Origin of the sequence: Bradyrhizobium sp. HKCCYLS2038, from assembly GCF_051167655.1 — a bacterium.
Taxonomy (GTDB): domain Bacteria; phylum Pseudomonadota; class Alphaproteobacteria; order Rhizobiales; family Xanthobacteraceae; genus Bradyrhizobium.
The window spans coordinates 568,600-793,958 of record NZ_JBNPTM010000001.1; the positions used below are offsets into that span (position 1 = coordinate 568,600).

Annotated in this window: 216 protein-coding genes and 1 other RNA gene (2 of these 217 only partly in view); 131 read left to right on the plus strand and 86 right to left on the minus strand. The window is 65.6% G+C overall.

Features of this window, described 5'->3' with window-relative positions; translation table 11 throughout:
• A protein-coding gene (locus ACQR1I_RS02510) for an O-antigen ligase domain-containing protein (RefSeq protein ID WP_434865597.1) crosses the window boundary here: on the plus strand, positions 1-655 show its 3' end. The gene continues 674 nt to the left of window position 1, outside the view; the window shows 655 of its 1,329 coding nt (coding positions 675-1,329); the start codon falls outside the window, past its left edge; the stop codon is at positions 653-655.
• 858 nt (positions 656-1,513) lie between these two features.
• Here ACQR1I_RS02510 and ACQR1I_RS02515 read toward each other — a convergent pair.
• Complete coding sequence (locus tag ACQR1I_RS02515) at positions 1,514-2,359, minus strand: NlpC/P60 family protein (protein ID WP_434865598.1); 846 nt, start codon at positions 2,357-2,359, stop codon at positions 1,514-1,516.
• Positions 2,352-3,734: a leucyl aminopeptidase family protein gene (locus tag ACQR1I_RS02520; RefSeq protein ID WP_434865599.1), complete on the minus strand. Its 1,383-nt coding sequence runs from the start codon at positions 3,732-3,734 to the stop codon at positions 2,352-2,354. Before ACQR1I_RS02520 ends, ACQR1I_RS02515 begins: the two co-directional genes overlap by 8 nt.
• Before the next feature lie 164 nt (positions 3,735-3,898).
• On the opposite strand from ACQR1I_RS02520, the gene ACQR1I_RS02525 reads away from it, so the two are divergent.
• Positions 3,899-4,711 carry a tetratricopeptide repeat protein gene (locus ACQR1I_RS02525; RefSeq protein WP_434865600.1) on the plus strand — a complete coding sequence of 271 codons (813 nt, stop codon included), beginning with the start codon at positions 3,899-3,901 and terminating at the stop codon, positions 4,709-4,711.
• Between the two features lie 9 nt (positions 4,712-4,720).
• On the opposite strand, the gene ACQR1I_RS02530 is transcribed toward ACQR1I_RS02525, so the two are convergent.
• The 10 genes from ACQR1I_RS02530 to ACQR1I_RS02575 all read right to left on the minus strand — a co-directional run bounded on the left by ACQR1I_RS02530 (position 4,721) and on the right by ACQR1I_RS02575 (position 14,945).
• Positions 4,721-5,962, minus strand: coding sequence for a Zn-dependent hydrolase (locus ACQR1I_RS02530; RefSeq protein ID WP_434865601.1), 1,242 nt, complete (start codon positions 5,960-5,962; stop codon positions 4,721-4,723).
• Between the two features lie 73 nt (positions 5,963-6,035).
• Entirely contained in the window at positions 6,036-7,010 is a 975-nt protein-coding gene (locus ACQR1I_RS02535) for a type II secretion system F family protein (protein WP_434865602.1), read from the minus strand.
• Positions 7,011-7,018: 8 nt separating this feature from the next.
• Positions 7,019-7,993, minus strand: coding sequence for a type II secretion system F family protein (locus ACQR1I_RS02540; protein ID WP_434865603.1), 975 nt, complete (start codon positions 7,991-7,993; stop codon positions 7,019-7,021).
• 11 nt (positions 7,994-8,004) lie between these two features.
• Positions 8,005-9,468 (minus strand): CpaF family protein, encoded by a 1,464-nt coding sequence (locus tag ACQR1I_RS02545; protein WP_434865604.1) that lies wholly within the window; start codon positions 9,466-9,468, stop codon positions 8,005-8,007.
• Between the two features lie 21 nt (positions 9,469-9,489).
• A complete protein-coding gene (locus ACQR1I_RS02550) occupies positions 9,490-10,758 on the minus strand; it encodes an AAA family ATPase (RefSeq protein ID WP_434865605.1) in 1,269 nt (422 codons plus the stop codon).
• Entirely contained in the window at positions 10,755-11,492 is a 738-nt protein-coding gene (locus ACQR1I_RS02555; protein ID WP_434865606.1) for a CpaD family pilus assembly protein, read from the minus strand. The genes ACQR1I_RS02550 and ACQR1I_RS02555 overlap by 4 nt, the downstream gene beginning before the upstream one ends.
• A 22-nt stretch (positions 11,493-11,514) precedes the next feature.
• Positions 11,515-12,993 carry a type II and III secretion system protein family protein gene (locus ACQR1I_RS02560; RefSeq protein ID WP_434865607.1) on the minus strand — a complete coding sequence of 493 codons (1,479 nt, stop codon included), beginning with the start codon at positions 12,991-12,993 and terminating at the stop codon, positions 11,515-11,517.
• Between the two features lie 17 nt (positions 12,994-13,010).
• Positions 13,011-13,811 (minus strand): Flp pilus assembly protein CpaB, encoded by an 801-nt coding sequence (cpaB, locus tag ACQR1I_RS02565; RefSeq protein ID WP_434865608.1) that lies wholly within the window; start codon positions 13,809-13,811, stop codon positions 13,011-13,013.
• A gap of 125 nt (positions 13,812-13,936) precedes the next feature.
• Positions 13,937-14,461 carry an A24 family peptidase gene (locus ACQR1I_RS02570; protein WP_434865609.1) on the minus strand — a complete coding sequence of 175 codons (525 nt, stop codon included), beginning with the start codon at positions 14,459-14,461 and terminating at the stop codon, positions 13,937-13,939.
• Positions 14,462-14,780: 319 nt separating this feature from the next.
• Complete coding sequence (locus tag ACQR1I_RS02575) at positions 14,781-14,945, minus strand: Flp family type IVb pilin (protein WP_434865610.1); 165 nt, start codon at positions 14,943-14,945, stop codon at positions 14,781-14,783.
• Between the two features lie 416 nt (positions 14,946-15,361).
• Between ACQR1I_RS02575 and ACQR1I_RS02580 the strand changes: the two genes are divergently transcribed.
• The 4 genes from ACQR1I_RS02580 (at position 15,362) to ACQR1I_RS02595 (ending at position 18,216) form a co-directional block, all read left to right on the plus strand.
• Positions 15,362-16,189: a sterol desaturase family protein gene (locus ACQR1I_RS02580; protein WP_434865611.1), complete on the plus strand. Its 828-nt coding sequence runs from the start codon at positions 15,362-15,364 to the stop codon at positions 16,187-16,189.
• A gap of 195 nt (positions 16,190-16,384) precedes the next feature.
• Complete coding sequence (locus ACQR1I_RS02585; protein WP_434865612.1) at positions 16,385-16,825, plus strand: pilus assembly protein N-terminal domain-containing protein; 441 nt, start codon at positions 16,385-16,387, stop codon at positions 16,823-16,825.
• A gap of 258 nt (positions 16,826-17,083) precedes the next feature.
• Positions 17,084-17,629 carry a TadE/TadG family type IV pilus assembly protein gene (locus tag ACQR1I_RS02590; protein WP_434865613.1) on the plus strand — a complete coding sequence of 182 codons (546 nt, stop codon included), beginning with the start codon at positions 17,084-17,086 and terminating at the stop codon, positions 17,627-17,629.
• 17 nt (positions 17,630-17,646) lie between these two features.
• Positions 17,647-18,216: a TadE/TadG family type IV pilus assembly protein gene (locus tag ACQR1I_RS02595; RefSeq protein ID WP_434865614.1), complete on the plus strand. Its 570-nt coding sequence runs from the start codon at positions 17,647-17,649 to the stop codon at positions 18,214-18,216.
• A gap of 155 nt (positions 18,217-18,371) precedes the next feature.
• On the opposite strand, the gene ACQR1I_RS02600 is transcribed toward ACQR1I_RS02595, so the two are convergent.
• The 3 genes from ACQR1I_RS02600 to ACQR1I_RS02610 form a co-directional block, all read right to left on the minus strand.
• Positions 18,372-18,584: a cold-shock protein gene (locus ACQR1I_RS02600; protein ID WP_011440687.1), complete on the minus strand. Its 213-nt coding sequence runs from the start codon at positions 18,582-18,584 to the stop codon at positions 18,372-18,374.
• 294 nt (positions 18,585-18,878) lie between these two features.
• Positions 18,879-19,169: a translation initiation factor IF-1 gene (gene infA, locus ACQR1I_RS02605; protein WP_434865615.1), complete on the minus strand. Its 291-nt coding sequence runs from the start codon at positions 19,167-19,169 to the stop codon at positions 18,879-18,881.
• A 24-nt stretch (positions 19,170-19,193) separates the two neighbouring features.
• Positions 19,194-20,606, minus strand: coding sequence for a DEAD/DEAH box helicase (locus ACQR1I_RS02610; protein ID WP_434865616.1), 1,413 nt, complete (start codon positions 20,604-20,606; stop codon positions 19,194-19,196).
• Positions 20,607-21,114: 508 nt separating this feature from the next.
• Between ACQR1I_RS02610 and urtA the strand changes: the two genes are divergently transcribed.
• The 16 genes from urtA to ACQR1I_RS02690 all read left to right on the plus strand — a co-directional run bounded on the left by urtA (position 21,115) and on the right by ACQR1I_RS02690 (position 35,718).
• On the plus strand, positions 21,115-22,437 hold the full coding sequence (gene urtA / locus ACQR1I_RS02615; RefSeq protein ID WP_434865617.1) for an urea ABC transporter substrate-binding protein: 1,323 nt from the start codon (positions 21,115-21,117) through the stop codon (positions 22,435-22,437).
• Between the two features lie 139 nt (positions 22,438-22,576).
• Positions 22,577-24,139 carry an urea ABC transporter permease subunit UrtB gene (gene urtB / locus ACQR1I_RS02620; RefSeq protein ID WP_434865618.1) on the plus strand — a complete coding sequence of 521 codons (1,563 nt, stop codon included), beginning with the start codon at positions 22,577-22,579 and terminating at the stop codon, positions 24,137-24,139.
• On the plus strand, positions 24,136-25,299 hold the full coding sequence (urtC, locus tag ACQR1I_RS02625; protein WP_434865619.1) for an urea ABC transporter permease subunit UrtC: 1,164 nt from the start codon (positions 24,136-24,138) through the stop codon (positions 25,297-25,299). The genes urtB and urtC overlap by 4 nt, the downstream gene beginning before the upstream one ends.
• 4 nt (positions 25,300-25,303) lie before the next feature.
• The gene (gene urtD / locus ACQR1I_RS02630; protein WP_434865620.1) at positions 25,304-26,065 is read left to right on the plus strand and encodes an urea ABC transporter ATP-binding protein UrtD; all 762 of its coding nucleotides are present in this window, start codon (positions 25,304-25,306) and stop codon (positions 26,063-26,065) included.
• A gap of 4 nt (positions 26,066-26,069) precedes the next feature.
• On the plus strand, positions 26,070-26,765 hold the full coding sequence (gene urtE, locus ACQR1I_RS02635) for an urea ABC transporter ATP-binding subunit UrtE (protein ID WP_434865621.1): 696 nt from the start codon (positions 26,070-26,072) through the stop codon (positions 26,763-26,765).
• A 60-nt stretch (positions 26,766-26,825) separates the two neighbouring features.
• Positions 26,826-27,662 (plus strand): urease accessory protein UreD, encoded by an 837-nt coding sequence (locus ACQR1I_RS02640; RefSeq protein ID WP_434865622.1) that lies wholly within the window; start codon positions 26,826-26,828, stop codon positions 27,660-27,662.
• Between the two features lie 49 nt (positions 27,663-27,711).
• Positions 27,712-28,014: an urease subunit gamma gene (locus tag ACQR1I_RS02645; protein ID WP_006612146.1), complete on the plus strand. Its 303-nt coding sequence runs from the start codon at positions 27,712-27,714 to the stop codon at positions 28,012-28,014.
• A 131-nt stretch (positions 28,015-28,145) separates the two neighbouring features.
• Complete coding sequence (locus tag ACQR1I_RS02650; RefSeq protein WP_434865623.1) at positions 28,146-28,451, plus strand: urease subunit beta; 306 nt, start codon at positions 28,146-28,148, stop codon at positions 28,449-28,451.
• 4 nt (positions 28,452-28,455) lie between these two features.
• The gene (locus ACQR1I_RS02655; RefSeq protein ID WP_434865624.1) at positions 28,456-28,995 is read left to right on the plus strand and encodes an HD domain-containing protein; all 540 of its coding nucleotides are present in this window, start codon (positions 28,456-28,458) and stop codon (positions 28,993-28,995) included.
• A 56-nt stretch (positions 28,996-29,051) separates the two neighbouring features.
• Positions 29,052-29,513, plus strand: coding sequence for a hypothetical protein (locus tag ACQR1I_RS02660; protein WP_434865625.1), 462 nt, complete (start codon positions 29,052-29,054; stop codon positions 29,511-29,513).
• A 43-nt stretch (positions 29,514-29,556) separates the two neighbouring features.
• A complete protein-coding gene (ureC, locus tag ACQR1I_RS02665) occupies positions 29,557-31,272 on the plus strand; it encodes an urease subunit alpha (RefSeq protein WP_434865626.1) in 1,716 nt (571 codons plus the stop codon).
• Between the two features lie 48 nt (positions 31,273-31,320).
• On the plus strand, positions 31,321-31,620 hold the full coding sequence (locus ACQR1I_RS02670) for a putative quinol monooxygenase (RefSeq protein ID WP_434865627.1): 300 nt from the start codon (positions 31,321-31,323) through the stop codon (positions 31,618-31,620).
• Positions 31,621-31,647: 27 nt separating this feature from the next.
• Positions 31,648-32,292 carry an urease accessory protein UreE gene (locus tag ACQR1I_RS02675; RefSeq protein ID WP_434865628.1) on the plus strand — a complete coding sequence of 215 codons (645 nt, stop codon included), beginning with the start codon at positions 31,648-31,650 and terminating at the stop codon, positions 32,290-32,292.
• Positions 32,279-33,001, plus strand: coding sequence for an urease accessory protein UreF (locus ACQR1I_RS02680; RefSeq protein WP_434865901.1), 723 nt, complete (start codon positions 32,279-32,281; stop codon positions 32,999-33,001). Before ACQR1I_RS02675 ends, ACQR1I_RS02680 begins: the two co-directional genes overlap by 14 nt.
• Before the next feature lie 138 nt (positions 33,002-33,139).
• Positions 33,140-33,763 carry an urease accessory protein UreG gene (gene ureG / locus ACQR1I_RS02685; protein ID WP_434865629.1) on the plus strand — a complete coding sequence of 208 codons (624 nt, stop codon included), beginning with the start codon at positions 33,140-33,142 and terminating at the stop codon, positions 33,761-33,763.
• Between the two features lie 296 nt (positions 33,764-34,059).
• Positions 34,060-35,718, plus strand: coding sequence for a CHASE domain-containing protein (locus ACQR1I_RS02690; protein ID WP_434865630.1), 1,659 nt, complete (start codon positions 34,060-34,062; stop codon positions 35,716-35,718).
• A gap of 80 nt (positions 35,719-35,798) precedes the next feature.
• On the opposite strand, the gene ACQR1I_RS02695 is transcribed toward ACQR1I_RS02690, so the two are convergent.
• A complete protein-coding gene (locus ACQR1I_RS02695; protein WP_006612137.1) occupies positions 35,799-36,347 on the minus strand; it encodes a sigma-70 family RNA polymerase sigma factor in 549 nt (182 codons plus the stop codon).
• Positions 36,348-36,584, minus strand: coding sequence for a NepR family anti-sigma factor (locus ACQR1I_RS02700; protein ID WP_434865631.1), 237 nt, complete (start codon positions 36,582-36,584; stop codon positions 36,348-36,350).
• A gap of 196 nt (positions 36,585-36,780) precedes the next feature.
• On the opposite strand from ACQR1I_RS02700, the gene ACQR1I_RS02705 reads away from it, so the two are divergent.
• Entirely contained in the window at positions 36,781-37,584 is an 804-nt protein-coding gene (locus tag ACQR1I_RS02705) for a response regulator (protein ID WP_434865632.1), read from the plus strand.
• A gap of 86 nt (positions 37,585-37,670) precedes the next feature.
• On the opposite strand, the gene ACQR1I_RS02710 is transcribed toward ACQR1I_RS02705, so the two are convergent.
• A complete protein-coding gene (locus tag ACQR1I_RS02710) occupies positions 37,671-38,078 on the minus strand; it encodes an energy transducer TonB family protein (RefSeq protein WP_434865902.1) in 408 nt (135 codons plus the stop codon).
• Between the two features lie 217 nt (positions 38,079-38,295).
• Here ACQR1I_RS02710 and ACQR1I_RS02715 point away from each other — a divergent pair, with 217 nt between their 5' ends.
• Complete coding sequence (locus tag ACQR1I_RS02715) at positions 38,296-38,736, plus strand: hypothetical protein (protein ID WP_434865633.1); 441 nt, start codon at positions 38,296-38,298, stop codon at positions 38,734-38,736.
• An 83-nt stretch (positions 38,737-38,819) separates the two neighbouring features.
• On the opposite strand, the gene ACQR1I_RS02720 is transcribed toward ACQR1I_RS02715, so the two are convergent.
• From ACQR1I_RS02720 to ACQR1I_RS02730, 3 genes are all read right to left on the minus strand, one after another.
• Entirely contained in the window at positions 38,820-39,272 is a 453-nt protein-coding gene (locus tag ACQR1I_RS02720; RefSeq protein WP_434865634.1) for a hypothetical protein, read from the minus strand.
• A 104-nt stretch (positions 39,273-39,376) separates the two neighbouring features.
• Positions 39,377-39,748 carry a DUF883 family protein gene (locus ACQR1I_RS02725; RefSeq protein ID WP_434865635.1) on the minus strand — a complete coding sequence of 124 codons (372 nt, stop codon included), beginning with the start codon at positions 39,746-39,748 and terminating at the stop codon, positions 39,377-39,379.
• 80 nt (positions 39,749-39,828) lie between these two features.
• Positions 39,829-40,947 (minus strand): AI-2E family transporter, encoded by a 1,119-nt coding sequence (locus ACQR1I_RS02730; RefSeq protein WP_434865903.1) that lies wholly within the window; start codon positions 40,945-40,947, stop codon positions 39,829-39,831.
• Between the two features lie 222 nt (positions 40,948-41,169).
• On the opposite strand from ACQR1I_RS02730, the gene ACQR1I_RS02735 reads away from it, so the two are divergent.
• Both ACQR1I_RS02735 and ACQR1I_RS02740 read left to right on the plus strand, forming a co-directional pair.
• Complete coding sequence (locus tag ACQR1I_RS02735; protein WP_434865636.1) at positions 41,170-41,910, plus strand: L,D-transpeptidase; 741 nt, start codon at positions 41,170-41,172, stop codon at positions 41,908-41,910.
• A 15-nt stretch (positions 41,911-41,925) separates the two neighbouring features.
• Complete coding sequence (locus ACQR1I_RS02740; protein WP_434865637.1) at positions 41,926-42,585, plus strand: DUF2865 domain-containing protein; 660 nt, start codon at positions 41,926-41,928, stop codon at positions 42,583-42,585.
• Between the two features lie 13 nt (positions 42,586-42,598).
• Here ACQR1I_RS02740 and ACQR1I_RS02745 read toward each other — a convergent pair whose 3' ends face one another.
• Positions 42,599-44,692 carry a methyl-accepting chemotaxis protein gene (locus tag ACQR1I_RS02745; protein ID WP_434865638.1) on the minus strand — a complete coding sequence of 698 codons (2,094 nt, stop codon included), beginning with the start codon at positions 44,690-44,692 and terminating at the stop codon, positions 42,599-42,601.
• Positions 44,693-44,870: 178 nt separating this feature from the next.
• On the opposite strand from ACQR1I_RS02745, the gene ACQR1I_RS02750 reads away from it, so the two are divergent.
• Positions 44,871-45,026: a Thivi_2564 family membrane protein gene (locus ACQR1I_RS02750; RefSeq protein ID WP_172110058.1), complete on the plus strand. Its 156-nt coding sequence runs from the start codon at positions 44,871-44,873 to the stop codon at positions 45,024-45,026.
• Between the two features lie 65 nt (positions 45,027-45,091).
• Here ACQR1I_RS02750 and ACQR1I_RS02755 read toward each other — a convergent pair whose 3' ends face one another.
• Complete coding sequence (locus tag ACQR1I_RS02755) at positions 45,092-47,254, minus strand: malate synthase G (RefSeq protein WP_434865639.1); 2,163 nt, start codon at positions 47,252-47,254, stop codon at positions 45,092-45,094.
• A 999-nt stretch (positions 47,255-48,253) separates the two neighbouring features.
• Here ACQR1I_RS02755 and ACQR1I_RS02760 point away from each other — a divergent pair.
• From ACQR1I_RS02760 to ACQR1I_RS02775, 4 genes are all read left to right on the plus strand, one after another.
• Positions 48,254-48,613, plus strand: a complete 360-nt coding sequence (locus tag ACQR1I_RS02760; protein ID WP_434865640.1) for a type II toxin-antitoxin system RelE/ParE family toxin — start codon at positions 48,254-48,256, stop codon at positions 48,611-48,613.
• Positions 48,597-48,920: a helix-turn-helix domain-containing protein gene (locus ACQR1I_RS02765; RefSeq protein WP_434865641.1), complete on the plus strand. Its 324-nt coding sequence runs from the start codon at positions 48,597-48,599 to the stop codon at positions 48,918-48,920. The genes ACQR1I_RS02760 and ACQR1I_RS02765 overlap by 17 nt, the downstream gene beginning before the upstream one ends.
• An 82-nt stretch (positions 48,921-49,002) precedes the next feature.
• Complete coding sequence (locus ACQR1I_RS02770; RefSeq protein ID WP_434865642.1) at positions 49,003-49,305, plus strand: hypothetical protein; 303 nt, start codon at positions 49,003-49,005, stop codon at positions 49,303-49,305.
• Between the two features lie 142 nt (positions 49,306-49,447).
• Positions 49,448-49,792 (plus strand): hypothetical protein, encoded by a 345-nt coding sequence (locus ACQR1I_RS02775; RefSeq protein ID WP_434865643.1) that lies wholly within the window; start codon positions 49,448-49,450, stop codon positions 49,790-49,792.
• 109 nt (positions 49,793-49,901) lie between these two features.
• Here the strand turns inward: ACQR1I_RS02775 and ACQR1I_RS02780 are convergent, their stop codons facing one another.
• The 3 genes from ACQR1I_RS02780 to ACQR1I_RS02790 form a co-directional block, all read right to left on the minus strand.
• Positions 49,902-50,240, minus strand: coding sequence for a DUF1493 family protein (locus ACQR1I_RS02780; protein WP_434865644.1), 339 nt, complete (start codon positions 50,238-50,240; stop codon positions 49,902-49,904).
• A gap of 70 nt (positions 50,241-50,310) precedes the next feature.
• Positions 50,311-50,772 (minus strand): hypothetical protein, encoded by a 462-nt coding sequence (locus ACQR1I_RS02785; RefSeq protein ID WP_434865645.1) that lies wholly within the window; start codon positions 50,770-50,772, stop codon positions 50,311-50,313.
• Between the two features lie 103 nt (positions 50,773-50,875).
• A complete protein-coding gene (locus ACQR1I_RS02790) occupies positions 50,876-51,613 on the minus strand; it encodes a hypothetical protein (protein WP_434865904.1) in 738 nt (245 codons plus the stop codon).
• 276 nt (positions 51,614-51,889) lie between these two features.
• Between ACQR1I_RS02790 and ACQR1I_RS02795 the strand changes: the two genes are divergently transcribed.
• Positions 51,890-52,984, plus strand: a complete 1,095-nt coding sequence (locus ACQR1I_RS02795) for a cytochrome c peroxidase (protein ID WP_434888699.1) — start codon at positions 51,890-51,892, stop codon at positions 52,982-52,984.
• 586 nt (positions 52,985-53,570) lie between these two features.
• Here ACQR1I_RS02795 and cysC read toward each other — a convergent pair.
• Both cysC and cysD read right to left on the minus strand, forming a co-directional pair.
• A complete protein-coding gene (gene cysC, locus ACQR1I_RS02800; RefSeq protein WP_434865647.1) occupies positions 53,571-55,487 on the minus strand; it encodes an adenylyl-sulfate kinase in 1,917 nt (638 codons plus the stop codon).
• 11 nt (positions 55,488-55,498) lie between these two features.
• The gene (gene cysD, locus ACQR1I_RS02805) at positions 55,499-56,293 is read right to left on the minus strand and encodes a sulfate adenylyltransferase subunit CysD (protein WP_434865905.1); all 795 of its coding nucleotides are present in this window, start codon (positions 56,291-56,293) and stop codon (positions 55,499-55,501) included.
• A 234-nt stretch (positions 56,294-56,527) separates the two neighbouring features.
• Between cysD and cysG the strand changes: the two genes are divergently transcribed.
• From cysG to ACQR1I_RS02875, 14 genes are all read left to right on the plus strand, one after another.
• Entirely contained in the window at positions 56,528-57,958 is a 1,431-nt protein-coding gene (gene cysG, locus ACQR1I_RS02810) for a siroheme synthase CysG (protein WP_434865648.1), read from the plus strand.
• On the plus strand, positions 57,959-58,273 hold the full coding sequence (locus ACQR1I_RS02815; RefSeq protein ID WP_434865649.1) for a DUF2849 domain-containing protein: 315 nt from the start codon (positions 57,959-57,961) through the stop codon (positions 58,271-58,273).
• Between the two features lie 10 nt (positions 58,274-58,283).
• On the plus strand, positions 58,284-59,939 hold the full coding sequence (locus tag ACQR1I_RS02820) for a nitrite/sulfite reductase (RefSeq protein WP_434865650.1): 1,656 nt from the start codon (positions 58,284-58,286) through the stop codon (positions 59,937-59,939).
• The gene (locus ACQR1I_RS02825) at positions 59,926-60,444 is read left to right on the plus strand and encodes a DUF934 domain-containing protein (protein WP_434865651.1); all 519 of its coding nucleotides are present in this window, start codon (positions 59,926-59,928) and stop codon (positions 60,442-60,444) included. Before ACQR1I_RS02820 ends, ACQR1I_RS02825 begins: the two co-directional genes overlap by 14 nt.
• Positions 60,441-61,166 carry a phosphoadenylyl-sulfate reductase gene (locus tag ACQR1I_RS02830; protein WP_434865652.1) on the plus strand — a complete coding sequence of 242 codons (726 nt, stop codon included), beginning with the start codon at positions 60,441-60,443 and terminating at the stop codon, positions 61,164-61,166. The genes ACQR1I_RS02825 and ACQR1I_RS02830 overlap by 4 nt, the downstream gene beginning before the upstream one ends.
• A 210-nt stretch (positions 61,167-61,376) precedes the next feature.
• On the plus strand, positions 61,377-62,366 hold the full coding sequence (locus ACQR1I_RS02835) for a sulfate ABC transporter substrate-binding protein (RefSeq protein WP_434865653.1): 990 nt from the start codon (positions 61,377-61,379) through the stop codon (positions 62,364-62,366).
• Positions 62,367-62,410: 44 nt separating this feature from the next.
• Positions 62,411-63,244: a sulfate ABC transporter permease subunit CysT gene (cysT, locus tag ACQR1I_RS02840; RefSeq protein WP_434865654.1), complete on the plus strand. Its 834-nt coding sequence runs from the start codon at positions 62,411-62,413 to the stop codon at positions 63,242-63,244.
• 9 nt (positions 63,245-63,253) lie between these two features.
• The gene (cysW, locus tag ACQR1I_RS02845; RefSeq protein ID WP_434865655.1) at positions 63,254-64,156 is read left to right on the plus strand and encodes a sulfate ABC transporter permease subunit CysW; all 903 of its coding nucleotides are present in this window, start codon (positions 63,254-63,256) and stop codon (positions 64,154-64,156) included.
• Complete coding sequence (locus ACQR1I_RS02850; protein ID WP_434865656.1) at positions 64,146-65,180, plus strand: sulfate/molybdate ABC transporter ATP-binding protein; 1,035 nt, start codon at positions 64,146-64,148, stop codon at positions 65,178-65,180. Before cysW ends, ACQR1I_RS02850 begins: the two co-directional genes overlap by 11 nt.
• 392 nt (positions 65,181-65,572) lie before the next feature.
• The gene (locus ACQR1I_RS02855) at positions 65,573-66,088 is read left to right on the plus strand and encodes a CAP domain-containing protein (protein WP_434865657.1); all 516 of its coding nucleotides are present in this window, start codon (positions 65,573-65,575) and stop codon (positions 66,086-66,088) included.
• Between the two features lie 324 nt (positions 66,089-66,412).
• Positions 66,413-67,588 carry a patatin-like phospholipase family protein gene (locus ACQR1I_RS02860; protein ID WP_434865658.1) on the plus strand — a complete coding sequence of 392 codons (1,176 nt, stop codon included), beginning with the start codon at positions 66,413-66,415 and terminating at the stop codon, positions 67,586-67,588.
• Between the two features lie 4 nt (positions 67,589-67,592).
• Entirely contained in the window at positions 67,593-68,384 is a 792-nt protein-coding gene (locus tag ACQR1I_RS02865; protein ID WP_434865659.1) for a 3-hydroxybutyrate dehydrogenase, read from the plus strand.
• 236 nt (positions 68,385-68,620) lie between these two features.
• Positions 68,621-68,872 carry a SemiSWEET transporter gene (locus tag ACQR1I_RS02870; protein ID WP_434865660.1) on the plus strand — a complete coding sequence of 84 codons (252 nt, stop codon included), beginning with the start codon at positions 68,621-68,623 and terminating at the stop codon, positions 68,870-68,872.
• Positions 68,873-68,881: 9 nt separating this feature from the next.
• Positions 68,882-69,433: an RNA 2'-phosphotransferase gene (locus ACQR1I_RS02875; RefSeq protein WP_434865661.1), complete on the plus strand. Its 552-nt coding sequence runs from the start codon at positions 68,882-68,884 to the stop codon at positions 69,431-69,433.
• A 28-nt stretch (positions 69,434-69,461) separates the two neighbouring features.
• Here the strand turns inward: ACQR1I_RS02875 and ACQR1I_RS02880 are convergent, their stop codons facing one another.
• The 3 genes from ACQR1I_RS02880 to ACQR1I_RS02890 all read right to left on the minus strand — a co-directional run bounded on the left by ACQR1I_RS02880 (position 69,462) and on the right by ACQR1I_RS02890 (position 72,621).
• On the minus strand, positions 69,462-70,121 hold the full coding sequence (locus tag ACQR1I_RS02880; RefSeq protein ID WP_434865662.1) for a L,D-transpeptidase: 660 nt from the start codon (positions 70,119-70,121) through the stop codon (positions 69,462-69,464).
• 166 nt (positions 70,122-70,287) lie between these two features.
• Positions 70,288-71,664 carry a lipopolysaccharide biosynthesis protein gene (locus ACQR1I_RS02885; RefSeq protein WP_434865663.1) on the minus strand — a complete coding sequence of 459 codons (1,377 nt, stop codon included), beginning with the start codon at positions 71,662-71,664 and terminating at the stop codon, positions 70,288-70,290.
• 120 nt (positions 71,665-71,784) lie between these two features.
• Positions 71,785-72,621: a protein-disulfide reductase DsbD domain-containing protein gene (locus tag ACQR1I_RS02890; RefSeq protein WP_434865664.1), complete on the minus strand. Its 837-nt coding sequence runs from the start codon at positions 72,619-72,621 to the stop codon at positions 71,785-71,787.
• A 136-nt stretch (positions 72,622-72,757) separates the two neighbouring features.
• On the opposite strand from ACQR1I_RS02890, the gene ACQR1I_RS02895 reads away from it, so the two are divergent.
• Positions 72,758-73,408, plus strand: a complete 651-nt coding sequence (locus ACQR1I_RS02895) for a YqgE/AlgH family protein (RefSeq protein ID WP_434865665.1) — start codon at positions 72,758-72,760, stop codon at positions 73,406-73,408.
• A 204-nt stretch (positions 73,409-73,612) separates the two neighbouring features.
• Here ACQR1I_RS02895 and ACQR1I_RS02900 read toward each other — a convergent pair whose 3' ends face one another.
• Both ACQR1I_RS02900 and ACQR1I_RS02905 read right to left on the minus strand, forming a co-directional pair.
• On the minus strand, positions 73,613-74,500 hold the full coding sequence (locus tag ACQR1I_RS02900) for a TauD/TfdA dioxygenase family protein (protein WP_434865666.1): 888 nt from the start codon (positions 74,498-74,500) through the stop codon (positions 73,613-73,615).
• 121 nt (positions 74,501-74,621) lie between these two features.
• A complete protein-coding gene (locus ACQR1I_RS02905; protein ID WP_434865667.1) occupies positions 74,622-75,401 on the minus strand; it encodes an SDR family NAD(P)-dependent oxidoreductase in 780 nt (259 codons plus the stop codon).
• Positions 75,402-75,533: 132 nt separating this feature from the next.
• On the opposite strand from ACQR1I_RS02905, the gene ACQR1I_RS02910 reads away from it, so the two are divergent.
• The 3 genes from ACQR1I_RS02910 to ACQR1I_RS02920 all read left to right on the plus strand — a co-directional run bounded on the left by ACQR1I_RS02910 (position 75,534) and on the right by ACQR1I_RS02920 (position 77,964).
• On the plus strand, positions 75,534-76,679 hold the full coding sequence (locus tag ACQR1I_RS02910) for a PQQ-dependent sugar dehydrogenase (protein ID WP_434865668.1): 1,146 nt from the start codon (positions 75,534-75,536) through the stop codon (positions 76,677-76,679).
• Positions 76,680-76,786: 107 nt separating this feature from the next.
• Positions 76,787-77,521 (plus strand): SDR family NAD(P)-dependent oxidoreductase, encoded by a 735-nt coding sequence (locus ACQR1I_RS02915; RefSeq protein ID WP_434865669.1) that lies wholly within the window; start codon positions 76,787-76,789, stop codon positions 77,519-77,521.
• 74 nt (positions 77,522-77,595) lie between these two features.
• Complete coding sequence (locus tag ACQR1I_RS02920) at positions 77,596-77,964, plus strand: CsbD family protein (protein WP_434865670.1); 369 nt, start codon at positions 77,596-77,598, stop codon at positions 77,962-77,964.
• Between the two features lie 112 nt (positions 77,965-78,076).
• Here the strand turns inward: ACQR1I_RS02920 and ACQR1I_RS02925 are convergent, their stop codons facing one another.
• The 3 genes from ACQR1I_RS02925 to ACQR1I_RS02935 form a co-directional block, all read right to left on the minus strand.
• Positions 78,077-79,873 (minus strand): SGNH/GDSL hydrolase family protein, encoded by a 1,797-nt coding sequence (locus ACQR1I_RS02925; protein WP_434865671.1) that lies wholly within the window; start codon positions 79,871-79,873, stop codon positions 78,077-78,079.
• A 210-nt stretch (positions 79,874-80,083) separates the two neighbouring features.
• Positions 80,084-81,763: a copper-containing nitrite reductase gene (nirK, locus tag ACQR1I_RS02930; RefSeq protein ID WP_434865672.1), complete on the minus strand. Its 1,680-nt coding sequence runs from the start codon at positions 81,761-81,763 to the stop codon at positions 80,084-80,086.
• A 468-nt stretch (positions 81,764-82,231) separates the two neighbouring features.
• A complete protein-coding gene (locus ACQR1I_RS02935) occupies positions 82,232-83,632 on the minus strand; it encodes a lytic murein transglycosylase (RefSeq protein ID WP_434865673.1) in 1,401 nt (466 codons plus the stop codon).
• Positions 83,633-83,847: 215 nt separating this feature from the next.
• On the opposite strand from ACQR1I_RS02935, the gene galU reads away from it, so the two are divergent.
• The gene (gene galU / locus ACQR1I_RS02940) at positions 83,848-84,729 is read left to right on the plus strand and encodes a UTP--glucose-1-phosphate uridylyltransferase GalU (RefSeq protein WP_434865674.1); all 882 of its coding nucleotides are present in this window, start codon (positions 83,848-83,850) and stop codon (positions 84,727-84,729) included.
• Between the two features lie 32 nt (positions 84,730-84,761).
• Here the strand turns inward: galU and ACQR1I_RS02945 are convergent, their stop codons facing one another.
• Positions 84,762-86,270, minus strand: a complete 1,509-nt coding sequence (locus ACQR1I_RS02945) for a diguanylate cyclase (protein WP_434865675.1) — start codon at positions 86,268-86,270, stop codon at positions 84,762-84,764.
• A gap of 143 nt (positions 86,271-86,413) precedes the next feature.
• Between ACQR1I_RS02945 and ACQR1I_RS02950 the strand changes: the two genes are divergently transcribed.
• The 7 genes from ACQR1I_RS02950 (at position 86,414) to ACQR1I_RS02980 (ending at position 94,538) form a co-directional block, all read left to right on the plus strand.
• On the plus strand, positions 86,414-86,671 hold the full coding sequence (locus ACQR1I_RS02950) for a DUF7662 domain-containing protein (protein WP_434865676.1): 258 nt from the start codon (positions 86,414-86,416) through the stop codon (positions 86,669-86,671).
• A 118-nt stretch (positions 86,672-86,789) separates the two neighbouring features.
• Positions 86,790-88,586, plus strand: a complete 1,797-nt coding sequence (locus ACQR1I_RS02955) for a peptide ABC transporter substrate-binding protein (RefSeq protein WP_434865677.1) — start codon at positions 86,790-86,792, stop codon at positions 88,584-88,586.
• 253 nt (positions 88,587-88,839) lie between these two features.
• On the plus strand, positions 88,840-90,633 hold the full coding sequence (locus ACQR1I_RS02960) for a peptide ABC transporter substrate-binding protein (protein ID WP_434865678.1): 1,794 nt from the start codon (positions 88,840-88,842) through the stop codon (positions 90,631-90,633).
• Positions 90,634-90,675: 42 nt separating this feature from the next.
• Positions 90,676-91,635, plus strand: a complete 960-nt coding sequence (locus ACQR1I_RS02965; RefSeq protein WP_434865679.1) for an ABC transporter permease — start codon at positions 90,676-90,678, stop codon at positions 91,633-91,635.
• Positions 91,601-92,542 (plus strand): ABC transporter permease, encoded by a 942-nt coding sequence (locus ACQR1I_RS02970; RefSeq protein WP_434865680.1) that lies wholly within the window; start codon positions 91,601-91,603, stop codon positions 92,540-92,542. The genes ACQR1I_RS02965 and ACQR1I_RS02970 overlap by 35 nt, the downstream gene beginning before the upstream one ends.
• A complete protein-coding gene (locus ACQR1I_RS02975) occupies positions 92,542-93,540 on the plus strand; it encodes an ABC transporter ATP-binding protein (protein WP_434865681.1) in 999 nt (332 codons plus the stop codon). Before ACQR1I_RS02970 ends, ACQR1I_RS02975 begins: the two co-directional genes overlap by 1 nt.
• Complete coding sequence (locus ACQR1I_RS02980; RefSeq protein WP_434865682.1) at positions 93,540-94,538, plus strand: ABC transporter ATP-binding protein; 999 nt, start codon at positions 93,540-93,542, stop codon at positions 94,536-94,538. Before ACQR1I_RS02975 ends, ACQR1I_RS02980 begins: the two co-directional genes overlap by 1 nt.
• 16 nt (positions 94,539-94,554) lie before the next feature.
• On the opposite strand, the gene ACQR1I_RS02985 is transcribed toward ACQR1I_RS02980, so the two are convergent.
• From ACQR1I_RS02985 to ACQR1I_RS02995, 3 genes are all read right to left on the minus strand, one after another.
• On the minus strand, positions 94,555-96,540 hold the full coding sequence (locus ACQR1I_RS02985; protein WP_434865683.1) for a cache domain-containing protein: 1,986 nt from the start codon (positions 96,538-96,540) through the stop codon (positions 94,555-94,557).
• Positions 96,541-96,692: 152 nt separating this feature from the next.
• Complete coding sequence (locus tag ACQR1I_RS02990) at positions 96,693-96,923, minus strand: hypothetical protein (RefSeq protein ID WP_434865684.1); 231 nt, start codon at positions 96,921-96,923, stop codon at positions 96,693-96,695.
• 46 nt (positions 96,924-96,969) lie between these two features.
• Positions 96,970-98,832 (minus strand): feruloyl-CoA synthase, encoded by a 1,863-nt coding sequence (locus tag ACQR1I_RS02995; RefSeq protein WP_434865685.1) that lies wholly within the window; start codon positions 98,830-98,832, stop codon positions 96,970-96,972.
• A 299-nt stretch (positions 98,833-99,131) separates the two neighbouring features.
• Here ACQR1I_RS02995 and ACQR1I_RS03000 point away from each other — a divergent pair, with 299 nt between their 5' ends.
• A complete protein-coding gene (locus ACQR1I_RS03000) occupies positions 99,132-99,605 on the plus strand; it encodes a MarR family winged helix-turn-helix transcriptional regulator (protein ID WP_434865686.1) in 474 nt (157 codons plus the stop codon).
• 197 nt (positions 99,606-99,802) lie between these two features.
• Here the strand turns inward: ACQR1I_RS03000 and ACQR1I_RS03005 are convergent, their stop codons facing one another.
• Together ACQR1I_RS03005 and ACQR1I_RS03010 are read right to left on the minus strand one after the other, a co-directional pair.
• On the minus strand, positions 99,803-102,682 hold the full coding sequence (locus ACQR1I_RS03005) for an EAL domain-containing protein (protein ID WP_434865687.1): 2,880 nt from the start codon (positions 102,680-102,682) through the stop codon (positions 99,803-99,805).
• A 168-nt stretch (positions 102,683-102,850) separates the two neighbouring features.
• Positions 102,851-103,849, minus strand: coding sequence for an NAD(P)H-quinone oxidoreductase (locus tag ACQR1I_RS03010; protein ID WP_434865688.1), 999 nt, complete (start codon positions 103,847-103,849; stop codon positions 102,851-102,853).
• An 85-nt stretch (positions 103,850-103,934) separates the two neighbouring features.
• Between ACQR1I_RS03010 and ACQR1I_RS03015 the strand changes: the two genes are divergently transcribed.
• Positions 103,935-104,126, plus strand: a complete 192-nt coding sequence (locus tag ACQR1I_RS03015) for a DUF1192 domain-containing protein (protein ID WP_434865689.1) — start codon at positions 103,935-103,937, stop codon at positions 104,124-104,126.
• A gap of 376 nt (positions 104,127-104,502) precedes the next feature.
• Entirely contained in the window at positions 104,503-105,015 is a 513-nt protein-coding gene (locus tag ACQR1I_RS03020) for a DUF1465 family protein (RefSeq protein ID WP_434865690.1), read from the plus strand.
• 149 nt (positions 105,016-105,164) lie between these two features.
• Here ACQR1I_RS03020 and rpmE read toward each other — a convergent pair whose 3' ends face one another.
• Positions 105,165-105,392 carry a 50S ribosomal protein L31 gene (gene rpmE / locus ACQR1I_RS03025; protein ID WP_015664357.1) on the minus strand — a complete coding sequence of 76 codons (228 nt, stop codon included), beginning with the start codon at positions 105,390-105,392 and terminating at the stop codon, positions 105,165-105,167.
• A gap of 245 nt (positions 105,393-105,637) precedes the next feature.
• Between rpmE and ACQR1I_RS03030 the strand changes: the two genes are divergently transcribed.
• Positions 105,638-107,497, plus strand: a complete 1,860-nt coding sequence (locus ACQR1I_RS03030; RefSeq protein WP_434865691.1) for an ABC transporter ATP-binding protein/permease — start codon at positions 105,638-105,640, stop codon at positions 107,495-107,497.
• A 144-nt stretch (positions 107,498-107,641) separates the two neighbouring features.
• On the plus strand, positions 107,642-107,842 hold the full coding sequence (locus ACQR1I_RS03035) for a hypothetical protein (RefSeq protein WP_008960499.1): 201 nt from the start codon (positions 107,642-107,644) through the stop codon (positions 107,840-107,842).
• Between the two features lie 200 nt (positions 107,843-108,042).
• Here ACQR1I_RS03035 and ACQR1I_RS03040 read toward each other — a convergent pair whose 3' ends face one another.
• From ACQR1I_RS03040 to ACQR1I_RS03050, 3 genes are read right to left on the minus strand one after another with little or no spacing between them, the layout of a single operon-like run.
• Positions 108,043-108,492 (minus strand): GNAT family N-acetyltransferase, encoded by a 450-nt coding sequence (locus tag ACQR1I_RS03040; protein ID WP_434865692.1) that lies wholly within the window; start codon positions 108,490-108,492, stop codon positions 108,043-108,045.
• Positions 108,489-109,517 carry a peptidoglycan -binding protein gene (locus tag ACQR1I_RS03045; RefSeq protein WP_434865693.1) on the minus strand — a complete coding sequence of 343 codons (1,029 nt, stop codon included), beginning with the start codon at positions 109,515-109,517 and terminating at the stop codon, positions 108,489-108,491. Before ACQR1I_RS03045 ends, ACQR1I_RS03040 begins: the two co-directional genes overlap by 4 nt.
• 37 nt (positions 109,518-109,554) lie before the next feature.
• Entirely contained in the window at positions 109,555-110,547 is a 993-nt protein-coding gene (locus ACQR1I_RS03050; RefSeq protein WP_434865694.1) for a flagellar motor protein MotA, read from the minus strand.
• A gap of 181 nt (positions 110,548-110,728) precedes the next feature.
• On the opposite strand from ACQR1I_RS03050, the gene ACQR1I_RS03055 reads away from it, so the two are divergent.
• From ACQR1I_RS03055 to ACQR1I_RS03070, 4 genes are all read left to right on the plus strand, one after another.
• Positions 110,729-111,556, plus strand: coding sequence for a DUF1295 domain-containing protein (locus tag ACQR1I_RS03055; RefSeq protein ID WP_434865695.1), 828 nt, complete (start codon positions 110,729-110,731; stop codon positions 111,554-111,556).
• Positions 111,557-112,127: 571 nt separating this feature from the next.
• Positions 112,128-113,324: an efflux RND transporter periplasmic adaptor subunit gene (locus ACQR1I_RS03060; RefSeq protein WP_434865696.1), complete on the plus strand. Its 1,197-nt coding sequence runs from the start codon at positions 112,128-112,130 to the stop codon at positions 113,322-113,324.
• A gap of 6 nt (positions 113,325-113,330) precedes the next feature.
• Positions 113,331-116,480, plus strand: a complete 3,150-nt coding sequence (locus tag ACQR1I_RS03065) for a multidrug efflux RND transporter permease subunit (RefSeq protein WP_434865697.1) — start codon at positions 113,331-113,333, stop codon at positions 116,478-116,480.
• Positions 116,481-116,867: 387 nt separating this feature from the next.
• The gene (locus ACQR1I_RS03070; protein WP_434865698.1) at positions 116,868-117,476 is read left to right on the plus strand and encodes an outer membrane protein; all 609 of its coding nucleotides are present in this window, start codon (positions 116,868-116,870) and stop codon (positions 117,474-117,476) included.
• A gap of 237 nt (positions 117,477-117,713) precedes the next feature.
• Here the strand turns inward: ACQR1I_RS03070 and ACQR1I_RS03075 are convergent, their stop codons facing one another.
• From ACQR1I_RS03075 to tkt, 11 genes are all read right to left on the minus strand, one after another.
• Positions 117,714-118,505, minus strand: coding sequence for an inositol monophosphatase family protein (locus ACQR1I_RS03075; RefSeq protein WP_434865699.1), 792 nt, complete (start codon positions 118,503-118,505; stop codon positions 117,714-117,716).
• 141 nt (positions 118,506-118,646) lie between these two features.
• Positions 118,647-119,732: a tetratricopeptide repeat protein gene (locus ACQR1I_RS03080; protein WP_434865700.1), complete on the minus strand. Its 1,086-nt coding sequence runs from the start codon at positions 119,730-119,732 to the stop codon at positions 118,647-118,649.
• A 7-nt stretch (positions 119,733-119,739) separates the two neighbouring features.
• Entirely contained in the window at positions 119,740-120,417 is a 678-nt protein-coding gene (locus ACQR1I_RS03085; RefSeq protein ID WP_434865701.1) for a thiamine phosphate synthase, read from the minus strand.
• Positions 120,418-120,642, minus strand: a complete 225-nt coding sequence (locus ACQR1I_RS03090) for a hypothetical protein (protein WP_434888700.1) — start codon at positions 120,640-120,642, stop codon at positions 120,418-120,420.
• 365 nt (positions 120,643-121,007) lie between these two features.
• Positions 121,008-122,075 (minus strand): class II fructose-bisphosphate aldolase, encoded by a 1,068-nt coding sequence (fba, locus tag ACQR1I_RS03095; RefSeq protein ID WP_434865703.1) that lies wholly within the window; start codon positions 122,073-122,075, stop codon positions 121,008-121,010.
• A gap of 187 nt (positions 122,076-122,262) precedes the next feature.
• Positions 122,263-122,520 (minus strand): hypothetical protein, encoded by a 258-nt coding sequence (locus ACQR1I_RS03100; RefSeq protein ID WP_434865704.1) that lies wholly within the window; start codon positions 122,518-122,520, stop codon positions 122,263-122,265.
• 46 nt (positions 122,521-122,566) lie between these two features.
• On the minus strand, positions 122,567-123,757 hold the full coding sequence (locus ACQR1I_RS03105; protein WP_434865705.1) for a phosphoglycerate kinase: 1,191 nt from the start codon (positions 123,755-123,757) through the stop codon (positions 122,567-122,569).
• A 24-nt stretch (positions 123,758-123,781) separates the two neighbouring features.
• A complete protein-coding gene (locus tag ACQR1I_RS03110; protein ID WP_434865706.1) occupies positions 123,782-123,922 on the minus strand; it encodes a hypothetical protein in 141 nt (46 codons plus the stop codon).
• Positions 123,923-123,988: 66 nt separating this feature from the next.
• A complete protein-coding gene (gap, locus tag ACQR1I_RS03115) occupies positions 123,989-124,996 on the minus strand; it encodes a type I glyceraldehyde-3-phosphate dehydrogenase (RefSeq protein ID WP_434865707.1) in 1,008 nt (335 codons plus the stop codon).
• Positions 124,997-125,170: 174 nt separating this feature from the next.
• On the minus strand, positions 125,171-127,021 hold the full coding sequence (recQ, locus tag ACQR1I_RS03120; RefSeq protein WP_434865708.1) for a DNA helicase RecQ: 1,851 nt from the start codon (positions 127,019-127,021) through the stop codon (positions 125,171-125,173).
• Positions 127,022-127,252: 231 nt separating this feature from the next.
• Complete coding sequence (gene tkt, locus ACQR1I_RS03125) at positions 127,253-129,238, minus strand: transketolase (protein ID WP_434865709.1); 1,986 nt, start codon at positions 129,236-129,238, stop codon at positions 127,253-127,255.
• A gap of 274 nt (positions 129,239-129,512) precedes the next feature.
• Here tkt and ACQR1I_RS03130 point away from each other — a divergent pair, with 274 nt between their 5' ends.
• The 3 genes from ACQR1I_RS03130 to ACQR1I_RS03140 all read left to right on the plus strand — a co-directional run bounded on the left by ACQR1I_RS03130 (position 129,513) and on the right by ACQR1I_RS03140 (position 131,327).
• A complete protein-coding gene (locus ACQR1I_RS03130; RefSeq protein ID WP_434865710.1) occupies positions 129,513-129,887 on the plus strand; it encodes a DUF4164 domain-containing protein in 375 nt (124 codons plus the stop codon).
• Positions 129,884-130,267: a cell division protein ZapA gene (locus ACQR1I_RS03135; protein ID WP_434865711.1), complete on the plus strand. Its 384-nt coding sequence runs from the start codon at positions 129,884-129,886 to the stop codon at positions 130,265-130,267. Before ACQR1I_RS03130 ends, ACQR1I_RS03135 begins: the two co-directional genes overlap by 4 nt.
• 349 nt (positions 130,268-130,616) lie before the next feature.
• Positions 130,617-131,327, plus strand: a complete 711-nt coding sequence (locus ACQR1I_RS03140) for a hypothetical protein (protein ID WP_434865712.1) — start codon at positions 130,617-130,619, stop codon at positions 131,325-131,327.
• A gap of 58 nt (positions 131,328-131,385) precedes the next feature.
• On the opposite strand, the gene ACQR1I_RS03145 is transcribed toward ACQR1I_RS03140, so the two are convergent.
• Both ACQR1I_RS03145 and ACQR1I_RS03150 read right to left on the minus strand, forming a co-directional pair.
• A complete protein-coding gene (locus ACQR1I_RS03145; RefSeq protein WP_434865713.1) occupies positions 131,386-131,772 on the minus strand; it encodes an ester cyclase in 387 nt (128 codons plus the stop codon).
• A 66-nt stretch (positions 131,773-131,838) separates the two neighbouring features.
• On the minus strand, positions 131,839-132,042 hold the full coding sequence (locus ACQR1I_RS03150; RefSeq protein WP_434888701.1) for a hypothetical protein: 204 nt from the start codon (positions 132,040-132,042) through the stop codon (positions 131,839-131,841).
• Positions 132,043-132,253: 211 nt separating this feature from the next.
• Here ACQR1I_RS03150 and ACQR1I_RS03155 point away from each other — a divergent pair, with 211 nt between their 5' ends.
• On the plus strand, positions 132,254-133,522 hold the full coding sequence (locus ACQR1I_RS03155; RefSeq protein ID WP_434865715.1) for a serine hydrolase domain-containing protein: 1,269 nt from the start codon (positions 132,254-132,256) through the stop codon (positions 133,520-133,522).
• Positions 133,523-133,588: 66 nt separating this feature from the next.
• Here ACQR1I_RS03155 and ACQR1I_RS03160 read toward each other — a convergent pair whose 3' ends face one another.
• Complete coding sequence (locus tag ACQR1I_RS03160) at positions 133,589-135,766, minus strand: multicopper oxidase family protein (RefSeq protein WP_434865716.1); 2,178 nt, start codon at positions 135,764-135,766, stop codon at positions 133,589-133,591.
• A 304-nt stretch (positions 135,767-136,070) separates the two neighbouring features.
• Here ACQR1I_RS03160 and ACQR1I_RS03165 point away from each other — a divergent pair, with 304 nt between their 5' ends.
• Positions 136,071-136,712, plus strand: a complete 642-nt coding sequence (locus tag ACQR1I_RS03165; RefSeq protein ID WP_434865717.1) for a glutathione S-transferase family protein — start codon at positions 136,071-136,073, stop codon at positions 136,710-136,712.
• A 444-nt stretch (positions 136,713-137,156) separates the two neighbouring features.
• On the opposite strand, the gene ACQR1I_RS03170 is transcribed toward ACQR1I_RS03165, so the two are convergent.
• The 4 genes from ACQR1I_RS03170 to ACQR1I_RS03185 form a co-directional block, all read right to left on the minus strand.
• A complete protein-coding gene (locus ACQR1I_RS03170) occupies positions 137,157-138,449 on the minus strand; it encodes a TAXI family TRAP transporter solute-binding subunit (RefSeq protein WP_434865718.1) in 1,293 nt (430 codons plus the stop codon).
• A gap of 115 nt (positions 138,450-138,564) precedes the next feature.
• Positions 138,565-139,020 (minus strand): DsrE family protein, encoded by a 456-nt coding sequence (locus ACQR1I_RS03175; RefSeq protein WP_434865719.1) that lies wholly within the window; start codon positions 139,018-139,020, stop codon positions 138,565-138,567.
• 179 nt (positions 139,021-139,199) lie between these two features.
• The gene (locus ACQR1I_RS03180) at positions 139,200-141,737 is read right to left on the minus strand and encodes a CPBP family intramembrane glutamic endopeptidase (RefSeq protein WP_434865720.1); all 2,538 of its coding nucleotides are present in this window, start codon (positions 141,735-141,737) and stop codon (positions 139,200-139,202) included.
• A complete protein-coding gene (locus ACQR1I_RS03185; RefSeq protein WP_434865721.1) occupies positions 141,734-142,507 on the minus strand; it encodes an ABC transporter ATP-binding protein in 774 nt (257 codons plus the stop codon). Before ACQR1I_RS03185 ends, ACQR1I_RS03180 begins: the two co-directional genes overlap by 4 nt.
• 1,147 nt (positions 142,508-143,654) lie before the next feature.
• Between ACQR1I_RS03185 and ssrS the strand changes: the two genes are divergently transcribed.
• From ssrS to ACQR1I_RS03200, 3 genes are all read left to right on the plus strand, one after another.
• Positions 143,655-143,816: non-coding RNA, 6S RNA (gene ssrS / locus ACQR1I_RS03190), on the plus strand.
• A gap of 123 nt (positions 143,817-143,939) precedes the next feature.
• Positions 143,940-144,521, plus strand: a complete 582-nt coding sequence (locus ACQR1I_RS03195; protein ID WP_434865906.1) for a 5-formyltetrahydrofolate cyclo-ligase — start codon at positions 143,940-143,942, stop codon at positions 144,519-144,521.
• Between the two features lies 1 nt (position 144,522).
• Positions 144,523-145,347, plus strand: a complete 825-nt coding sequence (locus ACQR1I_RS03200) for a TIGR00282 family metallophosphoesterase (RefSeq protein WP_434865722.1) — start codon at positions 144,523-144,525, stop codon at positions 145,345-145,347.
• A gap of 10 nt (positions 145,348-145,357) precedes the next feature.
• Here ACQR1I_RS03200 and ACQR1I_RS03205 read toward each other — a convergent pair whose 3' ends face one another.
• Positions 145,358-146,788 carry a methyl-accepting chemotaxis protein gene (locus tag ACQR1I_RS03205; RefSeq protein WP_434865723.1) on the minus strand — a complete coding sequence of 477 codons (1,431 nt, stop codon included), beginning with the start codon at positions 146,786-146,788 and terminating at the stop codon, positions 145,358-145,360.
• Between the two features lie 45 nt (positions 146,789-146,833).
• Complete coding sequence (locus ACQR1I_RS03210) at positions 146,834-148,582, minus strand: methyl-accepting chemotaxis protein (RefSeq protein ID WP_434865724.1); 1,749 nt, start codon at positions 148,580-148,582, stop codon at positions 146,834-146,836.
• A gap of 219 nt (positions 148,583-148,801) precedes the next feature.
• Here ACQR1I_RS03210 and ACQR1I_RS03215 point away from each other — a divergent pair, with 219 nt between their 5' ends.
• From ACQR1I_RS03215 to ybgC, 7 genes are all read left to right on the plus strand, one after another.
• Positions 148,802-149,548 (plus strand): YebC/PmpR family DNA-binding transcriptional regulator, encoded by a 747-nt coding sequence (locus ACQR1I_RS03215; RefSeq protein ID WP_434865725.1) that lies wholly within the window; start codon positions 148,802-148,804, stop codon positions 149,546-149,548.
• A 74-nt stretch (positions 149,549-149,622) separates the two neighbouring features.
• Positions 149,623-150,150 carry a crossover junction endodeoxyribonuclease RuvC gene (gene ruvC / locus ACQR1I_RS03220; RefSeq protein ID WP_012046730.1) on the plus strand — a complete coding sequence of 176 codons (528 nt, stop codon included), beginning with the start codon at positions 149,623-149,625 and terminating at the stop codon, positions 150,148-150,150.
• On the plus strand, positions 150,147-150,764 hold the full coding sequence (ruvA, locus tag ACQR1I_RS03225) for a Holliday junction branch migration protein RuvA (protein WP_434865726.1): 618 nt from the start codon (positions 150,147-150,149) through the stop codon (positions 150,762-150,764). The genes ruvC and ruvA overlap by 4 nt, the downstream gene beginning before the upstream one ends.
• A 40-nt stretch (positions 150,765-150,804) precedes the next feature.
• Positions 150,805-151,224, plus strand: a complete 420-nt coding sequence (locus tag ACQR1I_RS03230; protein ID WP_434865727.1) for a cytidine deaminase — start codon at positions 150,805-150,807, stop codon at positions 151,222-151,224.
• On the plus strand, positions 151,221-152,267 hold the full coding sequence (gene ruvB, locus ACQR1I_RS03235; protein WP_434865728.1) for a Holliday junction branch migration DNA helicase RuvB: 1,047 nt from the start codon (positions 151,221-151,223) through the stop codon (positions 152,265-152,267). Before ACQR1I_RS03230 ends, ruvB begins: the two co-directional genes overlap by 4 nt.
• An 84-nt stretch (positions 152,268-152,351) precedes the next feature.
• Entirely contained in the window at positions 152,352-153,272 is a 921-nt protein-coding gene (locus ACQR1I_RS03240; protein ID WP_434865729.1) for a metallophosphoesterase, read from the plus strand.
• Between the two features lie 64 nt (positions 153,273-153,336).
• A complete protein-coding gene (ybgC, locus tag ACQR1I_RS03245; RefSeq protein WP_434865730.1) occupies positions 153,337-153,786 on the plus strand; it encodes a tol-pal system-associated acyl-CoA thioesterase in 450 nt (149 codons plus the stop codon).
• A gap of 5 nt (positions 153,787-153,791) precedes the next feature.
• On the opposite strand, the gene ACQR1I_RS03250 is transcribed toward ybgC, so the two are convergent.
• Together ACQR1I_RS03250 and ACQR1I_RS03255 are read right to left on the minus strand one after the other, a co-directional pair.
• Positions 153,792-158,558: a DUF3320 domain-containing protein gene (locus ACQR1I_RS03250; protein ID WP_434865731.1), complete on the minus strand. Its 4,767-nt coding sequence runs from the start codon at positions 158,556-158,558 to the stop codon at positions 153,792-153,794.
• A 60-nt stretch (positions 158,559-158,618) separates the two neighbouring features.
• Positions 158,619-159,263, minus strand: a complete 645-nt coding sequence (locus ACQR1I_RS03255) for a glutathione binding-like protein (RefSeq protein ID WP_434865732.1) — start codon at positions 159,261-159,263, stop codon at positions 158,619-158,621.
• Between the two features lie 89 nt (positions 159,264-159,352).
• Between ACQR1I_RS03255 and ACQR1I_RS03260 the strand changes: the two genes are divergently transcribed.
• Complete coding sequence (locus ACQR1I_RS03260) at positions 159,353-160,024, plus strand: TetR/AcrR family transcriptional regulator (RefSeq protein ID WP_434865733.1); 672 nt, start codon at positions 159,353-159,355, stop codon at positions 160,022-160,024.
• Positions 160,025-160,028: 4 nt separating this feature from the next.
• Here the strand turns inward: ACQR1I_RS03260 and ACQR1I_RS03265 are convergent, their stop codons facing one another.
• Entirely contained in the window at positions 160,029-160,994 is a 966-nt protein-coding gene (locus ACQR1I_RS03265; RefSeq protein WP_434865734.1) for a 2-hydroxyacid dehydrogenase, read from the minus strand.
• 89 nt (positions 160,995-161,083) lie between these two features.
• On the opposite strand from ACQR1I_RS03265, the gene ACQR1I_RS03270 reads away from it, so the two are divergent.
• From ACQR1I_RS03270 to ACQR1I_RS03290, 5 genes are all read left to right on the plus strand, one after another.
• On the plus strand, positions 161,084-161,425 hold the full coding sequence (locus ACQR1I_RS03270) for a hypothetical protein (RefSeq protein WP_434865735.1): 342 nt from the start codon (positions 161,084-161,086) through the stop codon (positions 161,423-161,425).
• Between the two features lie 99 nt (positions 161,426-161,524).
• Positions 161,525-161,893: a YciI family protein gene (locus ACQR1I_RS03275; protein ID WP_434865736.1), complete on the plus strand. Its 369-nt coding sequence runs from the start codon at positions 161,525-161,527 to the stop codon at positions 161,891-161,893.
• Positions 161,890-163,155: an RNA polymerase sigma factor gene (locus ACQR1I_RS03280; protein WP_434865737.1), complete on the plus strand. Its 1,266-nt coding sequence runs from the start codon at positions 161,890-161,892 to the stop codon at positions 163,153-163,155. Before ACQR1I_RS03275 ends, ACQR1I_RS03280 begins: the two co-directional genes overlap by 4 nt.
• Positions 163,156-163,251: 96 nt before the next feature.
• Positions 163,252-163,662: a DoxX family protein gene (locus ACQR1I_RS03285; RefSeq protein WP_434865738.1), complete on the plus strand. Its 411-nt coding sequence runs from the start codon at positions 163,252-163,254 to the stop codon at positions 163,660-163,662.
• Between the two features lie 30 nt (positions 163,663-163,692).
• Positions 163,693-164,112 (plus strand): VOC family protein, encoded by a 420-nt coding sequence (locus ACQR1I_RS03290; protein WP_434865739.1) that lies wholly within the window; start codon positions 163,693-163,695, stop codon positions 164,110-164,112.
• Positions 164,113-164,117: 5 nt separating this feature from the next.
• Here the strand turns inward: ACQR1I_RS03290 and ACQR1I_RS03295 are convergent, their stop codons facing one another.
• Positions 164,118-164,564, minus strand: a complete 447-nt coding sequence (locus tag ACQR1I_RS03295; RefSeq protein ID WP_434865740.1) for a hypothetical protein — start codon at positions 164,562-164,564, stop codon at positions 164,118-164,120.
• Between the two features lie 7 nt (positions 164,565-164,571).
• The gene (locus tag ACQR1I_RS03300; protein ID WP_434865741.1) at positions 164,572-165,372 is read right to left on the minus strand and encodes an SDR family NAD(P)-dependent oxidoreductase; all 801 of its coding nucleotides are present in this window, start codon (positions 165,370-165,372) and stop codon (positions 164,572-164,574) included.
• Positions 165,373-166,298: 926 nt separating this feature from the next.
• Between ACQR1I_RS03300 and ACQR1I_RS03305 the strand changes: the two genes are divergently transcribed.
• Positions 166,299-167,588, plus strand: coding sequence for a hypothetical protein (locus tag ACQR1I_RS03305; protein ID WP_434865742.1), 1,290 nt, complete (start codon positions 166,299-166,301; stop codon positions 167,586-167,588).
• Between the two features lie 21 nt (positions 167,589-167,609).
• Here the strand turns inward: ACQR1I_RS03305 and ACQR1I_RS03310 are convergent, their stop codons facing one another.
• Positions 167,610-168,128, minus strand: a complete 519-nt coding sequence (locus ACQR1I_RS03310; RefSeq protein ID WP_434865743.1) for a winged helix-turn-helix transcriptional regulator — start codon at positions 168,126-168,128, stop codon at positions 167,610-167,612.
• A 105-nt stretch (positions 168,129-168,233) separates the two neighbouring features.
• Between ACQR1I_RS03310 and ACQR1I_RS03315 the strand changes: the two genes are divergently transcribed.
• The 21 genes from ACQR1I_RS03315 to ACQR1I_RS03415 all read left to right on the plus strand — a co-directional run bounded on the left by ACQR1I_RS03315 (position 168,234) and on the right by ACQR1I_RS03415 (position 192,264).
• Positions 168,234-168,785 carry a dihydrofolate reductase family protein gene (locus ACQR1I_RS03315; RefSeq protein WP_434865744.1) on the plus strand — a complete coding sequence of 184 codons (552 nt, stop codon included), beginning with the start codon at positions 168,234-168,236 and terminating at the stop codon, positions 168,783-168,785.
• Positions 168,786-169,131: 346 nt separating this feature from the next.
• Positions 169,132-169,788, plus strand: a complete 657-nt coding sequence (locus tag ACQR1I_RS03320) for a glutathione S-transferase family protein (RefSeq protein WP_434865745.1) — start codon at positions 169,132-169,134, stop codon at positions 169,786-169,788.
• Positions 169,789-169,896: 108 nt separating this feature from the next.
• A complete protein-coding gene (locus tag ACQR1I_RS03325) occupies positions 169,897-170,310 on the plus strand; it encodes a YciI family protein (protein WP_434865746.1) in 414 nt (137 codons plus the stop codon).
• A gap of 31 nt (positions 170,311-170,341) precedes the next feature.
• Positions 170,342-170,758 (plus strand): YciI family protein, encoded by a 417-nt coding sequence (locus ACQR1I_RS03330; RefSeq protein WP_434865747.1) that lies wholly within the window; start codon positions 170,342-170,344, stop codon positions 170,756-170,758.
• A gap of 32 nt (positions 170,759-170,790) precedes the next feature.
• Positions 170,791-171,159 (plus strand): hypothetical protein, encoded by a 369-nt coding sequence (locus ACQR1I_RS03335; RefSeq protein WP_434865748.1) that lies wholly within the window; start codon positions 170,791-170,793, stop codon positions 171,157-171,159.
• 315 nt (positions 171,160-171,474) lie between these two features.
• Positions 171,475-172,200: a TetR/AcrR family transcriptional regulator gene (locus tag ACQR1I_RS03340; RefSeq protein WP_434865749.1), complete on the plus strand. Its 726-nt coding sequence runs from the start codon at positions 171,475-171,477 to the stop codon at positions 172,198-172,200.
• A 129-nt stretch (positions 172,201-172,329) separates the two neighbouring features.
• The gene (locus tag ACQR1I_RS03345; RefSeq protein WP_434865750.1) at positions 172,330-172,815 is read left to right on the plus strand and encodes a DUF2852 domain-containing protein; all 486 of its coding nucleotides are present in this window, start codon (positions 172,330-172,332) and stop codon (positions 172,813-172,815) included.
• Between the two features lie 478 nt (positions 172,816-173,293).
• The gene (gene tolQ / locus ACQR1I_RS03350; RefSeq protein WP_434865751.1) at positions 173,294-173,968 is read left to right on the plus strand and encodes a protein TolQ; all 675 of its coding nucleotides are present in this window, start codon (positions 173,294-173,296) and stop codon (positions 173,966-173,968) included.
• A 39-nt stretch (positions 173,969-174,007) separates the two neighbouring features.
• The gene (locus tag ACQR1I_RS03355; RefSeq protein WP_434865752.1) at positions 174,008-174,487 is read left to right on the plus strand and encodes a biopolymer transporter ExbD; all 480 of its coding nucleotides are present in this window, start codon (positions 174,008-174,010) and stop codon (positions 174,485-174,487) included.
• Positions 174,484-175,494 (plus strand): protein TolA, encoded by a 1,011-nt coding sequence (locus tag ACQR1I_RS03360; RefSeq protein WP_434865753.1) that lies wholly within the window; start codon positions 174,484-174,486, stop codon positions 175,492-175,494. Before ACQR1I_RS03355 ends, ACQR1I_RS03360 begins: the two co-directional genes overlap by 4 nt.
• Positions 175,495-175,532: 38 nt before the next feature.
• The gene (tolB, locus tag ACQR1I_RS03365) at positions 175,533-176,891 is read left to right on the plus strand and encodes a Tol-Pal system beta propeller repeat protein TolB (protein WP_434865754.1); all 1,359 of its coding nucleotides are present in this window, start codon (positions 175,533-175,535) and stop codon (positions 176,889-176,891) included.
• A 252-nt stretch (positions 176,892-177,143) separates the two neighbouring features.
• On the plus strand, positions 177,144-179,477 hold the full coding sequence (locus ACQR1I_RS03370) for a putative bifunctional diguanylate cyclase/phosphodiesterase (protein WP_434865755.1): 2,334 nt from the start codon (positions 177,144-177,146) through the stop codon (positions 179,475-179,477).
• 290 nt (positions 179,478-179,767) lie between these two features.
• Positions 179,768-180,472, plus strand: a complete 705-nt coding sequence (locus ACQR1I_RS03375; protein ID WP_434865756.1) for an N-acyl amino acid synthase FeeM domain-containing protein — start codon at positions 179,768-179,770, stop codon at positions 180,470-180,472.
• A gap of 290 nt (positions 180,473-180,762) precedes the next feature.
• The gene (gene pal / locus ACQR1I_RS03380) at positions 180,763-181,257 is read left to right on the plus strand and encodes a peptidoglycan-associated lipoprotein Pal (protein WP_434865757.1); all 495 of its coding nucleotides are present in this window, start codon (positions 180,763-180,765) and stop codon (positions 181,255-181,257) included.
• A gap of 162 nt (positions 181,258-181,419) precedes the next feature.
• A complete protein-coding gene (gene ybgF, locus ACQR1I_RS03385) occupies positions 181,420-182,433 on the plus strand; it encodes a tol-pal system protein YbgF (protein WP_434865758.1) in 1,014 nt (337 codons plus the stop codon).
• Between the two features lie 58 nt (positions 182,434-182,491).
• The gene (gene tilS / locus ACQR1I_RS03390; RefSeq protein ID WP_434865759.1) at positions 182,492-183,565 is read left to right on the plus strand and encodes a tRNA lysidine(34) synthetase TilS; all 1,074 of its coding nucleotides are present in this window, start codon (positions 182,492-182,494) and stop codon (positions 183,563-183,565) included.
• A 235-nt stretch (positions 183,566-183,800) separates the two neighbouring features.
• Positions 183,801-185,723, plus strand: coding sequence for an ATP-dependent zinc metalloprotease FtsH (gene ftsH, locus ACQR1I_RS03395; protein ID WP_434865760.1), 1,923 nt, complete (start codon positions 183,801-183,803; stop codon positions 185,721-185,723).
• Positions 185,724-185,941: 218 nt separating this feature from the next.
• The gene (locus ACQR1I_RS03400) at positions 185,942-188,395 is read left to right on the plus strand and encodes an autotransporter outer membrane beta-barrel domain-containing protein (RefSeq protein WP_434865761.1); all 2,454 of its coding nucleotides are present in this window, start codon (positions 185,942-185,944) and stop codon (positions 188,393-188,395) included.
• A 92-nt stretch (positions 188,396-188,487) separates the two neighbouring features.
• Positions 188,488-189,714 (plus strand): glycosyltransferase family 87 protein, encoded by a 1,227-nt coding sequence (locus tag ACQR1I_RS03405; protein ID WP_434888702.1) that lies wholly within the window; start codon positions 188,488-188,490, stop codon positions 189,712-189,714.
• 158 nt (positions 189,715-189,872) lie between these two features.
• The gene (locus ACQR1I_RS03410) at positions 189,873-190,547 is read left to right on the plus strand and encodes a TetR/AcrR family transcriptional regulator (RefSeq protein ID WP_434865763.1); all 675 of its coding nucleotides are present in this window, start codon (positions 189,873-189,875) and stop codon (positions 190,545-190,547) included.
• 106 nt (positions 190,548-190,653) lie between these two features.
• Positions 190,654-192,264: a glycosyltransferase family 87 protein gene (locus ACQR1I_RS03415; RefSeq protein WP_434865764.1), complete on the plus strand. Its 1,611-nt coding sequence runs from the start codon at positions 190,654-190,656 to the stop codon at positions 192,262-192,264.
• A 27-nt stretch (positions 192,265-192,291) separates the two neighbouring features.
• On the opposite strand, the gene pyk is transcribed toward ACQR1I_RS03415, so the two are convergent.
• Together pyk and ACQR1I_RS03425 are read right to left on the minus strand one after the other, a co-directional pair.
• Complete coding sequence (gene pyk / locus ACQR1I_RS03420) at positions 192,292-193,728, minus strand: pyruvate kinase (RefSeq protein WP_434865765.1); 1,437 nt, start codon at positions 193,726-193,728, stop codon at positions 192,292-192,294.
• Positions 193,725-194,309: a DUF1036 domain-containing protein gene (locus tag ACQR1I_RS03425; RefSeq protein ID WP_434865766.1), complete on the minus strand. Its 585-nt coding sequence runs from the start codon at positions 194,307-194,309 to the stop codon at positions 193,725-193,727. The genes pyk and ACQR1I_RS03425 overlap by 4 nt, the downstream gene beginning before the upstream one ends.
• Positions 194,310-194,500: 191 nt before the next feature.
• On the opposite strand from ACQR1I_RS03425, the gene ACQR1I_RS03430 reads away from it, so the two are divergent.
• Positions 194,501-194,797, plus strand: a complete 297-nt coding sequence (locus ACQR1I_RS03430; protein WP_434865767.1) for a DUF1244 domain-containing protein — start codon at positions 194,501-194,503, stop codon at positions 194,795-194,797.
• A 240-nt stretch (positions 194,798-195,037) separates the two neighbouring features.
• Complete coding sequence (locus ACQR1I_RS03435; RefSeq protein ID WP_008961835.1) at positions 195,038-195,313, plus strand: DUF2312 domain-containing protein; 276 nt, start codon at positions 195,038-195,040, stop codon at positions 195,311-195,313.
• Positions 195,314-195,413: 100 nt separating this feature from the next.
• Here ACQR1I_RS03435 and ACQR1I_RS03440 read toward each other — a convergent pair whose 3' ends face one another.
• The 4 genes from ACQR1I_RS03440 to ACQR1I_RS03455 all read right to left on the minus strand — a co-directional run bounded on the left by ACQR1I_RS03440 (position 195,414) and on the right by ACQR1I_RS03455 (position 201,270).
• Positions 195,414-197,012: a DUF882 domain-containing protein gene (locus tag ACQR1I_RS03440; protein ID WP_434865768.1), complete on the minus strand. Its 1,599-nt coding sequence runs from the start codon at positions 197,010-197,012 to the stop codon at positions 195,414-195,416.
• Positions 197,013-197,292: 280 nt separating this feature from the next.
• The gene (locus ACQR1I_RS03445) at positions 197,293-199,380 is read right to left on the minus strand and encodes a L,D-transpeptidase family protein (RefSeq protein ID WP_434865907.1); all 2,088 of its coding nucleotides are present in this window, start codon (positions 199,378-199,380) and stop codon (positions 197,293-197,295) included.
• Between the two features lie 146 nt (positions 199,381-199,526).
• The gene (locus tag ACQR1I_RS03450) at positions 199,527-199,784 is read right to left on the minus strand and encodes a hypothetical protein (protein ID WP_434865769.1); all 258 of its coding nucleotides are present in this window, start codon (positions 199,782-199,784) and stop codon (positions 199,527-199,529) included.
• Complete coding sequence (locus tag ACQR1I_RS03455) at positions 199,777-201,270, minus strand: sigma-54-dependent transcriptional regulator (RefSeq protein ID WP_434865770.1); 1,494 nt, start codon at positions 201,268-201,270, stop codon at positions 199,777-199,779. Before ACQR1I_RS03455 ends, ACQR1I_RS03450 begins: the two co-directional genes overlap by 8 nt.
• Before the next feature lie 120 nt (positions 201,271-201,390).
• On the opposite strand from ACQR1I_RS03455, the gene ACQR1I_RS03460 reads away from it, so the two are divergent.
• The 12 genes from ACQR1I_RS03460 to ACQR1I_RS03515 all read left to right on the plus strand — a co-directional run bounded on the left by ACQR1I_RS03460 (position 201,391) and on the right by ACQR1I_RS03515 (position 212,305).
• Positions 201,391-203,373: a M3 family oligoendopeptidase gene (locus tag ACQR1I_RS03460; protein WP_434865771.1), complete on the plus strand. Its 1,983-nt coding sequence runs from the start codon at positions 201,391-201,393 to the stop codon at positions 203,371-203,373.
• 82 nt (positions 203,374-203,455) lie between these two features.
• Positions 203,456-203,680: an AbrB/MazE/SpoVT family DNA-binding domain-containing protein gene (locus tag ACQR1I_RS03465; protein WP_434865772.1), complete on the plus strand. Its 225-nt coding sequence runs from the start codon at positions 203,456-203,458 to the stop codon at positions 203,678-203,680.
• Positions 203,677-204,072 carry a type II toxin-antitoxin system death-on-curing family toxin gene (locus tag ACQR1I_RS03470; RefSeq protein WP_434865773.1) on the plus strand — a complete coding sequence of 132 codons (396 nt, stop codon included), beginning with the start codon at positions 203,677-203,679 and terminating at the stop codon, positions 204,070-204,072. Before ACQR1I_RS03465 ends, ACQR1I_RS03470 begins: the two co-directional genes overlap by 4 nt.
• Positions 204,073-204,178: 106 nt before the next feature.
• Entirely contained in the window at positions 204,179-204,331 is a 153-nt protein-coding gene (locus tag ACQR1I_RS03475) for an aa3-type cytochrome c oxidase subunit IV (protein ID WP_434865774.1), read from the plus strand.
• A gap of 125 nt (positions 204,332-204,456) precedes the next feature.
• Positions 204,457-205,584 carry a Re/Si-specific NAD(P)(+) transhydrogenase subunit alpha gene (locus ACQR1I_RS03480; protein ID WP_434865775.1) on the plus strand — a complete coding sequence of 376 codons (1,128 nt, stop codon included), beginning with the start codon at positions 204,457-204,459 and terminating at the stop codon, positions 205,582-205,584.
• An 11-nt stretch (positions 205,585-205,595) separates the two neighbouring features.
• The gene (locus ACQR1I_RS03485) at positions 205,596-205,913 is read left to right on the plus strand and encodes a proton-translocating transhydrogenase family protein (RefSeq protein ID WP_172109941.1); all 318 of its coding nucleotides are present in this window, start codon (positions 205,596-205,598) and stop codon (positions 205,911-205,913) included.
• Positions 205,914-205,971: 58 nt separating this feature from the next.
• Positions 205,972-207,369 (plus strand): NAD(P)(+) transhydrogenase (Re/Si-specific) subunit beta, encoded by a 1,398-nt coding sequence (locus tag ACQR1I_RS03490; protein ID WP_434865776.1) that lies wholly within the window; start codon positions 205,972-205,974, stop codon positions 207,367-207,369.
• Between the two features lie 18 nt (positions 207,370-207,387).
• Positions 207,388-208,188 (plus strand): alpha/beta hydrolase, encoded by an 801-nt coding sequence (locus ACQR1I_RS03495; protein ID WP_434865777.1) that lies wholly within the window; start codon positions 207,388-207,390, stop codon positions 208,186-208,188.
• A gap of 97 nt (positions 208,189-208,285) precedes the next feature.
• Entirely contained in the window at positions 208,286-209,620 is a 1,335-nt protein-coding gene (locus tag ACQR1I_RS03500; RefSeq protein ID WP_434865778.1) for a sodium:proton antiporter, read from the plus strand.
• A gap of 111 nt (positions 209,621-209,731) precedes the next feature.
• Complete coding sequence (locus tag ACQR1I_RS03505) at positions 209,732-210,829, plus strand: calcium:proton antiporter (RefSeq protein ID WP_434865779.1); 1,098 nt, start codon at positions 209,732-209,734, stop codon at positions 210,827-210,829.
• 17 nt (positions 210,830-210,846) lie between these two features.
• Positions 210,847-211,131, plus strand: a complete 285-nt coding sequence (locus ACQR1I_RS03510; RefSeq protein ID WP_434865780.1) for a cupin domain-containing protein — start codon at positions 210,847-210,849, stop codon at positions 211,129-211,131.
• A gap of 238 nt (positions 211,132-211,369) precedes the next feature.
• Complete coding sequence (locus ACQR1I_RS03515) at positions 211,370-212,305, plus strand: hypothetical protein (protein WP_434865781.1); 936 nt, start codon at positions 211,370-211,372, stop codon at positions 212,303-212,305.
• Between the two features lie 217 nt (positions 212,306-212,522).
• On the opposite strand, the gene rpsU is transcribed toward ACQR1I_RS03515, so the two are convergent.
• The 3 genes from rpsU to purE all read right to left on the minus strand — a co-directional run bounded on the left by rpsU (position 212,523) and on the right by purE (position 214,584).
• Entirely contained in the window at positions 212,523-212,831 is a 309-nt protein-coding gene (gene rpsU, locus ACQR1I_RS03520; RefSeq protein ID WP_434865782.1) for a 30S ribosomal protein S21, read from the minus strand.
• 149 nt (positions 212,832-212,980) lie between these two features.
• Positions 212,981-214,099, minus strand: a complete 1,119-nt coding sequence (locus ACQR1I_RS03525) for a 5-(carboxyamino)imidazole ribonucleotide synthase (protein ID WP_434865783.1) — start codon at positions 214,097-214,099, stop codon at positions 212,981-212,983.
• A complete protein-coding gene (gene purE / locus ACQR1I_RS03530) occupies positions 214,096-214,584 on the minus strand; it encodes a 5-(carboxyamino)imidazole ribonucleotide mutase (protein ID WP_434865784.1) in 489 nt (162 codons plus the stop codon). Before purE ends, ACQR1I_RS03525 begins: the two co-directional genes overlap by 4 nt.
• A 163-nt stretch (positions 214,585-214,747) precedes the next feature.
• On the opposite strand from purE, the gene ACQR1I_RS03535 reads away from it, so the two are divergent.
• Positions 214,748-215,419 carry a GGDEF domain-containing protein gene (locus ACQR1I_RS03535; protein WP_434865785.1) on the plus strand — a complete coding sequence of 224 codons (672 nt, stop codon included), beginning with the start codon at positions 214,748-214,750 and terminating at the stop codon, positions 215,417-215,419.
• Positions 215,420-215,562: 143 nt separating this feature from the next.
• On the opposite strand, the gene ACQR1I_RS03540 is transcribed toward ACQR1I_RS03535, so the two are convergent.
• The 3 genes from ACQR1I_RS03540 to ACQR1I_RS03550 form a co-directional block, all read right to left on the minus strand.
• Positions 215,563-215,814, minus strand: a complete 252-nt coding sequence (locus ACQR1I_RS03540) for a hypothetical protein (protein ID WP_434865786.1) — start codon at positions 215,812-215,814, stop codon at positions 215,563-215,565.
• Between the two features lie 57 nt (positions 215,815-215,871).
• On the minus strand, positions 215,872-216,072 hold the full coding sequence (locus ACQR1I_RS03545; protein WP_434865787.1) for a hypothetical protein: 201 nt from the start codon (positions 216,070-216,072) through the stop codon (positions 215,872-215,874).
• 133 nt (positions 216,073-216,205) lie between these two features.
• Entirely contained in the window at positions 216,206-216,412 is a 207-nt protein-coding gene (locus tag ACQR1I_RS03550; RefSeq protein ID WP_041751032.1) for a YdcH family protein, read from the minus strand.
• A 290-nt stretch (positions 216,413-216,702) separates the two neighbouring features.
• Here ACQR1I_RS03550 and ACQR1I_RS03555 point away from each other — a divergent pair, with 290 nt between their 5' ends.
• Positions 216,703-216,888, plus strand: a complete 186-nt coding sequence (locus tag ACQR1I_RS03555) for a YdcH family protein (RefSeq protein WP_434865788.1) — start codon at positions 216,703-216,705, stop codon at positions 216,886-216,888.
• A 149-nt stretch (positions 216,889-217,037) separates the two neighbouring features.
• Here ACQR1I_RS03555 and ACQR1I_RS03560 read toward each other — a convergent pair whose 3' ends face one another.
• Both ACQR1I_RS03560 and ACQR1I_RS03565 read right to left on the minus strand, forming a co-directional pair.
• A complete protein-coding gene (locus ACQR1I_RS03560; protein ID WP_434865789.1) occupies positions 217,038-218,141 on the minus strand; it encodes an NAD(P)/FAD-dependent oxidoreductase in 1,104 nt (367 codons plus the stop codon).
• A gap of 37 nt (positions 218,142-218,178) precedes the next feature.
• Positions 218,179-218,484, minus strand: coding sequence for a hypothetical protein (locus ACQR1I_RS03565; RefSeq protein WP_434865790.1), 306 nt, complete (start codon positions 218,482-218,484; stop codon positions 218,179-218,181).
• Here ACQR1I_RS03565 and ACQR1I_RS03570 point away from each other — a divergent pair.
• The 5 genes from ACQR1I_RS03570 to ACQR1I_RS03590 form a co-directional block, all read left to right on the plus strand.
• On the plus strand, positions 218,483-221,071 hold the full coding sequence (locus ACQR1I_RS03570) for a sensor domain-containing protein (RefSeq protein WP_434865791.1): 2,589 nt from the start codon (positions 218,483-218,485) through the stop codon (positions 221,069-221,071). The two genes, ACQR1I_RS03565 and ACQR1I_RS03570, sit on opposite strands and share 2 nt — an antisense overlap.
• 131 nt (positions 221,072-221,202) lie before the next feature.
• Complete coding sequence (locus ACQR1I_RS03575) at positions 221,203-222,753, plus strand: glycerol-3-phosphate dehydrogenase (protein ID WP_434865792.1); 1,551 nt, start codon at positions 221,203-221,205, stop codon at positions 222,751-222,753.
• A 50-nt stretch (positions 222,754-222,803) separates the two neighbouring features.
• On the plus strand, positions 222,804-223,976 hold the full coding sequence (locus ACQR1I_RS03580; protein ID WP_434865793.1) for an ABC transporter ATP-binding protein: 1,173 nt from the start codon (positions 222,804-222,806) through the stop codon (positions 223,974-223,976).
• Positions 223,973-224,887, plus strand: a complete 915-nt coding sequence (locus ACQR1I_RS03585) for an ABC transporter permease (RefSeq protein ID WP_434865794.1) — start codon at positions 223,973-223,975, stop codon at positions 224,885-224,887. The genes ACQR1I_RS03580 and ACQR1I_RS03585 overlap by 4 nt, the downstream gene beginning before the upstream one ends.
• A protein-coding gene (locus ACQR1I_RS03590; protein ID WP_434865795.1) for an ABC transporter permease crosses the window boundary here: on the plus strand, positions 224,887-225,359 show its 5' portion. The gene runs 343 nt beyond the window's last position; only the first 473 of its 816 coding nucleotides appear in the window; it begins with the start codon at positions 224,887-224,889; its stop codon lies off the right edge, out of view. Before ACQR1I_RS03585 ends, ACQR1I_RS03590 begins: the two co-directional genes overlap by 1 nt.

Genomic DNA, 225,359 nt, shown 5'->3' on the forward strand with positions numbered 1-225,359 from the left:
GTGCATGAGTCTGTCCGTGCTGTTGCTTGGGTTGATCCTGCGTCGCTTCAGGCGGCGGATCGCGGTGGTCCTGCTGGCGGCGGTCGCCGCCACTGGAGGCGTCGCCTGGGCGGCTGCGCCGCTGTTGAGCAGGCCGATCGGCGCCATCGTGGCCTACCATCACCCGTCGGCATCGCCGGGCTTCGGCCCGGCGGAGCGGCTGGCGGATCTGCAGCGCTCCGTCGTGTCGCTCGGTGAAGCTCCGCTGTTCGGCCACGGCACCGGAGTCATGCGTCCGGCCGCGAGCGCTGCTGCGGCGCCGGCAGCGCCACTCGGGGCCGTGCGCGATCCGCAGAACCAGAGTCTGAGCGTCGCTTGGCAATGGGGGCTGGCCGGCCTCATCGTTCTCTACGCGATGTGGAGCAGCCATATCGGCCTGTTCAGCACCGCCTGCTGGACGGACGGGATCGGATTGGTCGTCGTGCTGCAGACCTTCCTCTGCTCGCTGGTGAGCTCTCAGGGCTACGACGTCAACGAGGGATGGGTCTACGTGATCGGCGTCGGCGTCGCCGGCGGCGTCGCGCTCCGGCGCGGCGGTGCTCCACCCGAAGGCCTGCGACCGAGCCACGGCCGCAAGATCGATGACGGTCGCGACGGAGTCGTCGGCTTCATCTGATTGCGAAACGCGGCGGCCCAGCATGGAGCGGAGTGCTGCGATGATTTGCCCGTCGGGCGCGTGTTCTGATTTTCAGTCAAGACGTTCCAAAAAAAGAAACAGCTTGCGCCGTCGGGCAAATCAGCGCCATTCATCGCCCTGTCCCGTCCCACGAGAGGGGCGTACGCGTCGTCACGGACGTCGGGTGCGGGATGCGATGGCCGCGATGATGCTGCGTGCGCAGGTGCGCACGGACGAACGGCATCATGCGGACGACGAAGTCGTGTGGTCCTGGCGCCCCGATGCTGGCGTCAAGGTCGCGGGCGCTGATGAGCCCTGCGGCCGACAGGGGCAAGACAGCCGGTCCCTGGGGAGAGCACGTATAAGCCGTAAGCCCATCGCGCAGGGGAGGCCGGATGTTCGGCCCGTACCTGTGGTGACTACCGCGTGCATTTTGCACGCAACCACGGGTGCGACCGGCACCCGGCCTTCCCTGCGCCCTCTCATTGTCGAGGGCGATGACGTCGCAAAACTCGGGCCGTCGTGGCCGCGAGACTGCGGACGCTCGTCCTCATGCTGTTTGATAGGTGTATCGGGCTGCGCGCCGCTCTCAACGCGTCATCGCAAGCGCAGCGATGTCAGATGCAGCGCCCTCTCCCCTTGCGGGAGAGGGCATGTACGGCCCATCCAAGCATGCGGTTGGGTGAGGGGTATCTCTCAGCAAGCGTCGCTCGTGGAAGCATACCCCTCACCCAACCGCGCTTGCTGCGCTGTCCTACATGCCCTCTCCCGCAAGGGGAGAGGGCGCAATCATGGGCGCCACGTGAATTCAAGATGCGAGAGAATATGTCGGCGGTACTAAATATCGCTGCTACGAACTCAGCCGAGCCGCTTGATTGCGAGCACGTCGCTGCCGCCGACCTTGATGCGCGCGATCGCTTCGCTCACTGTCTCGATCGACGTCGCCATGTGAAACGCGTTGGCGTGCACGATCGTGTCGGCATCGCGCACGATGGCGACGTGGCCCTTCCAGAAGATCAGGTCGCCGCGGTGGAGCTGCGCGCGTTCGGTGGGATCGAGCGTGCGTCCCAGCGCCGCGAGCTGCATGTCGCTGTCGCGCGGGCAACTCACGCCCGTGGCATTCAGCGACACCTGCACGAGACCGGAGCAGTCGACGCCGAGGCTGCTCTTGCCGCCCCACAGATAGGGCGTGCCGACGAAGCGTTCGGCGACCGCGACGAAATCGGGTTCGACATGGTCGAGAGCAGCGACGTGCTGCTTCGGCACGAACCAGCCCTCGTGCGTCAGCACGAAGCTCGCCTCCTCGCGGACCACCGCAACGGCCGATCCCGTCAGCAGCGTCTCGACCGGCGGCAGCTTGATCGACGGTCCCGGAAGCGCGAAGGTGCGGAGCGCGCTGATCCTGTGCGTCGGCGCAGCCGTGGGCGCAGCCAGCGCGGCCTCGGGCAGCCAGCCGACATAGCCGTCGGCGGCGAGCTGGCCCCAGGCCCAGCCCTCGCCATTGCGATCGTAGATCGTGACGCGCTCACCCTTGAGCGCCTGTGTCGCGAGCTCCGCGCCGGATTGCGGCTGCTGACGCAACGGCGCGATCGCATCGGTCACGACGAGCGTCTCGCCGTCGACGAAGCGATCGGCGGTCACCTGCCCCTGCAGATGCCTGGCGGCGATGTCGCCGCGGGCCGGCGTGACGCGTGGATTAGCCATAGCGCTCGCTCAGGAGCTTGTAGAGCGCGCGCGCGGCCTGGCACTCGCCGCCTTCGGGACGACCGGGCTTGGCCGACGGCGTCCAGGCGAAGATGTCGAGATGCAGCCAGCGTGTCGTCGGCTCGACGAAGCGCTGCAGGAAGAGAGCACAGGTAATCGAGCCGGCGAAGCCGCCAGACGGCGCGTTGTTGAGGGTCGCGACCTTGGAGTCGAGCCACGCATCATAGGGCGCCCATAGCGGCATTCGCCACAGCGGATCGTTCTCTGCGGCCGCGCAGCGCGCGACGTCGGCGGCGAGCGCTTCGTCGTTGGTGTAGAACGGCGGCAGCTCGGGACCGAGCGCGACGCGCGCCGCCCCCGTCAGCGTGCCCATGTCGATGAGGAAATCGGGCTTGTCCTCGTCGGCGAGCGCCAGCGCATCGGCGAGGATCAGTCGGCCCTCGGCATCGGTGTTGCCGATCTCGACCGTGAGACCCTTGCGCGAGGGAAACACGTCCATCGGACGGAAGGCGTTGCCGGCGACGGAATTCTCGACCGCCGGGATCAGCACGCGCAGCTGCAGCTTCAGCTTCGCGTCCATCACCATCTGCGCCAGCGCCAGCACGTTGGCGGCGCCGCCCATGTCCTTCTTCATCAGCAGCATGCTGCTGGACGGCTTGAGATCGAGCCCGCCGGTGTCGAAGCACACGCCCTTGCCGACCAGCGTGACCTTCGGATGCGAGGCATCGCCCCAGTTGAGCTCGATCAGCCGCGGCGCCCGCGTCGAGGCGCGGCCGACGGCGTGGATCAGCGGATGGTTCTGCGCCAGCAGATCGTCGCCGACGATGCTGCTGAAGCGGGCGCCGAAGCGGTCGGCGACCTGCTTCGCGGCGGCCTCGAGCTCCTCCGGCCCCATGTCGTTGGACGGCGTGTTGACGAGATCGCGCGCCAGCGTCGCCGCCTCGGCGAGGCGGTTGAGCTCGGCGGCGTCGACGCCGTCCGGCGGCACGAGACGGACCTCCGGCGCCTCGGACTTGCGATAGCGGCCGAAGCGATAGCTGCCGAGCGCGAAGGCCAGCGCGGCGAGCCTGCTATCATGCGGCGCGTTGGCGAAGCGGTAGGTGCCGGCCGGCAGCAGGCCGGGCAGGGTGCCCGGACGGAACAGGTCGCGATGCCTGGCGTCGTCATCCTCGATGCCGAACAGCACCTGCACGATGCGCCCCTCGGCATCGGGGAGCATCAGGCAGCTGCCGGGCTTGGCGGCGTAGACATTGGCCTCGGCGAAATTGCGCGCCGGCGCCGACAAGCCCTGCTTGATCCCCGGCCAACTCGCCTTCGTCACGAAGGTGATCGGGATGGCGGTTGTCGTGGGGGCGGTCTCGAACATCGACGGCATGCCTAATGCTTCCTTGAGGGGGCGCGCTGGGGGCAGACTTCGCAGAGTTTGATCGTCCCTGCAATCGCACCGGCCGGCGCCTGCATGGCGCCATTAACCGGCTGTTAGCGTTAACAGTTTATTGCTGTCGCGTTCAATCCGCTCGTTCCTCGAGTCCCGTGACCATGCGTCAGCAGCCTCCCATTGCCCGGCTTCTCGTCTCCGTGGCGCTCGCCGCTCTTTTCGCTGCCGGCCTCGGCGGCTGCCAGACCGTATCCGACGTGACGGGATCGCTGGGCAGCCGCGCCGAGCCGCCGCCGGCGACGCCGCAGCGTGCGGCCGAGGTCTATGGCGAGCGTTATCGCGCCAATCCGAAGGATGCGGCCACCGCCGTCGCCTACGGCCAGGCGCTGCGCAACAACGGCCAGCGCGAGCAGGCGGTCGCGGTGCTCGAGCAGGCGACGCTCGCCAATCCCGGCAACAAGACCGTGATGGCCGCCTACGGACGGGCGCTCGCAGACAACGGCAATTTCAAGCTGGCCTTCGACGTGCTGTCGCGCGCGCACTCGCCCGAAAACCCCGACTGGAAGCTGCTGTCGGTGCAGGGCACCGCGCTCGACCAGATGGGCCGTCACGACGAGGCGCGGCGCTACTACGAGAGCGCGCTGAAGATCGTTCCGGGCGAGCCGTCGGTGCTGTCGAATCTCGGCCTGTCCTACATGCTGACGCGGGAGCTGCCGAAGGCCGAAGAGGCACTGCGCCAGGCCTACGGCTCGCAGCGCGCGGATGCGCGGGTGCGCCAGAACCTGGCGCTGGTGATCGGGCTGCAGGGCCGCTTCGCCGAAGCCGAGCAGATCGCGCGGGCCGACCTGCCGCCCGACGAGGCCGCCGCCAACGTCGCCTATCTCAAGCAGATGATCCAGGGGCAGAGCCAGGGTCAAGGCAAGGGCAAGGCGCGGCCGGCGACGCCGATGGCGGCACTCAACCAGCCCGACTGACGGCGCTCCTCATCGGGGCGCCCCTGCCAGCAGCCTCCGGCAGGTGTCGACGAAAACGTCGGCGCCGGTGGCGATATCGGCGTCGGAGGTGTTCTCCGTCCAGTGATGGCTGATGCCGCCGATCGACGGCACGAACAGCATCCCGGCCGGCATGATGGTCGCCAGCACCTGCGCGTCGTGCCCTGCGCCGCTCGGCATCCGTAGCGATTGGCCGCCGGCGAGATCACGGCTCGCGGCCTCGATGGCGTCCTGGAACGTGGCGTCCATCATCGCCGGCGCGCCGGTGCGGATGCATTCGACCACGACCGGACACGGGCCTGCCGACGTGGCTTGCGAGGCCATCTCGCGCAACAGCGCTTCGAGCCGGTCGACCACGGCGGGATTGTCATCGCGGATCTGGAACAGCATCTCGGCGCCACCGGGGATGATGCTCGGCGCGCCCGGATCGAGCGTGATGCGGCCGGTGGTCCATACCGTGCGCGGGCCGCAGGCGGCGGGAAAGCGGGCGTCGATGGCCACGCAGAACTTGGCCAGCGCGAGCCCGGCATCCTTGCGCACCGCCATCCGCGTCGTGCCGGCGTGGTTCTGCTCGCCGGTGAAGGTGATGCGGTACTGCCAGATGCCGACGATCGAGGTGACGACGCCGATCCTGAGGCTGCCCGTCTCGAGCGTGTCGCCCTGCTCGATATGGGCTTCGAGATAGCCGATGTGACGGCCGCGCGCGGCGTGGACGCGCGGACGTCCGGCGAACCCCATCTCGGTCAGCGCCTCGCGCATCGTGCGCGGGCTGCTGCGGTCGCGCGCGGCGTCGATCTCGGCCTCGCTGACATCGCCGACATAGGACCGGCTGCCGAGCATGCTGCCGAAATGGCCCTCCTCGTCGCACCACGAAGCGACCTCGACGGCGCCGCCGATCGAGGGGTCCGGATTGAGCACGCGCGCCGCCTCCAGCGCGTAGACGACGCCGAGCGGACCGTCGAGCCAACCGGCCTCGTTCTGGCTCTCCAGATGCGAGCCGGCCAGCAGCTTGGGGCCGGACTTGGCGCTGGTGCCGAGCACGTTGCCGATGCCGTCGATCTCGGGCGTCAGCTGCGCGTCGGGCAGGCGCTCGGCGAGCCATGTCAGCGATTGGCGATGGGCCTCGGAAAAGGTCGGCCGGTGCACGCCGGTCTTGAAGGTGCCAAACGCGCGCAGCGCGTTCAGGTCGGCGAGGACGCGGGCGCCGTCGGCGCGGCGGAGCTGGTCGGACATCAGGCGGAGACCTCGGTCATGCTCCGCCTAGCTTCCAGCTGCCGGCGCCGTCTGCAAGCGAAATCTCGGCCTGCTACTGCATGGCAGCGACCTTGATGCCGGTCGGTCCCAGAATGACCACGAACAGCACCGGCAGGAAGAACAGGATCATCGGCACCGTCAGCTTCGGCGGCAGCGCCGCGGCCTTCTTCTCGGCCTCGTTCATGCGCATGTCGCGATTCTCCTGCGCCATCACGCGCAGCGACTGGCCGAGCGGAGTGCCGTAGCGCTCGGATTGCTGGAGCGCGAGGCAGACCGACTTGACGCCTTCCAGCCCGGTGCGGCGGGCGAGATTCTCGTAGGCGACCTTGCGGTCCTGCAGATACGAGAGTTCCGCCGTGGTGAGCGTGAACTCCTCGGACAGCGCGATCGACTGGCTGGTGATTTCCACCGCCACCTTGCGGAACGCGGCCTCGATCGACATGCCGGATTCGATGCAGATCAGCAGCAGGTCGAGCGCGTCAGGGAACGCACGCTTGATCGACAGCTGGCGCTTCGAGATCGCGTTGCTGAGGAACAGCATCGGCGCCTGCAGGCCGAGATAGGCCATGCCGACGCAGATGCCGATCTTGACCGGCATCGACTTCTCGAGGTGAGCGATCACGAAGACATAGAGCACCGAGCCCACGAACAGCACCACCGGCGCCACCAGCCGGGCGAACAAAAAGGTGATGTAGGGCGCCTGGCCGCGATAGCCGGCCATGATGAGCTTTTCGCGGGCGGCTTCCTGGGCAAGCCATTTAGTGAGGTTGAAATCATCCACCACCTTGGCGACCAGCTGTTTCGGCGTCTGCCGCAGCGAGACCTTCTCGCCGGCGTTCAGCCGCTCGCGTTCACGCTGCTTGATCCGCTCGCGCTCGCTGGCGACCGCCTTCATGCGCTTGTTCAGGTTCTCGCCCGCGAACAGCGGCATGATCAGCGTGTAGACGGTGGCGCTCGCCGCGATCGCGGCGAAGAACATCGTCATGAAGTGCGGGTCGTGCAGCTTGGTGACCAGAAAGTCGACCATGGTTCACCTCAGAAATCGAAGTTGATCATCTTCTTCATGACCATGATGCCGATCGACATCCACACCAGACAGCCGACGAGCATCAGCTGCCCGGTCGGATGGGTCCAGAGCAGCGAGATGTAGTCGGGGGTGCTCAGATAGACGAGCAGCATCACGATCGGGGGCAGCGAGCCGATGATGCCGGCGGAAGCCTTGGCTTCCATCGACATCGCCTGGATCTTCTCGGACATCTTCTTGCGGTCGCGCAGCACCTTGGAGAGGTTGCCGAGCGCCTCGGAGAGGTTGCCGCCCGACTTCTGCTGGATCGCGATGACGATGCCGAAGAAGTTGGCCTCGGGCAGCGGCATCCGCTCATACAGCCGGGTGCAGGCCTCGCCGAGCGGCATGCCGATCGCCTGGGTCTCGATGATCGCGAGGAATTCGCTGCGCAGCGGCTCGGGCGCGTCGGCTGCGACCACCTTGATGGATTCGAACAAAGGCAGGCCGGCCTTGATGCCGCGGACGATGACGTCCACCGCATCCGGCAGCGCCGCCAGAAATTTCTTCTCGCGCCGGCCTTTCAGGAACCCCAGCACCCAGCGCGGCAGGCCGAAGCCCGCCGCAAAGCCGAGGCCGAGCGCGCCGAGCGGACCGCCACCGCCGAAGAAGGCGAGGGCGCAGGCTGCGAGGCCGAGAATACCGGAGACGATCCAGAATTTCTGCACGGTCCAGTCGAGGCCGGCCTGCGAGATCCGCAGGTTCAACGGCACCTTGCTCTGCTTCTGCGCCTTGGCTTCGAGATCCTTCAGTGAGGATTCGACCTGCTCGCGGCGCGAGCGCTGGGTGCGCTCGGCCTGGCGGACGACGGGCTCCGACTTGGCGACGGTGCTGCGCCGCTGCTCGGCCTTCCGCTCGCCGGACAGCAACGGATAGATGAACACCCAGGCGAGACCGCCGATCGCGGTCGCGGCCAGAAAGGCAAGGGCGAGAGCCTGAAGCTTCATCGGTCTGCTCCTCAGTCCTTGCTCGCGACCTCGGCGGCGTCGAGCGCCGCCGCCAGCCGCTTCTCTTCGCCGTAGTAGCGCGCGCGCTCCCAGAACCGCGGACGGCCGATGCCGGTCGAGCGATGCCGGCCGATGATCTTGCCGTTCGCATCCTCGCCGACCATGTCGTAGAGGAAGACGTCCTGGGTGATGATGGTGTCGCCTTCCATGCCCATCACCTCGGTGATGTGCGTGATGCGGCGAGAGCCGTCGCGCAGGCGGGCGGCCTGCACGATCACGTCGATCGACGCGCAGATCATTTCGCGGATGGTCCGCGACGGCAGCGAGAAGCCGCCCATGGTGATCATGGATTCGCAGCGCGACAACGCTTCGCGCGGATTGTTGGCGTGGAGCGTGCCCATCGAGCCGTCGTGACCGGTGTTCATGGCCTGGAGGAGGTCGAAGGCCTCCGGGCCGCGGACTTCGCCGACGATGATGCGTTCGGGACGCATACGCAGACAGTTTCTCACCAGTTCGCGCATCGTCACCTGGCCTTCGCCCTCGATGTTGGGCGGCCGGGTTTCGAGGCGTACCACGTGCGGCTGCTGCAGCTGGAGCTCGGCGGCATCCTCGCAGGTGATGATGCGTTCGTCGTGGTCGATGTAGTTGGTCAGGCAATTCAGCAATGTGGTCTTGCCGGAGCCGGTACCGCCGGAGATCAGCACGTTGCAGCGGACACGCCCGATGATCTGCAGGATCTCCGCGCCTTCCGTCGAGATCGCGCCGAACTTGACGAGCTGATCGAGGGTCAGCTTGTCCTTCTTGAACTTACGAATGGTGAGCGCAGGGCCGTCGATCGCCAGCGGCGGCACGATGGCGTTGACGCGGGAGCCGTCGGCGAGGCGGGCGTCGCAGATCGGCGAGGATTCGTCGACGCGCCGGCCGACCTGGCTGACGATGCGCTGGCAGATGTTCAAGAGCTGCTGGTTGTCGCGGAAGCGGATCCCGGTGCGCTGGATCTTGCCGGCGACTTCGATGTAGACCGTGCCGGCACCGTTGACCATGATATCGGCGATGTCGTCGCGCGACAGCAACGGCTCGAGCGGACCGTAGCCGAGCACGTCGTTGCAGATGTCGTCGAGCAGTTCCTCCTGCTCGGCGATCGACATCACGATGTTCTTGATCGCGATGATCTCGTTGACGATGTCGCGGATTTCCTCGCGCGCGGACTCGCCGTCCAGCTTGGCGAGCTGGGCGAGGTCGATCGCCTCAATCAGCGCGCCGAAGATCGTCGCCTTGACCTGGTAATAGTTGTCGGAACGGCGCGTCTCGACGGCCGGCGGCGGCGGTGGCGGGGCCGATCGGGTCGGAGCCAGAGGCGGCGACGACACGGCCGGAGAAGCCGCGCGCGGCGCAGCCGGCGCCGGCTCGGGCGCAGGCGCGGCCGGCCTGAGAGCCCTGGTATCGTTGTCCAATCCGCTACGCTTACCAAACACGACCTAGAACTCCACGCGTGCTTACTTCGCCCTCAGCTTGTCCAGCAGAGGCGACAGGAAGGAGCCTTTCGGCTTCTTGGTCTCGCTGCGGCCGGTGAGCCGCTGCGCCATCTGCAGAAACATCTCCGTCGTCCGGTGATTGGGGGACATCTCCGCGATCATCTGCCCGTTGTTGGCGGCCGCGCCGAACACCTGCGGCTCGAACGGGATCGAGGCGATCGGCTGCGATTCGATCGCCTTGGCGAATTCGCTGGCGTTGATCTCCGGCCGCTTCGGCACCCCGACCTGGTTCAGGCAATAGAGCGGCATGCGGTCGTTCGGCCGCGCCGCCTTGAGCAGATCGAACATGTTCTTGGTGTTGCGCAGCGACGCCAGGTCCGGCGCGGCCACGATCAGGATGTCATCGGCGCTGATCAGCGCCCGCTTGGTCCATCCCGACCATTGATGGGGAACATCGAGCACGATGCAGGGCATCGACGTCCGCAGCGTGTCGAAGATCGCATCGAAGGCTTCGGCTCCGAAATCATAGACGCGGTCGAGCGTCGCCGGCGCGGCCAGCAGGCTGAGATGGTCGGTACACTTGGACAGCAGCCGGTCCATGAAGGCGATATCGACCCGGTCCGGCGAGAACACGGCGTCGGCGATGCCCTGGGCCGGGTCCTGATTGTAGTCCAGTCCGGCAGTGCCGAAGGCGAGATCGAGGTCGGCCACGACCGAATCCATCGCCAGATCGCGGGCGATCGCCCAGGCGATGTTGTGGGCGATGGTCGATGCGCCGACTCCACCCTTGGCGCCGACGACCGCGACGATGCGGCCGACGGCCTTGGCCTCGGGTGCGGAGAACAGGTTGCAAATCGAGCGAACCACGTCGATCGGCGTCACCGGAGACAGCACATAGTCGCTGACGCCACGGCGCACGAGCTCGCGATACAGCGTCACGTCGTTGACGCGCCCGATCACGACGACGCGCGTGCCGGGATCGCACACGGTTGCGAGATGGTCGAGGCCGGCGAGAATGTCGGTGCGCGCGTCGGTCTCCAGAATGATGACGTTGGGCGTCGGCGCCGAGCGATAGGCCTCGATCGCAGCCGCCATGCCGCCCATCTGGATCTTCAGATGCGCCTTGCCGAGACGCCGGTCCTCACCGGCAGCCTGGACCGCGGCCGCGGTTTCCACCGTCTCGCAGAACGCCTGCACCGACACGCGCGGGGCCGGCGCGATATGATCGTCGGCCGGCGGCGGCACGACGTCAGGCTGCTCCTCTTGGGTCTGTCGGGCGTAGCTGATCATTTGCCTGTGTCGCTGAGTTTGGCTTTGTCGGCCTCGGGATAGACGATCGCGGTTGACGTTCCCTTGCGGTATTTGTCGAACAGCGCAGTCCGGCGCGTGGTGTAGGACGGCGTTTCTGCGCGCGGCTGAACGAAATCGGCAGGATTGTCGACCATCGCGGCCATGTTGCGCTGATAGGCGCAGCCGTAGTTCCAATCGGGCTTGTTGTCGAACCAGTTGTTGTTCTTGATCGAAGGCCCGAGATCATCCGGCCAGATCCCGCACGGGCCGGCGGTGGCCGACAGCTTCGGGTAGCTCAGCCGGATCGCCGCCATCTGGCGCGGGTCCTTCGGTTGATAATTCCGGACGGTGACGGCGTGCGGCGGAACACCCGCGGCGGCGAATAGCGACTGGATCTCGCGCATCGAGTCGGATGCCGCGCGCGCGTTGGGCGTCCCGGTCGGGACGTCGGCGCTGATGCCGCCGGTGCCCTGGCGGCCCCAGCTCTGCGCCAGCCCCATCACGTCCGCGCGCTGCTCGGCGGTCAGACCGCCGCGGCCCTGGCCGACGAAAACGACCAGCGAGTCCGGCGCCTCCTGGACCGCGATCGGATGTCTCAGCCGGTAGTCATCGGGAATGCTGGCGATCGTGGCCGCGTCGCGGCCGTGGTTGCAGGCGCCGAGCAGGGCGGCGGTTGCGGCCAAGGCAGCCGCGAGTGGCAGGCGGCGGCGAGCGGAGCTGGATTTCGTTGTCATCGGTGCAAGTCCTTGTCCCAGCTCAGTCCGTGATGAAGCCGTAAGTGCCGCGGTAATTGCGCCCGGACTCGGTCCGGCCGGGCACGCCGTAGATGCGGTTGATGCTGCCCAACAGCTCGGCCTGCGGATCGGATGCCGCGGCAAAGCCGTCGTCGGGACGGGAGAGATCCTTCTGGGCGACGGCGCGGACCACGAAGGGCGTGACCAGCACCATCAGTTCCGTCTGGTTGTTGACGTAGTCGCGACTGCGGAAAAGCGCGCCGAGGACGGGGAGCTGCATCAGGCCCGGCATGCCGCTGATCGCCTGCTTGGTCTGCTGCTGGATCAGGCCGGCCATCGCCATGGCGCCGCCCGACGGAATCTCCAGCGTGGTCTCGGCGCGGCGGGTCTTGATGGACGGGACAGTCAGCGAGTTGACGGTCGTCGAGCTGACCGCCTGCGACAGCGTGATCGAGTTCTCGTTGGAGAGCTCGGACACCTCGGTCATCACCCGCATCGAGATGCGGCCTTCGCTCAGCACGACCGGGGTGAAGTTCAGCGAGATGCCGAACTTCTTGAAGCTGATCTGCGTCGTACAGACATGGGTTGTCGGGTCGCAGGAATAGCCGGCGGGGACCGGGAACTCGCCGCCGGCAATGAACGTCGCCGACTCGCCGGAGATCGCCGTCAGGTTGGGCTCGGCCAGGGTGCGGATCACGCCGGCGTTTTCCATCGCCCGCAACGTGGCCTGCACGGTCGGCGTCGCTCCCAGCGCCGCGCTGATGGCGTTGTTGGAGACGAGATTGCTGCCATAGGCGGTGAACGGATTCGAGTTGGCGAACTTGACCACGGCGGTGCCGTAGTTGAGCTGGCCGGACAGATCGATGCCGAGCTGCTTGACGATCGAGCGCTGCACCTCGGCGACCGTCACCTTGAGCATGACCTGGTCGCGGCCGCGCACGGTGATGGAGTTGACGACCTTGTCCGCGCCGCCGGCCAGCCGTGCGGCGAGCTCGCCGGCCTGCTGAGCCTCGATCTGGTTGGCGGCCGAGCCGGTCAGCACGACGCCGTCGCCGAGGCCTTCGATCTGGATGTCGGCATTGGGCAGCAACTGCCGCAGTGCGGCGCGTGCGCCGTTGAGGTCGCGCTTGACCGCGATGTCATAGGCGGCGATCTGCTGACCCTGCGCGTCGAAGAACACGATGTTGGTCTGGCCGACAGTCGCGCCGATGATGTAGGCGCGCTGCGATGAGCGGACCACCGCATTGGCGATCTTCGGATCGGCGACCAGGACATCCTTGATCTCGCGGGGCAGGTCGATGACCACCGACTTGCCGATTCCGAGCGCCAGGAAACGCGCATTCATCTGTCCGTCGGCTGCGGCGGCCGTGATCGCCGGGCGGTAGTCCGCCGCGATCACCGGCGCCAGCGCCGGATTCAGGGTCAGCGCAGCGGCCGCCGAAAACGACAGCGCGCGGACCACCGAGGTCCGCAGTTTCCGCTGATTTTCGCTGCATGTCATTGTAGAGGTCCTCTCGGTCACTTCTGCGTCGTCATCGTGCTGGGAATGCCGAAGCGGATGACGGCAACACTGTCGCCGCGCCTGCGGGTGGTCTCGTCTGGGCGGTTCTCGGCGACGTTGACGTCGGCGATGCTGCGGAGCGCGAGCGACAAGGTTCCGGTCTGCCGCGAGCGCGCCAGCGTCTCCGCCTGCGCCGGCTTCAGCTCCAGGGTGACCGTCTTGCCGACGACGGTGGTCTGGCCATCCTTTTCCTTGGGAGCCTGGTCGATCGCCAGCACACGGATGTTCGACAGAATGATCTCGGAGCTGATGATGTCGCCGGCGTTCGGCTGATCGGGATTGCGCTCGCGCTTGGACAGGATGACGTCGACGCGGTCGTTCGGCAGGATGAAGCCGCCGGCGCCGGTCTCCGGCGAGATCTCGGTGGACACGGCGCGCATGCCGGAGGGCAGGATCGCCGCCATGAAGCCGGAGCCGTCGGATTTGACGAGCTTCTGCTCGCGGATCGGCTCGCCGGCAATGAAGGGCGCGCGAGCGATCGTGCCGGTGACCTGTGCCTGGCCTTCGGGACGATCGGTGCGGCGAATGAAGCTCGCGCTTGCCGTCGAGGCCGGCCAGCTCTGCCACTGCAGATCCTCGGGCTTGAGCGAGTGGCCGAGGCCGATGTCGGATTTCGCGACGAGAACGTCGACCGTCTGCACCGGCGGAGCGGCCGCGGCGACCGGCGCCGGGCGCTCATCGGATCCACTTGCGAGATATGCGGCCACGCCGCCCGCGCCCACAGCGATGGTCAGAACCACAATGCGTGCGGTATTCATACGCTTCACTTTCCACATTACGCCGCGACGCTTCCGCCGCCGTAATGGGAGTTGAGCAGTTATTCGTCAAAGCATGGTTAATGAGGCGTATCTAAATCGCCTTAACACCGCGTTCACACGGTGTATCAGGGCATCGCGAAGCGCGCGGCGTCGATCGCCTTCACCCAGTCGGTGTTCGGATAGACCATCAATGCGCCCAACGCGAGCGCAATGCCGTAGGGCACGCCGCTGTCCTTGGCGTGCAGCCGCGCAAGCCACGACTGTCCGGCCAGCATATAGGGCAGCGGCCACTGCCGGAACTGCATCAGCACGAGCGTGAGAATGCCGCCGAAGATCGATGCGTAGAGCAGGTAGTTCATCAAATGTGCAAAGCCGAACCATAGGGCAGCCGCGGCCGCAACCTTGGCGTCGCCGCCGCCGATCCAGCCGAATGCGAAGCATGCGAAGGCGATGGCGAGCAGGGCTGCTCCCGCCCCGAGATGAGACAGGATGTCCTGGAAGCCCATGCCGCTCAGCGGTGCCAGCACCACAAACCCGACGATCAGAGCCAGCGAGACCCGGTTCGAAATGGTCATCGTCAACAGGTCGCTCGCCGCGGCGAACGCCATCAAGGCCGGAAACAGCAGAAGGCGCGCAAGATCGAGGGTCATGAGTTCCGACGGCGTTGGCCGGCGCGGGATGCGCTGATACCCGAACCTAGCGGGAAGACCTAAATGATCGGAAAACGGCCGGGCGGGCAGGCCGGCGGGAATTACAGCAGGCTGAGGATCCGGGCGGCGAGCGCGATGATCGACAGACCCAGGGCCAGGCACACCCAGCGTGTCGTCGCATCGGCCGGGCTGAGGGGCCGCCTGGATGTAGCGGCGGGCAAAACGTGGTTACGCATGACTGAACGCCACCGGTCAGGAAACTCAAAACAATAAAGGCCCCGGATCGCCGGGGCCTTTTTTGCTCGATCGTGACGACCGCTTACTTGAGCGACGTGTTGATCTGGCCGAACTTGGAGCTCAGGCTGGTGCCGAGGCCGTTCACGGCCGCGATGATCGCGAGCGAGATGCCGGCAGCGATCAGGCCGTATTCGATGGCGGTCGCGCCGGATTCATCCTTCACGAAGCGAGCAAGAAGATTCTTCATAGGTAACTCCATGTACACGTGGCTGGTCGAACAAATTTTGGTCGTAGCGGCGTTCTCAGCACCGTGACCATGCGGGTTACCCTAGGCGTGAGGCATTTCGGCGTAGTTAATTCGGTCCGCGAAACTCAGGGACAAATGGCAGTTGTTGTGCAGAGTAAATTTTGGCTGAAGTGCGCGACAAAAATTTGAAACTTTTCCACGCGGCGGTTTCAGCCGGTTCTTGGCTAACCGCAGCGCTACGGAAGGGCGGCAGACGCTCTCGATCCGTTCGCGTGTAAGACGACCAGTGACATTTGAGTCGTGCCCGCACTTGCGGTTGGGTGTCGTCCGCTCCGTCAACACCGTCGCCGCGCGGTTCACGGCTCCTTAAGCGCGACGGAGTACGCCTCGGGAAAGTTCATGAGATGAGGCACGTTATGTCCGGTCTGCCATGGGAGGTCGCGCTGATGCTCGGCCAGACCATCGAGAAGGTCCTGCCGATCACGCTGTGTCTGGCCGTCGTCTTTTCGGTGCTAAGCCATTTCTGGGCATGCAATCCGGGCAAGCCGTGGTGGCAGAAGCGCGAGCTCGTCACCGACATGGTCTACTGGTTCTTCGTCCCGGTGTTCGCGCGCGTGCTCCGGATCGGATTGCTGGTGCTCGGCGCGGGGGTGGTCTTCAAGATCCACGACGCCGATGAATTGATCGCGTTCTACGAGAACGGTCATGGCCCGCTGGCGCAATTGCCGGAATGGTTGCAGGGACTGCTGTTCCTCGTGCTCTCCGATTTCATGCTGTACTGGACGCACCGGCTGTTCCACGGTGGCGAGTTCTGGAAATATCACGCCGTCCACCACTCATCGGAGGACCTGGAGTGGATCTCGGCGGCGCGGTTTCATCCGATCAACCTGATCCTCGGCACGATCGTCGTCGATGTGATGCTGCTGATGGCGGGGATCTCGCCGAACGTGATGATCTGGGTCGGTCCGTTCACGACCTTCCACTCCGCCTTCGTGCACGCCAATCTCAGCTGGACGCTCGGACCGTTCAAATATGTCCTGGCCACGCCGGTCTTCCATCGCTGGCATCACACCTCGCTCGAGGAAGGCGGCAACACCAATTTCGCCGGCACATTCCCGCTCTGGGACATCCTGTTCGGTACGTTCCGGATGCCGGAGGGCCGGCTGCCCGAGAGCTACGGCAAGGACGAAGCCGCGATGCCCGGCGAATTCGCGGGTCAGCTCGCTTTCCCGTTCCGCCGCTGAGCGGTGAAGCGGACGCTTAAAGGGAGCGACTGGTGTTTGCAGATCGTTCACCAATTGAGCGCAGATTTGCCGCGTCGGGCGCCGTCACCGCTGCGTATCGCTTGAGACGGCTCGTCAATGTCCCGGGGTTCTAGAATGTCGTTCAGTGTGCGTCGTCCTCGTCTTTCCCTCGCATGGTGCGCCGTGGCGGCCGTCATGCTGCTGTGGCCGGCCGCTGCCTCGGCCGATCCCGATCCTGCCATCGCCGTGAACGTCGACCAGGCAAAGCTGGTCAAGCTGCCCGACAAGGTCGCCACCCTGGTGGTCGGCAATCCGATGATTGCCGACGTGACGCTGCAGAGCGGAGGCATCATCGTCGTCACCGGCAAGAGCTACGGCGCCACCAACTTCATCGCCATGGACCGCGCCGGCCAGGTGCTGGTCGATCGCCAGATCCAGGTCGCCGGCCCGACCGATCGGCTGGTGACGATCTATCGTGGCGTGGATCGCGAGACCTATAGCTGCATGCCGGTCTGTCAGCGCCGGGTTACCCTCGGAGACGGCGATACCTTCTTCAAGTCGGCGCTCGATCAGGCCGGAACGATGTCGAGCACCGCGAGCGGCAGCGCGGCGTCCGGCGCAGCAAAGACCAATTGAGCCCTGCGGCAGAGCTGGCATGGCGCTTCCTTCACTGCAGTGATGCGTCATGGAGCGCAATCAGGCGGCCCCTTTCGGGGCCGCATCGCGTTCACGCCGGGCGCGGCGGCAGGCGGAAGCGGCGGCAGCGTCGTACGTGGTTAGCGGATGGTTGACGAACGGCCCCAGCCTGTTCGGATTGTAGGAAACTCTTTGCCAACAAGTTTCCGCTATTTCTTTCACCCAGGTTGATGTGCCTTCTCATATTCGGATGATCTCATGCAAGCGTCCTCGACCGGCTCCTTTTGCAGGCTGGTGCGTCGATTCCGGCGCAACCGGCGAGCCTCGGCCGCCCTCGAATTCGCGCTGGTCGCGCCGATCTTCTTTGCGCTGCTGTTCGCCATCATCGAAACGGCCCTGATGTTCTTCGCCAATCAGGTCCTGGAGACTGCGACGCAGGATTCGGCGCGCATGATCCTGACCGGACAGGCCCAGAGCGGCGGCTACAGCCAGCAGGATTTCTCGGATTACGTCTGCAACAAGACCTCGGTCTCGGTGCTGTTCAGCTGCGCGAAGATCTATATCGACGTGAAGAGCTATTCGAAATTCGCCGACGTCTCGATCAGCAGCCAGATCGACAATTCCGGCAACTTCATCAACAACATGACCTACAGCCCCGGGGCCGCGGGCGATATCGTCGTCGTCCGGCTGTTCTATCAATGGCCGATCTTCGTGACCCAGCTCGGCTACAACATCGCGAACCTGTCCGGCAGCAAGCGGCTACTGGTCGGTACGGCCGCCTTCAAGAACGAGCCCTACTCATGAACCCGGCAGGAACTGTCATGCACGGTCGGAATCTGAAGAGCCGCCTGCTGCGTCGCTTCGGCGCGTTCCGCGCCGACAAGAGCGGCGTGGCCGCCACCGAATTCGCGTTCATCGTGCCGCTGATGCTGGTGATGTTCTTCGGCACCGTGGAGTTCTGCTCGGCGATCGCCGTCGACCGCAAGGTCACCCTGATGGCGCGAACGCTCTCCGACCTGACGTCGCAATCGACCACGGTTGGCGACAGCGACATGTCGAACTTTTTCGCGGCCTCGACCGGCATCATGTATCCGTACGCGACATCGCCGGTGAACGCGACGATCACCGAGCTCTACGTCGATCCGACATCGAAGCAGGCGACCGTGGTGTGGAGCAAAGGGTCGGCGGTGCGAGCGGTTGGAACGACGGTGGGCGTGCCGGCGGATCTGCTGGTCAGTGGCACCTATCTGATCTTCAGCGAGGTGACCTATCAGTACGTGCCGACGATCGGCTACGTCATGGCCAAGACCGGCATCAATCTCGGCGACGTCGCCTACACGCGTCCGCGGCAGTCGACCTGCGTGTACTACTCTCCCAAGACGAGCTGCTGAGCCTCATATCGCCGCGCGTGATCCCGCCTCGTCGATCGGGGACGGCAGCTGAACAGCAGGCACGGCTCGGCAGACACAACAGCAGACATGAAAAAGGCCGCCCGAGGCGGCCTTTCGTTTTGGTCGGGGACGATCTGGCGATCGTCTCACGCAGCTCAGCTGGCCGCGCGGAGATTGTCGGCCGAGGACTTGCCCGAACGGCGGTCAGCCACGATCTCGTAGGAGATCTTCTGGCCTTCGCGCAGCGTGCCGAGACCAGCGCGCTCGACGGCGCTGATGTGCACGAACACGTCGTTGCCGCCGTCGTCCGGCTGGATGAAGCCATAGCCCTTGGTCGCGTTAAACCACTTCACGGTTCCCATGCTCACGGGGGTAGTTCCCTTCTCAGATATCAAATGTCGTAACCCAGGATCCTGGGCTGGTTAGATCGAATTTTTGGAAGGGTCGTCAGCGTCTGAACCGGCTGTACCGGTAATAGCTAATCTCGTCCGGCCGAAAATCGATTGCCGCATATATTATTGGAAATGGGCGCGCAAAACAATCCTGAGGTGCGTGGGCGCGCATGATTTTTTACCGCGCCGGCCAGGGGGCCGACGCGCTGATTGCGCAAGATATGATCATGCCCAAATGGGCGGAACAATGTTCCGCCCAGCGACGGCAACTCAGCGGCGGCGAAACTGCCCGCCCCGTTGCGCCCCACCCCGTGGGGGGCCACCCGGGCTGCTGGGCCGCTCGTCCTTGTGGCGGAAGATCAGGCGGCCTTTTTCCAGATCGTAGGGCGACATTTCGACGGTCACGCGGTCTCCCGCGAGCGTCTTGATGCGATTCTTTTTCATCTTGCCGGCGGTATAGGCGACGATTTCGTGCCCAGCGTCGAGCTGCACGCGGTAGCGCGCGTCGGGAAGGATTTCGGTGACCAGCCCTTCGAACTGGATCAGCTCTTCCTTAGCCATGTCTTTCTCCAGATCGATAGACGTCTAGTTTGGCCGGTGGTTGCGGTTTTGAGCGTGGTTTTTGGGTCTGCCCTCGCGATGCAGGAAAGCAACGCCCTGAATCGACCCGGCCTTGCCGCCGCCTTGCGACGGACGTTGGGGCTCCTGACGATTGCCTGGCAGAGACGCCACCTTAGCATTGGAACGGCGACGTCCGCGAGGGCCTTTTGCGGCGTTGCCCCCGTCGTTGGGCCGCGCATTCTGCATGCCAGGACGGCCGCCACGATGCTGCTGCGGCTTGGCCGCCGGGGCTGCTTCGCGGTGACCCGGCGTGCGGCGGTCGTCGCGCGGCAGCGAGATCTTGATCAGCCGCTCGATGTCACGCAGGTAGGACATCTCGTCCGCCCCGGCCACCAGCGAGATCGCGACGCCTTCGGCGCCGGCGCGTGCGGTGCGGCCGATGCGGTGGACGTAGGTCTCGGGCACGTTCGGCAGGTCGAAATTGACGACATGGCTGACGCCGTCGACGTCGATGCCGCGCGCCGCGATGTCGGTTGCCACCAGCGTGCGGATCTCGCCGGAGCGGAACGCCGCCAGGGTGCGCTCGCGGTGGTTCTGCGACTTGTTGCCGTGGATCGCCTGGGCCGGGATGCCGGCCTTTTCCAGGCTCTTCACGACCTTGTCGGCGCCGTGCTTGGTGCGCGTGAACACCAGCGCGCGGTTGACCGGCTCGCCCTTGAGCAGCTGAGCCAGCAGGCTCGGCTTGGCAGAATGATCGACCTGGATGACCCGCTGGGCGATGCGCTCGACGGTCGACGAGACCGGGGTCACCGCCACCCGCGCCGGATCGCGCAGCATCGCGTCCGCGAGCTCGGCGATGTCCTTCGGCATGGTCGCCGAGAAGAACAGCGTCTGCCGCTTGATCGGCAGCTTGGCGACGATCTTCCGGATGTCGTTGATGAAGCCCATGTCGAGCATGCGATCGGCTTCGTCGAGCACGAGAAATTCGACATGGCTCAGCTTCAGGGCGTTGCCCTGGACCAGGTCGAGCAGGCGCCCCGGCGTCGCCACCAGCACCTCGAGACCCGGCATGACGGCGCGGACTTGGCGCCCCATCGGGACGCCGCCGATCGCGAGCGCCGAGCTCAGCCGGATGTGGCGGCCATAGGTGTTGAAGCTGTCGAGGATCTGGCCCGACAGCTCACGCGTCGGGCTCAGCACGAGCACGCGCGCCGTCTTCGGCTGCGGCTTGATCCGGTTCTGCATCAGGCGATGCAGGATCGGGAGCGCGAACGAGGCGGTCTTGCCGGTTCCCGTCTGCGCGATCCCGACCACGTCGCGGCCTTCGAGCGCGAGCGGAATGGTCTGGGCCTGAATCGGGGTGGGAGTGGTGTAGTTCTCTTCCTTCAGCGCGCGCGTCAGCGCGTCGGCGAGGTTAAAATCCTGGAAGGATGTCAAAGACTGGGCTTTCCATAAGAGGATAAGGCCCGGGTCGGCAGGCAGCCGAACGCGGGTGGGTGATCAAAGAGACACCCGCGTGTTTGGAGCGCCTAGATTGGATTGGTGAGGATGCAAAGCCAGAAGCTCGAGTCGAGCCAAAGAACACGCGGCTTGCAGAGATCCGGCCGATTCGCCTCGATCTATCAGGTATATGGAACAGGTGGACGGCACTTTCAAGGCCGTTGCGCAACGGATTGGCGAATGGGCTGGTACTCTGCTGCTCTAAATTTAGCCAGTCGAAACAAAGTGCATATTTTGTGCGCTTCCTGCCGGCTGATTAATCAGCGGGCTTGCACGAGCCTTAGGCAGGTGGTTGCGACCTTCCGTCGCGATTGTGACGAGTTCGATATTTGAAACAAAGACTTAACAGAAGCGCCCGGCATGGCACGCTTCTTGCGATTCTTCCGCCGCAGACCGACGGCCGCCTTGGCTGCAAAGCTTGTCTGCGTCAGGGAGACATTATCGCATGCTTACTCGACTCACTCAGGAATTAACGGCGCCGTTCAGCCGCCGTCGCTGGCTGGCTGCTGCTGCCGGCCTGGCACTCGGCGCAGCCGGCTTTGGCCCGGCGATGGCCGCCGACGACACCATCAAGATCGGCGTTCTGCATTCTCTGTCCGGCACCATGGCCATCAGCGAAACCACGCTGAAGGATACGATCCTGTTCCTCATCGACGAGCAGAACAAGAAGGGCGGCGTGCTCGGCAAGAAGCTCGAGGCCGTCGTCGTCGACCCCGCCTCGAACTGGCCGCTGTTCGCCGAGAAGGCGCGCGAGCTGATCACCAAGAACAAGGTTTCGGTCGTTTTCGGCTGCTGGACCTCGGTGTCGCGCAAGTCGGTGCTGCCGGTGTTCAAGGAGCTCAACAGCATCCTGTTCTACCCGGTCCAGTACGAGGGCGAGGAGAGCGAGCGCAACGTGTTCTACACCGGTGCGGCGCCGAACCAGCAGGCGATCCCGGCGGTCGACTATCTGATGAAGGAAGAGAAGGTGAAGCGCTGGGTGCTGGCGGGCACCGACTACGTCTATCCGCGCACCACCAACAAGATCCTGGAAGCCTACCTGAAGTCGAAGGGCGTGGCTCAGGACGACATCATGATCAACTACACGCCGTTCGGTCACTCCGACTGGCAGACGATCGTCGCCGACATCAAGAAGTTCGGCTCGGCCGGCAAGAAGACCGCCGTGGTCTCGACCATCAACGGCGACGCCAACGTTCCGTTCTACAAGGAGCTCGGCAACCAGGGCATCAAGGCGAAGGACATCCCGGTCGTCGCGTTCTCGGTGGGTGAGGAAGAGCTCGCCGGCATCGACACCAAGCCGCTGATCGGCCATCTCGCCGCCTGGAACTACTTCGAGTCGATCAAGACCCCGGCGAACGAGAAGTTCATCAAGGAGTGGCAGGCCTACACCAAGAATCCGAAGCGCACCACCAACGACCCGATGGAAGCCCACGTGATCGGCTTCAACATGTGGGTGAAGGCGGTCGAGAAGGTGAAGTCGACCGATCCGGACAAGGTCATCGACGCTCTCCCGGGCATCGAAGCGCCCAACCTGACCGGTGGCGTGTCGAAGATGCTGCCGAACCACCACATCACCAAGCCGGTGTTCATCGGCGAGATCAAGGGCGATGGCCAGTTCAGCGTCGTCTACAAGACCAAGGATCTCGTCCCGGGCGACGCCTGGTCGAAGGAGCTCGAGGGCTCCAAGGACCTGATCGGCGACTGGGTCGGCAAGAAGTGCGGCAACTTCAACACCAAGACCAACAAGTGCCTGGGCTCGGGCACCTGATCTGAGCCTTACGACGTCGTTACGACTTGAGAAGGCGGCAGTCTTGCCGCCTTCTCTTGACCTCCTGAACTCCTGCCGGGGTTATCCAGTGCCTGCGATTTTTCTCGCGCTTTTGCGCGGCCTTGTTCTATCGATTGCCTTGACAGTCGCGACCGCTCCGGCTTTCGCCGCCAGCTTCGAAGAGTCCGTCGCCAAGTTCGCCAACGATGATTTCTCCGACACTGACGATGCGGTGGGCGAGATCGCCGTGTCCGGCAACCCGCTGGCCTACGCGATCATCAGCGCGCTGCAGGATGAGCGGCTGATGTTCGATGCCGAGACCAAGAAGGTCTATGTCAAGCAGGGCGACGGCAAGATCATCGACGCCGCCACAGGCGCTGACGTCGACAAGCTGCCGGACAACGCAGCCGCTGTCAGCCTCAACAACCGGCTGCGCCGCACCGTCGATGCCGCGCTCGGCGGCTTGACGCTGCTGTCGCCGGACACCAACACCCGGCTGACCGCGGCGAAATCCGTTTTCAAGTCGCATGACGAGGCGACGCTGCCGACCGTGGAATCGGCGCTTGCCAAGGAGACCAATCGTGCGGTCAAGCAGGCGCTCAGCGAGGCGCGTGCCGCCATCCTGCTGTTCAAGTCCGACGCCAGTGAGGTCGACAAGCTCGAAGCCGTCGCGACGGTGAAATCGCGCGGCGACCAGGAGGCGCTGGCCCTGCTCACCGAGGTCAGCGGCGGCGATCAACCCGCCAACGTCGCCAAGGCGGCGGCGAGCGCGATCTCGTCGATCCAGGGCTCGCTCGCGATCTGGTCCGGTGTGCAGAACGCCTGGTATGGACTGTCGCTCGGCTCGGTGCTCCTGCTGGCTGCCATCGGGCTGGCCATCACCTTCGGCGTCATGGGCGTCATCAACATGGCTCATGGCGAGATGGTGATGCTCGGCGCGTACACCACCTTCGTGGTCCAGGAGGTCATCCGCACCCGCTATCCGGCGCTGTTCGACTATTCCTTGCTGATCGCCGTTCCGCTCGCTTTCCTGGTGGCCGGCGCGATCGGCGTGCTGATCGAGCGCAGCATCATCCGCTTCCTCTACGGCCGGCCGCTCGAGACGCTGCTCGCCACGTGGGGTCTGTCCCTGATCCTGCAGCAGGTCGTTCGTACCGCGTTCGGTCCGACCAACCGTGAGGTCGGCAATCCCTCCTGGATGAGCGGCGCGTTCGAACTCGGACAGATCACCATCACCTACAACCGGCTCTGGATCCTCTGCTTCACGATGGCGGTGTTCGCCATCCTGCTGGCCATGCTGCGCTACACCGCGCTCGGCCTCGAAATGCGCGCGGTGACGCAGAACCGGCGCATGGCGGCCTCGATGGGCATCGCCACCTCGCGCGTCGATGCGCTCACCTTCGGACTCGGCTCCGGCATTGCCGGCATCGCCGGTGTGGCGCTGTCGCAGATCGACAATGTCAGCCCGAACCTCGGCCAGAGCTACATCATCGATTCATTCATGGTCGTGGTGTTTGGCGGGGTCGGCAATCTCTGGGGCACCCTGGTCGGCGCCTTCTCGCTCGGCATCGCCAACAAGTTCCTGGAGCCTGTTGCCGGTGCCGTGCTCGGCAAGATCGCGATCCTGGTGCTGATCATCCTGTTCATTCAGAAGCGCCCGCGCGGCCTGTTCGCGCTCAAGGGCCGGGCGGTGGAAGCATGATGCCGCATCTGCTGACGAGGTCGCTGGACCGCGCCGCGACCATCTTCGTGCTCGTGGTCGCTGCCTGCGGCATCTTGATCCCGCTGTCCAACCTGCTGCTGCCGGCCGGTTCTGCGCTGCAGGTCCCGACCTATCTGGTCGCGCTGTGGGGCAAATATGTCTGCTACGCGATCCTGGCGTTGTCGATCGACCTGATCTGGGGCTATTGCGGCATCCTCTCGCTCGGCCACGGCGCGTTCTTCGCGCTCGGCGGCTACGCGATGGGCATGTATCTGATGCGTCAGATCGGCACCCGCGGCGTCTACGGCAATCCGATCCTGCCGGACTTCATGGTGTTCCTGAACTACTCCAAGCTGCCGTGGTACTGGCACGGCTTCGACATGTTCTGGTTCGCGGTCCTGATGGTGCTGCTGGTGCCCGGCCTGCTCGCCTTCTGCTTCGGCTGGCTCGCCTTCCGCTCGCGCGTCACTGGCGTGTATCTGTCGATCATCACCCAGGCGATGACCTACGCGCTGCTGCTCGCATTCTTCCGCAACGATTTCGGCTTCGGCGGCAACAACGGCCTGACCGACTTCAAGGACATCCTCGGCTTCAACGTCCAGGCCGAGGGCACCCGCGCCGCGCTGTTCGCCCTGAGCTGCCTGGCGCTGATCCTGGCATTCCTGATCTGCCGTGCCGTCGTGTCGTCGAAGCTCGGCAAGGTGCTGATCGCGATCCGCGATGCGGAATCGCGCACGCGCTTCCTCGGCTATCGGGTGGAGTCCTACAAGCTGTTCGTGTTTACGCTGTCGGCCTGCATGGCCGGCGTGGCCGGCGCGCTCTACGTCCCGCAGGTCGGCATCATCAATCCTAGCGAGTTCGCGCCTGGCAACTCGATCGAGGCGGTGATCTGGGTCGCGGTTGGCGGTCGCGGCACGCTGGTGGGCGCGGCGCTCGGCGCCGTCGTGGTGAACTACGCCAAGACGTTTTTCACCTCCGGCGTGCTGGCTCCGTACTGGCTGTTCATGCTCGGCGCGCTGTTCGTCCTCGTCACCCTGCTGCTGCCCAAGGGCATCATCGGCACGTTCAATACGTGGTGGGACCAACTCGGCACTAAGACGCCGAACGCCGACAGTGCCGCCCGCGAGGACGGCGTCACCGAACCCAAGATGGCGGAGTGAGCCCGTGAACGTGATGGACACCCGCGCGACCTCGTCGCTGCTTTATCTCGACGGCGTGCACGTCTCGTTCGACGGCTTCCACGCCATCAACAATCTCTCGCTGACGCTGGAGCCCGGCGAGATGCGCGCCATCATCGGCCCGAACGGCGCCGGCAAGACCACGATGATGGACATCATCACCGGCAAGACCAAGCCGGACGAGGGCACCGTGCTGTTCGACGGCAAGACCGACCTCACGCGCCTGGACGAGACCCGCATCGCCGAGCTCGGCATCGGTCGCAAGTTCCAGAAGCCGACAGTGTTCGAGAGCCAGTCGGTCGAGGACAATCTGCTGCTCGCGCTCAACGTCGACCACAGTGTCAAGGGTACGCTGTTCTGGCGCGGCTCCAGGGGCGAGGCCGAGCAGATCGACCGCGTGCTCGAGACCGTGCGCCTCAAGGACGTCCGCCGCAAGCTTGCGGGCAGCCTGTCGCACGGCCAGAAGCAGTGGCTGGAGATCGGCATGCTGCTGGCGCAGGATCCGAAGCTGCTGCTGGTCGACGAGCCAGTCGCAGGCATGACCGATGTGGAAACGCATCAGACCGCCGAGCTCTTGAAGCAAATCAACAAGGATCACACCGTCATGGTCGTCGAGCACGACATGACCTTCGTGCGCGAGCTCGGCGTCAAGGTCACCTGCTTGCACGAAGGCACGGTGCTGGCCGAGGGCACCATCGATCAGGTGTCGTCGAACGACCGCGTGATCGAAGTGTATCTGGGGCGCTAAGGCGATGTTGGACGTCAAGGACATCAACCTCTATTACGGCGCCGCCCAGGCGCTGCGCGGCGTCTCGATCGCGGCGGAGCCCGGCAAGGTCACCTGCGTGCTCGGCCGCAACGGTGTCGGCAAGACCTCGCTGCTGCGGGCGCTGGTCGGGCAGTATCCGCTGGCCTCGGGCTCCATCACCTTCGACGGTAGCGACATCACTCACCTCAAGCCCTATGAGCGGGCCCGCAAGGGCATCGGCTTCGTGCCGCAGGGCCGCGAGATCTTTCCCCTGCTGACGGTCGAGGAGAACCTCAAGACCGGCTTTGGCCCGCTCAAGCGCGCCGACCGCAGCATTCCGGACGACGTGTTCTCGCTGTTTCCGGTGCTGGAATCGATGCTCGGCCGACGCGGCGGTGACCTCTCAGGCGGCCAGCAGCAGCAGCTCGCGATCGGCCGGGCCATGGTGATGCGGCCCAAACTGCTGTTGCTGGACGAGCCGACCGAGGGCATCCAGCCCTCGATCATCAAGGACATCGGCCGCGCCATCTCCTATCTGCGCAATCTCGGCAACATCGCCATCGTGCTGGTCGAGCAGTATCTCGACTTTGCCTGCGAACTCGGCGACAACTTCGCGGTCATGGATCGTGGCGCGGTGAAGTTCACCTGCACCCGCGCCAATCTCGATCAGGCCGAGATCAGCCGCCAGATGGCGCTGTGATCGTCATCCAGTCACGTCGACGCGGCCTCAGCCGCGTCTGATCCCAGGGGGAGGGGATCGATGCCGGCCGATCCCGTCAGTGCAACCGCTGACATCTTCGAGGCCAACCGCGCCCGCGGCGCGGTGCGCTTCGACGTGCGGCTGCAGGACGGTGTGACGCGGCGCCATCATCTCCATGAGTCAGGCTCGCTGCGCGTCCGCTTTCCCTCGCCCGAGGACGACGGTCTCTCGGCGATGTTCGTCAACACGGCCGGCGGCATCGCTGGCGGCGATCGCTTCGCCGTCGATGTTGCAGCCGGCGAGGGCACGCGGATCACGCTGTCGAGCGCAGCGGCCGAGAAGGTCTATCGTGCTCCCGGCAGGCCCGCCGAACTCGACATTGCACTGACAGCTGCGGCCGGCGCGCGCATCTCCTGGCTGCCGCAGGAGACCATCCTGTTCGACCGCGCCCGTATCCATCGCCGCATCGACATCGAGCTCGCCGACACGGCCTCGCTGCTGCTGTGCGAGATCGTCGTGTTCGGCCGCACCGCCATGGGCGAGCGCATGCGTGAGGGCGAGTTCGTCGATCGCTGGCGGCTGCGCCGTGGCGGCAAGCTCGTGTTTGCCGAGACGGTCCGTCTCGACGGCGACATCGGCGACAAGCTCGCTCGACCGGCCATCGCCAACGGCGGGGCGGCCATTGGGACGGCGCTGATCGTACCGGCAGAGGCTGCGCTGGTCGAGCGCATCAGGGAGAGCCTGCCGGCCTTCCAGGGAGAGGCCGGACTATCCGCTTGGAATGGATTTGCAATGGCGCGCTTCTGTGCCCAAGATGCCGCGAGCCTGCGCGCCGACATGATGGCGGTGCTCGGCTCTGCCTCGCCCGTGCCGCTGCCGCGGCTGTGGCTGAATTAGACGTTTACGAACCAACGATTATCCAGAAGACGATCACCAGAGAGTCCGCATGAACCTGTCTCCCCGCGAAAAGGACAAGCTCCTGATCTCGATGGCCGCCATCGTGGCCCGCCGCAGGCTCGAGCGCGGCGTCAAGCTCAACCATCCCGAGGCGGTCGCGATCATCTCCGACTTCATCCTGGAAGGCGCTCGCGACGGCCGCACCGTGGCCGAGCTGATGCAGTCCGGCGCCCAGGTCCTGACCCGCGACCAGGTGATGCCGGGCATCCCCGAGATGATCCACGACATCCAGGTCGAAGCGACGTTTCCGGACGGCACCAAGCTCGTCACGGTGCACGAGCCGATCCGGTGAGGTGAGCACAAACATTTTGGCCGTCATGCCCGGGCTTGACCCGGGCATCCACGCCCTCTGATCCGAAAGGTGGGACGTGGATGGCCGGGACAAGCCCGGCCATGACGCAGTGGAAACATGCGAGGTAACACATGATCCCCGGCGAACTCTTCATCCAGGACGGCGAGATCGAGCTCAATGCCGGCCGCAAGACGGTGACCATTTCGGTTGCCAACACCGGCGACCGGCCGATCCAGGTCGGCTCGCACTACCATTTCTTCGAGACCAATCCGGCGCTGAAGTTCGATCGCAAGAAAGCCAGGGGCATGCGGCTCGACATCGCCGCCGGCACGGCGGTGCGGTTCGAGCCCGGCCAGACCCGCGAGGTGCAGCTCGTTGCGCTCGCCGGCAAGCGCACCGTGTACGGCTTCCGTGGCGACGTCATGGGCAAGCTGTAGAACGATGCTGACCGGATTGCGCCTCGTCTCAGAAGCGGCCGAGCTGGCGGCGCGCCGCCATGCCGGCCAGCAGCGCAAAGGGCGCGACGAGGAGCCGTATATCAACCATCTCGCCGAGGTCGCGAACATCCTGTCGGTCGGCTGCAACGGCGAGGATGCCGAGCTGGTCGCGGCCGGCTGGCTGCACGACGTCATCGAGGATACCGATACGGCGGCCGACGAATTGTCGGCGCGCTTTGGGGGACGCGTCGCCGGCATGGTCGAGGAGGTCACCGACGACATGACGCTGCCGAAGAGCGAGCGGCGTGCCGTCCAGATCATCGCGGCTCCAGGCAAGTCCGACGACGCCAAGCAGATCAAGATCGCCGACAAGATCAGCAACATCCGCGCCCGCATCGTCTTCGAGCCGGATCTCGAGCAGCAGCTCGAGCTGATGGAGTATGTCGGTTGGGCCGAGCAGGTCGTCGCCGGCTGCCGCGGCGTGAACGCACGGCTGGATGCGCTGTTCGATGAGACCGTTGCCAATGCGCGGGGGACGCTGTGACCCTGTACCGTCGTGTCCAGGCTGCGACAATCAGCTGCGCCCTTTCGATATGCATCGTGCTCGCCGCCGGCTTGGCAGATGCAAGGGCCGGCGAGAAGCGCTGGCGCATGTTTGATCAAGAAACAAAGCTGTTCCTCGCTATCGCCGATACTAACGAACTCAGTCTCGTTCTGCCGGAGTTTTCTTGCACGAGAGCAATGGGATTTATCGACGTTTATGGCGAAGCCACGGACGACCTGCGCATCGCAATGGCCGAGTTCGTTCGAACTGGGCAGCCGCCGTTAATTCACGTGCAGCCGGACCTCCACCACATTGACCCTGTTGTCGATCTCGTTTTTTCTTACGACGGGTGGCACTACAAGTACAGCCTTCTCGGAAACGACGAGTCGTTCGACCGCTTCAGGCGCGAGGGCGTGCTTGAATTCAAACTCGGCAATGTTCTGGTCCACGAGGAGTTCAAGGTCGGACTCGACGAGGTCGGCAAGTTCATCGACCTGTGCAAAGGCGGGATGCCGTGACTCCTGCAGCGCTACGCGAACACAAACTCCATAGGGGCCAATGATGTCCGTCAAGATCAAGCGTTCCGTCTATGCCGACATGTTCGGCCCGACCACCGGCGACAAGGTCCGGCTGGCCGATACCGACCTGATCATCGAGGTCGAGAAGGACTTCACCACCTATGGCGAGGAGGTGAAGTTCGGCGGCGGTAAGGTCATTCGTGACGGCATGGGCCAGTCGCAGGCGACCAACAAGCAGGGCGCCGCTGACACCGTCATCACCAATGCCTTGATCGTGGATCATTGGGGGGTCGTGAAGGCCGACGTTGCGATCAAGGAGGGCATGATCTCGGCGATCGGCAAGGCCGGCAATCCCGACATCCAGCCGGGCGTGACGATCGTGATCGGCCCGGGCACCGACGTGATCGCGGGCGAGGGCAAGATCCTCACGGCAGGCGGCTTCGACAGCCACATCCATTTCATCTGCCCGCAGCAGATCGAACACGCGCTGATGTCGGGCGTCACTTCGCTGCTCGGCGGCGGCACCGGCCCGTCGCACGGCACCTTCGCCACCACCTGCACACCAGGCCCGTGGCACATCGGCCGGATGATGCAGTCGTTCGACGCCTTCCCGGTCAATCTCGGCATTTCAGGCAAGGGCAACGCCTCGCGTCCGGCCGCGCTGGTCGAGATGATCAAGGCCGGCGCCTGCGCGCTGAAGCTGCACGAGGACTGGGGCACGACGCCGGCCGCGATCGACAACTGCCTCTCGGTCGCCGATGACTACGACGTCCAGGTGATGCTGCACTCGGACACGCTGAACGAGTCCGGCTTCGTCGAGGACACCATCAAGGCCTTCAAGGGCCGCACCATCCACGCCTTCCATACCGAAGGCGCCGGCGGCGGCCACGCGCCTGACATCATCAAGGTCGCGGGATTGAAGAACGTGCTGCCGTCCTCGACCAATCCGACGCGGCCGTTCACGCGCAACACCATCGATGAGCATCTCGACATGCTGATGGTCTGCCATCATCTCGATCCGTCGATCGCCGAAGATCTCGCCTTTGCCGAGAGCCGCATCCGCAAGGAGACCATCGCGGCCGAGGACATCCTGCACGATCTCGGCGCGCTCTCGATGATGTCGTCGGACTCGCAGGCGATGGGCCGGCTCGGCGAGGTCATCATCCGGACGTGGCAGACCGCCGACAAGATGAAGAAGCAACGCGGCGCCTTGCCGCAGGACAAGGGCAAGGACAACGACAATTTCCGCGTCAAGCGCTACATCGCCAAGTACACGATCAACCCGGCGATCGCCCATGGCGTGTCGAAGCTGATTGGCTCGGTCGAGAAGGGCAAGCTTGCCGATCTCGTGCTGTGGTCGCCGGCGTTCTTCGGCGTCAAGCCGGACTGCGTCATCAAGGGCGGCACAATCGTCGCGGCGCCGATGGGCGATCCCAATGCCTCGATCCCGACGCCGCAGCCGGTGCACTACCAGCCGATGTTCGGCGCCTTCGGCAAGTCGCTGACGGCGTCGTCGGTGATCTTCACCTCGAAGGCTGCCGTGACCGGCGGGCTCGGTCGCAAGCTCGGCCTCTCGAAGAAGCTCTATGCGGTGCAGAACACCCGCGGCAGGATCTCGAAGAAGAGCATGATCCACAACGACGCGACGCCGAACATCGAGGTCGACCCGGAGACCTACGAGGTGCGTGCCGACGGCGAGCTTCTGACCTGCGAGCCAGCCGAGGTGCTGCCCATGGCGCAGCGCTATTTCATGTTCTAAACTTCCCCCCGGTACCCAGAACCAGAAACGTACCGGGAGGACTGCTTCGTGATCTATGTCGTTGCCACCTTGACCATCAAGCCCGAAACGCGTGCCGAATTCATCGCCGCCGCGACGGCCTGCATTGCGGGCACGCGCCAGGAACCCGGCAATATCGCCTATGATTTGCATGAGAGCGTCACCGATTCGAGCAAGATGGTCTTTGTCGAGCAGTGGGAGAACGCCGAGGCGCTGGTACCGCATCGCGCCACCGAGCACATGAAGACGTTCGGTCGCGTCGCGGTGAAATGCATGGCCGCGCCGCCCAAGATCGAGATCATCACGCCCGAGAAGGTCGATGTCCGCTGAGCGGAATAACAGAATGAGGATTTCAGCATGATCCGCGCCACGCGCGTGCTCGGCCAGCATCGTTGGAAAGAGGCCGCAGCCGATTCCGTCCTGCTCGATTTCGATGATCGGCACCGGCGCCGTCTGGCGATGACGGGCACGCGCGGGCTCGAGTTCCTGCTCGACCTCGAGCACGCCACCGCGCTGCGCGGTGGCGATGCGCTGGTGCTGGAAGATGGCCGGCTGATCGAGGTTGTCGGGGCAGCAGAGCCGCTGCTCGAGATCCGCGCCAGCGACCCGCACCATCTGGTGCGGCTCGCCTGGCATCTCGGCAACCGGCATCTGCCGACCCAGATCATGGCCAAGAGCCTGCGCATCCGCCGTGATCACGTGATCGAGGCGATGGTCAAGGGTCTCGGCGCCCGCGTGCTCGAGATCGAGGCGCCGTTCGATCCCGAGGGTGGCGCTTACGCCGAGCCCAGTCATGCCCACGGCCATGATGACCACGACCATCACGGCCATGATCATCATGAGCATGATCACCATGGCCATGATCACGATCATGCCGGCCACGCGCATGCGCATCATGGCCATGATCACGGCCACGCGCATGATGACCATCATGAGCATGATGAGCATTGCGGCCACGACCATCATCACCATGGTCATTCCCATGCTCATGACCACAAGTGAGCGGCCGAGCTCCCCGGTCGCTATGATCGACACGGACAGCGCGGCGCTCTACCGGTTGATGACGTGGCTGTCCCCGGCCTTCCCGGTCGGCGGTTTCTCCTATTCCAGCGGAATCGAATGGGCGGTCGAGGCCGGCGACATCGTCGATGCCGCCTCGCTGCGCGGCTGGCTCGCGACGATGCTCACGGACGGCTCGGGCTTTTGTGACGCGGTGTTTCTCGCGCACGCGCATCGGGCGGTCGAGCTCAACGATGCCGAGGGTCTCCGCGACGTCGCTGAGCTTGCGGCCGCCTTCGTGCCGTCGCGTGAGCGCCAACTGGAAACCAGCGCGCAAGGACGCGCCTTCATCGAGATTGCACGCTCCGCCTGGAACTGCGCAGGCCTCGATGAGGCGGTCGCGCGATGCGAGACCATCGTCTATCCCGTCGCCGTTGGACTGGTCGGTGCCGTGCACGCAGTCCCGTTGCGACTGCTGTTGCAGGCCTTCCTTCATGCCGTGACCTCCAATTGGATTTCGGCGGGCAGCCGTTTGATCCCGCTGGGGCAGACCGACAGTCAGCGTGTGCTGGCGGCGCTCGAGCCGGTGGTCGGGACAACGGCCGCCCGGGCCTCGTCAGCCGCGCTCGACGACATCGGCAGCGCGACGTTCAGGGCCGACCTCGCCAGCCTCCGCCACGAAACCCAGTACACGAGGTTGTTCCGTTCGTGAGATGCGCGCTCGTCATCTCGTCGAGGCGATGAGCGGACGCTTCGTTCGAGTCGATAGCGCGGGCGACGACCCAGCGCGGTAATTTGAAATGTGAGTTACTGGTCCCGGCTGATGCGGGACGACAGAAGGACAAATGCTATGGCTTCGTCTCATGGTCCGCTTCGCGTGGGCGTCGGTGGTCCGGTCGGCTCGGGCAAGACCGCGCTGATGGACCTGCTCTGCAAGTCGATGCGCGGGCGCTACGACATCGCCGCGATCACCAACGACATCTATACAAAATGGGATGCGGAATATCTGGTCCGCTCCGGCTCGTTGACGCCAGACCGCATCGCCGGCGTCGAGACCGGTGGTTGTCCGCATACGGCGATCCGTGAGGACGCGTCGATGAATCTCGCGGCCGTGGCGGACATGCGGGCGAAATTTCCCGGCCTCGACCTCGTGCTGATCGAATCCGGCGGCGACAACCTCGCCGCGACCTTTTCGCCGGAACTGGCCGACATCACCATCTACGTCATCGACGTCGCGGCCGGCGACAAGATTCCCTCGAAGGGCGGTCCGGGCATCACCCGTTCCGACCTGCTGGTGATCAACAAGATCGATCTCGCACCGCATGTCGGCGCCTCCCTCGAGAAGATGGAGACCGATGCCAAGCGCATGCGCGGCGAACGCCCTTTCGTTATGACCAACATGAAGAAGAGCCAAGGGCTGGACCGGATCATCGGCTTCATCGAAGCCAAGGGCGGGCTCAAGCCGCCCGCGTGAACCGTGGTGAGGCGCCCGATACCTTTCACTGATCCGGACCCTGGGCTACAGCGTTGACAGCTTCGCTGCTCTGAGCCGAACTCAAAAAAGCCGTACCGCATCGGAACAACTTGACGGCCCGGCGGTTAGCTCGGGCCGGGGTCTGCCTGCCGAAAACATACGCGACGGTCGGATCGCCGGAGACGTCTCGTCCGATTGATTTTGCTCGCATCGAGGTGCTCATTGATTGAGTAACAGGCCCGGTTATTGGATGTCTCGTGCTGCCTTTCGCCAACCCTTGATCTCAGAGTAAACGAGTGCTCCGGCTGGGTGTCATCATCGGTGTGATTGCGCTGATTGGAACGGCGCTATCCGGCTTGGCCGCCTATCGCGTTCACGAACAGGAATTGGCTATCGATCGGATTGCGCTGGCGCGCGCCATCGACGTTCACGCCAGCCTGGTCCAGGACCGGCTGACGGAGCGCGAGCTTCTGGCCCGGGTGGCTTCCGGATTGTTCAGGGCGCCGTCCGTCATCAAAGCCAACATGCTGGAACCGCTGCGCTCGTCGATCTATGCCTTCAAGGCCGATTTCGTAATCGCATCCTGGATCGCACGGCTGAGGCCGGAAGAACTCCCGACCGCGCAAGCCGAGCTGCGCCAGGCGGGCTTTCCCAACCCCGTCATCCGAAACTACAACGACACTCCGCTGGATCCTGGTACCGTCGCGCGCCCGATCGACGTCCTGATGGATCTCGAGCCGCGCAACGCGGAGACCTCCCGGCTGCCCGGCGTGGCGCTGGATAGCCAGCCGATCATCGGCCCCATGCTGGCGCGGGCCATGGCGGAGGGGAAGCCGGTGGCTTCGGATCCGACGCCTCTGTTGCGTGCCGACGGACCGATCGGAATCGTCCTCGCTGCTCCCGTGGTGCCGCAGGGAGCGACGGCACCGGCCGGCTTCGTCACGTTTTCCTACGAGATCGGACCGCTGCTGCTCACCAACGACGATCTCTCCCTGTTCTCCGTCGCGCTGAAGGATCCACGCAACGCGTCCGACGAACTGGTCGCCAACGATCAGGGCGCCGTGTCGGAGCGCACGCGTGGGCCGGACGATCCTGCACCGTCTTCGACCCGCACCGTCGCCTTTGGCAATCACGATTGGTCGCTGGTGTATTATGCCAAGAGCAACACGGTGCGGCGGGCGCAGCAGACCGCAGCGATCGTCGGCGTGATCGGACTTGCATTGACCGGGATCATCTGCGGGCTGTTCGGCTACGTCGTCTACAACAATCTACGGCTGAGCCGCGAAATCCAGGTGCGGATCGGCTTCGAGCGTCGCCTGACGGCCGTGATCGACGAGTTGAATCACCGGGTCAAGAACATCCTGGCCGTGATCCAGTCGATCGTCACCCGGACGCTGCGGCATGGCAGCGACATCGACGTGGCGCGTGAGCTTCTGATCGGTCGGATTCACGCGATGTCGAACGTGGTCACGTTGCTGAGCGAGAGCCAATGGCAGGGCGTTCAATTACGCGGCTTGTTCGAAGCCCGTGCCATTCCTCACGCCGAACGGATCGCCGTCAGCGGCCCGGACATCACGGTCAGCGCGCGGGCGGCGCAAAGCCTGTCGTTGCTGTTCTTCGAGCTCGCCTCGCACTCCGACGAGGGCCTGTCGCTGGTGGGAAAGCATCCGCACATCACGGCAAAATGGGACGTCACCGGCGAGGAGCCGAACGCCGTGTTTCAGTTCCGCTGGGAGGAGTTCAACACCAGCGAAGCCACCCGGAGGCCCGACAGCGATTTCGGCCTGATCCTGCTGGATCGCGTCGCGCCGGAGGCGCTCGGGGGCACGTCCAAGCGCTTCTTCACCGAAGCGAGCTATGTCTACGAGCTGACCGCTCCTATGGACACGGTCGTCGACATCACCGAGCGTGATCGCACGGAGCAGTTCTCGGCTCCTGTGCATCCGTCTCGCTGAAGCGCCGCGGCCGACAACAAGCAAACGGCGGCCCTCGTTCGAGAGCCGCCGCTTGTATTCGCCAGCCGCTACGCTGCAGGTCAGCCGCCGCTGCCACCGATCACGGCGCGGACGGTTTCATCCGGGCCGAAATCCTCGGCGCCTTCGACGTAGAGCAGCGCCGCCAGCTTCGAGCGCGCGCGGTTGACGCGGCTCTTGATGGTGCCCACCGCGCAGCCGCAGATCGCCGCAGCGTCCTCATAGGAGAACCCCGAAGCTCCCACCAGAATGAGCGCTTCGCGCTGATCCTGCGGCAGCTTTTCGAGCGCGGCCCGGAATTCCTCGAATTCCAGATGAGCGCCCTGCGACGGATGCGTCTTCAGCGTCTTGGCGTAGTTGCCTTCGGCATCTTCCACCTCGCGCCGGCGTTTGCGATAGTCGGAGCGGAACAGATTGCGCAAAATCGTAAACAACCACGCGGGCAGGTTGGAGCCCGGTTGAAATGAATCGATATTGGCCAACGCCCGAAGCAACGTCTCCTGCACCAGATCATCGGCGCGATCGCTGTTGCCACTTAACGAAATCGCAAATGCGCGGAGGCTTGGGACGGCCGCAAGGATATCGTCCCGCAAGGAATCAGTGAGAGGCATTCACTCCCTCCCGTCGTTCTGGTCGTTGGATCCCCCGCCGTTCTCCACGTGGGACTGTGCTGCCGGAACATCAAGCTTACGGATCAAATCCGTGAACCGATCAGGCACCCCCTGACGAACGACATCGTCGTACATCGCGCGAAGTTGATGACCAATTCGGGATTGGATTTCCGCGTTCAATCCGCCGGGCTTGCGCGGTGCCGCATTCTTGCTGGCTTGAGACTTTACATCTTTCATGACCTTTTCCACGTTTCCCCGAGAGTTAAGTCCCTGAAGCTTCAAGAATTATCCTCGCCACCGAGGGGGTCTGTCGGGAACTAATGCAATCGACCGATAAAAGTTCCACGCGCTTTGGGAACTTTTCTTTGTTTCGTGCGTAGACAGCCCATCATGGAACCCGGGCGGGAAGCCCAGATGAGCGAATGGAGTGGGGATGAGCCGATCACAGCTAGTTGCTGAACATTTGCCGCTATTGCGCCGGTATGCCCGTGCCCTCACCGGTAGCCAGGGCTCCGGAGACGCTTATGTCGGCGCGATGCTGGAGGCTCTGATCCAGGATCCGGCGCTGTTGGACGAACGTTACGGAGCGCGTGCCGCGCTGTTTCGGCTGTTCACACAGATCTGGAACTCGGTCGCCCTGAACGACGATGCGGAGGTCGCTACGCTGCCAATGCCGCCGGAGCGGCGCCTCTCCAACATCACTCCATTACCTCGGCAGGCGTTCTTGCTGCTGTCCCTGGAAGGTTTCCCGGAGGAGGAGGTGGCCTTCGTTCTCGACATCGACGTGGCCGAGACGCGCCGGCTGGCGGATGCGGCCGGCCGCGAACTGGCAGCTGAGATCGCGACCGACGTGCTCATCATCGAGGATGAGACCTTCATCGCCATGGATCTCGAGAGCCTGGTCAAGAATCTCGGTCACAACGTCATCGGCGTGGCGCGGACCCACGCGGACGCGGTCGCATTGGCCAAGAACAAGAAGCCCGGCCTGATCCTGGCGGACATCCAGCTCGCGGATGGCTCCTCGGGTCTCGACGCGGTCAATGAGCTGCTAAGGACGTTCGAAGTCCCCGTCGTCTTCATCACCGCCTATCCAGAGCGCTTCCTCACCGGCGAGCGGCCCGAGCCGGCCTTCCTGATCTCCAAGCCGTTCCAGCCTGCGATGGTCTCGGCGGTGGCCAGCCAGGCGCTGTTCTTCCAGCGCAACTCGCGAAACCGGATGCCCAAGCCGGCCGCCTGATACTTCGCTCGACCTTTAATTTGTTTGCGGCGCGCTCTTCGGAGCGCGTCGTTTTTCATTGCCGGGCTGTGTGTGACAAACGGCCATCAGCAGCCACGGCAAATGCTGTTCAGCTTTGCCCGCAGTTCACGGCCCTCAGGTCCGACGTCTTGCATTGTCCCCGAGACCGGCTTTGGCGCGAAGACGATCTGGACTCGCATGGTGAGGTTGTCATCGCTCACCTCCCCGGGAGGCGGCGCGAAGGGCTGAGCGCGTTCGACCATCACCAGCGCCTCCTTGTCGAGCGCCGGGTCACCGGTGCTTTTCAGAAGGGCCGCAGAGATAAGCCAGCGCCACGGCCCACTGCCTGTAACCGGTTCACGGACCCACCCCGCCGTCGCACCCATCCTGCGAGCGTCGATTTCGACGCGTCGATCACCATACAGTGTGAAGGGAACCGGCTGGAACCACTGCATTCGGTGCGAGGCAAAAAAGATGCGGGGCACCGCCGGCATCACCACGGCGGTGCCCCGCGTCGCCGGTCAATGGGGCAGGGGGAATAACCGGCTGTCATGACGACGCGCGGCGACCCAAGTCGTTCCCTGCTGGTCAAAGTTTTTTCCGCAGGCCTGCTCACGTTCACACACGGTTAAGTGATTTGCCCGTCCGCGAACCCTGTTCCCGCGACTTACGTTGACATGCCGGTCGTCCGCGTGGCGAGGGAGCAGAGACATGTCGCAAACCGGAAAACTCGTCATTTTGGGCACGCTCGCAGCGTCGGCCATGCTGGCCGGTGCGATGCAGCTCGCCTCGGGCCACGATCTCGTTTCGGACCTTTCTGTCCAGAGCTCGAGCCAAGTCGCTCTGAACTCGGCCGCGAGCAGCGTTAATCGCGCGACGAAGACAGATCGGGTCGCTCCGGTGGGCGACGCGGCACCCACCCGCACGGTGTCGATCAAGCTCGCAGCGTTTGCGGATACCTCGTTCCTGCTGCGCTTGCCGATCGCCAGCACAGGTGTTCGCGACGGGCAGGGCGCGCCGCCGCAGGGATCGCAGCTCATCACGACTGAAACCGAACGCCGGGAGGCCAAGCGGCCCATCGCTTGCGAGCCATCCGTGTCGGTTTTGACCGAGATCGCAAAACGATTGCAGCCCGGCCGTTGCGTGACTTGATGGTCGTGCCAGCGGCGCGATATCGACTGCGGCGCACGTTGTTTCAAGATTGAGATGATCAGCCGGAGTCCGCGTGAGGATGCTCACTCGGCGGGTTCAGCTTCTTCCGTCATCTGGCTGCGTGCAAGCAGCCCCAACGCCAAGCCTCCAACGGCCAGGATGGGTATCAGGCGTTTCATCCCGATCATGCGGACCACTTGCAGGCCGCTGGCCAGCAGCATGGGATCGCCGAGGAGGGATTGTGCAGCTGAACGTGCAGCCTCGGCCGGACGGGCCTCCGGAGCTCTCGGCTTCCCCAGCGAACGCTTGCGGACCATGTAACTGATCGCAGCAATCAGCGTCACGCTGAAGAAGATCGCCGCGCCGGTCAGGCAAGCCGCGATCAGGCCATAACGCTGCAGCACGGCCACGAAGGCTGCTGCGCAGAGAAAGCAGATGGTGACGAACAATCCGACGGCGGCGGCAAGTGCCAGGGAGGTAAGTCGAACGGTGTGTCCAACCGAGTCCCTGATGTCCGCTGTCATGCGCTGAAACATCGTCTTCTCCCCAGATGTCATCAATGGCGATCCGATAAGGCATCGGCGCCGAGAGCGGCGCCGATGGTCATTTACCCAAACGCTTCGCGATCGGTTGCGTCAGCTCAGCGCCGCCACGCCGCGCCGATCAGGAAACCGAGACCGAGCGCGAGGCCGACCGTTGCCAGCGGACGCTGCGAGATTACATCCTCCAGCCGCTCCTCGAGCGAGTTCGCCGCGTCCTGTGCCGCACCGAACATGGCGCTGCCGCGCTCCGACATATCGTCGAAGGTCTGGTCCATGTTCTCGCGCGCCTGACGATAGCCGCTGCGGGCCTGCTTGCCGGCTTGACCGGCGAAGGAGTTGAGCACGTCGGTGATCTGGTCGGTGAGAGCTGAAATATCGTTTTTCACGGCGTGGACATCCTTCTGCAGGCGTTCGTAGTTGGCTTTGTCAGCAAGATCCTTGAGGGCGGTCTCACCATCATTGGGTGGCATCGGCGACTCCCGGAACGAGACGATGTGCGTCTGCTCGACAAACGCGGCGTCGGAGCCGAAGTTCCTTCGATGAAACCGAATTAGTCCGCGGGCAGTTGCGGCGAAGTGTCCGGCAGCAGGTGCTCCTTCACGATCAGGCCCACGATCAGAAGGGGCGATGCGAGGAAGGCGCCCATCGGTCCCCACAGCCAAGTCCAGAACGCCAAGGCGATGAAGACCGCCAGTGCATTGAGCGCGAGCCGACGGCCGATGATCGTCGGCGTGACGAAGTGGCCTTCCATGAAGGTGATGACGGCGAAGATCAAAGGCGCGACCATGCCGCCGCTGAGCGTCGGAAACGCGATGGCGCCGACCACGACAAGGACGACGAACATGGCGATCGGCCCGATGATCGGGACGAAGTTCAGCGTCGCGGCAAGCGCGCCGAGCCCCGCCGGATTGGGCATCCCGGTGAGCGCACAGGCAAGGCCTGTCGCGATGCCCACGCCCGTATTGATGAGCGTGACGGTGAGCAGGTAGTTGCCCAGATGCAGCTCGAGCTCATTGAGGATCCGTAGCGTCCGCAAGCGGGCTTCGTGATCGCCAAAGTTCATGATCAGCGCGCGCCGCAGATCGCGCCAGCTCGCGATGAACAGGACTAGCGTCGCGAAGAACAGCAGGAACTCAGTGAATGTTGGCGTCAGGAATTCGAGCGTGGGCTGCACCCAGTCGAACTTCGGCAGCTCCAGGCTTGACGAAGCCTGCGCGCTCCCGCCGCCGATCGCCGTCTGCATCTCGTGCCACAAGGCCAGTGGCCGGTCGAACACGTGCAGCTTGGCCTTGAGCTGCGTCGCCAGCTCGGGCAAGCGGTTGGTCCAGTCGAGCACCGGCGCCGAGATCAGGCCGATGATGAAGGCGAGGCCTGCCGCCACCGCGATCACGATCAGCACGGCTCCGACACCGCGCGGCACCCGATAGCGCTCCAGGAAGTTGGCGGCCGGCGACAGCATCGTGCCGACGACGAAGGCCATCACGATGGGAAGAAAGAAACCCCTCGCAACGTAGAGCACGCCCGTGATGCAGATCGCCGCGAGGATGACGAGCGCGATCGCCACGACCTCCGCCCGCCTGATGACCGGAGGCAGCTCGTGAGGGCTGTCTTGCACGACGGAGCCGTCTTTTCCGCTCGCCAGGAGCCGCTCGGTGGGAAGGACACGCACCATGATTTTCCCCCGAGGGAGTTTCTTCGCGCCACTCGCGCTCATGGCGCTCACGCACACAACAACGCAGGCCTGCTTCGGGTTCCGTCGCGAGAACGTGAGAGCCGTCGCGCTTGACTGACGCAGCGCGATCACATCCGGGCCGGAACTGCGGCGAGCCGTTTGGCGTTTGAGGAGGCAATCACGCATCGCACCGCGATGCCTTCCGACAGGGGGCAAGTCATGACACGTCTCGGTTCCGGCCATCGCTCGTCTTCGTGGCGAGGTGCAACATTGATCGCGGGCGCGGCTGCGCTCCTCCTTGCCGGCGTGTCCGTGTCGCAGGCGCAGAGCCTCGGCTATGCACCGATCGAGCAGCAGGCGTTTCCGCCGGGCGACACGATGGCCCCAGCCTCGGAGCCGGACGAAGACAGTCTGCTGCCCGATCGGCTGCGCCGCACGATCGTGACGCTCGACACGCGCGAGGCGCCGGGGACGATCATCATCGATACCGGCAACACCTATCTTTACTACGTGCTCGGCGGCGGCCGCGCGCTGCGTTACGGCGTCGGCGTCGGCCGCGAGGGCTTCACCTGGGCGGGCGTGCAGACGGTCACCCGCAAGGCGGAGTGGCCGGACTGGCATCCTCCAGCGCAGATGATCGCGCGCCAGCCCTATCTGCCGCGCTTCATGGCGGGCGGCCCGGGCAATCCGCTCGGCGCGCGGGCGATGTATCTCGGCTCCAGCGAATATCGCATTCACGGCACCAACGATCCGACGACGATTGGAAAGTTCGTGTCCTCGGGCTGCATCCGCCTCACCAATGAGGACGTCTCCGATCTGTTCAGCCGCGTCCAGGTCGGCACGAAAGTCGTCGTGCTGCCGAAGGCCGCATCCGTGCAGGCGCGTGCCTCCGCCCCCCGCGTGACCTCGTTGCGCTCGGGGCGGCAGGCGATGTCGCTGCCGGTTGCGGCCGTCTACTGATCGGGGAGTGAGATCATGACCAGCCGACGGGCCCTCGCAGCCATCGCCGTGGCGACCATCACCGCCGCAGGCGCTCTGGCCGGGCCGAGCGCCGCCAGCGCGCAGGACTTTTTCTCGCAGCTGTTCGGCGGCTTCAACGCCCGGCCGGCCCCGCAGCCTTACGTCCGCATGCCCTTCGCCGACGAGGCGCCGCCGCCACCTCGCCCGGCGCCGCGCGGCGACGTCAGCTACCGCGGCGGCAGCAGCAACGTCGCCTGGTGCGTCCGAACCTGCGACGGCCGCTACTTCCCGCTCGGCGCCACTGGCGACCAGAGCAAGGAGGGGGCTTGCAACAGCTTCTGCCCGGCGTCCAAGACCGAGGTCGTCTATGGCAGCTCGATCGACAGCGCCGAGACCGACAACGGCAAGCCCTATTCGGCGCTGCCCAATGCGTTCAAGTACAGGACCGAAATCGTCGACAACTGCACCTGCAACGGCAAGGACCATTTTGGTCTTGCCAAGGTGTCGATCGACAACGATCCGACCTTGCGGAAGGGCGACATCGTCGCCAGCGACGAGGGCCTGAAGGTCGCCAACCGCACCGGCAGCGGCAAGCGCGCCGAGCTCAACTTCTCGCCGGCACCCGCAGCGCTGCGCGCAAAGTACGAGCGCGCGCCCGTGATGGCGTCGGAGTGATCCGGCGCGCTCGTCAGGCCGCGCGGATTTTGCCGAGGAAGTCCGTGACCTGATGGCCGAGGCTCCTGCTCTGGTTCTCCAGCGTCTCCGAGGCATTGCGCACGTTCTCGGCCGCCGCTGCTGCCGCATCGGCATCGGACTTCACGCCGGTGATGTTGTCCGACACGTTCCTGGTGCCGTCGGCGGCGAACTGCGTGCTGCGTGAAATCTCCTGCGTCGCCGCGCCCTGCTGCTGCACGGCGGCGGCGATTGCGGTCGCAACCTCGTTGACCTCGCCGATGATGCCGCCGATGCGCTGGATCGCGTCGATCGCATCATTGGCGACACGCTGAATGTCGGAAATCTGCTCGGAAATCTCGTCGGTCGCCTTCGCAGTCTGCGTCGCGAGCGATTTGACCTCCGAGGCCACCACGGCAAACCCCTTGCCGGCCTCGCCCGCGCGTGCGGCCTCGATCGTGGCGTTGAGCGCGAGCAGATTGGTCTGCGAGGCGATGCTGTTGATCAGCCCCACCACTTCGCCGATGCGGTTGGCGGATTGCGACAGGCCCTGCACTGTGCCGTCGGTCATGCGAGCCTGCTCGACGGCGCGGCTGGCAATGCCCGCCGCGTGCGACGCCTGCTTGGAGATGTCGGCGATCGAGGCGTTCAACTCTTCGGCGGCGGACGCAACGGTCTGCACGCTCATCGAGGCGTCGCTCGATGCCTTCTCGGCGATCTCAGCGCGGGCATTGGTCTGGCGCGATACGTTGGTCAGGCCGGTCGATGTCGCCTGCATGTCGGTCGAGGCCTGGCCGAGCTGATCCAGCGACTGACGCACCAGGCCTTCGAATTCGGCGACATAGCTCTCGATCGCGCGCTGCCGCGCCGCTGTCGCGGCATTGCGCTCGCGCTCCTGCGCTTCGATGGCGAGCTTGTCCTTGGCCTGCTGCTTGAACGTCTCGAGCGCATTGGCCAGCGCGCCGATCTCGTCCTGACGCTCCGCATAGCCGCTGTCGACGCTGAGATCGCCGCCGGCGACGGCCAGCATGGCATCACGCATCCGGTGCAGCGGACGGATGACACGTCCGCTGACCGCGGCCATCGCCGCGCCGCTCAGGACGACCGCGGCGAGCAGCAGCGTCAGCTGCAGGATCAGCGCTTCCGTCGCAGCGGTCTGCTGCGCGGCCGAATGCTCCTTCGCCGCGTCGAGCGCCGCTTCGGCCAGCGCGACCGCGCTGGTCATCTTGCTCACCGAGAACGGGCTCCACTGATATGGCGTCAGCTCGGGCTTCTCGCTCTTCTGTAGCGCGGCCAGGAGTCGTTCGCGCAAGCCGGCGTATTCCGGCGTGAAATAGGCCTTCTCCGTGCCGCCCATGGCCGTGGTCAATGCGGGCGGCAGGTCCATGCCGGAGGTTGCCAGCTGGACGGCCTTCCAGGCCGTCTCGACACCGCCGACCAGCCTGTTGTAGGCCAGCACCGCTTCCGGCGACACCTTGCCGGACGTCAACCCGTTGCTGATGATGAGCGAGGCCTCGCCGGCGGTGTTGCGCATCAGCCAGGCCATCTGCTTGATGACGAGCAACTGATCAATGGTGGCGCTCTGGTGATTGACGCTCGCCGCCACGCCGGACGCAATCTTGTCGAGCAGCGCCAGCAGCGCGTCGAACGTCTCGCCATATTCCTTGGCCAGGCCGGCCCGGCGCGCCGCCTTCGGCTTCACGATCTCGGTCCAGAATTCGGCATGCTCGGCGGTGATCAGCTTGTTGAGCCGATCGAGCTCGGCGACCAGGGTCGGCTTCTGGGCAAAGTCGATGCCTTGCAGCAGCTCCAGGCTGCGGTTCAGCGCGGGGACGTAGATGTCGCGCGCGGAGCGCAGGAACTTCTCGGTATCTCCATCCATCGCCTGATCGGCATTCAGCACGCGGATCGTGGTCGAGCGATCGCTGCGCATGCTGTTCATGCCCTTGAACATCACGCCGGAAACGTCGGCGACCTGGGCCAGACGCTTGGCCGACTGCAGGCTGTTCCAGGAGCTCAGCGCATTGAGCGAAAACAGTGCGACAACCGCCAATGCGGCCGTGACGATCACCGTCATCAGCAGTGAAGAAATGGTCAGGCGATTCAGCATGGTGATCTCCGATTCTAAACATCCGACGGCAAATCGGTAAAACTTGGATTAGGACCGCCTCCGTGAAACCACGTAGAAGACGGCCTAAACAGCTCAGTTCCGAGCAGGGAACCAGCAGCGGCTTAGTGGGTTAGCTGCCCAACGCCAGCGCGTCCTCATCCTTGGTCAGGGGCTCACCATGCTCATCAGTGCTCTCGTCACCTTCCTCGTCGTCATCCTCATTCTGTATTTGATCAACCTGCTGCCGCTCGATGGCCGGGCCAAGCAGATCTGCAGGGTCATCGTCATCGTGCTCGGCGTGATCTCGCTGTTGCGCTACATCGCGGTGATCTAGTTGCGGATCATTGTACCTCTCGCAGATCAAAAAAAGCCCCGGCGGATGGCCGGGGCTTTGCTTCGTCAGGCCTGGGCTTTCGCCTCGCGCCGCCGCGCGGTCAGGATGTACTCGGTGTAGCCATTCGGCTGGGTGCGACCTTCGAACACGAGGTCGCAGGCTGCCTTGAAGGCGACGCCGTCGAACGACGGCGCCATCGGCTGATACAGCGCATCGCCGGCATTCTGCTTGTCGACGACCACCGCCATGCGCTTCAGCGAGTCCATCACCTGCTCCTTGCTGACGACGCCGTGGTGCAGCCAGTTGGCGAGATGCTGGCTGGAGATGCGCAAGGTCGCGCGATCTTCCATCAGGCCGACATCGTGGATGTCAGGCACCTTGGAGCAGCCGACGCCCTGGTCGATCCAGCGCACGACGTAGCCGAGAATGCCCTGGCAGTTGTTGTCGATCTCCTGGCGGACGTCGTCCGGCGCCCAGTTCGAGTTCGACACCGGGATGGTGAGGATGTCGCCGAGCTTGGCGCGCGGGCCGCCCTTGGTGAGCTCGTCCTGGCGGGCGTGCACGTTGACCTGGTGATAGTGCAGGGCGTGCAAGGTGGCCGCGGTCGGCGACGGCACCCAGGCCGTGGTGGCGCCGGCGGAGGGATGGCCGATCTTCTGCGCCAGCATGTCCGCCATCTTGTCCGGCGCCGCCCACATGCCCTTGCCGATCTGGGCGTGGCCGGGCAGGCCGCAGGTCAGGCCGTTGTCGACGTTCCAGTCCTCATAGGCCTTGATCCAGGCCTGCGCCTTCATCTCGTTCTTGCGGATCATCGGACCCGCTTCCATCGAGGTGTGGATCTCGTCGCCGGTGCGGTCGAGGAAGCCGGTGTTGATGAAGACGATGCGCTTGGAGGCGGCCTGGATGCAGGCCTTGAGGTTGACCGTGGTGCGGCGCTCCTCGTCCATGATGCCGACCTTCATGCTGTTCTCCGGCAGGCCGAGCAGCTTCTCGACGCGCGCGAACAGTTCGACCGTCAGCGCGACCTCGTCCGGGCCGTGCATCTTCGGCTTGACGATGTAGATCGAGCCGGTGCGGCTGTTCTTGGTCTTGGAGCCGCCCTTGAGGTCGTGGATCGCGAGCAGGCCGGTCACGACAGCGTCGAGAATGCCTTCCGGCACCTCCTCGCCATCGGCGCCGAGCACGGCGTCGGTGAACATGTGATGCCCGCAATTGCGGATCAGCAGCAGGCTGCGGCCGTGCAGGGTCAGGGTGCCGCCGGACGGCGTGGTGTAGCTGCGGTCAGTGTTGAGGGCGCGGGTCAGCGTCTTGCCGCCCTTCTCGAAATCCGCCGACAGCGTGCCGTTCATCAGGCCGAGCGTGTTGCGGTAGACCAGCACCTTGTCCTCGGCGTCGACGGCGGCGACCGAGTCCTCCATGTCGAGAATGGTCGACACCGCGGCTTCGAGGATCATGTCGGACACGCCGGCCGGATCGTCCTTGCCGATGACGTGGCTGCGGTCGACCACGACCTCGATGTGCAGGCCGTTGTTGGCGAGCAGGATGACGGAGGGGGCGTCGGCCGAGCCCTGATAGCCTGCGAACTGGTCGGCGTTCTTCAGCGCGGTGGCGTTGCCGCTCTTCAGCTTGGCGGAGAGCTGGCCCGCGATGACGCTGTAGGCGGTGACGTCGGTGTGGCTGCCGGTGGCGAGCGGCGCGGCGGCATCGAGGAAGGCCTTGGCCTTGGCAATCACCTTGTCGCCCCGGGCCTTGTTGTAGCCACGGCCGCCCTCGCTCGGATCATGCGGGATGGCGTCGGTGCCGTAAAAAGCGTCGTACAGCGAGCCCCAGCGCGCATTGGCGGCGTTCAGCGCGTAGCGGGCATTGGTCAGCGGCACCACCAGCTGCGGGCCGCAGATCTTGCCGATCTCCTCGTCGACATTGGCGGTCTCGACCTTGTGGGTCGCCGGCTCGGGCAGCAGGTAGCCGATCTCCTTCAGGAACGCCGTATAGGCGCCGAGGTCGAAGGCCTTGCCCTTGTTGGCGAGGTGCCAGGCGTCGATCTTGTCCTGCAGCGTGTCGCGGACCGCAAGCAGCGCGCGGTTCTTCGGCGCAAGGTCATGCAGGATCGCGGCGACGCCGGCCCAGAACGCGTCCGGATCGATCCCGGTCTTCGGCGCGGCCTCCTTGGCGATGAAGTCGAACAGGACGGGGGCGATCTTCAGTCCATGGGCGTCGATACGGGTCATGATGAGACGTTTCTCTCGAAAAAAGGGCGACGTTGCGCGGGATCCGGGCAGGCTGAAATAGCCGCCTCCGGGGCAGCTTGTGCAGTGCATTTAGCGCCAAAGCGAGGGCCACGGAAGGGGGGAGGGGTATCGCAGTTGGTCGGGGGAGGGCGCAGGGCGGGTTGACCGGGGCGGTCTGGGAACAATCCCGGGCCGCCGCATTCGATCCTGCCGCCATCCTCTCCGCCGTCCTCACCAGGCACCGCCGTCATTGCGAGGAGCCAACGGGTCCGCGCAAAGCGCGGCCCGATGACAGGCTCCGCGACGAAGCAATCCAGGCTGCCGCCGCGGAGACAGTCTGGATTGCTTCGCTTCGCTCGCAATGACGCCTGAGGAGACATCTCGCTGCCCATTTGGAATGTGCACTTGCGGACAGCTGCCCGCGTTCTCGCGACGCCCATTCGCGTCCGAGCTTTGCTCTTTTGTCGCCCCTCGATCACGAGAGGCGCAGGGAAGGCCGGGTGCTGGCTGCACCCATGGCCCGCCTGCAGAAAAAAATGCAGGCGGCAGTCACCACAGGTACGAGCCGGACATCCGGCCTCCCCTGCGCGATGTCTTTACGGTTGCTCCGTGGTCTCCCCGGTGCGCCGGGCTTTCTGGTCACCGTTGCCCACGCAGCGCGCGTTGGCGCTTCGCAGACGTGGCATCAGCGTCGGGATGCCAGGACCCCACGGCTTGGCCGTGCGCCTCGGGACTGTCCGTCGACATGACTGAACACGCCGCAGCCCGAAACGCCCACCGCATCCCGCACCCGACGTCCGTGACGGTCGCGAACTGTCCCTCGTGTGGGAGGGGATGCGGGAGAGATAAGCATGATTTCGGAAAAAATGAAAGAGGAATATTTTTGCGATGGGACTGGACAGGGCAGATTGGGTTGATACGGTTCGATAATTCGGTTTTTTCGTATTGGCATTGTGTTGAAGTATGTAGCACTAGGTGCTACATTGGTGTTGGCGGACGATGGGTGTTTTCAAAACGGCATGGTTCTCGAAAGCAGCCCGCAAGGCCCGCATTGGGGATGCCGAGCTTTGTGAGGCCATCCAGGAGGTCAAGATCGGGCAGGCTGACGACCTCGGCGGAGGCGTCTTCAAAAAGCGCCTGAACAAGAACATGTACCGAAGCATCATCCTGGCAAAGAGTGGTCGCAACTGGATCTACGCGTACCTTTTTGCCAAGAAGGACAGAGCGAACATAGCGGACGATGAGTTGGATGACTTCCGAACGCTCGCCAAGAGCTATGCCGCTTTGGATGACGCGCAGCTCGCTGAGCTTCTAATGGACGGGGACTTGGTGGAGATCTGCCGTGAAAAAGAAAAATAGGTTCAGGTCCGATCTCTCGGAGGCACTACATTCGTCCGCCACGATGTTGGACAAGGTTGGCGCGCTCGACAAGGCGACCATGAGAGATTTCGATGCCCGGCACCTGGTCGTCGCCGACGAGATGAAGCCCGCTCAGATCAAGAAGATCCGCGAGGCCAACAAGGTCAGCCAGCCCGTGTTCGCCCGATACCTCAATACGAGTGAAAGCACTGTCGAGAAATGGGAGAGCGGTGCCAAGCGGCCGAGCGGCATGGCGCTGAAGTTGTTGACCGTGGTGCAAAAGCACGGATTGAAGATCCTGGGGTGACGCTTGCACGGTGTGAATTGGCTGCGCTTGCCGCTTCTGGCGTCGCTTTGCCCACCCGGCACCTAACAGGGAGTTCCCGCGCGTGATGCAGGCATCCGTCAAGGAGATTTTGACGCTTGGTCCTTTGCCGCATTCGGCTGCTGCGGAAGTCGAACGGATAGCGAGTTACGAGACCTTGATGAAGAACGTCGAGCAGCCGGTCAGCGATGATGATGCGAGGGCTCTGGCCGGCCTCTTGGGGCCAGATGATTGCTTTGGCCTGGCATGGGCGCTCGTTCATCTGATTGAAACAGCCCCGGGATGGCCTCTCAGCGATGTCCTTGAAGGGCGATCCGGAGCGTGGATCGCCATACTGAACGACAGGTCGCTCACGTCACGCTCATGAGTGGCGCGTGATGCTGGTCCTGTCCCGCTTGCGCAGCCGAAGCCGCTATTGCGATAGATGTCTTGTCGCCCAGTTCGTACGGCGAAGCCGTTGTTGGATTTTGCAGCTTACGCGCTTGGCATCGCATCTGGAGTGGGTATCGATGGCCCGTCTGACCGACCGATACCACGTTCGCAGGCTGCTGCCCGAAGATGCGTATCGTGCGGAGCTATTGGGCCAGCTCGACCGCATCTGCCCAGGCGGATCGATCTATCACGTGCTGAGACAGATCCCCGAGCAGTGCGAAGAGGTCTATACGATCCTCGTAGACGACCATACCGTCGTGGGCTTCGACGTACCACGCGGGTCTGGACCGACAGTTCTGACGGCGGTGACGATTCAGAGCTTCGCTAACTATCAAAGCCAGATCGGCCAGGGCAAGGAGCGCATCAGGCTGCAACGCGCAGCAGAGCGCGCCAGAGAGATGATCGACAATGGGAGAGCGTAGGGTGGGCAAAGCCGCTCCCGCGCATCGCGCGGGAGCGGCGTGCCCACCGCATGCTTGCTCGGTGCGAAACGGTGGGCACGCGCCGCCTTTCGGCGTCGCTTTGCCCACCCTACGTGATGTCCCCAGACGGCCAGCGCTTTTGCCTCGCAGCGTCGACGAGCGTTCCGACCGTCAAGGGCTGCGGCGAAGGCCGCAAACGAAGAACGGTCAGGATGAGCCCGGTCAACGAAAAGCCCTCCGGGCCGAAATGTCGGTCGAATGCGAAGCCGGACATGTCGACCTCGAAGGCACGCTGAAACGCGATCATGAATTCATATGCCTCGATGCCGTCGACGCCGAGGTCGCGGGCGATGTCGGTCTGTTCGGAGAGTTCGATGCGCGCTCCGGTCTGCGCTGCGACGAAATGTAGAACGCGTTGATGGAGCGGATCTGAGACGGGCGGTGTCATCTGGTGCCCGTTTCGACCCGCTGCCACGCGCGAGCGGCAATGCAGCTTTGCTTCGTCTTCGGCAACGGAGCTACGCCCAAGCCAAGCCGGTCACGATGGCCGGTCCGTCGCTGTCCTTGTTCGATGCCTTGGTTGCCCGTTTCCGGATGCTCGCGCCGCGTGCGCGCCGATGGCGAGCATCCAAGCGTCTCGCCGTGGTCATGAGGTCGTTCTTCGCGCGCCCAAGTCGTGCGATGGCCTGCTTGACGACGAACAAGATCGTCGAGACGCGGCTGAGGAGTCCGACCAGCAACAAGACCGAGAAGATATCGATATAGGCCAGGATGTCGCCGACGAGCATCAATTCGGGCGGGATCGGGATGCTGTGATAGTAGGCCAGACCGAGAATGATGACCGGCAGGAAGGCGATGACCCGCCGCCACGTCAGCCGGTCCAGCAAGGCGGCGAACTGGACGACAAAAACATCCCACAACCAGTCACCCAGGAGGGCAGGCTTGTCGATCGTCCATGTCCGCCAAAGCGCTTTCCACATCGAGCCGCTCCGCATCTGAGGGAGGCACACCTCGGCACTATAACACGACGGACTTCGGATGCACCGGACCACGCGGCTGCTGTGGCGACAGATCATTCGACTGTCATAGCGCCCCCGAGTTCACCAGCCCGAACTTCAGCCACGCCGAAGGCGGCACCTCGGTGGGGCGTTTGCGGTCGGCCCAGTTGCGGTCGACGATGTCGAGGATGGCGGGGTCGATGCCCATTTCGCGCAGATAGAGCCGGGCCTGGCCGCCGTAGTACGTGGTCAGGCCGGCGCGATGTTCGTCGGAGACGTTCGGCGCGAGCCGGTTGTGGATCTCCATGCCGACCAATTCGACCGACGCATCCGGCGGCAGGCTGCGGTGCACGCCGCCGGCCAGCATCAGCACGCAGGCATTGTCGCACGGCATCCGCGTGGCATCGAGCCTGGCGTCGAGCGGGCCGCCGCTGCGCTTCAGGGCCGCGCAGTCGGCCACCGGCTTGCCGCGGCAGGCATCGACCAGCGTGCGTCCGGCGCTGGCATCCAGGCCGCGGTCGCGCAGGATGCGGCCCATGCTCACGGCAACACTGAGGCTGGCTTCACCGCTGGTATGGATCACGACCGGCAGCTTGCGGCCGGACTGGCGGTCGAGAATGGCGATCAGGCGCTTGAACGTATCGAACTTGATCGCACCTTCGGCGGCGATCCAGTCGGCGCAGCCGGGACCGCAGGACTCCGGCGGACCATGCGCGACGTAGAAGATCATGGCGTCGGGCAGCGCGCCGAACTCGGCGATCGGCGCTGGCGGCGTCTTTGATGATTGGGCGCCGGATGATGGCGTCCCGATGATCAGTATCATCGCGGCCATCAACAAGGCTCGACAAGGTCTCGCAGCCATGGGCATCACCCCCCAGCAATCCCGTCATGATTGTCACAGTCGGGGCAAGGTTGTGCAAGGGGATCTATGCACGCGCGAATCAAGCGGGCCGCTGCTGAAAGTCACTTTTGCAGGGCCGTGGCAGAATCGGCGGCATCTGACGCATCTGCGCCGACTCATCGCCCCTGCACAGTCCCACTTCGGACGTAAAGGCTATCGATAACTACTTGCAGCTATAGGATGTCGAAGAGGCGGGCGATGTCGTTCACGGGGCTGAAGTCGGTCGTCCTATGCCTGAGCCTGCTCGCGCTGCCCGCACTTGCGGCGGATCACGCGGCAACGCGCTATGTCCAAGCGGCCGAGAAACAGCCGTCACTGCTGCAGCGGCTCGCGGCGGCATTGAAGCCAAAGCCGGTGCATGTCGCCGCCGTAACGCACAAACGCTCCGTGCACAGGCCCTCCGCACACGGGATCAGGACCTCCGCGCACAGGGTGAGGATCAGGCATGCGGCCGTAGCGCCGCGCAAGCGGAAGACCACGCCCGCCGTGGTTGCGGCTGAGCCGCCGATGGCGCAGCCTTTGACAGTAACGCAGCCTTTGACGGTGGCGCAGCCGGTGGCAGTGGCGCAGCCCGTAACGGTCGGCGCGGCTGTTACACCGCCCGCGCAGCTCTCCGAGGCGGAGCTCGCCGCCAAGGGGCTCGACCTGTTCAACGACGTCAATCTGTCGGCGGGCGGCAAGGCGTCCTGCGCCACCTGCCACTTCTCGACTGGGCATACCAACAACAAGACCTATGTCGGCCTCGACGTCGTTGCCGACGGCGATCCCAACGGCCGCAACACGCCGACCTTGTGGGGCGTCGCGGAGCGCTCGGTGTTCGGCTGGGCCGGCCAGGCGGCGACACTGGAAGACAGCATTCGCGGCATCATCGTCAACCGCATGAAGGGGCCGGAGCCGTCGAAGGAGACGCTCGCAGCGTTGGTCGCCTATGTGCGCACGCTGAACTATCCGGCGAACTGGCAGGTCAAGGAAGACGGCACGCCGAGGGCCGATGCGAGCGCGGCCGTCAAGCGCGGCTATGACCTCTATGTCGGCGATGGCGGCTGCGGCACCTGCCACCAGCTGCCGACCTTCGACAAGAAGAGCAAGGACGACATCGGCACCGGCGGCAAGTTCAAGGTGCCGAGCCTGCATGCGGTCTCGTCCACCGCGCCGTATTTCCATGACGGCCGCACCGGCTCGCTGCGCGAGGCGGTCAAGATCATGTGGGAAGTCTACGCCAAGAAGCTGGAATCGCGGCTGCCGACCGAGGACGAGCTCGACGATCTCACGTCGTATGTCGGCGCGCTGTAGCAGCGGGCAGGACAGCTAACAACCGTCATCACGGCGACTGCCCGCGCTGATGGTGCTTCATAGTTCGAGATGCGCCGAAGGTGGCGCTCCTCACCATGATCCTTCAGCGGCGGAGCAGCCGCTGCACACTGACCATGATCACGTTGGCAGCGTGCTCATGGAAAGCAGCCTTATCGAGAAGCGGGAAACTAATCGACCTCGCCGCGGGCGGGCCGGCCGTGACTGCGCCCTCGCCCCCGAAGCGAAGCGAAGCTTCGCCAGGGTGAGAGAGGGCATGCATGGCAGCGCAACGATCTCGGTCGGGTGAGGGGTCTGTCTCAACGAGTTGCGCTCGCTGAGAGAACCCCTCACCCAACCGAGCCTGCGGATCGGCCGGCGATGCCCTCTCCCACAAGGGGCGAGGGCACTGCATCGCGCAGCGGTGCGGAGGTAGCAGCTTGGCTCGAACGAGATCATCAAAGGACCAGAGATCGAGAAGCGGAAGAGAGTCCAGCTCCGACACCGGAACTGCACATCCTCCATGAGCAGCGTGTTCATGGAGAGGAGTGAGCTCCGAAGCCGGAGCTGCACATTGAAGCGGCAGACGTCAGATATTCGCGCCGAGATCGGCGATGTCGTCGAACAGCACCGAGGTCCGCGACAGCAGCGCCTCGAGCTCGTCGGTGGCGTCGGCGATGCCGCGGGTGGCAGTGTCGATGATCAGCTCCGCATCGAGCGGCGGCTCGTAGTCGGTGCCGATGCCGGTGAAGTTCTGCAGGTTTCCCGCGCGGGCCTTGGCGTAGTGGCCCTTGGGGTCGCGGCTCTCGCAGATCTCGGCGGCGGTGGCGACGTAGATCTCCCGGAACAGATCACCGGCAACACGCCGCGCGGCGGCGCGGTCCTCGCGCGCGGGTGACACCGCCGCCACGATCGCGATATGGCCGTTGCGGGCGAGATGCGTCGCGACCTCGGCGAGGCGGCGGATGTTCTCGGCGCGGTCCTCCGGCGTGAAGCCGAGATCCTTGTTGAGGCCGGCGCGCACGGTGTCGCCGTCGAGCAGCACGGGGGCGCCGCCGCGGCTGAACAGCCGCCGCTCCAGGGCCCGCGCCAGGGTCGACTTGCCGGCGCCGGGCAGGCCGGTCATCCAGACCACCGCGCCCTTGTGGCGATAGCGGTCGGCGCGCTCCTGCGGCTGCAGCGCGGATTCCACCGGCATGATGTCGACAGGCTGAGCGCGCTTGCCGGCTGCGATCGACAGCACGAGACCACCGCCGGCGATGCGGCCCTGGACCTCGATGACGAGGCGGCCGGTGCGGGCATTCTCGGTGTAGGGATCGACGGCGACCGGCTGGGTTAGCGCGATCTCGATCTCGCCGACATGGTTGCGCGCGATCGATGCGTTCTCTTCGTTGGACAGCGAGCCCGGATCGACGGCCTTCTCGATCGCGACCACGCTGCCGCGCGCCTCGCGGGTGCCGAGCCGCACCAGGATGCTGTCACCCTTGGCGAGCGGCTGGTCGTGCAGCCAGAAGATGCGGGCGTGCAGCCGGCGCGCCGCCTGCGGCTCGCGGCCGACATGGGCGATGACGTCGCCGCGCTCGATGAACAGCTCGCGGTCGAGCGTGATGCCGACCGAGCGGCCGGCGCCTTGTGCTGATGTGACCGGCGTCTGCGGCCAGCCCTCGACGGTCTTGATCTTGGCGATCTTGCCCGAGGGCATGATCACGATCTCGTCGCCTGAGCGCAGCTCGCCGGCCTCGACACGGCCGGCGACGATGCGGCGGTCGTCGAACTTGTAGATCGCCTGCACCGGCAGCCGCAGCGGCAGGCTCGACAGCGGCTTGGCGGGCTCCAGGCCGTCGAGCGCCTCGACCACGGTCGGGCCGTCGTACCAGCCGATGCGCGACGTCAGCTGCGCCACGCCGTCGCCGTCGCGTGCCGAGATCGGAATGACGGCGACCGGCTTGACTCCGAGGCCCTGGAGATGCGCTGAGATCTCCGACTTGATCGCGTCGAAGCGATCCTCGCTGAAATCGACGCGGTCCATCTTGTTGACGACGACCGCGACCTGCTTCACGCCGAGCAGATGCAGGAGATAGCCGTGGCGGCGGGTCTGGTCGCGCACGCCTTCGAGCGCGTCGATGATCAAGACCGCGCCGTCGGCCTGCGAGGCGCCGGTGATCATGTTGCGCAGGAACTCGGCGTGTCCCGGCGCGTCGATCAGCACGACCTCGCGCGCATTGGTGCGGAAGCGGATCTGCGTGGTGTCGATGGTGATGCCCTGGTCGCGCTCGGTCTGCAGCGCGTCGAGCAGGAACGACCATTCGAACGGCATGCCGCGGCGCGCCGAGACGGCCTGCAGCATCTCGAGCTTGCCCTCGGGCAGGCTGCCGGTCTCATGCAGCAGGCGGCCGACCAGCGTCGACTTCCCGTGGTCGACATGGCCGACGATGACGATGCGGACCTGCGGGCGGGTGGTGCCGTTCGGCGTGGCGGGGGCGGCGGCGGGGACTCTCATGTTCATCGCTCGCCCTCTCACAGATAGCCGGCGACGCGCAGACGCTCGAACGCGTCCTCGGTCTCATGGTCGAGCGCGCGTCCCGCGCGCTCCGGCACCTTGGTGCTTTCGAGCTCGGCGAGAATCTCGGGAATGTTGGACGCGTTGGACGCGACCGGGAAGGTGATGTCCTGATCGCCGAGCGAGCGATAGCGCTTGCCGTTCCTGGACAGATACAGCGGGATGATCGGAATGTTCTCGCGCGCGGTGTAGGCCCAGATGTCGGCCTCGGTCCAATGCAGGATCGGGTGGATGCGCAAATGCGCGCCCTGCGGCGGCGAGGCGTTGAAGTGATCCCAGAATTCCGGCGGCTGGTCGCGGACGTCCCAATTGCCCTCGGCGCCGCGCGGCGAGAACACGCGCTCCTTGGCACGCGTCGCCTCCTCGTCGCGGCGGATGCCGGCGATCAGGCCGTCGAAGCCGTGCTTGGCGAGCGCCATCTTCAGGCCCTCGGTCTTGCGCGCAGCCGAGCGGGCGGCGGGCGGCAGGGTCGGATCGACGGCGTCGATCGGCGGGCACGGCTCGATCTTCAGGTCGAGACCCCATTCCTTCGCGTAGGTGTCGCGGAAGGCGTACATCTCGGGAAACTTCTTGGCGGTATCGACATGCATCGCCGGGAACGGCACGCGGCCGAAGAAGGCCTTGCGCGCCAGCCAGATCATCACATTCGAGTCTTTTCCCAGCGACCACAGCAGCGCCAGCTTCTTCAGCCGTGCAAAGGCCTCGCGGAGAATGTAAATGCTCTGCGCCTCCAGCTGATCGAGATGGTCCATCGTCGGCGCTGTATTCAGGACGCGCGGCATGGATGATGCTTGCTCGATCTCGGATGAGGGCAACCGGTCTCTGGAAACGTCGTTTGTGAGAATGTGCATGCTATCAGCCATCGCCTGCTTGGGAGAAAATTCTATGGCGAAGCCAAGGAATATTTTTCTCTTTACGTCCGCGACGTGACACTTATATAGAAAATAATTCCAGTCAACCCCGAAGAATCGAAGTCGACGGACGCAATGCAATATCTGCCGGTGTTTCTCGATCTGAAGACCGGTCCCGTGCTGCTGATCGGCGCGGGTGAGCTCGTTCGCGCCAAGCTTCGGGTGTTGTTGTCGGCCGGCGCTGATATCCGCTGGTTCGCGACTGATGGCGATTTCGATCTCGGTGGCCTGAAGGATGAGCACGGCCAGATCGAGCGCGCCGAGGGCGATCCGCTCAGCGCCGATCTAGTTGGCGTCATCGCCGTGCTGTGCGCGGGCGCGGGCGACATCGGCGTTGCGATGTCGGCGCGGGCGCGCAGCGTCGGTCTGCCCGTCAATGTGATGGACGACCTCGCGCATTCCAGCTTCATCTTTCCGGCGATCGTCGACCGCGGCGACGTGGTGGTAGCGATCGGCACCGGCGGCTCGTCGCCGGTGGTGGCGCGGCGCGTGCGCGAGCGCATCGAGGCGCTGCTGCCGGCGCGGATCGGCGAACTCGCGAGCTTCATCGGCGACTTCCGCAAGACCATCAATCCACGTATTGCGGAGATGCCGCTGCGCCGGCGCTTCTGGGAGCGCATCGTCGACGGCCCGATCGGCGCGCTGGTTCTGGCGGGTCGCAAGCAGGAGGCCGAGGCGGCGCTGCACGCCATCGCCGATCCCACCGCCTATGCGGGCGCCGATCATGCCGGCCGCAGCGAAGGTCATGTGACCTTGGTCGGTGCGGGCCCTGGCGATCCCGATCTTCTCACCATCAAGGCCCTGCGCGCGCTGCAGGACGCCGACGTCGTGTACTACGACGAGCTGGTGACCCCGGAAATTCTCGACCGCATCCGCCGCGATGCCTCGCGCGTGCCGGTCGGCCGCCGGGTCGGCAAGCCCGGCATCGGCCAGGATGCCGTGAACAAGCTGCTGATCGATGCCGCGCGCGAAGGCAAGCGCGCTGTCCGGCTGAAGGGCGGCGATGCCTTCGTGTTCGGCCGTGGCGGCGAGGAGGTCGATGCGCTGCGCAAGGCCGGCGTGGCCTACACCATCGTGCCCGGCATCACCGCGGGCATCGGCGCCGCCGCGCAGTTCGAGGTGCCGCTGACCTTCCGCAGCAAGGCGCTGCGCATCACCTTCCTCACCGCGCACAAGGAGCGCGATGCCGAGGCGGTCGACTGGTCCGTCCTGACCGACACCAAGATGTCCGTCGTCGTCTACATGGGCATGACCGCGGCACCGGCGGTGCGCGCAGGTCTGCTCGCCGCCGGCCGTTCGCCGCAGACGCCGGTCGGCGTATTTGCACGCGTGACACGGCCGGATGCGCAGGCCGCGGTCGGCACGCTCGATCAGTTGCCTGACCTCGTTGCGAAAATCGATGGCGGCCCGGCCATCCTCATCATCGGTGACGTCGTGGCGCACTCCGCGCCGTGGCGTCAGCAGAATCTCAGTGGCGTGATTGCTCAACTCCTGGAACCCGTCTGAATGACCTCCCCGCTGCAACAGAAGATCAAGATCACCGGTCCCTCGATCGTCACCGCGAACCGGACCTGGGATGGCGCCGTCATCTACCGCACCGGCAGCAACAGCTGGTCGGACGAGCTCACGGATGCCGCGATCGTCCGCACCGCGGATGAGGCACGGGCGCTGCTAACCGAGGCCGTCGCCGATGATCTCGGCGCCATCGGTCCCTACATCGCACCGGTCGAGGTCGCCGCCGACGGCGCGGTCAAGCCGGGCAACATGCGCGAACACATCCGGCTGACGGGCGCCACCATCGCGCTCCCGGCTCAAGCCTGAAGGCCCTCTCATGTACGCTTATGACGACATCGACCGCACCTTGGTCAACGAGCGCGTCGCCGAGTTCCGCGACCAGGTGAAGCGGCGCCTCTCGGGTGAGCTCACCGAGGACGAGTTCAAGATGCTGCGGCTGCAGAACGGCGTCTATCTGCAGCTGCACGCCTACATGTACCGCATCGCCATTCCCTACGGCACGCTGTCCTCGGAGCAGCTGCGCCGGCTGGCGCATGTCGCGCGCCGCTACGACCGCGGCTACGGCCACTTCACGACCCGGCAGAACATCCAGTTCAACTGGATCAAGCTCGCCGAGCTGCCGGATGCGATGGCGGACCTCGCCGAGGTCGGCATCCAGTCGATGCAGACCTCCGGCAACAACATGCGCAACGTCACCTCCGACCAATGGGCCGGCGTTGCGCCGGGCGAGGTCGAGGATCCCCGCATCTGGGCCGAGCTGCTGCGCCAGTTCACCACCCTGCATCCCGAATTCTCGTTCCTGCCGCGCAAGTTCAAGATCGCGATCACGGCCTCCGAGCACGACCGCGCCGCGATCAAGATCCACGACATCGGCCTGCGTCTCCTCAAGAACGAGCAGGGCGAGACCGGCTTCGAGGTGCTGGTCGGCGGCGGCCTGGGCCGCTCGCCCTTCATCGCCAAGACCATCAAGCCGTTCGTCCACGGTCACGACATCCTGAGCTATGTCGAGGCCATCCTACGTGTCTACAATCAGTACGGCCGCCGCGACAACATCTACAAGGCGCGCATCAAGATCCTGGTCCACGAGCTCGGCATCGAGAAGTTCGCCGCCGAAGTCGAGGAAGAATGGCAGCAGATCCGCGACGGCGTGCTCAAGCTCGACCAGGGGATTATCGAGGACATCCGCTCGCGCTTCTTCTATCCGGCGTACGAGACGCTGCCGCACATGCCGGACGAGCTGAGGCAGGCCGCGGCCGATCAGAAGTTCGAGGCCTGGCGCAAGAACTCGGTCTTCGCCCACAAGACGCAGGGCTATGCGATCGTCGTGGTGTCGCTGAAGCCGATCGGCAAGCCGCCGGGCGATGCGACCGCTGACCAGATGGATGCGCTCGCTGCTATCGCCGACAAATACTCGTTCGGCGAAATCCGCGTCGGGCATGAGCAGAATCTGGCGCTGCCGCATGTGCGCAAGCGCGATCTGCCGGCGGTGTGGAAGGCGCTCGAGGACGTCGGTCTCGCCGTCCCTAACGTCAATCTCGTCTCCGACATCATCGCGTGCCCGGGCCTCGACTACTGCTCGCTGGCGAATGCGCGCTCGATTCCGATCGCGCAGGAGATCACGCGCCGCTTCGCCAATCACGACACGGCGAACCTGATCGGCCGGCTGCACATCAACATCTCCGGCTGCATCAATGCCTGCGGCCATCACCATGTCGGCCATATCGGCATCCTCGGCGTCGAGAAGAACAACGAGGAATTCTACCAGATCACCATCGGCGGCCGCGCCGACGAGGGCGCCGCGCTCGGCACCCTGATCGGCCCCGCGGTGCCCTATGCCGAAGTTGCCGATGTCGTCGAGGACATCGTCGAAGCCTATCTTGCGCTGCGCGCGAGCCCCACGGAGCTGTTCGTCGATACGGTGAAGCGGCTCGGGGTCGAACCATTCAGGGAGCGGGTTTATGCCACTCGTTAAGGGCGGACACATCATCGCGGACGAGTTCGTCCGCGTCACCGACGATGCCGAGCTGCCGGCGCAGGGCGCGGTGCTCGTGTCGGAAACGCGCTTTCTCGCCGATCCGCAGGCCCTGCTCGGCCGCGCCAGTGGCAAGCTCGGCGTGATCTGGCCGAACAACCGTGACGTCGACGATCTCGTGCCTCATCTCGACCGCCTCGCGCTTGTTGCGCTGGTGTTCCCGAGCTTCCGCGACGGCCGCGCCTATACGCAGGCCCGCCTGCTGCGCGAGCGCTACGGCTACCGCGGCGAGCTGCGCGCCACCGGGCAGGTGCTGCGCGATCAGTTCGTGTTCATGCTGCGCGCCGGGTTCGATACGTTCGACGTCAAGAAGCAGGCCGACGCCGAGGCCTTCGGCGAGACGGTGAAGCGCTATTCGGTGTTCTACCAGCCGGCCGGCGACGGCCGCATCTCGGCGCTGCATCAGCGGCTGCAGCTGCGCCATTCGGAGAGTGCCGGGCTGTGAGCACGTTGGCTGCATCGACTGAGGTTGCGGAGGCGCCGGTTGCGGCGCTCGACGCCGCGCTGCGCAACGCGACGCCCCACGAGGTCATCGCCGCGGCGCTGCAAGCGATTGGCCGCGAGCGGCTCGCGGTGGTGTCGTCGTTCGGCTCGGAGTCGGCAGCCCTCCTGAAAGTGACCGCCGATGTCGACCCGGCGATCCCGGTGATCTTCCTCGACACCGGGCACATGTTCGCAGAGACGCTGGCCTATCGCGACCAGCTGATCGAGATCCTCGGCCTGCAGGACGTGCGCTCGATCAAGCCGGATCCGGCCGCGCTGGCGCGCGAGGATGCTGACAACGAGCTCTGGTTCTCCGATCCCGACGCCTGCTGCCGTATCCGCAAAGTCGAGCCGCTGGCGCGCGCGCTGGCGCCGTTCGCGGCCTGGATCAACGGCCGCAAGCGTTTCCAGGGTGGCTTGCGCGCGGCGATCCCCGTCGTCGAGCAGGACGGTGCGCGGGTGAAATTCAACCCGTTCGCCAACGTCACCCGCGAGGACATCGCGGCGATTTATCGCTCGGCCAATTTGCCGCAGCATCCGCTGGTCGCCTCCGGCTTCCGCTCGATCGGCTGCATGCCCTGCACCAGCCGCTCGGATACGGGCGAAGGCGAGCGCGCCGGACGCTGGCGCGGCCGTGGCAAGACCGAATGCGGCATCCATACGGTGGCGACCTCGGCGGTGTAGTTGGGACCGCCACCGTCGGCTGCTTCGAGCCGCGATGACGACATTGTGTCGCGGCAAAGAACAGCTCTCTCGATGCCGAATGCCTTGTAGCAAAATGCCTATGCCGGGCCGCAAACAAGAAAATCCGGTTTCGTTGACTCCGACGTGCACATCCGGCGATCTGCAGGACGCGCCTGCAACATCGCAGGCCCTAGGAAATGGAGAGCTTGGATGATGCGGCGTGTTCTGGCTGTTGTCGCTGGTCTGGCCTGGGCGGGAGCAGCCTATGCTGCCGACGTGAACCTGCTCAACGTGTCCTACGATCCGACGCGCGAGCTCTATGTCGAGTTCAACAAGGCGTTTGCCGCGAACTATCAGAAGGAGACCGGCAAGTCGGTCGAGATCAAGCAGTCGCACGGCGGCTCGGGCGCGCAGGCGCGCAGCGTGATGGATGGCCTGCAGGCCGACGTCGTGACCCTGGCGCTGGCCTATGACATCGACGCCATCGCGGGCAGGGGCCTGCTCGACAAGGAATGGCAGAAGCGTTTGCCGCAGAACGCCTCGCCCTACACCTCGACGATCGTGTTCCTGGTGCGCAAGGGCAACCCCAAGGGCATCAAGGACTGGGACGATCTGCTCAAGTCGGGCGTCGACATCATCACCCCGAATCCGAAGACGTCCGGCGGCGCCCGCTGGAACTATCTGGCCGCCTGGGGCTATGCGCTGAAGAAGACCGGCTCGGCCGACAAGGCCAAGCAGTTCGTCGCAGACCTCTATAAGCACGTTCCCGTGCTCGATACCGGGGCCCGCGGCGCCACTGTCACCTTCGTCGAGCGCGGTGTCGGCGACGTGCTGCTGGCCTGGGAGAACGAGGCCTACCTGGCGTTGAAAGAATTCGGTAAGGAAAAGTTCGAGATCATCTCGCCGTCGCTGTCGATCCTGGCCGAACCGCCAGTTGCCGTCGTCGACCGGGTCGTGGCCAAGAAGGGCACGCAGGCGGCTGCCGAAGCCTATCTGAAGTACTGGTATACGAAGGAAGGCCAGGAAATCGCCGCACGCAACTTCTATCGTCCGCGCGATCCCGACGTGGCAAAGACCTACGCCGACGCGTTTGCCAAGGTCGACCTGTTCACGATCGACGACGTGTTCGGCGGCTGGACCAAGGCCCAGAAGGAGCACTTCGGCGAGGGCGGCATCTTCGATCAGATCTACAAGAACTGATGATCCGGCACGGATAGGGACATCGGAATGAGCCAGGTGGCTTCTTGAGCGTACTTGCACCCCGACGCAGCACCTTGCCGGGCTTCGGTCTCACCATGGGACTGACGCTGACCTGGCTGTCCCTGATCGTGCTGATTCCCCTGGCTGGACTGTTCGTCCGCTCGACCGACCTGAGCCTGGCGCAGTTCTGGGACATCGTCACGAGCCGGCGTACCCTGAGCGCGCTGAAGATCTCGTTCGGGCTGTCGTTTGCGGCGGCGCTCGTCAACCTGGTGATGGGCACCATCGTGGTCTGGGCGCTGGTGCGCTACCGCTTTCCGGGCCGCCGGCTGTTCGATGCCATCGTCGACGTGCCGTTCGCGCTGCCGACTGCGGTCGCCGGCGTGGCGCTGACCGCGCTGTTCGCGCAGAAGGGCTGGCTCGGCGCGCCGCTGGCGGCGATGGGGATCAAGGTGGCGTTCACGCCGCTCGGCATTTTCATCGCGATGATCTTCATCGGCATCCCGTTCGTCGTCCGGACCGTGCAGCCGGTGCTGATCGACCTCGATCCGGAGATCGAGGAGGCGGCGGCCAGCCTCGGTGCCAGCCGCTGGCACATCGTCACCAAAGTCATCCTCCCGAGCCTGACCCCGGCGCTGCTGACCGGCTTCGCGCTGGCCTTCGCCCGGGCCGTCGGCGAGTACGGCTCCGTCATTTTCATCGCTGGCAACCTCCCCAACGTGTCCGAGATTGCCCCCCTCCTGATCGTGATCCGCCTGTCCGAGTTCCGCTATGCCGACGCCACGGCCATTGCAGTGGTGATGCTTGTGGTGGCATTCGTGATCATCTTCGCGGTGAATCGCCTGCAGCGCTGGGCTCAGTCCCAGGCGTCCACCTGAGGCCGCGACATGAGCATCGAGATGACCCTGCAACGGACGCCTGACGCCTCGGCGCGCAGCCTGGCCGAAAGTGCCGCCCGGCGTGATCCGCGCGCCGAGCCGACGGTCGTCCGCATCGCCATTATCACGCTGGCGGTCGCCTTCCTGTCGATCTTCGTCGTGTTGCCGCTGGTGGTCGTGTTCGTCGAGGCCTTCAGCAAGGGCGTGGTGGCTTATCTGTCTGCCCTGGCCGACCCCGAGGCGTGGTCCGCCATCCGTCTCACGTTCGGCGTCGCGGCGGTCTCGGTCGGCAGTAATTTGGTGTTCGGCCTCGTCGCCGCCTGGGCGATCACGAAGTTTGACTTCCCCGGCAAGACCGTCCTGATCACGCTGATCGATCTGCCGTTCTCGGTGAGCCCCGTCATCTCCGGCCTCGTCTTCGTGCTGCTGTTCGGCGCCCAGGGCTTCTTCGGGCCCTGGCTGCAGGAGCACGATCTGCAGATCCTGTTCGCCTTCCCGGGCATCGCGCTCGCTACCATCTTCGTGACCTTCCCGTTCGTCGCGCGCGCGCTGATCCCGCTGATGCAGGAGCAGGGCACGCAGGAGGAGGAGGCCGCGATCTCGCTCGGCGCCTCGGGCCTGCAGACTTTCTTCCGCGTCACGCTTCCCAATATCAAATGGGGCGTGCTGTACGGCGTCCTGCTCTGCAACGCGCGTGCGATGGGCGAGTTCGGCGCGGTCTCGGTGGTCTCGGGCCACATCCGCGGCGAGACCAACACGATGCCGCTGCTGGTCGAAATTCTTTACAACGAGTACCAGATGGTGGCCTCGTTCGCGATCGCCTCGCTGCTCGCGATGCTGGCGTTGATCACGCTGATCGCCAAGACCATTCTCGAACGCAACATCGACGGGGACCTGCCTCATGACCATTGAAGCAAGAGGCGTCGTCAAGACCTTCGGCTCCTTCAAGGCGCTCGACGGCGTCGACCTCAAGGTCGCCAATGGCGAGCTGCTGGCGCTGCTCGGACCCTCCGGCTCCGGCAAGACGACGCTGCTGCGGATCATCGCGGGGCTGGAATGGCCCGACGCCGGCGAGATCCTGTTCGACGGCGAGAACGCGCTCGACCGCGGCGCGCGCGAGCGTCATGTCGGCTTCGTATTCCAGCACTACGCGCTGTTCCGGCACATGAGCGTGTTCGAGAACGTCGCCTTCGGCCTGCGCGTGCAGCCGCGCAGCATCCGCAAGAGCGAGGCGCAGATCCGGGCGCGCGTGAAGGAGCTGCTCGACCTCGTGCAGCTCGACTGGCTCGCCGACCGCTATCCGAGCCAGCTCTCCGGCGGCCAGCGCCAGCGGATCGCGCTGGCGCGCGCGCTGGCCATCGAGCCGCGCATCCTGCTGCTCGACGAGCCGTTCGGCGCGCTCGACGCCAAGGTGCGCAAGGAGCTGCGGCAATGGCTGCGCACCTTGCATCATTCGATCAACGTCACCTCGATCTTCGTCACGCATGATCAGGAGGAGGCGCTCGAGGTCGCGCACCGCGTCGTCGTCATGGACAAGGGCCGCATCGAGCAGGTCGGCTCGCCGAACGACGTCTATGACAGTCCGGCGACCGCCTTCGTGCACGGCTTCATCGGCGAGTCGATCATGCTGCCGGTGGAGATCACCGGCGGTGCGGTTCACCTTAATGGACGGCCGCTGGACTTGGCCGCCGAGGGGGCCGCCGCGGGCGCCTCGACCTTGTTCGTGCGCCGCCATGACATGCTGATCGGCCCGGCCGACAGCGGCACGCTGCACGGCGCGGTCACCCACGTCCGCAGCTTCGGCCCGGTGCAGCGCGCCGAGATCGCGCTGACCGAAGGCTCGACGATCGAGATCGACGCCCCGCGCGACCGCGACCTCCGCATCGGCGACCGCATCGGCCTGAAGCCGCGGCACTATCGGATCTTTGCGGGCTGAGCGGGCGGGCTCACGCTTTGATCACGGATAATTAGTCCCTGACAGCGAGCCAAAAAGGTGGTGTCGTCCCGGACAAGCCCGGCAACGCGAAGCGTTGGCGGGCGCAGATCCGGGATCCATACTCCGTGCAGCCTGTTGGAGGCACGCCGGAGCGGCATCGCATTCAACACGACAGCCGCGGCGTATGGGTCCCGGCGCGGAGGCCGGGACGACACCGAAGGTGGCGCCGTCCTTGGCACCAACAGACTTGACCGCGCGGCTGCCATGGTTGACGAACCGTTACAGGGCCGAAACGGCTCAAATTGCGCCGATGGAACTTACCGTCGATTCACCTTTCAGCCACGGTTGATGTGCAACAACCCGCCTCTCGCATCGGCATAGGGACTGGTTCATTGAAGCATCGGGCACTCGCTTTCTCCATGGCACTCCTGCTTGCCGGCTGCGCGGCCGAGACGCCGGTGGTGCAGGCGCCGACCATGTATGCCGACATGGCGGTTGCGGGCGCCAGGCTCGATGCTGCCGCTGCGGCGACGATGATTTCGCAGTACCGCCAGAACAACGGGCTCGGCATGGTCGAGGTCGATCCCGAACTGATGCGGCTGGCGGAATCGCAGTCGCAGGCGATGGCCGACAAGAACAAGCTCGATCACGATGTGCGCGCGCCGCTGGCCAAGCGCCTGAACGGCGCCGGCTACGACGCGACTGTCGCAGTCGAGAACGTGTCCGCTGGCTACCACACGCTGGCGGAAGCCTTTTCAGGCTGGCGCGACTCGCCGCCGCATCGCGCCAACATGCTCAAGAACGGTGTCACAAAAATAGGCATCGCGGCGAGCTATGCTCCGAATACCAAGTACAAGGTGTTCTGGACCATGATCCTGGCGACGCCGGACAGCAAGAAGCCGTCCTGACCGGCAGCCCTGCCGCGGGCTTGCGCAGGCCGCGCGTAGGCGCGCGCCGCAGCCCGGACCCCAGGGGTATGATCGCAATTTTGCGCGGGTCTCTCTCCGCGCCGTCATGGCCGGGCTTGTCCCGGCCATCCACGTCGTCCGGCACGCTGAGAACGACATGGATGCCCGGGACAAGCCCGGGCATGACGGAGTAACAAATGGGCAGGATCGTTCGTCGCGACAGCTCCGTATCTCCATATGCGATACCCCTGCATGCTCCAGGGTGGATTGACGTCACCGCGAAGTGACGCCACGTTGGCGCTTGTTTTGCTAATGACCGGCGCAATGACACACCATTCATTTCCCCCGCAGCCTGCAACCCCCACCTGTTCGCAACGAGTCCTGGTCCTGCAGGGCGGCGGTGCGCTCGGCTCCTACCAAGCCGGTGCCTATCAGGCGCTGTGCCACTTCGATTTCGAGCCCGAATGGATTGCCGGTATTTCGATCGGCGCCATCAATGCCGCGATCATCGCCGGCAATGACCGGGAGAAGCGCATCGATCGGCTCAAGGAATTCTGGGAGATGGTGTCGTCCCCGGTGCCGTGGAAGCCGCTGCTCAACGGCGACCATCATCGCTCGGCGTTCAACGAAGTCAGCGCCGGACTGATCGCCGCCTTCGGCGTGCCCGGCTTCTTCACCCCGCGCTTTCCGCCGGCGCCGCTGTGGCCGGCCGGCACGGTGCAGTCGGTGAGCTATTACGACACCGCGCCGCTCAAGCGCACCCTGGAGCGGCTGGTCGATTTCGACCGCATCAACGATCTCAAGACCCGGTTGTCGGTCGGCGCCGTCGGCGTGACCACCGGCAACTTCACCTATTTCGACAATGTCGAATTCAAGAAACAGGGCAAGCGCCTCACGCCCGAGCATATCATGGCCTCGGGCGCGCTGCCGCCGGGCTTTCCACCGGTCGAGATCGACGGCGAGCATTACTGGGATGGCGGCATCGCCTCGAACACGCCGCTCGACTACGTGCTCGACACCGAGACCGATCGTGATCTCCTGATCTTCCAGGTCGATCTGTTCTCCGCCCGCGGCGAGCTGCCGCGCACCTTGCTGGAGGCGGCCGAGCGCGAGAAGGACATCCGCTATTCCAGCCGGACGCGGATGAACACCGACAAGAACCGGATGATCCACAACACCCGCAAGGCGCTGCGCGAGCTCTATGCCAGGCTGCCGGACGAGCTGCGCAACGATCCCTCGCTCGAGATTCTGTGCAAGGCGGCGCAGGAGAACACCGTCACGGTGGTGCATCTGATCTATCGCAGCAAGAGCTACGAGAGCTCGTCGAAGGACTACGACTTCTCCCATGTCGCGATGGTCGAGCATTGGGAGGCGGGCGTGCGCGACGTGCATCAGTCGATGCGCCACAAGGACTGGCTCGAGCGGCCGCAGTCCGGCGAGACCATGGTGACCTACGATCTCACGCAGGACGGCACTCTCGCTGCCGCCAAGAAGGAGTGAAGCAATGACGACGAATTTAAAGGGCAAGACCGCCGTGGTGACCGGCTCGACCAGCGGCATCGGGCTTGCGATTGCGCGCGGCTTCGCCAGCGCGGGCGCCAACATCGTGCTCAACGGCTTCGGCGCGCCCGCCGACATCGAGAAGGAGCGCGCCGGCATCGAGAGCGAGTTCAAGGTCAAGGCCGTGCATTCGCCGGCCGACATGAGCAAGCCGGCCGAGATCGCCGGCATGATCGCGCTCGGCGAGAGCACGTTCGGCAGCGTCGACATCCTCGTCAACAATGCCGGCATCCAGTTCGTCTCGCCGGTCGAGGAATTTCCGCCGGAGAAGTGGGAGCAGATCATCGCGATCAACCTCTCCTCGGCGTTCTACGGCATCCATGCCGCGGTGCCCGGCATGAAGAAGCGCGGCTGGGGCCGCATCATCAACACGGCGTCGGCTCACTCGCTGGTCGCCTCGCCGTTCAAGTCGGCCTATGTGTCGGCCAAGCACGGCATTGCCGGCCTCACCAAGACCGTCGCGCTCGAGCTCGCCACCTTCAAAATCACCTGCAACTGCATTTCTCCGGGCTACGTGTGGACGCCGCTGGTCGAGAAGCAGATCCCGGACACGATGAAAGCGCGCAACCTCACCAAGGAGCAGGTCATCAACGACGTGCTGCTGGCGGCCCAGCCGACCAAGGAGTTCGTCACCGTCGACCAGGTCGCGGCGCTGGCGCTGTTCCTGTGCAGCGACGAGGCGGCGCAGATCACCGGCACCAACCTGTCGATCGACGGCGGCTGGACGGCTGCTTGATCCTTCCGTGGTGATCGCCCGGCTCAAGCCGGGCGATCAAGTATCCACCGGCACCTGTGATCGACCGCGACGCCGCGGCGTACTGGATTCCCCGCCTGGGCGGGGAATGACCGTGGGTGGGGCGCTATCGTGCGCCCGAAGGCCGGACAATCAATTCCGCACGGGAGCGGGTTTCGCTTCGGCGCGCATCGTTCTACAAGCGGGCTTCTTTCGGACGCACTCCTACGGACCTCATCTTGCTCGTCACCCTCATCGGCCTCGGCGCCGCCATCTGCACCACGTGCTCGTTCCTGCCGCAGGTCATCAAGGCCTGGCGGTCGCGCTCGACCGGCGACATCTCGACCGGCATGTTCGTGCTGCTGACCACCGGCAATGCGATGTGGCTGCTGTACGGCGCACTGATCGGCGACCTGCCGCTGGTTCTCGCCAACGTCATCACGCTGGCGCTGGTGGCCGCGATCCTCGGCCTGAAGCTGCGCTATGGCTAGGAGCGGACGATGGCCCGAGATCCAGTCCGGTTGAGCAAATTCCTCAGCCTCGTGCTGCGGCATCAGCCCGAGACGATCGGCCTCACGCTCGACGCCCAGGGCTGGACCGCCATCGATGACCTCATCGCCCGCGCGGCCGCGGCGGGAACGACGCTCAGCCGGGCCGATCTGGAGCATGTCGTCGCGACCAGCGACAAGAAGCGCTTCACCCTCTCGGAGGATGGAACGCGCATCCGGGCGGCGCAGGGACATTCCGTAAGTGTGGAGCTTGGCCTGACTCCGCGTGAACCGCCTGCCGTGCTGTTTCACGGCACGGCGACCCGGTTCGTCGCGGCCATCATGGCCGAGGGCTTGAAGCCGCAGTCACGCCAGCAGGTGCATCTGTCTTCGGACGAGACGACAGCCGTGAGTGTCGGTCAGCGCCACGGCAAGCCCATCGTCCTGCGTGTCGATGCCGCCGCGATGCATCGCGCGGGCCTGCGATTCTACCTTGCTGACAACGGCGTCTGGCTGACCGATCTGGTGCCGCCTGAATTTCTGAGCGTCGCCGCCGCGCCCTGAGCGGGGGCACGTTCAGCCGTCGCGGCGATCAGCTCCGGCGGGCGAAGATGCTGGTGTTGGTCGCTGCGACGCTCTGGCCGGGCGGCAGCACGACCACGGTCGACCCGAGCTGAACGCGGCCATAGAGGTCGGCGACATCCTGGTTGGTCATGCGGATGCAGCCGGACGATATCGCTTGGCCGATGTATTCCGGCTGGTTGGTGCCGTGAATGCGGTACAGCGAGTCGCGGTTGCCGTCGTACAGATAGATCGCGCGGGCGCCGAGCGGATTGGCCGGGCCGCCGGCAACGCGCTTCGGATACGGTCCGAGGCGGGCCTGGATCTCCGCGGTCGGAACCCAGTCCGGCCACTCCGCCATCTTGCCGACCGTCGCGATGCCGTGAAAGGCCTGCGCCTCCTCGCCGACGGCGACGCCGTAGCGGACGGCCTTGCGATCCGGGAGCACGTAGTAGAGGAAGCGCGCGTCGGTATCGACGACGATCGTGCCCGGCTGTTCCTGCCGCGTGTACTCGACTATGTGGCGCTGGAACTGCTCGGGGATCTGCGCCTCAGCATAGGGCGCACGCGACAGCAACTGACGGTCGCGCGGGGTCAGCGCGGCATCCGTGGTCGGCGACAACGTCGCCTCCATGCAGCCGGCCAACAACAACGGTGCAGCGAGCACCACTGCGAGCCCCAGTCTCGGCATCTCGATCTCCCCCAACGCGCGGTCGGAAACCATGTGCTGGGAGGATCGCGCCAATATCAAGGCGTTGCACCCAACACTTGCGTGATCGCTGCGCGCTGAGAGCTGCGCTCTCAGTTCCGTCAAGCGGCTGACAAGATGACGCAACAGATGCGTCGAGACCGGTTCCTCAGGATGCCTTGCCGAAGGCAAGAACGTGCAGTCCCAGCCGCTGCTTGACGATGCGGAACAACAATACCGTCTCGAAGGCGAGCGAGAGCGAGGTCGCGGCTGCGGCGCCATGACCGCCGAAATGCGGCACCAGCAGGATGCACAATACGAGGTTCATGACGAACGCCGCCGCGTAGGCCATGGCGCAGGCGCGCTGCTGGCCCAGCATGTTCAGGAGCCGCTCGACCGGCCCGATCGCCGCGCGCACCACGAGGCCGATCGCGGCGAGGAACATGATGTCGTAGCCGGCCGTGAACTGCGCGCCGAACAGCCACAGCAGCGGCTTGCCGAGCGCGAGCAGCACCAGGGTCGCTGCGAGCGACGGCCAGAACGTCCATTTGATCGCGTGCGCGACATAGGCCGACAGCCGCGCCTTGTCGCCGAGCGCGTGATATTCGGCAAAGCGATGCGCTGTGGTCGCCGACATCGCGTAGTGGATGAACGATACCAGCGCGAGCGTCTTCACCACCGCGAAGTAGATGCCGACCTCCTCGGACGAACGGAACTGCTGCAGCACCAGCACGTCGGTGTAGGACAACAGCAGATAGAAGCTCTCGACCAAGAGGATCGGCAGCGACACCGCGAGCCAGCCACTGACATCGTACTGCTTCGGTCCGGCCGGGACGTGGCGGTCGAGCCGGCGGTTGAGCACCAGCATCTGGCCGAGCATCGCGACCCAGACGGCGGCGGCGCTGGCGGCCATCGCCGCGGTGGCGCCGAGCTGCAGGCCGAGCACGAAGGCGCCGGCGGTGAAGCCGATGATCAGGCCCTGGCGGATGATGAATTGCGGCATCAGCCCCAGCGCCATCCAGTCGTGCGATCGCGCGATGCCGTCCTGGGTGTTGGCGACCACGAAGGCCGGCAGCGTGAGACAGCCGATGTAGAGCGGCATGCGCTCGCTCGGATCGATCCACGGCGACAGCAGCGCGATCAGTCCGGCGAGCAGCAGCGCGGCGATGGTGGAGGTCGCCAGCGTCAGCCAGCGGCCGCCGGACAGGAAGCCGCGGAGCAGCGCGTGCTGGCCCGCCGTGCGATAATCCGGGATGATCTTCTGCGCCGACGAGGCGATGCCGAAATCGAGCATGCTGCCGAGCAGCAGCACCCAGGTCCAGACGTAGACATAGACGCCGTAATCCGAACCGCCCATCCAGCGCGCGAGCACGATCTGGGAGAAATAGGCGAGGCCGGCGCTGAGCACGCGGATGACGAAGATCAGGGCCGCCAGCCGCTGCGTCAGCGACGCCTCGCCGCTGCCGGCGAGCGCGCGCAGGCGCGCCATCAGCCGCGCTGCGAGGCCTGTGGGTGCGGGGGCGTTGCGGGCGTCGATGAGAGCCACGGCTCGGGTCAAGCTCCACGGCCGCGCGGTGGGCGGCGATGCCTCTGTCCTATCAACCCACCGTTAAGAATGGGTTGGATCAGACCGGCTGGCAGACCGGATGGCGGGGCGCGACGCGCGTCAGGGCAGGTTCACGTTGAATTCGTAGGCCTTGTCGGGCGCAACGAGCGTGAATTTGAGCGCCGCCCCGTCGGGCTTCACGCCCGGCGGAACGCCGTCGAGCTCGAAGGCGAAGCGCATGATGCCCGGGATACCGCTGTCGCGCAGGGTCGGAATCGGCAGCGCCCAGTCCGGCGTCGGCCCCTCGACATAGAGGTTGATCCCGCGGGTGCCCGGCGCTGCGACGTCGACGATGACGTCCTTCTTGCCGTCGCGCTTGACGTCACGGATCGTCAAGGCATTCGGATCGCCGACATTGGCCGGCTTCGGCACGGTGTCGAGCGCGGCCGACAGCGCCGAATCCTCGGTGCTCGCGACGCTGGTGAAGGCGAGCTCGGCCTTGGCGTCGACCGGAATGCAGATCTTCTCGCACACCGCGTAGCTGATCTCGGCGCGCAACGTCATCGGCTTGTCGGCGCTCTTGGCGACGATGCGCAGCGGCAGCACGACGGCATCGTGATAGCCGAGCGAGTGGCCGCCCGCGCCGTCGTCAAACTTTGTCGGCGCCGGCCACAGGACCGTCACGGCTTCGACGTTGTCGGACTTGGAAAAGTCGAACCGTGGCGGCACACCGGAGTCGCCCGGCGAGCGCCAATAGGTCTTCCAGCCCGGCTGCAGCTGAAAGGCGATGCCGCCCAGCATCACCGGACCGCTGCGCGACCCCGCAAGCAGACGGACGGCGGAGTGGCCGTCGCGCTGCCACGGCGAACTATCCTGAGCCCGCGCGCCGGGCGGGCAGGAGATCAGAAAGGACGCGGCGAGCAGCGTGGCGGAGAGACGAGGAACCAAGGCGGACATGAGACGTCTTTAAGGTTTGGTTCGGGTGCAAACCATTGAATTGCTTGTGAGCGGATTCCGGCGCGGAGGCCTGAACCTTGATTGACAGATGCGCATCCCAATATCAGGATATCAACCATCATGAGAGTCCTCGCGGATGAATCCTGAAGCAAAACGGCTCGGCGACATTCGCCGCAAAGTGACCGGGATCGGGGACCAGGCCTCTCACGGCGGTTATCTCGACGGCCAATTGCTGGTCGCAATGCCCGTCATGGGCGACTCTCGATTCGAGCGCTCGGTGATCTATCTCTGCGCGCACTCCGCCGAGGGCGCCATGGGTATCATGGTGAACCGGCCGGCCGGCAGCATCGATTTCCCGCAACTGCTGATGCAGCTGAACATCATCGAGAAGGGCGACCAGATCCATCTTCCGGACAGCGCCGAGACGATGAAGGTGCTGAGTGGCGGTCCGGTCGACACCGGCCGTGGCTTCGTGCTGCATTCGAGCGACTACTTCATCGCCAACGCGACCTTGAAGATCAACGACGGCGTGTGTCTTACGACGACCATCGACATCCTCAAGGCGATCGCCAAGGGCAACGGCCCGAAGCATGCCATCCTCGCGCTCGGCTATGCCGGTTGGCGCGCCGGTCAGCTCGAGGAAGAGATCCAGGACAATGGCTGGCTGCACTGCGACGCCGATGCGGACCTGATTTTCGGCGACAATGTCAGCGACAAATACGATCTCGCTTTGCGCAAGATCGGCATCGACCCGGGCATGCTGTCGAACGCGGCGGGACACGCGTAGTTCGCGTGGATGCCTCTCCTCGTTGTTGGAGAGGCAATCGCATTTGCCGCTCGGAGTTTTGCGGATATTTCTCTCCACGTCGTCATGGCCGGGCTTGTCCCGGCCATCCACGTCGTTCGGCACGCTGAGAGTGGCGTGGATGCCCGGGACAAGCCCGGGCATGACCGAGTAACTAACTGCCAGGATCGCTTATCGTCTCAGCTGCTACTCCGCGGCCTGCTGGGCCACCGTCGGCTCGGTGCCGGCGACCGTGGCGCGGCGCATGTCGCGGGGCTGCGACTGATCGTAGCGGCGCACGCGGTGCAGGGTCTGGCGGTTGTCCCACATGATCAGATCGTGCAGCGCCCACCGGTGGACGTAGACGAACTCCCGCTGCGTGGCGTGTTCGGTGAGATCGCGCAGCAGCAGCCGTCCCTCCGGCACGCTCATGCCGACGACGGCGCCGGCATGCGACGACAGATACAACGACTTCCGCCCATGCGCGGGATGCGTCCGGACCAGTCGTTGCCGCACCGGCTTGAATATCTCCTTCTCGTCATCGGTGTAGTCGAGGAAGCCGAGCGAGCCGCGCGAATACATCAGCGAATGTTCGCAGACCATATCCTCGATCTCGGCTTTTGTTTCCGGGTCGAGCGCATCATAGGCGGCGCGCATGTCGGCGAACTCGGTGTTGCCGCCCTTCGGGTTCACGATTCGCGCCGACAGGATCGAGTACTTCGCCGGGATCGGGCGGAACGAACTGTCGGAGTGCCACAGGCAGTTGCCAAGATTGAACAGATGCGTGCGATGGTCTGATGGCAGCGGCTTGCCGTCCTTGCCGAGATTGGAAACGTCGTTGAGTCCAGTGGTGAGGCGGTAATCCTCCTTCTTCGTGACGGTGCCGCCACGCGCCTTCTCGCGGTCGCCGAAGTTGAGCGCGAAGGCGAGCTGCTGCTCGTCGGTGATGTCCTGATCGTGCAACACCAGCACCGCATAATGATCGATCGCGGCCTGCAGTTGCGCGAGCTCGTCCGGCGTCAGCGGCTTGCGCAGATCGACGCCCGAGACTTCGCCGACGAATTGGGGATGCAACTGCCGGATGGCGATGGCCATGGCGTCCTCCTTGCTGGTCCTCTCACGGCGGATCTGTGAGTCCGCGCTGACCAGAGGCTACGCCGGACGGGCATGAAGTCAACGCGAGCGCGCATCGCCCGCGCGCACGTCTGTCATGCCGTCACGCGTTGCGGGCCATCAGTCCGCCGTCGACCGGGATCACGGCGCCGGTGATGAACGAAGCGGCCGGCAGGCACAGGCTCAGGGTCATATGCGCGACCTCCGCCGGATCGCCGTAGCGTCCGAGCGCGGTGCGCCGTCTGGCATAGATCGCCTTCTGCTCGTCGGGAATGCGCGCGGTCATCGCTGTCGTGATCGGCCCTGGGCAGATGCAGTTGACGGTGATGCCGTGGCGCCCGAGTTCGACCGCGAGCGAACGCGTCAGGCCGGTGACGCCGGCCTTCGCGGCGGAATAGGCGCTGTGCAGCGCGGTCGCACCGAGCGCCTCGGTCGAGGCGATGTTGACGATGCGCGGGCTGCTCGACCTCAGCAGATGCGGCAGCGCAGCGCGAATGACGCGCTGCTGCGCCGTCAGCATGACCGTGAGCCCCTTGGCCCAGGCGTCGTCATAGGCGTCATCGTCGATCGCCACCCGCACCGAGATGCCGGCATTGTTGACGACGATGTCGAGCCCGCCGAAATGCGCGGCGGCCGCGTTGACCACGCTGCTGATCGCCTCGCGATCGGCGAGGTCCAGCCGCCACGCGCGCGCGACACCGCCGGCTCCAGTGATCTCGTTCGCCACGGCCTGCGCGCCGCTTTCATCGAGGTCGGTGACGGCGACTTGCGCCCCCTCATCGGCGAACACGCGCGCGGTCGCGCGGCCCATGCCCGATGCGGCGCCGGTGACCAGGACGGTCAATCCTCTCACGGATCGGCTGAGTTGCTTGTGGTCCTGCATTTTGCGGCTCACGGAAATATGCGCACCTTGTGGTCCCGACCGGGGTATCACCAATCCGACCCATTCGATAGGCACCGATCGCGGGCGTCCGCATTCACGCACTGCGATGAGGATCAACAAACGGGAGTCACCATGGTGCTGCACCGGACATTCATGACCTTGGCGGCGTTGGCTGCAAGCCTCGTTGCCGCAGCGGCCGCGCAGGCCGACAGCATCAATGCCGGCGGCCGCAAGGCCAGCGCAGTCCAGCCCTTCACCGCGCAGAACGTCGCCGAATTCGATACGCCGTGGGCCATCGCCTTCCTGCCCGACGGGCGGATGCTGATCACGGAGAAGCCGGGTCGGATCTACGTCGTGACTCAGAACGGTCAGAAGACCGAGGTCGGCAACGTGCCCGCCGTTGCCGCGCGAGGACAGAACGGCCTGCTCGACGTCGCGGTCTCGCCGAGCTTCGCGACCACGTCCCAGGTCTACATCACCTCCACCGAGCCGAGCGCCGAAGGCAGCCGCCTGGTGCTCACGCGTGCCGTCTTGTCTCTGGCGAACGATCGCGCGACGCTGAACGAGCCGAGCGTGATCTGGCGCCAGACGCCGGCGGGCGGCGGCGGTCAGCCCGGCGGCATCATCGCGTTCGATCCGCAGGGAACGCATTTGTTCCTGACCGTCGGCGACCGCATGCAGCCGAACAGCGCACAGGATCCAAACCAGGCGCGCGGCAAGGTGCTCCGGCTCGATCTCGACGGCAACACACCCGCGGACAATCCGATGGCCGAGGACAAGGGCGTAGCGGCGCAGACCTGGACGACGGGCCATCGCAATCCCTACGGGCTGGCGTTTGCAGCCGATGGCCGGCTCTGGCTGCACGAGATGGGGCCGCGCGGCGGCGACGAGCTCAATTTGATCGAGCCGGGAAAGAACTATGGCTGGCCGCTGGTGTCGAACGGCGATAATTACAACGGCACGCCGATCCCGCGGCATGCGACGCGTCCGGATCTCGCGGCGCCGCCGCTCTATTGGGATCCGGTGATCGCGCCAGCCGGCCTCGCCTTCTACGACGGCGGGATGTTTCCGCAATGGAAGGGCTCCGCGCTGATCGGCGGCCTGCGGGTGCATGCGCTGGTGCGCGTACGCTTCACCGCCGACGGCCAGCCCGACGAAGCCGAGCGCTGGGACATGGGCGAACGCATCCGCGATGTCGCCGTCGCGCCCGACGGCGCGGTCTGGATCATCGAGGACAACTCGCCGGGCCGCCTCAGGCGGCTGACGCCTGCGAAGTAGCGTCGCATCTCCGGCACGGGCGCGGACAGCGCCACGCGGCGCGCCGTTGACAGCAGCGGCGCCGCTCTCCACACAGGTCGACAAACAACAAGGAGAGGGCAGGGGAGATGAACGCGCTCGACTTCTCGGGGCGGCAGGTGCTGGTGATCGGCGGCTCCAGCGGCATCGGCAACGGCATTGCACAAGCATTTCGCGCGCAGGGAGCCAATGTCGCGGTCTGCGGCACGCGCGCCAGCGCGGCCGACTACACCGTTGATGAAGGTTCCGATCTCGACGGCCTGCACTATCAGCAACTCGACGTCAGCAATGCCGCCGCCATCGAGGCGTTCACGCCCGGCTTCGACCGGCTCGACGTGCTGGTGCTCGCGCAGGGCGCCGTGCTCTACCGCCGCGGCGAGTTCGCCATGGATGGCTTTCGCAAGGTCATGGAGGTCAACCTGATCAGCCTGATGGCCTGTGCGACGAAGTTTCACAGCCTGCTGCGCGATGCCAAGGGCGCGCTGATCATCGTCTCGTCCACCGCGGCCTATCATTCGACGATGGGCAATCCGGCCTACAACGCCTCGAAGACCGGCGCGGTCGGACTGACACGGACGTTGGCAGAGGCGTGGGCGGCAGACGGCATTCGCGTCAACGGCATCGCCCCGGGCCTCGTCGACACCAAGATGACCAAGGTCACGACTGCCAATCCGCAGCGTCTCGAGGGCGCCTTGCAGCGCATTCCGCTGAAGCGTCTGGGCACGCCGCAGGACATGGCGGGCGCGGCGCTGTTCCTGGCCTCGCCGCTGTCGTCCTACATTATCGGCCAGACCATCGTCGTCGACGGCGGGCTGATTTTGTAGTCGCTCGGAACCGTCGCCGCCCCAGCCGGTTAGCAGGAGGGAAGCCCGCAAACGCGAGACAAGGAGAGGCGGCAATGGATACGGATCGGTTGACCGGAACGGCGAAGGATGTCGCAGGCAAGGTCGAAGGCGGCATCGGCGAGATGACTGGAGACAAGAGCACCCAGGCCTCGGGTCGCGCGCGCGAAGCCTCGGGCGTCGTGCAGAATCTGTACGGCCAGGCCAAGGACGCCGCGCGCGAGGCCGGCGATGCGGCGATGGACTACGCCAAGGACACGTTCGGCAGCAGCACCGACTCGCTGCGTGACGGCACCCAGGCGCTGACCAAGCGGGTTCAGGACAATCCGATGGGCGCGCTGCTGGTCGCCGGCGGAATCGGCTTCATGCTGGCGATGCTGATGCGTCCGTCGAGCCGCCCGCAACCGCAGCGCTGGCGCTACTAAGCCACCCACGACTCAACAAAGCTCATGAAGCAATCAGCCCGCATTCGAGATCGAATGCGGGCTGATTTGCTATGTCTCAAACGCGGAGCCGCATAGGCGGCCGCTCGTGCGATCAGCGCGGGGGCGCGTCGAGCACGGCGGCGGAGCGGCCGACCGCGGCAGGCGGGCGCGGCGGCGCATTGGGATTGCGGGCCGCAGGCGGCCTGGGCGGCTGCACCTGCGGCTGCTGCGGCGCCCCAAAGCCGAAGAAGTCGCGGACGCCCTGGCCGGCCTGAGCCGGCTGCTGGGCCTGCGGGGGCGGCGTCTGAGCCGGCGCGCCCGGCGTGGTCAGCCGCCTTGGCCTCTGCTGAGCCGGGAGCTGGCTCGGGACAGCCGGTGCAGCCTCGGTCGGTGACGTTGCGGCAACGGGTGTGTCGGGCTTCGCGAGCTCCTTCGGCGGCTCCTTGGCCTGCTCGCGGCCGATCTCCCGGCGCGGCCAGATGTAGTCGTCGGCGCGGCCGGCGGGCGGGCTCAAGGCCTCGCCTTTGACCAAGGTCCGCGCGGCCAGCGCATCGACGGCGGCAGGGCGCGAGCCCGGTCCGCCGAGCAGCTGATCGGTGCCGACGGAGGACGCGACGAGCGGCAGGATCGGTCCGGCCACCGGGCGCGGCGCTGGCTGGCCCGGCACGGCGTTGGCGTCGGGCGTCGCCGGCTCGACCGGCAGCTCGAGCGGCGACGAGCGCGCCGCAAGCAGGCGGTTGATCTCGCGCTCGGCATAGTGGGCGAGCTTGCGCGCGCCGGGTTTGGTGAAATACACGCCGTCATAGGAGCGCAGCTGGCGGATCTGACCTTCGAAGTCCGGGCCCTTCTGCAGGAAGCGGCCGGCTTCATCGACGAAGCCATCCCAGACATCGACATAGGTGATGCCGGCCTTGCCGGCGGCGTCGCGATAGAGCGAATCCAGGAACAGCGCGTCGGCGGTGCCCTTTGGGCCACGGATCGCGGGCAGGCCGACCCAGAGCACGGGGACGCCCTTGCTCTTGGCCGCCGCGATCATCTCCTCGATCTTCTTGGTGTAGAGCTCGACCCAGCGCTCGTCGCGGAACTCATACAGTCCATTGGGCGACCGGGCGGTCTTTTCCGGCGCGGCGACCGCGGGCGTGTCGTTGTCGGCCTCGTCCTGCGGCAGTTCGCTGTCGGCCGGCTTGGCGGCGGTGTCGGCTTTCGCATCCGTCTTGCCGTCGGGCTTGCCATCCGGTTTGGCATCGCCGGCCTTGGTCTCGCCCGGCTTGCCGTCGGCGGACTTGCCATCAGCGGGCTTGGCATCGCCGGGCTTGGCCTTGGCGTCCGTCTTGGTCTTGTCGCCCTTCTTGTCGTCAGGCTTGACGGCCTTATCCACCGCTGGCTCGCGGATCGAGAGGCGGTCGTTGAGGCCGAGCATGATTACGACGGCGTCGGCGCGCTCGCCGGCCAGGATGCCCTTGGCGGCGGCAGCCCAGTCGGCCGGCTCACCCTTAGGCTGGTACTTGATGAGGCCCGAATTGGTCTTGATCCTGCGGGTCACGCCCATGTCGGGCTGCTCGGCATAGGCGTCCTCGAGGCCGTAGGCGAGCCAGTCGGCCATGCCGTCGCCGAGCACCAGCACGTAGCGCTCCGGAGCATTGTCGCGCTTCTCGGGCGGCGGCGCCTTGGAATAATCCTGGGTCACCTTCTTCGGCTGCTGCGGCTGGAATGGCGTGAAGAAGTCGTTGCCGAACCAGCCGCCACCACCGCCGCGCGGCACCGGCCGCGGCGAGGAAAACGGGTTGAAATTGAAGAACTGCGCCGAGGCAGGGCCGGCGATGCCGACGAGCATGGCGATCACGACCGCCAGCACGACCATCGGGCCGGGCTCGTTCAACAGCTTGAGGAAGGATTTCAGCTTTGACATGCGCACCCGTCCGCACCGCCGCGCGGCGAAATCGTCTGTACCCATATAGTCGCAGCCAAATCCGGCCGCAAACGGGCAATCTGCGGGGAGAGCCCCAAACTCTCCGCGATCGTTAAGGCGCGCCGGTTCCGGTCGATGCCCGGGGGGCAAGACGGGTCATGGCAGTTGCCCTACCTTATTACCCTTTGGTGGCTCCTTGGGGCGGCTGCCTCAATGCCCCGCCTCCGGCATCAGCTTGCCGTTGTAGATCGCGGGATTGTCCTGTCCTTCGACATGCAGGATGCCGAGCAGCCCGCGCTCGGCGCGGGCGAGCGCATGGTCGACCAGGCTGTAGGTCCCGGGCACCTCGACCTTAAACTCGGCAATGGCGGCCCCGCCCGGCGGAACCGCCACGGTCTGAATGCCCCTGAGCGGCGGCGTGGTCAGGCCGCCGAGCAGATCAACCTTGTCGAAGATCGCGCCGATGACATGGAACGAGGAGCCATGGTTGGGTCCGCCGACGCCGAAGAAGATTCGAATGGTGTCTCCGACCTTCGCGTTCAGCGGGTGGAACTTGCTCAAGGCGCCGACAGCGCCGTTGAAGACGAAATATTCCGGCCGTTCGGCAAGCAGCTTCTCCACGCTGAACTCGGCGCTGCCATGCTGGCCGTAGGGGATGTCGGAATAGATTTCGCCCTGCATGACATAGAACTCGTGATCGACCGGCGGCAGCCCGCCTTCCGGCTCGACCAGGATCATGCCGTACATCCCGTTCGCGATGTGCTCCGCCACCATCGGCGTGGCGCAGTGATAGACGAACAGGCCGGGCACCAGCGCCTTCCAGGTCATCGATTTCTCACCGCCCGGATCGACCTGCAACGCTGCGGCGCCGCCGCCGGGTCCGGTGGCGGCGTGGAAATCCACCGAATGGATCATGGCACTGTCGGCCGAATTCTTGAGGTGAATCTCGACCGTGTCGCCGACGCGGACGCGGAGCAGCGGTCCGGGTACCTTGCCGTTGAACGTCCAGAAGCCGAAGGTCGTGCCCTCTGCCAGCCGTCCTTCCACCTCGACGCTGAGAAGATCGACGCGCACGGTCTGCGGATCGCGCCGTCCGATCGGAGGCGGTAGGTCGTCAGGCTCGCGTGAGATGTCGGCCTCCACCACGGTCTGCGGCGCGGGCCGCGGCGTCACCACGAACTGGCCCTCCATTCCCGCGAGCCTGTGCCCCGGCACGCTGCAGAAATAGCCGAAGTCGCCGGACTTCGCCGCGCGGAATGCGATCGTCGTGCTGGCGCCCTTGCCCGTGACCCTGGGTGATTTCGCGTCCTGATCCGGGAATACGATGTCGTGCTCGGCGCCTTCGCCGTTGATGAGCGTGAGCTGAACCACTTGTCCTTCGATGGCCGTCAGCACGGGATTGACCTTGCCGTCGATGGCGCCGCCCACGCCGATATAGACCATCCGTCCTTCGGCGATGCCGGATCTCAACGTGTACTTCGCATCGGCGACGTAGCCGATATCGGCGCCCGTCGGCGCTCGCGGCGTGTTTGCCGCCGGGGCAGGGGGCGGCGCTTGCGATCGCGCGGTCGCGGCGGCGGTGCTGGACGAAGCAGCCAGGTAGGCAATCACGTCGGCGCGGTCATGATCGGTCTTGAGCCCCGGAAACGGCATCTTGTTGCCGAGCACGACGGCGGCCGGATCCTTGAGATAGCGATCGAGCGTCTGCGCCGTCCAAACGAGATCTGCGCCTTTCATCGCCTGCGAATAGTCGTAGTTGGGTATGGCGCCCGCCTTTCTGCCGATGATGCCGGCGAGCGAAGGACCGAGTAGATTCTTGCCCGCCTCGGTGGAATGACAGGCTTGGCACTTGCGGAATACAAGCCGGCCGGCGGCCGGATCGCCGGACAATGTCGGAGTGGCACTGGAGCTTGCCGGTGTTTGGTGACCCTGGCCGGTCGTCGCCTGCGCTGCAGCCTGGACGATGGGCTGTTCAGCCGTTGCCGAATCTCGTTGAGCCGCGGGCTGACCTGTTTGTGGAGATACCGGTTGTCGCTCTGTTCTCGCCTTCGGCGCGATGCGGTCCGGGGCAGGTTCAGGCTTTGATGCTGGCAGGGACTCGGATCGGCTGGACGTCGATGGCGGCTCGCCAGGCGGCTCCCACAGCGTTCCCAACGACAAGCTGCCGACGATCAGGACCAGTCCCGCCAGCAGGATGGACCATCGGCGAACCGCCCCGACGAACCTGTGCAACATGCGAACCATGAGCTTCCGCGAAGGTTTTGCGAAAGTTCGGTGCGTTGCCTCGGTTCGTCACCAACATGGGTTGCCGGGGCGGCGGCCTCCCGCAAACGTGTTCAGCGGTGAACTGCTAACCGATCAGCGCGCGCGCAGGCGTTCGAGCACTTCGGAGGTGGCAAAACCGTCCGCAGGTGCCCCGATCGAGGCCTGGAAGTTCCGCAACGCCTCCCGCGTCTGCCCGCCGAACTGGCCGTCCGGGGTGCCGCGGTAGAATCCGCGCTCCGCCAGCAGCTGCTGCAGCTCGAGCCGCTCGGCCCGGGACAATGTCCGTTCCTCGCGCGGCCAAGCCTGCACGAACGGCGGCGCGCCGCGAAGCCGGTCGGCGAAATGCCCGATCGCCAGCGCATAGGCCTCGGCGGGGTTGTATTTCATGATCACGCGGAAATTCTGCAGCATCAGGAAGCCGGGCCCCTGGGCGCCGGCCGGCGCCAGCAGATAGGCCTTCTCGGCCGTGGCCGGGAACGGCTGGCCGTCGGCGCGTCGCAGCCCGAGTTGCCCCCACTGCGCGAAGCTCATGGTCTTGGCGCGGTCGGCAAGCATGAAGTTGAAGCCCTGGGGCAGCACGACCTCATAGCCCCAGCTCTGGCCGGTCTGCCAGCCGTCCTTCTTCAGGTTGTTGGCTGTCGAGGCGATCAAATCGGCGGGATTGTCGACCACATCGCGGCGGCCGTCGCCGTCGGCGTCGACGGCGAATCGCTTGAAGGCGGTCGGCATGAACTGGGTGGGGCCGAATGCGCCGGCCCAGGAGCCGCGCAACTGCTCGGGACGGAGATCGCCGCGGTTGAGGATCTCCAGCGCCGACAGGAACTCGTCCTTGAAGTAGGCTTGGCGGCGGCCGATGCAGGCGAGCGTCGCGGTCGATTGCAGCACGCTGCGGTCCCCGATCTGGGTCGAGTAGTTGGACTCGATGCCCCAGATCGCCGCGATGATGTAGCGGTCGACGCCATAGGCGCGCTCGGTGGCGTCGAACTGCGGCTTGTACTTCGCCAGCACCTCGCGGCCCTTCGCGAGGCGATTGTCGTTCACCAGGATGTCGAGATAGTCCCAGATCGACTTGGTGAATTCGGGCTGCGCATCGAGCAGGTCCATGATGCGCAGGTCCGGCGACAGGCCCGCAGTGAAGCGCTGGAAATTGTCCTGCGTGATGTTGCGCCTTGCGGCATCTGGCCACATGCCGGCGACGCAGGCGTCGAAATTGCCGGCGGCGTCGCGGATCGCAGCCGCGGTCATCAGCGGATGGCCGGAAGCGCCGTCCTCGCCGCTCCATGGCTGCGGTCCACCAGAGGGGGCCTGCACCGGCGCCGCCTGACCCGGGTTTCCCTTGGTCTGGGAGCCGTTGAACAGGCTGTCGAGGAGGTTCAGCGGATTGCCGCCGGATTGGGCTGATGCGGAACCGGACACCGCTGCCACCATTGTGACCACCACCGCGGTCCGCGTTCCGGCCTTCAGCGCCGCCAGGACTTCGTTCCGTCGCACCATGTCTCAATCCAGATCGTAGGAAGACCGACCTTCACGAGGCCCAATCCTGCTTAACGGGAGATTAACGAGGTTCATCATTTCCGCAGCGAAATTTAGCCGTCCCGCTGCCTCCTGCGGAACACTCGACCAACATCCGCCTTTGTTCTCGGCTGCAAACCAGCTACCAACATGCGATCGGTTTCGCATTCATTCGTCACAAGGTTTAATCAGCGCCCATGAAGATCCGCAAAGCCGTATTTCCGGTCGCCGGTCTCGGCACCCGCGTCCTTCCCGCCACCAAGGCGATGCCGAAGGAGATGCTGACGATCGTCGACAAGCCGCTCATCCAATACGTTTTCGACGAAGCCAAGGAAGCCGGCATCGAGCATTTCGTGTTCGTCACCGGTCGTAACAAGACTGCGATCGAGGATCATTTCGACCGCGTGTATGAGCTCGACGCGACGCTCGCGGCGCGCGGCAAGAAGACCGAGATGGAGATCCTGGCGCGTGACCAGCCGGAGGCCGGTGCCGTCAGCTTCACCCGCCAGCAGGCGCCGCTCGGTCTCGGCCATGCCGTGTGGTGCGCGCGCGACATCGTCGGCGACGAGCCGTTCGCCGTGGTGCTGCCGGATGAGCTGGTGCTGAATTCGCCGGGCTGCCTGGCGCAGATGATCGCCGCCGCCAACAAGCTGCCGGAGAAGAGCAACGTGCTCGCCGTGCAGGAAGTGCCCGCCGACCAGACCCATCAATACGGTATCTGCGGCGTAGGCCCGCGCGACGGCAAGATCTTCGAGGTCGACGGCATGGTCGAGAAGCCGGCCAAGGGCACCGCGCCGTCGAACTTCTCGATCACTGGGCGCTACATCCTGCAGCCGGAGATCTTCAAGATCCTGGAGACGCAGGAGCGCGGCGCCGGCGGCGAGATCCAGCTCACTGACGCGATGATCGGCCTGTCGAAGACGCAGAAGTTTTATGGCGTCGATTTCGACGGCGAGCGGCACGATTGCGGCTCGAAGTCCGGCTTCCTGAAGGCCAACATCGCCTTCGGCATGGCGCGTGCCGATCTGCGTGACGGCCTGCGCGATGACATGAAGCGCTATCTCGAGACCAAGGGCTGAGCAGCCCGCTCAAGACGAGACGGCTGGCGGCGTCAGGCCGCCAGCGCCGCCGCCTCAGCCGGCTTCGGCACGGCCACGGCGATGCAGCGGTTACGGCCCGCCGCCTTGGCCATGTACAGCGCCTTGTCAGCGGCGTTCAGCAGGCCGGTCCAATCCGAATCCCGCGACGGCGTCACACTGGCGATGCCGATGCTGATCGAGGCGTTGCCGGCGTCGCCGGCCCAGATCGCGACCTTGGTGCGGATCGTCTCGGCAACCGCGAGCGCTGCGGTTTCCGAGCTTCCGGGCAGCAGCACCGCAAACTCCTCGCCGCCATAGCGCGCCGCGCAGTCGCCGGCCCGCCGCACCGAGTCGGAAATGCACACGGCGATGCCGACCAGCACCTGGTCGCCGGCCTGGTGCCCATGGGTGTCGTTGTAGCGCTTGAAATGATCGGCATCGATCATCAGCAGTCCGATCGGAGCCGCTGTCCGCTGCGCCCGCCGCCACTCGATCTCGATCGTCTGATCGAACTTGCGCCGGTTCTTCAGTCCGGTCAGCGGGTCGGTCGTTGCAAGCCGCTCCAGCCGCGCCTCGACCTTCGCGCGCAACTGGATCTCGCGCGCGGCGACCTGGGTCGCGGCCAGCACGAACACGCTGAGCGCCAGCATCATTGCGCCGATCTGCGCGGCCTCGTTGCGCCAGACCGCGTAGACGCTCTCCCACGATTTGCTGGCGACCACCACCAGCGGCTCAGTGCCGTTGCGCCAGACCAAGAGGCGCGGCAGATCGTCGAGCGCGCCGTAACTGCTCGACCAGCCGGACGGCTCGGTGAGCGCGCGCGTCACGGCCGGCGCTCGCGCCAGGTTGCGGCCGATCGCATCGGGATCGAACGGTGCGCTGACGATCAGGGTGCCGTCCCGGCGGAAGACGGTGAGGCTGTCGCCGGCGCCGAGCGAGAGCCTTGCGAACAGGTCGCGGAAATAGCTCAGCCGGATCGAGCCGGCGACGACGCCGGCGAAGCGGCCGTCGGCGGTCGAGATGCGACGGCTGAGCGCAATTGCATATTGGCCCTGGTGCTTGGCGGGCCTGCCGACATAGAGGCCGGCATCGGGCCGGTCGCGATGCACCTGGAAGAACTCGGCATCGCTGCGATCCTCCGGGACCGGATCGAGCGTCGCGGAATCGATCGACAGCCGGCCGCGCGCGTCGAACACCTGGATGTTGCCGAAATTCCTGGCGGTCGAGGCGCGGTCGAACAGGATGAGCTGGCGGACCGGCTTGCTGACGTCGCTGATTTCGGGCAGCAACATGTTGCCGGCGACCGCGCGCAATGAGAGATCGTAGAGCTCGATGTTGCGGCTGATGTCGGCGCCGATGCCGGCGGCCATGTTGTCCAGGGCCTGGCGGGCGCGCACCTCCTCGCCGCGGCGCAGGTCGATCATGACGCTGGCGCAGATGGCGGAGAAGCCGATGATGGTCGAGATCGAGCAGGTAATCAGCGTGCGCGCCGACAGCCGCCAAGGCTGCGTCGCCCGGCCCGTTCGGCGTTTCCAGCGCATCGGCTTGCCCCGTCCCCGTGAAGTCCCGTCCGTAAAGCAACGGATACGCCGAAGTAACCTGTGTTAGGTTAACGAGTGGTTGCGGAAGCGGGCTTCGACTCGCTGAGGCTGCCACGTCGGATCGTGTCAGATGGAGTTGAGATTTGCCCGACTATGATGCCCTGAGCGCCTATCTCAAGCGGCAGACCCGCCCCGAGCTGGTGCTCAGCCTCGAGGAGATCGAGGAGATGATCGGCGACAGCCTGCCGCGCGCCGCGCAGCGGGCGTCGTGGTGGGACAGCCTGCGCAGTCCGCAGGAGAAGATGCCGCAGCGCGAGGCCTGCCTGGCGGCCGGCTATGTCGCCACCCGCCTTCCCGACGGCAAGGGTGTTCGCTTCCGCAAGCTGAAGCCGCCGCGCTGAGCCGCTGCCGCGCACTTGGCCCGGATCGTGCGTTCGGCGTGAAGACACCGGTGGCGCCGAGCCTTGAAGACGCGCCCGACACCCGCTTCAATTGCTGCCGATCTGGAGGGGCACTGACATGAACGAGCACGAACTGCGTCGCGCGGTTGCCGCGGTCAAGAACGGGCGGCTTTCGCGCCGCGACTTCGTGCAGCAGATGCTTGCGATCGGGCTCACGGCACCGCTGGCCGGCATGATGCTGGCGCATTCCGGCGTCGCCATGGCTGCGACGCAGGCGTTTCCCTACAAGCCAACCAAGGCCGGCGGCGGCGGGCCATTGAAGATCCTGTTCTGGCAGGCGCCGACCCTGCTCAATCCGCATTTTGCGATCGGCATCAAGGACCAGGAAGCCGCGCGCGCCTTCTACGAGCCGCTGGCCGGGTGGGACGCCGAAGGCAATCTCGTGCCCATCCTCGCCACCGAAATCCCGAGCGTCGCCAACGGCACGCTCGCGGCCGATGGCACCTCCGTGATCTGGAAGCTCAAGCCGGGCGTGAAATGGCACGACGGCGAGCCTTTCACGGCTGATGACGTCATCTTCAACTGGCAGTATGCCACGCATCCCGAGACCTCGGCTGTCACCATCGGCGACTACAAGGACATCAAGGCGATCGAGCGGATCGACGACCATGCCGTCCGTCTCGTCTTCGCCCGGCCGACGCCGCTGTGGTTCACGCCGTTCGTCGGCGGCCGCGGCACGATCATCCCGAAGCACCTGTTCGGCGACTACATCGGCGCGAAGTCGCGAGAGGCGCCGAACAATCTCAAGCCGGTCGGCACCGGCGCCTATCTGTTCGTGGACTTCAAGCCGGGCGACACGGTCACGGCCCGGCTCAATCCCGACTATCACGTGCCGAACCGGCCGCATTTCGACACGCTGGAGATCAAGGGCGGCGGCGATGCGGTGTCGGCGGCGCGCGCGGTGCTGCAGACCGGCGAATTCGACTATGCGTGGAATCTGCAGGTCGAGGACGAGATCCTGGCCAAGCTCGAGAGCGGCGGCCAGGGCGTGGTCGAGATCGTGCCGACCGGCAGTCTCGAATTCATCCTGCTCAACGCCACCGATCCCAGCGTCGAGGTGGATGGCGAGCGCGCGAGCCTGAAGACCCGGCATCCGCTGTTCTCCGATCCCGCGGTGCGCGAGGCGATCAACCTGCTGATCGACCGCGCCTCGATCCAGAAGTTCATCTATGGCCGCGGCGGCATCGCAACGGCCAACTGCATCAACAATCCCGCGCGCTATCGTTCGCCGAACATGCGCTTCGAGTTCAATATCGAGAAGGCCAATCAGATTCTGGAGAACGCCGGCTGGAAGAAGGGCGCGAGCGGCCTGCGCGAGAAGGACGGCAAGCCGCTGAAGCTCCTGTTCCAGACCTCGACCAACGGACCGCGGCAGAAGAACCAGGCGATCATCAAACAGGCGTTCCAGAAGGCCGGCATCGAGGTCGAGCTGAAATCCGTCGTCGCTTCGGTGTTCTTCTCCAGCGACACCGCCAATCCCGACACTGCCGCGCATTTCTACTGCGACATGGAAATGTACCTGATGACGATGTCGTCGCCGGAGCCGCAATCCTTCATGAGCCAGTACGTGTCGTGGGAGGTGGCCAGCAAGGCCAACAAATGGCAGGGTCGCAACATCGCGCGCTGGCAGAACAAGGACTATGACGATCTTTACAACGCGCTGACCCGCGAGCTCGACCCGGTCAAGCGCGCAGCGCTCTACATCCGGCTCAACGATCTCGTCTGCGCCGAGCGCCACGTCCTTCCCGAACTCAACCGTCCCCGCGTCTCCGGCATCCGCAAGGGCCTGCAGACCCACTCCTCGGGCTGGGACAACGACCTCTGGCAGCTGCCGAGCTGGTATCGCGAGAGCTGATATTTACGGCCGATCGTCGCCCCGCCGCTGAAGCTGCGCACCCTCATACCATGGTGTGTTCCACTTTCCGGGACATCGTGCTGCAATCCCTTTTGCACTGCGAAGTGCGACAATCGTTCCCTTCCTTATTACGGAACTGGCCCGGATTCTGCTTTGACAGTCGCTTCGAAGGCTGATCCAATTTTGTGCAGCCCCGCGACGAAACTTGGCGGGGCGCTTTTTTTGGCATTCAGCACCACCCTGGAGTCGATGAATGAACGAGCGTGACCTCCGTAGCCAGATCGCTGATGTCAAAGCAGGGCGCCTGTCACGGCGCGATTTTGTGCAGCGGATGATTGCCGTCGGGCTGAGCGCGCCGATGGCCGGTGCGATGCTCGCCCATTCGGGCGTCGTCCATGCGGCTCAGCCGATTGAGTACAAGCCGACCAAGGCCGGCGGCGGTGGTCCGCTCAAGCTGTTGTTCTGGCAGGCACCGACCCTGCTCAATCCGCACTTCGCCAACGGCACCAAGGATCAGGAGGCCAGCCGCCTGTTCTACGAGCCGCTCGCCGGCTGGGACGCCGACGGCAATCTGGTGCCGATCCTGGCCGCGGAGATTCCGAGCAAGGAAAACGGCATGCTCGCTGCCGACGGCCTGTCGGTCACCTGGAAGCTGAAGCAGGGCGTGAAGTGGCACGACGGCAAGCCGTTCACCGCCGATGACGTGATCTTCAACTGGGAATATTCGGTCAACCCGGATACCGCTGCGGTCTCGGTCGGCAGCTATCGCGGCATCAAGTCGATCGACAAGATCGACGACCACACGGTCAAGCTCAATTTCAAGCTGCCGACGCCGTTCTGGGCCGATCCCTTCGTTGCGGCCTACGGCCTGATCATTCCGAAGCATCTGTTCGCGGATTACATCGGCGGCAAGTCGCGCGAGGCGCCGGCCAATCTGAAGCCGGTCGGCACCGGCCCCTATGTCTACGTCGATTTCAAGCCGGGCGACTCCATCTCCGCCAAGCGTAATCCTGACTATCATCAGGCGAACCGGCCCTATTTCGACACGGTCGAGGTCAAGGGCGGCGGTGACGCCGTGTCGGCGGCGCGTGCGGTGCTGCAGACCGGCGAATACGACTACGCCTACAATCTGCAGGTCGAGGACGAGATCCTGACCAAGCTGGAAGCGGGCGGGCAGGGCAGGGCGCAGCTCACGGTCACCGGCCACATCGAGTACATCGCGCTCAACGTCACCGATCCCTGGACCGAGGTCGACGGCGAGCGCGCGAGCGTCAAGACCAAGCATCCGTTCTTCACCGATCCGGCCGTGCGCAAGGCCATCAACCTCCTGATCGACCGCGCCTCGGTGCAGAAGTTCATCTATGGCCGCGCCGGTGTCGCTACCGCGAACTTCCTCAACAACCCCGAGCGCTTCCGCTCGCCGAACAACAAGTTCGAGTTCTCGATCGAGAAGGCCAACCAGATCCTCGAGGAGGCCGGCTGGAAGAAGAATTCGTCCGGCGTCCGCGAGAAGGACGGCAAGCCGATCAAGCTGGTGTTCCAGACCTCGATCAATGCGCCGCGCCAGAAGAACCAGGCGATCATCAAGCAGGCGTTCCAGAAGGCCGGCATCGAGGTCGAGCTGAAGTCGGTGGTGGCGTCGGTGTTCTTCTCGTCCGATCCGGCCAACCCCGACACCTATCCGCACTTCTATTGCGACATGGAAATGTACCAGACCACCATGCCGCAGGCCGATCCGCAGTTCTTCATGAACCAGTTCACCTCGTGGGAGATCGCGAGCAAGGAGAACAAGTGGCAGGGCCGCAACATCTCGCGCTGGCAGAACAAGGACTACGACGAGACCTACAAGCAGGCCTCGAGCGAGCTCGACCCGGTCAAGCGCGCGGCATTGTTCGTCAAGCTCAACGACCTCGTCGTGCAGGACAACTACATCCTGCCCGAGATCAACCGCCGCAACTGCATCGGCCTGAAGAACGGCATGGTCGCGAACAAGAGCGGCTGGGACAATGACCTCTGGCAGATCGCCAACTGGTATCGCGAGACCTGATCGCAGCCAGCATGACCAGCCAGACATCGTAGGGGTGGAGCGATGGGAAACTACCTTCTCAGGCGCCTCATCGTGGCCGTGCCGAGCCTGCTCGGCATCAGCCTCATTCTGTTCGTGCTGCTTGCGCTCGCGCCGGGCGATCCGTTCGGCGAGCTCGCGAGCAACCCGAACATTCCGCCGGAGGTCCGCGAGGCGCTGCGCATCAAGTTCGGCATGGATGATCCGATCATGGTGCGCTACTTCCGCTGGCTGGTCGCCATGCTGCATGGCGACTGGGGCTTCTCCTTTGCCAGCCGCGTCAACGTCGACACGCTGATCCTGCAGCGCATTCCGGCCACGCTCTACGTGGTCGGCACCGCGCAGCTGCTGGCGCTGATCGTCGCGATCCCGGTCGGCGTGCTGGCGGCGCGCCGGCCTTATTCGATCTTCGACCAGGTCGCCAACACCTTCGCCTTCATCGGCTTCTCACTGCCGACCTTCTTCACCGGCCTGCTGCTGATCCTGATCTTCAGCGTCAATCTCGGCTGGCTGCCGTTCGTCTACCGCGCCGACATTCCCGCGACCGGTTGGATGTGGTGGTGGGAGAACTTCAAGCAGGCAGTGATGCCGGTCACCGTGCTCGGCCTCTACCAGGCCGCGTCCTATACGCGCTACGTGCGTTCGGCCGTGCTCGACGTCATCAAGCTTGACTACGTCACGACGGCGCGATCCAAGGGGCTCGACGAGAGCAAGGTGATCGTCAAGCACGTGGTGCGCAACGCGCTGATCCCGGTGGTGACCTTGGTGGCGCTGCAGATGCCCACCGTGTTCGGCGGCGCCATCGTCACCGAGCAGATCTTCCGCATTCCCGGCATCGGCTCGCTCCTCATCAGCGCGATCCTCGCCAACGATACGCCCGTCATCATGGCGGTGACCTTCGTGTTCGCCTGCCTCGTCGTCCTGTTCAACCTGATCGCAGACATTTTGTATGGCTGGCTTGACCCACGCATCTCCTTCCGTTGAGACGGCCGCCGCACCGGCTGCGAAGAAGCGCCGCTTCTCGCCCGGACGCGACGCCGTCAGGCGCTTCCTGCGCCACCGCCTCGCCGCCGTCAGCATCGTCGTGCTGGCGCTGCTCGCGTTCGCCATCATCGTCGGTCCCTGGATCTGGCGGGTGCCGATCAACGAGATCGACTTCACGGCGCGGCTCGCGGCCCCGTCGTGGGAGCATCCGTTCGGCACCGACGATCTCGGCCAGGATCTGCTGTCGCGCATGATCTATGGCGGGCGCATCTCGCTCGCGGTCGGCTTCGCGGCGATGGCCGTCGGCCTGTTCGTCGGCGTCGTGATCGGATCCGTAGCCGGCAACTCCAAGGGGCCGGTCGATGCCGCGCTGATGTGGCTGACCGATCTGTTCCTGTCGCTGCCGCAACTGCCGCTGCTGCTGCTGGTGATCTATCTGTTCCGCGATCTCCTGAAGGGCATCGTCGGCCCGGAGGGCGGCACCTTCGTGCTGATCGTGCTGGTCATCGGCGGCTTCCGCTGGATGCCGGTGGCGCGGCTGGTGCGAGCGCAGTTCCTGTCGCTGCGCGAAAAGGAGTTCGTCGAGGCCGCGCGTGCGCTCGGCGCCTCCAACCTCCGTCTCGTCGTCCGCCATATCCTCCCCAACGCGCTGGGCCCGGTGATCGTTGCCGGCACCATCGACGTTGCGGCTGCAATCATCGCGGAGTCGACGTTGTCGTTCCTCGGCCTCGGCTTTCCGCCTGATATCCCGACCTGGGGGCGCTTGTTGTTCGACGCCAAGGACTATCTCGACATCGCGCCGCATTGGGCGCTGTTCGCCGGGGGCGCGATCTTCCTCACCGTCATCGCGATCAACTTCATCGGCGATGGCCTGCGCGATGCGCTCGATCCGCGGAAGGTGATGTGATGGACGCGCGTGTATCGCCGCTCCTCGAGATCAAGGGGCTGAAGACCTATTTCAACAGCGACGACGGCCAGGTCCAGGCCGTCGACGGCGTCGACATCACGATCAATCGTGGTGAAACGCTGTGCGTGGTCGGCGAGTCCGGCTCGGGCAAGACCGTCACCGCAATGTCGGTGCTGAAGCTGATCGCGATGCCGCCCGGCCGCATCGCTGGCGGCCAGATCCTGTGGCAGGGGCGCGACCTGGTGCCGCTCGGCTCGTCCGAGATGAACAAGATCCGCGCCAGCGAGATCGCGATCGTGTTCCAGGAGCCGATGACCTCGCTCAACCCGGTGTACACCGTCGGCGACCAGATCGCCGAGGTGATCCGGCTGCATCAGGGTCTCTCCAAAAAGGCTGCGATGGATCGCGCCGCTGACATGCTGGCGCTGGTGCAGATTCCCAATCCGCAGCGCCGCGTGCACGATTATCCGCATCACTTCTCCGGCGGTATGCGCCAGCGCGTGATGATCGCGATGGCGCTGTCGTGCAATCCGAAGCTCCTGATCGCCGACGAGCCGACCACCGCGCTCGACGTCACGATCCAGGCACAGATCCTCGACCTGCTGCTCGACATGAAGGAGCGGCTCGGCATGTCGATCATGCTGATCACCCACGCCATGGGCGTCGTGGCCGAGGTCGCCCAGCGCGTCGTCGTGATGTATGCCGGCCGCGTCGCTGAGGAAGCGCCGGTCGACCGCCTGTTCGCCAATCCGCGTCATCCCTACACCCAAGGGCTGATCCGCTCGATCCCGCGCATCGATCTCGCCGCGGTCAAGAAGAGCCGGCTGGAGAGCATTCCGGGCAGCGTGCCGAAGCTGATCAACCCGCCCGAAGGCTGCCGCTTCGCCTCGCGCTGCCGCTTCGCCATTCCCGCCTGCAAGGCCGCGCAGCCTGAGCTGCGCGAGATCGAACCCGGCCACAAGGTGGCGTGCATCCGCGCCGAAGAGACGTTGCTGTGATGACCGAAGCTGCCACCGCTCCCGCCACCGCGCCGGCGCCGCTGCTCAGCGTCCGCAACCTGACCAAGGCGTTTCCGATCCGGGGCGGCTTGTTGAAGCGCCAGGTCGGCAGCGTGCGCGCGGTCGACGGCGTCAATTTCCACATCGATCCGAGCGAGACCTTCGGCCTCGTCGGCGAGTCCGGCTGCGGAAAGTCGACCACCGGCCGCTGCGTGCTCCGCCTGATCGAGCCGAGTTCGGGCGAGCTCACGTTCGAGGGCAAGGACGTGATCTCGCTGTCTGGCGAGCACCTGCGCGCGCTCCGCCGCGACATCCAGATCATTTTCCAGGATCCTTACGCGTCGCTCAATCCGCGCATGACCATCGGCGCCATCATCGGCGAGGCGCTGACGATCCACGGGCTCGCGACGTCGCGCCAGCAATACGAGGCGCGCATCGTCCATCTCTTGGAGACCGTCGGCCTTCAGGCCGACCACATGACGCGCTATCCGCACGAATTCTCTGGCGGCCAGCGCCAGCGCATCGGCATTGCGCGGGCGATCGCGGTCGAGCCCAAGCTGATCATCTGCGACGAGCCGGTGTCGGCGCTCGACGTCTCGATCCAGGCCCAGGTCATCAACCTGCTCGAGGACCTGCAGCAGAAATTCGGCATCGCCTATCTGTTCGTCGCGCACGACCTCTCGGTGGTCGAGCACATCAGCCGCCGCGTCGCCGTGATGTATCTCGGCCGGATCGTCGAGACCGCGCCATCACGCCAGCTCTATGCGACGCCAAAGCATCCCTACACCGAGGCGCTGCTGTCGGCGGTGCCGATTCCGGACCCGAGCGTGAAGCGGAAGCGCGTTCGCTTGAAGGGCGAGGTGCCGAGCCCGATCAATCCGCCGTCGGGCTGTCATTTCCACACCCGATGCCCGATCGCGAAGGAGGTCTGCAGCAAGGAAGTGCCGCCGCTGAAGGCGAGCGACGAAGGACACCTCGTCGCCTGCCATTTCCGCTGAGACGGATTGCGGGCCGCTACGCCGCCTGACGATCCGAGACCAGGGCCGTCAGGCGCGCGCTCTGCTCGGGATTGAGCGTGAACTGCACCAGCGCCGTCCGGTCGCCGACGCGCGTAACCGTGCCCGGCAGGTCGGACACCATGCCGGCGATCGCCAACGTGACCGGCGTGTTGACTGACAGCCGGACCGGGACCTGCTCGAGCAGCGCGCCGCCGAGCGACAGATTGCGCACCGTCATGCTGATCTGTTCGCCATTGGCCTGGAGCGTGCCCGGGCGATTGATGTTCAGCCGCGTCGAGAGACGGCGATCGACATCGGTGGTCGAGGTCCGGATCACCCGCACCAGTTCCGTCCGTAACTTCTGCACCTTGTCGGCGACAACAGTTGAGCCGTCGCGAATGTCGGTGGAGCGGCGGCCGGCCTCGCTGGCCTCGCGCGATACCTCGGCAATCTGGCTCGCCACCTCGCGCGCGGCGGCCGAGGTTTCCTCGACCGTGCGCGAGATCTCGATGGTGACGCTGTTCTGCGCCTGGATCGCGTCGGCGATCCCGGACGACACCGCCTCGACGTTGCGGATGACCTCGCCGATCGCGCCGATCGAGGTCACCGACGCGCGCGTCGAATCCTGGATCTCGGCGATCTGCTGCGCGATCTCGCTGGTCGCCTTGGCGGTCTGCTCGGCGAGCGACTTGACCTCAGAGGCGACGACCGCGAAGCCGCGGCCGGCTTCGCCGGCGCGAGCCGCCTCGATGGTCGCGTTCAGCGCCAGCAGGTTGGTTTGGCCCGCGATCTCGCTGATCAGGCTGGTCACCGCACCGACCTTGTCGGCCGCCTCCGACAGCTTCGCGATTGTCGCCTGCGCCTCGGAAGAGGCCGCCACGGCCTTGCGCGTCAGCTCGCGCGACGAGTTCACCTGGCTGGAGATCTGCGAGATCGAGGCGGCGAGTTGCGAGGACGCCCTGGCGACGGTCTGCGTGGTGGCGAGCGCCTGCTCGGCCGCGGCCGCGACGCTGCTCGAATTGCGCTCCAGGGTCAGCGCGCTATCGGTCATCGACTTGGCACTGCTGGCCATGTGGCCGGTGCCTTCGGCGACCTCGCCGACGGCCGTGCTCGCCGCCTGCTCGACGGCCTCGGCCATTTCCTTCAGCGCCTTGCTCTTGATGCGCTCGGCGACCTGGCGCTGCTCGTCCTCGAGCATCGCAGTCTGCCGTGCCTTCTCCTCGGTCTTGATTCTGAACTGCTCGATCGAACGCGACATTTCGCCGAGCTCGTCGCTGCGAGTCTGTCCCGGCAGCTTGATGTCGAAATTGCCGTGACCGAGCTCGGTCAGCGCGCCGCTCATCGCCGCCAATGCCGACGACATCCGCCGCGCAATCACGAGCGTGATCGAGCCGATGATGAGCATCACGAGGACGGCGGCGATGAACACGCTGCGCTTGCTCTCCCACATCTGGGCTTCGAGATCGTCGACATAGACGCCGGTTCCGATGATCCAGCCCCAGGGCTCGAAGCCGGCGACGTAGGACATCTTCGGCTGCGGCGCATCCTTGCCGGGCTTCGGCCACATGTAGTCGACGACGCCGGCCTTCTGGCGCTTGACGACGTCGACCATTTCCATAAACAGCCGCTTGCCGTTCGGATCCTTGTTGTCGGCAAGGCCCTGGCCGTTCAGCTCCGGCTTGATCGGATGCATGACCATCTTCGGAGCCATGTCGTTGATCCAGAAGTAGTCGCCGTTGCCGTAGCGCAGCTTGCCGATCCGCTCGGCCGCCTTCTTCTGCGCGGCCTCCGGCGCGACCTTGTCGCGCGCGATGGAGTCGTATTCCTCGCGGGCAATGCTGAGCGCGGTCTCCGTCAGATGCGTCAGCTCGCTCTGTCGCTGATCCTTCAGCGCGGTGTCGAGGTTTTGGCTCTGCGTTGCAGCAAGGCCGGCGAGCCCGCAGAAGGACAGGCCGATGATCGCATAGATGCGAAGAGCGAGGGAGAAACGCGGCTGAGCCATTGATGGATCCGGAAGCCAGAGGCAGGTGGAACTACTGACATTTTAACGAAACGCCGTTTATGGCGGGTTAAATGTCAGTGGTCCTCTGTTACCGAGATGGGCCGTTCCATCCGTAGTTCTACGACGGCGGAACTAACACGTGTTAATCCGATTCAGTTGGCTTGAGCCGTGTAGTTGATCGGCCTGCCGAGCAGGGAAGCCCGGACCGTCGTCTTTGTCCGCGAAGCGCGCGGGTGCGGCCTTGTGCCGGCCTCGCCAATCTCGAGCACGTTGTCGGCAACGATGAGGCCGCCTAGGTCGGCGTCAACGACGGCTGCGCGCGTCGCCCGCAGTTCGTCGATCTTGTCGATGGGAGCGAGAAGCATCTCATTCGAGATGCTCACCGCTTTCTTCGAATCATCCAGCGCGAACGTTGGCTCTATGTCGCGCTCAGCTGCTCGTGCTCGGCCTGATCAGGTCGGACGCCGCGTCATCCTGCAGCCGCGCGACCAGATTGGCGCGTCGGGAGAGCACCGCCCGCTGGTTGATGTAGGCCTTGTCGGTGATCTCGCCGGCGTCGAGCGAGGGCGGCTCGGCCATCAGCAGCGCCCGCGTCGCATAGCGTGACGATCCCACAGCCTCGGTGCGCAGCTTGGCCAGCCCGTGCGCAATGCCATCGCGTACGGACGGATGGGCGAGCACTTCGCCGACCGAGGCCGCATCCGGTAGCCTGGCCTTGCTGCGGCAGGCGGCGATGTTGGGCACAATCAGGAAATGCACCTCGTCAGTGCCGTGGCCGGCGATCACGATGTCCTGCGCCAGCGGCGCCAGCGCGGCGATGCCGGCGACGCGCAATGCGCCGACGTTCACCCACGTGCCCGAGCTGAGCTTGAAATCCTCGGTGATGCGGCCGTCGAAGAACAGGCCGCGCTCGGGATGCTCGGGATCTGCAAGCTTCACGGCGTCGCCGATCTTGTAGAAGCCTTCCTCGTCGAAGGCGGCGGCGGTGATCTCCGGCGCCTTCCAGTAGCCCGGCATCACATTCGGTCCGCGCACGCGAACCTCGAGCTTTTCGCCTGTCGGCACCAGCTTCAGCTCGGTGCCGGGAATCGGCACGCCGATGTTGCCGGCGCGCTCGGCGAAGAAGTGGCAGTCGGTCGCGAGCGGCGACGTTTCGGTTGCGCCCCAGGCAGAGACCAGCGGCGCCGGCCGGCCGATCGTGGCCAGGCTCATCTCGTTGAGCGCGTCCCACAGGTTCTGCGGCAGGGCGGCGGCCGCATAGAGGATGCACTTCACGCCGGTGAAGAACTTGCGGCGCAGATCGTCGTCCGCCTTCAAGGCCGCGACCAGCATGTCGAAGCCGCGCGGCACGTTGAAATAGATCGTCGGCACCATGCTCCTGAGATTGGCGAGCGAGGTCTCGAACAGTCCGGGCGCCGGCTTGCCTCCATCGATGTAGATCGAGCCGCCGTGGGCGAGCACCAGGTTGAAATTGTGGTTGGCGCCGAAGGTGTGGCTCCAGGGCAGCCAGTCGACGATGACCGGGCCGCCCTCGACCTCGCGCAGGAACGTCCATAGCTGCCCCTTGGCCTGCTGGCTCATCGTCAGCATCCGGTGCGTGTTGATCACCGCCTTGGGTTGCCCGGTGGAGCCCGACGTGAACAGCAGTTTTGCAATCGTATCCGGTGTGACAGCGGCAAATGCGCGGTCCACCTCCGGGCCTGGCGTTGTCGTCAGCAAGGTTTGCAGCGGCACGGCGCTGGCCCCATCGCCATCGCCGGCCACGATCCTCGCGCGATGCAGGCCCTCGATTGCTGCAAGCGCACGGGCAAATGGACCGTGCGAAGCGACGAAGATCGCGCCGGGATCGAGCAGCCGGATCATCGCCCGCAGCTTTTCGTGATCAGTCGACATCAGCGAATAGGCCCGCGAGATCGCACAGGCGGGAATGCCAACATGCTGTGCCGCCAGCGCCAGCACCGCATGCGCGATGCTGTTGTCCGAGAGGATGGCGAGCGGACGATCCGGACCGAGTCCTTGCGCCAGCATCCAGGCGGCGGCGGCACGGACCTCTGTCATCGTCTCGCCATAGGTCAGCCATGTCCAGCCGCCGTCACGGCGCTCGGCCAGGAAGGTGCGGTCCGGCACGGTGCGCGCCCAATGCTCCAGCCATTCGCCGGTACAGCGCGCGAAGGGCAGGAGCGGCATGCGCGAGCGCAGGATGATCGCGCCGTCGTCGCGCTTGTGCGCCTCGATGGAAGGTGCGGCGAACATCGCAGGTTCGGGCAGAGGATGGCGTTCTGCGTTAGTCATGGAACGCCCCCGTCACGTGCCAGACTTCGTCAGAGGGAATATTGCCGGTTGATACGTGATCCTCCCGCTGGGTCGAGACAGCGCCGCGATCAGCTCGTGCGCACCGCCGCATTGCTGCCGCAGTGCAGACAGTCGTCGTCATCTGTAACGGCATGGCTCTCCCTCCCACTCGTATTCATTGCCCGGCAGCCTAACAGAATAGTTGCAGTTTGCAATTATTGTGGATGTGACCAATTGTGGCTGCTTGTTCTCGCGATGGCTCCGGTCTAGGCAGGAGCGTCTCATGTCAGCGAGCCAGCATGTCCAAGAGCGCACGAACGCAACGAGAGGCCGTCGGGCCGGAGGCCGGGATCGGCCTCGGCGAGCTCGAGAACCATCTCGGCTATTTCGTCCGCCGCCTGCAGCATTGGATTTTCCGCGACGTCAACGCGGCGCTCGCGGCCGTCGATCTCGACGTGATCCTGTACTCGATCCTGGAAACGATCGCGGCGAATCCCGGCACCACGCAGATCGCGATCGCCGGCGCGCTCGGCATCGAGCGCGCGCGCATGGTCGGGCTGCTCGATCATCTGCAGAAGGCCGGACTGATCGTGCGCGAGCGCTCCGAACAGGACCGCAGGGCGCATGCGCTCGGGCTGACGCCGCGCGGCCGCGTGATCCTCAGGAAGGCGAATGTCGCCGTCGCGGCGCACGAGAAACGCGTGGCCCGCCGGCTCGGCGCCGACAACTATCGCCGTGCGCTGGCCGCGCTGTCGCAATTCGAGACCGACTAGACTTGTCGCTGACGGCACTGTCGCGAGCCTCCTGCTGCATCAGTGCGCGCATTGGCAATACGTCGCCGGCACGCCAACGCGGTACTGAGGTAAGTCTACCTCAAGATTTCAAAAAGAAAAGATGCATCCGGAAGCTGTGGGGCCACGCTCACGCGGCGTCTGTGCCGGCCCGGATCAGATCAAATGTCCGGATCGTGTCAGCTCGCCGCTTCCAGCCGCTCTTCCGTCAGCAGCCGCATCGCGGCGTCGGCATCCATCGGCTCGCCGAAGGCGTAGCCCTGGGCGTATTCGCAGCCGAGCTGATAGAGCTCGACCGCATCCGAATCCGACTCTGCGCCTTCCGCGACCACGTCCATGCCGAGGTCGTGGGCCAGAGCAATGATCGATTTGAGGATCACCGGCCGGGTGCCGCGCGTGGTCGTGCGGACGAAGGACTGGTCGATCTTCAGCGTGTCGAACGGGAAGCGCTGCAGATAGGCCAGCGAGGAGTGTCCGGTGCCGAAATCGTCGATCGACAGGCCGACACCGAGCTCGCGGATGCGCGCGAGCATCTGCGCGGCGTGCTCCGGGTTCTCCATGACCAGCGATTCCGTCAGCTCGATTTTGAGCGTGCCGCGCGCCACCGACGAGCGCGCCAGCACCGAGCGGATGTCGTGGATCAGGTCGTGGCGCAACAGCTGGCGCGAGGAGACGTTGACGCTGGCGAAGATCGGCTCGCGCAGCCTGGTCGCGCGCTGCCACACCGAGAGCTGGCGGGCGGTCTGGTCGAGCACGAAGGTGCCGAGATCGACGATCAGGCCGATCTCCTCGGCGATGGTGATGAACTCGCTCGGCGACATCCGGCCGAGCTTCGGATGATCCCAGCGCGCCAGGGCCTCGAAGCCGGCGATCGAGCGATCCTCCAGCCGCACGATCGGCTGGTACAGGATCGTGATCTCCTGGCGCTCGATCGAGCGCCGCAACTCGCTCTCGAGCGTCAGGCGGTCGTTCTTGCGCGCGCGCATCGCCGGCTTGTAGACGTCGATGCGGTCGCCGCCGATGCGCTTGGAGTGATACATCGCCAGCTCGGCATCCTTGATGATGTCCTCCGACAACTGCGTCTGCGGGTCGGACAATGCCAGCCCGATCGACGCGGTCAGGAAGATCTCGCGCTCGTTGAAGGCGATCGGCGCGCGGATGGTCTTGCGGATGGTCTCGGCGAAGGCGGTGATGCGGGCCGGATCCTGCTCGGACAGCAGGATCAGGCCGAACTGATCGCCGGCCAGCCGCGCCAGCGTGTCCTGCGGTTTGAGGATGCGCGACAGTCGCCGCGCCAGGGTCAGCAGGATGGAATCGCCGACCGCGATGCCGACGGAATCGTTGACCTGCTTGAAGCGGTCGAGATCGATCACCATCAGGGTCGGCCGCAGGGTCGGCATCGTCTTGGCGAAATTGGCGACGGCTGCGAGGCGGTCGATGAACAGCTTGCGGTTCGGCAGGCCGGTCAGATTGTCGTGCACGCTGTCGTGAAGCAGGCGCTCCTCGGCATTCTTGAACTCGGTCACGTCGGTGAGGGTGCCGACCACGCGCGAGACCTCGCCATCGGAGCCGACCACCGGCCGCGCCTTGAGCGCGAACCACATGAAATGGCCGTCGGGCGTGCGCAGCCGGAAGTCCTGGACGAGGCGGCCGCGGCGCTGGTCGAGCACGCTGTCGAGCGCGGCGCGGAAGCGGTCCTGGTCGAGCGGATGCAGCACCTCGAGCCATTTCGCGGCCGGGCCTTCCAGCGTGCCGCGCTTCAGCCCGAGCAGGCTCTCGGTCTCGGGGCTGGTGAACACCTTGTCGGCGGAGACGTCCCAGTCCCAGATCAGGTCGCCGGAGCCGGCGAGCGCCAGCGCGCGGCGCTCGACGTCGGAGACGATGCCGGTGGTGGCGCCGCCGCCGGCGAAGGCGTGCTGCATCACCGTGAAGCCGATCAGCATCACGATCAGCACGAGGCCGCCGAGCAGCGCGGGGCCGACGATGTCGTTGGTCACCTGGCCGGCCACCGTGAGGCCTGCGGCGGCGACCCACACCGTGAGCAGGAACCAGGTCGGGATCAGCAGCACCGCCCGGTCGAAGCCGTGGCTGGAGAGATAGACGATCAGCGCGAAGCCGAGCGCCGCGATCAAGAGCAGCGACATCCGCGCGATGCCCGAGGCGACCGCCGGATCGAACAGCGCCACCGCGACCAGCGATCCTAGGAAGAACAGCCAGCCCAGGGTGATGTGGGAATAGCGCACGTGCCAGCGCGACAGGTTGAGATAGGCGAACAGGAACACCAGCAGGGTCGCCGCCAGGATCGCCTCGCCGGAGGCGCGCCAGACACGCTCGGCGTTGTTCGACATGTCCAGGACCTTGCCCCAGAAGCCGAAATCGACGCCGATATAGACCAGCACCGCCCAGGCCAGCGCCGCGGCGGCCGGGAACATGATGCTGCCCTTGACCACGAACAGAATGGTCAGCACCAGCGCAAGCAGCCCTGAGATGCCGATCACGATGCCCTGGTACAGCGTGAACGAGTTGACCTTGTCCTTGTAGGCCTCCGGCTCCCACAGATAGAGCTGCGGCAGCTTGTCGGTGCGCAGCTCGGCGACGAAAGTCACGACCGAGCCGGGATCGAGCGTGACGCGGAAGACGTCGGCGGTCGGGCTCTCCTGCCGCTCCGGCAGGTCGCCGATCGAGGGGGTAATGGTGGCGATGCGAGACAGGCCGAGATCGGGCCACATCACGCCGGAGCCGACGACGCGGTAGTGCGGCGCCACGATCAGGCGGTCGAGCTGATCGTCGGTGTTGTTGGCCAGCGCGAACACGATCCAGTTCTGGCCGCCTTCGCGGGCCCGCACCTCGATGCGACGGACGATGCCGTCGGTGCCGGGGGCGGTGGAGACCTGGATGCGGTCGTTCTCGCTGCGCTGATGATCGAGGATGCCGGTCAGGTCGATGGCAGGCGCGTCGCTGCGAACGCTGACGGCGTCAACGGCCTGAGCGGGGGCAACGGCACCACACATCACGAGGCCCAGCGCCACCAACGACGCCAGGCACCTGCTCAGACGCAATGTCAAAACTCCGCGTTCGACACCAGACCACAGCGAAACAGCTCAAACTTAAAGTCACGTTCGCAACGGATGAGGAGCCGTTCCAGGCACGCTTCAGGTGTGCGCGATCATTGGCACGAAAGCGAGGAAAATCAAAGAGATTCCACACACACTCTGTTTAGACGTCGCCTAGATTTCCAACACAATTTTGCCAATATGCTGGCTCGTCTCCATGCGCGCATGAGCTTTCGCTGCATCCACCAGTGGAAACGTCGAGTCCATCAACGGCTTGATGCGGCCCTCGCGCAGCAACGGCATCACCTTGGCCTCGATCGCCGCCACCATCGCCGCCTTGTCGGCATTGCTGCGGGGCCGCAGGGTCGAACCGGTATGGGTGAGGCGCTTCACCATCAGCTTGACGAAATTGACGGTCGCCTTGGGGCTGGACAGGAAGGCGATCTGGACGATGCGGCCATCGGTGGCCGCGGCGTCGTAATTGCGCTCGATGTAGTCGCCGCCGACCATGTCGAGGATGACGTTGGCGCCCTTGCCGCCGGTCGCCTCCCTGACCACGGCGACGAAGTCCTCGGTCTTGTAGTTGATGGCGCGGTCGGCCCCGAGCTTGACGCAGGCGTCCGCCTTGTCCTGCGAGCCGACCGTGACCAGCACCGTGGCGCCGAACGCCTTGGCGAGCTGGATCGCCATGGTACCGATGCCCGAGGAGCCGCCATGGATCAGCAGGGTCTCGCCGGCCTTCAGGCCGCCGCGCTCGAACACGTTGTGCCAGACGGTCATCAGCGTCTCGGGCAGGGCACCGGCCTGCAGGATCGAGAGCGCCGGAGGCACGGCCATCGCTTGCGCGTCCTGTGCGATGCAATATTGCGCATAGCCACCACCGGCCACCAGCGACATCACCGTGTCGCCGATCTTGTGCCGCACGGCGCCTTCACCGAGCGCCACGACCTCGCCGGCGACTTCCAGGCCGGGCAGATCGCTGGCGCCGGGGGGCGGCGGGTAGCTGCCGGAGCGCTGCGCGACGTCGGGACGGTTCACGCCGGCCGCCTTCACCTTGATCAGGATCTCGCCGGGGCCGGGTTTCGGCAGCGGCCGCATCTCGGGCTTCAGCACCTCGGGTCCGCCCGGCTGGCTGATGGCGACCACGGTCATTTGCGCGGGCAGCTGTTCCATGAGAAATCCTTGAACGAGTGATCGAGCGGGTGCTGCGGCGTGCTTAAGCCAGCCCGGGCCCCGCTGGCAACCGGGAGACGGCGAGATGGCAAACGAGGACGACGACCGGCCGCGCCAGGCCAAGGCGCATGAGATCGGGCAGGATCTTTCGATGCTGTCGGTCGAGGAACTGACCAGCCGAATCGCACTGCTGCGCTCCGAGATAGAGCGGATCGAGCAGGCCGTGGCCAAGAAGCGGGCGTCCCGCGATGCAGCGGCCAGCATCTTCAAGTCGTGAGCCCATCCAGGCGCGTAGCATTCACGTAGGAATACGGTCGGCCAGTGGCCGACATGGCTAACGAAGTTTGAAAAATGACTGCCATTTACGGTTGATTAAGCTTTCGCAATTACAACCGAACCGTCCTCGTTTGGACACCGAGTGGCTCCTGTCCACTCTGTTTGACGCCTCCCTGTTATCAACTTTAAAGCCGCCGGAAACGGCGGCTCTTTTTTTGCGTTGCCCTGTGAGCGGGGCGCGCCGCGTCCGCCCCACGCCGTGGAAACCATAAACGGCGTTGCTGCTGGACTCTGAAAAGCCGTCGCGCAATGATTTGTTCATCATACCGGCGCGGTTGCCGGGTTGCGTAAACAGTCGCGTTAAAGAGGCGTTCACCATGTCGGACCGTTTGCTGGGCGATGGCGCTCTTGTTCAGTTCAATGAGCGGCTCACCAACTCTGCCGCTTTCGGCGCACTGTTCCGGGAAGGCATGGATTTGGTCGAGGAGACCGCGGCCTATCTCGACGGCGAGGGCCGCAACGAGGCCAAGGCGCTCGACCGCACCGTCAGCCTGACCTACGCGACAGAGAGCATGCGCCTCACCACCCGGCTGATGCAGCTGGCGTCATGGCTGCTGCTGCACCGGGCGGTGAAGGAGGGCGAGATGACCCTCAGCCAGGCCAACCGCGAGAAGACCAAGGTCAAGCTCACGGCCGCCGATCCAGGCCCGGTCGACCAGCTCGAGAAGCTGCCGCAGCAGCTGCAGGACCTGATCACGCGCTCGATGAGCCTGCAGACGCGGGTCCGCCGCCTCGATCAGACCATCCATTCGCCGCCGCCGGACCAGAGCGCGATCGGCAATCCGCTGGTGCCGCATCTCAACCGGCTGAAGGCCGCTTTCGAGCAGTAAGCGGCCCATGCTCCGCGGCTCGGTTCGCCGAGCCGCCCGCGGAGAGCCACCCCGGCACAAACAAAAACGCCCCCGTTTCCGGGGGCGTTTTGCTGTGAGCGACCCATCCAGGCGGGCCTGAAGGCCTGCGCCCAACGGGCAAGAGGGCATCAATCCTTCTTGAGGAAGCCCTGGAACTTCTTCTGGAAGCGCGAGACGCGGCCGCCGCGATCCATGAGCTGCTGGGTGCCGCCGGTCCAGGCCGGGTGCGACTTGGGGTCGATGTCGAGGTTGAGCTTGTCGCCCTCTTTGCCCCAGGTCGAGCGGGTCTGGTACTCGGTGCCATCGGTCATCACGACCGTAATCGTATGATAATTCGGGTGAATGTCGGCTTTCATGGCAGATCCTACGGCGCGATGCGACGACATGACGGGGCGCGGCCGCGCCTGATCCTGTCGTCACTGAAGGGGGACAATTGGCGCGCTCTATAGCCCAAGGTCCCGCCCAAAACAAGCCAAGGTCGCGAAACAAGCCAGGGCGCGCGTCGGCACCTTGGTATGTTACCGGATTTGCCAAGGCCGGTGCCGCAGGCCTATCAGAACGGCAGATTGGATGAATTCTCAGGTGGCCCCAAGGTGATCCCATGAGTGCAGTGGAACGGCTTGACGAGCGGCAGAGCGCTGCGCCTTCGGCGCAGGAGGCGGTCGAGGACGCCGTCGCGGCGGTCGAGGCGCTGACGGAGCCGCCCGTCCCGGTCCGCCGCTCCAAGCTGCGTCCCCTGCTGGCGCTCGCGCCCTATATCGCGCGCTATCGCGGCCGCGCCGTTCTCGCGCTGATCTCGCTGACGGTCGCAGCGCTGACCACCCTGCTGGTGCCGGTCGCGGTCCGCCGCATGATCGATTTCGGCTTCACGCCGAAGGGCATCGAGCTGATTAACAGCTATTTCAGCGTCATGATCGCGGTCGTCGCGGTGCTCGCGCTGGCCAGCGCCGCCCGTTACTACCTGGTGATGACGATCGGCGAGCGCATCGTCGCCGATATCCGCCGCGACGTGTTCGCACACCTGATGTCGCTGTCGCCGTCGTTCTTCGATTCCGCGCGCTCCGGCGAGCTGGTGTCGCGGCTGACCGCCGACACCACCCAGATCAAGTCGGCGGCCGGCGCCTCGGTGTCGATCGCACTGCGCAATCTGCTGCTGTTTCTCGGCGCCACGGCGATGATGGTGTTCACCAGCCCGAAGCTGTCCTTGTTCGTGCTGCTGGCGATCCCGCTGATCGTGTTGCCGCTGGTCGCCTTCGGCCGTTGGGTCCGCCGTCTGTCGCGCAATGCGCAGGATACGCTGGCCGATGCCTCGGCCTATGCGTCCGAACTGGTCGGCGCGATCAGGACGGTGCAGGCCTATACCAGCGAGAAGCTCGCGGCGGGGCGCTTCGGCGGCGAGGTCGAGCAGGCCTATGAGGCGGCCCGGGTCTCGACCAAGGCGCGCGGCGTGCTCACCGCGATCATCATCTTCATCGTGTTCTCCAGCGTCGTCGCGATCCTCTGGGTCGGCTCGCACGACGTGCTGACCGGCAACATCAGCGCCGGCCGGCTCGGCCAGTTCGTGCTCTACGCGGCGTTCGCCGCCGCCGGGCTCGGCCAGCTCTCGGAGGTCTGGGGCGAAGTCTCGGCCGCCTCCGGCGCCGCCGAGCGGCTGTTCGAGCTGCTGCACGTGCAGCCGGAGATCACCGCACCGGCGCGGCCCGCGGTGCTGCCCGAGCCGGCGCGCGGCGACATCGGCTTCGACCGCGTCAGCTTCGCCTACCCGAGCCGCCCGGATGTGCGCGTGCTCGAGGACGTGTCGTTTGCGATCCGTGCCGGCGAGAAGGTTGCGATCGTCGGTCCGTCCGGGGCCGGCAAGAGCACGCTGTTTCATCTGCTGCTGCGGTTCTACGATCCGGCCTCCGGCGTGATCTCGGTCGATGGCGTGCCGGTGCGCTCCGCCGATCCGCGCAAGGTGCGCGAGCGCATGGCGCTGGTGCCGCAGGAGTCCGTCGTGTTCGCGGCGAGCGCGCGCGAGAACATCCGCTTCGGCCAGCCCGAGGCGACCGATGCCGAGGTCGAGCGCGCCGCCGATCTCGCCCATGCCACCGAGTTCATCCGCCGGCTGCCGGAAGGTTTCGAGACGCAGCTCGGCGAGCGTGGCGTCACGCTCTCGGGCGGCCAGCGCCAGCGCATCGCGATCGCACGCGCCATCCTGCGCGATGCGCCGCTGCTGCTGCTCGACGAGGCGACCTCGGCGCTCGATGCCGAAAGCGAGACCCTGGTGCAGACCGCGCTCGAGGGCCTGATGAAGGACCGCACCACTTTGGTGATCGCGCATCGCCTCGCGACGGTGCTGTCCTGCGACCGCATCCTGGTCATGGATCGCGGCCGGATCGTCGAGCAGGGTACGCACAGCTCGCTGGTCGCCGCCAACGGCCTCTATGCACGGCTCGCGCGGCTGCAATTCGAGACCGTGTAGTTTGGGCAACAATGTGGGCTGCCGGCAACACTGCTAATTCTCAAGCCGGAGCCTGCAACCTTTCTCCAGCCTTGTACGTTCCCTGCCGGAACCGAGGGCACGCGACGATCTTGCGTGTGCCCTCCACCAACAGGAGCAACGGACATGCCCTATCGTCGTGGCAGTTTTGCCCTCACGCCCCCTTCGTTCGTGATCTTCGCCATTGCGCTCGTTCTCGCCTTGGTCGCGATGCTCGCCCACTACATGCACGCCTCGATCCCGCTATTGTCGACCGCGCACGCCTTCGACGCGCTGGCGATCGCCTTCGTGGTGCTTACTATCGGCGTGCTGTTTCGCGGCGTGTAGTTGCTGACAGCCACGCACTAGGTGTCGCCCCTGCGAACGCAGGGGCCCATAACCCCGGTAGAATGTTTTGTGGGCAAATGCCCGCCACGTCTTTCTTCGCAACAGTTCTGCTGCGGCGTATGGATCCCGGATCTGCCCTCGCTGCGCTCGGTTGTCCGGGACGACAGCGGTGGGTGTAGCTGCGGTGTGGGCTGTCAGCGTTAAGGCACCCACGCCATCCGCAGTACAGGACGACCTGAGGTCGGATTGACGTCCTCGCCGGCTTCGACGAAGCCGCTGCGCTTGTAGAAGCGGATGGCGCGGGCGTTGTCCTTGTTGACCAGCAGCGTGATGCCGCGAGGCGATCTCTGCTTTGCGGCATCGACCAATTGCGTCGCGAGTGGCGAACCCCAGTGCTGCGGCGAGACCACCAGCTGGTCCAGATAACCCGACGTATCGATCGTGACGAACCCGGCGAGCCCGCCGTCCATCTCGGCCACGATCACCTCGGCCTTCGGCACCAGCTCGCTCCGCCAGCGCTCACGCCACCACGGCACCCGCGCGGCGAAGTCGATTGCGGGATAGGCGAGCTGCCACGTCTGCTGCCACAGCGCGATCGCCGCGCCCTCGTCATCGGCGCGATAGGGACGCAGAGGGATGGTCGACGTCACCGTTCCGTCAGCTTCAATTCGATGCGGCGGTTGCGGCGGAAGGCTTCGTCTGTGTTCGCAGCATCGAGCGGCTGGAATTCGGCGAAGCCGGCAGCGACCAGGCGCTGCGCGGGAACGCCGAGCGAGATCAGGTACTGCACCACCGAGATCGCGCGCGCCGATGACAACTCCCAGTTCGATTTGAACACCGGGCTGTTGATCGGCCTGACGTCGGTATGACCGTCGACGCGAAGGACCCAGGAGATCTCGGTGGGGATCTGCTTGTCGAGATCGACCAGCGCCGTCGCCACCGAGTTCAGCTCCTGTTGGCCCTCGGGGAGCAGGGTGGCCTGTCCGGTGTCGAAGAACACCTCCGATTGGAACACGAAGCGGTCGCCGACGACGCGGATGTCGGGCCGGTTGCCGAGGATGGCGCGCAGCCGGCCGAAGAATTCCGAGCGGTAGCGTGTCAGCTCCTGCACCCGCTGCGCCAGCGCGACGTTGAGGCGGGAGCCGAGATCGGCGATGCGGCTCTGCGATTCCTTGTCGCGCTTCTCCGAGGCGTCGAGCGCATCTTCCAGCGCGGCGAGCTGACGGCGCAGCGCGCTGATCTGCTGGTTGAGCACCTCGATCTGGGCCAGGGCGCGGGCCGTGACCTGCTTCTCGGACTCGAGCGCCCGGTTGAGTTCGTTGGCGCGGCCCGTCGCATTGCTGCCGACATTGGCCAGGCCGTCGTAGAGGCCCTTGATCCGGTCACGCTCCGCCTCGGCATTGGAGAGGCCGGCGCGTAATTGCGCGACTTGGTCGTCCAGCGACAGCTTGCCGAGCTTCTCCAGCGACAGCATCTCGTTGAGCTGCGCGATCTTGGCGTTCAGCTGCTCCAGCGCCTTGTCCTTGCCGGTGACCTCCTGCGACAGGAAGAACTGCACCACCAGGAACACGGTCAGCAGGAATACGATCGAGAGCACCAGGGTCGACAGCGCGTCGACGAAGCCCGGCCAGTAGTTCAGGCCGGAGTCCCCCCGGCGGGATCGCGCAAGCGCCATCAGTGTCTCCTACTCGTCTCGGGGCTGTCGACGGCGGTCAACTCTTCTCGGTCTGCCGCGCCAGCCGTTCCAGCAGCCGCTTGATCTCGCGGTTCTGCTCGCCCTGGCCGTCGGCCCATTCGCGGATCATCTGCTGCTCGGTGCGCATGTGTCCGACCAGACCCTGGATGGCTTCGGCCAAATTGGCCATGGCCGCGGTCGCGCCGCGGGCCGAGCCTTCCTCCATGGCCGTCCGCAACCGCTCGACCGCGACCGCGAGGTCGCCGCCGGCACCCTCGCCGCCGGCGCCATATTCGCGCACGGTCCCGGCCAGCCAGTCCTCGAGGTCGGTGTAGAAGCGGTTCTGCGCCTGGCTCGACTGCAGGTCGAGGAAGCCCAGGATCAGCGAACCGGCGAGGCCGAACAGAGAGGACGAGAACGAGATGCCCATGCCGCTGAGCGGCGCCGCGAGGCCGCCCTTGAGCGTGTCGAACAGCGCCCCGGCGTCGCCGCCGACCTTGAGCCCGTCGATCACCTTGCCGACCGAGCCGACCGTCTCGATCAGGCCCCAGAAGGTGCCCAGCAGGCCGAGGAAGACCAGCAGGCCGGTCATGTAGCGCGAGATGTCGCGGGCCTCGTCCAGGCGGGTGGCAATCGAATCCAGCAGGTGGCGCATCGTCTGCTGCGAGATCGACATCCGCCCGGTGCGTTCGCGGCCGAGAATGGCGGCCATCGGCGCCAGCAGGACGGGGTGGCGGGGCACCGCCAGGCCGGGATCGGCGATGCGGAAATTGTTCACCCAGGACACTTCCGGATACAGCCGGACGACCTGCCGGAAGGCGAGGATGACGCCGATCAGGAGCACCGCCCCGATCAGGGCGTTGAGGCCTGGATTGGCGAAGAACGCCATGATGATCTGCTTGTACAGCACGACGCCGACCAGGGCGCACAGCACCAGGAAGACCAGCATTCGCACCAGGAAGATCCGGGGCGTGGACAGTTTGGTCGGTTCGACTGACATCGCGGAGCGGGAAGGGGAGCCTTGAGGCATTGTCGATGACATCCGTTGCGGGGGAACCGGTCCCGAAAATCCACTATGGCATAGCAGCGCCGGGAGAACAGCCGGGATCGGCGCACTCCCTTCCCTGCACGGAACTATGGCTGAAACCGGCGGAGATCCGCGGCGTAGTTAGTCCCACCTTCATATTTAGCTGGAATGCCCGGGCTTTGTCATGACGATCATTGATTATCTCGAGGCCCTGGCGGCGCTCGGGGTGGCGCTCTCCCTGCTGATGGCCAAGGCCTGGGTGCTGCAGCAGCGCACCGGGAATTCAGGCTGGGTCGACACGTTCTGGACATTTTCCGTCGGCCTGGTCGGGGCCTTCGGCGCGATCTGGCCCGTGGCCGGCATCCTCCCCGGCCCACGGCAATGGCTGGTCGCCGTGCTGGTCGCGGTCTGGGCGCTGCGTCTGGGCGGACATATCGCGCTGCGCAGCCGCGGCAGCGCCGACGACCCCCGCTATGCCGAGCTGACCCGGCAATGGGGCGATGCGGCGCCGTGGCGGATGTTCGTGTTCCTGCAGCAGCAGGCCTGTGGGGCGATCCCGCTGGTGTTTGCGGTGTTCGTCGCCGCCCATGCGCCGGCGGCCGAGCTCCGCCTGCAGGACTATCTGGGCATCCTCGTGCTCGTCCTGGGCATCGCCGGGGAGGGGGTCGCCGATGCGCAGCTCAAGGCCTTCCGCCGTGATCCAGCGAACAAGGGCAAAGTCTGCGACGTCGGCCTGTGGCGCTGGTCGCGGCACCCCAACTACTTCTTCGAGTGGGTGTGCTGGCTGTCCTATCCCGTCATCGCGCTGTCAGCGGATCATCCCTGGGGCCTGGCCAGCCTGCTTGCGCCGCTGATGATGTACTGGTTCCTGGTTCACGTCACCGGCATTCCGCCGCTCGAGGAGCACATGCTGCGCTCGCGCGGCGAGCGCTACCGGGCCTACCAGGCGCGTACGAGCATGTTCTTTCCGCTGCCGAGCCGGTTCCTGCTCTCCTCGAAGCGGGTCACATAATCAGGAAAGCCCCGGCCAAGACGGCAAGATTTAGCCCGCGATCCGGTACGCATAACGAGGGATCTGATCGTCGATCCCGAACGAAGTAGATCACCGCACCACGTCGAGCTGTGTCGCCCTTTGTCTCTGCCTATGCGGCGGGTTCGTGAGTTGGCTCCGATCGCCAGCAGGTGGATGATTCGAATTTTCGTTGGCTGTTAGGACCGAGCTGGACTGAGCGAGTTTGTAGATCTTCAGAGCCGCAACTTTGTAGTTGCTCGCGGGATCAGATGCCGCCGACGATAACGTCCAATGGTGTGGCAGGACGTCACAGGTCCTGGCGAGATCCGAATTCGAACTCCGTGGTCACGCCCCTGAACTCATCGCCACAATGCGCTCACAATCCGGTGAATCAGAAAAATGCCTGTTCTTTCAGTCCTATAGGTTCGTGTGACATCTGGCCGCCCGGTTCCGCGTTGCGTCGCACCACTTGCCTTCTATGTTGGCCAGCAACACGGGTGCCAGAAAGGCGCCATGACCGAGCCATCCGGTCGACCGCTTTTCATCATCATCGAGGGGGCTTTCCTACCCAATGTCTCGTTTCCGTGCGCCGCTGGTCGGCAGTGCCTTGATGCTCGCGGCGGCCGTGCCGCTTCTGGCCGGCTGTAACGAAGCAACCCAGGCTCAGGCCTCCGCCAACGACCAGATCGTCGTTCCCGACGTCGGCATCATCACGGTCGAGCAGAAGGCGCGGGCGATCGTGCGCGAGCTGCCCGGCCGCATCGCGCCGACCCGCGTCTCCGACGTGCGGCCGCGCGTGTCCGGCATCATCGTCGAGCGGCTGTTCCGCCAGGGCAGCGAGGTCAAGGCGGGCGACCCGCTCTACCGCATCGACCCGAAGCCGTTCGAGGTCGAGATCATGTCGAGCCGCGCCGCGCTGGCCAAGGCGGAAGCGGTGCACGAGCGCGCCGTGCAGCAGGCGAACCGCATTGCGCAGCTGTTCAAGGAGCGCGCGGCGCCGGCCGTCGAGAACGAGAAGGCGATCTCTGGGGAGCGCGAGGCCGCGGCGGACATCGAGGCTCGCAAGGCGGATCTCGCACGCGCCCAGCTCAATCTCGACTACGCGACCGTGCGCGCGCCGATCGACGGCATCGTCGGCGCGGCCCAGCTCAGCGAAGGCGCCATTGTGGTCCAGAACGAGACCTCGCTGGTGACGATCCAGCAGCTCGATCCGATCTATGCCGACTTCACGCAGTCCGTCAGCGAGCTCAATCGCCTCCGCCGCGCCTTCGAGTCCGGCGACCTCGACCAGATCGCGCCAGACGCGATCAAGGTCCGGCTCGTGCTCGACGACGGCACGCCCTATTCGATTCCTGGCCGGCTGCTGTTCTCCGACGCCAAGGTCGATGCCGCGACCGGCCAGGTCACCTTGCGCGGCGAGTTCGCAAATCCGAAGCGCGAGCTGCTGCCGGGCATGTATGTGCGCGTCCGCATAGAGCAGGGCATCGACAGCGATTCGGTGGCGGTGCCGCAGCAGGCGGTGCAGCGCAACGCCGCCGGCGGCTCCGAGGTCTATGTCATTCGCGACGATCATCGCGCGATCGCGCGTCCGATTCGCACCGGCCCGGTGCAGGACGGCCTCGTGCTGATCACCGACGGTCTGCGCACCGGCGACAAGGTCGTGGTCGACGGCTTCCAGAAGTTTGCCGCCGGCGACAAGGTCGCGCCGCAGGCCTGGACCGAAGTCAGCGTCGCGACCCAGCTCGAAACCAAGTCAGCGTCGCGGTAAGTCCTGATGCCGAGCTTCTTCATCGACAGGCCGATCTTCGCCTGGGTCGTCGCGCTGTTCATCTGCCTGATCGGTGCGATCGCGATCCCGCTCTTGGCGGTGGCGCAATATCCGATCATCGCGCCGCCCTCGATCTCGATCTCCACCAGCTATCCCGGCGCTTCGCCCGAGAATCTCTACAACAGCGTCACGCGGCTGATCGAGGAGGAGCTCAACGGCGCCTCCGGCATTCTGAACTTCGAATCGACCAGCGACTCGCTCGGCCAGGTCGAGATCACGGCGAACTTCGTGCCGGGCACGTCGACCAACGACGCCTCGGTCGAGGTGCAGAATCGCTTGAAGCGCGTCGAGGCGCGGCTGCCGCGTGCGGTCATCCAGCAGGGCATCCTGGTCGAGGAAGCCTCGGCCGCGGTGCTGCAGATCATCACCCTCAAATCGACCGACGGCAGCCTCGACGAGGTCGGCCTCGGCGACTTCATGATCCGCAACGTGCTCGGCGAAATCAGGCGCATTCCCGGCGTCGGCCGTGCCACGCTGTATTCGACAGAGCGCTCGCTGCGCGTCTGGCTCGATCCGGCCAAGCTGACTGGCTATGGCCTCACCGCCGACGACGTCACCAAGGCGATCGGCGCGCAGAACGCCCAGGTCGCCTCCGGCAGCATCGGAGCGGAGCCGGCGACGACCGTGCAGCGCACTTCGGCGCTGGTGCTGGTCAAGGGCCAGCTCGATTCGCCCGACGAGTTCGGATCGATCATCCTGCGCGCCAATGCCGACGGTTCGACGGTGCGGCTGCGCGACGTCGCCCGCATCGAGATCGGCGGCCTGAGCTATCAGTTCAACACCCGCCTCAATGGCAAGCCGACCGCGGGCCTGTCGGTGCTGCTATCGCCGACCGGCAATGCGCTGGCCACCGCGAGCGCGGTCGAGGCCAAGATGAAGGAGCTGTCGCGCTTCTTCCCGTCCACCATCGCCTATGAGATTCCTTACGACATCACCCCGGTGGTGAAGGCCTCGATCAAGCGCGTGCTGATGACGCTGGTCGAAGCCGTGGTGCTGGTGTTCGTGGTGATGTTCCTGTTCCTGCAGAACATCCGCTACACCATCATCCCGACCATCGTCGTGCCCGTCGCGCTACTCGGCACCTGCGCGACGCTGATGCTGGTGGGCTACTCCATCAACATGCTGACGATGTTCGGCATGGTGCTCGCAGTCGGCATCCTCGTCGACGACGCCATCGTTGTGGTCGAGAACGTCGAGCGCATCATGAGCGAGGAGGGGCTGTCGCCGAAAGAGGCGACGCGCAAGGCGATGAGCCAGATCACCGGCGCTATCATCGGCATCACGCTGGTGCTGATGGCAGTGTTCGTGCCGATGGCGTTCTTCCCCGGATCGGTCGGCATTATCTACCGGCAGTTCTCGGTCACCATGGTCGCGGCGATCGGTTTCTCGGCGTTGCTCGCGCTGTCGCTCACGCCCGCGCTGTGCGCGACCCTGCTGAAGCCGGTGCAGGCCGGTCATGGCCACGCCAAGACGGGCGTGTTCGGCTGGTTCAACCGCTTCATGGACGGAAGCCGCAACCGCTACACCGGCGTGGTCGGCGCTTCGCTGAAGCGCACCGGACGGCTGATGCTGATCTACGCGATCTTCATCGTCGGCCTGTCCTGGGCGTTCATCCAGCTGCCCGGTGGCTTCCTGCCGGTCGACGACCAGGGCTTCATCACGACCGACGTGCAGACGCCGGCGGATTCGTCCTATGCGCGGACTCAAGCTGCCGTCGAAGCGGTGGAGAAATATCTGGCCAAGCGCGACGGCATCGAGGACGTCACCTTCCTCACCGGCTTCAGCTATGCCGGCCAGGGCGTCAACACCGCGCAGGCCTTCATCTCGCTGAAGGACTGGTCGGAGCGCGGCAAGCGCGACAGCGCAGCCGCGCTGGTCGCAGACATCAACCGCGATCTCGCCGGCCTGCGCGACGCCAAGATCACCGCGCTGCAGCCGCCGCCGATCGACAATCTCGGCAACTCCTCCGGCTTCAGCTTCCGCCTGCAGGACCGCGGGCAGAAGGGCTATGTCGCGCTCGTCGCGGCCGCCGACCAGCTGATCGCGGAGGCCAATGCCAGCCCGGTGCTGCAGAAGGTCTATATCGAGGGCCTGCCGCAGGGGCCCCAGGTCAATTTGATGATCGATCGCGAGAAGGCCAGCGCCTTTGGCGTCACCTTCGAGGACATCAACAACACGATCTCGACCAATCTCGGCTCGACCTATGTCAACGACTTCCCGAACCGCGGCCGCATGCAGCGCGTCGTGGTGCAGGCGGACCGCATCAGCCGCATGAATGCGGACGACATCCTCAACTACAGCGTCAAGAACGCCAAGGGACAGCTGGTGCCGTTCTCGTCGTTCGCGACCATCCAGTGGGCCAAGGGACCGAGCCAGATTGCCGGCTTCAACTACTATCCGGCGATCCGCATCTCCGGCGAGGCGAGGCCTGGCTTCACCTCGGGCGACGCGCTCAACGAGATGGAGCGGCTCGCCGGCAAGCTGCCGCGCGGCTTCGGCTATGAATGGACCGGCCAGTCGCTGCAGGAGAAGCTGTCGGGCTCGCAGGCGCCGCTGCTGCTGGGATTGTCGGCGCTGGTCGTGTTCCTGTGCCTCGCTGCGCTTTATGAGAGCTGGACGATTCCGCTTGCGGTCCTGCTGACGGTGCCGCTCGGCATCCTCGGCGCCGTGGTCGCGGCCAATCTGCGCGGCCTGTCCAACGACGTGTACTTCACGGTGGCGCTGATCACGATCATCGGCCTCGCGGCGAAGGACGCCATCCTGATCATCGAGTTCGCCAAGGATCTGCGTGCCCACGGAAAGCCGCTGGTCGCGGCGACCATCGAGGCATGCTCGCTGCGCTTCCGCCCGATCATCATGACCGGCCTCGCCTTCGTCTGCGGCGTGCTGCCGATGTCGATCGCGACAGGCGCCGGCGGCGCCAGCCAGCAGGCGCTCGGCACCAACGTGATGGGCGGCATGATCGCGGTCGTGATCCTGGCGCTGCTGATGGTGCCGGTGTTCTTCGTCTCCGTGCAGCGCGTGCTCGCCGGCGATCGCGAGAAGGCGTCGGCGCAGGCGGAGGCTTATGGGCCGCCGGCGCCAGTGAAGTCGTAGACGGTCACGATTGCGATCACGATGACTCGCTCGACCTTTTGAGCCGCAATCCCACCACGCTGTCGGTGCGCTCCCCTCCCCCACTTGCGGGGAGGGGGGAGGGGGCGGGGGTGGGGGCCCCGATTCCGCTCGACTTAATGGAATCCGTTCCAAGCTCACAACGCGCGGTTCATTTGCGCTTAGCTCGAACACAAGATTCGACGTTCATTCATGTCCGCTAGGAGGGCGTGCAATCCACGAACGTCAGCGCCCGTGGACCCCCACCCCCGACCCCTCCCCGCGAGGGGGAGGGGGCGTACCGGCCGAGTGGCGTGGACGGAGCCTCACCTCGTGACTGGAGTTCGACGCTCGGTGCGTGTATGATTTGCCGACACGTGACGGGTACGCATGTCGATGGTCTTTCGCAAATCTGCTCTCGTATTCGCGCTTGCTGGTCTTTGCCTCGGTGCTCCAGCTGCTCGCGCCCAGTCAGGGCCGGTGCAGTATTGGCTGCCGGGCTGGCCGATCGGGTTCAGCACCGATCCGGGCGTCGTCCAGAGCCTGGATTCCTACGGCAACGTCCCGAGCTTCACGACGAGCGGCAGCAACACCGGCTTCTTCTCGCGCAGCTACAGCGTCACCAACAACTGGTCGAGCCTTTCGGGTGTCGGTCTGAGCTCGAACATCGTCAACCGCTATGGCTCGCTCGGCAGCTACACCACCCAGGGCGCGCAATACGGCTACACGTTCAAGAACGGCGTCAGCTTCTATGGCGGCTTCGATACGCTGAAATTCAATCCCGGCGTCGGCGGGCCGTTCGCGACGTTCGATTCGCGCTCCACCTCGACGCCCGCCTACGCCATCAATGGCGGCGTCGAGTTCAAGCCGAGCTCCAACGTCAGCCTGTCGCTCGGCTTCAGCTACGCCGGCCAGTCATCCAGCCGCGTCGACAGCGACATCAACTCGCCGGCGCTGCCCGGCGAGACGCCGCAGGCGTTCACCAGCGGCCGCAGATAGCCTTCACCCAATAAAGCTCAGCCGCCGACCACACCTTCGGTGTCGTCCCGGACAAGCGCGCGGCACGCGCGTGCCGATCCGGGATCCATACTCCCAGGGAGATGTTCGAGCCACGCTGGTCGACGAGTGCTGCCTGGCCACGGCCGTCGGTGGCTACGGGTCCCGGCTCGAGGCCGGGACGACACCGTGTGGAGGGGAGCGGTGTGTCAAGCCTGAGAGCCGATGCAGCCGCGCGAACTACGCCGCCGCCTTCAGCACCTTCACCAGCTCGCGGTGGATGATCTCGTTGCCGCAGATGACGTGTCCGGTGGCCAGCGCGTCTTCCTTGCCGTCGATGCCGGAGACGGTGCCGCCGGCCTCGCGCACCATGATCATGCCCGCCGCGATGTCCCAGGGCTGCAAATCGCGCTCCCAGAAGGCATCGAAGCGGCCGGCGGCGACGAAGGCGAGGTCGAGCGAGGCGGCGCCGAAGCGGCGGAGGCCCGCGACCTTGACCTGCAGCGCGGTCATCTCGCGCAGGAAGAGCTGATGGTCGCCGCGGCCGATATGCGGCAGGCCGCAGGCGATGACGCATTCATGCAGCTGCTTGCGAGCGGCGACGCGCAGCCGTTGGTCGTTGAGGAACGCGCCCTTGCCGCGCTCGGCGATGTACAGCTCGTCGTTGGCCGGGTTGTAGATCACGCCGGCGATCACGGTGTCCTCGCGCTGGAGCGCGATCGAGATCGCGAATTGCGGGATGCCGTGCAGGAAGTTGGTGGTGCCGTCGAGCGGATCGACGATCCAGGTGTGCGACTTGTCGCTGCCTTCCCGCTTGCCGCCTTCCTCGCCGAGGAAGCCGTAGCCCGGACGGGCCTTGGAGAGGTCCTCGTAGAGCATCTCCTCGGCCTTCTTGTCGGCGCGGGAGACGAAGTTCGCCGGTCCTTTCAGCGACACCTGCAGGTGCTCGATCTCGCCGAGGTCGCGCTTGAGGTTGCGGCCGGCCCGGCGCGCGGCCTTGACCATGACATTGATGAGGGCGGAATGAATCATATGCTCGATGCGCTGGGCTGACCGCACCTTGCGGTGCGCGCCTCGCCCGGAAGCGGGGGAGGCGGGTGAAAATGGCTGGTTGTGGGTGCCCTGAAGGGGCCGCCGCGTCAAGGCCGGATCAGGCGCCGGCCGATGTCGCGGTTACCTGATGGTGCCGAGCCAGCGCTTGGCCGCCTGCTCGCCCTTGGCGCGGTCCTCGGGCGGCATGTCGGCGAACTTCTCGTCGAGCTTGGGGTCGCCCTTGCCGGCGGTCTTGGCCACCAGGTGCCACTTGTACGCCTCGACTTTGTCCATTGGCGTGGCAATGCCGTACAGCAGCACCCAGGCCAGCCGGTTCTGGGCCAACGGGCTGTTCTGCCGGGCGGCCCTGCGCAGCAGCGATATTGCCGCCGGCTGGTCCTTCGGGACGCCGGTGCCGTTGAACAGCGCAATGGCGTATTCGACCTCGGCGTCGATATTGTCGGCGATCGCGGCCGCCTGCAGCAGCCGGGCGGCCTTCTCCAGATCCTTCGGCACGCCGGTTCCCTCCTTGTAGAAGGTTGCCAGCGCGTATTGCGCCTCGGCATTGCCGGCCTCCGCCGCCAGGCGCAACAGCTCGGCCGAGCGCCGCAGATCCTGCGGGAACGTCTGGCCATCGAGATAGAGCAAAGCGAGATTATAGGCGGCCTTGGGCTCGCCGAGCTTGGCGGCGGACGCCAGCAGCTTCACCGCCTCCAGCTTGTCGACCGGGCCGCCGCGTCCTGCCAGCCGCATCATCGCCAGCGCGAACATCGCCTCGCGGTCGCCGGCCTCGGCAGCACGCTTGTACCAGATTGCCGCCTTCTCATAGTCACGCCGAATGCCCTGGGCGTTTTCATAGAGCTGCCCGAGCATCGCCATCGCCTTGGGATCGCCGGCCTGCGCGCGGGGCGTCGCCAGGTCGAACGCAGTCTTGTACTGGCCGCGCTGATAGGCGCCGTAGACCAGGTCCACATTGGCGGCCGGTTGCGGCGCCGGTGCCGGTGCCGGTGCCGGGGGAGCCGGCTTGGCGGCTGGGGCAGGAGCCGGCTTCTTGGCGGCCAACGGTGGGGCCGGGGGCTTCGGCCTCTCAGCCGGTCGTTCGGCGGGTTTCGGCTTGTCGGCCGGCGGCTGCTGCTGGGCGGGAGGCGTCAACGAGATCTGCGCGCGTGCGCTCGGCGTCGCCATTGCGAGCGCAGCCACGAGACATGTCAGGCGCCGGATCGTCATGCGTCGTTCAGCTCTGTGCCGCCGTGACGGCAGAGGCCGCCGCATGGACCTGGCGCAGCGCCGCGCCGATCTCGGCGAGGGCGGCGGCCGGGCCGCGTTCGTCGTTCCAGACGAGGTCGTCGACGAGCACGAAATCGGCGCCTGCAGCGACGAAGTCGGCAGCTTCCTTCAGAGAGATCGCATAGCCGACGCAAGGCGGCTCGAACAGTTCGGCCCACCAGGCCAGGCGCTCGTTGACGGCGTCGGGCGACGGGCGGCGTCCCTGCGCATCGCGTTCGCCGAACAGCACATAGTCAGCACCGAGCTCGCCCGCGCGCATCGAATCGTGCCGCGTCGACAGGCCGCCGCTGCCGGCGATGCGGTCCGGCTTCAAGCCGGGCATGGCCTCCTCCAGCGCGGCGATGCCGGTCAGATGTGCGCCGTCCGCACCGGCGCGGGCCACGATATCGGCGTGGCCGTCGATCAGCAGCGCCGCGCCGGTGTTCTGGATGGCTGGCGCGAGCGTCTTGACGGTCGTGATCATGCTGCGCGGATCGCTCTCCTTGAGCCGCACCAGCACCGCGGCGACGTCGGCGCTGGCGAGGATCGCGGGCAGGCTGGCGGCGAGCGCCGCCGCGTCGGTCACGATCGGCGTCGCCAGATAGAGGCGCGGCTGCGGCCGCGCTGAAGTCGTCTTGCCGGACACTTATGCCGCCTTCTTGTCGCGCCGCGTCACCACGTAGCGGCAAATCATGTCATTGTCGATGCAGTGAGGCACGGCCCGCCATCGGGCGCGGCGTGCGCCCTGCGGGTAGTACGTGATGCGATGATCCGCAAGCCCAGCGAGCCGCGTGGTTCGGTCAGCGGCGTAGCCCAGGCCGGGGACCACCGCGGCAACGGCAACGGCGTTGCGTGCGAAGATGTCCATCATCTGCTCCAGACGGCACCTGCCCTGCAGGTCAAACTAGACGGTTCTCAGGCGGTTGCCGAGCAAACATTGGTCGCAGCTGAGGCAGGCTCTCGCAGAGGTGAATGGGACGTTGATGGTGAGCACCCTGTCACCGCGCCGGCAGTCGGCTCCCCTCCGCCTCGTAACAATACAGAGATAGGAGGCTGTCGCGACGAACGATCCTGCCAGTTAGTTACTCCGTCATGCCCGGGCTCGTCGGGCATCCACGTCAGACTCAGGGTGCCGAACGACGCGGATGGCCGGGACAAGCCCGGCCATGACGACGTGGAGACAGGCGAGCCCAAGACTCCGATCGTCAACTGCGATAGCCCTGCAAAGGGGGCGGCTCACGCCACCTTCGGATCGAGCTCGCCCTTGGCGTACCGCTTGGCCATTTCGGCGGTCGTCAGCACGCGCTTGATCTTGCCGGCCTGGCCCGCGGTGTTGAACTCCTCGAAGCGCTGCTTGCAGAGCTTGGTCATCGCCTCCATGGCCGGCTTCAGGTACTTGCGCGGATCGAACTCTTCGGGGTGCTGCGACAGCACCTTGCGGATCTGCCCGGTCATCGCCATGCGGTTGTCGGTGTCGATGTTGATCTTGCGGACGCCGTTCTTGATGCCGCGCTGAATCTCCGCGACCGGCACGCCCCAGGTCGGCTTCATCTTGCCGCCGAAGGAGTTGATGATCTCCTGCAGGTCCTGCGGCACCGACGACGAGCCGTGCATGACGAGATGCGTGTTCGGCAGCTTGCGGTGAATCTCCTCGATCACGTTCATGGCGAGGATGTCGCCGTCCGGCTTGCGCGTGAACTTGTAGGCGCCATGCGAGGTGCCCATCGCGATCGCCAGCGCGTCGACCTGGGTCGCCTGCACGAACTTCACCGCCTCGTCGGGATTGGTGAGCAACTGGTCATGCGACAGCTTGCCTTCGGCGCCGTGGCCGTCCTCCTTGTCGCCCATGCCGGTCTCGAGCGAGCCGAGCACGCCGAGCTCGCCCTCGACCGAGATGCCGCCGAGATGCGCCATGGTGGTCACCGTCTTGGTGACGCCGACATTGTAGTCCCAGTCGCCCGGGGTCTTGCCGTCGGCCTTGAGCGAGCCGTCCATCATCACGGAGGTAAATCCGGATTGGATCGCGGTCATGCAGGTCGCCGGCTCGTTGCCGTGGTCGAGGTGCACGCAGATCGGGATCTGCGGATAGATCTCGGTCAGCGCATCCATCATGTGCTTGAGCATGACGTCGTTGGCGTAGGCGCGGGCGCCGCGCGAGGCCTGGATGATGACCGGGGCCTCAGTCGAGCTCGCCGCCTCCATGATCGCCAGCGCCTGCTCCATATTGTTGATGTTGAAGGCCGGGACGCCGTAATCGTGCTCCGCCGCGTGATCGAGCAATTGACGCAAGGTAATGCGGGCCATGGCTGGAACTCCCTGATCAAGAATTGGACGGCGGTGGCTGACGCACGCGCCGAAACTGCTGCACCGTGCATAACGCGGTGGGGGGCGGAATCCAAGGGTGGCGGCGACGCAGGCGGGAGCTGAGAGGCCGTGTTTGGGCTAGCAGCCGGAGCTGCGCCCACAGGCCGATGGCGCTGTGGCCGCAGGATCAGGTCTTCCTGGCTTCGAGAGCCGCCATTCGCTCCTCGACCGCACTGACCCGCTCGTCGAAGTCACTGGCAGCGGCGCGCATCATGACCAGCATGCCAGCGGAATCACGGCGCTGCTTTCGGATCAAGGCTTCCATGCGCTCGTGTTCGGCCCGGTTGTCCTGCCTGAATTGACTGACCTCCGATCGAAGCGCAGCAACACTCTCCTGGATCTTCACCAGGATCGGAAGGACAGCGTCTGTCGGGGTCTCGGCCATGGATGGAACATAACAGAAACATCCATGGCCGACAAGTATCAAAGCGTCAGGCTTTCAGCACCTCGACGCCCGGCAGCGGCTTGCCTTCCATCCATTCCAGGAAGGCGCCGCCGGCTGTCGAGACGTAGCTGAAGTCGCCGGCCACGCCGGCCTGGTTGAGCGCCGCAACGGTATCGCCGCCGCCTGCCACCGAGATCAGCTTCTTGGCCTTGGTACGCTCCGCCGCATGCTTGGCGGCGACCATGGTGCCGCGGTCGAACGGGTTCAGCTCGAAGGCGCCGAGCGGGCCGTTCCACACCAGGGTGGCGGCGTCGTCGATCGCGGCATGGATGCGCGCGGTCGATTGCGGGCCGACGTCGAGGATCATGCTGTCAGGCGGGATCGCGTCGAGACCGTAGGCGAACGACGGCGAGTTGGCCGCGAAGTGATAGGACACGGTTGCGTCCACCGGCAGGATGATGGCGCAGTTCGCGGCTTCGGCCTTCTCCATGATCCGCAGCGCGGTCGCGGCGAGATCCTTCTCGGCCAGCGACTTGCCGATCTGCACGCCCTGCGCATGCAGGAAGGTGTTGGCCATGCCGCCGCCGATCACCAACGCATCGACCTTCGACACGAGGTTTTCCAACAGGTCGATCTTGGTCGAGACCTTGGCGCCGCCGACGATGGCGATGACCGGCTTGGCCGGTTTTCCCAGCGCCTTGTCGAGCGCGTCGAGCTCGGCCTGCATGGTGCGGCCGGCATAGGCCGGCAGCTTGTGGCCGAGGCCTTCGGTCGAGGCATGGGCGCGATGCGCGGCGGAGAACGCGTCGTTGACCCAGATGTCGCCGAGCTTGGCGAGCTCGGCCACGAACGCCGGATCGTTCTTTTCCTCTTCCTTGTGGAAGCGGGTGTTCTCCAGGCACAGCACGTCGCCGTCCTTCATCGCGGCGATCGCGGTGGCGGCCGACTCGCCGACGCAATCATCGGCGAACGCGACCGGGCGCTTGATGACTTGCGACAGCGCCGCGGCGACCGGCTTCAGCGAGTCCTTGGCGTCGCGGCCCTTCGGCCGGCCGAAATGGGCGAGCAGGATGACCTTGCCGCCCTTGCTCGCAAGCTCATTGATGGTCGGCGCAACGCGCTCCAGGCGCGTGGCATCGGTCACGTGGCCATTCTCCATGGGCACGTTGAGATCGACGCGCAGCAGCACGCGCTTGCCCTTGGGATCGACGTCATCGAGGGTGCGGAATTGTGTCATGTCATGCTCGCTAGTTCGCGGAGGTCATGAGGAGCCAATGCCAGGTGGCGGCTCCGGTGTTGAATCCTGCCGAGATGTGACCTTGCCGCCCTGGCGCACGCCGTACACGATCAAGCCAATCAGCAGGATCACGCCGGGAATTCCGAGCCAGTGCGGAAGGGTCATGATGCTCTCCTGAGCCGTCATTCCGGGTTCGCCTCTGCGAGGCGCCCCGGAATGACTGGGACAGAGTTACAGCAGCTTGCCCATCGCCACAGCCGTGTCGGCCATGCGGTTGGAGAAGCCCCACTCGTTGTCGTACCAGGACATCACGCGCACGAGGTTGCCGTTCATGACCTTGGTCTGGTCCATGTGGAACGTCGAGGAGTGCGGGTCGTGGTTGAAGTCGATCGAGACGTTCGGCGCGTTGGTGTAGCCGAGCACGCCCTTGAGCTCCTGCTCGGCAGCGCGCTTGATCGCCTCGTTGATCTCCTTCGGATCGGTGTTGCGCTTGGCGACGATCTTGAGGTCGACCACCGAGACGTTCGGCGTCGGCACGCGGATCGCGACGCCGTCGAGCTTGCCCTTGAGCTCCGGCAGCACGAGGCCGATCGCCTTGGCGGCACCGGTCGAGGTCGGGATCATCGACATCGCTGCCGCGCGGCCGCGGTAGAGATCCTTGTGCATGGTGTCGAGCGTCGGCTGGTCGCCGGTGTAGGCGTGGATCGTGGTCATGAAGCCGGTCTCGATGCCCACGGTGTCGTTCAGCACCTTGGCGACCGGGGCCAGGCAGTTCGTGGTGCACGAGCCGTTGGAGACGACCAGGTGATCCTTGGTCAGCGAGGTGTGGTTGACGCCGTAGACGATGGTGGCGTCGGCGCCGTCGGCCGGGGCCGAGACCAGCACGCGCTTGGCGCCGGCGGTCAGATGCGCGGAGGCCTTGTCCTTCGCGGTGAAGATGCCGGTGCATTCCAGCGCGATGTCGACGCCGAGATCCTTCCACGGCAGCTTCGACGGATCGCGTTCAGCCATGACCTTGATCTTGCCGTGGCCGATATCGATGCTATCGCCGTCGACGGTCACGGTGTGCGGGAAGCGGCCATGCACGCTGTCGAAGCGCAGCAGGTGGGCATTGGTCTCGACCGGGCCGAGATCGTTGATGCCGACCACCACGATGTCCTTGCGGCCCGATTCCGCGATGGCGCGCAGCACGTTGCGGCCGATGCGGCCAAACCCGTTGATCCCGACCCGGACTGCCATTTTCGTCTCCTTCAATGACGTTTCTCATCCCCGTCTGCGTCCTCCTTTGGAAGGGCGCCACGAGGGTTTTGGAACTAATGCCGACCGGTTCTGCCGGACGGGAGCGGACGATAAGGCCCTTTTCGTAGACCTTTTTTGCGCCGATCTCAACCGTCTGGTGGCGATTCTGCTGCTTTAGGACCGTGCCGCTGCTATCAGCGCGAGCAGTTCGTCGCCGTAGTGCTCGAGCTTCTTGTCGCCGATCCCTGGTATATCACGCAGCTGGCCGAGCGTCGCCGGGCGGGCGCTGGCGATGCCATCGATGGTGGCGTCGTGCAGCACCACATAGGCTGGTACACCACGTTTTCGCGCAATCTCGGAGCGCCACGTCCGCAGGCTGGCAAGCAGGTTGGCATCACCTGCTGCAGCCGGCCGCGCCACCAGCTCGCCGCGCCGTGATTTGCTGCGGATCGCGCGTGCGGCGCCAGCCGTCTGCTCGCGGAGCATCACCGGAATCTCGCCCTTCAACACGGCGCGCGAGGTCTCTGTGAACTTCAGCGCACCATAGGCTTCGCTGTCCGGCGCCAGATGCCCCATCGCCACCAGCTGGCGCAGCGCGGCGCGCCATTGCTTCTCATTCAGCTCGCGCCCGATGCCGAACACCGACAATTGATCGTGTCCGAACTGCTTGACGCGCTCGGTCGCGCGGCCCACCAGCACGTCGATCAGGTGCATGGCGCCGAAGCGCTGGCCGGTGCGATAGGCACATGACAACAGCTTCTGCGCGATCACCTTGCCATCGTGCATTTTCGGCGGCGACACGCAGTTGTCACAATTGCCGCAGTTCTCGCCGGCCGGCGTTTCGCCGAAATAGCTCAGCAGCAGCTTGCGTCGGCAGCCGGCGGTCTCGGCCAGCGCGACCAGCGCGTCGAGCTTGCGGATCGACATCCGCTTGAACGCCTCGGCGCCGGTGGACTCGTCGATCATCCGGCGCTGCTGCACGATGTCGGACAGGCCATAGGCCATCCACGCGGTCGAGGGCTTGCCGTCGCGCCCGGCGCGCCCCGTCTCCTGATAGTAGGCCTCGATGCTCTTCGGCAGATCGAGATGCGCGACGAAGCGCACGTCGGGCTTGTCGATGCCCATGCCGAAAGCGACGGTCGCCACGACCACCACGCCGTCCTCGTTGATGAAGCGGTCCTGGTTGCGTGAGCGCACGCCCGGGTCGAGTCCGGCGTGATAGGGGATCGCTGTGATGCCGGCCTCGTTAAGCGCCGCCGCGGTGTCCTCGACCTTGGCGCGCGACAAGCAGTAGACGACGCCGGCGTCGCCCGCATGGCGCTCCTTGATGAAGGCCTTGAGCTGCGCGGGGCCGTTGTGCTTGTCGACGATCTCATAGCGGATGTTGGGACGGTCGAAGCTCGCGACGAATTGCGGCGCGTCGGTCAGGCTGAGCCGCTCGGCGATCTCCTTGCGCGTCAGCTCGTCGGCGGTCGCGGTCAGCGCGATGCGCGGCACGTTGGGGAAGCGCTCGGCGATGATCGAGAGGCCGATATACTCCGGGCGGAAGTCGTGCCCCCATTGCGACACGCAATGCGCCTCGTCGATCGCGAACAGCGCGATATCAGCGCGCTCCAAGAGCGACAGGCAGCGCGGCGTCACCAGCCGTTCGGGCGCGACGTAGAGCAGATCGAGATCGCCGACGATCAAGCGTCGTTCGACCTCGTCAGCTTCCTCGCGCGACAATGTGGAGTTCAGCACCGCGGCATTGACGCCAGCCTCGATCAGGCCGGCGACCTGGTCGCGCATCAGCGCGATCAGCGGCGACACCACGATGCCGCAGCCTTTGCGCAGCAGCGCCGGCAGCTGATAGCACAGCGACTTGCCGCCGCCGGTCGGCATCAGCACCAGGCAATTGCCGCCCTCGGCGACATGCCGGACCACCTTTTCCTGCGCGCCGCGAAACCCCGGCAGTCCGAACACCGAATGCAGCAAAGCCAGCGCGCGATCGGCCGTGTCGGTCGGGGCGTTCTGGGCTGAGGGCATGGGCTGCGCGGGAGCTTCCGAAGGTCAGGCGAACCGGCGTGTCAATCCACGCCTGTTCTCGTATTGTCCTCGTCTTGGCACGTCATAGTCAATCCATCTCCTCACCCTGAGGAGCCCGCCGGAGGCGGGCGTCTCGAAGGGCGAGGCCGCGATCAGCGCGGGCCTCATGGTTCGAGATGGCGCTTCGCGCCTCCTCACCATGAGGGTAACAACCAACTATTGGGCCAGACGTCAGCCCAGCCGCTTCACGGCTGCATCCACCGCCGCTTCGGCGGTGATGCCGAAATGCTTGTAGAGTTCCTTGGCCGGGCCGCTCTCGCCGAACGAATGCATGCCGACGAAGATGCCGTCCTGGCCGATGACGGCGTCCCAGCCCCAACGCACCGCGGCCTCGATGGCGATCTTGACCGGCGCGTGGCCGATGATCTTCGCCTTGGCCTCGGCCGGCTGCTCGAGCAGCAGCTCGAGCGAGGGCACCGAGACGACGCGCGCGGCGATGCCGCGCTCGGCGAGCTGCTTCTGCGCGGCTACCGCGATCTCGACCTCGGAGCCGGTCGCGAACAGCGACACCTTGGCCTCGCCTTGTGCGGCGACCAGCTCATAGCCGCCCTTGCTGCAGGGATTGTCTGATGGCGCCGAGGTGCGCAGCTGCGGCAGGTTCTGCCGCGTCAGCGCCAGCACGGTCGGGCCGTTGGTGCGGTTGAGCGCCAGCTCCCAGCATTCGGCGGTCTCGACCGCGTCGGCCGGGCGGAACACGCGCATGTTCGGGATCGCGCGCAGCGCCGCGAGATGCTCGACCGGCTGGTGCGTCGGGCCATCCTCGCCGAGGCCGATGGAGTCGTGGGTCATCACGTAGACCACGCCGGCGCCCATCAGCGCCGACAGCCGCATCGCGCCGCGTGCGTAGTCGGAGAACACCAGGAAGGTGGCGCCGTTCGGCGCAAAGCCGCCATGCAGGAAGATGCCGTTCATGCACGCCGCCATGCCGTGCTCACGGATGCCGTAATGGATGAAGCGGCCCTTCGGCGTCTTGGCCGAGAACGAGGTTGCCGACTTCGCCTTGTTGTTGTTGGAGCCGGTGAGGTCGGCGGAGCCGGCGACGAACTCGAATGGCATCGCCGCGGCGATCACCTCGATTGCGGCCTCCGACGATTTGCGGGTGGCGATATTGAGCGGATTTTCCAGCAGCGCCTTCTTATGGTCCTTCAGCGCCTTCGAAAGCGCCGCGGGGCGCTCGTGGCGCAGGCGGCGTTCGAACTCCGCCCGTTTGCGCGGGCCCATCTCGCCGAGCCGCGTCTCCCATTCGGCACGCGCGGCTGAACCGCGGCGGCCGGCCTCGCGCCAGGCGGCAAGCACGTCATCGGGCACAGAGAACGGCTCCTGCGAAATGCCGAGCTTCTCCTTGGCGCCCTTCAATTCCTCGGCGCCGAGCGCCTCGCCATGCACCTTGGAGGTGCCGGCCTTGGTCGGCGCGCCATAGCCGATCGTGGTCTTGCAGGCGATCAGCGACGGCCTGGAGGATTTCTGCGCGCGGGCGACCGCCGCGGCGATCGCCTCCGGGTCATGGCCGTCGATCAGTTCGGCGGCCCAGCCGGCCGACTTGAAGCGCTTTACCTGGTCGACCGAGTCGGCGATCGACAGCGGGCCGTCGATCGAAATGCCGTTGTCGTCCCACAGCACGATCAGCTTGTTGAGCTTCCAGTGCCCGGCCATCGCGATCGCTTCCTGGGAGATGCCCTCCATCAGGTCGCCGTCGGAGGCCAGCACGTAGGTGTGGTGGTCGACGATCTTCTTGCCGTACTCCGCCTGCAGCATCTTCTCGGCCAGCGCCATGCCGACCGCGGTGGAGATGCCCTGGCCGAGCGGGCCGGTGGTGGTCTCGATGCCCTTGGTGCGGAAATTCTCCGGGTGGCCGGGGGTCAGCGAATCGACCTGGCGGAAGCGCTTGATCTGGTCGAGCGTCATCTCCTCGTTGCCGGTCAGGTACAGCAGCGCATAGAGCAGCATCGAGCCATGGCCGGCGGACAGCACGAAGCGGTCGCGGTCCGGCCAGGCGGGCGCTGCGGCATCGTATTTCAGCACGCGGGTGAACAGCACCGTGGCGACGTCGGCGGCGCCCATCGGCAGGCCGGGATGGCCCGATTTCGCCTTCTCGACGGCATCCATCGCGAGCGCGCGGATGGCATTGGCCATGCGGGAATGTTCGACCTGCGTCATGCTGGAATCCGTCCAAACGTGAAGTGCTGCTGACTGGGAAGCCGCCGGTTTTGGGCTGGCGGACCGGGATTTTGCGGGCTGATTAGCACCTCGGTTCCGGGAATCAAAGGCAATGCAACGTCCCGCACCGCCCAAAAGTTGCTTAGTAGTGCATAGTTTCGGCCAAGCGTTGCGCTTCCCTCGCCCAACACGTAAGATTTTGCCCATAAACGCTTGCCGGACAGCGGCTTTTGTCGCATCTCCGGGGGCGGTGGAAGGGCCTCGCATCCGCATCATGAACGATCACCCTGCCAATCTTGCCGGTCAGGTGGAACCCGGCGCTGCCGATCTGGAGGCGGCGACGCGGCGACTCATGACGGCGCTCGACGCGCTGGAGAGCGCGGTCGAGCGGCGGCGCGAGGCGGATCGTGACGAGGACGAGCTGGCGACGCGGATCCAGGCGCTCGGCGCCGACCGCTCGCGCCTCGCCGACGAGCTCGACGGCTCGCTGATGAAGACGCGCCGGCTCGAACGCACCAATCGCGAGATCGCCGAACGTCTTGATGCCGCGATCGGCACCATCCGTGCGGTGCTCACTGGCGGCGATCAGGACGGTGCGGAAGGCGATGCTGAAGACGACGAGCATGACGACGACGAGGATGACGAATGAGCCACATCAACGTCACCATCAACGGCCGCCAATATCGCATGGCCTGCGAGGAAGGTCAGGAACTCAGGCTGCTGAAGCTCGCCGAGAATCTGGAGACGCGCATCACCAATCTACGCGGCAAGTTCGGCGAGATCGGTGACGCACGGCTCACCGTGATGGCGGCGCTCACCGTCTGCGACGAGCTGATCGACGCCAACCAGCGCGTGCAGATGCTGGAGCAGGAGCTCGACAGCCTGCGCAGCGTCCGCAGCCAGTCCGCCGACCGCGCCCGCGCCACCCAGGTCGCCGTCGCCAAGGCCCTGAACGCCGCCGCCGAACGCATCGAGCGCACCACGCAGGTGCTGAACCGCACGATCGGCGGCGGAGTGGCGATCGGGTAGGGACGATTCGAGCGCGCACGTGATGATGCAGTCTCATTGTGAGTTGTAGGCGTGTGGGCTTGTTGGACGTCTGGCAGGCTCGCTGCTGCATAACCGGTGTCGTCCCGGCCTTGAGCCGAGACCCATACCGCGTGATCTCTCGGTTGGGCAGGCGGCCGACATCGATCGCAACAACAACCAGCGGTAGTTGCAGGGCCCTGCGTTCTCAGGGACGACGGCGGTAGGCTTGGCGACGGCTTCGGTCTAAGTCATGCTTGCGAGTCCGTAAGAGTGGCCAAAGGCGCGCATTGAACCAGAATGCTCTGTGATCTGACTCTTTGTCGTCGGTGTAGATGCGCGTGAGCGTCAGATGACCTGTCGAGCCTTGATCCTGTTGCTGGTGGTGCTGACGCTTTCGACCGGCCATGCCGCCGCGCAGGGCGACGCAGCTCCAGCGCCGGCTCCAGCGCCTGCGAGCTGCGGCACGATCGGCGAGGAAAAATGGGGAGACAAGGAGGCAGCCTGCCTGCGCGAGCTGCGCGGCCGTGTCAGCCGCAAGGGCGAGGTGCTCACCATCCGGCTCGAGAACGGCAAGCCGAAGACCTACAAGAACGATCAGAAGGCATGCGACAGCGACGACGCGCAGCATTGCATCAGCTACATTCTGATTGGCTATCATCCGGAGTCGCGGGTCTACGCGATCGGGATTTTCTACTATGAAGGCAGCAGCGTGGAGCTGCTCAGCGCGCGCACCGGCGCGACGCTGGGGCTGCGAGGCATTCCCTACTTCACGCCGGATGGCTCCCGCTTCGTCGCGATCGACAATGACGAGGCCTATGGCGGCGAGCACGCGTTATCGATCGGCTCTGCCATGAATGGCGAGCTGTCCTTGCAGTGGGAATCTCCGCCGCCGAACCTGCCGCGGGAGTGGAGATTCGAGCGCTGGGTCGACAATGATCATGTCGCGATGCAGGTGTTTCCCGTCGACGGCGCGCACAAGTGCCCGGTAGACGACTGCAAGGCGTTTCTGGTGCGCTATGGTGACGGCTGGATCGTCCGGCCGTCGCCCCTGCCATGGTAGGCCGTAGGGTGGCAAGAGGCTACCGCAACTGCGCCGTGCCCGCGCTCCGCCGTATCGCTCACAGCTGCGCCTCGATCCCTGCTTTGTCGATCACCGACCACACCTGCGCGATCCGACCGTCGCGGAATTCGTAGAATACATGCTCGGCGAAGGCGATGCGCCGGCCGTTGATGGCGAGCCCGAGAAACGCGCTCTTCGGCGTGCAGTCGAAGTCCAACCGGCTCGCGACCCGCGGCGGGTCTGAGACCAGCAAGCCGATGTTGAAGCGCAGGTCGGGAATGTCGGCGAAGTTGCCGATCAGCATGTCGCGATAGCCGGCCAGTCCGAGCTGCCGGCCGTTATGAACGACGTGCTCGTGCACGAAATCGCCGAGCGCCGGCCACGCCTGCGCGTTCAGGCAGACGATGTAGGCGCGATAGTGATTGGCCAGTTCGGCTGAAGTCATGGCGCTGTGGTCCGACCCAACGACAGTGAGCCAACCGTTCGCAACGGCAACGGTTCCGAGCCGCGATCAGAGGCCCTCCAGGATCAGTGAGATGGTTTCCAGCGGGAATGCTGCTGCCAGCGCGCCGATGACCAGGCCGACGAGGCCGAGCACGACAGCGCCGATCCAGCCGCCCGTGTGAAGGCCAAGGGCTGCTCCTGCGAATGTGCCGGCTGCCATCGCGCAGACAGCCCATACCGTATGAAGGATGAGTCCGATCGTCCTCAGCATGCGGTCCTCGCGCATCCCTGGTCTCTCACCCGTCCCTTTGGATTCGTCTGTCCAGTCCCCCGTTGTGCGGCAGCGAACACGATCACATCGTCGCGATGCGGTCGTGTTGCGAGCGCTTGTCGTTCGCTGCGTGCTGTCCTACTGCTTGTTCAGGCGGACCCGTCGAACTCTCGCAGCGATAGCGGGATCATCCGCGCATCAGGGAGGGTTCATGAAGACGCTGATCAAGGCGGCCGCAGCTGCGGCTTTTAGCATGATCGCCACGCAGCTCGTCGCCGCGCCGTTGCCGGAGGCGAAGCCCGACGAGGTCGGCTTCTCGCAGGCCGGGCTGACGCGGATGGACGATTTCTTCACCCGCGAGATTGCGGCGAAGCGCGTGCCGGGCGCGGTGGTGGCGATCGCGCGCGACGGCAAGCTGGTGCACTACAAGGCCTATGGCCAGCTCGATCCGGTCAAGGGCACGCCGATGCCGCTGGATGCGATCTTCGCGCTGGCGTCGATGACCAAGCCGATGGCCGCGGTGGCGGGTCTTACCTTGATGGAGCAGGGGCGGCTGCCGCTGCAGGCGAAGCTCGCGGACTACTATCCGGGCTTTGCCGACATGAAGGTCGGCGTCACCCAGGAGAACGGCGCGCTGCTGCTGGTGCCGCAGGCGCGTCCTATCCTGATCCATGATCTCTATCGCCACACCTCCGGCCTGATGTATGGCGGGCGCCCCGACAGTTCGAGCGCCGTGGCGCGGCTCTATCCCGACGGCACGGCGCCGGCGATCGAGGGCGACACCCAGGCCTTCATCGAGCGCATCACCAAGCTGCCGCTGGCGCATCAGCCCGGCACGCAGTTCGAGTACAGCTTTTCGATCGACGTGCTCGGCGCCGTTGTCGAGAAGGTCAGCGAGCAGCGGCTCGGCGAGTATCTTTCGAACAATGTGTGGAAGCCGCTCGGCATGACCGATGCGACGTTCGCGCCGTCCGAGGCACAGCGGCCGCGGTTGGCGCGGCCGTTCCCGAACGATCCGCTGACCGGCAAGCCGCAGGCGATCAAGCTCTTGGATACGCCGACGAAGTCGGATTGCGGCGGCGCCTGCTCGTTCGCGACCATCGGCGACTACATCCGCTTCGGCCAGATGCTGCTCAACGGCGGCGAGCTCGACGGCGCGCGCATCCTCAGCCCGAAGACGGTGCATCACATGACCTCCAACCATCTCGGGCCCGAGATCAAGAACACCGTCGCCAATGTCGAGCCGCATCGTGCCGGCTTCGGCTTCGGGCTCGGCGTCGCCGTGCGTGTGAGCGAGGGCCTGTCGGCGGTGCCCGGCAATCCCGGCGAGTTCAGCTGGAACGGCGCGTTCGGCACGCAGTTCTTCTGCGATCCCAAGGAGCGCCTCGTGGTGGTGGTCGGCACCGCGGCGCCGGGGGACTTGCGCAAATATTATCGCGAGCAGGTGCAGGACATCGTCTACGGCGCGATGGTGAAATGAGGAGCTTGCTGAAGTAAAGGACTTGGCGCTCGTTCGTGTCGTTCGAACGAGCGCCAGGGTCTCGAACTACTTGACCTCGATCTCGGCCATCATGCCCTTGTCCTCATGTTCGAGGATGTGGCAGTGGAACACGAAGCGGCCGCCGACCATCTGCCGGGTGAATTTGATGCGGATGCGCAGGTAGCCGCCGGTCGGCACGGGATAGCTGTCGACCAGCCGCTTCTCCGGTGCGCCGCCGCGCGGCATCGCGATGCGGCCGGCGGGATCGTAGACGTCGAGCACCTCGAACTTCATCTGATGCACATGGAAATTGTGCGTCTCGTGATTGCTGTCGAGCGGATCGTTGACGATGGTCCAGGTCTCCGGCCGGCCGGCGCGGGCCGCGAGCACGACGGAGTTCTTGCCGAACGAGGCCGCGCTCTTCTCGGCCGCGGCGATGTGCGACTTCCAGCTGGCGCCTTTGAACTTGGCGCAGTCGGCGCCGATCTTGAAGTCTTCGACGTTCTGGGCCGGATCGACATGGATGGCGAGCGCGATGATGCGGTCCTGGTACTCGGCGGCGTCAGCGCAGGCGTCCTTGGCCACCGGTTGCGGATGCTCGTCGACTGCGCCGCCGTGATGATGTTCGGCCGGCTGAGGGGTATGACGCGCGGACTCCATCGGCTTGGCGCGGTCGGGAGCGACGGTGCGGGCCAGCTCGGAGCCCGGCTTCCAGGGCGTGACGACGAAGGGCAGGAACTTGCGCGGCTCGCCGGCGATCGCCGCCGGCCGGTTCAGCCGCGCCTTGGTTCGCACCATCGATTCCAGCGCCGCCAGCGCGGGTCTCGGCTCGGCCCCAAAGCTGACGGCCGCGAGGTCGACCGCCGGCCAAGTGTCGCCGAACCCCTTCGCTTCGCCGGTGAAATAGCCGTAGCTGCGCAGCCGCGCCTCGAGCGGCTGGCTGGCGTCGAAGCGGCCCTCGGCCGTGGCGCGGTCGATACCGATCTCGATCCGTGATCCCGGCATCAGCAGAACGCGCTCCGCCATGATCGGACCGCCCGCGGAGCCGTTGGCTCCGTTGCCCTCGGCCACCGCCGCGACGCCGTCGCGCGCCAGGATCTGCACCCGCAGCGGCCGGCCCGTCGTGGTCTCGACGAGCGCGAGATCGTAGGTCATGTCGGCGCTGGCATTGGCCATGCGCCAGATCTGCTGCTCACCGGAGCCGAGCGAAATTTTCGGGAACACCTGGCCGTTCACCGTGAACAGCCAGCCCTGAGTGAGCTTCTGGCCGGCGTGGTCGGGATCGTCGACCTGCGTGAAGCAGGCACCGGTCGGTGGCGGATCACCCGGGCCGGGGCCGCACAGGCCGGACGTATGATCCTTGACCGGAAGGAAGCGCGCGGTCAGTGCCCCCGGCGAGGTCTGCTCGACGCGGTCGATCTGGATGTCCTTCAGCATCAGGAATTTCTCGACCGAGGCGACCGGCTTGTTCGGATCCTGCGGACGTGCGCCGCCGGAGGCGCCCGGACCGTTCGCGGCTGGCTTGCCCTTGATGAAGATCAGGCCGGACATGCCGGCGCCGACCTGCGTGCGCGCATTGCCGTGAATGTGCGGATGATACCAGAACAGGCCCTCGGGGTGACTGTCCGGCAGCGCGATCTGGTAGTTCATCTCGTCGCGCTTGCGGCCGAAGAACAGGCGCGCATGCGTCGTGTCGGTCGAGCCGCCATGCTGCGTGCAGCGCTTCTCGCCCTCGCTGCCGGCGGGCTGGCCGGACGGCACCGTGCAGACATAGACGGTGTCGCCCACCGGTTCGGCGGCGATCGTGTCTCCCGGCTTGTCGGGGTTCGGCCTGGTGTCGAGGTCGGGACTGACCAGCAGCCCGTGCGTATGCAAATTGGTGGCGGCGAAATCGCCCGGCGTGAGCGCGTTCTTCAGCCTGATGTCGACGACATCGCCGGCATTGAGACGCCAGACATCGGGAATCAGCTTGCCGTTGTAAGTCATCAGGTCGTCGACCCGCAGCGTCGCGCCTTGCGGCAGCTTCGCGTCGTTGAACGCGAGTCCCTCGGGCATCTCGAAGCTGACCGCGCCTTGCGTGGCCACGAGCTCCGCGCTGCGCCGCGTGCGGCCGGCCGGCGCCTCGCAGGCGACATCGATCTTGCCGTCGCGGGCCGCGCAGGGATCGGACGGCGCAATCGCCTTCAGCTCTGCGGCTTGCAGGTCCTGACAGGCGGCCGTCGCGACCGCGGCGGCGAACAGCATTCGTGCTGGAATGGAAAAGCGGGACACGACACGGCGACTGATGCAATGCGGGATCATCAAATGCGTCCTCCTCGACCTCGCTGGCGAAGGAAAATACAGGCCTGAAATATGCGTCTCACTGTAGTTGAGTTCGGTTCACGCAACAACTTGCAACGGCCGCACAATGCAGTGGGCGCCGACTTCTTCGGGCGGTGATCCGCGCAAATGCCAGCTGATCGCAATCGCATCTCGGATTGCCGTCCCTCAGCTGCTGCGGTTACATTGCCGTCGGCATCGAATGGGTGCCGACAAGTCGAAAGTCGTCATGCTCACCGTTCATCACCTCGGCAAATCGCAATCCGAACGCATCGTCTGGCTGTGCGAGGAGCTGGAGATTCCCTATGAGCTGAAGTGCTACACCCGCGACGCCAGGACGATCCTGGCGCCGGCGGAGTACAAGGCGCTTCACCCGATCGGCGCTGCGCCGGTCATCACCGACGGCGATCTGGTGCTCGCCGAATCCGGCGCGGTCGTCGACTACATCATTGCCAGATACGGCCAGGGCCGGCTGCGGCCCGGGCCCGATGACCCGAACTTCGCGCCGTTCCTGTACTGGTTTCACTTCGCCAACGGCACCCTGCAGGCGGCGATGGGGCGGATGATGATCCTGAACCGGCTCAATTTGCCGGACGACAATCCGCTGCTCGGCGCTATGCGCGGGCGCCTCGACCGCGCCTTCGCCGCCGTCGAGGCGCGCTGTGGCGAGGCCGACTATCTCGCCGGCAGCGCGCTCACGGCCGCCGACATCATGACCGTGTTCTCGCTCACCACCATGCGCTACTTCCTGCCCTACGACCTCGCGCCGTTCCCCCACATCCGCACCTACCTCGCCCGCATCGCCGCCCGCCCCGCCTACCAGCGGGCGATGGCCAAGGGTGATCCGGGGATGGCGTTGTTGTTGAGCTGATCGTCGAGGGTGGTCGGGCCACCGCGCTCACGGTGTGCTCGACACGAGGCCGCGTGGGACGTGAGTCATATCGAAGCGGCCGCGCTCAATGATCGCCTTCATAGCTCTTTGAGCCACTCTGCGCCGACACGGGCGGTGCAACCTCTCCCCGCTCTTTGCGGGGAGAGGTCGGATTGCGCAGCAATCCGGGTGAGGGGCATGGCACATGCGCCGCTCAGATCTGAACTCCATCGGACGGGCACGCCGCGGTCTTCCAACGAGAGCCAATGAGCAGGAGTGGTTCTTCGAAAACCGGCACCGCTCGTGTGGCTGCCCCTCACCCCGACCCTCTCCCCGTGAAGAACGGGGAGAGGGAGCAGACTGCCCGAGGGGCGATAGATCGTCCTACACGATCATCATCGACCAACTACGTCGGCACCGCCGCGCGCGCTTTCGCGCCGTCCATCACTTCTGCCACTTCCGGCTCCACTCGAGGTACGAGCGAAACAGTTCGTCCTTCTCGGCCTTCGACGGTGCCTTGGCCTGCGAGGCCAGGAACGCCTCGAGACGGTCCTGTTGCGACAGGCTGCCGGTGGCGGCCGGCGCGGCGAGGCTGACATCGGCGTCCTTCTTCATGCGCTCCAGCACCGCGTCGACATAGGGATAGCGCTGCCAGCCCGGCACCTGGGCCTCGAGATTGAGATCCTTCCAGCCCGGATGGAACGGCGGCCGCTGCAGCCGCGCGAGATTGGTGAACAGCGTATCGACGAAACGGTTGACGCGGTCGGCGCGGTCACTGCCGGGCTTCCAGTTGTAGACCGCCAGCACCGAGGGCACGGCGATCGTCTCGATCGAGGCGTCCGGCGCCAGCAGCGCCGGATAGTTCTCGGCCTTGATCGACGTCGGGTAATAGAAGTCCGAGAACTGGCTGGTGTAGGGGATCGGCACGAAGTGGAAGCCCGGATCGGCGGCCTTCATGCTGCTGAACACCTCGCCCGGCTTCGACGCCACATAGACCATCGCGGCGATCTCGCCCTTGTGAAGCTTCTCCAGTGCCACCGGACCGCCGACCGCGACCGGCTCGATGTCGATGCCGAGGCGCCGGAAGATCAGCGGGCCGGTATGCGCGGCCGCGACTCCCGCCGTGCCGACGGCGACCTTCTGGCCCTTGAGGTCCTGCAGCGTCTTGAACTGCTCGCGTGCATAGATGTGCACGTCGGAGATGAAGAAGCGCAGCACGTAGCGGATGCGATCGTTGATGTTGGAAAGGCCGGCCTGCTTGGCATAGAAGTCGAACGCGTCGGCATAGGTGACGGCGACGTCGACGCCTCGGAGATAGAGCAGGTCGGCGATGTTCGACGTCGTGCCGCGCGTCACCATCGGAATCAGGCGCATGTTGTCGCCGTCGTCCATCGTCCGCGCCATCTCGCTGGCGAACCGCACGAAGCCGCCGTCCGGCAGGCCGGCGGCGAGCCCCACGGTCCATTGATTCATGCGCGCCTTGATCGCGTTCTCGTCCGGCGCGCTGCGCGCCTCGGACGCGCCGCGCGGCTCGGGTGCACGCGCCTGGACGACCCGCGGCTCGGTGACGCGCCGCTCCGGCGCGCGCACGGGTTTGAGGGAGAGCGGGGCTGACGGCTGATCCTTGACGGCGTCCTGGCCGGGATCCTGGGCCCGGGCGATGCTTCCGGCCGTGAACAAGACAGCAAAGATCGTTGCCAGCGCCATCAGCGCTGGACCAGCGAACGTTCGACGCATGACAAGTCCCCCGATCGCGTCTGCTCCCGCATCCCCGCGAGCAGAGCTATGTGACCTCAATCCAAGGTCGTGTGACCGTGAGACGTAAACCCGGCAAATTTGCGGCAGAAACTACCTATGGTTTCAGATAGCTCCAACCGCTCTCCTGCAGTTCCATCAGCCTGACCGCGCCCGATGGCACCATGCCCGCTTCCGCGACGATCGGGATCGGATGCCCCTCGCGCTTCTCCATGCCGCGCTTGGTGATGTTGCAGGCGGAGAATTTGATCTTGGCCGGAAAGCTGAGTTCGGCGATCTGCTTCAGCCGGTCCTTCACCGGCGAGGTGTCGTCGCGCAGCATGTTCAGGCCGGGCCCGTAGGTGACGAGCTCGATCTCGACCTCCTCGCCCTTCTCCTTGAACGTTTCCATGATGTTGGTGGCGTTGTTCAGCGCCAGATTCATGACGGCCGGATCGTTCTGATCGACCTGGATCGAGACGCGGTGAACTTTCGGCTCGGCGGCGAAGCCCGCGGTGGTCGTCACGATCAGCAGCGCGCAGGCGGCGGTGACGGTCTTGAGATCGAAGCGCATGCCAGACTCCAATGGACGCAACAGGAATGTACGCTACAGGGCATTGGGATGTGGTCGTGATCCGTCACAACCTCAGCTCCATTCGATGAGCCTCAATCATGGCGACACTATGCGCAGCCGACGCGGCGTTGCCGCGCGGGCGCCGCGATGCATGATCACCGGTGTCTCGGCACTTGGCGTCAGAACGCCAGCACGACGGCGTTGTAGACCATGTGGAGTACAACCGTCGGCGCAAGCCGGCCGTAACGTTTGAACAGCATGGCGTTGATCATGCCGAGGGCGGCGACGGGCGCCCAGGAGACGACCGGATGATAGATCGCAAAGAAGGCCCCGGCGCCAACGACGGCGCGCCAGCCGCCCCATTCGCGATCGAGCGCGCGATACAACAGGCCGCGAAACAGGAACTCCTCGGCCAGCGGCGCGAACGCGACGGCCATCATCCACACGGCCCACCGATCCCCCGGTGATGCAGCGAGGCGGCTTCGCGCGGCATCGAGCGCCTGACCGAGCTCGGGCCACCAGTGCAGCAAGTGCAAATAGAGGTGGGCCAGCAGACCCAGACCGGCACCCACGGCCGCGGCTGCCGCGACAAGCAGGAGAACGCGCAGCTTGCCGCTGAGGTCGAGCTGCAGCAGCGGGCGCGGCTTTCGTTCCGTCGCATCCCACAGCCAGATGTCGCGTTGGGCGACGCCGCGTCCGGCAAGGAAGGTGCTGACGCCGACTGCCGCGGCGGTCGCACATAGCCCGTAAATGAGGGCGACAATCCCAGCGCTGGCCTCGCCGCCGCCGGTCCCCGCCACGAATCCTGCCAGGACGGCAATGGCTTCGACCATGGCGCTGATCGCGACCATGGCGTGCAGCAGCGTCGGCGCCGGCGGCAGTGTCTCCGACCACGGGTCTGACAGAAAGGGCAGGCGGTAGCGGAAGTTCTGCCACATCGCTGCAGCCGTCAGCAGCGAGTAGACCACGCCGGTCACAGCGAGGGGCCATTGCTGGGTGAACACGCCGACGGCAAAGCTTAGGCTGCCGAGCATTGCGGCCCATCGCAGTCCTGCCCGTGGCTTCTCCTGCTCGCCCGATGACGCCGTCACGGTGGCGAGCGTCACCGTCTTGTCCGCGAGCGAACGGGCGAAGACATACCAGGCGAGGCCGAGCAGAAGGATGTGAAGGATGTCGGACGGAAAGCGAAATGCCGCATAGAGCAGGATCACGCCGACGATCGCGGTCGCAATTTCGGCCCACAGCTTCGCCTTGGCCTTCAAGAGGCTTTCCAGTCCGCGCGGCCAGGTCTGGGCAATCCACAGAGCCTGCCCTTCCGACACCAGCGATTTGGGGCCGAGGACCTGCAGGAAATACGTGCCGAACAGGATCGCAGCGCCGCAGACCGTGTTCCACGCGCCCATCGCGCTCGACATGACGCCGCGCATGTTGAAGACCTGCACCGCCGCAAGCGACAACGGGACCAGCACCGCCTGCACGAGGGCGCTGCCGTCGCGCCGGAACCACAGCAGCTCCTTGCGATAGAGCGGGTCGCGCCCGAACCGCATCTCCACCGAGCCGCGCTCGGCCGCCGTCCGCGGACGGTAGCTCAGCCCGCCCCGTGTGCTGACCCCGCCGAGCGCTAGTGCGCAGAGGATCAGGAGCGCGGCCAGCAGCCAGCACAGCAGCACTCCCTTCCAAAAGACCAACTCGCCCGAGCCGGTCTGTCCGATCAAAACTCTTGTGTGCGGCCAAGGCAGGCTGTTTGCCGCCAGCAGCCAGCGATTGATGGCCGTGAAGACTGTCTCGACCTGCGTAGCCAGGAACACCAAGGCCATGATCGAGGCGAAGCCGAACCAGCCGATCAGACCCATCACCGCGCCGCGCTTGCGCGGCGGCAACCGCAGCAGAGCCCAGATCTCGACGGCCTTGCTCACGCATGCCAGCGCAACGGCCGCGGGAACACCAACCAGGAGCGCGCCGGCGACACCGCTCCCCCAGCCATAGGCCAAGCCATACAGCACACCGGGAAAGACCGGCGCGGTCAGATAGATCGGGTTGGCCGCGATCGGTGCGATCATTTCGGCACAGAAGACCGCGGCTGGCGGGACGGGATGGCTGAACAGCCATTCCCACATCGGATCGCGTGACCGTTGCGTGTCGAGCTCCGCCCCTTCGCCTTGGCAGATCATGATCAGGCACCACCACGCCACGAGGATCAGCGCGATGAGGTCGGGCAGCCGCCCCGGCTGGGCGGCCAGCAATCTGGACGACAGCAGGGCCTGCGGATCGTTGCGGACGGTCGCCGTGAGCTGCGCGGAGATCGCGGCCTGATCGCCATGTTTTTCGCGGGCGAACTGCGCGGCCTCGGTGGCGATGTAGCGATCCTCCGCGCGGCTGATCTCGGCGCGGCGGAGGGGCGTGGCGGCCGCATCGGCTTCGCTTCTCGCGATCCGGACGGCGAACCAGTCATCGACGATGATCCGTCCGTTCGCTTCGGCCTGGACCTGCTCGGCTAAGCGCACCGCGAACGCGACCTCGACGGCGGCGCCGATGTTGAACACCAGGGCGAAAAGGACGGCCAATGCGAACGCGACGAGGGGCGCGACCGCAAACCCGCCGCGCTTGCGTTGCTGCGCCAGCCCGCGTCGCGTGCGTCCGGCCGCGCGCCTGCGGGCCGCGCCCAGCAGCAGCAGAACGACCGTCCAGAACCGGGGCGCAGCGGCGCGATCCGTCATGGAGCGGCCGATGTCTGGGTCAGTTCACGGAACACGTCCTCGAGGCTCTTCTCGCCATGCGCGGCGCGGAGTGCCTCGATGCTGCCCTTGGCGACGAGCGTACCGCGATCGATCACCACGGCATGCGAACAGAGCCGTGCCACCTGATCCATCAGGTGGGTCGAGAACAGCACGGTGGTGCCCTGCGCCGCGATGTCGATGATCAGGTCGTAGAACAGATGCGTGCCCTCGACATCGAGACCGTTGGTCGGCTCGTCGAGAATCAGCAGCTTCGGCCGATGCAGCAGCGCGAGCAGCAGCCCGAGCTTCTTCTTCATGCCGCGGGAATATTCCTCGGCAAAATTGTCGATCTCCGCCGTCAGCTGCATGCGGTCCATCAGCGGCTGGATGCTCGCCATCGTCGCGGGGACATCGAGGCCGTGCATGGCGGCCGACAGCTGCAGCGTCTCGCGCGCGGACAGATAGGCGTAGAACACCGGCTCGTCGGGCAGGAAGCCGATGGTGCGCTTGAGCTCGACGCGATCGTCGAAGGCATCGAGGCCATCGACCGTCAGGCGTCCCGACGTCGCCTTCAGGATTCCCATCAGAAGGCGGAAAAATGTCGTCTTGCCTGAGCCGTTGGGGCCGAGCAGCCCACAAATCTGCCCGGCCGGAACGGAGAACGAGACGCCGTTCAGGGCGCGCTTGTCGCCAAATGTCTTCACCAGGTTGTCGGCGGAGACAAGCAGCGGCGGTCGCAGCCCGCTCGGCGGGACTGAGGCCTCCGGCATGACAGGTCTCCTCATCGATCATCGGTGCGGCGCCAAGCCGACACCGGAGTGATCGGGATACCTTATTTCCGAACGCTAGAAAGGCAAGCACGGGGAACTTGCAGCCGGATCCCCGCGGCGACAGCTGTCTGTCACGCGCTCGCTAAGCCCACCACTGTCGTCCCGGGCAAGCCTCGACGGCGCGTCAGCGCTGTCGAGGCGCCGACCCGGGACCCATACCGCGTGATCTTTCGTGGGACGCGCGAGTGACGACGAGTCTTCGTCAAACTGCGGCCTGTGGTTATGGATCCCGGGTCGGCGCCCGACCAACGCTGTCGCGTTGGCCGTGCTTGCCCGGGATGACGGCGGAGGTTGAGGCGGCGGCGCCGTGCTACGCCCGCGGCGCGGCAGGCCGGCATCAATTTTCTGAAAAAAATAAATCTCTTGCGTTTTTACAGAAATCGTGATTATGTGCCCGCCATCCCGTCCCAAGCCGAGGGGCGTTGCGCGCGATCGTCACGACACGCGGGGCGGGGAGCGGTGGCCGCGATCATGCCGCAGCGTGAGCGAAAGCTCGTGCGGACGAACGGCGTGGCGCGGACGCGAAGTCGTGTGGTCCTGGCCTCCCGGTGCCGAGGTCAAGTGGATGTCAGCGCGCACGCGCGGCATCGATGACGGGGTCAATTCAGCCGGTCCCCGGGGAGAGCACGAAATAAGCGTGAAGACCATCGCGCAGGGAAGGCCGGGCGTGCTCGGCTGCACCTGTGGTACCTGCCGCCTGCATTTTTTTCTGCAGGCGGGCCACGGGCGCCAGCCGGCGCTCGGCCTTCCCTGCGCCCTCTGTTTCGAAGAGGGCGATCGAACAGCACAACTCGGGCGCCGAGCGCCGCGAGGAGGCGAGGTCATGTCCAGGGTGATCCGTACTGCGATGATCTGCCCCGCGGGAATCGACTCAGCAGGGAAGAGCCACACTGTCGCCCACCCACAGCCGTCATCGCCTGCGAATGCGGGCGATCCCGTAGGCCGCGGCCTTTCGAGTCGGTCACTGCCGTCACCGCGTACTGGGTCGCCCGGTCGAGCCGGGCGACGACACGGGCGGGCTACAGTGTCGCGCTCCAATCCATCCGCGCCGCTGGCAAAATCACCCCGGCATGGTTACATTGCTCAGGCGAGGCTGCGACGCGCGTCCGGAACCAATATATCCCCGGGGCCTTATCGATCCTTTAGGGAACTGTCCCTGGCCAGGTCCGTGGATCTGGACATATGGTGCCCACCTACTTTCGTAGGGAACTCCGGGATCGAGCGTTTCAACGGCGATTGCGGCTTCGCGCTTACCTGCCTGTCTCGTTGCCTGCCCCTCTGCCCCCTTCGGTTGCCGACCTGCCGCGTTTCTGCAACGTTGAAATGCCCGCGTCCGCGCGCGCGCTTTGAACGGAGGTGCCGTCGCATGCCGATGAAGGCCGCTCAGCACACCAAGCAGCAGCTGCGGTCCGCCGCGCTGGCCGCACGCGACGCCTTGAGCGACGACATCAGGAGCGCGGCCGCGCAGGCCATCGCCGCGCGCGGGCTGCCGTTCGCGATTCAGCCGGGCATGGTGGTTTCGGGCTACGCGCCGATCCGCAACGAGCTCGATCCGATGCCGCTGATGCAGGCGCTGGCCGGGCAGGGCGCACGGCTGGCGCTGCCGGTCGTCCTGGCGCGCGGCCATTCGCTGTCGTTCCGGGCCTGGTCGCTGGGCGACAGGCTGACGATGGGCTCGCTCGGCATTCCCGAACCGTCGCCGGTCGCGGCCGAGCTGGTGCCCGACGTGATGCTGGTGCCGCTCGCGGCCTTCGACCGCAGCGGTCATCGCATCGGCTATGGCGGCGGCTACTACGACTACACCTTCTCGCATCTGCGGAAGGCACATCATCTCATCGGCATCGGCCTCGGCTTTGCCATCCAGGAAACCGAGGCGATCCCGGCCCTGGCCCACGACGCGGCCCTGGATTATGTGCTAACCGAATGCGAGACCTTGGATTTCCGGAGCAATTGAGTTGCGCATTCTCTTCGTCGGCGACGTCATCGGCCGAACCGGCCGCAGCGCCGTCTCGGACCACCTTCCTGGCCTGATCCGCGACTGGGCGCTCGATCTCGTCATCGTCAATGGCGAGAACGCGGCCGGCGGCTTCGGCATCACCGAGGCGATCTATCAGGAGCTGGTCGATGCCGGCGCCGACGCGGTCACGCTCGGCAATCATTCCTGGGACCAGCGCGAGGCATTGGTGTTCATCGAGCGCGCCCCGCGCCTGGTGCGGCCGGCAAATTATCCGGCGGGCACGCCCGGCCGTGGCGCGGCGCTGATCGAAACCAAGATCGGCGCCCGCGCGCTGGTGGTCAACGTGCTCGGACGCGTGTTCATGACGCCGTTCGATGATCCGTTCGCCGCGGTGGGACGTGAGCTCGGCGCCTGCCCGTTGCGCGAGGCGGCGGATGCGATCGTGGTCGACGTCCATTGCGAGGCGTCGAGCGAGAAGCAGGGCCTCGGCCATTTCTGCGATGGCCGCGCCAGCCTTGTCGTCGGCACCCATACACATGTGCCCACGGCGGATCACCAGATCCTGCCGGGCGGCACCGCCTACATGACCGATGCCGGCATGACCGGCGATTACGATTCGATCATCGGCATGCAGAAGGACGAGCCGCTACGCCGCTTCCAGTCCGGCATCCCGTCGGCGCGGTTCGAGCCGGCCTCGGGCCCGGCGACGCTGAGCGGCGTGGCGGTCGAGACCGACGATGCGACCGGGCTCGCGGAGCGGATCGCGCCGGTCAGGATCGGCGGACGGTTGTCGCAGGCCAGGCCGTCGTTCTGGGGAGCGTAGGCCGCGCGCGTCAGGTCTTCAGCCGAAAGCCCATCCGGAACGCGCCCCAATGGCGGCCCTTGACGACAATCGGCGCGGAGAGGTCCTTCATCAGCACGAACTGCCCGCCGCCCATGTCGCGGCGGTAGGTCTGCAGCAGGAACGGCCTGTTACTGGCGGCCGCGACCTTCTTCACCGCGCGATCCTCGAACAGCCGGCGGTTGCGGCAGTTGGCGTTGTTCCAGACCGGGTCGGGCCCCTGCGGCTTGCGGTAGTTCGGATTGTGTGTCGGCAGATAGCCGCCCTTCGCCCAGGCGACGCAGAACACGATCCGGGGATCGCTGCCCTGGATCGGGTCCTGGATGGCCGGCAACACGCGGTCGGTGAACTCGACATAGCGCGTCGTGTATTGCTTGGGATTGCTGCCGGGAATTTCGCGGAGATCCTCGTCCATGAGGTCGGCGAGCCCGATCTCGCCGCGGTCGACCGCGGCCTCGAAGGTCGCCGAGATCTGCCGGGCGGTCTCGACGACCGTGCGGATCAGCGGCGCATCGGCGGTCTCGACGCCGCTCTCGGCGATCATCCCGATCAGCGCCTCGGAATGGTCGAGCAGCTTGGCGATGCGGCTGTCGGCCTGCTTGAGCTCGATCGAGGACTGGTCGACGCCCTTGGCGAGTTCGGCGAGCTCGGTGATGACGGCATCGCAATGCGCGAGGTTCGAGGTTGCGGCCTTCGCGACGCCGTCGATCTCCTGGCCGACGCTGGTGAAGCCGTCCTGGACGCGGACGATGATGCCGCCGATCTGCTGGGCGCCTTCACCCGCGGTCTTGGCGCGCGAGGAGGCCTGACCGCTCTCGCCGAGCAGGCTCTTCACCTGCGAGTCCAGTCCGCGCAGGGTGTCGCCGATCTGCTGGGTCGCCTGCCGGGTCGCTTCGGCGAGCGACTTCACCTCGCTCGCGACCACGGCGAAGCCGCGGCCGGCGCTGCCGGCGCGGGCGGCCTCGATGGTGGCGTTCAGCGCCAGAAGATTGGTCTGCTTGGCGATCGCCTCGATCGCGACCGAGACCTTGGCGACCTGCGACAAGGCATCGCCGACCGATCCGAGTCGCTGCTCGATGCGCTCGACGGAGTCGACTAGCTCGGAGATGTGCCGCACGGCGGTGTCGACCACGCTGCGCGACTGCGCGATGTCGCCGACCGCGGCGGTCGTCGCCGTTTGCACCGCCTGCGAGGCGGTGGCGATGTCGTGATTGGCCGTCACCATGGTCTTGGCGGTCGCCTGCAGATGCCCGAACCGCTGCGACTGGTAGGCCACGCGGTTGGCGACCTCCTGCACGTTGCCGGCGACGTCGGCGAGCTCGACGCCGAGACCGCCGATGCGGTCGGCGATCTCGTCGATCAGCCGCTCCGCGCCGGAATGCGGGTCGTGACTTTCCAGAATGGCGCGTTGCGCGACGGACATTTGCAGGCTCCCGGGCTCGAAGAATTCAGCGAGTCACCGCTCGGTTCACAATTTGTAGGCGGTGCGGAAGCCGCCCCAGTGGCGGCCGCGGACGCGGATCGGCACGTCGATTTCGCGCATCATGACGGTGTTGCCGTTGCCCATGTCGCGCGCGTAGCTCTGGATCAGATAGGGCCGCTGGTTGCGGCCGGCCGCGAGACCGGCCGGATCGTTGAAGATGCGGCGGTTGCGGCTGTTGGCGGTGTTGAAGGCGACATCGCCCGGCCGCTGCGGATGCGAATAGATCCGGTTGTGCACCGGCAGATAGCCATTGCGGTCGATCGCGACGCAGAACGCCATGCGCCCATCCTTGGCCAGGAATGCCTCCTGAAACGCCGGCAGCGCGCGCTCGGCCCAGTCGAGGATCCGGCTGCGGTGCTGCTGCGGATTGGTACCGGGAATCTCGGCATAGTCGGCGTCGAACATGTCCTCGAGCGTGATCTCGCCGCGGCTGACCGCGCTCTCGAAGATCCGGTTCAGCTCGGTCCCGGCCTCCATGGCGCGGGCGACGAACTCGTTGTTCTCCTCGTGCAGCGCCCAGAGCTTGTCCTCGATCTTCTCGCGCAGCTCGGCGTTGGGAGCCTCGAATCGCGCCTGGGCGCCGGCCTTGACCTGCTCGGTGACGCACAGCCGGCACGGGCCGACATCCTCGAGCATGGCGTCGAACCGCTCGTTGACGCCGAGGCGGGTGGCGTCGGGGCCGGTGATCAGCACGCCGTCGTTGGAAATCTCGTAGACCGGCGCAGCGAACGATCGCGCGCCCGATTTGATCTCGAGCTTGAGATGGCAGGGCAGGCGCTCGCTGCCGCTGCGCACGGTGCGGTCGCCCTGGCGCAGCAGCACGGCGCAGCGCGCCTTGAGTTTCTGGGCGTACATCGTCACCGCGCGCCCGGCGCTGGTCACCCGCTCGCCATAGCTCTCGGCCTGCTGGGTGGCGCTGCCGATGTCGGCGGCGCTGTCGACCACGGAGGCGATGAACTGCGACGCCTGGGCGGCATTGTCCGACATCTCGCCGGTGGTCTGGTCCTGCGCGGCAACCGCGCCATTGACGTTGCTGAACACCGGGCGGATCGCCTCGATGGCCTGCGCGATGCGATGCACGGCGTCGGCCGAGCCGGCCGCGTCCCTCTGCAGCGCCTCGATCTTGCGGGTGATCTCCTCGGTCGCGTTCTGGGTCTGCACCGCCAGCGCCTTGACCTCGGTCGCGACCACGGCGAAGCCGCGGCCGGCCTCGCCGGCGCGGGCGGCCTCGATGGTCGAGTTCAGCGCTAGCAGCGTGGTCTGGCGGGCAATCTGGGAGATCAGGTTGACGACGTTGCCGATCGCCGCCGAGGATTCGCGCAGCCGGTCGACGTTGCTGCGGGCTTCCTGGGCGGCGGCGCTGGCCTGGTCGGCGAGCTGGCCGGCGTCCTGGACCTGGGCGCGGATGCCATGGGCCGATTGCGTCACCTTCTCTGCGGCCTGGGCGAAGGTCGCGGCCGTGCCCTGGGCGGTGCTGCTGCGCCCGCTCAGCGCGTCGGCGCGCTGGCGGATGTCCGTCAGCGTGCCGGCGGTTGCTTCGGCGCCGCTGGAGACCGCATTTGCGGCGCGCTCCAGCTGGCGAATCATGCCGCCGAGTTCCAGCTCGAGCAGGTCGAGGATTGCCTTGGCGGAATCGGCCTCGCCCGACGCCGCCGGCTCGGGGGCAGGCGGGGGCCTGGCCTCGATCACCGGATCGGGCAGAGCGGCACGTCTTGCAAAGAAACCAAACGCCATGGCACGCCGAACCGTGTGAAAGGGGACGGAAGCGCGGCATCCTTGCACTTGACGGTGAAGCCATGGTTAACGTTTGGCTTATGGCCCAGGCAGCGCCTACCCGTGCCTTGCCGGTGGCCTGTCCCCTTGAAACCACCCCAAATCTTTGATTTTGACGAGTCCTCGGCCTATAAGGCCGCGCTTCCCAACTGACCTCCAGACGATTGCAAGAGATCTCGCATGGCCGGCCATTCCCAATTCAAGAACATCATGCATCGCAAGGGCCGGCAGGATGCGATGAAGTCCAAGCTGTTCGGCAAGCTGGCACGCGAAATTACGGTGTCGGCCAAGCTGGGCACGCCGGATCCGGCGATGAACCCGCGGCTGCGCGCCGCCGTGGTCGCGGCCCGCGCCGAGAACATGCCCAAGGACAACATCGAGCGCGCCATCAAGAAAGCGCTCGGCGGCGAGGGTGAGAACTACGCCGAGATCCGCTATGAGGGCTATGGTCCCGGCGGTGTCGCCGTCATCGTCGAGGCGCTGACCGACAACCGCAACCGCGCCGCCTCGGACATCCGCTCCTACTTCACCAAATCAGGCGGCAATCTCGGCGAGACCGGTTCGGTCGCATTCATGTTCGACCGCGTCGGCATCATCGAATTCGACCGCAGCGTCGCCTCCGACGACGCGGTGCTGGACGCCGCGATCGAGGCCGGCGCCGACGACGTGATTTCGGGTGAGGGCGGCCATGAGGTCTATGCCTCGCCGGACGGTTTCCACGAGGTCGCCAAGAACCTCGAGGCCAAGTTCGGCGAGCCGCGCAAGGCGGCGCTGACCTGGAAGCCGCAGAACACGGTGGCGGTCGACGACGAGACCGGCGAGAGGCTGGTGAAGCTGATGGATCTGCTGAACGAGCACGACGACGTTCAGAACGTCTATGCCAATTTCGAGATCTCGGACGCGCTGATGGCGAAGATGGGCGGTTGACGGACGGTTAACCAAGCCGTTCCGGTCGTTCCGTTTATGTTTCCACCGGCGTGGCGCGAGGCTATCTCTAACCCATGAAAGCCCAGCCGATTCGCGCAGCCGTCCGCATCATCGGGATCGATCCCGGCCTCCGCCGCACCGGCTGGGGCGTGATCGAGAGCGAGGGCAACCGGCTGATCTATGTCGGCTGCGGCTCGGTCGAACCGCCCGACGACCTGCCGCTGGCGAACCGGCTGCTGGCGATCCACGAGGGGCTCGCCAAGGTTTTGAACGACTTCCAGCCGCTGGAGGCTGCGGTCGAGCAGACCTTCGTCAACAAGGACGGCGTCGCCACCCTGAAGCTCGGCCAGGCCCGCGGCATCGCCATGCTGGCGCCGGCGATGTTCGGAATTTCGGTCGCCGAATACGCGCCCAACCAGGTCAAGAAGACCGTGGTCGGCGCGGGCCATGCCGACAAGGGCCAGATCGCGGTTATGCTGAAAATCCTGCTGCCCAAGGCCGAGCCCCCGTCGGCGGACGCCGCCGATGCGCTGGCGATCGCCATCACCCACGCCCATCACCGCCAGGGCCAGGCGCTCAGGATGAAGGTGGCCGGGCTATGATCGGCAAGCTGAAGGGCCTGATCGATTCCTACGCCGAGGATTTCGTGATCCTCGACGTCGGCGGCGTCGGCTACCAGGTGCACTGCTCGGCGCGGACTCTGCAGGCCTTGCCGTCGCCCGGTGAAGCCGCCACATTGTCGATCGAGACCTATGTGCGCGAGGACCAGATCAAGCTGTTCGGTTTTCGCTCGGATGTCGAACGGGAATGGTTTCGTCTTTTGCAGACCGTGCAGGGCGTCGGCGCCAAGGTCGCCCTCGCCGTCCTCGGCACGCTGCCGCCGGCCGATCTCGCCAACGCGATCGCGCTGCGCGACAAGGCTGCGGTGGCGCGCACGCCGGGCGTCGGCCCCAAGGTCGCCGAGCGTATCGTGACCGAGCTGAAGGACAAGGCGCCGGCGTTCGCCAATGTCGATCCCGGCGTCGTCCGGCTGTCCGGCGCCATCGAGGAATCCCGCGCGCCGCAACCGATCGCGGATGCGATCTCGGCGCTCATCAATCTCGGCTACGGCCAGCCGCAAGCAGCCGCGGCGATCGCCGCCGCCTCCCGTGCGGCCGGCGAGAAGGCCGAGACCGCCCAACTCATCCGCCTCGGCCTCAAGGAGCTGGCGAAGTAGATCGCCGCGCCGGGCGAGCAGAAGGACAACGATTTCTCCCATGGTGAGCAAGAAGGACAAGGAGCTGATCGAGGCGGCCGCATCGGCGGTGAAGAGCCGCTACCGCAACGATTGGCAGGAGGTCGGCGCGGCCATGCGCACCCGCGACGGCCGCATCATCACCGGCGTCAACATCGACGCCTATCTCGGCCGCAACGCGGTCTGCGCCGAAGCCATCGCGATCGGCCGCGCCATCACCGAGCACGGCGACCACGGCATCGAAACCATCGTCGCGGTGCGCCACCCCAAGCCCGGTGAGCCCGGCGAGGTCTCCGTGGTCTCGCCCTGCGGCACCTGCCGCGAGCTGATCCATGACTATGATGCGAAGGCCCGCGTCATCGTGCCGTCGAACGGCAAGGGACCCGACGTCGTGACCATCGGCGAGCTGCTGCCGAACAAATACAGGCGCGGCAACGAATGAAGCCGCCGGCGCGCATGGTCAGTCCGGAGCGGCGCTCCGATGATGTCGGGGACACCGCGCTGCGGCCGCAGCAGCTGTCGGAGTTCGTCGGCCAGCAGCAGGCGCGCGCGAACCTGTCGATCTTCATCGAGGCGGCGCGCAAGCGCGGCGAGGCACTCGACCATGTGTTGTTTGTAGGTCCCCCGGGCCTCGGCAAGACGACGCTGGCACAGATCGTCGCCCGCGAGCTCGGCGTCGGTTTTCGCGCCACGTCCGGCCCGGTCATCGCCAAGGCCGGCGATCTCGCCGCGCTGTTGACCAATCTCGAAGAGCGCGACGTGCTGTTCATCGACGAGATCCATCGCCTCAGCCCGGCGGTCGAGGAGGTGCTCTATCCCGCGATGGAGGACTTCCAGCTCGACCTCATCATCGGCGAGGGCCCGGCGGCGCGCTCGGTCAAGATCGATCTGTCGAAGTTCACGCTGGTTGGCGCGACGACGCGTGCAGGCTTGCTGACCAATCCGCTGCGCGATCGTTTCGGCATTCCGATCCGGTTGAACTTCTACACGATCGAGGAGCTGGAGAGCATCGTCACTCGGGGCGCCCGCGTGCTTGGGGTCGGCATGACGAGCGACGGCGCCAACGAGATCGCGCGCCGCGCCCGCGGCACGCCGCGCATTGCCGGCCGGCTGCTGCGCCGGGTGCGCGATTTTGCGTCCGCTGCTGACGCCAGCGCGATCGACCGCGCCATTGCCGATCACGCGCTGAGCGCGCTGGAGGTCGATGCGGCCGGGCTCGATGCGATGGATCGGCGCTATCTCTCGACCATCGCGCTGAACTACGGCGGCGGCCCGGTCGGCGTCGAGACCATGGCGGCGGCGCTATCGGAGCCGCGCGATGCGATCGAGGACATCATCGAGCCCTATCTGATCCAGTGCGGCTATCTGCAGCGCACCCCCCGCGGCCGTCTCCTGACCTCGCACGCGTTCAAGCATCTCGGCATGGCCGAGCCGAACCGCGATCCCGGCCAGTTCGGCCTGTTCGGCAACGAAGATGATGATTAACGAAACTGCTGACAATCTGCACAGACACACCCGAAATCGGTTGCAATGATCGACGAGAAGGAAGCCGCTGCGAGGAATTCGTCCATGCTGTCACGCCGTCGCTTCCTGTCCTTCTCCGGCGGACTTGCCGCCACCGGTTTTTCCACCGCCACCTACGGCGTCGGCGTCGAGCCGCTCCGCCTCGGCGTGACCGACTATCAGGTCCGGCCGCGCAACTGGCCATCCGGGCTGACGCTGAAGATCGCGGCGGTCGCCGACATTCATGCCTGCGATCCCTGGATGTCGCTGGCCCATATCGACGGCATCGTCCAGCGCACCAACGCGCTGCGGCCGGACCTCATCGTCCTTCTCGGCGACTATGTCGCCGGTCATCGGCATCATCTGGGACGCATCGATGCCGCGGAATGGGCGCCCGTGCTCGGCGGATTGAAGGCGCCGCTCGGCGTGCACGCCATTCTCGGCAACCACGATTATTGGGACGACAAGACGGTCCAGCGCAACGGGCACGGTGCGCCTTACGCGCAGAGAGCGCTCGAGGCCGCCGGCATTCCGGTCTACGAGAACGATGTGGTGCGCCTCACCAAGGACGGCCAGGCGTTCTGGCTGGCCGGCCTTGGCGACCAGATGGCCTACATGCCGGCGCGACGCTTCCGGCCGGTGCCGCGGATCGGCATCGACGATCTCGCGGGCACGCTGCGCAAGGTGACGGACAGCGCCCCGGTGATCCTGCTTGCGCATGAGCCCGACGTTGCGCTTCGCGTGCCATCGCGGGTCGCGCTGCAGCTCTCCGGCCATACCCATGGCGGGCAGGTCCGCCTGCTCGGCTGGTCGCCGGCCGTGCCGACGCGCAATGGTGTGAATCTGGCTTATGGCCACATCCGCACCCAATGCGACGTGATCGTTTCCGGCGGTCTCGGCTGCAGCATCATGCCGATCCGGATCGGCATGCCGCCGGAGATCGTGCTCGTCACCGTCGGCGGGGAACCCGTGGAGGCGACCTCCTAGACGAGCTTGCGCCCGCGATTGAAGTGGGCGAAACGATCGCCATATCCGCGATCGGGGATTTCCAGTGACCCACCATCAGCTCGACGGCAAGATCCGCGACGGCCGTCACCACATGCAGGTTCGCGTCTACTACGAAGACACCGATTTTTCAGGCATCGTCTACCATGCCAACTACCTCCGCTTCATGGAACGCGGCCGCACCAATCATCTGCGGCTGATGGGCGCCGAGCAGCACGCGCTGTTCGCGGAGGCGGCCAGCGAAGCCCCGGGCTTCGCCTTCGTCGTGCGCTCGATGACGCTGGATTTCCTGCGCCCTGCGCGCATGGACGACGTCCTCGACGTCGTCACCTGGCCGATCGCGGTCAAGGGCGCCTCGATCACGCTGGCCCAGGAGGTGCGGCGTCGCGAGGAGGTGCTCGTCAAAGCCGATGTCCGCGTCGCCTTCATCAGCGGCGGCAAGGCGCAGCCGATCCCGAAGGCGCTGCGCGACTTGATGAAGGCCGATCTCGCCTGAGCCGCTCAAGGCTGCGCTGCAGGCGAGGCCTCCTGAGGCTTGGTCAGCAGCTCCCCCTCGCGGTGGAGCCTGCCTGCATCGAGAAGAGTTGCGAGGCTGCCCTGCACGGCCTCGCGGAGCTGCGCGCTGGTCGAGCCGAAGCCGAACAGGCGCGCCACCGCCTGGATCAGCTGGTCCTCCTCCGCGCCGAAGTTCTGCTCGACGACCTGAATGATGGCCGCCTTGATCTCGTCCGGCGGCAACATCTCGGGCTTGCGCAACGTCGTCGACTGCACGTCCTCGCGGTTCCGGACGACGATCGCCTGGCCAGGTACGGCGTAGAACGGTCCTCCGGCGATCTGCCCCTTCGCCACCGCCGCGTTCAGCGCGGCGCGCACGGCGTCGCGGATGCGGTTGCCGGCGCGGGCGAGGCCCCAGGCCGATCTGATCCGGACGATGATTTCCGATTCGTGCACCGGTCCCTCGATCGCGACGATCTCGACCACGTGCTTCGTCATGTTGGCGAGCGACGTCTCGTGCGGCTCGATCTCCCGGCGCACCCGCAATTTGGCCTCCTCATAGGCGATCGTCGTCGTTGCCGGTACAGCAGCCTCTAGAGGACGGTCTGCAGTCTGCTCCGGCGGCGGACCGTCCGGCATTGCTGGCGGCTCGGGCTGCGCCTCGGGAATCGCGTCGTCGATCTCCTTCCAATGCGCCTTCGCCGCCTCGATGGCGCGGACGACCTTCTCGGTCTCCTCCTTGGGCCGGAGAAACCAATCCGTCGACCAGATCCGATGCAGCACCCAGCCGTGTGCTTCCAGCACGTTCTGGCGCAGACGATCGCGGTCCCGCGCCGAGCGCGAGGCGTGGTATTGGGCGCCGTCGCATTCGATGCCGAGCAGAAAACGGCCCGGCTTGTCCGGATCGACCACGGCGAGATCGACGAAGAAGCCGGCGGTGCCGATCTGCGTCTTCACGTCGTAGCCCAACGCCAGCAGCTTGGCGGCGACCTGCTCCTCGAACACCGAGTCCGGATCGCGCCCGGTCTCCTGCGCGATGCCGAGCTGCCCGGTCTGTGCGAAGCTCAGGAACGTTTTCAGCGCGGCGATGCCGCGACCCTTGGCGCGCGACAGATCGATATCGTCGCCGGTGATCGAGGAGAAGACCTCGCAGCGCAGCTTGGCGCGGGAGATCAGCACGTTCAGGCGGCGCTCGCCGCCATCGGAATTCAGCGGGCCGAAGCTCATCGAGACGAAGCCTTCCTTCGTTCGCCCGTAGCCCATGGAGATGAAGATGACGTCGCGCTCGTCGCCCTGGATGTTCTCGAGGTTCTTGACGAAAAAGGGTTCGCTCGTGCCTCGGGAGAAGAACTCCTCAGTATCGGGACTCTCCTTGCGGAGGATTTCGAGCTGATCCTGGATCGCCTGGCGCTGAGCGACGGAGAAGGTTGCGACGCCGAGGCTGCGCTCCGGCATCTCGCGCGCATGGCGCATGACCGCCTCGGCCACGATCCGCGCTTCCCGCGGATTGGTCCGGCTGCTGCCGCGTTCGTAGTGCGCATCGGCGTTGTAGTTGAACTTCAGCCCCATGCCGGCCACGGCGTCATAGGGGCTCGGCACGATGAACAGCCGGTTGTCGTAGAACTGCTTGTTGGAGACCGCGATCAGCGACTGATGCTTGCTGCGGTAGTGCCAGTTCAGCATCCTGTGCGACAGTCCCTTGGCCAGGCAGAGGTCCAGGATGCTCTCGGCGTCCTTCACCTGGAAGGTCGGTTGCTCGTCGTCCTCATTGTCGTCATCATCGTTGCCCGTGAGCTTCGCGAAGAAGCGCGTCGGAGGCAGCTGCCGTTCGTCGCCGACCACGACCATCTGCCGGCACCGCGCGACCGCGCCGAGAGCATCGACGGGTTCGATCTGCGAGGCCTCGTCGACAACCAGCAGATCGAAGGCGATCGCGCCCGGCTTCAGGAACTGCGCGACCGACAGCGGGCTCATCAGGAAGATCGGCTTGATCTGCTGGACGACCGGACCGGCGCGCTCCAGGAGCTGCCGGATGGGAAGATGATTGCGCTTCTTCGCCAGTTCGCCGTTGAGAACGCCGAGCGGCCCGATGCCGCCTGCGTTGCGCGGCAGCGCAGTCGCATGCTCATGCGCGATCTGATCCCGGGCGAGCTGCATGCGTTCGACGTCGAGCTTGCGGAAGCCGTCGACGAGACGGTCGTGCAACTCGCCGTCGAAACGCTTCAGCTGCGGGTGCTGGGCGAAGATCACGCTGCGCATGGCTTCGTAATAGGAGTTGTCGAAAGCCTGTGGCAGCCTATCGCCCGGCAGCGATCCGTCCAGCGTGCGATCAACCAGCGCCTCGAGACCATCCGCGCGAGCGAGTCGAACCCGCTCCATGAACGCGATCCAGCGGGTCAGGCGCTCGGTGCAATTGCGCCACTCCGAGAGCGTCTGTGACAGCTCGTCGAATTGAACCCGTTCGCCCGGCTGGAGTGGGAGGCGCGAGGGCTCCAGCTGCAGAAAGTCGATCAGCTGTTGTAGTTCGGAGCGAAGCCCGGCGAGATCGCTGCTCAGTTTCGCGATCGCTTGCCGATCTCCGGTCGACAGCGTCAGATGCGTCAGGCGGCGGCGCATCTCGGCGTTGGCGAACGGCTTCGGGAACGCGGTCCACCAGGCCGTCAGTTTCGCCAGCGCGTCCCAGTCAGACTGCTCCTTCTGCCAGGCCGTTCCGAACGCGACGCTGCCGGCGCTCGCCACCTCCGCGAAGGAGCAGCGCGCCGCCTGTGCTGCGATGAGACCGTCGATCAGCAGGAGGCGCTGATCGAGGGATTTCGGCATCGGCACCTTCAGATAGGAGGTCAGCAGCGCCATCTGCTCGCGATAGCGCGAGCTCAGCATGCGAAACCACGAGCGGCCCTTCTCGGCGATCACCTTGCGGCAATCGGCAGCCGACGCCTCCCAGGCGGCATCGACGAAGGCTCCCCCGAAAGCGGCTTTCAACTTCGCATAGCGAAGCCCCTTGTCGACGACATCGACGATCTCGTTCGGTTGACTCCAGATCGGATCGCCAAACGCAGCCCTGTCGCATTCCGGCATCGCGGCTGCCGCCTCGGCAACCGCGAGCAGGTCGCTCGCCCCGGCCAGATTGGCGGGCGTTGTGACTTCGAGCAAGGCGCCGATGTGCGCAGCTCCTGTCACGACGTGGCTGAGATGATTCAAGATGCTGTCCAGCAACGTCAGCAGCTTCGCCATCTCGCTCGGGTCGAGGGCGTCGCGGCCGACGCCCCGCCACGGATGCAGGTGAGGCGCACCATCGGTCTCGATGCGGTCGGCCAGCTCGGCAATCAGCTCGCGCCGCCGCTCCAGGTCCAAAGCAGACCAAAGCTCTGCCCCTTGCAACGGCAATGCCGCCTGAGCAGATGCCTCCCTGCAGCGCACGAGGTGGCCGAGCAGCCGGAAGGGTGTCAGCTCGCTCGGTTGATGCGGCTGGTGCATCATGTCGGCGTGACGGTTGAGGCCGTCGCGACTGTCGGTCAGGCGCTGCACCAGAGAGGCTTCACCCGCTGATGCCGGCACGGCCACCGATTTGGCGCGCTTCAGTTCCTCCAGCACAAGGCGCTTGTTGGCCTTGTTGGAGTGAAGCTCGAGCGCGAGCGATCCCAGGCCGACGCCCTTGAGCCGCCGGTGCACGACATCCAATGCCGCCATCTTCTCGGCGACGAACAGGACCGTCTTTCCCTCGGCCGCGGCGGCGGCGATGATGTTGGTGATGGTCTGCGACTTTCCGGTGCCCGGCGGGCCCTTGACGACCAGATCGCGTCCTCGAACCACTTCCTCGATCACCACGGCCTGTGACGAATCGGCGTCGACGACGTGGTTCATCGCAAGCGGCTGGATCACGGAGTCGATCTTGCCATCGTCCGGAACGATCGGTTCGCATCCCTCGAAGCCGTTCTGCAGCAGTGCCGCGATCAGCGGGTGCCGATCCAGCGCACCGTCGGCTGGCCAGTTCTCCGGGTCGAGGTCGCGATACATCAGGAATTTGGAGAATGAGAAGAAGCCGAGGACGATCGCGTCGGCCCTGACCTCCCATCTCTTCTTGTTTGCGACCGTCTCGGCGACGCCGGTCAGATAGCCGGCGATGTCGACCTCGTCCTCGTCGCCGAAATCCGCGACCTTCAATCCGAACTCGGCATCGAGCTTCGCCTGCAGCGAGAGATTCGGCGAGGGCGGCTCGGCGCGCGAGACCAGATGAAACCGATCGGCCGCGCTGCTGCGTTCCAAGCGCACGGGCAGGAGCACGAGCGGCGCGAAGCGCTCGACGTCGGATTTGTCGTCCTCGAACCATTTGAGCAGTCCGAAGGCGAGATACAGGATGTTGACGCCCTGTTCTTCCTCGAGCGTTCGCGCGTCGTACCAGATGTCGAGCAGCCGCTTCTGCAGCGCCTCCGACGACAACCGGGTCTGCAGCCGTGTATCGGCCGGCCGGGTCGGCGTCTCCGATTCGCTTTCGCTCCGTTTTGGGCTTGCGCTCGGCGGAGGCAGCGGCAGAGTTGGAGCGGATGTGGTCTCGCTGGTTTCTGCAGCTGTCTCCGCCTTGGTCGGAAGAAACGTGAATCGCTTGCCGTCGCCGAGCAGCTCGTACAACTCGGCGGAGCGTGCGCCGACGATGTCGATGGTGCGGATGGTCTTAGTCTTCAGCGGGATGTGCACGAGCCGGTTGCGCGTGCCCAGATCGAGCAGCGCGCGCCGGTCCGCCAGCAATCGGTCTCGTACGGATGTGCTTGCCACGTGCAATCCTCCTGCGATTCGAGGATTGCAACCCGAACTGACCGCGGTCAAGCATCGCTGCTAGGCAGCTGCCTTGTGCCGCGCGAGTTCCGCCTTGTAGAGCTCGAACTCCTCGGCGATCGCGCGGGCGATCGATGGCCGCGTGCGCAGGCGTTCATAGTAGGCCTTCACAGCCGGCCATTTGGCGAGCTCGATCGGCGGCGTCGCCATCGTCCAGTTGATCACGGTGACGAGATAGGCATCGGCGACGGTGAAATGATCGAGCAGAAACTCGCGGCCGCGCAGATGGTTGTCGAGATGATCGAGCCGCGACAGGTTCTTCTTCAGCACATGCACCTTCATCTCCTCCGGCGCCGTCCTGTCGAGGACCGGGATGAACAGGCCCTTGTGCAGCTCGGTGCCGATGAAGCAGAGCCATTGGTGCAGCCGGCTGCGGTCCATGCCGGCACCGGTGCCGAGCTTCGCCTCGGGGAAGCGGTCGGCGACATATTGGAGAATTGCAGCGTTCTCGGTCAGCAGGTCGCCGTCATCGGTGCGCAGCGTCGGCACCAGGCCGAGCGGGTTGACGCTGCGGAAATCCGAGCCGTCATTCATCACGATCTTCGTCTTCGGGTCGACCTCGAGATATGTTGCCTCGGCACCGGCCTCATAGAGCGCGATGCGGGTGGCGAGCGAGCAGGCGAGCGGCGAGAAATACAGGTCCATGGACGTCTCCCGGAGCTCCGGAGCGGAGCTTTGATTGATTTTTATACTGTCTCGCATAATATGAGATGGGTCAAGGAATTTAGTGCGAAATGGTACAAAAAAAGAAGGGGCCGCCGCATGGCGACCCTCCTACCGAAAAACCCGCCGCGACGGCCGAGCCGAAACGGCGCGGTCGGCCGCGCGCCTATGAGCCCGACGTCGCCCTCGGCAAGGCGCTCGACCTGTTCCGGTCGACCGGCTTCGCGGCGACGTCGCTCGACGACCTCAGCGCCGCCACGGGCATGAACCGGCCGAGCCTCTATGGCGCGTTCGGCGACAAGCGCGAGCTCTACATCAAGAGCTATCAGCGCTACCGCGACAACGCCCGCGCCGTGATGGGGCACATCTTTCGTGACGACGGGCCGGTGCGCGAGCAGCTGCAGAAGATCTTTGCGGCCGCGCTCGACATCTATCTCTCCGGCGAGGAGGGGCCGCGCGGCTGCTTCACGGTGATGACGGCAGGCTCCGAGGCGGTCGCTGATCCCGACATCCGCGCCATGGTCCAGAATGCGCTGACCGAACTCGACAAGGCATTCGCGCATTGCTTCCGGCGTGCCAAGGAGAAGGGCGAACTGCCGGACGGCGCTGATCCCGTCGTGCTGGCGCAGCTGGCGTCGGCGACGATCCACTCCATCGCGGTGCGCGCCCGGGCGCGGGTGCCGCGCGAGAACTTGGAGGCGATCGTCGCCGGTGCGATCGATGTGATGGTGGGCGGCAGATAGCGTCTCAGTATCCTCTCTCGCGATCCACCGTGTTGCGCAGCGCACCGCCGGCCTCGAACGAGGCGATCTGCTCGGCGACATAGCGCGAGATGGCGTCGGCATCGGTGTCGGCGGCATTGTGCGGCGTCAGCACCACTTTGGGATGGGTCCAGAACGGGCTATTGGCGGGCAGCGGCTCCTGCCCGAACACGTCGAGCGACACCGACCCGAGCGTGCCGTCGTCGAGACAGCCGAGGATATCGGCCTCGTTCTGCAGGCCGCCGCGGCCGGCGTTGATCATCACCGGCGCACCGAGCGGCGACGAGCGCCGCAGCTTCGCGAACATCCTGCGATCGAGAATGCCGCGTGTGTCCGGCGTCAGCGGCAACAGCGACACCAGGATGTCGGTCCGCGCCAGGAATGCGTCGAGCTGCGCCGCGCCATGGAAGCTCTCGATGCCGTCAGCCTGCTTCGCGCTGCGGCTCCAGCCCGCGACCTGGAAGCCGATGCGCTTGAGCACCTCGGCGGCATCGGCGCCCAACGTGCCCAGGCCGAGAATGCCGACGTTGATCGCGGCCGCCGGCCATTGATATTTCGGCGCCCAGCGCTTCACGCGCTGCGACTCGCGCAGATACAGCTCCTGCCGATGATGCATCAGAACGTGCAGCACGACATATTCGGTCATGCGCGCGGTGAGGTCGTCGACGGCGACGCGGACCAGCGGCACGCCGGGCAGGGTCTTGTCGGCCATCAACGCGTCGACGCCGGCGCCGAGGTTGAAGATCACGCGCAGGTTCGGGAAGCCGGCGAGCTCGCCCGGGACGGGCTTCCACACCGCCGCATAGTGCACGTCGGCCGGATCGAGCCCGGCATCGGGCAGCAGCACCACGGGCCGGTCGGCGCAGACGTCGTCGAAGCGCGCCTTCCAGCGCTGCGGCGACCAGTTGTCGGTGCCGCCATGGATCAGGAGCGCCAGCGCGCCTTTGGTCATCAGAGGATCCTCGAAGCTTGAGTGACCTGTCCCACATACCAGATCGGGCGGGCAGGCCAATCTCCGGTCATCAACACGGAGACATCGTCATGCGCAAACTGCTGCTCGCCACCGCCCTCGTCGTCGCATCCGCCTCGGCTCAGGCTCAGACCATCGACGTCGGCTCGATCCTGTCGGCCAACGGCATCTCCATCGGCAAGGGCGGCGGTCAGCCGCAGGCTGCCGGCCAGCCGGGCGGTGGCGCACCGGGCATGGCGCAAGGTGCGGGCGGTCAAACTGTCGCAGGGCAAGGTCAGGGGCAGGGCCAAGGCCAGCAGTCGCAGGGTCAAGGCCAATCGCAACGCCAGGCCGGACGGGCCAAGCAGCCGCGCGAAAGCGCCCAGGAGACGCGGGCCCGCAACATCGCCGCAAAGTACGGCATCTCCTGGTAGCCGGAGCGTTTCCGCCGAGGGAACCCGTGAATTTTCTTCGCGGGCCTGTCGGCCGCGGGCATACTCCGCCGTCTTGAAGACGAATGGAGATGTGTGCCGATGCTGTATGCGCTGCTTTGCTATCACGATGAGGATGTCGTCTGCGCCTGGAGCAAGGACCAGGACGCGGCGGTCATGGCCAAGCTCGCGGTGATCCAGGAGAAGCTCACCAAACAGGGACGGCTCGGGCCGGTGGCGCGGCTGCTGCCGACCACGGCCGCCACCACGCTCCGCAAGGAGGATCCGCCGCTCGTGCTCGACGGTCCCTATGCCGAGACCAAAGAGCAGCTGCTCGGCTTCTACATCGTCGATTGTGCCAATCTCGACGAGGCGCTCGCGGTCGCACGCGAGCTCGGCGAGGCCAATCCCGGCGGCTCCTACGAGATCCGTCCCGTCGGCACGTTCAGGCCGGGCGGAGCGCTGGCATGAGCGATGCGGCCTGGATCGATGCGGCCCTGACATCAGCACGCCCCCAGGCCGTCGGCGCATTGCTGCGCTATTTCCGTGATCTCGACACCGCGGAGGAGGCGTTCCAGAACGCCTGCCTGCGTGCGCTGAAGAGCTGGCCGCAGAACGGCCCGCCGCGCGATCCGGCGGCGTGGCTGATCATGGTCGGCCGCAACGCGGCCATTGACGAGGTCCGGCGCGTCCGCCGCGAGCAGCCGCTGCCGGAGGATGAGGCCATCTCCGATCTCGACGACGCCGAAAGCGCGCTCGCCGACCGGCTCGACGGCTCGCATTATCGCGACGACATCCTCCGCCTGCTGTTCATCTGCTGTCACAAGGATCTCCCCGCCACGCAGCAGATCGCGCTGGCGCTGCGCGTGGTGTCCGGCCTGACGGTCAAGCAGATCGCGCGCGCCTTCCTGGTCAGCGAGGCGGCGATGGAGCAGCGCATCACCCGCGCCAAGGCGCGCGTCGCGCAGGCGGACGTGCCGTTCGAGACGCCGGGCGCGGTCGAGCGCTCCGAGCGCCTGTTCGCGGTCGCCGCCATGATCTACCTGATCTTCAACGAGGGCTATTCGGCCAGCGGCGACAGCGCCGAGCTGCGCAAGCCGCTCTCGGACGAGGCGATCCGCCTGGCGCGGCTGCTGCTGCGGCTGTTCCCGAGCGAGCCTGAGATCATGGGTCTCACCGCGCTGCTGCTGTTGCAGCACGCACGGACGGCCGCCCGGTTTGATGCTGAAGGCGCCCCGATCCTGCTCGAAGATCAGGATCGCACGCTGTGGAACCAGCCGATGATCGCCGAAGGCGTGGCGCTGATCGACAAGGCGATGCGCCACCGGCGCAGCGGTCCGTACCAGATCCAGGCGGCGATCGCGGCGCTGCATGCGCGTGCGGCCAGGCCGGAGGACACCGACTGGACGCAGATCGACCTGCTCTATGGCGCGCTCGAGGTGGTGCAGCCCTCGCCGGTGGTGACGCTCAACCGTGCTGTGGCCGTCTCTAAGGTGCGCGGCGCCGAAGCCGCGCTCGACCTGATCGCGCCGCTCGAAGGCCGGCTCGGCAACTATTTCTATTTCTTCGGCGTGCGCGGCGCGCTGCTGATGCAGCTCGGGCGCAACGACGAGGCGCGGACCGCGTTCGATCGCGCCATCGCGCTGGCGCACAGCTCGGCCGAGGCCGCCCACATCCGCATGCAGCTCGACCGCCTGATGCAGGACGGCGCCACGGCTCGCGCGAGCCGCTGAGCCGCCGCCGGAGATCCGCGCAATTTTTTCGGCATAAGTGTCGGGCGCATGAGTCCTCATTCGTCCTTGAAGCAGCAGCATGGGGAGGAGTTTGAAATGTCGACGATCACCCTGGAGCAGCCGGTCTCGCGCGCCGAGTTGTGGGGCGGCCGCATTCTCAGCGGACTGGGGATCCTGTTCCTGGCGTTCGACGGCGCGATCAAGCTGATCCCGTTGCAGGTCGTCACGCAGACCATGGATCAGATGGGCTATGGCGGCAGCGACGCCATGGCCCGCGCCCTCGGGCTGATCACGCTGCTCTGCACCGCGCTCTATGCGCTGCCGGCGACCTCGCTGCTGGGGGCGATCCTGCTCACCGGCTATCTCGGCGGCGCCATCGCCTCGCATGTCCGCATCGGCAGTCCGCTGTTCAGCCACGTGCTGTTCGGTCTCTATCTCGGGCTGATGGTGTGGGGCGGCCTGTGGCTGCGCGACCGCCGGCTGCGCGCGCTGTTGCCGCTGCGCTGACATCTGACGTCTCAACCAAGGAGGATGACCATGATCTGTCCCTATCTCACCTTCAACGGCGACTGCGAGCAGGCCCTCAAGCACTATGGCGACGTGCTCGGCGCCAAGGTCGACATGATGATGCGCTATGGCGAGGCTCCGCCGGAAATGCCGTCCGCGCCGGAGCACAAGGACAGGATCATGCACGTGCGCTTCTCGATCGGCGGCGATGCCGTGATGGCCTCGGATTCGCCGCCCGAATACTATCAAGGCAAGCCCAACGGCATCTCGGTCTCGCTCCAGATCACGGATCCGGCCGAGGCCGAGCGCAAGTTCAACGCGCTGATCGCGGGCGGCACCGTCACGATGCCGTTCGGCAAGACGTTCTGGTCGAAGGGTTTTGGCATGGGCATCGATCGTTTCGGCATTCCGTGGATGATCAACTCCCCGGCGGACGGCTTCGCAGCCTGACGCCGCTAGCGGCACGAGGCGTACATCGCCTTGAGCTCGCGCCCGCGCAACAGCAGGAGCCGCGACGTCAGGCCGCCGCGGCGCTCGATCCAGCTGCGCACCGGTGTTGGATAGGTCTGTAGCACCAGCTTGGAGGCCTCCGGCTCCGCATAGATGCGGCCGCGCCGGTCGACTGATCGCGCGGCGTGGAAGCCGAGCGACGCGCGGCGCGTCACGCAGATGCGATCCCCGGGCACGACGCTCAGCACCAGCGTGCAGGCCGACAGGCAGGGGCCGTCGATCATGACGCGCTCGCCGGAAGCGCGCACCTTCTCGAACAGGTCGAGGAACGAGCCGACCTCGCCGCCGGGCGAGGAGATGATGCGGATATCCGCGCGCGCCAGCATCGTCGCGATCCCCCACAGGACGACCGCGAGCAGCAACGTCAGGATGATGCGCATCCGGCTCGGCATCTTAGTCTCATGCGTTCCTGCGTTGACCGCGCAAGGTCGGAAGCCCGATTCCGGCGGCATCGAAGCCGCCGTCCACGGCCAGCACCTGTCCGGTAATATAGCTCGATCGCTCGGAGCTGAGGAAGAAGATGGCTTCGGCCAGCTCCTCTTCGAGACCGTAGCGGTTGAGCGGAATGGCATCGTGATAGTCGGCGCGGATTTCCGGCGTGTGCACCGCCTTGGCCATCGCGGTCTCGACCGGGCCCGGCGCCACGGCATTGACGCGAATGCCGGCCGAGGCGAGCTCGACCGCAAGCTGCTTGGTGAGATGCGCCAGCGCCGCCTTGCTGGTGCCGTAGGCGGAGCGCAAGGTCGATGCGCGCACGGCCGAAATCGAGGTGATGTTGACGATCGCGCCGCCATGCTCGCGCATCAGCGGCACCGCCGCGCGCGTGCACAGGAACGGCCCCGTCAGATTGACATCGAGAATGCGCTGCCAGTCGGTCTCGCTGGTTTCCATGATCGGCGCGAACCGCGCGACGCCGGCATTGTTCACCAGCGCGTCGAGGCGGCCATATCGTCCATTGATGCGCTCCAGCGCATCGGCCACCATCGCGGCATCGGAGACGTCGCAATGCAGGGCGAGCGTCCGCTCCGGACATTTGAGTGAGGTGGTCGCGTCGGCGAGCAGCTTCTGCTCGATGTCGAGAAGCGCCACGCGCCAGCCTTCGTGCAGAAATCGCCTGGCGGTCGCCAGCCCGATGCCGCGCGCCGCCCCGGTCACCAGGGCCACCTTTTCGCTCTGCGTCGTCGTCGGTGAGTCCGTCACGGCAATCGGCTCCTTCGGCCGGCGGCCCGGCTCTTGATCATTGTGTTACCTAACATGGGCGGCGCGGACAGGCTGTGAAGGCCGTCACAAACGGTGAGTGTGCGTTCAATTCAGTCCGCGACATAACGCAGCGAAGTTCGCGCACCTTGTCAAACAGCCAGGGGTAGTAAGAGGGGCATCGGTTCGCGTTCTCGCGGCGCCAAAGCGCCCGAGCTTTGCCAGAACTCGCCTCCCTCATCGGTCGGAGGGAGCAGGGAAGACCGGGAGCTCGCCGCCCCCATGGCCCCCGTGCGGTAAGAATGCACGGGGCAGGAACCACAGGTTCGGCTGAGACATCCCGGCCTTCCCTGCGCGATGGTCTGACGGCTTATACGCGCTCTCCCCGGGGACCGGCTGTTTTGCCCCCGTTTTCGGCCCCAATGCGCACACGCACCGGACACGGCACCAGCTTCGGGATGCCAGGACCACACGATTTCGCCGTACGCGCCACGTTGTTCGTCTGCGTGTCCATTTCTGAGCATGATCTTGTCGGAAAGCTGTGGCGCAATACGCGTCGACAGCCTCCGGTTCCGAATCATGCTCCACGCACCAACATCGACGCGTCCACCGCATCCCACTCCCAACGTTCGTGACGACCGCGAAACGTCCCTCTCGATCGGGAACAGGACATGGTTAACAGATCAGGTTTTCTGTAAAAACGAAAGCGGAAAATTTTGACGGCAAGGACTGGACACGGGTGATCGACTTGAAAGTCTTCACGAAAAAAGCTCTTTGGCGGGGCGGATCGAGGTCGGCGCCGACGCGTCCAACAGGGCGTTCCTTGTAAAACATGATACGGCGAGCCGTCGGCTGATTTGCCCGTCGGGTCGGGTTTGGACGAATCCTGAACCGTTAGCGTAGAGTTCGAGAGCCTCGGTAGAATCGACATGGGCGGTCAGTTCATCAGCCAGCGAATCACCATTCTTCCCCAGAGCAGCGGTAGCCGGAGGCTGCCGGGCGGGTTGCTGTGCGCGCATCGCACGCTGCTGCTGTCCTGCGTCGTGCTCGGCCTGACGGTGCACGGCGCGTTGTCGGCGGACGGCGCGGTTGCGGCGAAACCTGCAGGGACCGAGCAGGCGCTGCCCCACGACGCTGCATCGCCGCCGCAGGCTCCGCCGTCCCAGCCCGCGCTGCAACCGGCACAGCCGCAGAAGCCGGAGCAGGAGACGGTCGGACGTCCGTCTGAAGCGCAGTCGTCGAGCACGAAAACCGTCATGCCGTCGACCGAGCCTGCGAAGCCGGCGACCGCCGAGCGCAAGACCGATTCGAACAAGACCGATTCGAACAAGACGGATTCGAAGACCTCGGGGCGCGACGCCAAGGATGCGAAGAGCGGCAGGAATCTATCCGTCCCGCAGCGAGCACTGCCGGCCGATGTGGCGCAGATGATCGGCCGCAAGATCTGGATCAACGAGGCCGGCGGCCGGCGCGACGCGATCACGTCGTGGAATGCCGGCGAGGAGTTCGCCTCGCTCGGCATCGGTCATTTCATCTGGTACCCGGTCACTGCGAAGCCGCCCTTCGAGGAGGGCTTTCCAGGGTTGATTGCGTTTCTGCGCAAGAGCAAGACGCCGGTCCCCGCATGGCTCGACAAGTCATCGGTTCCGCCGTGCCCGTGGAACAGCCGGGCCGAGTTCAAGAAGAACTTCAATTCGCCGCAGATGCGCCAGTTGCGGCAATTCCTGCTCGACACGATCGCCCAGCAGACGCAGTTCCTGGTCGCCCGCGCGCAAGGCGCGATGGACAAGATCCTCGCCAACACGCCCGACAGTGCCGAGCGTGAGCACATCGTCGCGCAATATTCGCGCGTCGTGCGCGCCTCGGACGATCTCTATCCGCTGATCGACTACATCAACTTCAAGGGCGAGGGCACCAACCCGTCCGAGACGGCCGTGGACAAGGAGACCGGGCAGCGGCAGGGCTGGGGTCTCAAGCAGGTGCTGCTCAAGATGAACGGCACCACGACCGAGCCCAAGGCCGTGCTCGCGGAATATTCCGACGCGGTGCAGGGCGTGCTGCAGCAGCGGGTTCGCAATCTGCCGTCGAACCGTGTCTGGGAGGCGGGCTGGCTGCGTCGTGCCGAGACCTACCGCCGTCCGATCGCGCAGCTGGAGCAGGTTCCGGAACGGGCTCCGCGCAAATGGTCGCGCTACAGGGCGGACAACACGCAGTTCTGATCGGCCCGGCGCCGCGTCCGATCACGCCTTGCTCGTAGCAGCCTTCCTCTCAGCGACCACCTTCTGATAGGCCGCCTGCAGTCGCTCGCCGACGCTCGGTCCCGCCTTTCTGCGCCGCTTCACGCCGAGATGGATCTCGCGCAGCTCATCCATGAAGTCGGCCCACATCTTCGGTCCACCTTCCGTCAGCAGCCGGGCGCGGATGCCGAGCTCATCTGACACCGGAAGATATTTGTAACCCCAGCCGGCCATCTGCGCGAGGATCGGCAGCAGTTCGATGCCCTGCTCGGTCAGGGAATAGATGCCCTTCTGCTTGTGGCTCGGATCGTCCTCGCGGCTGATGATGCCGGCGGCAAGCAACGTCTTCAGCCGGTCAGCCAGGATGTTGGAAGAGATGCCTTCCTGGGAGCCGCCGAGCAGCTCGCGGTAGTGGCGGCGGTTGCCGAACATCATGTCACGGATGATCAGCAAGCTCCATTTGTCGCCGATCACTTCGAGCGTGAGGTTGATCGGGCAGCCGGAGCGCTGAAGTTCGGACATCGGAATCTCATCGGGCATCGTTGCGCACAAACTGCTTGCAATATTGCATCAGTCTCGGCATTCTCCAACTGCTTGCAAAATGAAAGCAGTTAGGGAGGCGTGCGGATGGCCAGGCTGGTCATGTGGAATATGATGACGCTCGACGGCATGGTCGCGGGCATGAACGGCGACCTTTCCTGGCACGAGGATGTCTGGGGTCCGGAGCTGGAGCAGTTTTCCGAAACCCAGCTGCAGGAGGCGGGCGGGCTGCTGTTCGGACGCGTGACCTATGATCTGATGGCCGGCTATTGGCCCGCACAGAACGGCGTGATCGCCGACTTCATGAACAGCGTGCCGAAACACGTCGCCTCGCGCACGCTGTCTCGCCTGGAATGGTCCAACGCGCATCTGCTGGGACCGCAGCTCGCGGCCGAGGTCGGCGCGCTCAAGACGCAGAGCGCGAAGGATCTGTTCCTGTTCGGCAGCGCCGGTTTCGGCGCAACGCTGATCGCGCATGACTTGATCGACGAGTTTCGTCTCGCGATCAATCCGCGCGTGCTCGGCGGAGGACTGCCGTTGTTCAAGCCGGGGCAGGCGATGAAGCTCGAGCTGATCGACAGCAGGGCGTTGTCAAACGGCGTCGTGATCGTGCGTTATGTGCCGGTGCGGCAGACGTGAGTGCTCGATGGTGCGCTAACCTCTCCCCGCGCTTTGCGGGGTCGCGACGAGCTGCGCTCGCGCTGAGAGGTCGGATTGCGCAGCAATCCGGGTGAGGGGCATGGTAGTGACGAAGCCCGGATCACGCTCCATCGGACGGGCACAACGGATCCGCAGCGATGGAAGACATAGGGCGTACTTGCGGTCAACTTTCCTAGCGGGTCGTTGACGACACAGAAGCCGCACCGCCCGTGTGGCTGCCCCTCACTCCGACCCTCTCCCCGTGAAGGACGGGGAGAGGGAGCGCACCGTCAGCGTTGCTCAAGTTCAATTCCGGATTAGTCGGTCTCAACATCAAGAGGATCCCATGTCCCTTACCCTCTACTATCACCCGCTGTCGTCGTTCTGCTGGAAGGTGCTGATCGCGCTGTATGAGAATGATGTCGCGTTCACGCCGAAGCTGGTCAATCTCGGTGACGCGGAGGAGCGCGCGGCGTTGCTGAAGCTGTGGCCGGTCGGAAAGTTTCCGGTGCTGCGCGACGAGCAGAGCCGGCGCACGATCCCGGAATCGAGCATCATCATCGAATATCTCGATCAGCATCATCCGGGCGCGACGCGCTTCATTCCCGAAGATCCCGACCGGGCGCTGCAGACGCGCCTGCGCGATCGCTTTCTCGATCTCTATGTGCACCTGCCGACGCAGACCATCGTGTTCGACCGGCTGCGCCCGGCGGAGGCGCGCAATGCCGTTGCCGTGGCCGAGGCGCGAAGCCGGCTGCGGTCATCCTATGCGATGCTCGAGGCCGAGCTGCCGCCACAGGGCTGGGCCACCGGGGATCGCTTCACGCTGGCCGATTGCGCCGCTCTGCCGGCGTTGTTCTACGCCGACAAGGTCGAGCCGCTGGGTGCCGATCTGCCCACTATGACGGCGTATCTCGACCGGCTCAAGGCGCGGCCATGCGTTGCACGGGTGCTCGCCGAGGCAGAGCCTTATTTCAAGATGTTCCCGCAGGAGCCGGGCTGAGCCGGAACCGCAAATTTATTTGTCGGCCGGTGTCGGACGTGGCCAGCGTCGATCGTCTTGCTGAGGAGAGCAGGGCAGCCCTGCCGGACAACATCGAGGAGAGCGACCATGCGGTTCATGGTGATCGTAAAGGCGACCCGGGACACGGAAGCCGGAATCCTGCCGACTATGGAGGAGTTCGCGGCGATGGGCCGCTTCAACGAGGGGCTGATCAAGGCCGGCATGATGGAGGCGGGGGAGGGTCTCCACCCAACCGCAAGAGGCGCGCGCATAGGGTTCTCTGATGGAATGGCGCGCGTTGCACGCGGGCCGTTCGACTACACGAGCGACCTCGCCGCCGGCTTCTGGATGATCAAGGCCGGTTCGCTCGACGAGGTGATCGAGCACATGAAGCGCGCGCCGTTCCCGAGCGGCGAGATCGAGATCCGCCAGGTCTATGCGGCGGAGGATTTCGGTGAGGCGTTTACGCCGCAGCTGCGCGAGCAGGAAGACCGGCTGCACGAGCTGGCGGCCAAGAGTTGAAGGCCCGGTGCGCGATTGGAAAGGAGACGCCATGCGATTCATGATGCTGATGATCCCGCTCGGCTATGAGAGCGCGCCGCCGGATGTGCAGCTCGATCCGGAGCGCGTCGCGGCGATGATGCGCTACAACGAGGCGCTGAAGGATGCCGGCGTGCTGATCACGCTCGAAGGACTGCATCCGCCGTCGATGGGCGCGCGCGTCTCGTTCGCCGGCGGCAAGCCCGTCGTCACCGACGGACCGTTTGCCGAAGCCAAGGAGGTGCTCGGCGGCTACTGGATGATCGAGGTCGGCTCCCGTGCCGAAGCGATCGCCTGGGCGAAGCAGTGTCCGGCCTCCGACAATGAGATCATCGAGATCCGTCAGGTCCAAGAGATGACGGATTTTTCCGAAGAGGTGCAACGGGCCGCGGCGGGCTTTTCCGAGCTGCCGCATGCCGGCCGCGCCTGATCAGTCCATTCACAGCAGGAGAGGGAAGTGCCATGAGTGACAACAGCAACACCTATCTCGCCGTCTTTCTCGGCAGCAGGACTAGTCCGGCCTGGAAAGCCTGGGAGGCAATGTCGGAGGCCGACCGCAATGCTCGCGGACAGCAAGGCATGGCCGCCTGGCACGCCTGGGTCGACAAGCACAAGGACGCGATCGTTGCGATGGGCGGCCCGCTCGGCAAGACCAAGCGGGTCGATAAGGGCGGCATCAACGACATCGCCAACGAGATGGGCGCCTTCACGGTGGTCCGCGCCGCCTCCCACGAGGACGCCGCCAGGATGTTCGAGAACCATCCGCATTTTGCGATCTTCCCCGGCGAGCGCGTGGAGATCATGCCGGTGCTGCCGATTCCGGGCGGCTAGAGCCCGGTGCCCTCGACGCAGGGAGACCGCATTCGACGATACAAGTTTGGGCCGGCTCTCCTCCACGTCGTCATGCCCGGGCTCCGTCCCGGCCATCCACGTCGTTCGGCATCCTTGGAAGGACGTGGATGCCCGGGACGGAGCCCGGGCATGACGACGTGGAGGCAGCGTAGTGCAACACTCAGATGGTCAAATGCGACGGCCCTGCCTTCCATGGGGAGGGTGGCACCTGCGTTGAGATTGCAGAGCCGGAAATTGTGAACGCCCAAAAAGCCTCTGGCTTCTGCCGGCTCCGCTCATGTAAAAGCCCTTCACATGAGCTGGCGCAAGGAGCAGCGCCGCGCCGAGCGCGGCTATCATCACGGCAACCTCAAGGAGGCGCTGCTGCAGGCGGCGCTCGACCTGATCGCGCAGAAGGGGGCCGCCGGCTTCACCTTCGCCGATGCCGCGCGGATGGCGGGCGTCAGCCCGGCAGCCCCGTACCGTCACTTCCGCGACCGCGACGAATTGCTGTCCAGCATCGCCCAGCGCGGCTTCGAGCAGTTCGAGGCGCAGCTGTCAGCAGCCTGGGACGATGGTCGTCCGGACACCGTCACGGCGTTCGAGCGGGTCGGCAAGGCCTACCTTGCCTTCGCGCGTTCGGAGCCGGCGTTCTATTCGGCGATGTTCGAATCCGGCGTGCCGGCGGATTCCACACCCGGACTTTTGGCTGCTGGGGAGCGTGCGTTCGGCGTGATCCGTGCCGCTGCCGAGCGGCTGGCGGCGCTGGCGCCGGCCGGCGTGCCGCGGCCGCCGGCGATGATGATGGCGCTGCACATCTGGTCGATGGCACACGGCATCGCCTCGCTGTTCGCCCGCGGTGATGCCGCCCGGCGCAAGCTGCCGATGTCGCCGGAGGAGCTGCTGGAAGCCGAGGTGCTGATCTATCTCCGCGGGCTCGGCTTCCCGACCGATCGCCGGCCTGCGGCGTCCGCGGCTGCCGAGCCGCCGCCGTTGCCGGACGATGAGAAGCCGGCCGGGCCCTGGGGCCGGCTGAAATAGGTTCAAAGCCAACCCAAAAATAAAATCGAGCGGCGCGTCAGGTGGCCGCCTTGACAAAATCCCGGCTTGGTCTAGCTATGTAAATGTTATTTACATTCACACGGCATGGCGCCGCGAATGGAGAGGGAGATGGCCTACACCGCAGATGTCAATCGTTGGCGCGGTTCGGAGGAGGAGCAGAGGCACCGGCCCCACATGCTGGAGTCGCCTTGGCACCCCGGCTGGATCGCCGTGACCGTGCTCGGCTTCATCATCTGGTGGCCGATCGGACTTGCCCTTCTCTTTTTCACACTCGGGAGCAGAAAGATGGCGTGTTGGAACGGCAGTGACCGCTGGTCGAACAAGATGGAGCGGATGCAGTGGAAGATGGACCGCATGCGCGACCGGATGGAGCGTCGCGGCTTCGGTTTCGGCTTCTCGCAGCCGGCGACGAGCGGTAACCGCGCCTTCGACGAGTACCGCATGGAGACGCTGCGCCGCCTCGAGGAGGAGCAGCAGGAGTTCCGCGACTTCCTGACCCGGCTGCGTCACGCCAAGGACAAGGAAGAGTTCGACGCCTTCATGGCCCAGCATAAGCCGCGTCCGACGCCGCCGACCGACCAGCCGCAGAGCTGATCGCCTGCCGATCCCTTGGCCTCGGGGCTTTCAGCCCCCGCCCTGACGGTCGAGGACGGTCGCAAGATCGGTTCAGAGACGCCCGCCCGCGGTTCCCCGCGCCGGCGGGCGTTTCCGTGTCTGGCTACCGCCGCCCTGCGGCGGCTCGCCGCTGCCCGTCCGACCACCGCACGCGCAAGAGTTTGATCACAAAGGCTCTATCTCGTTCGCCGGGCTCACCCTTTGACCTCCGTATCTTCCCGCGGTAACCCCGCCTTAACCCCGGAGGGGGTTTGGTTAAGGGGCGCTTACGGGCGCCGAGAGCCCTTGTTTTGACACGTTGGCAGAGGAAGCAGGCCGCTTGTGGCTTCGGCGGGCCTCTTAAAGCGATCAGTTCAGGGTTTCTCGCGTAGGCGTTTTCGCCGCGATGGCGTCCGTTGTGGAACGGCGGATGCATGGGTTCGGATGCCCGGGACGGTTGGTTGAGAGGATTCTGCGGATGGACGGCGACTTCTCCCTGATTGCGCTGTTTTGGCAGGCGCATTGGGTCGTGAAGGGTGTGATGCTCGGCCTCATCGCGTGCTCGGTCTGGGTCTGGGCGATCGCGATCGACAAGCTGTTTCTGTACTCTCGGACGCGCCGCTCGATGGACCGCTTCGAGCAGGCGTTCTGGTCCGGCGAGTCGATCGAGGAGCTGTATCGCGCGCTGTCGGCCAAGCCCACGCAATCCATGGCCGCCTGTTTCGTCGCGGCGATGCGCGAGTGGAAGCGCTCCTTCGAGGGCCACGCGCGTTCGTTTGCCGGACTGCAGATGCGCATCGAGAAGGTGATGAACGTGTCGATCGCGCGCGAGGTCGAGCGGCTGGAGCGCCGCCTCCTGGTGCTCGCCACCGTCGGCTCGGCCGGCCCCTTCGTCGGCCTGTTCGGCACCGTCTGGGGCATCATGTCGAGCTTCCAGTCGATCGCGGCGTCGAAGAATACCTCGCTGGCGGTGGTGGCGCCGGGCATCGCGGAGGCGCTGTTTGCGACGGCGATCGGCCTGATCGCGGCCATTCCGGCGACGATTTTCTACAACAAGTTCACCTCCGAGGTGAACCGGCAGGCGCAGCGGCTCGAGGGCTTCGCCGATGAATTTTCCGCCATCCTGTCCCGTCAGATCGACGAGCGGGGATGAGCGCAGCTATAGTGGCGCCCCGAAGGTGAGTACCAGACGATGGGCATGAGCACGGGAAGCGCGTCCGGCGGCGGTGGTCGCCGCGGTCGGCGCAGGGCACCGGTGATGGCGGAGATCAACGTCACGCCGATGGTCGACGTCATGCTGGTGCTGCTGATCATCTTCATGGTCGCAGCGCCCCTGCTCACCGTGAACATCCAGGTCGACCTGCCGCAGGCGCAGGGCGGCTCCGCCTCGACCGCCGATTCCAAGCCGCCGCTCGAGCTCACCGTGAAGAAGACCGGCGGCGGATGCGCCTCGAAGGTCGACGTCTATCTCGGTGAGACGCAGATCGCGTTCAACGAGCTCGGGCCGAAGATCAAGGCGATGAAGGAGGCGGGCGCCGGCGGCGGCGATAACGTCGTCAAGATCCGCGGCGACCGCGATGCCTGCTACGCCGACATGATGAAGGTGCTGGGGCTCGCGCGCGACGCCGGCTACCGCGCCAGCATCGTCGTGCTGCCGGAACAGGGCTCATGACGTTTTCCGACCTCACCCAGTTCGTCCGGACGCGCAAGGGCACGGTTCTGTCCGTGGTGCTGCACGTCCTCGTGCTGGGCTGGGGTCTGGTCAGCTTCTCCGCCCGCTCGATGGTGGTGCCGGCCGAGGACCTGGTCCCGGTCGATGTGATCTCTGAGGACAACACCTCCAAAGCCAAGGCCGGCGCGCTGAGCGGGAAGAAGGAATCGCCGAAGCTGCTGGCCGACAAGATCGGTGAGAAGAAGCCGACCGAGGACATCGTCGGCAGGGTCGATCCCAAGCAGGTCACCGAGACCGACGCTGCGCCGGATCCGCAGCCCAAGCCGGAGAAGCCGGTCGAGAAGAAGCCCGATCCGCCGAAGCCGGTCGAGAAGCAGCCGGACACGCCGAAGCCGGTGGCCGAGAAGAAGCCTGATCCGCCCAAGCCCGCGCCGGCCGAGAAGCCGAAGCCGGAAGAGAAGAAACCGGATCCGTTCAATCCGGATCAGATCGCCAGCGTGCTCAACAAGGACAAGCCGAAGCAGCCGCCGAAGCCGCAGCAGACCGCCGCGGCCACGCCGGAGCCGCCGAAGCACAAGAGCGAACGCAAGTTCGACGCCGAGAAGATGGCGAGCCTGATAAACCAGAAGGATCCGACGCGGCAGGCGGTGACCGGATCTGAGCTCAACGCCAATGCCGCGCTCGGCTCGGCGCGCGGCACGTCGGACAGCAACATGGCGAGCTGGGTCGCGTTGTTCCAATCGCAGGTCGATCGCTGCTGGAAGCCGCCTTATTCGAGCGTCGATGCGAAGCCTGTCGTGGCGTTCAACATCAGGCTGCGCCGCGACGGCACGCTCGACGGAGTGCCAGTTCCGGTAGGACCTGCCGATACGCCATTCCTCCGTTCCTATCGCGACAGTGCCCAGCGGGCCATCATCGCCTGCCAGCCCTACAATCTGCCGCCAGCCCTCTATGATGACTGGAGCTATTTCCAGCCGGTGTTCAACGCCGAGGGACGAGGGACATAACAGGATCTATGATTGTGCTCATGAAGCAGATTTCTGAAATGAACAATCAAGCTGAACAGCGCGGGTCGCTCATCGTGCCGAGCCGCCGTCAATTGATCACGGGCGCCGTGGCGCTCGGCGCGATCGCGGCCAGCCCGATGCGTTCCGTGCTGGCGCAGAGGACCGTCCCGATCCTGCCGGGAGAGTTTGCGCCGATCCCGATCGCGATCCCGCCGTTCGTGCCTGGCGGCGGCGGTGACGCCGACGTCGCCAACGGCATTACGCAGGTGATCAATAACAACTTAAAGCGCAGCGGCCTGTTCGCGCCGGTCGATCAGGCCGCCTTTCCCGAGCGCATCAGCAATTTCGACGCGCCGCCGCAGTTTGCGAGCTGGCGACCGCTCAACCTGCAGGGGCTGGTCACCGGGCGCGCCACGCGGCAGCCGGACGGTCGGTTGAAGGCCGAGTTCAGGCTCTGGGACACGGTCAACGGCAGGCAGAGCGCCGGCCAGCAATACGTGACTGCCCCGGAATATTGGCGGCGCATCGCCCACATCATCTCCGACCAGATCTACACGGCCATGCTCGGCGAGAAGGGCTATTTCGACAGCCGCGTCGTGTTCGTCGACGAGAGCGGACCGTCGGAGCGCCGCGTCAAGCGGCTGGCGCTGATGGACCAGGACGGCGCCAATGTCCGCTATCTCACGCGCGGCGCGGATCTCGTGCTGACGCCGCGGTTCTCGCCGTCGAGCCAGGAAATCACCTACATGGAGTTCGGGCAGGGCGACCCGAAGGTCTATCTGTTCAACATCGAGACCGGCCAGCGCGAGATCGTCGGCAACTTCCCCGGCATGTCGTTCTCGCCGCGTTTCTCGCCGGACGGGCAGCGCATCATTCTCAGCCTGCAGCAGGGCGGCAATTCCAACCTGTTCGTGATGGACCTGCGCTCGCGCTCGACCACGCGCCTCACCGACACACCGGCGATCGACACCTCGCCGTGCTACTCGCCGGACGGCAGCCAGATCTGCTTCGAGAGCGATCGCGGAGGCAAGCCGCAGATCTACGTGATGCCGGCCAATGGCGGCAACGCGCAGCGCATCTCGTTCGGCGAAGGCAGCTACTCTACGCCGGTGTGGTCGCCGCGCGGCGACTACATCGCCTTCACCAAGCAGGGTGGCGGCCAGTTCTCGATCGGCATCATGAAGACCGACGGCTCGGGCGAGCGCATCCTCACCGCTGGCTTCCACAATGAGGGCCCGACGTTCTCGCCGAACGGCCGCGTCATCATGTTCTTCCGCGATCCCGGCGGCACCACGGGGCCGTCGCTCTACTCGATCGACGTGTCCGGCCGCAACGAGCTCAAGGTGCCGACCCCGGGCTACGCCTCCGACCCGGCCTGGTCGCCGCTGTTGTCCTGACCGACTGCGGCCCGCAGGGCCGCGGCCGCTCACGCCCTGGTGGCGCGGTTTGTCCGATCGCGTCATGCGTGTTGTCGAAAAAAATAGAACCATTCGTTGCAGCAATTAGGTAGGGTTTGCCTAGTTTGCTGAATTTTCGTCGGAATTTGGCTGCTTCGCGCCTGCGGCAACGGTCCGCTAACGATGTTCCCTCAGAAAGACTTCACCTGAGAACGGTAATACTGAGCGCTCCGAAGCAGAGCGCGCGACAGTATGCAACTCGTCGATCAAGAAAACGCGGATCATCGTGATGAACAGGAGCTCGCACTCTATGCGGCTCTCATCGACTCGATGCTACAAAACTTCTGGCCGATCATGCTGGGGTCCATCTGTGCGACAGTGGCCGCGGCACTGACCGCGCTCAAGACCGGCAGCGTGCTGCTCTGGCCCTGCGCCTTCCTGATTGCGGCGATCGGCACCGCCCGCGCGTTTCAGATGCGCCGCTACGAGGGGCGCGCCGCGATCCTCAGCATCGCCGAGGCCAAGGATCTCGAGCCGCGCTATGCCCGAGCCGCGATGGGCTATGCGATGGCGCTCGGCGGCTGGTGCTTCATCACGATCTACGGAAGTACTGACGCAGTCGCGCACATGCTGTGCGTTGCCGTGACCATCGGCTATACGGCCGGGGCAGCTGCGCGGAATTACGGCCGGCCACGGATCGTTCAGCAGCACATCGTCATGGCGTGCGGGCCGATGTCGCTGGCGCTGGCGCTGAATGGCGATTTCTACTACGTCGGGCTAGCCATCCTGCTCGTACTATTCTTCTTTGGCCTGAAAGAGATCAACCTTTCGCTGCACGCGATCTTCGTCAAGGCCCTGACGTCGAGCTTCCGCGAGGCCGCACTGGCCAATCAGTTCGACACCGCGCTCAACAACATGCCGCACGGACTGTGCATGTTTCGCGCCGACGGCCGGCTTGCCGTGATGAACCATCGCTTTCGCATGATGATGGGGCTGTCGGACGACAAGATCCGGCGAGGCAGCAAGGCCGCCGACATCATCAACGCCTGCGTCATCACCGGAGCCATCTCCGCATCGAACGCCCGGATGATCCTTGCCGAGATCGAACATACGAAGGCGCACAACATCATCACGAGTGATCCTGACGTCATACGCGACTGTTCGCTGTCCTGGACCTTCCAGCCGATGGCGGACGGAGGCGCGGTGGTGCTGCTCGAGGACATCACGGAGCGCCGGCACGCGGAAGCGCGGATTTCGCATCTCGCCCGTTATGACGAGCTCACCGCCCTGCCAAATCGTGTCAGCTTCCGGGACGAGATCGAACGCCTGCTCAGGATTCCACAACGCAACGGCGAGTTGTCGGCGCTGCTGTTCGTCGATCTCGACCGTTTCAAACAGGTCAATGACACGCTCGGTCATCCCTGCGGCGATCAACTGCTCTGCGCGGTCTCCGAGCGGCTGCGCGACATGCTGCGGCCGGAAGACTTCGTCGCCCGCTTCGGCGGTGATGAATTCGTCGTGTTCCAGCGCAACATCCGCTCCAACGACGACGCCGCCGTGCTGGCAAGGCGCATTGTCGACCAGCTGAGCGAGCGCTACAAGATCGACAATCATCTGGTCGAGATCGGCGCCAGCGTCGGCATCGCCATGACCGCGCCGGGCATCAGCGCCGACACACTGCTGAAGAACGCCGACATGGCGCTGTATCGCGCCAAGGCAGAGGGACGCGGCACCTTCTGCTTCTTCCGCGACGAGCTTGCCCAGACCGTCGAGGCCCGGCGCATCCTCGAGCTCGACCTGCGCAAGGCGCTGGCGAACGAGGAGTTCGAGCTGTTCTATCAGCCGCTGGTCAATCTGAAATCGGGCAAGATCTCGACCTGCGAGGCGTTGCTGCGTTGGAATCATCCAGTGCGCGGCACGGTCTCACCGGTCGACATCATCCCGGTCGCCGAGGACATGGGCCTGATCGTGGATCTCGGTCGCTGGATCCTGCGCAAGGCCTGCCTGGAATGCATGAAGTGGCCGGACGCGGTGAGCGTCGCCGTCAACTTCTCGCCCCAGCAGTTCCATCAGCGCGACGTCCTCAGCGAGGTCCGCTATGCGCTCGAGGTCTCCGGCCTGCCGCCGCACCGTCTCGAGATTGAGATCACCGAGTCCTCGTTGCTGCGCAACACCCAGTTGACCCACGACGTGTTGTCGCAGCTGCACATGCTCGGCGTGCGGATCTCGCTCGACGATTTCGGCACCGGCTATTCGAGCCTCAGCTATCTGCATAACTTCCCGCTGGAGAAGGTGAAGATCGATCGCTCGTTCCTTGAGGGCATCGACAACGACCGTCCGCTCACGCTGCTAAGGGGCGTTGCGCGGCTGTCGGCCGATCTCGGCATGTCGGTCGTGGTCGAAGGCATCGAGACCAACGAGCAGCTCGAGCTCGTGAGCGCTGATGGCACGGTGACAGAGGCGCAGGGGTATCTGTTCAGCCGTCCCGTGCCTGCCGTCCGCATCCGACAGCTCTTGAATGCGTCGCATGGGCGCAGGGGTGACGACGCGGCGGCGGGCGTTCTCCCAGCCCGCTCGATCGCCTGACGCTTCGTCTGCCGGTGGCAACGCCGCCTCGAACGAAGCGCAACCCTGCGTAGCAGGTGCCGCATTCGGACGGCTGTCCCGCGGTCGGTCAAGTCCGTCCTTAATCAAGACGGCTCGTTCTGGCCGCCAGCACGCAAAGTCCAGCCAGATAGATGTATTCTCTCAATAGATTGGTTGTATCCCGCAAAACTACGTACTGTTAACTGTGTAGCCTCGAATGCTTTGCGCGCCAATTAACGAGCTGTTAAGCTTCTTAATGCTCGGAAAAGTTGTGTTGGTAGAGGTTTCCAATGCGTGGTGCGACTGAGGCGCGAGGCCCGGTTCGTAAGTTCGGTTTGAGTCTGCTTGAGCGCGTCGACTACCGCTTGGCGCAGACAGCTGAAGACAAGGAAGAGATCTACAATCTGAGATATCGCGCGTATCTGCGCGAAGGAAACATCGTCGCCTCCGCGGATGAACGCGTGACGGATCATCTCGATGACCTGCCGAATTCCTGGGTGTTTGGCGTTTATATCAACGACATTCTCTACAGTTCGGTCCGCATCAGCGTGCTGACATCCGAGTGGCGCCAGTCGAGTTCTTCAGAGACCTTCGGCGATGTCGTGCTTCCGCATCTGGAGCGCGGCGAGGTTCTGGTCGATCCCTCACGTTTCGTCGCAGATCCCGATCCGGCGCGTCGCCTGCCCGAGCTTCCCTATGTGACGGTTCGCCTCGCCTATCTCGCCTGCGAATACTTCAAGGCGGATCTCGGGCTCGCAATCGTTCGTCCCGAGCATCAGGCGTTCTATCGTCGCGTGTTCCTGCATGAGACGATCGCCCCGCCGCGGCTCTATCCCGGGTTATTGAAGCCGGTCGGGCTGATGGCGGCGGACTTCCCGCAGATGCGCGAGAAGGTGTTCGAACGATACCCGATGATGCGGTCGACGGCGTTCGAACGGCGCATGCTGTTCGAGCGGCGGGGGCCGGGACTCGTCGCGACGCTCAAAGCGGGCTGATTCGCACGCTGATTCGCACCTAGCCGCCACATGTCCACGCGACCAGACTGCCACTTTCGAACTAAAAATATGACGAATTGCGCGCAAACTCCCGTGTTCCCGGCGCCCGGACGCTTGCCTTCACCCTGGCGCCACATTTACAACCCATTAACCATCGCGGTCGCTTTTTCGGGTTTCGTTAGCATTTGACGGGGTTCGACAACCCCCCATCAAGGTTGACGGAACGTTCGCTTAACCATCGCCCTGTAGACCGGATGGCAGTTGAGAACGTGAGCGTGGAGGCTCCGGGAATGAAATATCAGATGCGTATCCTCCAGGGATTGAAGTTGGCCGCCGTACTCGCCGTCGCGCTGTCGATGGGCGCCTGTGCCAACAAGAATCTCACCGGGGCCGATGGTGCGATGGCCAGCGCTGCGACTCCAGGCAGCCAGCAGGACTTCGTCGTCAACGTCGGAGACCGCGTGTTCTTCGAAAGCGATCAGACCGACCTCACGCCGCAGGCAATCGCGACGCTGGAGAAGCAGGCGCAGTGGCTGCAGACCTATCCGCGCTACAGCTTCACCGTTGAGGGCCACGCCGACGAGCGCGGCACCCGCGAGTACAACATTGCCCTCGGCGCGCGCCGTGCGCAGTCTGTGCGCAACTTCCTGGCCTCGCGCGGCATCGACCAGGGCCGCATGCGCACGATCTCCTACGGCAAGGAGCGGCCGGTGGCGGTGTGCAACGATATCTCGTGCTGGTCGCAGAACCGCCGTGCGGTGACGGTGCTGAACGCCAGTTCATAAATCTGAACGGATAGCTGTTCATGAAGCCGGCGTCGGTGATCGACGCCGGCTTCATCTTTTCGTCTTCGCTTGAACGTCATTTGTCGCTAATCCGATTCTGACGTACAGCCTTCGCCCGCAGGGCCCGTTTTCACCGTTCGTCGATCCGGTCGTCAGGACAGCATGTCTTTGTCATTTCTCCCCAGGAGCGTCGCCGCGATTGTCGCAGCGCTCGTCGTTTTCTCGTGTCAGGCCTTGTCGTCGCGGGCGCTCGCCCAGACCGACGATGATCCGGAGATCCGGATCCAGCGGTTGGAAAATCAGCTTCGGCAGCTCACCGGCCAGAACGAGGAACTGCAATACCGCAACCGGCAGCTCGAGGAGCGGCTGCGTCAGTTGCAGCAGAACGGAGCGCAGCCGGCAGCCTCCGTAGCCCCGCCGGCCACGGCGGCGGCGCCACCGCCGCAGACCGCTCCGGCCTATGGGCAACCGGGCCAGCCGGCTTACGGTCAGCCGCAATATGGTCAGCAGCAGCAGGCCTATCCGCAACAGCCGCCAACCTACGCGCAACCGCAGGCCGCGCCCGCTGCCCCGATCGCGCTGGATCCGCCGGCGGCAGGGCAGGGCACCCGCCGCCGCGGTGATGCGTTCGATCCAAACCAGAACCCGAATGCGCCCGGCGCACCGCAGGCGCTCGGCGGCGGGCAGCTGCCGATGCAGCCCGGTGGGCAGCCGGTGGCCCGGCCCGGTGCGGGTGCCCGCGTCGACCCCGCGCCGCCGGCAGCCGCAGGACTCGACACCGCGCCGCCGACGCAGACGCCACGCGACGAGTACGATCTCGGCATCGGCTACATGCAGCGCCGCGACTATGCGCTTGCCGAGCAGACGATGCGGAACTTCACGCAGAAATTTCCGAACGATCCGATGATCGGCGACGCGAAGTACTGGCTCGGCGAGAGCTTCTATCAACGCCAGCAATATCGCGAGGCGGCCGAAGTGTTCCTGGCCGTGACGACCAAGCACGAGAAGTCGTCGAAAGCGCCGGACGCGCTGCTGCGTCTCGGCCAGTCGCTCGCCGCCTTGAAGGAAAAGGAAGCCGCCTGTGCGGCATTCGGCGAGATCTCGCGCAAATATCCGCGTGCGTCAGCCGGCGTGAAGACGACCGTCGACCGCGAGCAGAAGCGGGTGAAGTGCTGAGCGGGCGGATCGCATAGGCTCTCGCGCGGGATCGGCAACGCCGCTAGTCTCACGCGCCATGTCCAACGGTCGATCCGAAGACCAACTGCCGATTTCCGTTGGCGAAGCGGAGCGCCTGTTCGCGCCGTTCGCCGGCAGCAGTGCGTTCGTGCTCGCGGTGTCCGGCGGCCCGGATTCGATGGCCTTGATGTGGCTGGCCGCCCGCTGGCGCAGAGCCCGCGACGACGGTCCCCGTCTGCTCGCCGTGACCGTCGATCATGGCCTCCGCCGCGACTCACGGCGCGAGGCGCAGATGGTCAAGGACGTCGCGCGCCAGATCGGTCTCGCGCATCAGACATTGCGCTGGAGCGGCGACAAGCCTCAGACCGGAATCCCCGAAGCGGCACGCCTGGCGCGCTACCGGCTGCTGGCGGGCGCGGCTCATCGGGCCGGCGCCAGCCATGTGTTGACCGCGCATACCCGCGATGATCAGGCCGAGACTGTCCTGATGAGATTGTTGCGCGGCAGCGGCATCGTTGGTCTCGCGGCCATGGCGCCGGTCAGCCACCGTCACGGGCTGCTGCTCGCACGCCCGTTGCTCGACATCCCGAAGCTGAGGCTGGTCGCCACGCTGCAATCCGCCGGCCTGCCTTGCGCTGATGATCCGACCAATCGTGATCACGCCTTCACCCGGCCACGGCTGCGCGCGCTGCTGCCGGCGCTGGCGGCCGAGGGTGGCGACGCGCGCACCCTGGTGACGCTGGCCGCTCGGCTGCGGCGGGCCAACGCGGCCATCGAGCTGATGGCGGATGGCGCCGAGCAGTATCTCGCGCGGCGGTCCGCCGCGGAGGAGACAGGGCAAGCAGAAGCGGGGCAGATGTTCCAGCCGCGCGCCTTTGCCGCACTCCCTGCGGAACTCCGGCTGCGGCTGTTGATGCGCGCCATTGATCGTGTCGGCACCGAAGGGCCAGTGGAACTCGGCAAGGCCGAAGCCCTGCTGGAGCGGCTGGACCGGAGTCTTGCGGGGATGGCGGATGGTGGTACAGCCGTGCCCGGCAGGCTAAAACAGACCCTTGCCGGTGCACTGGTAAGCCTGACGAAGGGCTCGCTCCGCATCACGCCCGCGCCGCCCCGGCGATCGCGCGGCAGATGATGCGGCCGACACCCTTCGCGGAGCCTTAACCACCTGCATCGGCGATGCTTTCGCTAGCCATTTTTTGAGCAGGAATCAGGCTAGGATGCGATAAATAGTCCTGTCTGGTTCCCTTGGCATCGCTGCGAGTGGTACCTAGATTACGAAATGGTCGACCGGGGGATTCCCTCGTGGCTACCTAGGGATGAGTCCGAGGACAGACGGCCGCGATCCGCGCGACCACGAAGGAAAATCGATGAACGCCAATCTGCGCAATTTCGCCCTTTGGGTCATTATTGTCCTGTTGCTATTGGCGCTGTTCACGCTCTTCCAGAATCCTGGCCAACGCGCGTCGTCCCAAGACATCACGTTCTCGCAGCTGCTGAGCGATGTCGATGCGGGCAATGTGAAGGACGTCGTGATCCAGGGACCGGAGATCCACGGCACCTTCAAGAACGGCTCCTCGTTCCAGACCTACGCGCCGAGCGATCCGAACCTCGTGAAGCGGCTCTACGACGCCAAGGTCAACATCCAGGCCAAACCGCCCGGCGATAACGTGCCGTGGTTCGTGTCGTTGCTGGTGTCCTGGCTCCCGTTCATCGCGCTGATCGGCGTCTGGATCTTCCTGTCACGCCAGATGCAGGGCGGCGCCGGCAAGGCGATGGGCTTCGGCAAGTCGCGCGCCAAGATGCTGACGGAAGCGCATGGCCGCGTCACCTTCGAAGACGTCGCCGGCGTCGACGAGGCCAAGCAGGACCTGCAGGAGATCGTCGAATTCCTGCGCGACCCCGGCAAATTCCAGCGGCTCGGCGGCCGCATCCCGCGCGGTGTGCTGCTGGTCGGCCCTCCCGGCACCGGCAAGACCCTGATCGCGCGCGCCGTCGCCGGCGAAGCCAACGTGCCGTTCTTCACCATCTCCGGGTCGGACTTCGTCGAGATGTTCGTCGGCGTCGGCGCCAGCCGCGTCCGCGACATGTTCGAGCAGGCCAAGAAGAACGCGCCCTGCATTATCTTCATCGACGAAATCGACGCCGTCGGCCGCCATCGTGGCGCCGGCCTCGGCGGCGGCAATGACGAGCGCGAGCAGACCCTCAACCAGCTGCTGGTCGAGATGGACGGCTTCGAGGCCAATGAAGGCGTCATCCTGATCGCCGCGACCAACCGTCCCGACGTGCTCGATCCGGCCCTGATGCGTCCCGGCCGCTTCGATCGTCAGGTTGTCGTGTCCAATCCCGACATCATGGGCCGCGAGCAGATCCTCAAGGTCCACGTCCGCAAGGTGCCGCTCGCGCCGGACGTCAACCTCAAGACCATTGCCCGCGGCACGCCCGGCTTCTCCGGCGCCGACCTCATGAACCTCGTCAACGAGGCCGCGCTGACCGCCGCTCGTCGCAATAAGCGGATGGTGACGCAGGCCGAGTTCGAGGAGGCCAAGGACAAGGTGCTGATGGGCGCCGAGCGCCGCTCGATGGTGATGACCGAGGAAGAAAAGATGCTGACCGCCTATCACGAGGCGGGCCATGCGATCGTCGGCCTCAATGTCCCGAGCCACGACCCGATCCACAAGGCCACCATCATCCCGCGCGGCCGTGCGCTCGGCATGGTGCAGTCATTGCCCGAGGCCGACCGCCACTCGCACACCCGCGAATGGTGCGTGTCGAAGCTCGCGATGATGTTCGGCGGCCGCGAGGCCGAGGTGCAGAAGTTCGGCGCCGAGAAGGTGACCAACGGGGCCACCGGCGACATCCAGCAGGCCACCAACCTCGCCCGCGCGATGGTGATGGAATGGGGCATGTCGGACAAGCTCGGCCGCGTCCGCTACCAGAGCAATGAGCAGGAGGTGTTCCTGGGTCATTCGGTGGCGCGTTCGACCAACATCTCGGACGACACCGCCCGCCTCATCGACTCGGAAATCCGCGGCCTGATCGAGGCCGGCGAACTTGAGGCGCGCCGCATCATCACCGAGAAGCACGATGATTGGGAGGCGATTGCCCAGGCGTTGCTCGAGTATGAGACGCTGACCGGCGAGGAGATTCTTGACCTGCTCAAGGGCAAGAAGCCGAACCGCGAATCGGCGATCGAGCCCTCGACGCCGCGCGCATCGGCCGTGCCGCCCGCCGGCAAGCCGCGTCCGCGGCCCGATCCGGATCCCGGCCTGGAGCCGCAGCCCCAGGCGTAAGGCCGATCATGTCAGCGGGGCGCGCGACGTGCCCCGCGACACAGGACATCAAGAGATTGAGACGACAGGCCCGGTTCGCAGCCGGGCTTTTCGTTGTCTGCAACCCATTGTCGTTGTTAACGAATACCTAAGGGCTGGGTATTCGGATGATGATGATTTTGGGTGCGGCACGCCGTCCGGCGTGCGGGGTCTTGCTGTTGTCTTGCGTCGGTTTGGCCGTGTTTGGCGGCCGTGATGCTGCCGCGCAGGGCGTTTTCGATACCGCTGCAGCGGGTCCTTTCACGTCGAGCTATTTCGGCGAGGCGACCCACGCGACCGGCAGCAGCTGCTTCGGTTCCTACATTTACGGCACGGGGGTGAGCGCGTCGGGGCTCGCGGTCGGCAGTGCCGGCAAGATCTGTGAGACGCCCTATCTGCGCGTCAGCGCGATCGAGGTGCCGATCGTCTGGACGCCCAACACCGCGAGCGGCGGACTCGACTCGGGAGCCGTCACCGAGCTCGCTCTGCCCACGGCGCGGCTCAGCAATTTCGTCAGCGGCGCGGCCACTGGCGTCGACGCGGCCGGAAGGACCGTCGTCGGCGTTGTGCTCGGCGCCGATGGCAGCCAAGCCAACTACGACATCTACCCCTACATCTGGCAGGCGACCACCGCCGGTGCCTTCGCCGGCGTGACGCCGACGCAACTGCCGCTGCACGGCGCCGACACCGATGGCGCCACCTACGGCGTCAGCCCGGCCGCGGCCTATGCCACCGGATGGAGCGGCAGCCTGCAGTTCGGTTCGAGCTGGCCGCACGACATCCTGACCGGCACCAGCACGATGCAGGCCGCGATCTGGAATCTCTCCACCAACTCGGTGCAGCTGCTCGGCCCGACGCCGGATCCTGTCAACGCTCCGGCAAGCTCGGGCAAGGCGGTGACCGAGAACGGCACGGTCGTCGGCTGGTACGGACTGTTCCCGCGTGGCGGCTTCACCAACGACGTCAACCTCGCGCGCGGCTCAGGCCTGTTGCTGTCGGACACCAGCGGCTTCGGCGACTACACGACGATCTGGCAGCCCAAGCCGTTCGTCTGGACGCTTGCCTCCGGCACGATGACCCAGCTCGGCATGACGCCGCTGAACAACAGCTCGACGACCTACGCCTATGGCGAGGCGCGGGCGCTCAACGCGGGAACGAGCAGTATCGCCACCGCGAGCGTCGCTGTCGGCTGGCTCGGCAACACGGCCAGCAATTTCGAGGCGGTGCGCTGGGGCACGACCGACAATTGGGCGACGCATTCAACCCTGCAACTCGCCACGGTCGCGCCGACCGATGCCGACAATCTCGGCCGCATCGGCGCTGTCGCCAATGCGGTCGATGCCTCCGGCAACAACGTGGTCGGCCGCGTCGAATACGCCTGCACGGCGAGCAGCAGCGGATCGTGCTCGCAGGCGGTCTACTGGTCGGTCTCCGCCGACGGCCAGTCATCTTCGGGCGCCACGCTGGCCTCGATCCTGGCGAGCCTCGGCGTCGGCACGAGCAACGTGACGCTGACCGAGGCGACCGGGATCGTGGTGTCCACGAGCAATTCGTCGTCGCAAGTCCTCATCCTCGGCAACGGCACGCGCAACGATGCTGACAGCACGCGGGACCTCTTCCTGATCAAGCTCGATCGGGGCTCGACGTCGTCGCCGCCGACCTCCGGCGGCATCACCAGCGTGCGCGAGCAGCAGGGCTCGCTCGCAAGCCTGGGCGTCATCGCCAACCAGGGCGTCACCGCTGCTGACGCGGCGATGGGCGCGCTGGCGACAGCTGCGGACCACTATCGTTGTGCCAAGACGGCAGGCGGCGAGGCGTCGCAATGGTGCGGCTTCGCCTATGGGCTGGTGGCTGGCAATGCGAGCTACGGTAGCAGCGGCACCGAGATGTCGGGCACCTTCGGCCTGGCGCGCGCGCTCGCGCCGTCGACCTCGATCGGTGTCAGCGTCGGCGTGGCCGGACTGCGCAATGGCCTCGGCTATGGCGGCCGTTTCGATGCGCCGGGCGCGACCTTCGGCGCCTATGTCGCGCATCGCCCGGACAGCGGATTTCAGTTCCTGGCGATGGCGGTGGCTTCTCTCTATCCCGAGCTGACGCTGACCCGCGGCTATCTGAACGGCACCACGTTGGCGGGATCGCAGGGCACCACCCATGCCAGCTCGGCCGGCGCGATGGCGCGGGTCGGCTGGGCGCTGCCGGTGCCGGGCGCCAAGACCACGGTGACCCCGTTCGCGCAGCTGTCCTACGTCAACGCGCGCGTCGGCGGCTTCGTCGAAAGCGGCGGCCCGTTCCCGGCGATGGTCTCGGCGTTCAACGCGTCGGCGACCACGTTGCGCGTCGGCACGCAGCTGCGCGGCGCGCTGACCGAGCGGATCACTGTCTTCGGCGGGCTCGCCTGGGCAATTCATCTCGGTAACGACGCGCCTGTCGTGCAAGGCTCGCTGCTGGCGGCCGATTGCACCGGCGCCGCGCCGCTCACGGCGTTCTGCGGCCTGTCCGGATCGGGCCCGCGCCTGAGCCGGAACTGGGTCGAGGGCCAAGCCGGCCTGCGCTACGAGCTCGCCCCGGGCTCTGCGGCGATGATCAGCGCCAATGCCGCAAGCCAGAACACGCTCACCTATGGCCTCCAGCTCGGCTACAGCCGCGCCTTCTGAGCGCGGCCGAGCTCTCGCTTAAGCCTTCTTCAAGCGTCGGCGCCTATCTCTCGACGAGGTGTGCGCCTGTCCGGGCGCCGGGCGAGGTGCCGATGGCCCACACTTCTGATGCTGCCGCGACGCCATCGATGCGTCGTGCCATTCCGTCCAGCCTGTTCGCAGTGTGCTTCGCGCTCGCCTGCATCAATGCGACGTTCTTTCCGGCAGGGCTGCTGTCCGGCGTCTGGATCTGGGGCGCCGACGGGCTCGGCATCCCCACCGACTTCGTCAACGTCTGGGCGGCCGGCAAGCTGGCGCTGCAGGGCCATCCGGCGCTTGCCTGGGACTGGGACGTGCAGCGTCGGATCGAGCTCGATCTGCTGGGGCAGGATTTCCCGGGCTATTTCGCCTGGCACTATCCGCCGCCGTTCCTGTTCGTCGCGGCGTTGCTCGCGCAATTTCCCTACGTCATCGCCTTTGCCTCCTGGGCTTATGCGAGCTTCATCCCATTCGCGCTGGTGATGCGGGCCATCGTCGGGCGGAGCTTCGGCCTGCTGCTCGCGGCGGGCTTTCCGGCGCTGTTCTCGAACACCTTGGTTGGGCAGAACGGATGCCTCACCGCGGCCCTCGTCGGCGGCACCTTGTATCTGCTGCCGGTGCGGCCGGTGCTGGCCGGGATCTGTCTCGGGCTGCTGACCTACAAGCCGCAATATGGCCTGCTGTTTCCGATCGTCCTGATCGCAAGCCAGCGCTGGACTGTGTTCGCCTCCGCGAGCATCACCGCCGTGCTGCTGGCGCTGGTGTCCTGGCTCGCCTTCGGGCTGGAGAGCTGGCAGGCCTTCGTGCACTGGATGCCGGCGTTCTCGCAGGCGTTCCTGACCGAGGGCAAGGCGACCTGGTGGAAGCTGCAGAGCCTGTTTTCCATGGTGCGCTATTTCGGCGGCTCCGAAGCGCTGGGCTGGACCGTGCAATGGGTGTTCACCGCGGCGGTCGCCGTGGTGCTGGTGATCGTGTGGCGGAGCCCGGTCCGCTACGCGCTCAAGGCCGCGGCGCTGGCTGTCGGGCTGCTGCTCACGACGCCCTATCTGTTCATGTACGACATGATGGTGCAGGCGATCGCGGTGGCCTGGCTGGTGCGGATCGGCCTCAGCGAAGGCTTCCGCCGCTATGAGCTGCCGGCGCTCGGCGGCAGCGCCGCGCTGCAGATCACCTTCATGGTCAGCGGAATTCCTCTTGGCCTGGCGTCGAACCTGATCGTCGGCGGCCTCGTTCTGGCCCGGGCGGGCGGATGGTGGCGGCGGCAGCCAGCGGACGTCCACGCGGTCCCCGCCGCGGCTTGAGGGCTGGGCTTCGGCACCTGCGCAACAACGCTCTTGTGTTGTGCTCTGAACAGGTGTTCAGTTCTTCCCGAGATTTGCGAGGACCTTCCTCCAAAAAAGACTGAACCAGCATTCGCCAGGTCCTTCCTGGACGACATGCGTCCGGGACGAGAAACGCCATGGTCTACCGGCGAACCCACCAGGTCGTGAAACGGCTCGCCGCGCGCCGCAGCGCCATTCTGGCCGCCGCGCGTGACGCCGCTGCCGAGGGCGGCATGTCGGCCGTCCAGATCGCCCCCGTGGCGGTCCGCGCCAATGTCGCGGCCGGCACCGTGTACCGCTACTTTCCCTCGAAAGCCGACCTGATCTCGGAGCTGATCGCCGAGGTGTCGCGCGACGAGCTCGCCGCCGTCCGGCGCGCCGCCGATGCGGCGCCGGGGCCGTCCTCGGCCCTGGCTGCCGCCGTCTCGACGGTCGCCGTCCACGTCCTGTCCCAGCGCAAGCTCGCCTGGGGCATCCTGGCCGAGCCGGTCGATGTCGACGTCACCGCGTCGCGCATCGCCAGCCGTCGCGAGATCGTCGGCGAGATTGCCTCCCGGATCGATGCCGCCGTCCGCGCCGGCCATCTGCCGGCGCAGGATACCCAGTTGGCGGCAACGGCCTTGCTCGGCGCGCTGCACGAGGCGCTGGTCGGACCGCTCGCGACCGATATCCACGAGGATCCCGCCAAGCTCCGTGACACCGTTCAGGCCGTCACACTGCTGGCGTTGCGCGCGGTCGGCGTGATGGATGCCCGCGCCCGCGGCCTCGTCGTGCAGGCCGTGTTGCCGGTGAAGAGCCTAGTCGGCGCCTAGGCGTCGCCGCGACGCTTAAGCAAGGATTCATGCCTGGCCGCCATGGTCGAGTGCGGCGCCCGGACGGCCGCCGTCGCTCCCGATTCCAGGCGCTGCTCCCGCATCCATGGCCCTCGCACGCAAACAATTGGCGACGCCGCTCGTGATCGCCGGATCGGTGGTCGCTGGCGCCATCTATGCCTACGTCGCCGGCGAGGACATCAACTGGGATTGGCAGAACTATCACGAATATGCCGGCTACGCGCTGCTGCATGGCCGCTTCGATGTAGACGTCGCGCCTGGCGGCTTCCAGAGCTACCTCAATCCGCTGATCTATGTTTTGCCCTACGTTGTCCGCCACGGGCTCGCTGCGCCCTGGTGGGGGATGGCGCTCGGCGCGCTGCACGGGCTCACGCTCGCCCTCGTGTGGTGGGTCGCGCGGATGCTGCTCGGGCGCATGGCCAACGCCGCCACGCTCACCGCCGTCGTCGTGATCGCCGCGCTCAGCCCCATGGCGCTGTCCGAAATCGGCACCAGCTTCGCCGACATCCTCACCGCGATGCCGATCCTCGCCGCGATCGGGCTGATGTTCAGCGATGATGAGCAGCGTGGGCGACGCCTCGTGCTCGCCGGATTGCTGATCGGTACGGCCACCGGACTGAAGCTCACCAACGCGATCTTCCTGGTCGGGGCCGGCGTGTCGCTGCTGCTGGTCGCGCAGCCGTTGCGCGCCATGACCGGCTTTGCCGGCGGCAGTGCGCTGGCCGGGATCGTCACGGCGGGACCATGGGCGCTGAAGATGGCGCGCGATTTCGGCAGTCCGCTTTATCCGTTCTACAACAGCATCTTCCGGTCGCCCGAAGCGCCGCTGGTCTCGATCGCCGACACGCGCTTCATGCCGCAGGGCCTGCTGGATGCGCTCGCCTATCCGTTCTACTGGGTGATCGGCAAACATCCGTCCTCGGAAGAGCCGTTTCGCGATCCACGCTTCGCCACCCTCATCGTGCTGCTGATCGCGCTGGTGGTCACCGGCCTCTGGCAGAAGCGCGAGGTGCTGCCGCTGCGCGATCGGCGTCTCATCATCTTCTTCTGGGTCAGCTACGTCCTATGGCTGCTGACCTTCTCGATTCAGCGCTATCTGATGCCGCTGGAATTGGTGTCGGCGCCGTTGATCGTGCTGCTGCTCCTGCGCCTGATCGAAGCCTGGCGCGAGCCGGTCTCGCCGGGCGCGGCATCAATGCGGGTGCAGGGCGCCGTCATCGCCGTGGCGCTTCTCATCGCGCTGACGTCCATGCCGACCGACTGGATGCGGCGGCCCTGGTCGGATCCGTACCGGGCGCAGCTCGCGCAGGCGCTGCAACGGCCGGCCACGTTCCTGCTGCTGCATAAGCCGCTCGGATACATCGTCCCGTTGCTGCCGGAAGGCTCGCGCGTTTATCAGCTGTCCGAAGTGGTCGTTCCGATCGTCCCGGGCGGCGTGCGCGACCGCCGCATTCGTGCCGGCCTGTCCGACCCGCTGCCCGGCGGCGTGTGGGCGTTGTATTTTTCCAAGTACCGGGACGACAATCCGCCACGGCTCGAGGCACTCGCGGAATACGATCTCGGGATCGACGATCCACAGCATTGTGAGCGCATTCCAGCCGTCGACGGCATCGACATCCTGGCCTGCCGGATCACGCCGCGCGCTGCGGCCGCGGCATCGACCGCGGGCCTGAAACGGGGCAGCAGCACCGACTGATCCGCGGACAGATCAGCTCTGATGAGCTCAGAGATTGGCTTCGCTGGACGGTCCGACATAGGCGATGCGCACCATGTTGGTGGTGCCGGGTGTGCCGAGCGGAACGCCGGCCACCACGATGACGCGCTGGCCGGCGCGCACGAAGCCGTCGCGGAACGCGATCGAGCCGGCACGTTCGACCATGTCGTCCTGGTCGCGGGCATCCTCCGCCACTACGCAATGCACGCCCCAGACCACCGACAGCCTGCGGCCGGTCGCCAGATTGGGCGTGATCGCGACCACCGGCGGCTTCGGCCGTTCGCGCGCGACGCGGACGGCGGTGGAGCCGGACGATGTCCAGCAAATGATGGCGGGCAGGTCGAGGGTCTCGGCGATCCGTCGCGCGGCCTCGGCGATGGCATCGCCGGCGGTGGATTCGGGCTCGGGGCGCTGGGCCGCGATGACCGACCGGTACACGGCGTCGCGTTCGACCTCCTCGCCGATCCGATTCATGGTCGCGACCGCCTCGACCGGAAACTTGCCGGCCGCCGACTCCGCCGACAGCATGATCGCATCGGCGCCCTCATAGACCGCGGTGGCGACGTCGGAGACTTCCGCGCGGGTCGGGACCGGCGACTGGATCATCGATTCCAGCATCTGCGTCGCAACCACCACCGGCTTGCCGGCGCGGCGGGCCAGCCGCGTCATTTGCTTCTGCAGCCCGGGCACACGCTCCAGCGGCAGCTCGACGCCAAGATCGCCGCGCGCCACCATCAGCGCGTCGGAGACGTCGACGATGTCATTGAGACGGTCGATCGCCTGCGGCTTCTCGATCTTGGACATCACGGCGGCGCGGCCGCGGATGATCTTCTTCGCCTCGAGCACGTCGTCGGCGCGCTGCACGAAGGACAGTGCGATCCAGTCGACGCCGGTGTTGAGCGCCGCGTCGAGATCGGCGCGATCCTTCGGCGTCATCGCCGAGACCGGAAGGTCGGTGTCGGGAAGGCTGACGCCCTTGCGGTCGGACATCCTGCCGCCGATCACTACCCGCGTGACGGCGCGGGTCGGCGAGGTCTCCTCGGCGATCAGCCGCACCTTGCCGTCGTCCAGCAGCAGCGCGTGACCGGGCTGCAGCGCGGCCAGGATCTCCGGGTGGGGCAGATGGACCCGGGTCGCATCGCCGGGCGTCTTGTCGGAATCGAGCACGAAGCTCTGGCCGTTGTTCAGCTGCACCGGCCCGTCGGCAAACGTGCCGACCCGAAGTTTCGGCCCCTGCAGATCGACCAGAATGCCGATCGGCCGGCCGTAGCTGGATTCGACGCTGCGGATCGTCGCCACCATCTCCCGCAGCTTGTCGTGCGGGGTGTGGCTCATGTTGATCCGGAAGATGTCGGCGCCGGCCTCGAACAGCTTGCGAATCATCGCGCTGTCCGACGATGCCGGACCGAGCGTGGCGAGGATCTTGATGCGTCGCAGCCGCCTCATGGTTTCGGCGCTAGCCCCGGCGAGCCCGCGGGCGGCGTTCCCTGCGGTCCATTGGGCAGACCCGGCACATTGCCCCCGGGCCCCAAGGTGCCCGGAATGCCGGGAACGCGCTGCTGCGCCGGCTGCTCGTTGGCCTCGGTCAGCTGCACCGTCCAGGCGCGCTGGTCGCCGGTGTCGACCTCGAAGAAGCCGGTCCGGTCGAAGCCGCGGGCGAGGCAGTTGTCGGTGCCCTTGATGGTGAATTCCTTGTCCCGCGAGCACATGAACGCCTGGCCCGACCATTCGCCGCCGCGGTCATAGTCGAGCGCGTAGATGTAGTAATAGCGCGCCACCAGCGTGCCCTTTAGCAAGGTTTCGCAGCTGCGAGATGATACGTTCCACCAGCCTTCGGTGGTCCAGCCTTCGGCATCCTTGTAGCCGAGGGCGATCCCGACCCGGCTCGAGGTGTTGTTGCACAGCCGGAAGTCGGCTGCCGCCGGGCTGGAGGACAGACACAGCGCGGCCAGCCCAAGCAGCGAAAGCAGTCCGAAACCGGGGCGGCGGGGAATGCGATGCAAGAGGGAGGAGGTTTTGGCGATCATTGCGCGACGCTATATCAAACGTTGGATGATGTCGCGTGACTCGGCTGCGGCTGTCAACGGCAAGGCGACATCGTGGCAACGGCGGATGCGATCGCGCGTCTCGCCCGTGCGATATGGCCAAACCTGCGACGATGCCGCATCCTATAGCAGACATCCGCCATGGCGCGGAACAGGGAACGAAAGAGACGACGATGGACACCACGACCAGAACCGAGCTCGAAGCGGCCGCTTTCCGCAGGCTCGTCGAGCACCTGCGGACGAGAACCGACGTTCAGAACATCGACCTGATGAATCTGGCCGGGTTCTGCCGCAACTGCCTCTCCAACTGGCTGAAGGACGCAGCCGACGCCAAGGGAGCTGCCCTGACAAAGGATGAGAGCCGCGAGGCCGTCTACGGCATGCCCTATGAGGAATGGAAGGCGAAGTATCAGCGCGAGGCCAGCGCCGAGCAGATCGAGACGATGAAGAAGGTGCATCCGGGCCACTGAGCCCTCCAGTCCAGGCTGGCGGCCTGCGAATCGGGCTGCTGTCCGGGACACGCACAAAAGGCAAGCAGCGTGGCCGATGATGTGGCCGCGCTGCTCGTCGTGCCCAACAAGATGTGGGCGCTCTGTGGATGAGGGCGATGTCAGCTTGACGCAGGGCACGCCAGATTTGAGGGTCGCGCCGAGCACGCGCGCCTCACCGGCGCCTTCACAGGACACACGAGTTCCACTCAGGAGTATCAGATGGCCACCTCCGCTGCCGCGAAGGACGACGACTCGCCCGCGACCCGCTTTGCCGTAGATCAGCTCAAGTCGATCATCGAGCGCATCGAACGGCTGGAGGAGGAGAAGAAGGCGATCTCCGAGGACATCAAGGACGTCTACGCCGAGAGCAAGGGCAACGGCTTCGACGTGAAGGCGCTGCGCACCATCATCCGGCTGCGCAAGCAGGATCCGAACGAGCGCCAGGAGGAGGAAAGCATCCTCGAGACGTATATGCAGGCGCTCGGGATGATCTGAGCCGCCACGCCCCCCGCGTCCGAGGACGTTCGATGCCCCCGAAATCAACCGCCGGGGGCATTTGCGTTGTGAGGTCGTGTCGTAGGAGGCGCCAGCCTGCTCAGCGCAACGCGGCGGCGCGCATCGTGAAGCTTCGGGTCTCGAGCTTGATGATCGCAGGCCCGCTGAACTGGTCGTAGCTCAGTCCCGGCGTCGGATCGGCGGCGAAGCTGAGGACCAGCGCCACCTGCGGCTTGACGAAGAAGCTGCGCATCACCGTCAGGTCGGCATCGCCCATCTTGGTGACCGACATCGACGACGACGCGCTCGGCGTCAGCATGATCGCCCGCATCCAGGTCGAATCCGGTCCCTTGGCGGCCGTGATCCGCGTCGACATCGTGATCAGGCCATCCTGGCCCTGGCCGTTCTTGGCGGCCGGCGCGGCCGTTTCCTGGGCAGGGGCCGCACTGCGAGTCGCGGGGCGCGGGTTGCGCACGGGAATCGGAGCAGTCGCGGCATTGCTACGATCGACGGAGGAGGGCGGCGGAGCGAAGGCCATTGCCTCCATCAGGCTGGCCGTCTGCGACGGCTCGATCGTCGACAGGGCCCGGCGGGCGTTGATCGCGGCGACCTGTTCGGGCGTCGCCTGCTTGGGCGTGCTCGGATTATCGCCCCAGAAGCCGCGCGCGTTGATGATGTCGGCGACGCTCTGCGGCGCACCCTCACGTGCCCCGCCGGCGATCGCGCTCGTGGTCTCCGGCTTCGCATCCGACTTGGCCTCGGACTTGGCTTCCGACTTGGCCGCTACCGGCTGCGCCCCCTGCGAATCGGCCGAAGCGAGCTGCAGGGCATTGGTGATCTTGCCGCGGGCCGTCGACTTGGTGTCCGCCGGCTTCGCCGCGAGCGCCGCGGTCTGCACCGGCTTCGTCTCGGTCTCCGACGCTTCCTCGTCATCCTCGGTTGGGCGTCCGCGGAACAGCCGCGCGAACAGGCTGGGCTTGCCGCCCGAGGCGTCGTCGCCGTTGCCGCGCTTCTCGATCTCGGCCTTGGCGAGCTCATAGCCCTTCAGCGGCACACCATTGGTCGGAACGTGCACGGTCTTGCCGTCCGGGAATACGCGGGCGAGCTGGTCGGCGGTCATGCGCGGCCAGTGGCGGATGTTGCCGGTGTCGAGATGCACGAAGGGTGAGCCGGAGGTCGGATAGAAGCCGACGCCGCCGCGCTGCAGGCGCAGGCCGGCGAAACGGATCTGCTCGAGCGGCACGCCGGGAATGTAGAAGTCCATCGCATGGCCGAGCATGTGCTGGCTGTGGCGGGCCACCCCGGAATGCGCCGAGCGCCGGCGCAGCATCGAGTTGGTGGCCGGGGACCGGTACGACGAGACGATCTGGATCGGCTGCTTGCCGTCGACGTCGCGATAGACTTCCCAGAGGATATCGAACAGCCGACGGTCCATGACCGTCTCGTCCTGGGTGCGCCAATCGCGCAGGAAGTGGTTGAGCTTTTTCAGCGCGTCTTCGTCGTAGCGGCCTTCGCGCTTGAAGGTGACCGTCAGATCTTCGCTGGAATGGGTGTGGTGGAAGGAGAGGGTCTTGGTCTCGTTGAGGGCCGCCGCATCATGCACCGTCCCGGCACCAAGCAGCAGCAGCAGAGCTGCCAGCCCGTACTGGCATCCAGCCTTCCAACCCGAAACCGATTGGCGCGCGAAAACAGACAGCAAATGCAGCCCACCCCGTCGACGAGCGTTTACTCAGATACCCTCTTGCGGCCCGTCCGGCGGAAGAGAGAGGAAACGCTTACCTAAGGCGGGATGGTTAAGGGATACTCACCGACCCGCCCCCCAATTACCCTTAACATATACTCTTGAGTGTGGCGAAAAAGTGCCATCGAATCGTGGTTGATCATTGTGGTTAACCTAAAATGAAAAACCCCGCCGGCGGGAGCCCGCCGGCGAGGTCTTTGATCTGTCATCGAAATTTCAGGTTGGGCCGAAGCCCTGATCAGCGGGTGAAGACCCGCCGTGCCGGGCGTCCGACCGGGGCCGGCGGGGTCGGCTGACCGCCACCACCGAACAGACGTTCGAAGAAGTTGGGGCCGGAGGAGGGGCCTGACGAGAAGCTGTTGTCGCTGACGTTGACCGCGTTCGGCAGCGGTCCCTTCGGCCGTGAATAGTTCGGCTGCGCGTGGGCGACGACGTTCTCGAGATCCTTGCCGCGGCTGTTCTTGAGGATCGAGATCATGGCCGCGTCGCGGCCATAGACGTCCTTGCGGAGCTGGAGCTTGCCGGCATCGTCGACGAAGGCGGTCTGGTAGGTGATGTTGACCGGGATCGGCGTCGGGAATTTCAGGTCGATCTCGCTCGAACCGTACATGCTGCGGATGCGCTCGGGCGTGTAGCGCTCGCCCGGCATGGTCAGGTTGAGCAGCACCGACGCGTATTGATCGGGATACTGGACGCGCATGCAGCCATGGCTGAAGGCGCGTTCGTCGCGCGCGAACAGGTTCTTGTCGGGCGTGTCGTGCTGATAGACCAGGAACTTGTTCGGGAAGTTGAAGCGGATGCGGCCGAGCGCATTGGCTTCGCCCGGCGGCTGCGAGATGTGGATCGAGCCGTCACGGGCGCGCTCCAGCCGCAATCCCATGCGGTCGAGCACGGTCGGATCCTGCTGCAGCGCCGGCAGATACTCGTTGTAGATGATCGACGGCGGCACGTTCCAGGTCGGATTGACGGTGATGAACTTCATTGTCTCGCTGAGCAGCGGCGTCGCATGCTGGCCCGGCTTGCCGGTCACGACGCGGGTGGTCCACACCTGGGCGCCGTGCTGCATCACCTTCAGAGTGTAGTCGGGAACGTTCAGGATCACATAGGCGTCGCCGATCGCGGGCGCGCCGAGGTCACGCGGCAGCCAGCGCCAGCGCTCCATGTTGACGACGATCGTGTCGATCTGCTTGTCGCGCTTCGGCGTGTTGAGCGCCTTCACGGTGCGGTCGTCGAGCACGCCGGTCGGCTTGAGATCGACGCTGTCCTGGAATTTGCGGACTGCGGCGGCAACCTTGGCGTCGTAGCGGATGTCGTCGAGGTTCTCGGTCATGCCGAGCTTGGCGCGCAGCTTCGGCACGCGCGGGTCCGACATCTGCGCCTCGGCCTCTGGCGCATTCTTGCCGCGGGCCGGCGTGTATTTCAGCGGCTCGCCGTCGTCGATGACGATCGGGGGACCATCCTGGCCGCCGCGCAGCTCGGCGAGCTTGGCGCGGAGCAGCTTGTACAGCTTGTGCGGCGGGTTGTAGCCCTCAAGGGCCGCGGAGGCGTTCTTCGCCCCGGTCACGTTGGCGAGCACCTCGTTCGGGTCGATCGGGTGCTCGGGATATTGGATGTCGGCGGATACCTGTGACCAGTGCATCCGGCCGCTCTGGGCCTGACGCGCGTAGTCCATCATGCTCTCGGTGAGCCTGAGATCGGCCTCCGCGAGCGCGTCAGGCGCCGAGCCGGCGGCGGCGAAGTCGGGCACCGGGTAGTCGGCGGGGTTGAGGCCGTCGGCAGCGGCGTCCTTGAGCCGGGCAATCACGCCCTTGGCGGCCGGGGTCAGGTTGCCGGCCTGTGTCCAGATCGGCGCGTAGTCGCGGCCGGTGTAGAACTTCTCGACTGCCGCGCGCTCCGCCTTGCGATCGAAATAGCGCTGACCCTTGGTGGCGATCAGGTCGCGCAGCCGGTCTGCAACCGGCTGGTCCGCCGCAGGAACGTTGCTCGCCGCCTTGACGGGATCCTTCGCAGGCTCGGGGGCGGTCGCAGTGGCCGGGGCCGCTGCCGGCGGGTTTGCAACGGGGTTTGCAACGTTCTTGGCCGGATCGGCCGCCGGTGCCGCGGCGGAGTCGACGGGCTTGGTCGGTTCGGGTGCCCTGGCCTGGCTGGGCGAGACGGTCGCGGTCGTGTCGGACTTGAAATCGCTGGCGGTGGGCGGCGGCACGTTGGCAGGCTCAGGGATCGGGACTGCCGCATCGATGGCCAAGTCGGCAGCGCTGCGCGGCGTGTCGCCCTGAGCGAGGGCCGCGGTCGAGGACATCGCGAGGAAGGCTGCCGCAACGGCCATAAGCACCCGGTCATATCCGCCGCGGGTGGTCACACAATCTCGCATCGTCAATCCCTCGGATGATTCTGTTCCGCCAGGAACAGGGTCGGTAACAAGGTCGCTTCTGCCCGCCGGCTTCGGCTCGAGTACCCGCCTGTGAGAATGGGTCACGCTTTCACGCAAAGAATCACGCTCAAACGGTACTCAAGCCCCACTTCTGCGGCCAGCGCCACACGGGACAACTCACGACAAACTGACTCTTGGGAAACCCCGGCCAAACCGATCGTGCGTTTGTGCCACGCGTCTTTTCCTTTGTCTGTCACCGCAAGGCAACGGTTCAGAGGTTCTATCGTTGCGCGGTGTTGCGGCATTTTTCGGACATGAGCCGAGCGCAACGATGTCTCTGACACAATCGTCTCAGCCAAGCGGCGGGCTCTCCGTGGTGGGCGTCTCGCCGTTGGCTTCATCGAGCTTGCGGTACAAGGTGGAGCGTCCGATCTTGAGACGCCGCGCCACCTCCGACATCTGGCCGCGATAGTGGGCGATGGCGAAGCGGATGATCTCGTGCTCCAGCTCCTCGAGCGGCCGCACCTCGCCACCGGCGGTCAGCAGCGGCAGGCTTCCGTGAGACGGCAAGGGTGCGATGGGTACTTCACTACCCGGCACCATGGCGGGAAGCGACGACATCGGCCGGTCCACCGTGAGCGGCGGCGCCGGCTCGACCGGCGGCGCATGCGTGGGAATCAGGGGGAAATCGGCCACGCCAAGCTGGTCGGCCTCGCTCATGACCACCGCGCGGTAGACGGCGTTCTCGAGCTGGCGGATGTTGCCGGGCCAGTCGAGATTGGCCAGATAGGCCACGGCCTCGCCGGCAATGCCCGAGACCGCCCGATTCTCCTCCGCCGCGAACCGTGCCAGGAAGTGCCGCAGCAGGTGAGGAATGTCCTCGCGGCGCGCGCGCAGCGGTGGGATCGTCAGCGGCAGCACGTGCAGCCGATAGAACAGATCCTCGCGGAAATGACCTTCCTTGACGCGGTCCAGCAGCCGGCGGTTGGTCGCCGAGATGATGCGCACGTCGACCTTCACCGGCTTGCGGCCGCCGACCGCCTCGACGGCGCCTTCCTGCAGCGCGCGGAGCAGCTTGACCTGCGCGGTCAGCGGCAGCTCAGAGACCTCGTCGAGGAACAGCGTGCCGCCGTGGGCCTCGACGAACTTGCCCATGTGACGCTCGGTCGCGCCGGTGAATGCGCCCTTCTCGTGGCCGAACAGGATCGACTCCACGAGATTGTCCGGGATCGCGCCGCAATTGACCGCGACGAACGGCTTGGTCTTGCGCTCGCTGGTGCCATGGATGGCGCGGGCGAACAGCTCCTTGCCGACGCCCGATTCGCCTTCGATCAGCACGGGGATCGACGAGGCCGCGGCCTTCTCGGCGATGCGCAGGATCGGCGTCATGGCTTCGGCGCGGGTGATGATGTCCGAGAAGGTCAGCCGCCCTTCACGGCTGTGCCGGATGCGCTGCAGCTCACCCTTCAACGCCGAGGTATTGAGCGCATTGCGCAGCGAGACCTGCAGCCGCTCCATTCCGACAGGTTTGACGACGAAATCCAGCGCTCCGGCGCGCATCGCGGAGACCACGTTGTCGATGCCGCCATGTGCGGTCTGCACGATCACCGGAATCGCGATTCCGGCCTCGCGCATCTTGGAAAGCACGCCCATGCCGTCGAGGCCGGGCATCACCAGGTCGAGCACGATGGCATCGATCGGACCGGCATCGGGATGGGTCAGCTTCTCGATCACGGCGTCGCCGGTCTCGACGACGATCGCTTCGTAGCCGCATTTCTGCACCATGTTCTCCACCAGCCGGCGCTGGACCGGATCATCATCGGCAATCAAAATGCTGGCAGCCATGGCTTTCCTTGCACGCTACGACTATCTGTCTCGAATCGGGGCACTCTCGCCGACGCCGATTAACGCAACCTTAAACCTCGCTGATCGGGATAAACGTTCGAACAACAGGTTACCCATCCGATGACCTCGCGCGCCTCTTCTGCCCTTCGCAAGCCCACCAGATCCGCTCCTTCTTCCAAAGCCGCCAATTCCAAAGCCAAGCCGGCCAAGAAGTCCGCGGCCAAGCCGGCATCCAAGGCCAAGCCTGCAGTCTCGAAGACCGCGCGTGGTGCAGCAGCCAAATCGTCGGCCAAGCCGGCGAAGAAAGCGGTCACGGCAAAGGCCGGCATCGGTGCGCTGCCCGAGTGGAATCTCGGCGACCTTTATACCGGCATCGACGCGCCGGAGATCGCTCACGATCTCGCGACGATGGACGCCGAATGCGTCGCGTTTGAGACCGACTACAAGGGCAAGCTCGCCGAGCATGTCGCGCGCGAAGAAGGCGGCGAATGGCTCGCAGGAGCGGTGCGTCGTTACGAAGCAATCGACGATGTCGCGGGACGGCTCGGCTCGTTCGCAGGGCTCGCGCATGCCGGCGACAGCGTCGACCCGGCAATCTCGAAGTTCTACGGCGACATCTCCGAGCGGCTGACTTCCGCGTCGACGCATCTGCTGTTCTTTCCGCTGGAGCTCAACCGCATCGACGACGCGGTGATCGAGCGTGCGATGGAGACGCCGGCGCTCGGCCACTATCGGCCGTGGATCGAAGATCTGCGCAAGGACAAGCCCTATCAGCTCGAGGATCGCGTCGAGCAGCTGTTCCACGAGAAGTCGCAGACCGGCTATTCCGCCTGGAACCGGCTGTTCGACCAGACCATCGCGGGTCTGCGCTTCCAGGTCGGCGGCAAGGAACTCGCGATCGAGCCGACGCTCAGTTTCCTGCAGGACCGCGACGGTGCCAAGCGCAAGGCGGCTGCCGAAGCGCTGGCCAAGACCTTCAAGGCCAATGAGCGCACCTTCGCGCTGATCACCAACACGCTCGCCAAGGACAAGGACATCTCCGACCGCTGGCGCGGCTTCCAGGATGTCGCGGACTCGCGGCATCTCAACAACCGCGTCGAGCGCGAGGTGGTCGATGCGCTGGTGGCATCGGTGCGAGCAGCCTATCCGAAGCTGTCGCACCGCTACTATCACCTCAAGGCGCGCTGGTTCAAAAAGAAGAAGCTCGCGCATTGGGACCGCAACGCGCCGCTGCCCTTCGCCGCTAATGCGACGATCGCCTGGCCCGAAGCCAAGAGCATGGTGCTGACAGCCTATCGCGGCTTCTCGCCCGAGATGGCCGACATCGCGCAGCGCTTCTTCGACCAGAGCTGGATCGATGCGCCGGTGCGGCCCGGCAAGGCGCCCGGTGCGTTCTCGCATCCGACGACGCCGTCGGCACATCCCTATGTGCTGATGAACTACCAGGGCAAGCCGCGCGATGTGATGACGCTGGCGCATGAGCTCGGCCACGGCGTGCATCAGGTGCTGGCGGCGAAGAACGGCGCGCTGATGGCGCCGACGCCGCTGACGCTGGCGGAGACCGCGAGCGTGTTCGGCGAGATGCTGACCTTCAAGCGCCTGTTGTCCGAGACCCGCGACGGCAAGCAGCGCCAGGCGCTGCTCGCCGGCAAGGTCGAGGACATGATCAACACGGTGGTGCGGCAGATCGCGTTCTATTCGTTCGAGCGCGCCGTGCACACCGAGCGCAAGAACGGCGAGCTGACCGCCGAGCGGCTCGGCCAGATCTGGATGTCGGTTCAGACCGAGAGCCTCGGCGAGGCGATCGAGATCAAGCCGGGCTACGAGAACTTCTGGATGTACATCCCGCACTTCATCCATTCGCCGTTCTACGTCTACGCCTACGCGTTCGGCGACTGTCTCGTGAACTCGCTCTATGCCGTCTACGAGCATGCCGCCGAGGGCTTCGCCGAGCGCTATCTTGCGATGCTCGCGGCCGGCGGCACCAAGCACTATTCCGAGCTGCTCAAGCCGTTCGGGCTCGACGCCAAGGATCCCAAGTTCTGGGACGGCGGCCTGTCGGTGATCGCCGGCATGATCGACGAGCTGGAGGCGATGGGGTAGGGGTGTAAAACACTTGTTGAACGGATCGTGGGGCGCGTTATACATTTGTACAACGCGCCTCCTTGCTTTTGAACGAGCCTCAATGAAGATCGAGATCAAGAAAATCGGCAATTCCGACGGGCTCCTCCTCCCGCGCGAGTTGATGCAGCGGCTCGATCTCAAGCGAGGTCAGCAGTTGCATATCGTGGAACTGCCCGGCGGTGGCTTCCAGGCGCTTCCCTATGATCCGGATTTCGATCGGACGATGGAGATCGCCGACGAGCTCATGGATGAGTATCGCGATACGCTTGCCGCGCTCGCCAAATGAGCGCGCAGCAGGAGCCGCTCTGGATCACCTACGAGCAGGCCATCGCTATCCATGCGCGACAGCTGCGCCGCTTCGGCGGTGCGCCTGGACTGCGCGACGAAGGAATGCTGCGTTCGGCCCTGGAGCGACCCATCAACAAATGGAGCTATGAGCAGGCGACACTGCCGGAGCTTGCCGCCGCCTATGCATTCGGGTTGGCCAAGAACCGCGCCGTCGTCGACGGTAACAAGCGCATCGCCATCATGGCGATGATGACATTTCTGCGCAGAAACGAAATCGCATTTGCACCGGACCCTGCTCAGGCGGCTGCGATAATCCTCGCCCTCGCCGCCGGCGAGGTCAGCGAGGCCAGCCTGACGCGCTGGATCCGTGACAATTGGCCTCGCCAATAGGTCGATCGGAAAAACCGATAAAACTGCCTTGCATGCCAGCCGTTGCCCTTGCATTGGCTTTGGGGTATGCGACCTTAACAAAGCATACTCTCTCTGGGGGACCCCGATGGCAGACCATGGCCAGATCGCCTACTCGACGGCTGACGGCAACGACTACGCGGCGCATGAAGCAACCTATGAGGGCTTCATCGCGCTGGTGAAGTACGGCACGATCGGTGTCGGCCTCATCGTCATCTTGATGGCTATTTTCCTCGCCTAATGTCGTTTTCGGCCCGCTGGCGTGACCGTCGGCGGGCTTTCAGCTGAGCGCTGTCAAGGCTGCCTGCTGAAGACAATAGACGTCCCGCCCTTAAAGCTCGCGCGCGCATTCGCGCCGGAGGCCTCATGAAGATTGCCGTCGCCAAGGAAATCGACCCGTTGGAGCCGCGGGTCGCCGCCTCTCCCGATACGGTGAAGAAGTTCAAGGCTTTGGGCGCCGAGATCGCGATCGAGCCCGGCGCCGGCATCAAGTCCGGCGTGCCGGATGCGGAGTTCACGGCGGCTGGCGCGACCGTGAGCGCGGATGCGCTCAAGGACGCCGACATCATCATCAAGGTGAAGCGGCCCGAGGCCTCTGAGCTCGCCAATTACCGCCGCGGCGCCCTGGTGTTCGCGATCATGGACCCTTACGGCAACGACGCAGCCCTGAAGGCGATGGCCGATGCCGGGATTGCGGCCTTCGCAATGGAGCTGATGCCACGCATTACCCGCGCGCAGGTGATGGACGTGCTGTCGAGCCAGGCCAACCTCGCCGGCTACCGCGCCGTCATCGAAGGCGCCGAGGCGTTCGGCCGCGCCTTTCCGATGATGATGACCGCAGCCGGCACCGTGCCGGCGACCAAGGTCTTCATCATGGGCGTCGGCGTCGCCGGACTGCAGGCCATCGCGACCGCGCGCCGGCTGGGCGCCATCGTCTCCGCGACCGACGTGCGTCCGGCCACCAAGGAGCAGGTCGAGAGCCTTGGCGCCAAGTTCCTCGCCGTCGAGGACGAGGAGTTCAAGAACGCGCAGACCGCCGGTGGCTACGCCAAGGAAATGTCCAAGGAGTACCAGGCCAAGCAGGCGGCGCTGACGGCGGAACACATCAAGAAGCAGGACGTCATCATCACGACCGCACTGATCCCGGGCCGCCCGGCGCCGCGGCTGGTCACCATGGAGATGGTGAAGTCGATGCGCCCCGGCTCCGTGCTGGTCGATCTCGCGGTCGAGCGCGGCGGCAACGTCGAAGGCGTCAAGCTTGGCGAGATCGTCGACATCGACGGCGTGAAGATCATCGGTTTCCCGAATCTGGCAGGCCGTGTCCCGGCCTCGGCCTCGGGACTCTACGCCCGCAACCTGTTCTCCTTCATCGAGACGATGATCGACAAAAAGGAGAAGACGCTGGCGGTGAACTGGGACGACGAACTGGTCAAGGCCACGGCTTTGACAAAGGACGGCGCCATCGTCCACCCGAACTTCCAGCCCAAGGCCTGAGGAGCAAAGCCATGGAACATGTCGTCCAAGCCGTCGACCCCTTCGTCTTCCGGCTGTCGATCTTCGTGCTGGCGGTGTTCGTCGGCTATTTCGTGGTGTGGTCGGTGACGCCGGCCCTGCACACGCCGCTGATGTCGGTGACCAATGCGATCTCCTCGGTGATCGTGGTCGGCGCGCTGCTCGCGGTCGGCGTTCCCATGCTGTCGAGCGGCAGCGGTCTGGCGCGGGCGTTCGGCTTCGTCGCGCTGATCTTCGCTTGCGTGAACATCTTCGGAGGCTTCCTCGTCACCCAGCGCATGCTCGCGATGTACAAGAAGAAGTCCAAATAACAACGTCGCTTAACAACGCCGCACGACGCGGGATGACAGGCACAACGGGGCATCTGCAATGAACGCCAATCTGTCGGCACTCCTTTATCTCGTGGCGGGTGTGCTGTTCATCCTGTCGCTCCGCGGGCTGTCGAGCCCGGCCAGCAGTCGCCAGGGCAATTTCTTCGGCATGGCCGGCATGGCGATCGCGGTGGTCACCACACTCGCCGGCCATCCGCCGGCGGATGCGGTGGCCTGGATCCTGGTGATCCTGGGCGTCGCGATCGGCGGCGGTATCGGTGCGGTCATCGCGCGCCGGGTGCCGATGACGGCGATGCCGGAGCTGGTCGCGGCGTTCCATTCGCTGGTCGGCATGGCCGCGGTGCTGGTTGCCGCGGGCGCGTTCTTTGCGCCGGAAGCCTTCGACATCGGCACGCCCGGCAACATCCATCCGCAGAGCCTGGTCGAGATGTCGCTCGGCGTCGCCATCGGCGCGCTGACGTTCACCGGCTCGGTGATCGCCTTCATGAAGCTGTCGGGACGGATGAGCGGCGCACCGATCATGCTGCCCGCGCGCCATCTCATCAACATTGCGCTCGCTGTCGCGCTGGTGTTCTTCGTCGTCCGCCTCGTGATGACCGGCGGCGGCTTCGACTTCCTGATGGTCACGTTGCTGGCGCTGGCGCTCGGCGTGCTGATGATCATCCCGATCGGCGGCGCCGACATGCCGGTCGTGATCTCGATGCTGAACTCCTATTCGGGTTGGGCGGCCGCCGGCATCGGCTTCACGCTCGGCAATTCGGCGCTGATCATCACCGGCGCGCTGGTCGGCTCGTCCGGCGCGATCCTGTCCTACATCATGTGCCACGCGATGAACCGGTCCTTCATCTCGGTCATCCTCGGCGGTTTCGGCGGTGAGACGGCAACTGCGGGCGCAGGCACGGGCGAGCAGAAGCCGGCCAAGCTCGGCTCGGCCGACGACGCGGCCTTCATCATGAAGAACGCCTCCAAGGTTATCATCGTGCCCGGTTACGGCATGGCGGTCGCCCAGGCCCAGCACGCGCTGCGCGAGATGGCCGACACGCTGAAGAAGGAAGGCGTCGAGGTGAAGTACGCGATTCATCCGGTTGCGGGCCGCATGCCCGGCCACATGAACGTGCTGCTCGCCGAAGCCAACGTGCCCTATGACGAGGTGTTCGAGCTCGAGGACATCAACTCCGAGTTCGCCCAGGCCGACATCGCCTTCGTCATCGGCGCCAACGACGTCACCAATCCGGCGGCGGAAGAGGACAAGACCTCGCCGATCTACGGCATGCCGGTGCTGCAGGTCTGGAAGGCCGGCACCGTGATGTTCATCAAGCGCTCGCTCGCCTCGGGCTATGCCGGCATCGACAATCCGCTGTTCTATCGCGACAACACTATGATGCTGCTCGGCGACGCCAAGAAGATGACCGAGAACATCGTCAAGGCGATGTAGGCGAGACCAGCAGGAGCCATGACGATCCTGAAATGGCTCCTGATCGTCCTGGTGGCAGTCTATGTCACCGCTCTTGCCGTGCTGTTTGCCCGCCAGCGCGCCATGCTGTTTCCGATCCCGCCGGTCGGCCGCACGCCGCCGGCTTTGGCGGGATTTGCGCAGGCTGAAGAGCATGTGCTGACATCGGCAGACGGTGAGAAGATCATCGCTTGGCACGTCCCGGCGCAGCCCGGCCGCAAGGTTGTCCTGTACTTTCCGGGGAACGGCGACTTCCTCGCCGGCGTGGTCTCACGCTTCAAGGCGATCACCGCCGACGGCACCGGCCTCGTCGCGCTGTCGTATCGCGGCTACGCGGGATCGAGCGGCAGCCCCAGCGAAACCGGCCTGCTTCAGGATGCCGCAGCCGCCTATGCATTCACGCGGGAGCGTTACGATGCCGCACGCATCGTCGTCTGGGGCTTCTCGCTCGGCAGCGGCGTGGCGACCGCCATTGCCGCCGAGCATCCCATCGCCAAGCTGATCCTCGAAGCGCCGTACACGTCGACTGTCGATGTCGCCTCGGAGATGTTGAAGGTGGTTCCCGTCAGTCTGCTGATGCGCGATCGCTTCCATTCGGACCAACGCATCGCCAAGGTGCATGTGCCGCTTTTGATCATGCACGGGGCGAAGGATCCTGCGATCTCAAGCCGCTTCGGGGAACGATTGTTCGCACTTGCGCATGACCCCAAGCGCTTCGTACGGTTTCCCGAGGGCGGCCATAACGATCTGGATCTTTTTGGTGCGACGGATAAGGCAAAGAGTTTCATCAACGACCCGTAGTGCCCACGTCTCACGATGGCCGGCTCTGCTCCTGGCCGTCGTTGGTTTTGCATGTCTTCCGATCCAGGCCAGCGCCGCCGAGCTGAACGGTGCCGCGATGTCGTGGCCGTTCGCGCTGCCGTTTGCGGGATTGCTGCTTTCGATTGCGCTCGGGCCGCTGCTGTTCGCCAGCTTCTGGCATCACCACTACGGCAAGATCGCCGCTTCATGGGCGCTGGTGACGCTGGCCGCCCTGGCTTGGCAGGCCGGACCCGCGGCCGCAGCCGCGGCCTTCATCCACGCACTGCTCGCCGAATATCTCAGCTTCATCGTGCTGCTGTTCGCGCTCTATACGGTCGCGGGCGGCATCCTGGTGACCGGCGACATCAGGGGAACGCCGGCGACCAACACGGCCATCCTGGCACTCGGCACCATCATCGCGAGCGTGGTCGGCACCACGGGCGCCGCGATGATCCTGGTGCGACCGCTGATCCGCGCCAATCTGGCGCGGCCGCACAACGTGCATGTGCTGATCTTCTTCATCATCCTCGCTGCCAACGTCGGCGGAGCCTTGAGCCCGCTGGGCGACCCGCCGCTGTTCGTCGGCTTCCTGCGCGGGGTCGACTTCTTCTGGACCACGCGCAACATCTGGCTGCAGACCGCGATCGTCGCCGGGTGTCTGCTCGTGATTTTTGCCGCCGTCGATGCGTGGCGCTTTCGCGCGGAGAAGCCGTCGGCCTCGCAGGGCAGGGGAGAGCCGGTGCGGATTCGCGGGCTCATCAACATCGTCCTGATCGCCGCGATCGTCGCCAACACACTGGTGTCAGCCACGTGGAAGCCTGGCGTCTCCTTCGACATCGTGGGCACGCATATGGAGCTGCAGAACCTGGTCCGCGACGCCCTCCTGATCGTGATCGCCGGCCTGTCGCTCTGGCTGACGCCTGACGAGCACCGCCAAGCCAACGGCTTCAACTGGGAGCCGATCCGCGAGGTCGCCAAACTGTTCGCGGCGATCTTCACGGCCATCGTGCCGGTGATCGCGATACTCAATGCCGGGCATGAAGGCGCGTTCGGCTGGCTGCTGAATGCCGTGACCACACCGGCCGGCGCGCCGCGCGAGGTGGCCTATTTCTGGTTCACCGGCTTGATGTCGGCCTTTCTCGACAATGCGCCGACCTACCTCTTGTTCTTCGAGCTGGCGGGCGGCGATCCCAAGGCGCTGATGGGCGAGCTCTCGGGAACGCTGGCGGCGATCTCGATGGGCGCCGTGTACATGGGCGCGCTGACCTATATCGGCAATGCTCCGAACTTCATGGTTGCGGCCATTGCCAATGAGCGCGGCATCAAGATGCCGAGCTTCTTCGGTTACATGCTGGCGGCGGGCGCCGTGATGATTCCGCTGTTCGTGCTCTTGACCCTGCTGCCCATCCACCCGCTGCTCAGCTCCCATTGATCTGATCGCCGGCACTCGTGAGCCGTCCCGCGGCGGACGATCGCCGGGGGCGGGTGACGATCGCCGCGCCATCGCGCATAGTCGGGCGGAACAGGGATTGAGGACCAATTCATGAGGGTGAAGAGCGCGACGCCGGCATCATCCGTGATCTTTCCGGGCCTGGCGGTCGCACTGGTCGCGGCCGTCACCGTGGCGCATTACGATTTCACACCGTCGGCGGCCGGGCTGGTGTTTGCTGTCGTGCTGCTGATCATCCTGTTCGGCACGGTGTTCGCGGCGGTCCATCACGCCGAGGTGATCGCGCATGAGATCGGCGAGCCGTTCGGCACGCTGCTGCTGACGTTGGCGGTGACGATCATCGAAGTGGCGCTGATCGCGACCATCATGCTCGGCGAGAAGGCGGCGCCGGCGCTGGCGCGCGATACGGTCTTCGCCGTCGTGATGATCGTCTGCAACGGCCTCGTCGGCCTCTGCGTCTTCATCGGCGGGCTGCGCTATCGCGAGCAGGATTTCCTGCTCTCCGGCGTCAACCTCTATCTCAGCGTGCTGTTCACGATGGCCACCATCACGCTGGTGCTGCCGAACTACACCTTGACCTCGCCGGGACCGATGTTTTCGGCGGCCCAGCTCGCCTTCGTCAGTGTCGTCACGATCCTCCTCTACGCGGTGTTCCTCTACACCCAGACCACGAGGCACCGGGATTACTTCGTCGGCAGCGCGGCCGGCTTCAGCGATGACGACGTCCGCCTGCCACGGCGGCAGCTCCTGCTCAGCGTCGGGCTGCTGCTGCTGGCCTTGCTCGCGGTGGTGCTTCTTGCCAAGAAATTCTCTCTGGTCGTCGATGCCGGAGTCGCGGCGACCGGCGCGCCGCCCGCCGTGGCGGGTGTGCTGGTGGCGCTGCTGATCCTGCTGCCAGAGAGCGTGGCCGCGCTGTCCGCGGCGCGCGCCAACGACCTGCAGAAGAGCATCAACCTGGCGCTGGGGTCCTCGCTCGCGACCATTGGCCTCACCATCCCGGCCGTCGCGGTCGCCGCCTACGCGCTGCAGAAGCAGCTCGTGCTCGGGCTCGATGCGCAGGGAATGGTGCTGCTGGTGCTGACCTTCATTCTGAGCATGCTGACCTTCGGCACCGGGCGGACGAACATCCTGTTCGGGCTGGTGCACATGGTGGTGTTCGCGATATTCCTTTTCCTGCTCTTCGTGCCCTGATTTCCTGCGAGGTCCCCATGCTCAGCGCCCAATCCGACGTCCAGGTCGACACGCCCGAGGTCCGCGTCACGGAGTGGCGGCTGGCGCCCGGCAGCGCGACGGGCCGCCACATTCATGAGATGGATTATGTCATCGTGCCCGTCACCGCGGGGGAGATGACGATCGTGGCGCCGTCGGGCGAACGCACCAAGGCGCAGCTCGCAACCGGAAAATCCTACTTCCGCAAAGCCGGCGTCGAACACGATGTGCTGAACGAGACCGGTTCCGAGATCGTTTTCCTGGAAGTTGAATTGAAGCCGTAACCAATTGTTTACCGGGATGCCGCTGATTGTGGTATCTTGAGCCGGCGATCCGGAGTGCTGTTGCAGCGCCGTTGTGATGTTGAACGGCCGCACGGCTCGCGTTCCAAAGGCTTTCAGAACAACGACTTTCGGCGGCCGCGCGCTTGTGTGCGTTGCAGGTGGCGAGCCTCGGAAGGTGGGGAATGGTCCCTTAATTGTGCCTCAAAGTTCCCGCAAATACCGCGCGGGAGTGGTCAGCATGCTGAAATATCTCACAAAGTTCGCCATGGAGATCATCCCGTCGGTGGTGGCCACCATCATCGGGGCCTACATCGTCAATCACTACATCAATACCAAGCCCGACTCGCCGCCATCGACCGTGGCAGCCATGGCGTCTGCGGCCTATGCCAAGATCACGGGCTCCAAGAGCGACGCTTCCAAGGGCGATACGCCCCAGTCTTCAGCTAAGGGGACGGACCCTGCGAAGCTGGAGGCAAAGGCGGATCTCAAGGCAGACTCCAAGGCTGCCGCCAAGCCGGCCGAAACGTCCGCCGAGGTGTCCAACATCCCGGCCCCGGGCATCAAGGCCAAGGGGGTCTCCGAGAAGTCGCTAGCCGACAAGGCTGCCGAGAAGGCAGCTGACGTGAAGCCGACCGAGACGGCGAGCCTTCCCGCCGAGGAGAAGTCCCCGCGACGTGCCGTGTCGGCGCGTGAGAAGTTGATTTCTCGGGGAACGCAGACCGAGGCGCCGGCGACCCAGCCGGAGGATCGCCGCGACGCCGCTGATCTCGCCCGCGCTGCGATTGAGCGGCTGCGTGCGAGCGAAAGTGCCGGAAAGACGGCTGCAGACAAGTCCGCGAACGATTCGGCTCGCGGTGCCGGCGAACCGCCGCGGATCGCGACAATGGCGCCCCAGGTGTCGCCGGTTCGCCCGTTACCGCCGCCGGTCACGGTATCAGCGCCGCCGGCCGAGCAGGGCTTCGCCATGCCGTCGGCGACGAGCCCGAGCTACACCGGAGCATTGCAGCCCGATGGCCGTCCGACGCCACCGGCAGAGATTCCCGCGCAGCAATTGCGTCCGCTCGACCTGCGTGCCGACAGGGCTGATCCGTCGATCAAGGATCAGATGTCCAACGTCGCGCACGACATGGTGTCTGCGGCCAAGTCGGTTTTCCACTCGGTGCTTCCGAAGTAGATCGGACGCGATCTGGCGTTCCCCGCGAAGCGGTAGACCGTTGGTCTGCCGCTTTTTTGTTTTCAGCGGGAGGCCTCTGCAGCGCGATCGAGAGGCCGTCACCTCGAGGCGCGTGCGATCGGCGCGACGCCGAAGTTCGGTAGTTCAACAAGGCCCAAAACGAAAAAACGCGAGCCCAGGGCCCGCGTTTTCAGAGTTCTACAATCGAAGTGGCAGATCAGCGCGGCGCACCGGGGCGAGGGCCACCAGCGCCCGGACCACGGCCAGCGCCGCCACGGTCGCCGCCTGCGCCAGCGCCGAACACCGGCTTCGGCTTCATCGGCAGCAGGCCTTCACGCTGCAGCTTCTTGCGGGCCAGCTTGCGCGCACGGCGCACGGCTTCGGCCTTCTCGCGGGCTTTCTTCTCAGAGGGCTTCTCGTAATGGCCGCGGAGCTTCATCTCGCGGAAAATGCCCTCGCGCTGCATCTTCTTCTTGAGCGCCTTGAGGGCTTGATCGACATTGTTATCGCGAACGAGAACCTGCACGCGGCATCCTCTTTCTCAGTCTATCGGTTTGAAATCTGGTGAAAGCCAGGGCTGGCAGAAGGCCGCGCCCTTAACCTTGAGGGCGCCCGTGTATCAGACAACACCAGGGCTGTCCACCCGGTGCCGGGCTTTGGCCGAAAGATTAACGCTCAGGACCGCGGTTTTTTGGCCGGCGCAAACGGGGCGACCTGGGTCACATGACCCATTTTGCGGCCCGGGCGAGCGGCGCCCTTGCCGTAGAGATGGACGGTCGCACCGGGAACCGGGAGCCATTGCTCGTAGCTGTCGATCTCGTCCCCGATCAGGTTGGTCATGGTGACGTCGCCGTGGCGCACCGGCTTGCCGAGCGGCCAGCCCGCGATCGCCCTGATGTGCTGCTCGAACTGCGAAATCGACGCCCCATCGAGCGTCCAGTGACCGGAATTGTGGACGCGGGGAGCGATCTCGTTGACCAGAACGCCCGGAGTGGGGCCGCTTGACACCACGAACATTTCGACCGCGAGCACCCCGACATAGTCCAGCGCGGTCGCGATCCGGCTCGCGATATCGCGGGCCTCGTCGGCAAGGGCATCCGGAATGGCGGCCGGCGCGCGTGACACTTTGAGGATGTGATCGCGATGCTCGTTCTCGGTCACGTCGAAACATTCGACCTGACCATCGGCAGCCCGCGCCGCAACGACCGAGATCTCGCGCTCGAACGGCACGAAAGCCTCCAGAATGGCCGACTTGGTGCCAAGCTCGGCCCAAACCCGCTCGAGATTGTCGCCCTGCTGGATCTTCACCTGACCCTTGCCGTCATAGCCGAAGCGGCGGGTTTTCAGCACGGCCGGCAAGCCGATCCGCAGGATCGCCTCGCGCAACGTTCCGACCGACGAGACGTCGGCGTAGTTGGCGGTGCGGATGCCGAGCGAGGTGACGAAATCCTTCTCGGTCAGGCGGTCCTGGGTGGTCTCGAGCGACGACCGGCTTGGCAACACCGGACGCCGCGCGCCCAGCACGAGGGCGGCAGCAGAGGGGACATTCTCGAACTCGTAGGTGACGACATCGACGTCGTTGGCGAACAGCTCCAGCGCCTCCACGTCGGCGTATTCGGCGCAGGTCGCATGCAGGACGACGTCGAAGGCCGGCGAGTCCGGGTCGGGCGAGAACACCTGGCAGCGCAGCCCGAGCCGGGCGGCGGCCAGCGCCAGCATGCGGCCGAGCTGGCCGCCGCCGAGAATGCCGATGGTGTCGCCGGGCTTGAGCTTGACCCGATTGGACCCGGTCACGCCGTGCCCTCCGGACGTTCGGCGATTGCGTTGGTCTGGGCCTGTCGCCACGCCGCGAGGCGGCTGGCCAGCGCCGGATCTGACAGCGCCAGCACGCTGGCGGCCAGCAGCGCGGCGTTGATCGCGCCGGACCTTCCGATGGCGAGGGTTCCCACCGGAATGCCCGCCGGCATCTGCACGATGGAATAGAGCGAGTCGATCCCCGACAGGGCCTTGGATTCGACGGGAACGCCGAATACGGGCAGTTCTGTCAGGGATGCCGTCATGCCGGGCAAATGGGCCGCGCCGCCGGCACCGGCGATCACGACCTTGTAGCCGGCAGCCTTGGCGCCCTTGGCAAAAGCGTACAGCCGGTCCGGGGTGCGATGCGCTGACACGATGCGGGCGTCATAGCTCACGCCCAGGGCATCGAGTGTCTCGGCGGCGTTGCGCATGGTATCCCAGTCCGACTGGCTTCCCATGATGATGGCGATCGGGGCGGTCATGAACTCAATTCGTCTCGGGAATCCAGAAGCATGGGCCGGAGTATAGGATCGGTCCCGACAGCGGCAAACCATGGCATGGAGGTCTAAATGGACTATCCTGACTTGGTTTGGCCCGGCAAGCCAAAATGACGGCGGGGTGAGGGGTGGGATGAAAAAGAAGCGCATGAAGATGGCCGCGTCAGCCGGCCGGCGCCGATCCCGCTACCACCGCAAGGGACCACTGGGACGGCGTGCGCCGGGCCCGGGTTCCGCACCGGCCGGCGCGCGGCAGGCGATCCGGCGCCTAAAGGCCGAGCTCGCCATCGCGCACACCCGGATCGAGGAACTGACGGCGACCGCGGAGCGCGATTTCCTGCTCGACATCTTCAACCGGCGCGGCTTTGCCCGCGAGCTGCACCGTTCGATCGCGTTCATCAAACGCTACGACGCTACCGGCGCCCTGGTGGTCCTCGACGTCGATCGCCTCAAGCCGATCAACGACACCTTCGGGCATGCCGCAGGTGACGAGGTGCTCAAGGCGGTCGCGCGGGTTCTCGCTGAGGAGGTCCGTCTGTCCGATGTGATCGGACGGTTGGGCGGCGATGAGTTCGGCGTACTGCTCTGGCACCTCAGCGAGACCGATGCACGCGTCAAGGCCGCCGCGCTGGAGGAAGCGATCGATCGCCTGAGCTTCACGTTTGGCGACCAGACGGTCCGCGCCGGTGCATCTGCCGGAGTGGCCTTGCTGGACAAGCGCGTCAATCCCGTGCGTGCCTTGGAGGAAGCCGACCGTGCGATGTACATCCGCAAGGCGCAGCGAAGGAGCGAGTTTCGTTTTCCGACCCACGGCAGCTGACAGCGCATCGATCGGCCCCGTTCGCGGTCGTCCAGGCAAGCGGGTCCCCCGCAGACCCGAGCTACGATTCACACAAACTATCGTCGCGGGCAACAGGAGACGAGATCGAGCATCTCACACCCCCACTCAGCACCTGCACGCGATCACAGCTGGCCGAGATCGTCTGGCAATTGGCCGAACTTGTGCAGCAGCCGAGCGTCGTTGAACTCGCCCATCAACGGATCTCCGCTGCGGCTGAAGGCGACTGCGCCGATGTTGTCGGGCAGCCGCGACATCGCCTCGGCACGGCGCAGTGCGGTCGCAGAACTCTGGCACTCCTCTGCCGCGCCCGCGATCAACTCCCCGGATTCGTCCCGCTTGAACGCCATCGCAACGTAGTAGGTGACGTCAGGCATGCGCGCTCCTCCTGTGGTGGCGCGGAGTTGCAACTGCTAGATCGCCTCGGCGTGTCCTCAGGCCGCGCTGCTTTGCGCCTCATTCGGCATGCAGCCGCACGAGACGGCCATGCGCAACTCCTGCAGTTCCAGTTCGAGATATTCGTTGGCCATGATCAGCGCCTTAATGGTGGAGCGCAGATTTCCGTCGCACATCGCAATGGCCTGATCGCAGGCCTGTTCGTACAAGCGGTCTTGCGGAGAGAACGAGGCAGACATCAGAACCATCCTTTGGGGGACTGAGATGACTGAATGTTCTCTTTTTGTTCCTGATATGTCAAGTCGCGTTCGAGCCATCCACGCGCATTTCACGGGTTGCAAACGCAATGGTCAAAACCGCTGACGCTCTTTGTCAGGCGATGATGTCGGGGGTGATCTGATCTTCGATGAAGGCGATGCGGTCGCGGAGGGACAGTTTGCGCTTCTTCAGCCGTTGCAGCCGCAACAAATCAGGAGCGGGCGATTGATGCAAAGCGTCAATCGCCGCGTCGAGGTCACGGTGCTCTTGCTGCAGGCGTGCGAGTTCGGCCTGCAGTTCGCGCTCGTCTTGGTCAGCCATGATCTATGATAGCAAAAAAGCGGAAGGAAGTGGGAAGGCTTGCGGCGGGAGGTCGCAAATATTGCGCTTGCGAACCTCGAGCGCAAGCCGAGATGCATTGATCAGCGCGGCTGTCCCGTGAATTTCAAGTTTGCATCGGTTTTAGATTCGTCCGCTTCTGCTCACGCTTCATTACACACCGTGCTCAAATTTGCATGTGCGGTCTTTTGGCCCCATCGACAGGTCAAGCCACTCGTGTACACTCGCTATCCCTGGTCGAATCTCAGGTTCACCTACCGAGGAGGTTTCGAATGGCCCTTCAGGCGCATCTCGTTGAACTGGAGCGTAAGCATAAAGTTCTTGAAAACGAATTGCATGAAGCTCTCGTGCATCCGTCGACTGACGACCTGCGTATTGCCGAGTTGAAGCGCCGCAAGCTGATGGTGAAGGACGAGATCGAGCGCTTGAGACAAGTCACGAGCGAAACTATTCACTGAATGTTTATCGTACGGGATCCTGACGCATCTCTGTCGACACGATCCTACCAACAAGCCGGATGAGCGCTCGCGCTGGGATGGTGACAAGCCCATCCCAGCCCCCGCGCTGAACTAAGTCTTTGCGTCGTCGGAGGTCTGGAACGTGGCCTTCAATTCGCTGCGACCTCGCCGACATGATGGGCGATCGCAAGCGACGACGTCAGTCCGGGTGATTCAATTCCGAACAAATTGATCAGTCCGGTCACGCCATGATCGCGTGGACCCTGGATCACGAAGTCCTGCGACGCCACGGCCGGAGGTACGATCTTCGGCCGGATGCCGGAGTAGCTCGGCATCAACGCACCGTCGGGCAACGTCGGCCAATATTTGCGGATCGCCGGATAGAAGCGTGCGGCGCGGCCGGGATCGACCGTATAGTCGATGTGATCGATCCACTCGACGTCCGGGCCGAAGCGGGCTTGGCCTGCCATATCGAGCGTGAGATGGACGCCGAGGCCGCCGGGCTCCGGCACGGGATAGATCAGCCGTGCGAACGGCGCCTTGGCGCTGCAGCTGAAGTAGTTGCCCTTGGCCAGATAGGCGGTCGGCACCAGCTGCGGCGGCATGCCGTCGATCAGGCGGGCCACCGCCGGCGCATTCAGGCCGGCGGCATTGACCAGCAGCTGGCAGGAGAGCGTCATCGGCTGGTCGCCGCCGGCGTCGACCTCAATCGCGCCGCCGGATGCCTTGGCCCGCAGCAGGGGGGTGTGGAAAGCGAAGGCGCCACCGGCGTCCTCGATCTCGCCGCGCAGCGACAGCATGTAGGCATGGCTGTCGAGGATCCCGGTGGACGCTGACAGCAGCGCGGCCTCGCAGGCCAGGGCCGGCTCCATGGCCCGCGCCTCGGCGCCGGACAACAGCCGCATGCCCTCGACGCCGTTCGCCTCCGCATGGGCGCGAATCCCCTGCAGCTTGTCGGTCTCGGCCGGATTGGTTGCGACGATCAGCTTGCCGCAGTTGCGATAGGGCACGCCGTGCTCGTCACAGTAGCGGTACAATAGGCGTTTGCCGCTGACGCAGAACCGGGCCATCAGGCTGCCGGCCTTGTAATAGATCCCGGCGTGGATGACTTCGCTGTTGCGCGACGAGGTGACGGTGCCGATATCCTCGGCCGCCTCGAGCACGATCACCTCGCGCCCCGCCTTGGCCAGCTGGCGGGCCACGGCCAGTCCGACCACGCCCGCGCCGACGACGACGCAATCCACTTTATCCATGCGCAATCCTGAAACGATTTGGAGAAGCCATCGCTCGCTACAATCCCTGGTGGGCGAAACCGAGGCCTGCAGCATGCCACCGCTTAGCAAAGCGTTCATCATAGGCAATCATTGACGGAATTTGCTTTGCGTTTTGCGCAATTTGCGGAACCCGTTTACCCGATCCCAACATGTGCAGGCCAGACAATACCCTCGAATACCGCGGGTGATTGATGGCTGGCAACAAATGGCAGACGAGCGGCAGAAACGCGTTTTCTGCACGGGTCGTTGCGGCCTCGATGGTCACCGCAGGCGCGCTGTCGGCGGGGTCGACGCGGGCCTGGGCCGCCACCTGGGCCGCCATGGCCGATGTCTCGTCGTCCGGCGATCTCGGTGCCGTTGAGGCGGACGTGCTGTGGAAGGTGCTGATCGCGGGCGTCGTGGTCTGTGCCTTTCTGGCCTCGGTCGTGATCTGGATCCTCTCGGCCTTGCGGCGCGCCAAGCGCGCCCAGTTGCGGCGCAATGCCTTCATCAGCTCCGCGCTGAACAATCTCAGCCAGGGGGTGATGCTCACCGGCCCTTCCAATCGCGTCATTTTCTACAACCAGCGCCTGCTCGAGATCTACGGCATGACCCGGGCCGACATTCCGCCCGGCTGCACTGGGCGGGGTCTCGTCGAGCTGCAGCGTCAGCGCGGCGTGCTGAAACTGTCGGTCGAGGAGTACGCGCGGCAGGCGCAGGAGCCGGATGGCTGCCTGATCGAGCTGGCCAACGGGCGAACCGTGCGCGCCCAGATCATCCGTCTGCCGACCGGCGGCTCGATCGGCATCCATGAGGACTGCACGGCGCAGCAGAGGCTCGAGCGCGAGCTCGCCTCGACCAAGCAGTTCCTCGAATCGGTGGTCGACCAGGTTCCGGTCTGCGTCGCGGCCAAGAACATCGAGGACGGCCGCTACATCTTCGCCAACCGGGCGTTCGAGCAGTTCGCGCAGATGCCGCGCGAGCTGATCATCGGCAAGCGCCCGAGCGACCTGTTCGGCGACGAGACCGCCGCCGATATCAGGGCCGCCGATCACGAAGCGATACTGACGCCCGGCACCACCTGTCGCAGCGAGCTGGTGGTCCAGCGCGGCGACGAGAAGCGCATCCTGGAGGCCCACCGGGTCGTCGCGCGCAACGACAAGAACGAGCCGCAGTTCCTCATCGCGCTGTTCGACGATGCAACCGAGCGGCGATCGCTCGGTCTCGAGCTTGAGAACACCAAGAGGTTCCTGGAACTCGTCGTCGACAACATCCCGGTGTCCCTGATCGTCGAAAGTGCCAAGGACGGCCGTTATCTGCTCGCCAACCGCAGCGCCGAGATCATCCTCAATCGCAAGCGCGAGGATGCGACCGGCTTGACCGCAGCCGACATCTTCAATCCGCGCGAGGCCCGGCTGATCATGGCGCGCGACGAGGCCGCCATCAGGAAGCGCAGCCTGATGACGGAGGAGCATCCGATCTCGACCAAGGACGGCCTGCGGCTGTTCCTGACCCGGCGCGTGACGGTGCTAGGCGATGCGGGCGATCCGCAATATCTGATCAAGACCTACGAGGATGTGACGGACCGGCGCCAGACCGAATCGCGGATGGCGCATATGGCCTATCACGACGGCCTGACCGATCTGCCGAACCGTGCCGCCTTCCTGCAGGCGCTGAGCCAGATGATCGACGCGTGCCGGGACACCGACGAAGAATTCGCGGTGCTGAACATCGACCTGAAGGGCCTGAAGGACGTCAACGACGTCTTCGGCCACGCGATCGGCGACAAGCTCCTGATCGAGGTGGCCCGTCGGGTGCACCACATCTCCCGCGGCGGCGTGGTAGCGCGTCTGTCCGGCGACGAGTTCGGGCTGATCATCGACGGCAAGCAGCCGGAGGCCGGCCGGGCGCTCGCCGAACAGCTCGCGGCAGCCATCGCCGTCGACTTCCAGATCGACGGCAAGTCGATCCGCACCGCGCTCACCACCGGCATCTCGGTATTCCCGCACAACGGCTCGGATCCCGCGTCGCTGCTGGCCAATGCCGGCGCCGCGCTGTTCCGAGCCAAGGCCAAGTCGCGCGGCAGCATCACCTTCTACGAGCCCGAGATGGACCAGCAGATCCGCGACCGCCGCGTTCTGCACCAGGAGCTGTCGGTTGCGATCAAGCATGGCGAGCTGTCGCTGTACTTCCAGCCGCAGGCCAGCTCGGGCCGCACCGTCGACTCCAGCGAGATCATCGGCTTCGAGGCGCTGGCGCGCTGGCAGCATCCGGTGCGCGGCTTCGTGCCGCCCTGCGACTTCATTCCGCTTGCGGAAGAGAGCGGGCTGATCGTCGAGATGGGCGAGTGGATCCTTCGCGAGGCCTGCCGCGAGGCCGCGTCCTGGCCGAAGCCGCTGCAGGTCGCGGTCAACCTGTCACCGGCCCAGTTCGTTCACGGCGATCTGGTTGCTCTGGTGCATTCGATCCTGCTCGAGACCGGCCTGTCGCCGGGCCGGCTCGAGCTCGAGATCACCGAGGGCGTGCTGATCGAGGATTTCGATCGCGGTGTCTCGCTGCTGCGCCGCCTCAAGGCGTTGGGCGTCCGTGTCTCGATGGACGATTTCGGCAGCGGCTACTCGTCGCTGAGCTATCTGCAGGCGTTCCCGTTCGACAAGATCAAGATCGACCGCGCCTTCGTCATGAATCTCGGCCGCAATCCACAGTCGGCAGCGATCATTCGTGCGGTGATCGGTCTCGGCCACGGCATGAACATGTCGATCGTCGCCGAAGGCGTCGAGACGCCGGAGCAACTCGGCTTCCTCGCCGAGCAGGGCTGCGATTCGGTTCAGGGCTATCTGCTCGGCAAGCCGCTGCCGATCGCCAAATATGACGGCGTCGTCGGCCGTGCGCATGACGACGTCGTGGAGTCCGTGCGCAAGACCGGCTGACCGTAGGATTGCGGTCAGAGGCTGCCGCGCAACAGCGCGAAATTATCCGCTGACTCACAGACGCGGCGACTACGAGAATCATCTATGCAGGTCTACGATCGTGCGTCCTGACACGCTCGAAGATTTGGCGCATGGCGGACTACGATCTCGCGATCATCGGTGGGGGTCTGAACGGCGTCAGCTTGGCGCGTGATGCGGCGGGCCGTGGCCTGCGCGTGATCCTGCTCGAGCAAGGCGACCTTGGTCATGCCGCCTCGTCGGCGACATCCCGGCTGGTGCATGGCGATCTCGCCGCGCTGGAACGACGCAGCCTGCTGCGCGTGCGCAGATCGCTCGCCGAGCGCGACATCTGGCTTGGCATCGCGCCGCATCTGGTCCGTCCGATCCGCTTTGCAATTCCCGCCCACGCCAATGAGCGTCCGCACTGGCAGCTGAGGACCGGACTCTGGTTCTACGACCGGCTCGCGGCACGCCGGCGGCTGCCATCCGCGACGACGCTCGACGTGACGCATCATCCGATCGGCGACGCGCTGAAGCGCCCGATCGGCACGGCATTCGAATATTCGGACTGCGTGGTCGACGACTCCCGCCTCGTGGTAGTGACCGCGCTCGATGCAGCCGAACGCGGCGCGGCCATCCGAACCGGCGCCCGCTGCATCCGTGCCGATCGCGACCGCCTCTGGCGCCTCGCGATCATCGACCGTGGCCATCGCCGCATCGTCACCGCCGGCGCGCTCGCCAATGCCACGGGAGCCTGGAGTGTCTCGACGGCCGAGACGGTGCTGCGCCAGCCGCCGCTGCGCGTCGCCGCAAGGCAGGTCAACCAGATCGTGGTGCCGAAGCTGTTCGAGGTCGACGCCGTCTACGTGTTTCAGAATTCGGACGGGCGGCTGATCTTCGCCCAACCCTATGCTGGTGATTTCACCCTGATCGGGACCGTCGCTCACGGCTTCAATGGCGATCCGGCCGTCGTGACCATGCCGGCTGCCGACGTGACATATCTGTGCAAGGCGGCTAACCGCTATTTCCGCTCAGACATCCAGCCGGCGGACGTCGTCAAGACCGTCTCCGGCGCCAACATGATGGTGCAGCACGGACAGGAGGGTGAGCGGCTCGAGGCCGTGACGAACCTCCAGGCCGGCCGCGGCAAGGCGCCGCTTCTGACCCTGTGCGGCGGCGACGTGACCACGGCCCGGCATCGGGCCGAGCAGGCCATCGCGGGGCTCGCCAGGTTCTTTCCGATGTCGCCGCGCTGGACCGCCGGGGCGCCGTTGCCGGGCGGCGACTTCGATGCCGAGCGTTTCGAGGACGTCGTCGATGACGCGCGGGAGCGCTGGCGCTTCCTCGGCGAAGCCGAGGCGCGCCGTCTCGTCGGGGCGTACGGCACAAGGCTCGCCGACATCCTTGGCGCAGCGAGGAGCCGTGCCGAACTCGGCCAAGCCTTCGGGCCGCAGCTCACTGCGGCGGAGGTCCGCTACCTCATGACCAAGGAATGGGCTCGGTTTCCCGAGGACGTGCTGTGGCGGAGAACCAAGCTGGGCTTGAGCGTTTCCGCAGCCGACCGCGACGCCCTCGCGGCCTTCATGGCCGCGGCAACCTCTGCCGCGAGCCCATCGGTCCCTCGCGATGGCGACGGGGATAGCCGGCCGCGTGCGGTTGAGCTGCAGTCGATCGGCGGCTAGCTTGCCCTTCGCCGCGCCGTTGGGAGCCGGCAGGGTGACCAGACCGGACCATGGCCGACGATATCGCGACCCCAGAGCCTGCCGCGGAGCCGGCGCCCTCACCAGTGCCGGAGCCGCGTCCCGATCCTCAGCCGCCGATCCTGCGGATCGAGAACGTAGTCAAGGCGTTCGGCAGCTTCCGCGCGGTCGACGGCGTTTCACTCGACATCCGGGCCGGCGAATTCTTCGCGCTGCTCGGCCCGAGCGGCTGCGGCAAGACCACGCTGCTGCGCATGCTGGCCGGGTTCGAGACGCCGGACGAGGGGCGCATTCTGCTCTCGGGCGAGGACATCGTCCAGGTGCTGCCGCACGAGCGGCCGGTCAACATGATGTTCCAGAACTACGCGCTGTTCCCGCATCTGAACGTGCGTGACAACATCGCCTTCGGACTGAAGCGCGCCGGCATGGCGCGCGCCGAGATTGCCACGCGCGTGGCCGAGATGGTGGCGCTGGTCCGGCTCGAAGGGCTGGAGAAGCGCAAGCCCGATCAGCTCTCCGGTGGCCAGAAGCAGCGCGTCGCGCTGGCGCGCTCGCTGGCGCGGCGGCCGCAGGTGCTGCTGCTCGACGAGCCGATGGCCGCGCTCGACAAGAAGCTGCGCGAGAGCACGCAATTCGAGCTGATGGAGCTGCAGCGCAAGCTCGGCATGACCTTCATCATCGTCACCCACGACCAGGAGGAGGCGATGACGGTGGCGACCCGGATCGGGGTCATGAACGCCGGCAGGCTCGAACAGGTCGCGGCGCCTCGCCGCCTCTATGAAGAGCCGGCGTCGCGCTGGGTCGCGGAGTTCGTCGGAGACATCAATCTGTTCGAGGGCGAGGTGACCGCACGGGATCCGCTGCGGCTGCGGGTCGCGACCTCCACCGCGGGTGAGCTGGTCGCGGCGCAGCCGGTGACTCCGGTCACCGAGAGCAAGGTGGCCGTCGCGATCCGCCCTGAAAAGATTCGATTGGCGCTGCGTCGGCCGGCGGGCGATGCTGCGGCGATCAATTGCGTCGAGGGCGCGATCACCGATGCAAGCTATCTCGGCGGCAAGACCGTCTACAAGATCAAGCTCGATGGCGGCGCCGTGCTGCATGCCTCCCAGGCCAACACCGCCCGCCTCGATGCCGACGGCTACGGCATGAACCAGCGCGTCGTGGCCTGGTTCACGCCCGACGATTGCGTGGTGCTGGAGCGATGAGCGCGCGCCGTATCTTCTCGCGACCGGCACGCTTCGCCGCGATCGCGCCCTATGTCTGGATGGTGCTGTTCTTCCTGGTGCCGTTTGCGTTCGTCGCCAAGATCAGCCTGTCGCAGACCGCGATCGCGCAGCCGCCCTATACGCCGGTGTTCTCGCTGGCGGACGGGGTGTCGTCGCTGCGCGATGCCTTCGCGGCACTGTCGCTGGACAATTTCCGGCTGCTGCTGTCGGACGATCTGTATCTCGCCTCTTATCTGCGCAGCGTCGTCGTCGCCCTGACATCGACGGCGATCCTGCTCCTGATCGGCTACCCCATCGCCTATGGCATGGCGCGGCTGCCGCGGCGCTGGCAGGGCATCGCGATGATGCTGGTGATCGTGCCGTTCTGGACCTCGTTCCTGATCCGCATCTATGCCTGGGTCAACATCCTGCAGCACGATGGGCTCTTGAATCAGATCCTGCTCGCGCTGCATCTGGTGTCGACACCCGTGGTGTGGCTGTCGACCGACAGCGCGATGTATGTCGGCATCGTCTACTCCTATCTGCCGTTCATGATCCTGCCGCTGTTCGCGACCTTGACAAAACTGGAGCCGGCGCTGGAGGAGGCGGCCGCCGATCTCGGCGCGGCGCCGCGCGAGATCTTCTGGCTGGTGACGTTCCCGCTGTCGCTGCCGGGCGTCGGCGCCGGGGCGCTGCTGTGCTTCATCCCGATCGTCGGAGAGTTCGTCATTCCCGACCTGCTGGCCGGATCGAAGTCGCTGATGATCGGCCAGACCCTGTGGCTCGAATTCTTCACCAACAAGGACTGGCCGGTGGCCTCCAGCATCGCCGTGGTGCTGCTTGCGGTGCTGCTGCTGCCGCTGTTGCTCTACGACCGCCTGCAGCGCCGGCAGTCGGAGGAGGGCAGGTGATGGCGGCAAAGCCCTCACGCCTTTCCCGCTTCAACGTCGCTTCGCTGACGCTCGGGCTTGCATTTCTCTATCTGCCGATCCTGATCCTGGTGATCTACTCGTTCAACGCCTCGCGGCTGGTGACGGTGTGGGGCGGCTGGTCGCTGCGCTGGTATCACGAGTTCTTCAACGACCGCGCAATGATCGATGCGGCCTGGATGAGCCTGCGCGTCGGCGCCACGTCGGCCACGGTGGCGACGGTGCTCGGTACGCTCGCCGCCGTGGCGCTGTCGCGCGGACAGGGTTTTCGCGGCCGCATGCTGTTCTCCGGCATGCTGTATGCGCCGCTGGTCATGCCCGAGGTGATCACCGGGCTGTCGCTGCTCCTGCTGTTCGTGGCGCTGGACGCCGAGCGCGGCTTCTGGACGGTGACGATTGCGCATACCACGCTGACGATGTGCTTCGTCGCCGTGGTCGTGCAGTCGCGGCTGGT

Coding starts and splice junctions, on each gene's coding strand:
- ACQR1I_RS02515 (WP_434865598.1), bottom strand. CDS start 2,359: ATGGCTAATCCACGCGTCACGCCGGCCCGCGGCGACATCGCCGCCAGG.
- ACQR1I_RS02520 (WP_434865599.1), bottom strand. CDS start 3,734: ATGCCGTCGATGTTCGAGACCGCCCCCACGACAACCGCCATCCCGATC.
- ACQR1I_RS02525 (WP_434865600.1), top strand. CDS start 3,899: ATGCGTCAGCAGCCTCCCATTGCCCGGCTTCTCGTCTCCGTGGCGCTC.
- ACQR1I_RS02530 (WP_434865601.1), bottom strand. CDS start 5,962: ATGTCCGACCAGCTCCGCCGCGCCGACGGCGCCCGCGTCCTCGCCGAC.
- ACQR1I_RS02535 (WP_434865602.1), bottom strand. CDS start 7,010: ATGGTCGACTTTCTGGTCACCAAGCTGCACGACCCGCACTTCATGACG.
- ACQR1I_RS02540 (WP_434865603.1), bottom strand. CDS start 7,993: ATGAAGCTTCAGGCTCTCGCCCTTGCCTTTCTGGCCGCGACCGCGATC.
- ACQR1I_RS02550 (WP_434865605.1), bottom strand. CDS start 10,758: ATGATCAGCTACGCCCGACAGACCCAAGAGGAGCAGCCTGACGTCGTG.
- ACQR1I_RS02555 (WP_434865606.1), bottom strand. CDS start 11,492: ATGACAACGAAATCCAGCTCCGCTCGCCGCCGCCTGCCACTCGCGGCT.
- ACQR1I_RS02560 (WP_434865607.1), bottom strand. CDS start 12,993: ATGACATGCAGCGAAAATCAGCGGAAACTGCGGACCTCGGTGGTCCGC.
- cpaB (WP_434865608.1), bottom strand. CDS start 13,811: ATGAATACCGCACGCATTGTGGTTCTGACCATCGCTGTGGGCGCGGGC.
- ACQR1I_RS02570 (WP_434865609.1), bottom strand. CDS start 14,461: ATGACCCTCGATCTTGCGCGCCTTCTGCTGTTTCCGGCCTTGATGGCG.
- ACQR1I_RS02575 (WP_434865610.1), bottom strand. CDS start 14,945: ATGAAGAATCTTCTTGCTCGCTTCGTGAAGGATGAATCCGGCGCGACC.
- ACQR1I_RS02580 (WP_434865611.1), top strand. CDS start 15,362: ATGTCCGGTCTGCCATGGGAGGTCGCGCTGATGCTCGGCCAGACCATC.
- ACQR1I_RS02585 (WP_434865612.1), top strand. CDS start 16,385: ATGCTGCTGTGGCCGGCCGCTGCCTCGGCCGATCCCGATCCTGCCATC.
- ACQR1I_RS02590 (WP_434865613.1), top strand. CDS start 17,084: ATGCAAGCGTCCTCGACCGGCTCCTTTTGCAGGCTGGTGCGTCGATTC.
- ACQR1I_RS02595 (WP_434865614.1), top strand. CDS start 17,647: ATGCACGGTCGGAATCTGAAGAGCCGCCTGCTGCGTCGCTTCGGCGCG.
- infA (WP_434865615.1), bottom strand. CDS start 19,169: ATGGCTAAGGAAGAGCTGATCCAGTTCGAAGGGCTGGTCACCGAAATC.
- urtA (WP_434865617.1), top strand. CDS start 21,115: ATGCTTACTCGACTCACTCAGGAATTAACGGCGCCGTTCAGCCGCCGT.
- urtC (WP_434865619.1), top strand. CDS start 24,136: ATGATGCCGCATCTGCTGACGAGGTCGCTGGACCGCGCCGCGACCATC.
- urtE (WP_434865621.1), top strand. CDS start 26,070: ATGTTGGACGTCAAGGACATCAACCTCTATTACGGCGCCGCCCAGGCG.
- ACQR1I_RS02640 (WP_434865622.1), top strand. CDS start 26,826: ATGCCGGCCGATCCCGTCAGTGCAACCGCTGACATCTTCGAGGCCAAC.
- ACQR1I_RS02645 (WP_006612146.1), top strand. CDS start 27,712: ATGAACCTGTCTCCCCGCGAAAAGGACAAGCTCCTGATCTCGATGGCC.
- ACQR1I_RS02650 (WP_434865623.1), top strand. CDS start 28,146: ATGATCCCCGGCGAACTCTTCATCCAGGACGGCGAGATCGAGCTCAAT.
- ACQR1I_RS02655 (WP_434865624.1), top strand. CDS start 28,456: ATGCTGACCGGATTGCGCCTCGTCTCAGAAGCGGCCGAGCTGGCGGCG.
- ureC (WP_434865626.1), top strand. CDS start 29,557: ATGTCCGTCAAGATCAAGCGTTCCGTCTATGCCGACATGTTCGGCCCG.
- ACQR1I_RS02675 (WP_434865628.1), top strand. CDS start 31,648: ATGATCCGCGCCACGCGCGTGCTCGGCCAGCATCGTTGGAAAGAGGCC.
- ACQR1I_RS02680 (WP_434865901.1), top strand. CDS start 32,279: ATGACCACAAGTGAGCGGCCGAGCTCCCCGGTCGCTATGATCGACACG.
- ureG (WP_434865629.1), top strand. CDS start 33,140: ATGGCTTCGTCTCATGGTCCGCTTCGCGTGGGCGTCGGTGGTCCGGTC.
- ACQR1I_RS02695 (WP_006612137.1), bottom strand. CDS start 36,347: ATGCCTCTCACTGATTCCTTGCGGGACGATATCCTTGCGGCCGTCCCA.
- ACQR1I_RS02700 (WP_434865631.1), bottom strand. CDS start 36,584: ATGAAAGATGTAAAGTCTCAAGCCAGCAAGAATGCGGCACCGCGCAAG.
- ACQR1I_RS02705 (WP_434865632.1), top strand. CDS start 36,781: ATGAGCCGATCACAGCTAGTTGCTGAACATTTGCCGCTATTGCGCCGG.
- ACQR1I_RS02710 (WP_434865902.1), bottom strand. CDS start 38,078: ATGCCGGCGGTGCCCCGCATCTTTTTTGCCTCGCACCGAATGCAGTGG.
- ACQR1I_RS02715 (WP_434865633.1), top strand. CDS start 38,296: ATGTCGCAAACCGGAAAACTCGTCATTTTGGGCACGCTCGCAGCGTCG.
- ACQR1I_RS02720 (WP_434865634.1), bottom strand. CDS start 39,272: ATGTTTCAGCGCATGACAGCGGACATCAGGGACTCGGTTGGACACACC.
- ACQR1I_RS02725 (WP_434865635.1), bottom strand. CDS start 39,748: ATGCCACCCAATGATGGTGAGACCGCCCTCAAGGATCTTGCTGACAAA.
- ACQR1I_RS02735 (WP_434865636.1), top strand. CDS start 41,170: ATGACACGTCTCGGTTCCGGCCATCGCTCGTCTTCGTGGCGAGGTGCA.
- ACQR1I_RS02740 (WP_434865637.1), top strand. CDS start 41,926: ATGACCAGCCGACGGGCCCTCGCAGCCATCGCCGTGGCGACCATCACC.
- ACQR1I_RS02745 (WP_434865638.1), bottom strand. CDS start 44,692: ATGCTGAATCGCCTGACCATTTCTTCACTGCTGATGACGGTGATCGTC.
- ACQR1I_RS02750 (WP_172110058.1), top strand. CDS start 44,871: ATGCTCATCAGTGCTCTCGTCACCTTCCTCGTCGTCATCCTCATTCTG.
- ACQR1I_RS02755 (WP_434865639.1), bottom strand. CDS start 47,254: ATGACCCGTATCGACGCCCATGGACTGAAGATCGCCCCCGTCCTGTTC.
- ACQR1I_RS02760 (WP_434865640.1), top strand. CDS start 48,254: ATGGGTGTTTTCAAAACGGCATGGTTCTCGAAAGCAGCCCGCAAGGCC.
- ACQR1I_RS02775 (WP_434865643.1), top strand. CDS start 49,448: ATGGCCCGTCTGACCGACCGATACCACGTTCGCAGGCTGCTGCCCGAA.
- ACQR1I_RS02780 (WP_434865644.1), bottom strand. CDS start 50,240: ATGACACCGCCCGTCTCAGATCCGCTCCATCAACGCGTTCTACATTTC.
- ACQR1I_RS02785 (WP_434865645.1), bottom strand. CDS start 50,772: ATGTGGAAAGCGCTTTGGCGGACATGGACGATCGACAAGCCTGCCCTC.
- ACQR1I_RS02790 (WP_434865904.1), bottom strand. CDS start 51,613: ATGATACTGATCATCGGGACGCCATCATCCGGCGCCCAATCATCAAAG.
- ACQR1I_RS02795 (WP_434888699.1), top strand. CDS start 51,890: ATGTCGTTCACGGGGCTGAAGTCGGTCGTCCTATGCCTGAGCCTGCTC.
- cysC (WP_434865647.1), bottom strand. CDS start 55,487: ATGAACATGAGAGTCCCCGCCGCCGCCCCCGCCACGCCGAACGGCACC.
- cysD (WP_434865905.1), bottom strand. CDS start 56,293: ATGGACCATCTCGATCAGCTGGAGGCGCAGAGCATTTACATTCTCCGC.
- cysG (WP_434865648.1), top strand. CDS start 56,528: ATGCAATATCTGCCGGTGTTTCTCGATCTGAAGACCGGTCCCGTGCTG.
- ACQR1I_RS02815 (WP_434865649.1), top strand. CDS start 57,959: ATGACCTCCCCGCTGCAACAGAAGATCAAGATCACCGGTCCCTCGATC.
- ACQR1I_RS02820 (WP_434865650.1), top strand. CDS start 58,284: ATGTACGCTTATGACGACATCGACCGCACCTTGGTCAACGAGCGCGTC.
- ACQR1I_RS02825 (WP_434865651.1), top strand. CDS start 59,926: ATGCCACTCGTTAAGGGCGGACACATCATCGCGGACGAGTTCGTCCGC.
- ACQR1I_RS02835 (WP_434865653.1), top strand. CDS start 61,377: ATGATGCGGCGTGTTCTGGCTGTTGTCGCTGGTCTGGCCTGGGCGGGA.
- cysW (WP_434865655.1), top strand. CDS start 63,254: ATGAGCATCGAGATGACCCTGCAACGGACGCCTGACGCCTCGGCGCGC.
- ACQR1I_RS02850 (WP_434865656.1), top strand. CDS start 64,146: ATGACCATTGAAGCAAGAGGCGTCGTCAAGACCTTCGGCTCCTTCAAG.
- ACQR1I_RS02860 (WP_434865658.1), top strand. CDS start 66,413: ATGACACACCATTCATTTCCCCCGCAGCCTGCAACCCCCACCTGTTCG.
- ACQR1I_RS02865 (WP_434865659.1), top strand. CDS start 67,593: ATGACGACGAATTTAAAGGGCAAGACCGCCGTGGTGACCGGCTCGACC.
- ACQR1I_RS02875 (WP_434865661.1), top strand. CDS start 68,882: ATGGCCCGAGATCCAGTCCGGTTGAGCAAATTCCTCAGCCTCGTGCTG.
- ACQR1I_RS02880 (WP_434865662.1), bottom strand. CDS start 70,121: ATGCCGAGACTGGGGCTCGCAGTGGTGCTCGCTGCACCGTTGTTGTTG.
- ACQR1I_RS02890 (WP_434865664.1), bottom strand. CDS start 72,621: ATGTCCGCCTTGGTTCCTCGTCTCTCCGCCACGCTGCTCGCCGCGTCC.
- ACQR1I_RS02895 (WP_434865665.1), top strand. CDS start 72,758: ATGAATCCTGAAGCAAAACGGCTCGGCGACATTCGCCGCAAAGTGACC.
- ACQR1I_RS02900 (WP_434865666.1), bottom strand. CDS start 74,500: ATGGCCATCGCCATCCGGCAGTTGCATCCCCAATTCGTCGGCGAAGTC.
- ACQR1I_RS02905 (WP_434865667.1), bottom strand. CDS start 75,401: ATGCAGGACCACAAGCAACTCAGCCGATCCGTGAGAGGATTGACCGTC.
- ACQR1I_RS02910 (WP_434865668.1), top strand. CDS start 75,534: ATGGTGCTGCACCGGACATTCATGACCTTGGCGGCGTTGGCTGCAAGC.
- ACQR1I_RS02915 (WP_434865669.1), top strand. CDS start 76,787: ATGAACGCGCTCGACTTCTCGGGGCGGCAGGTGCTGGTGATCGGCGGC.
- ACQR1I_RS02920 (WP_434865670.1), top strand. CDS start 77,596: ATGGATACGGATCGGTTGACCGGAACGGCGAAGGATGTCGCAGGCAAG.
- ACQR1I_RS02925 (WP_434865671.1), bottom strand. CDS start 79,873: ATGTCAAAGCTGAAATCCTTCCTCAAGCTGTTGAACGAGCCCGGCCCG.
- ACQR1I_RS02935 (WP_434865673.1), bottom strand. CDS start 83,632: ATGGTGCGACGGAACGAAGTCCTGGCGGCGCTGAAGGCCGGAACGCGG.
- galU (WP_434865674.1), top strand. CDS start 83,848: ATGAAGATCCGCAAAGCCGTATTTCCGGTCGCCGGTCTCGGCACCCGC.
- ACQR1I_RS02945 (WP_434865675.1), bottom strand. CDS start 86,270: ATGCGCTGGAAACGCCGAACGGGCCGGGCGACGCAGCCTTGGCGGCTG.
- ACQR1I_RS02955 (WP_434865677.1), top strand. CDS start 86,790: ATGAACGAGCACGAACTGCGTCGCGCGGTTGCCGCGGTCAAGAACGGG.
- ACQR1I_RS02960 (WP_434865678.1), top strand. CDS start 88,840: ATGAACGAGCGTGACCTCCGTAGCCAGATCGCTGATGTCAAAGCAGGG.
- ACQR1I_RS02965 (WP_434865679.1), top strand. CDS start 90,676: ATGGGAAACTACCTTCTCAGGCGCCTCATCGTGGCCGTGCCGAGCCTG.
- ACQR1I_RS02970 (WP_434865680.1), top strand. CDS start 91,601: ATGGCTGGCTTGACCCACGCATCTCCTTCCGTTGAGACGGCCGCCGCA.
- ACQR1I_RS02975 (WP_434865681.1), top strand. CDS start 92,542: ATGGACGCGCGTGTATCGCCGCTCCTCGAGATCAAGGGGCTGAAGACC.
- ACQR1I_RS02980 (WP_434865682.1), top strand. CDS start 93,540: ATGACCGAAGCTGCCACCGCTCCCGCCACCGCGCCGGCGCCGCTGCTC.
- ACQR1I_RS02985 (WP_434865683.1), bottom strand. CDS start 96,540: ATGGCTCAGCCGCGTTTCTCCCTCGCTCTTCGCATCTATGCGATCATC.
- ACQR1I_RS02995 (WP_434865685.1), bottom strand. CDS start 98,832: ATGACTAACGCAGAACGCCATCCTCTGCCCGAACCTGCGATGTTCGCC.
- ACQR1I_RS03000 (WP_434865686.1), top strand. CDS start 99,132: ATGTCCAAGAGCGCACGAACGCAACGAGAGGCCGTCGGGCCGGAGGCC.
- ACQR1I_RS03010 (WP_434865688.1), bottom strand. CDS start 103,849: ATGGAACAGCTGCCCGCGCAAATGACCGTGGTCGCCATCAGCCAGCCG.
- ACQR1I_RS03015 (WP_434865689.1), top strand. CDS start 103,935: ATGGCAAACGAGGACGACGACCGGCCGCGCCAGGCCAAGGCGCATGAG.
- ACQR1I_RS03020 (WP_434865690.1), top strand. CDS start 104,503: ATGTCGGACCGTTTGCTGGGCGATGGCGCTCTTGTTCAGTTCAATGAG.
- rpmE (WP_015664357.1), bottom strand. CDS start 105,392: ATGAAAGCCGACATTCACCCGAATTATCATACGATTACGGTCGTGATG.
- ACQR1I_RS03030 (WP_434865691.1), top strand. CDS start 105,638: ATGAGTGCAGTGGAACGGCTTGACGAGCGGCAGAGCGCTGCGCCTTCG.
- ACQR1I_RS03035 (WP_008960499.1), top strand. CDS start 107,642: ATGCCCTATCGTCGTGGCAGTTTTGCCCTCACGCCCCCTTCGTTCGTG.
- ACQR1I_RS03045 (WP_434865693.1), bottom strand. CDS start 109,517: ATGGCGCTTGCGCGATCCCGCCGGGGGGACTCCGGCCTGAACTACTGG.
- ACQR1I_RS03050 (WP_434865694.1), bottom strand. CDS start 110,547: ATGCCTCAAGGCTCCCCTTCCCGCTCCGCGATGTCAGTCGAACCGACC.
- ACQR1I_RS03055 (WP_434865695.1), top strand. CDS start 110,729: ATGACGATCATTGATTATCTCGAGGCCCTGGCGGCGCTCGGGGTGGCG.
- ACQR1I_RS03060 (WP_434865696.1), top strand. CDS start 112,128: ATGTCTCGTTTCCGTGCGCCGCTGGTCGGCAGTGCCTTGATGCTCGCG.
- ACQR1I_RS03065 (WP_434865697.1), top strand. CDS start 113,331: ATGCCGAGCTTCTTCATCGACAGGCCGATCTTCGCCTGGGTCGTCGCG.
- ACQR1I_RS03070 (WP_434865698.1), top strand. CDS start 116,868: ATGTCGATGGTCTTTCGCAAATCTGCTCTCGTATTCGCGCTTGCTGGT.
- ACQR1I_RS03075 (WP_434865699.1), bottom strand. CDS start 118,505: ATGATTCATTCCGCCCTCATCAATGTCATGGTCAAGGCCGCGCGCCGG.
- ACQR1I_RS03080 (WP_434865700.1), bottom strand. CDS start 119,732: ATGACGATCCGGCGCCTGACATGTCTCGTGGCTGCGCTCGCAATGGCG.
- ACQR1I_RS03090 (WP_434888700.1), bottom strand. CDS start 120,642: ATGATGGACATCTTCGCACGCAACGCCGTTGCCGTTGCCGCGGTGGTC.
- fba (WP_434865703.1), bottom strand. CDS start 122,075: ATGGCCCGCATTACCTTGCGTCAATTGCTCGATCACGCGGCGGAGCAC.
- ACQR1I_RS03100 (WP_434865704.1), bottom strand. CDS start 122,520: ATGGCCGAGACCCCGACAGACGCTGTCCTTCCGATCCTGGTGAAGATC.
- ACQR1I_RS03105 (WP_434865705.1), bottom strand. CDS start 123,757: ATGACACAATTCCGCACCCTCGATGACGTCGATCCCAAGGGCAAGCGC.
- ACQR1I_RS03110 (WP_434865706.1), bottom strand. CDS start 123,922: ATGACCCTTCCGCACTGGCTCGGAATTCCCGGCGTGATCCTGCTGATT.
- gap (WP_434865707.1), bottom strand. CDS start 124,996: ATGGCAGTCCGGGTCGGGATCAACGGGTTTGGCCGCATCGGCCGCAAC.
- recQ (WP_434865708.1), bottom strand. CDS start 127,021: ATGCCCTCAGCCCAGAACGCCCCGACCGACACGGCCGATCGCGCGCTG.
- tkt (WP_434865709.1), bottom strand. CDS start 129,238: ATGACGCAGGTCGAACATTCCCGCATGGCCAATGCCATCCGCGCGCTC.
- ACQR1I_RS03130 (WP_434865710.1), top strand. CDS start 129,513: ATGAACGATCACCCTGCCAATCTTGCCGGTCAGGTGGAACCCGGCGCT.
- ACQR1I_RS03135 (WP_434865711.1), top strand. CDS start 129,884: ATGAGCCACATCAACGTCACCATCAACGGCCGCCAATATCGCATGGCC.
- ACQR1I_RS03140 (WP_434865712.1), top strand. CDS start 130,617: ATGACCTGTCGAGCCTTGATCCTGTTGCTGGTGGTGCTGACGCTTTCG.
- ACQR1I_RS03145 (WP_434865713.1), bottom strand. CDS start 131,772: ATGACTTCAGCCGAACTGGCCAATCACTATCGCGCCTACATCGTCTGC.
- ACQR1I_RS03150 (WP_434888701.1), bottom strand. CDS start 132,042: ATGCTGAGGACGATCGGACTCATCCTTCATACGGTATGGGCTGTCTGC.
- ACQR1I_RS03155 (WP_434865715.1), top strand. CDS start 132,254: ATGAAGACGCTGATCAAGGCGGCCGCAGCTGCGGCTTTTAGCATGATC.
- ACQR1I_RS03160 (WP_434865716.1), bottom strand. CDS start 135,766: ATGCTGTTCGCCGCCGCGGTCGCGACGGCCGCCTGTCAGGACCTGCAA.
- ACQR1I_RS03165 (WP_434865717.1), top strand. CDS start 136,071: ATGCTCACCGTTCATCACCTCGGCAAATCGCAATCCGAACGCATCGTC.
- ACQR1I_RS03170 (WP_434865718.1), bottom strand. CDS start 138,449: ATGCGTCGAACGTTCGCTGGTCCAGCGCTGATGGCGCTGGCAACGATC.
- ACQR1I_RS03175 (WP_434865719.1), bottom strand. CDS start 139,020: ATGCGCTTCGATCTCAAGACCGTCACCGCCGCCTGCGCGCTGCTGATC.
- ACQR1I_RS03180 (WP_434865720.1), bottom strand. CDS start 141,737: ATGACGGATCGCGCCGCTGCGCCCCGGTTCTGGACGGTCGTTCTGCTG.
- ACQR1I_RS03185 (WP_434865721.1), bottom strand. CDS start 142,507: ATGCCGGAGGCCTCAGTCCCGCCGAGCGGGCTGCGACCGCCGCTGCTT.
- ACQR1I_RS03195 (WP_434865906.1), top strand. CDS start 143,940: ATGAAGGCCGCTCAGCACACCAAGCAGCAGCTGCGGTCCGCCGCGCTG.
- ACQR1I_RS03205 (WP_434865723.1), bottom strand. CDS start 146,788: ATGTCCGTCGCGCAACGCGCCATTCTGGAAAGTCACGACCCGCATTCC.
- ACQR1I_RS03210 (WP_434865724.1), bottom strand. CDS start 148,582: ATGGCGTTTGGTTTCTTTGCAAGACGTGCCGCTCTGCCCGATCCGGTG.
- ACQR1I_RS03215 (WP_434865725.1), top strand. CDS start 148,802: ATGGCCGGCCATTCCCAATTCAAGAACATCATGCATCGCAAGGGCCGG.
- ruvC (WP_012046730.1), top strand. CDS start 149,623: ATGAAAGCCCAGCCGATTCGCGCAGCCGTCCGCATCATCGGGATCGAT.
- ruvA (WP_434865726.1), top strand. CDS start 150,147: ATGATCGGCAAGCTGAAGGGCCTGATCGATTCCTACGCCGAGGATTTC.
- ACQR1I_RS03230 (WP_434865727.1), top strand. CDS start 150,805: ATGGTGAGCAAGAAGGACAAGGAGCTGATCGAGGCGGCCGCATCGGCG.
- ruvB (WP_434865728.1), top strand. CDS start 151,221: ATGAAGCCGCCGGCGCGCATGGTCAGTCCGGAGCGGCGCTCCGATGAT.
- ACQR1I_RS03240 (WP_434865729.1), top strand. CDS start 152,352: ATGCTGTCACGCCGTCGCTTCCTGTCCTTCTCCGGCGGACTTGCCGCC.
- ACQR1I_RS03255 (WP_434865732.1), bottom strand. CDS start 159,263: ATGGACCTGTATTTCTCGCCGCTCGCCTGCTCGCTCGCCACCCGCATC.
- ACQR1I_RS03260 (WP_434865733.1), top strand. CDS start 159,353: ATGGTACAAAAAAAGAAGGGGCCGCCGCATGGCGACCCTCCTACCGAA.
- ACQR1I_RS03265 (WP_434865734.1), bottom strand. CDS start 160,994: ATGACCAAAGGCGCGCTGGCGCTCCTGATCCATGGCGGCACCGACAAC.
- ACQR1I_RS03270 (WP_434865735.1), top strand. CDS start 161,084: ATGCGCAAACTGCTGCTCGCCACCGCCCTCGTCGTCGCATCCGCCTCG.
- ACQR1I_RS03275 (WP_434865736.1), top strand. CDS start 161,525: ATGCTGTATGCGCTGCTTTGCTATCACGATGAGGATGTCGTCTGCGCC.
- ACQR1I_RS03280 (WP_434865737.1), top strand. CDS start 161,890: ATGAGCGATGCGGCCTGGATCGATGCGGCCCTGACATCAGCACGCCCC.
- ACQR1I_RS03285 (WP_434865738.1), top strand. CDS start 163,252: ATGTCGACGATCACCCTGGAGCAGCCGGTCTCGCGCGCCGAGTTGTGG.
- ACQR1I_RS03290 (WP_434865739.1), top strand. CDS start 163,693: ATGATCTGTCCCTATCTCACCTTCAACGGCGACTGCGAGCAGGCCCTC.
- ACQR1I_RS03295 (WP_434865740.1), bottom strand. CDS start 164,564: ATGCCGAGCCGGATGCGCATCATCCTGACGTTGCTGCTCGCGGTCGTC.
- ACQR1I_RS03305 (WP_434865742.1), top strand. CDS start 166,299: ATGGGCGGTCAGTTCATCAGCCAGCGAATCACCATTCTTCCCCAGAGC.
- ACQR1I_RS03310 (WP_434865743.1), bottom strand. CDS start 168,128: ATGTCCGAACTTCAGCGCTCCGGCTGCCCGATCAACCTCACGCTCGAA.
- ACQR1I_RS03315 (WP_434865744.1), top strand. CDS start 168,234: ATGGCCAGGCTGGTCATGTGGAATATGATGACGCTCGACGGCATGGTC.
- ACQR1I_RS03320 (WP_434865745.1), top strand. CDS start 169,132: ATGTCCCTTACCCTCTACTATCACCCGCTGTCGTCGTTCTGCTGGAAG.
- ACQR1I_RS03325 (WP_434865746.1), top strand. CDS start 169,897: ATGCGGTTCATGGTGATCGTAAAGGCGACCCGGGACACGGAAGCCGGA.
- ACQR1I_RS03330 (WP_434865747.1), top strand. CDS start 170,342: ATGCGATTCATGATGCTGATGATCCCGCTCGGCTATGAGAGCGCGCCG.
- ACQR1I_RS03335 (WP_434865748.1), top strand. CDS start 170,791: ATGAGTGACAACAGCAACACCTATCTCGCCGTCTTTCTCGGCAGCAGG.
- ACQR1I_RS03340 (WP_434865749.1), top strand. CDS start 171,475: ATGAGCTGGCGCAAGGAGCAGCGCCGCGCCGAGCGCGGCTATCATCAC.
- ACQR1I_RS03345 (WP_434865750.1), top strand. CDS start 172,330: ATGGCCTACACCGCAGATGTCAATCGTTGGCGCGGTTCGGAGGAGGAG.
- tolQ (WP_434865751.1), top strand. CDS start 173,294: ATGGACGGCGACTTCTCCCTGATTGCGCTGTTTTGGCAGGCGCATTGG.
- ACQR1I_RS03355 (WP_434865752.1), top strand. CDS start 174,008: ATGGGCATGAGCACGGGAAGCGCGTCCGGCGGCGGTGGTCGCCGCGGT.
- ACQR1I_RS03360 (WP_434865753.1), top strand. CDS start 174,484: ATGACGTTTTCCGACCTCACCCAGTTCGTCCGGACGCGCAAGGGCACG.
- tolB (WP_434865754.1), top strand. CDS start 175,533: ATGAACAATCAAGCTGAACAGCGCGGGTCGCTCATCGTGCCGAGCCGC.
- ACQR1I_RS03370 (WP_434865755.1), top strand. CDS start 177,144: ATGCAACTCGTCGATCAAGAAAACGCGGATCATCGTGATGAACAGGAG.
- ACQR1I_RS03375 (WP_434865756.1), top strand. CDS start 179,768: ATGCGTGGTGCGACTGAGGCGCGAGGCCCGGTTCGTAAGTTCGGTTTG.
- pal (WP_434865757.1), top strand. CDS start 180,763: ATGAAATATCAGATGCGTATCCTCCAGGGATTGAAGTTGGCCGCCGTA.
- ybgF (WP_434865758.1), top strand. CDS start 181,420: ATGTCTTTGTCATTTCTCCCCAGGAGCGTCGCCGCGATTGTCGCAGCG.
- tilS (WP_434865759.1), top strand. CDS start 182,492: ATGTCCAACGGTCGATCCGAAGACCAACTGCCGATTTCCGTTGGCGAA.
- ftsH (WP_434865760.1), top strand. CDS start 183,801: ATGAACGCCAATCTGCGCAATTTCGCCCTTTGGGTCATTATTGTCCTG.
- ACQR1I_RS03405 (WP_434888702.1), top strand. CDS start 188,488: ATGGCCCACACTTCTGATGCTGCCGCGACGCCATCGATGCGTCGTGCC.
- ACQR1I_RS03410 (WP_434865763.1), top strand. CDS start 189,873: ATGGTCTACCGGCGAACCCACCAGGTCGTGAAACGGCTCGCCGCGCGC.
- ACQR1I_RS03415 (WP_434865764.1), top strand. CDS start 190,654: ATGGCCCTCGCACGCAAACAATTGGCGACGCCGCTCGTGATCGCCGGA.
- pyk (WP_434865765.1), bottom strand. CDS start 193,728: ATGAGGCGGCTGCGACGCATCAAGATCCTCGCCACGCTCGGTCCGGCA.
- ACQR1I_RS03425 (WP_434865766.1), bottom strand. CDS start 194,309: ATGATCGCCAAAACCTCCTCCCTCTTGCATCGCATTCCCCGCCGCCCC.
- ACQR1I_RS03430 (WP_434865767.1), top strand. CDS start 194,501: ATGGACACCACGACCAGAACCGAGCTCGAAGCGGCCGCTTTCCGCAGG.
- ACQR1I_RS03435 (WP_008961835.1), top strand. CDS start 195,038: ATGGCCACCTCCGCTGCCGCGAAGGACGACGACTCGCCCGCGACCCGC.
- ACQR1I_RS03445 (WP_434865907.1), bottom strand. CDS start 199,380: ATGGCCGTTGCGGCAGCCTTCCTCGCGATGTCCTCGACCGCGGCCCTC.
- ACQR1I_RS03455 (WP_434865770.1), bottom strand. CDS start 201,270: ATGGCTGCCAGCATTTTGATTGCCGATGATGATCCGGTCCAGCGCCGG.
- ACQR1I_RS03460 (WP_434865771.1), top strand. CDS start 201,391: ATGACCTCGCGCGCCTCTTCTGCCCTTCGCAAGCCCACCAGATCCGCT.
- ACQR1I_RS03465 (WP_434865772.1), top strand. CDS start 203,456: ATGAAGATCGAGATCAAGAAAATCGGCAATTCCGACGGGCTCCTCCTC.
- ACQR1I_RS03470 (WP_434865773.1), top strand. CDS start 203,677: ATGAGCGCGCAGCAGGAGCCGCTCTGGATCACCTACGAGCAGGCCATC.
- ACQR1I_RS03475 (WP_434865774.1), top strand. CDS start 204,179: ATGGCAGACCATGGCCAGATCGCCTACTCGACGGCTGACGGCAACGAC.
- ACQR1I_RS03480 (WP_434865775.1), top strand. CDS start 204,457: ATGAAGATTGCCGTCGCCAAGGAAATCGACCCGTTGGAGCCGCGGGTC.
- ACQR1I_RS03485 (WP_172109941.1), top strand. CDS start 205,596: ATGGAACATGTCGTCCAAGCCGTCGACCCCTTCGTCTTCCGGCTGTCG.
- ACQR1I_RS03490 (WP_434865776.1), top strand. CDS start 205,972: ATGAACGCCAATCTGTCGGCACTCCTTTATCTCGTGGCGGGTGTGCTG.
- ACQR1I_RS03495 (WP_434865777.1), top strand. CDS start 207,388: ATGACGATCCTGAAATGGCTCCTGATCGTCCTGGTGGCAGTCTATGTC.
- ACQR1I_RS03500 (WP_434865778.1), top strand. CDS start 208,286: ATGTCGTGGCCGTTCGCGCTGCCGTTTGCGGGATTGCTGCTTTCGATT.
- ACQR1I_RS03505 (WP_434865779.1), top strand. CDS start 209,732: ATGAGGGTGAAGAGCGCGACGCCGGCATCATCCGTGATCTTTCCGGGC.
- ACQR1I_RS03510 (WP_434865780.1), top strand. CDS start 210,847: ATGCTCAGCGCCCAATCCGACGTCCAGGTCGACACGCCCGAGGTCCGC.
- ACQR1I_RS03515 (WP_434865781.1), top strand. CDS start 211,370: ATGCTGAAATATCTCACAAAGTTCGCCATGGAGATCATCCCGTCGGTG.
- purE (WP_434865784.1), bottom strand. CDS start 214,584: ATGACCGCCCCGATCGCCATCATCATGGGAAGCCAGTCGGACTGGGAT.
- ACQR1I_RS03535 (WP_434865785.1), top strand. CDS start 214,748: ATGAAGATGGCCGCGTCAGCCGGCCGGCGCCGATCCCGCTACCACCGC.
- ACQR1I_RS03540 (WP_434865786.1), bottom strand. CDS start 215,814: ATGCCTGACGTCACCTACTACGTTGCGATGGCGTTCAAGCGGGACGAA.
- ACQR1I_RS03545 (WP_434865787.1), bottom strand. CDS start 216,072: ATGTCTGCCTCGTTCTCTCCGCAAGACCGCTTGTACGAACAGGCCTGC.
- ACQR1I_RS03550 (WP_041751032.1), bottom strand. CDS start 216,412: ATGGCTGACCAAGACGAGCGCGAACTGCAGGCCGAACTCGCACGCCTG.
- ACQR1I_RS03555 (WP_434865788.1), top strand. CDS start 216,703: ATGGCCCTTCAGGCGCATCTCGTTGAACTGGAGCGTAAGCATAAAGTT.
- ACQR1I_RS03560 (WP_434865789.1), bottom strand. CDS start 218,141: ATGGATAAAGTGGATTGCGTCGTCGTCGGCGCGGGCGTGGTCGGACTG.
- ACQR1I_RS03570 (WP_434865791.1), top strand. CDS start 218,483: ATGGCCGATGTCTCGTCGTCCGGCGATCTCGGTGCCGTTGAGGCGGAC.
- ACQR1I_RS03565 (WP_434865790.1), bottom strand. CDS start 218,484: ATGGCGGCCCAGGTGGCGGCCCAGGCCCGCGTCGACCCCGCCGACAGC.
- ACQR1I_RS03575 (WP_434865792.1), top strand. CDS start 221,203: ATGGCGGACTACGATCTCGCGATCATCGGTGGGGGTCTGAACGGCGTC.
- ACQR1I_RS03580 (WP_434865793.1), top strand. CDS start 222,804: ATGGCCGACGATATCGCGACCCCAGAGCCTGCCGCGGAGCCGGCGCCC.
- ACQR1I_RS03585 (WP_434865794.1), top strand. CDS start 223,973: ATGAGCGCGCGCCGTATCTTCTCGCGACCGGCACGCTTCGCCGCGATC.